Genomic DNA, 230686 nt, shown 5'->3' with positions numbered 1-230686 from the left:
ACGATATTCGGGCAGCTCGATACGTGGACTTTGACCCCGTGCCCTTTTGTGATGTAACCGGTGATGTCGTCACCAGGTATGGGGTTGCAGCATTTGGATAAGTTGATGAGCAGGTTGTCCATACCTTCCACATAAACTCCGGATTCGGTGGATATCTCCTTATAGTGATGCGACCGGTCGATATCCTCTACATCATTGGCCGTGGCACCTTCGGATGACTTGAATTTCTCCATCAGGCGGTTCGCCACCTGCTGTGCGGTCACACCGCCAAAGCCAATCATCGCATACAAATCCTCTTCATTGTTCAGGTTGTACCTGTCGAGCACCGGTTCGATGTACTTATCCTTCAATATATCATCCGGCTTGTGTTCGCGCTTTTTGATTTCCGCTTCGACCGCGAGCCTGCCCTTTTCAATATTGCTTGCCCGGTCCTGCTTTTTGAAGAATGATCTGATTTTATTTTTGGCGCTGCTTGATTTCACAAGCTTCAGCCAGTCCATGCTCGGCCCGTACGACTGCTTGCTCGTCCTGATCTCGACGATGTCCCCCGTTTCCAGCGGATGGTCGATCGTGACGATTTTCCCGTTCACCTTGGCGCCGATCATCCGGTTGCCGACTTCCGAGTGCACCTGATAGGCAAAGTCGATCGGCACCGCACCTTTCGGCAGTTCGATCACATCGCCGTTCGGCGTGAAGACGTAGACTTTATCACTCAAAAGATCCGTCTTCAGCGCTTCCATGAATTCCTCGGCATCGGGTGATGACGTTTCCTGGTCGACGAGTTCCTTGAACCAGTCGATGCCCGTATCCTTGCCTTCTTTGTAAGCCCAGTGAGCAGCAACCCCGTGCTCCGCTATTTCATGCATTTCATAAGTCCTGATCTGTATCTCAAGCGGGTCACCCTGCGGCCCGACGACCGTCGTATGCAGAGACTGGTACATGTTCGGCTTCGGCATCGCGATATAATCCTTGAACCGTCCCGGCAGCGGCTTCCAGATCGTATGGATCACGCCGAGGACCGCGTAGCAGTCCTTGATGTTATCCACCAGAACCCGGACAGCCAGCAGGTCGAATATCTGGTCGAACTGCTTGCTCTGCTTCTTCATCTTCTTGTATATACTGTAGATGTGTTTCGGCCTGCCCGACAGGCTGCCCTCGATATTCGTCTTCTTCATTTCCGCTTCGATTTTATCGATGGCCTCGCTGATGACGTCCTCACGCTCGCTGCGCTTCTTCTTCATCATGCTCACGATCTTGAAATACTGCTTCGGTTCAATGTAACGGAGCGCCGTATCCTCAAGCTCCCATTTGATGCTTGAAATACCGAGCCTGTGAGCGAGCGGTGCGTAGATTTCAAGCGTTTCAAGCGATGTTCTGTACTGTTTGTCTTCAGGCATGGCCTTCAGCGTCCGCATGTTGTGCAGCCGGTCGGCGAGCTTCACTAATATGACCCGGATGTCCTTTGCGATGGCCACGAATAATTTACGGTGGTTTTCGGCCTGCTGCTGCTGGCGGGAACGGTATTTCACCTTCTCGAGCTTTGTCACGCCGTCCACGATGATTGCGACCTCTTCATTGAACATCTCGACGAGATCATCATAAGTGTAGATTGTATCCTCGACGACATCATGCAGGAACCCTGCGATGATCGTCGGGCCGTCCAGCTTCAGTTCAGCCAATATCCCCGCCACCTGGACCGGATGGAGTATGTAAGGCAAACCGTTTTTCCTGAACTGCCCGTCATGTGCTTCAAATGCCAGGTCATAAGCTTTTTTGATCATCTTCAAGTCATCGTCGGACAAATAAGCTTCACACATTTTTATGACATCGTCTCTCGTATATGGATATTCCCTGCTCATGACCTTCACCGCCCTTATATTAAAATAGATAGAACCATCATACTATAATTCATAAAACAAATAAATCCCGCTATAAAAAAAAGCCTGGTTTTACAGACTTTTTAAGAATCATATGAGATTAATGATATCGCATCATAACCTTCAAGCAGCTTCCTGCCGCCAAGGTATTCAAGCTCGATCAGAAACGCGATTCCGGCGACGATGCCGCCGAGTGCCTCGACGAGCTTGATCGTCGCGACGATCGTTCCGCCTGTGGCGAGCAGATCGTCTGTGATCAGCACCCGCTGACCCGGTTTGATCGCATCTTTGTGCATCGCCAGCGTGTTCGAGCCGTACTCGAGGTCATATTCATACTCTATGACTTCTCGCGGCAGCTTGCCCGCTTTCCTGACAGGCGCAAAACCGATGCCCATGCTGTACGCCACGGGACATCCGATGATGAACCCCCTCGCCTCCGGTCCGACGACGATATCGACTTCCTTTTCCCTGGCAAACTCGACGATCTGGTCGGTCGCGTAGCCATACGCCTCGCCGTTGTCCATGATCGTCGTGATGTCCTTGAAGCTTACACCCTTCTTGGGCCAATCCTGTACTTCTGATACATACTCTTTAAGATTCATTATTTCCTCCATCATCTGCAATCAATATCTTAATGTAGTTCTTCAATTCCTGTGTCGAGGACATTTTCAATTTAGCCTCTGATTGAATCCTCTGATCGATGGCAGATTTAACCTTCGAATTTTCGACTTCACTTTCAGTGAGTTCGTTATTTGTATCTTTCTTATTGATTATACCATTTTTCACTTCGATTTTCCCGAGTTCTTCCAGTATATCTGTGACCATTTTTAATATTTTCATGCTGATATTGAAGTGTGCCGCAAAAGCATGGGCGTCGGTGGCCAGATTGATGGAACCGTCCTCCCTGTTGCCGATCAGCTGGTATACGCCTTCCACAAGGCCGAAGTCCGGCGCCCCGGTGAAATAAAATTCTTCCTTCGTATTGAAGATCATGATGATCTTGGAGACGTGGATGTTTCTGATCGATTCTCCGAGCAGCTCGAGTGACTCCGGCAGATCACGCAGCACGAGCGTGTCAATCGCAAAAGGTAGCTGCTCACCGTAATGGTAATAGTTTTGGGACTTCTTCTCCCTGCCGCGGTTGATCAAAAAATGATCTTCAACCGATATCATGTCGAAGTTCTGGTTCACCCGGCTGCGCATATCAATGATCTGGACATTGGATATTTCCGCATCCTGGATGATCATCTGAAGTGACCTCGTCTGGTTGAATTCATTGATGTTGACCGTCCCGACAAGGCTGATCCTGTCCCCGGCGGACACTTCATGGAAGAGATGCCCGAAGTTGAAGCCGATGGTGTCGATGGATATGTCCTGAAAGGTGATTTTGATGTGGTTCCTGTCTTTGCCGACCTGCCGCACGCTCTCGATGCGGCCCTGATTGATCATGAAGATGGGCCTGGTGAAACCCTGCCCGAAAGGCTTCAAATTTTCGAACCGTTCGAATTCGGCCAATTTGAACTCATCTTTTTCAATCATCATGTCGATGTATTTCACGGGTTTGAGTGACAGTTCCTTGTCCTTGAAATGCTGTTCGACGGCCTCTTTGAATTCATTGAATTCATGAGCCGCCACTTCGATGCCGAACGCCTGTGAATGGCCGCCGATTTTGCTGATGAATCCATCCTTTTCCCTCACAGCCTCAAGCAGGTTCAACCCGTCGATCGAACGGGCGGAGCCCCTGTATACGGCACCGTCCAAAGTGAAGACGATGGCGGGCTTGCCGTAAGCCTCCGTCAGTTTCGAGGCGACGATGCCGATGACACCGGGATGATAGTCTTCACCGCGGACGATGATGATGTCCTCATCCTCTTCATAGAGTCCGGTTGCATCGGTGAATGTTTCAATGACGATCTCTTTCCTTTCATCGTTCAGGGCCTCAAGTTCCGAGGCCAGCTCGAAAGCTTTCGTACGATCTTCCGTCAGCAGTAATTCGACTGCGATTTCCGCATCTGCAATCCGCCCTGAACTGTTCAGCCTCGGGGCAATGCCGAAGCCGATGGTTTCCTCATCCACGGAACCCGTGTGTCCCGAAACGGACAGCAGCGTCCTTACCCCCGTCGAAGGGTTTGCGTTGATCTGCTGCAGACCGTCGATGACGAGCTTTTTATTTTCACCGGTGATGCTGACCATATCCGCGACCGTGCCGATGGCCACGAGCTGGAGCATGTCGGCAGTGGCGAGCCCGAGGGCGGTGATCAGTTTATAGGTGATCCCGACACCGGCAAGGTGTTCAAACGGATACTCCCCTTCCGGATGTGCAGCGTGGACGATGATTGCATCAGGCAGTGTATGTGCAAACTCATGGTGATCCGCTACAATCACATCGATGCCTTCACTTTTCAAGAATCCGATCTCATCCACTGCAGCAACGCCGTTGTCCACCGTGATCACAAGATCATAGCGGCCGACGACCCGTGATTTGAAGAGATCGATATTCGGACCGTACCCATGCTCGATCCTGTTTGGGATGATATAATCCACAACCGCACCGGCACTTTTCAGTGCCGAGTAAAGAATCGCGGTGCTCGTGATGCCATCCGCATCGAAGTCGCCGTATATGAGGATGCCTTCCCCTCCGGCCACAGCTGTTTCTATTCTCGAGACGGCCTCATCCATGGAGAAGATGCCATTCTCATCATGGGTCCCGGTTTCGTAGAGGCTTTTAAGCTGTTCGTCGGTCGTATAGCCCCGGTTTTCCAATATATGCTGCTCTAAGCTGTTCAGGCGGTATTTTTTTTTGAGTGACTCCGGCAGCACTTCGCCAGTATTACGGACTTTCCATTCATACTTGGATTTAAACATAGATTCTTCATCCTTCAAAAAAATGCCCGGAACCTCCAGGCATTCTTAAATAGTATTAAACTAAGATCTTCTCATCATTCGTTTTGCTGTCTTCATAGACGACCAGTTCACCATCGTTCTTCCTGAGCTGGCGCTTCTTCAGGACGCCCCACAGCTGGATGGCGATGAAGAAGGAGGAATAGACCCCGCTCACCAGCCCGATCAGCAGACCGAGGCTGAAGCCGAATATCGAACTGCTTCCGAACATCACGAGAAGCAGTACGACCAGGAAGACTGTAAGCACCGTATTGATGGACCGGGTCGCCGTCTGCCTGAGTGACCGGTTGATGATCATATCGATCGTCTCCTCGCTCCGGATCACCTTGATTTTGCGCAGGTTCTCACGGATCCTGTCAAATGTCACAATCGTGTCATTTATGGAATAACCGACGATGGTCAGGACGGCAGCGATGAACGTGATGTTCACTTCTATCCTGAGTATTGAGAACAAAGCGACCATTATGAACACATCATGCATCAGCGCAATGACCGCCGGCAATGCCATCCGCCACTCGAAGCGAATGGATGCATAAATGATGATGCCGGCCGACGCGATCAGCAGGGCGAGTATCGCATTCCGCACCAGTTCCTGGCCGATGGTCGGGCTGACGGTGCTGATCATAGGGACCGTGCCGTACATTTCTTCGAAAGTGTCCTGGAGCATCGTCACTTCATCCTGCGACAGATCAACGGTGTACCGTGCCACCACGATATTTTCACCGGAGGTGGTGATGCTGTCCGGCGGCGTGCCGAGTTCTGCGAGTGTGGCTTCCACTTCGTCCACACCGGCTTCATCGGTCGTCTCGATATCCGCCCTTGTGCCGCTTGTGAAATCCACACCGAGGTTAAGGTTGAAGACGGCGAGTGCGCCAAGGCCGAGCAGCAGGAGCACCCCGCTGAAGATGAAGTATTTCTTCGTATGCTTCACGAAATCGAATCGATCCCAAGGTGTCTTCAGATCTTCGATATCCTTGCCTTCGCTCAGTTTGAACCTGTCTTTTTCCCTGATTCCGAACAACCACAATTTGTCGTTCAGGTAACCGGAATGGATGATGAGCCTCATCAGCACCCTTGTCAGGAATACAGCAGTGACGAAGCTCATCACGATGGAAAGGATCAGCATGGTGGCGAACCCTTTCACACTGCTCGTGCCGAATGCAAACAGCACAAGGCCTGCTATCAAGGTGGTGATGTTTGCATCCAGGATCGTCCAGATCGAATTCTGCGCCGCTTTTTTGTAAGCCGTCTTTATGTTGCGGCCGATCCGCAGTTCGTCTTTCAGCCGTTCATATAAAATGATGTTGGCATCGACCGCCATCCCGACCCCGAGTATGAGGGCGGCGATTCCCGGGAGTGTCAGGACCCCGTTGATCATATTGAAGCCCAAAACCGTCAGGTAGATATAGACGATCAGCGTGACCGTCGCCACCAGACCCGGCAGCCTGTAAAATCCAATCATGTATATGAATACGAGCACGACACCGATCAGGCCCGCGATGAGCGTCTCCTGCAGCGCCTGCTCACCGAACTGCGCCCCGACGGAAGTCGAATACACCTCGGTGAGCTGCACAGGCAGGGAACCGGAGTTCAAAAGTGCCGCGATATTCTGTGCACGCTCCACGCCTTCCTGGCCTTCAAAACCGCCGGAAATCATGACTTCCGTCGAGTAGATCGGCTCACTCACAGTCGGAGCGGAGATGAATTTCGGATCTTCCTTCTGGGCTTCCTCGATGAAGGAATCCTCCCCTTCGACGAAGTCCATCCAGATGACCATCAGGTTCTCACCCGGCGGGCGCTCGGAAATCTCTTCCGTGATGTCCCTGAACTGCTCCGCATCCCTCAGTTCCAAGGAGACAATCGGGTTGTTGAATTCATCGAAGTTCTGGCTTGCACCACCTTCGACCAGGTCGGCACCCGACAGGAGGAGATTGTCCTCCACATCCCGGATGGTCAGTTCAGCCTGTGTGCTGAGCAGCTCCCTCGCCTCAGTCTGATCCTCCACGCCGGCAAGCTGGACCCTGATCCTGTTCCCCTCTTCTATCTGTATATTGGGTTCCGAGACCCCGAGGACGTTCACACGGGAATCCAGTGTACTCGCAGTGCTGGTGACTGCCGTATCATCAATTTCGTCCCCCTCATTCAGCGGTTCCACTTCGTACAGCACTTCGAATCCGCCCTGCAGGTCGAGCCCGAGACTGACGTCCTCCCCAACATCTTCTGCAGTGAGTGAGACGACCGTCACCAGGCCGATGCTCACGATCAAAGCCAAAATTATGTAACTTAACTTATTCCTCAAATGTGACACCTCTATTTTTTCACAACTTAACGTACCCATTATAACGTTAATGATGCCAAATTAAAATATAAAAGCCGACAACGAGTGCCGACTTTGGATTATTTAACAACTTCTTTTAATGCAACTCTTTCGAACTTGAGTACTGTACCCTGATCATCCGTGAGGATGTACATATGCTTCTGGTCGAATGACTCGACACGGCCGTGAACACCGCCGATGGTGATGATGTCATCGCCCTTCTGCAATGATTCCTGCATTTGCTGGACCTCACGCTGCTTCTTTTGGGCAGGGCGGATCATCAGGAAATACATTACCAGGATGATTGCAATAAAAGGTAATAGTGGCATGATAAATTCCATTCTTCTTATAACACTCCTTTAAAAGTTTTTTGGATTTTCAACATTCAATCCATATGACTCGAAAAACGCTTCTTTAAAATCCAATAAATTATCATTTAAAATCGCACTTCGAACATCTTCCATCAATTTTAACAGAAAATACAGGTTATGATAAGTGGTAAGTCTGAGCCCGAGTATTTCATCTGCTTTAAAAAGATGGCGAAGATAGGCTTTAGTGTAATTTTTACATGTATAACAATCGCAGTTCGGGTCGAGCGGCGTGAAATCACGTTCGAATTTTTTGTTTTTCACAACCACCCTGCCTTTCGATGTCATGGTCGTTCCGTTCCTTGCGATCCTGGTCGGCAGCACACAGTCGAACATATCCACTCCGCGGATGACACCTTCGATGAGGGAGTCCGGAGAACCGATGCCCATCAGGTAGCGGGGCTTATTTTCCGGAAGCAGCGGGATGGTGTGCTCGAGCATCCTGTACATCACCGGCTTCGGTTCACCGACGGACAGCCCGCCGATGGAATAGCCCGGAAAGTCCATGCTGACCAGGTCTTTTGCACTTTGGGCGCGTAGATCTTCATATTCGCCGCCCTGGACGATGCCGAACAGTGCCTGATCTTTATCCCGGCCCTTTTTCAGATGGTGTTCGAGGCCCCTTTCGGCCCACCTTGTCGTCCGCTCTATCGAATCCTTCACATATTTGTGTTCAGCAGGTATCGGCGGACATTCATCAAATGACATCATGATGTCGGAGCCGAGGTCATGCTGGATGTCCATGGCGCCTTCCGGGCTCAGGAACAGTTTGGACCCGTCGAGATGGCTCCTGAAATGGACGCCCTCCTCTTCGATCTTCCGTGTATCGCTCAGGCTGAATACCTGGAATCCTCCCGAGTCGGTCAGTATCGGCTTATCCCAGTTCATGAACTTATGGAGTCCGCCCGCTTCCCGGATGAGGTCGCTGCCCGGTCTGAGCCACAAGTGGTAAGTGTTCGACAGTATGATCTGACTCCCTATATCTGCAAGTTCTTCGGGTGTCATGGACTTTACCGTCGCAAGTGTCCCGACCGGCATGAAGATCGGTGTATCGATCACACCGTGCGGCGTATGGAGCTTGCCGAGCCGTGCGCCCGTCTGTTTACATGTCTTTATATGTTCATAGCGTATTGCCATCTTTTTTACCTCCATGGATGATCATCGCATCCCCAAAACTGAAGAAGCGGTAACCTTTTTCAACGGCGTGTTGATATGCATCCAGGATATTCTCCCTTGAACTGAATGCGCTCACCAGCATGACGAGCGAGGATTTCGGCAGATGGAAATTCGTGATGAGCGTGTCCACAGCCTGATACTTGAACCCCGGATATATGAAAATGTCCGTAAATCCGCTTGCGGCTTTGAACATGCCGTGGTCCCTCACGACCGTCTCGAGTGTCCGCGTGCTGGTCGTGCCCACACTGATGATCCTTTGGCCGGCACTTTTCGCCTCATTCAATATATCAGCGGTTTCACCTGAAATCAAATAATATTCCGAGTGCATCTTATGATCCTCGATCGTCTCTGCACTCACCGGCCTGAAGGTGCCGAGGCCGACATGGAGGGTGATATAGACGATTTTGACGCCGGATGCTTCAATCTCTTCAAGCAGTTCATTTGTGAAATGGAGTCCTGCGGTCGGCGCTGCAGCCGAACCGGTTTCCTTTGCATACACCGTCTGGTATCTGTCCTTATCCTCAAGCCTTTCCTTGATGTAAGGCGGGAGCGGCATCTCACCGAGTGCATCGAGGACATTTTCAAGTATCCCTTCATGATGCAGCTTCACATGACGGATGCCCTCATCGAAAGTTGCAGTGCATTCTGCAACGAGCTCGCCATTGCCGAAGACGACCTTCGTCCCCTCCTTCACTTTCCTGGCCGGGCGGATCAGCACTTCATAACCGCCTTCCACCGGGGTGAGGAGGAGCATCTCTATTTTCGCACCCGTATCCTCCTTCACACCATACAGGCGTGCAGGCAGCACTTTCGTATCATTCAGGACGAGCACATCGCCCTTATCGAAGTACTTGACGATATCACTGAACGTGCCGTCTTCAATTGTGCCGTCCTTTTTATTCAATGCGAGCAGCCGGCTTGCTGTGCGGTTTTCCAGTGGTGTCTGTGCGATCAAATTTTCCGGCAGTTCAAAATCAAACTCTTCAAGCTTCAAAATCATTCCTCATTTCCAAAAACTTTCGGCTGTACGCCCTGTTTGAAATACTCATAACTTTTCGCCGTCGCCCTGCGGCCCCTCGGCGTCCGCTCAAGGAAGCCCTGCTGGATCAGGAAAGGCTCGTATACATCAAGCAGGGTGATGACTTCCTCCCCTATCGATACAGCAACCGTCTCCAGTCCGACCGGACCGCCATTATATGTATCGATGATGGTGTTCATGATGCGGTGGTCCACCGGATCGAGACCCATCGGATCGACTTCAAGCACCTTCAGGGCGTGGTTGGTCGTCTCAAGGGAGACCGACGTCTCATTTTTGACCATGGAAAAGTCCCTGACCCGTCTGAGGAGGCGGTTCGCGATCCTCGGCGTCCCCCTCGAACGCTTCGCAAGTTCGATGGCACTGTCTTCATCGATATCGATGTTGAAGATTTCAGATGTCCTGTGCACGATGGTGATCAGGCTGTCGATATCATAGTACTCAAGCCTCAGCTGGACGCCGAAACGGTCGCGCAGCGGCGCACTCAGGCTGCCGAAACGCGTGGTCGCACCGACGAGTGTGAACGGCGGCAGGTCGATGCGGATGCTCCTCGCCTCTTCGCCCTTGCCGATCACGACGTCGATGAAAAAGTCTTCCATGGCTGAATACAGGATTTCCTCGACAGCACGCGGCAGACGATGGATTTCATCAATGAACAGGACGTCCCCGGGCTCAAGGCTCGACAAAATGGCGGCGAGATCCCCCGCACGCTCTATGGCCGGCCCGGAAGTCGTGCGGATATTGACTTCCATCTCCCGGGCGATGATGTTCGAAAGCGTCGTCTTGCCGAGACCCGGCGGGCCGTGCAAAATGACATGGTCGAGCGCTTCCCCGCGGATTTTTGCAGCTTCAATGAACACTTCAAGATTCCTCTTCATCGCACTCTGTCCGATATACTGCTTCAAATACTCGGGACGGAGGGACATTTCAATATCCATATCATCCACATTCTGATGTTCATCTAAAATTCTGTCATCATGTACATTCATAATAACACCTCTATTGAACTAATAATTTCAGGCCTGCCTTCACTGCGGCATCCACCGATTCAAAGCTTTCTGCATGCAGTTTCTTCTCCACTTTGGCAAGTTCCCTCCTGCTGTAGCCGAGGGCTTCAAGTGCAAGCACCGCTTCTTTGACATGATCGTCATCCACCGGTGCGGAAGATCCGCCGCCCGCTTCAAGTTTACCTTTCAGATCAAGGATGATCTGGCTTGCGGTCTTTTTCCCGATCCCCGGGAACTTGCTCATGAACGCCTGATCTTCCCGCTCGATTGCAGTGATGATATCGTCCGGTGCACTCGATGCCAGTATGGCAAGTGCACTTTTCGGGCCGATGCCCTTCACTTTGAGCAGGTTCTGGAAGAGTGACTTTTCTTCCTCCTCCTTGAAACCGTACAAAGTGTGGCTGTCATCCCTGATGATCAATTCAGTGAATATGCGGAGCTTCGTCCCCAGATCACTCTCAAAACGGAATGGGTTCGGGACATGAATCAAATACCCGACACCCGAGACGTCTATCGTGATGTTGTGGGGGGACACTTTTGCCACGGTACCTTCTATATACTGATACATTTCCTCACCTATTCTACAAATTCAAATTCTCCGCCAAGTATCCTCACAGTATCCCCTGTCTGGATCCCTCTTTCGCGAAGGGCATCATCAATGCCCATTGAACGCATCTGGCGGGCAAATCTCCTGACTGCAGCATCCCGGTTGAAATCGGTCATCATGAACATCCGCTCGATGCTCGGCCCGCTGACAACATAGGCACCGTCATCATCACGGCTGATCTTGAATGCATCCGGGTCTTTTTCATGCCTGTATACGACACGCTCTTCAGTCTCATCGATTTCCACTTCCGCCTCTTCTGCGGCATCAAGTGCGTCGGCAATCCTGTAGAGCAGCGGCTGCAGGTTTTCATTGGTCGCAGCGGATATCGGGATGATTTCCTTATCACTGCCGACTTCCTCGATGAACAAGTCGATGACTTCCTTATCCTCCAGCAGATCCGTCTTGTTCAGGACGATGATTTCAGGACGTTCAAGGAGCACCGGATTGTATTCACCGAGTTCCCTGCGGATGGCGTGGTAATCCTCCACAGCATCGCGGCCTTCCATTTCACTGATGTCCACCACATGGACGATGACACGCGTCCGCTCGATGTGACGCAGGAACTGGTGACCGAGTCCGGAGCCTTCCGCAGCCCCTTCGATGAGCCCCGGAAGATCCGCCATGACGAATGAACGGCCGTCGCCCGACTGCACGACACCGAGATTCGGTGCAATCGTCGTGAAGTGGTAGGCGCCGATCTTCGGCTTCGCCCTCGATACACTGTTCAAAATCGTCGATTTGCCGACGCTCGGGAATCCGATCAGCCCGACATCAGCCATCAGCTTCAGTTCAAGTGTGACTTCGAATTCTTCACCCGGTTCACCGTTTTCCGCAAAATCCGGTGCCGGATTGCGGCTGGATGCAAAACGCGAGTTCCCGCGTCCGCCGCGTCCACCTTTAGCGATGACCGCCTGCTGGCCGTGCGTCGTAAGGTCCGCAAGTGTCTCACCGTCTTCGACCTTCTTGATGACGGTGCCCGGCGGCACTTTCAAAATGAGCGGTTCGCTGTTTTTACCGTGCATATTCGAACTCATGCCGTTTTCCCCGCGTTTCGCCTTGAAATGGCGCTGGTAGCGGAAATCAAGCAGCGTCCTCAAACCTTCATCCACTTCGAAAATGATGCTTGCCCCGTCACCGCCGTCGCCGCCGGCCGGTCCGCCCATCGGCACATACTTCTCTCTCCTGTATGCGACGAGTCCATTGCCGCCGTCGCCTGACTTTAAGAATATTTTTACCTGATCTACGAACATATTCTCACCTCAATCACTTTAATATTATACCATTGATAAAAATACTATGTACTTTTATGCAATCAAAATAAAAAGCATCAGCAGCCGCTGATGCTTTAGGTTACAAAAATTATTTCGCTTCCTGATAAACGGAAACGCGTTTTTTGTTGCGTCCAAGACGTTCGTATTTAACCACGCCGTCAATTTTTGCAAACAATGTATCATCGCCGCCGCGACCTACATTTTCACCCGGATGGATTTTCGTACCGCGCTGACGGAATAAGATGGATCCACCTGTGACGTATTGACCGTCCGCCCTTTTCGCACCAAGGCGTTTTGATTCGGAGTCACGTCCGTTTCTTGTCGAACCTACACCTTTTTTCGATGCAAAGAACTGTAAGTTTAATTTTAGCATTGTCATTCACCTCACAAATATTCGATTCTTATATACTCATTGTATTCTTCTTCAATCGTCTTCAATGAAATGATCATCGCTCCAAGAATCGTCTGCAGTTTTTCATCATCCGGATCGGCGACGTTGAAATGAAGATATCCCCCGTCTTCCCCGAGATCAATCTCCGGATCCGATTCCGTCATGGAAAGCACTGCATTGACATTGCCGAACACGACTGCCGAGGCACCCGCACAGACAATATCTTTCCCATACTCATCAAAATCCGCATGCCCGCTCATCTCGAATGATTTGACGCGGCCATGGGCGTCTTCATGAATATTGACTTTAATCATTAAGCTTCGATCTTTTCGATTGTCAGTTTTGTATAAGGCTGACGATGACCTTGTTTACGCTTGTAGTTCTTTCTGCGTTTGAATTTGACAACTGTGATCTTCTTGCCGCGGCCGTGTTTTTCAACTTTCGCCGATACAGTTGCACCTTCCACTGTAGGGGCACCTACTTTGACACTGTCTCCTCCTACGAGAAGCACCTTGTCAAAAGTGAACGTTGCACCTTCTTCTGCTTCCAGCTTTTCAACGAAGATCGTCTGACCTTCTTCCACTTTAACCTGCTTACCGCCGGTTTCAATGATTGCAAACATACTTACACCTCCTGATTTGTTTAAGACACGCCATCCACAGGTGGATTCATCACTTGGACCCATGATTGAGCGGTTGATGTTTACAAATTTATCAACTTCTAGATTATACCAACCGCCACACCCCGTGTCAATGTTTGGGCAGCAGGTTTTTACGCACTTTGGAAGTCTTCAGTGTGATGATGAATACGATGATGAACAGCAGCGCATTCAATATCAGGCTGGGCAGACCCCGGAGGGCGATGTAGTCGAACACAGGCAGCGTGACAAGGCCGAGTATCCTGTAGATCATATAAACGTAGGCATCATACAGGAATGTGAGGACCAACACGACGAAACCCATCGCCACAAAGTCCTTATAGAACACCCTGAATGCCGTATGCATGAAGAGCACGAAGGCCACCATGCCGAATGTATGCACCCCGTAGACAAGTCCGCTGTATATATCGATCAGCACACCGAAGACGATCGCAAAGAAGCTGCTGATCGACGGATTGATGTAGACCGACATCAGGAGGATGAACATGAGGAGGAGCTTCGGTACCGTATATACGGTAAGCTGGCCAAGATTGAAGGGGCTGAATTCCGCGAATAAAAAATCTCCGTACATCAGTACGAGCGCCATCATGAATATTACAACGACCCTCATATCAATCGACCTGCGATTCCGGATCGCGCTCCAGCACGAACACGACATCCACTTCGGATGGATCGCTGAAGAGCTGGATGAATGCATTCTGACTCAATCCGTATTCATCATTTTCAACCTGCACCACTTCCCCGACGTTAAGACCTTCCGGGAAGTCCCCCGTTAGGCCGCTTGTGAACACCGGGTCGCCTGCCTCGACGGTCGCAGTATTTTGTATGTTGTCGATGACAAGCAGTCCCTTTTCACTGTCATACCGGTCGATTGCACCGTAAATCGTGTCATCGCCATTATGGATTTCCACCGATAAGTTGTTCTGGGAAACACTGGTCGTGATCATTTCGACAAAGCTCGAGTTGCCGTTGACCCGTTTGACCGTGCCGATCAGGCCTTCAGGTGTCATGACGGCCATCCCTTCCTCTATACCGTCATTCTCGCCTTTATCGATGGTGAAGTTATTCAGCCACTGGTCCTGGGAACGGGATATCACCCTTGAATTGATCGTGTTGTACTTCCTTTTTGCACTGACTTCAAGGGCATCCCGCAGCTTTTCGTTTTCAGCCTCCAGACGTTCGATATCCGCATACATCTGGGGCATCATTTCCAGCTGGGCGCGGAGCGCCTCGTTTTCCGTCGCAGCCCCGAACATCCCCGTCACGCTCGAGAATATATTCGAAACGAATTGGACGGGTGCCCCGATGATGGACTGGGAGGCGGCGACCGTATCCCCTGTAAACTGTTCAGCCTTCGTCGTCGACGACCTGTCCGTCATGGAAAATCCTATGAATACTATCAATATAATGATTCCGAATAAGATGATCAGCATCTTATTCCTGTTTAAAAGTTTATTCACTGAGCCACTCCTCCGGTAAACCATGTATATAAAAGAATACCATATCCAGGCACGCTTAATAAATATATATATTACGGAAAAATCACATAAAAACAGGGGCCGGTTTCCCGGCCCCTCTATTGAAAGATAATAATATAATATATGATATCTAGAACAGAGTGTTCTATCAAAAGGTGTTGTCCCTGTGAACAAGTGACCTTGTTATGTCGTCTTTGTATAACTATATGTTAACTATATATCACTTATGAATCAAGGGGATACAGCAAGATATAATTTACAAATGACACTTTTCATAAACCTGACATATTTGAAGGCATCAACTGCATGTTGAACAGCTCGGCATAGCTGCCGCCTGCGGCCATCAGCTCATGATGATCGCCCGCCTCTTTGATCCGCCCTTCCTCAAGCAGGATGATCCGGTCTGCGTGTTTGATGGTGGACAGCCGGTGGGCGATGATGAATGTCGTGCGTTCCCGGCTGACGACTTGCATGGCATGCTGGATCAGCTGTTCCGTCTCGCTGTCGACATTGCTCGTCGCCTCGTCGAGGACGAGCACGTCGGGATTGAATGCAAGGGCCCGCGCAAAGGATATGAGCTGCCTCTCCCCGAGGGAAAGTGTCGCACCCCTTTCAGGGAGCTCGCTGTCCAATCCATCGTCCAAACGGTCGAGGAGCGCTCTGCCGCCGACGGCGGTCAATGCCTGTTCCGCATCTTCCGGGCTGATATTGCTGTCATCCAGCCTGATGTTATACAGCAGCGTCCCTGCATATATGAAAGGGTCCTGAAGTACGATGGAGATATGCGACCTCAAGTCTTTCTTATTTATCACCGACGTGTCCTGGCCGGAGAATAAAATTCTCCCTTCATCGGGGTCGTAAAAGCGCATCAGCAGGTTGATGATGGAGCTTTTCCCGGATCCGGTGTGGCCGACAAGCGCCAGCGTCTGCCCTTTCGACACTTTGATGCTGATGTTTTCAAGCACACTGTGTTCACCGTAATAGCTGAAGCCGACATTCTGGAATTCAATCCCGCCATCGAAATCACGAAGCCTGCCCGCATCGGTCTTCTCCTCCGCTTCATCCAGCATTTCAAATACTTTCACCGCAGCCACCCTGGCCTGTTCCAGAATTTCGATTTGTCCGACGACTTCATATAGTGGGTTGAAGAAGCGCGTGATGTAATCCACGAGCAGATACATCGTCCCCACCGTCAGCGCCTGGCCGGGACTCAGGAAAGTGGAGGAAAAGACGAGCACCATCAGGGCGAAGACGATCGACTGCATCGTGCCCGCGAGATTATCACCGGTCAGGCCGTTCAAACGGACGAGTCTTGTGGCACTGTCGGTGTATTCATCATTCAGCTTTGCAAAATCACGCTCCACCATGCTCTCCCGGTTGAATATTTGGATCACCGGCATGCCGCTGATGGATTCATTGATCATCGCATTCATATCGCTGTTCCTTTCACGCTTTTGGTGGTTGTAGTCATTGGACCATTTCCGGTACATGACGATCCAGAGCAGTATGACCGGTACGAATATGAGCATGACGATGCCTGCATATACATTGACGATAAATATTGCGATGGTGATTGCGAGCATCGTCAGGCCGTTTATGAGGAACATCGGAAGCACAAACGTGAAGAACTCGAGCATGGCCTCCGTGTCATTGGTGATCCTTGCCACAACCTTCCCCGCCGGCAGATCATCGAAGTATTTGATCGGCAGTTTCTGGATATGGCGGAACAGCTCATGGCGGATGCCCTGCACCACTTTCGCCCCGGTCGACTGGAGCACGATTTGTGCAAAATATGCCGCAAAGGCATGGAACAGTTTAATCACTGCATAGAGCCCCAGAAGCTGGATGACCGGCTGGATGCCGATGTTTCCGGCACCGAGACCGATATGTTCATCAAGTATCCTCATGATGACGAGCGGCCCGGCGAGCTCAAAAGCGACCATCATGCCCATCAGCACAATGCCGAGCATGAACATCCATTTATGAGCCATGAAATACTTCAACAGTCTTTTAATTTCATCCATTCCCGTCACCCCCGCTCCGGTAGTATTGATTCTGCTCTGCATACCATCCCCTGCCGCCTGCCAGTTCATCATGGCGGCCCGCCTCCACGATTTCACCTTCATCCATGACGACGATCATGTCCGCATGCTGGACTGCTGACAGCCGGTGGGTGACGATGATCGTCGTCCTGCCTTTCCGGCTTTCGCGTATGCCCCGGATGATCCTCGCCTCGGTTTTCGCATCCACTGCGCTGAGTGCATCATCCAGGATGAGGATATCCGGATCTTTGACGAGGCTCCTGGCGATGGATATGCGCTGCTTCTGGCCGCCGCTCAATGCGACACCTTTTTCACCGACCATCGTATCAAGCCCCTCCGGCATCCTTTCAAGATCCGTATCGAGGGCGCTGAGTTCTATTGCACGTTGCAATGTTTCCTCATCCGCCCCGGGATTGCCGAACAATATATTCTCCCTGACCGTCCTTGAAAATAAAATATTTTCCTGGGAGACATAGCCGATCCTTTCCCTCAGTTCCTTCCTGTCGAGCCGGGTGATGTTGATGCCGTCGATGATCAGGCTGCCCCCGCCCGGCGGATACAGCCGCAGAAGCTGCTTGATCAGCGTGGTCTTCCCGCTGCCGGTCCTGCCGACGATGCCGAGGGTCTCCCCTGCCCCAAGGCGTATATTGATGTCTTTTAAATTCCGGCCGCTGCTCGAAGGATAGCTGAACGACACTGCATCAAAATCGATTGCATGTGAAGAGATATGACCGGTGCCCGCATCCGGCACATCATCCTCCGTATCGAGGATTTCATAGATGCGGGCAAGCGAGGCATTGCCGCGCTGCATGATATTGAACAGCATGCCCATGGCGAACATCGGCCATATGAGCATATTAAGATATATGTTGAAAGTGACCACATCCCCGACCGACATGCGGCCTTCGTTGACCAGCACCGCCCCGTATCCGAAGGCGATGATGAAACTGAGTGAAACGACGAAGATCGTAAGCGGCTGAAATAATGCATCGAGTCTTTCGACCTTCATGAATTTCCTCAAATAATCATCGGTCATCCTTGTGAAACGCCCGGCCTCCGCGTCCTCCTGTACATAGCTGCGTGTCAGCCTCACACCCTCCACCGCTTCAAGAGCCGAATCATTCATATATCCGAACGATTTCTGACTTTCCGCATGGTGTTTATTGATGAGGCGGCCGAGCTGGACTTCGATGATGATGAGCAGCGGGAGCGGCAGCAGTGCAAACACCGTGAGTTCCAGACTGATGGTGAAGGCCATCACCAGCACGATCGTTCCGAGGAAAGTACTCGCATCGAGGAGCGTGATGAGGCCGAAGCCCATGGCCTTGTTGATGCTGCGCATATCGTTGGTCGCCTTCGCCATCAGCTCCCCGGTCTTGTTCCGTTCATAAAAACCCGGGGAGAGGGTGAGGAACTTCTGCATCATCCTCAGCCTTAAAATCCTTTCTATATTGTAGGCGTTCCCGAATAACAGAGAAAACCAGGTGTAGAGCAGGAAGTAAGTCAGTATGATCACAATCACGAATATTATAAAAATCATCCACATATAGCCCTGCGTCATTTCGCCCGTGTCGATGAGGTCGATCGTCCACCCGATCAGCTGCGGCGGAATCACTTCCATCAGGTTGGAGATGACGGCGAGCAGGATGACCAGCAGATACTTGAATTTATGTTCTGAAAAGTACCACTTTAATTTAAATATGAAATCCAGCATGATTAACCCACTTTCTTAAGATGATAGAATTTTGCCATAAAAAAAGTGCACACTATTTTTGTGCACACTTGAATCAGGCATAAAAACAGGGAGACGCACGCCTCCCACGGTGTATATCGGGTTGATCACTTTTAGCTGATCCGTTTGCAAATATCCCGGCAGGAGGCACTATTCAGTTCAATGTTGTCATGATAATGAGCTTTTGGATGAGTCATGTCTTCGTCCTCCTTTTCCATGATGGTTTTATTATATTTCAAAAAGGGTAAAATTTCAATAAGATGTTAATTTTTCAATTTGCCGCGTCACATCAACGTTTTGCCCGATTAAAGATTGTCTTAAATGGAGCCCGCAGAAAAAAATTAAAAAAAGTTGGGTCAAAGTGATTGCTTATTTTATAAAACCCTAGTACCTTATACTTTAATAACAAATACCTAGAGGTGGGAACCATGTACAAAAATATCTTGTTGCCCTATGATTTCAGCAATTCATTCGATAACGTCCCGGAACAGCTGGAGAAACTCGTCCGTAACGAGCCAGAGCATATGATCACAGTTTTCAATGTCATATCTGAAGGTGAGCATGCAGACAGCGTCCAGTATAGAAGAAAGCATCTTGATTTCATCATCAGTGAGAGGGCAGAACGTTTAGAACCTTTCCTCACGCGCCTTGAAGAACTCGGCCTGAATTATCAGGTGGAGTTCGAATCCGGAATGATCAAGCAGACGATATTAAGAAAGATCAACAACAACAATTACGATGTCGTCGTCATGAGCAACAAGCGTGCAAAGCGTGAAATTAAACATGTCCTGGGCCAGGTTACACACAAGATTGCGAAACGTTCCAATAAGCCGGTTATGATCGTCAAATAATCACTTTTACGCTAAAATCACATGTTCCCAAGAATTACGTACGATGACCAGATCCTTCAGGCCGCTTCCACTCTTCATCCAGACTGTCCGCATCAATGATGCCGCCGGTCCCTCTAGGCGCACGACGCGAAAGGAAGCCACAGACCTGAACACATAAACCCCGCAAGCCTTACGGCTTGCGGGGTTTATCATTTAAATATATTAGATTTAAATTAAAATTATCTCGTAGCATTATTGAATGCACAGGATAATCAATATACTTCAGCCATTTTTTATGGAGTTTTCCTTCTGGAATTAGTGAGTCATATTTCCGTTATCGATGATGAGTTCGGTTCCTGTTACAGCCTTCGCATCATCACTCGCCAGGTAAACTACGCCATTTGCAATATCTACCGGGTCAGCAATGTGGTTCGGAAGTGGACTTGCAGCTTTATTACTCTCCCAAAGGTCCGGGCTTTCGTCAAAAACTTTTTTCAACATATCCGTCATGATTCCGCCCGGGTATACAGAGTTGCAACGGATATTATCCTTGGCGAAATTATGTGCAACATGTTTAGATAACGCACGAACGCTGCCTTTGGATGCTGAATAAGCAGCATCTCCACCATCAGCTGCACCTGATTTCAAAGCGCCGATCGATGCAATATTCACAATGGATCCCCCACCGTTTTCCTGCATCTTCGGAATACTTTTTTGGATCCCCAAAAGTGTGCCGAGAGAATTAACCTGCATAACTTTCATATATTCTTCCGGTTTCAGGTCCAGCACCCCTTTGTTTGACATCATGGCTGCGTTGTTGACCAAAACATCGACTTTCCCAAATGTTTCGATTGTAGTATCTACAATTTCCTGCCAACCGTTTTCGTCAGTTACATCCAACTTTAAACCGAGAGTATGCTCGCCATATTTAGCCATCGTCTCTTTCAACTTTTCTTCGTTCAGATCTACTCCGACAACTTTCGCACCTTCTTCAGCAATACGCTTAACAAGTGCTTCGCCTAATCCCTGTGCTGCACCGGTAACAATTGCAACTTTACCATCTAATCTACCCATTACAGTAACTCATCCTTTATTTATATTAACGATTTTATATCCATATTATAACATTTGAATCTTATCCACTGTGAAAAACTGCCTATACGGCATGTACGAAAAATTTAATCCAGCACTCTATATAAATAATCGTTTTTAGTATTTATGTAAATCAATAAAATAGAAGAGTAATTTCTTTTGAGAGGGCGATGTTCAGATATTTACCTTCTTATTATTCGTCTGAACAATAAAAGACCGTAAACTTAATAATTTACGGTCTTCTTCTCAATAAGAGTAGTCATCATTTCCATAGCTCTGCAATGCTTTTGAATCTTTCTATGCACTCATCGAGCTTGCCATCTTCGACGGCAAGGGAGATGCGTATGAAATCCTTCCCTCTTGAGCCGAACGGGATGCCCGGTGTCGCCAGAATGGATTGCTCCTTGAGGAGGTATGTCACAAAACTCTCGCCGTCGAATCCTTCCGGCACACGGATCCAACCGAATATGCCGCCTTCAATCGGACGGATCGGGATGCCCGATTCTGAAAGTGCCTGAACCACTTTCTCTTTCCTTGATTCAAAGATTTCATTCTGACAAAGGAGGAATTCATCCCCTTCATCCAACGCAGCGATGGAAGCTTCCTGCAGCACACCCCACATGCCGGTCTGCGTATGATCCTGATAAGTGTTGATTGCTTCAATCATCTCTTTATTGCCGACCGCAAAACCGGACCGGAACCCCGACATATTATAGCTTTTCGAAAATGAGTAAACTTCAATAGAGGTCGAGAATTCCGGATCGCTCTGGAGGATGCTCGGATGTTTATTATCATAACCGAACGCTGCATAGGCGAAGTCATGGACGATTTTAATGCCGGTGTCCCTGAAACGCCGTATGGTGTCGTCGAAGAAATCTTTTGAAGCGACGGTGCCGAGCGGATTGGAAGGATAATTTAAATAGATCAGCCGGGCATTATCCAGCTCTTCCTGCTTCAATGCATCATAATCCGGCAGGAAGTCGTTCTCTTCCAGAAGCGGCAGCTCATACTCGACGCCCCTCGCAAGGTCCACACCTGCGGCATAATCCGCATAACCCGGATTCGGCAGATAGACGCCCTCCCCCGGTTCGATGAAAATCATCGGGAACTGGACGAGCATGCTTTTCGTCCCGTAAAGGATCGCAATGTTCTCATCCTTCAGTTCCACGCCGTAATGCCTTCTGTAAAAATCGATGATCGCTTTTTTGAATTCCGGACGCCCGCGGAACCCGGGATACTTGTGGTTCTCCGGGTTATCGACCGCCGATTTGACCGTTTCCGTGACGGTGTCAGGCGCCGGCCCGTCGGGTATGCCGACCGCCATATTGATCAGCGGCTTCTCCCCGATATCGAGATCGTCACTCAATGTATTGACACTGGCAAAGTAACTGTCGGGCACCGACTTCAATAATTCATTCATCGCCTACTCCTCCTCTTCAGGTTTATCGAAACCGTCGAACTCTTCATCGATGACCTGGTCAAAATAATCGGACTGTACAGCCGTCACCAGATCCTCTGCAAGCTGGCTGTCGGCATCGGAGGCATTGATGACTACCTGGTTCCTGACATATTCATTCATGACTTCAAGGGCGAGCGCATCATTCAGGTCCATGCCACTGGCAAGGGCAAAGTTCCCCGGCACAAGCGACAGTCCGATCTGGTCCACGCTCCTCGGCAGCTGCCCGGCATCCTGGAAGACGAATTCAAGGTTTTTATTGTTCGCTGTAATGTCCGCCTCTTCGATTGCGAACGTGTTCGCAACCTCGCTGATGCTGATCAGTCCGGCCTCCTCGAGCGTGAGGAACCCTCTGGACGCATTGACGGGGTCGAGCGGCAGCGCCACTTCACTGCCGTTTTCTATCGCTTCGATGCTGTCATATTCACCTGAATAAAGACCCATCGGCGCCGTCGGCACCTGGACCAGTGCTTCCAGATCCGTGCCGTTCTCTTCATTGAAATCTTCCATGAACAGCACGTTCTGGTAAAGGTTCGCATCGAGATCGCCATTGTGGAGCGCGTTGTTCGGCTGTACATAATCGGTGTATTCAATGATTTCCACCGAATAGCCCATCTCTTCAAGCGGCGGCTTCAGCGCGAAGTTCACCATATCACTGAAAGGGCCGGTCGAGGCGCCGATCGTGATGACTTCACCTTCATCTTCATATAACAAAACACTCGATAGTATGATCACACCGAGAGTGCCTGCGAGAAACAATAAGATTCCGCGCATCTATTTCCCCTCCTCGCGGCGACTGAGGAAGTCACCGATCCATTGTATCAGCTGCACGATGATGATCAGCAGTATCACCGTGACCACCATCGTGAGCGTGTCGTACCTGTAGTAGCCGTAACGTATCGCAAGGTCCCCGATGCCGCCGCCGCCGACCACACCTGCCGTCGCACTGAATGCGATGATGGTGATGATCGTGAGCGTGATCGCCTGGATGATGCCCTTCTTCGCTTCCGGAATCAGGACATCCGTCACAATCATGAACACCGAAGCTCCGCCTGCGATGCTCGCTTCGATCACCCCGCTGTGGATGCTGTTGAAGCTCGATTCCACGAGACGCGCGAACAGCGGCACGGCAGCAATCGACAGGGCGACACTCGCAAACACCGGACCGTGTGAGGCATTAACGAGCCATGTCGCAAACGGCATGATGGCAACGATTAAAATGATGAACGGGAATGACCGTATGACGTTCACCAGCGCCCCGAGGATCTGGTTCAACGGCTTTATCTTGAACAACAGATGATGCTGCGTGATGAATAAGAGCACACCGAGCGGCAGTCCGACGAGCACCGCAAAGAAAATCGATATCGACACCATCAGCGTCGTCTCAAGGAAGGCCCTGTAGAGCAGCGGCCATAAGTTCGATAGATCAGTCATAAATCTCAGCCCTTTCCACTCCCGGCGTCCTGTCGATGCTTTCTATAAGCCGCCTGATTTCATCTGCCTCACCCGTCACCTGCAGCATCAGTATGCCGAGCGGGATGCCGTTGATGTACTCCACACGCCCGTTCAATATACTGATGGAGAGGTCATAGTTCCTGTAAAGCTTGTTCAGATGGTTCTCTTCTGCACTTTCACGCAGGAATTTCAAGGTGATGATCTGGTTCTCTGCGGTCTCCTCGATATGCGCCGGCACTTCGAAATCATAGATGTCCTGAACGAATCCCCTGGTCACTTCATGCTTCGGCTCGCTGAATATTTGGTAGACATCGCCGAGCTCGATAATTTCACCGTCCGACATGACGCCGACACGCTCTGCAAGCTCCTTGATGACTTCCATCTCATGGGTGATGACGACGATGGTGATGCCGAGTTCCTTATTGATCCGCTTCAAAAGGCTTAAAATCGTCTTCGTCGTATCAGGATCCAGCGCACTTGTCGCCTCGTCACTAAGAAGGACATCGGGATCATTGGCAAGCGCCCGGGCGATGCCGACACGCTGCTTCTGACCGCCGCTCAAGTTTTTGGGATAGACCGTCTTCTTATCAGACAGCCCCACCAGTTCAAGCAGTTCGTCGATCCGGCCGTCCCGCTTATCTTTCGGGTAGTCGGCAGCCTTCAGCACAAAATTGATGTTCTCAGCAACGGTCTTCGATTCGATGAGGTTGAACTGCTGGAAAATCATGCCGATCTTCCGGCGCTTGACCCTGAGGTCTTTATTGCTCAAAGCCGTCATCTCATCATCACCGACATGGATCGTCCCCGACGTCGGCGACTCCAGCATATTGATCAGCCTGAGCAGAGTACTTTTGCCCGCACCACTGAAACCGATCAGGCCGAATATTTCACCTTCGTGGATCGTCAACGAAGTCGGCCGCAGTGCATTGATCTCCTTACCCTTATGTAAGTAGGTTTTCGTTACATCCTTGAATACGATGGACATGCACTCACTCCTTTTTCTTCAAAATAAAAAAGCCATCTGCACTGATGCAGATGACCGGATGGATTATCGTTCAAGCATCTGCTTGTTGGAATTGGCACAGTGCCTTATGGCCCGCTGCCGAGACATCACCGGGCCAAGCCCCTCCGTCTGCTCTGGATAATTGCTATACAATTGAAGTCAATCATATATTAAAGGCGCCTCCATTGCAAGAGGGCTTCATATGACTTGAACCTGATTTACGGGGGTCATTCCACAAAAACCGCTTTTTTGAGGTGGTAGATCTCCTCATCATGCTCTGCGAGCTTATCCCTTAAATAATGATGCGTCCGCCCCGCTTCCTTCAAGTCGGTCAGCGCTTCCGAATTGGCCACCACTTGCTCCTGGATGCCATCCATCTTCCGGTTCAAGTCCGACAACTGCCCTTCCACTGCAGTAAAGCGGCGGTCCATGCTCACAAACTTTCCATTCACTTCGTCGAAACGTCTATCGATGGCGGTGAACTTCTCATCAATATCGTCAAAACGGCGGTCGATCACGACGAACTTCTCATCAATCTCATCAAAACGGCGGTTAATCACGACGAACTTCTCATCAATCTCATCGAAACGGCGGTCAATCACGACGAACTTCTCGTCAATCTCATCGAAGCGGCGGTCAATCACAACGAACTTCTCATCAATCTCATCAAAACGGCGGTCGATTGTTTCAAACCGCCGGTCCATCTCTTCAAACTTCTTATCAAAGCCATCAAGCCTCTGGTCTATCCCGTCGAACCTTTGATTCATATTCCCAAGCATCTGAAGCACTTGCTGTTCAAAATTATTTTCAGCCATCCCTGTTCCTCTTTTCGTTTGTTTTTTACATACTCGCTAAAGACCATATGCATTCAAACTGTGACTATGGACATGATGGTGAACCTAAAACGTTCAGCTGATACTGTGATATACAGATATATCTTCTTTGCTTGAGCATCGACCGTTTCCTGCACCATCCTTTTCCCGTCGAACTGCATCTCCTTCGATGCTTTCAAAGTTGTATGAGGGAAGTGGAGACTGCTTCTGCAATCCGGATAATTTGTGGTTCATTATATCATAAAAACAGGGCGATGGCCGGCTGTACCGCGTCATTTAAATCGTCAATTAGTGTTCCATCTTACATAGTAAAGTATCGCCATCAGGGTGAGCGCGACTTTCCCGGTATCGGTGCTGATGGGCTCATCCAGCTTCGCGACTTCATTGTGCATGCTCCTGAAAATATTATGGTATGCGATTGCGTTGCTGAACGACGACAAGTGAAGCAGCCCTTTCACATCCGCATCTTCAAAGAGGAATTCTGTCGTCACCGGGTAGGAATCATCCTCGGTAAACACCGTGCCTTTGAATTTGATGATGACCTTCAGTTCGTCAAACTCCACCCGGCCGATCGGTTTCCTCTCATTATCGAAAATATCCACAATTGCACTTCTGAAACCCCTTCTTTTGAAGATGCTGATGAGGTTTCCCCGGTGATCCCTGAGATGATAGTCGATCGGCACGATGATGCTGAAATGCGAAAGGAAGGAGAGGAAAAAGTGTTTGATTGTTTTAATGTTCATCGTCGCCATGCCGACGTACATCCCTTTTTCATCAAACATCATCAGCCTCTTGAAGTACCATATATCCTGTTTGATGATGATATGGTCGATTGAACGGTAGTCCAGCTCATTTAGACCCGCATCGTGTTCTTTAGTGATCTTCGCAAAATAAAGACCGATGCCTGCTGAAACCAGGCCGGTCATCAATATGATAATGGAGAACACCAGGAAACTTTCGAGGTCCCCGGAAAAAAGGTAGTAGATTAAGAAAGGGAGGATGGAAACCACTATGCCTGCGAGTGATGCCCAAACCATCCTCATATACATCTTATGAATCATTGATATGTAATCCCCCAAACCTTGTTTTGATCACAAAAAGGGACCGCCCCTCAAAGAGAGCGGTCCCGGAAATCATATATTATTTCGAGAGAGCGATCTTGATATGCTCCAGGTGATGCTCTTCATGCCAGGCCAGTTTCGCAACTTTAGTTGCAACGGTGATCTTACCGTTCGTTTCGTGGATGAAATATCTCTCCAGCTGTTCTGCAGTCAGGTTTTCACACTGGGCGATAATCCGCTCATTCAGGCCCTCCAGCAGCTTGATCGACACTTCCACCGGCAGTTCGTTGTCCGGCTGCTTTGCCCACTCGTCCTGATTGAACCCGGGCACCGTCGGACCATCATCCGTCAGTGCCAGTTTCAGGCGCTGATACATGTTGAGCTGTGAGTCGGTGATGTGATGGACAAGCTGACGCACGTTCCAGCTGCCCTCGCGGTAAATCTTGTTAAGCTCCTCGTCACTCAAATCACCGACAGTCTCCCTCAACCGATCTGTATAAGTTTTAATCTGTGAGAGCCATTCCTTTACATTCTCATGAGTCACTTCTTCCGGCACATCGAGTTTACCGATTGGAAATTTCACATCCATTTATATACCCCTTTTCATGATTGTTGTCCTCTTTAATATATCATAACTCTGATGCATTTCACCCCATGCTTCTATATCCTGTAATCAGGCCCCTTAAATATAAAATCACCATTATAGTGTATAAAGTTTCCAAGTTGTGCGTTTATAACATGTCCATTAGTATATATGATGATTATGCACAGTAATTAGGAGATGAACTTATGTCACAAGGAAAAAATTTTGCATCATGGAGAATCGGATTCGCATATGCGGGTATCATCGTGGGCGCCGGTTTTTCAACCGGCCAGGAAGTGCTGCAGTTCTTCGCAAGCCATGGCCTCATCAGTATTTTAGGCATCATCGTGGCTGCACTGATTTTAATGTTTGCAGGGAGGCAGGCGGCCAAGCTTGGATTCAGATTGAATGCAGAATCCCATGAAACCCCGCTCAGGGTGTTGTTCGGCCCCAAGGTCGGACTGGTCGTTGACTACGCGCTCATATTCTTCCTCTACGGGATTGCGGTCGTGATGATTGCCGGAAGCGGTGCAACATTCAACCAGTCATTCGGCATCCACCCACAGATCGGTGTACTCATCATAATCCTTCTTGCAGGAATTACACTGCTTTTGGATTTCGAAAAAATCATCAGCATCATCGGCGGTATCACACCACTATTGATCATAGCTGTCATCATCATAACAGGCTATAACATATTGAATCCTTCCGTACCATATTCGGAAGTGGACAACTTCGTCGATCCGACGAGGACACCATCAGCATACTGGTGGTTCGATGCGATTACTTATGCAGGCCTTGCGCTCGCGACAGCCTTCAGTTTCTTATCCATCATGGGGTCTGAGGCTTCCAGGCATGCGATTGCCCGCCGTGGCGCCATCTACGGCGGCCTCATCATCATGCTGCTGATGCTGCTCGTCAATGTCGGTGTACTCAGCATCATGCCTGAAGCCAACACCGTACCGCTGCCTGCAATGTTAATGGCGGATCAGATTGCACCGTGGATCGGCACAGTCTACTCAGTTATCATCATTCTCTTGATATACAACTCGGTGGTCGGTCTGATGTACCCATTCCTCACACGCTTCACCGAACCTTTTTCCGGCAGGTATAAGATTATGCTCGCCCTATCACTCGTCGGAGCTTTCCTGATATCAAACATCGGATTCGTTGAATTGGTGAACTTCGTCTACCCGATACTGGGTTATATCGGCCTTGCGATAGCTGTTGCACTGACCATCCGATGGATTGCGAATAAAAACACGAAGAAAAAACTGATCTAATAATGAAAAGACAGACCCGGAGGTAAAATCTCCGGGTCTGTTTTAAGTTTTTGTTGTATAGGAAAATCGTTTTTTCCTTTATAAATCCAACTTGAACACATAACTCTTTTTGTCATAATTCATCTTTTCCTCATAAAAGCGATGCGCATCTTTTCTTTGCAGGCCGGATGATAATGATACACTTTCATATCCGTCTTTTGCTGCCTGATCCTCAATGAAAGATAATAATTTTCTGCCATAGCCCTTCGACCTTTTGTTCGAATCAGTGACGAAATCGCAGATCCATAGAAATCTGCCGTAATACAGCGTCGTCATGGGCATGTATCCGATCACTGCAACAATTTCTTCCGCATCATAAAGTGCATGCATCCTGTAATCATGCTTCTCCTGGGCCTCCTTGATGAGCTCAAGATATGTGCGCAGGTCAAGATGTGTCCGTAGCTGCTGCATAATTGGAAAAGCTTCCGTCAACTCCGCTTCGGTTTTCAATTCTCTGATGTCATTCATTATTTATTTCACCCTGCCAAGCAGGAAACCGTCATATCCTTTTCTTCCAACGGTCTGTATAATGGTCGTCTCGATCTCGTCATTCTCCGATAACATCTCGATGAATTTCCTGATATGCGGGATGTTCTTTTCTTCAGTGTCGGGGTCGATCACTTGTCCCCCTCTTACGACATTGTCAGCCACAATCACCGTTCCGGTCGTCGACACTTCAAGTGCCTCCTCGAGATATTCCGGGTAGCTATCCTTATTCGCATCGATGAAGATGAAATCAAACCTGGGATAGCCCTTCTCCATCAATTTCGGCAGGCTGTCGAGCGCCTGGCCTCTGATCACCGCCACCTGATCTTCAAAGCCGGCGTTTCTGATATTTTCTTCGGCGATATTCGCATGTTTATCACTCACTTCAAGCGTGGCCATCAGACCGTCCTTCGGCAGGGCACGGGCAAGCCAGATTGTGCTGTAGCCGCCGTGGGTGCCAATCTCCAGAATCGAGCTCGCTCCGCTCATCTTCGCCAGAAGGTAAAGCATCTTGCCGTGCGTTGCAGCGACCTCTATTGGCGGAAGCCCCGCTTCTTCATTCTTCTCCAATATCGACTCCATGACTTCATCCGAGACGTGGAGTTCCTCATCGATGAAAGCATCCACAGCTTTCCATGTTTCTTTCATATCCATACATCTTACCTCCATTTTCAAATGTTTTCCCGCACATTTTGGATTTCAAACTTAAGATTTGCATAGAGGTTGTGTATATACAATATTCTGATATAACACTCATGGCCGGTGCTGCAAAACTGATATATGCTCCGGCTTTAAGCCGAGAGAAGATGAGAGCCCTCTAGAAATTGATGACAGAATGATGAAAACACCGTTAAAGAAACAAGAAGCTTCGTCCCTCTCCTTTTGAAGTTCATTATATAAGATGATATTGATAGTGAATAAAGTTCCTCCTGCACCGGTTGTTAAAATCAATCACTTTCTGTCGCCAAGGATTTCATCGATGTTTTCCTCTTCACGGAGTCTGCGCAATTCTTCATCGGAGGTGACTCCTTCACCGCTTCGGGCTTTTCCAGTGTCATCTTCATTGGAATCGAGTGCGCCTGCAAGTCCTGCTGCCCCGAGGTCCGTTCTGCCGGCTCCGCCTGTCATCCTGATGCCGTCGGCGCCGGCCGCCCCTGCACCCGGGCCGCCTATAAAGCCTGTATCCTGCCCCGACACCGTCGCCTGCTTATCCACATAGAGCAGGATCTTACCGGCATCCAATGATCTCATGAATTCCTCTTCTTCTGAAGCAGTCAGATCCAGACTTTCGGCCACCCGCTCTTCAGGTTGATCATCGGTGAAGAACGACACGACTTTATCCCAGGCACTGCCTTCTGAGTTTTTCATCTTCACTCCTGAATATGCCTCGAACGCCCCTCCTGCATCTAAGTCGTGACCCGCAACGAGCGTAATCTGATTTTCATCCACACCTTCAGACTTCAACTCGTCTATCCTTTTAATCACTTCCTGCTCCGTGGAAAACGTTTCAATACTGTTCATCATGATCCCTCCGGTTCATTTTCTTATTTTACTATTACCCGGGGCCGGCTGGATATAATGCTCTAAACTTTAGATGATATTATAATAAAAGGACAGAAGCTATGCGCCTCTATCCCTGCACAATTATTCCTCATTCAAAAATGTTAAATATTTCAGCTGTCTCGATTTGTCATGGATATTTGTGAAAGCAAGCATTTCTTTTAAGAACTTTTTTGAAATATCGCCCTCACCTTCATCAGGAGCTCCTCCAGCAAGTCGTTATCCACTGTTTCTACAGACACGTACTGACGGGCATTGTAATCCACCGCTACCAATTGATCCAAAAGAACTTTCCCGGTTGTGACGGTATTTTTTAAAGGGATATAGAATGGATAGTCCCTCTTTGTATTACTTATTGGAGCAAAGATAGCTATATTCGATACTTGGCTGATGATTTCATGGCTCAAACAAATGTAAGGACGGTAGCCCTGTTGTTCATGTCCTCTCTCAGGATTGAGGTTTATTTTAATTATTTCACCTTGCTTTACCATTTTTCATTACCTTCAGGTTCAAATTCCTGTATCTCTGCTTGAAAAGACCCACCTTTGTAGTCCTTGAACATCTCTTCTATAGTGATCTCTTTTTTCGGTTTTGAAAGAATAACTGCCCCGTCTTTAATTTCAATATTTAAGCTGTCGTTCTCTTCGATTTCCAGAGCTTCTGTCACTGCTTTAGGGAGTCTTATGCCTTTACTGTTACCCCATCTATTGACTGATACTTTCATCATGACCCTCACTCCTCTTCTTTATTGGTAACTTAATTATATCACCATGGATATACTTTGTATATCTCAGAGGAGTACTAAAATTTAATTGTACCTTATTTTCTAGTCACTTAATTATCTAGAAGATTGTTTTGGCTCATTTTAAAATGCTTGCAGATTCTGTATATTTGATCATCGTCCAGTATTCCCTGGAATATGCAGGAAATTCATCTGTCTTTTCAAACCCGAGTTTTTCGTAAAGATGAATGGCTCTTGCATTGAATTTCGCGACAGTCAGACGGAATGTCGTCTTCTTATATTTTTCTTCAATGCTTTTCAGGATGAAGGAACAAAATTCATAACCATACCCTTTCCCCGTCAGGTCAGGATCCATACCGAAACCAATATCGAGGTACGGCTCCACATACACGCCGTACTGATGGCCGTCAGGTATCTGAGCATTTTTGCCGATGCAGAAGAAACCCACCAGATCCTCCTCATTGACCAGTGCAAAATAAGTGCCGTCCAGCAGTTCCTTCAAATCCTCCGCTGTCGGGTCATTATTGTAGTAGTCATACGGCTTTTCATATTTCCAGTCCAGAATCTTCAATGCAAATTCCCGGTCCATATTTTCAATGTGTAATTTCATTTCCCGATTCTCATTTCATAAGTGATTTGCGTATGACCATGTCGTTCCCTTCATTTTTCACCATATTATAACAAGCCGGCGTTAATCTTAAAAGATTTTTTGAAAACGCCACCAAAATAAGTGCTGATAATGACCGGTCACTTGATAAAAGCCTTGTCAACGGGGATACGGGAAGGGATAATGAGATTGATACTACCTTGGTTGTTACAGTGAATAAATTACGTTGAGTAGGATTTGCAGAATGAAGTCAACTCAACACTTTTAAAAGATGGATGTGACATTATAATGCTGGTTACTATAATACTGATAATATTACTTGTTGAGGGCGCCATCCTCTTCTTTTACGGCTTGCAGAAGCAATCGCAGTTATTTTTCTTCTTGGGGATGACCGCGTTTTTCATACCGGTCGTCTACTTCATCAGCGGCGCCACGTTCCTGCCTCTGATTCCCGTGCTTGCACTGATCATCACTTACATTACGAAAAGAAAAATCACCCTTACCTGATCGATATGAGCAATTTCCATTAATAAAAATTTGGAAGGGGTCAATTATGAAATACCAAAATATACGAGCCGTCATTTTTGATTTCGACGGTACACTGGCTGATACATTGCCGCTCTGCTACCACGCGTTCCAGACTGTCTTCAAAACATTCGACGGGAAGGACTTTACGGATGAAGAGATCAGATCGCTGTTTGGACCTGCTGAACCCGCAATCATCGAGGAACATCTCGTCAGTGATGAGAAAGAATCGGCAATCGATCTTTATTTCAAAACCTACACGGAAAATCATGATGACTTTGTGATCCGCAATGATAAAATGCATACGCTGATTACAGGGCTGAAAGAGAAAGGCATTAAGCTCGGCATCGTCACCGGCAAATCCCGGAAAAGCCTGGAAATTTCTCTAAAGCGTCTTGGTATGGAGAACTTTTTCGACTGTAAGATCTCCGGCGATGATGTAGACAGGCCAAAACCTGATCCTGAAGGTATCTTCACAGTACTGAATAAATTGAACCTTAGGAAAGATGAAGTCGTGTTTTTAGGGGACAGTGATGCAGACATTGGGGCTGGCATGAGCGCCGGTGTCTGGACGATCGGGGTGCAATGGCTGCCGAATGTCCAGACCTCCCACTTTTCCACCGAACCTGATGAGGTATATAAGGAGATTGATGACTTCATGAGGAAATTCTCTCTTTAACCGTTAGACATTCAGCGTATATGTACAAATATGCTGTACTACAGTGGCGGGAATATCCTGTATGTTTCCCAAAATGAATAGGACTGAAGGGGATTTAAATGATAATTTGGGTAAAGCAATTTTCCAAAAAGCTGTTCTACAATTCCATAAAAGATAAAGTGTTTGATATGGCTGCACAGCTCTCTTATTATCTGCTGCTTGCGATATTCCCGTTTTTGATTCTAATATTTACCTTAATGCGTTTTCTGCCGATCACCACCGGGACAGTACTGGATATTATCAGCCCGTATGCTCCAGAGGGAGCAATGCAGTTGATTGAAGACAATTTATATCAAGTGCTTGAAGTTACAAGGGGAGACTTATTGTCGCTCAGTATGATAGCGACGATATGGCTGTCGGCCATGGGTGCCATTGCACTCGTACGGACGTTGAATAGTGCGCACCGGGTGGAAGAGAGCAGGCCTTTCATTAAGGCGATTAGTGTAGCAATCCTGCTCGCCATCGGTATGATCCTGAGTGTAGTCATCTCTTTAATATTGCTGGTGTTTGGAAGAGAGATCGGGCTGTCCATCTCTTCCCTGTTAGGGTTTGACCCCAATTTCCTGCAGGACTGGAATACATTTCGCTGGACGTTCAGTTTTATTATATTGGTAGTCGTCGTTGCAGGTCTGTATTATTTTGCGCCAAACAAAAAACTGCGTATACGCGACATCATCCCCGGCACATTGTTTGCTGTGGTTGGATGGCAGCTGGCTTCACTCGGGTTCTCGTACTATGTGAGTATCGCTGATTATTCCATTATCTACGGCAATCTTGGAACCATCATCATTTTACTGATCTGGTTGTATTTAACTTCCTTGATAATTTTAATAGGCGGTGAGATTAATGCCATCATAAGCGATAGACAGAGTGAAAGATAGAAACTGTTATAGGGCAAGTTGGTTTCAAACGATGCATTATTTCTATAAAACTTATAACTGTTCCAGAACCTTGCCCACATCATCCCACTCATAGATCAGTTCATTGAACATTTCCCCGCCGATTTGGATTTTAACGGTGTCGGTCAGTTCCGCACCGTAATGTTCATAAAAGTGACGGGTTTTATTATCTTCGAGCACCTCGACAGTGATCCTGCCGTAGCCCTTCTCTTTAAAGTGGCTGAACAGTTTTTCGAACATTTTCTTGCCGATTCCCCTGCCCTGGAATTCCTCCAGCAGGTAGATTGCCGTGAGGTCACATGAGGCATCCCTGCCATTCCATGAGGCAAAGCCTATGATCCGGCCCGCTTCATCCTCCGCAACGATGACATTGTCCTTTTCTTCCATAAGAATCCTGTTCCACAGGTCGGTCCTTTCGTCATAAGATAAATCGTTCAAGTAACTCCCGGGTATGATTTCCTTGTAAGTCGTCCTCCAGCTGTCCACATGGACTTTTGCGATGCCCGGTGCATCTTTCAATACCGCTTGTCTGATCTTCATTTCCATTCCCCCGTCAATCTGAATATACATTTTTTAAATCAATTTATACATATAATACTCATTCATCGGCCTGCCGTCGATCATCAGTGAATGTACTTTCTCGCCTTCAACGGTGAATCCCATCTTTTTATAGAGGTTGAACGCCGGCGCGTTATCTTTGATGACCGTGAGCTCAAGCCTTGTGATGCCTTGGTCTTCAGCCCATTCGAATATATGACTGAATAATGATAAGGCGATTCCCCTGCCTCTGTATGCTGCATCCACTCCAAGCACGAGGTAGGCCGAATGCTTATTCCGTTTGAGTTTCCCCCTGAATGCCGCCATGAATCCTGCAAGATTGCCGTCCACTTCCGCGACTTGAAAATAAACCCCATCATCCTTCTTTAACCCGGCTATGGCTTTTCTCTGGTCCTCCACGCTCGTCTGCCGCTCGCCGGGATCATAGAGCATATAGCCCGACTCATCCAGCCTCTTACTCAGCTCCAGGAACTCAGCTGCATCACTTTCATCCAATGCCCTTATATTCATACAAATCACCCTTAATGACTAAAATCAACTAATATTCCAATTATACCAAATGCATATTGAATATTCAGAAATTATTTGCTTAGCCTAAACCCTCATGGTAATCATGAGGGTTTGAGACAATTGCATTTATTTCGCCTTGAAGTTGTAAACCGGTTTGATCCAGTGGTGGATTTCGACTGTATCCCCGATACGGAAAATGATGTCCTCTGCCGCTTTATACACAAAAGGTGATTCATCCACGGTTTTCTGGCCAACCGACGAGGAGTAGACGCCCTTCATCGAATCCATGAAGGCTTTGACATCGATAGTTTTACTGGCCTGTGTGCGGCTCATCACCCTGCCCGCCCCGTGGGGTGCGGAGTGATTCCAGTCCGGGTTGCCTTTGCCTGCACATATCAGCGAGCCATCCCTCATATTGAGCGGGATGATCAGACGCTCGCCTTCCCTGGCGCTCGTCGCTCCTTTGCGGATGATGCCATTCTCGATATCTATGAAATTATGGATGGAATCGAATGCATCCACAGACTCAAGTCCTGCAGCTTCAATCATCTCATCCAGCATGGCCTTGCGGTTTGCATGGGCAAACTGCTGGGCGATCGCCATATCATTGATATAGTCGGCAAGGAGGTCACCTTCGAGATATGCAAGATCATCCACCCGCTTCCGCTTCTTTTTGCCGGGATTTAAGAGTTTATGGATTTCCTCATAATGTCCCTTCTCCTTTAAGGACTGAAGCAGCGCTTCATTTTCCGCGTTGTTGCGCGTGAAGTCTGCGACTTTTTGATGATAGGTCGCAATCATATGGCCGAGCTTCCTTGAACCCGAATGGACGGTGAGCCAGTGGTCGCCGTTTTCATCAACAGCAAGCTCGATGAAATGGTTCCCGCCGCCGAGCGTGCCGAGTGACCGGTTGATATACTCTTTCTCTTTATCTGATAAAGGCATTGTAAGGTTCCTCGTCCATTCTTCCGGATCGGAATTGGGCTGTGCGTGCACGCCCTTGCCGCTCGGCACTTTGCTTCCGACCAGCTTGTCGAACTGCTCCAGCGGGATATTGAAATCTGCGAGCTTATACGACATCATGCCGCAGCCGATATCGACCCCGACGACATTCGGTGACACTTTCCAGTCATTTTTGGATTCCGGCAGCCGGATCGTCGTCCCAATCGTCGAACCTTTTCCGTAGTGTACATCCGGCATGATCCGCACCTTTGCGTTTTCGGTAATATCACTGTCCAGCATCTTTTTGATCTGTTCGACGGTATTCTCTTCAATCGTTTCGATGAATGCTTTCGCAACTCCGTTTTTACCTTGAATCTCCATGATTTTCACCCTCTCTCGGAAATACCCGGATCCCCGCCTCTTTTGCGAGTGACTCAAGTGCCTTGCTTTCAGGTTCAAAGATGATTTCTTCATCTGAGGCCAGAAAATCCAACGCATACTGGACAGTTGCCGCAACACCAAGCTTTAAAACGTCGGCATCGATTTCGAACTTCGGATGATGGTGGCCTGCGCCCGTCCCTTTTTCCGCGTTTTCAATACCGATGAATGCAAAAACGCCCGGGAGGTACTTCTGATAAAAGGCGAACGGCTCCGATGCCATCCAAGCGGGATAATTGTAGAGCACTTCTTTCCCAAGCGACCGTTCCACCGCTTCGCGGGCGATTTCAGCACAGTCCTTATTATTGTAGACGGACAAATCGATCGCATTCGGTTCCTGTATATATTCGTAAGAGCAGTGATGCAGCGCCGCAATCTTATCGAGCCGCTCCCTGAACTCAATCTCTGCCCTTTTGCCTTGATCATGATGCAGATACCTGAAGGTGCCTTTAAAGTTGAGGCTGTCGGGGATGACATTGTGGTTCGATCCGCTGTTAACGCTGCCGATGGAGAAAGTGATGGCCTTGAAAGGGTCCAGGGAATTCATGCGCATCGATTTAAGGTTGTTGTAGAAGTCCGTGAAGACATCAAGCGGCGTACTGGCAAGGTCCGGTCTCGCCCCGTGGCCGCCGTTGCCGATGATTTTGACATCGAACAGAAATGCACCCGCCATCCTCGGCCCTGGATCCACCGATATTGCACCTGAAGGCATATCCGCTTTCAGGTGGATGCCCCACACGCCGTCCGCACCGATTTCAAGTATGCGGCGCAGTATGCCGACGATGCCGCGGCCATCCTCCTCACCCTGCTCGAAGGCGAGTATGAGCCTGCCTTTGATGTTCTCCCTCTGCCTGACAAGTATTTTTGCGGCACCGAGAAGCATCGCGGTATGACCGTCATGCCCGCACGTGTGTGCTGCATCATCGTATTTGGAAATAATCTTTTTCTGCATCTTCAGGTTAGTGTCGTCTTCCTTCATCGGCAGTGCATCTATATCCGCCCGGAGTACAAGCGTTTTTCCGGGGGACCCGCCTTCAATGATTGAAATGATGCCGCCGTTCGGGACGACTTCACACTGCAGGCCCATCCCTTCCAGTTCACTGATGATTTTCGTTATCGTCCTTGTTTCTTCACCGCTCACTTCCGGATGCATATGTAGATCCTCCTGGATACCGACTACATACTCTTCAATTCCTTCAGCCTGTTTCAAAATGACCGATTCTTCAGTTGACATGAGACTTCCCCTCCCGCTCCAACAAATTATAATATTGCATTTATGATCATTATACTATAAATGAAAAAACCCCGGCATTGCCGGATGGACTAGCGGGAGGACTGTCCAATTTTCATCAAGCCTCAGATAGCTTTTATATATTATATATGTTTAAGACCGGTGCGGCGTGGATATAGGAAATTATAGATGAGCCGGGAATCATGATACTCCCAAAAACGTCGAAACTTTCATGATTCCGGGCATTGATTTTAATGCACAAAAAAAAAGAGACTGGATATCCAGTCTCTTTCACAGATAAATAATATAATATATGATATCTAGAGGACAAAGCAGTGTCCTCTATCGGAAGGCGTCGATGAAACGAATATTTATATAGGAATGATTCGTTGACGTCCTTGTTATGTTATCTTCATTATATTTTAATCTGATTCTCATTTCAAGGGATAAAACCTATTTTATTGATTTGTAATCTGATTGTAATATTGTGCAACAATTTATGCAGAAAAGGTCCTTATATATGCAAATTGCATGTTTAAGAAATGGCTTTACGGTCCTCTGTCAATCTGGAGATGAACTGATCCTTCTTATCCTTGTCCATGCCTTCCACCAGTCTCAATTCACTCATCAGGAATTTTTGAGCCTGCTTCAGCAGTCTTTTTTCACTTGAATTCAGCTTCTCTTCTTTTTGCATATGCATCAGAGCGTAAACCACTTCGATACATGCTTTCAGGCTGCCTGTTTTTATCCTGTCCTCGTTGGCTTTCAACCTTTGTTTCCATGGAAGCTCTTTATCCGGTTCCTCAGTCTCTATCATAGTTATAATTTCCTTCACCGTATCCATATCTGTGACAAGACGGATGTTCGACTTGGAAACCTTCTCCTTTGGAATCATCACTTTCATATTATCATCAATCATATGGATAATATAATACTGCCGCTTTTCTCCCGAGACTTCTTTTTCTTCGATCGCGTCGATCCTGCCTGCACCATGCATTGGATAAAAAATGTTGTCTCCTACTAGATACAAAGTATCGCCTCCATATTCTCACACTTATAAGTATAACACCCCAATCATTTTTAATCAAATTCTCTATATTAACATGGTGAAATAATTTATGTCAATACTTATATTGTAATTACTTAAAGAGTGATAATGTAAAAGTTAGACTAGTGGAAAATGTTCAGTTTAAGCGAATGATTAATCACTTATTTACCACTTTATTATAATAATGCAGATTTAAAGAAGGAGCCTTTGAAAGGCCCCTTTTCATCTGTTGAAGGTATTCAGGTAATTTTCAATTCAAATATTAATGTTTCCTCACCAGTTCGAGGTGTAGAAAAGATTGTACTTGTTGAAGTCCAGGAACTTGGCGTGATAGAAATCGGCTGCCGCCTGATCGATATAGCCGTGATAAATCCTGTCGTAATCGTAAGAGCCGAAGAACGGACCCGGGAAGGTCGGAAGCAATACGCCGGCTTTTTCCCTGTCGTATCTCACTTCGTTCAGCATCTGATAGACATCATCAATTGTCTCATGGTTCAAACCGACCCTCCCGCAGTTCGGGATATCAAAATTCCTTACAAAATATCCCTGCAGGGCGTTGAATTTCCTGTAATAACTGTATTCTATGATTTCCGATGTTTCTTTATCCTCTAAATATAAGTACATGTCCAGTCCCATATCTCTGCTCCTTAATCTATATAATTCATTTCTTTTAAACTTAAATATCTGCCCGATCCAATTATGATGTGATCCAAAAAGTCGATGCCGATCAATTCCCCACATTCCTTGAGCCGTTTTGTCACTTCAATGTCCTCGTGCGAAGGCGCCGGGTCGCCACTTGGATGATTATGCACACAAATGATTGCAGCAGCACTCCTTTTGACCGCTCCTTTGAATATCTCCCTTGGATGTACAATCGACGTATTTAATGAACCCTTGAACAAAGTGTCCTGATGGATGACCATATTTTTGGTGGAGAGGTAAAGCACTACGAAATGTTCCTGATGGTAATACCTCATCTTTTCCATTAAGAGCATGGAAACATCTTCAGGGCTTTTGATGTAGACTTCCTCTTCTAATGAATGTGTATGCATCCGGACAGCCAGTTCAATCATCGCCAGTATCGTAACGGCCTTAGCCTGCCCGATCCCTTTGATGCTCGTCAGCTCCTGATAAGTGATGTCCCTCAAATCCCTGATTGTCTTAAAGTCTTTAATGATGTTGTTGGCAAGGGTCAGGCTGGAGCCCTCCCGGCTCCCTGTATTGATCAGGATTGCGAGCAATTCCTGGTTGTTCAATTTATCTGCCCCGTAGAGCAACAGCCTTTCCCTCGGTTTATCGGATGAATGCATTTCTTTGATCATCAATGTCATAAAAATCCTCCGGCGTATATTAGATGGATGTCTTCATACATATAAAACACAATGAGTATACCGTTGGTGATGAAAGGCACCAGCGGCACTTTGTCGACCCTGCTGCTTTTATACAGGTTGATCAGCACAACGAACAAACCGCCGATCAAGTATGTGAATATCAGGATATAAAGGAAAAAATTCAAAGGTGTGATTAAAGTAAGCACACTGAACAGCTTTATATCCCCATAGCCTATGCTGCCGTAAAACAAGTAATAAAATAAATGCAGAACGAGGATGGCCGAGAAGTCACCCAACGGTTCCACATACTGCAGGTTGGTCAAATACAATCCGGTGAATAAAAATATTAGATTTATGTGATTCGGGATGGTGAAAGTTTCAAAATCAAAAATGGAGAGCGGGATCAAAAATATAATGATCAGGTAATAGAGTGTCAAATCGTTTAAGCCCAATTGAAAAAATAACGGCATGATAAAAAGAATGGCCATCGTGAATTCTGCAATGAAGTTGGATATCGGAATCTTTTCCCCGCATCTGCGGCATCTGCCCTTTAGAAAAACGAAGCTTAATATTGGTATCAGCTCATACCACTTCAGTGGTTTACTGCAACTGTCACAACAGCTTCTCCTGTATAAGAATGAGATATTCCTGGCGGACGTCAGGGCATATACAAACGATGCACAAACACCGCCCAGTACAATCAATGCAGCCATATCATCCCCTCCTTAAGCGGCTAAAAACATCATACTTTCACCTTAAATTGTTGTAAAATCGCAACAATTCAATTTCTGTACCTTTTTTCATGCAGAAATTGAGTTTTTGATTCAAAAGTCGACAGTTTTTTAATTTCTGCACGCAGTTTTTTAATTTCTGTAGTTTTCGATTATCTCGAAATCCAAATAATTAGTACAAATTTAAAAAATGTATATAATTGTAATCAAGAGGTGATGTTTATGGGCTTTTATAAAAATCATGAGAAGGAAATATTGACGCTGCATCTGATTTCTCAGATACTCGGAAAGATTAAATTGGAATGTGCACCGAAGGAGCCGCAATGGGAGCATGTCATTTTGGAGATAACGACCCGTGGTTTTTCCACAGGCAGTCTGAAGTGCAATGATATTTACTTTGAAATTGAAGCGAACCTCGCAGATCATATCATCACCATCAGAACAATCGACAATGAAAACAACATCCAGATGACCGATGGCAAATCCATCCGTGACTACTATTATGAACTCATTACTGTGACGCAGGACCTCGGCCTTGATATCACGATCAACACCAGGCCGCAGGAAATGAAGTCCGCCGTCCCGTTCGAGTCGGATACGGAGCACCATCACTATGACCGGGAAACCGCCATTGAAGTGCTTAAATGGTTTCATTTCGCAAAAGATACGGAGATGAAATTCATCGCACCGCTCAGGAACAGGAAAGTCCATCCCGGCTTGTTCTGGGGCACTTTCGATGTCTCCTGCATCCTCGTCTATAATGAATACCGGCCATTTCCGGATGATTCGAAGGTGATCGAGCGGGCAGCGTTCGATGAGCAGATGATCGAATTCGGCTTCTGGCTCGGGGATCATGACTTCGATAATCCGACATTCTTCGTTCTGCCCTACCCTTTCGTCGATGGAGAAGAACTGGATGTGACGGGGGATTTCCCTTCAGGCGCCTATTTCAACAAAAGGATGGCTGAATATATTATGGAGATCAAAACCGATGTCGGCGAACCGGATGCCGAAACGGTCCTCGACTTCTTTCACGCCTCATTCAAGGAGGCTGCCGATTATCTCGGCTCACCTGACCTTGAATATAACTATAAGGATTTGAAGATGGATGACCATACCGGTGATTGACGCTTTATAAAACAAAAAAAAGAGACCTTTTAAAAAGGTCTCTTCTTTATTTCTATCCTTCTTTTATCTCGATTGACTTCCGCTTGTTCTTCTCAAGCTTCGGCAGTGAGAGTGACAGTATGCCGTCCTTGAAGGAGGCATCGATGTTGTCCTCATCGACGTTACTGATCGAATACATCCGCTTCACGTTGCTGAAGGATCTTTCCTTCTGGATGACCCTGCCTTCATTATCTTTTGCTTCGTTCATCATATTGTTTTCCGCTTTGATTGTAAGCAGGCCGTTTTCATAGGATACATCGATCGCATCTTTCGTAAAGCCCGGCAGTTCTGCAGTCAATTCGTAGCGGTCTTCCATTTCCTTGATGTCGGTTCTGACACTTTTCGTTTCCGGGAAGTTGCTGAAGAACTGTCTGCCGAAATCCCTGAACATTTCACTTGGACTCATATCAAAGTAATCTCTGTTGAATGGTTTCATATCATAAGCCATAACATATCACTCCTTAGTATAGAAATTAACTGGTTTTCCTGCTAATTTGCCTAACTAAATCGATTGAGTCTAAATACTCTTCCCAACTGCGGAACCCTTCAGCTTCAACAAAAGCGCCGCCGGAGAGTGCTTCACTCCTGCAGCTTTCCCCATGCTGCTCCAAATGCTTCAGAGGTGTACCTTTTTCATTGATATACATGTTTTCCAATGCCATACCAACTCCTCCCAAACATTATGATATCTTTTTACAATTATTTTATATCACATTGGTCAAAATAGGTCAATAAAAACGCTTTTGATTTTTTAACTTTTTATACGAACGAACTGCCGAGCACGCTGTTCACATCGTTCACCACGACAAAGGCGTCTTCATCATATTTCTTGATGAGCCGCTTCAGCCTGACCAGCCTCGATTTATTGATGACGACATACAGTATGTCCGTCTCTTCCTTGGAATAAAACCCCTTGCCGTTCACCATCGTCACACCCCGGCCGATTTCGCTGTTGATCAATGTGCCGAGCGCTTCCGGTTTTGATGATACGATCGTGATCGCCTTCTTCGGATTCAGACCCTCGATGACGAAGTCCATCACTTTGACCGCCGTGAACATCGCAACGACCGTAAGCAGCACCTGCTGGACTGAAAGCACCGTCAGGCTGAGCAGGATGACGAGCATATCGACTGCGAGTATCGCGTTTGCGATTTTGATGTCCAGATATTTATTGGCGATCCGCCCGATGATCGCAGAACCTGCCGTGGTCGCTCCGATTCTGATGACCAGCCCGTTGCCGAGCCCGATCAGCAGGCCGCCAAACAATACATTGAGCATGATTTCATCGTTCTCGATCGACCATGAACCGGTCACCCCGAGGAAAAACGACATCATGATGACCGCAAAAATTGTGTAGTACATCGCCCTTTTCGACAGGAACCTGAATCCGATGATCAGCAGTATGCCATTTAAGATCAATGTTGAAACTGCCAGTGGTATGTCGAATGCGTAAAAGAAGATGATGGAAAGTCCAGTGACGCCGCCCTCACCCAGGTTTCCTGCAATCATGAAGACGTTTATCCCCACTGAAAATATGAATGCTCCTGCGATGACCGACAAAATATTCACCAGAGTCTCCAGGGTGATCTTTGGTGTCCGCATCAGTTTTATCTTTTCAAAATTAAGTTTTTTATTTCTTCTGTTATTTTTCATAATGAACCTCCTTATATGCGCCGTACTGAATACCGCCGACTAATGATAATGTATAGGGCTCATTGAATACAATACTTTCATTAATGTTCCTAATTATTAAATTATTATAATGAAGTTTTTCTGTCACAATTCAGGTAGCATCCCTGCTAAAAGTATATTTCATTATAAAATCCTTCGAATTCCGTCATAAATATAGTATGGCTTATAATTTATATGTATAATGGAATTAAACTTCAAAAGAAAAGGGGTCTCTTCATGAATGTTCAGCCGCACAGACAAAGTGGGCCCGCGGAAGACAGGATCTGGACCCGTGATTTCGTCTTCGTCTGCCTGGCCAACTTTTTTGTGTTTTTCGGTTTCCAGATGACTTTGCCGACCCTCCCCCTCTTTTTAAAAGAGCTCGGCGGGAATGATCAGCTCGTCGGGCTGATCGTCGGTATATTCACGTTCTCTGCGCTTCTGCTCAGGCCGTATGCGGGACACGCTCTGGAATCAAAGGGCCGGAAGTTCGTCTATATGACCGGCCTTGCCGTCTTCGTCCTGTCGATTGCGAGCTACAGCTTCATTTCAAGCATATTGTTTTTATTCATTTTAAGGATCGTCCAGGGGATGGGATGGGGGTTTTCAACCACTGCAGGCGGTACAATCGCAACGGACATCATCCCGCCGAAGCGGCGCGGCGAGGGTCTTGGATATTTCGGCTTATCAGGCAACCTGGCACTTGCGCTTGGACCGACGCTCGGCCTGACGCTTGTCGGAGTGATATCATTTCCCCAGCTGTTCCTGATATGTGCGGCATGCGGTTTGATGGCACTGCTTTTTGCTTCAAGAATCCGTTATAAGAAAGTGGAGGCGTCAGAAACGAGGGCCGCAAAACTCAAATTCGACATTTTTGAGAAGACCGCCATCAAGCCCTCCATTCTGCTATTCTTCATCACGGCGACTTTCGGCGGTATTGCGACGTTCCTTCCGATCTTTGCGATAGAACGCGGCATCCAGGGTATTGAGCTGTATTTCCTGCTGTATGCGGCATTCCTGATGATCTCGAGGACGTTTGCTGGCAGGATATATGACAGGAGAGGTCACTTGTATGTGTTCATGCCGGGTGCTTTCATGATCTTCATCGCAATGCTGCTGCTCGCATGGCTGCCGAACACCACCGTCCTGCTGATCGCCGCTTCCCTGTACGGCCTCGGTTTCGGCAGCGTCCAGCCGGCGCTCCAGGCATGGTCCGTGGAAAATGCACCTGCCAACAGGCGCGGGATGGCGAATGCCACCTTCTTCTCATTCTTCGACCTCGGCATCGGCCTCGGCGCGATATTGTTCGGCCAGATGGCATTCATGTTCGGCTATGCGTCGATTTATGCCGCTTCCGCAGGTTCCGTCCTGATGGCGATGATCATCTACATACTGCTTTATATACGGGCGAAGAGGATGCATGCTTAAAGTTCAATCGATTAAAATAAGCAGCGCTCATATGAGCGCTGCTTTTTTCAGTCAGCACCTTTGACAAATCACACATTCCCTTTTATAATTACAATTCATATTTAATAACTAGGAAAAGAGGAATTCATTTGACCACCAATATTAATACGGTCAGTAAAGTGATGGATCCGGTCCACCGCGATGTGGATGCGCTGAAAGATCCGCAGAAACTACTGATCGGCGGCGGTATTTTAGTCAGTCTGGTTTTATTCATATATTTGGCAGTGACGCAGGTGATCATCCAGCCGGTGTTGCTCGTAATCGGGCTCTTGCTCGGCTACACTTTGTTCCATGCACGTTTCGGTTTCACTTCCGCATTCAGGCGGCTCATGTCGGTCGGCAACGGTGAAGCGCTCAGGGCACATATGCTGATGCTCGGTGCGGCGACTGTATTATTCGCACCGGTCTTGGCACTCGGCCTGTCATTCTTCGGTGCTGAGGTGGCGGGTTATGTCGCACCTGTCGGCGTCAGCCTGATTGTCGGTGCCTTCATCTTCGGCATCGGCATGCAGCTCGGTGGCGGATGTGCTTCAGGGACGCTATACGCCATCGGCGGCGGACGTACCGTCATGTTCATCACCTTGATTTTCTTCATCATCGGTACGACGATCGGGGCGGCGCACCTGCCGTTCTGGACAGAGGAAATGCCGTCAATGGGAGAATTCTCCCTCGCGACCTCGACTAACCTTGGCTACGGCGGTGCACTGATCGTTTCACTGATCATCTTTGCGGTCATCGCGTATATCAGCAAAGTCGTTGAAAGGAAGAAGAACTCACCTAAAATCGCGCCCCTTCCAAGCGCCCGCGGCTGGAAGCGGATCTTCAGGGGCTCATGGCCCCTGTGGGCTGCGGCAATCGCACTTGCGGTGCTGAACGCACTGACGCTGATGACACGCGGCGAGCCGTGGGGCATCACTTCCGCGTTTGCACTTTGGGGCTCGAAAGCCGCGCAGTTCATCGGTTTTGATGTGGCAAGCTGGGGATACTGGCAGGGTGAAGCGGCAACGGCGTTGAACTCATCCATATTTGCAGACTCCACGACAATCCTGAACTTCGGTGTCATACTCGGTGCGTTCATCGCATCGGCAGCAGGCGGACTGTTCAAGTTCACCAAGATTACAAGAGGCAATTTCATGGCCTCCGTCATCGGCGGTCTGATGATGGGCTACGGTGCACGCCTTGCATTCGGCTGCAACATCGGTGCATACTTCGGCGGCATCGCATCATTCAGCCTGCACGGCTACATCTGGGGCATCGTCGCGATCGGCGGCACATTCCTTGCACTGTACTTGAGACCTTTATTCGGATTGTCCGTCCCCAAATCAAACGATTCGGTGTGCTGATTTAAAAAGCACCCTTACAAAAGAACCCGACACCTCTTTGGAGATGTCGGGTTTTATTGCCTCTGTAATTTTATTCTATTTCTCAATCCGTTTTCAGCATTGAAGAATAATATTCCGAATACGATACAGACCGCCAGGCTTATGACTGAATAAATCATGAGTGGAAAATCACTGATACTGTCTGCAATCACCCAGAAATAAAACATCTGGACCAAAAATATGTGGTAGGAAGCCTGCCCCATTTTCACCAGTAATCTGCTGAGAGGATTGGCTGCTTTGAATTGATAGGCCCGGAGCCCGATGATGACGAGTAATAATGTCCAGAAATAAGACGGCACATGCTGGCTCTGCCAATATCTTTCTATGAAAAATTCCCACCCCTGATAATACACACCTGCGATATAGACCGCACTCAGAATGGCTAGGGGAATCAGCCATTTATAGTTTATATTTTTAGTGTTCAGAGCTAACCAGACACCTAAAACCAAGGCAAATATATAACGGACGACGATGATCCTGTACACACTTCCCGGAACATCCATCATCATGCATATTGCATCCACCAATATGCTGATGAAGAATAGAGCGATCACACCAGCAGTCAGATTCTTTTTAAGCACCATATATATTAAAGGCAATATCAGTGTCGCCTGTATAATGACAGGTATGAAGTAACTTCCGGGACCCCATCCGCCGGCGAATAAAGATATCAGTAAAGTTTTAAAATCCAATCCATCCATCATTAGAAATTGGATGATGACCTGGATAATCCATATGAAAAGAAAGGGATAAACCAGCCTTTCAACCTTTTTGTAAAGGAAGGGAAGTTATAGAACTGGTTCAGACTGATGAAACCTCTCCGCTGAAAAGACTGGGCTGTATTATACCCGGCCAGCAGCATGAATACAGGAACGGCCTGCCAAATGTAGAAAGGAGATAAAATGGCAAGCAGCATTTCATCTGGTAAGCTATGTATCAAAATAACGGCAATGATTGCCAGGCCCTTTAGAATGTCAATATTGTAATTGCGCTTCTTCATGTTCGTCTCCTCGAAGTTAATGTATAACTGATCATATATTAATTTTCAGGGTGTGACAATTTTGATCTGACCCGGTCTGTTTTCAACTACCTTTTAACTGGAAGCCGTTCGCCTCGGTATGCTGATAAATTGATTGGATGTTTATATTTTAAATGTATGGAACATCTATATAACGGGAAGCTTGTTCAATAGATGGAATGACATCACAAGATACTTACAACGTCCTATTGGAATTACGCGAATTCAATTCAAGAAATTCAAATTTATAGGAGGCGTAGTATGAGTAACGAGAATGTGAATAACCCAGAAGAAGCACGCAACATGGATTAGGAAGACAAGGATCAAATCCTGCAGAACTATGACAAGTTCATCAATTATTTAGGCGATCAGGTGAGCAAAGGCGAGAAGATGGGCATGAATGAAGACCAGCTCGCAAAAGCTGCCACTAAAGTGGCGGATTATCTGGCTTCAAGTGAAGAACCGCGGAACCGTGAAGAACAGGTTCTAAAAGAGCTTTGGAAAACGACTGAAAATGATGACGAGAAGAAGGCGGTCGCAAGGACCCTCGTCAGAATGGCTCAAAAAACGAATTAAAATCATGTGAATCTACATTAAAACTCCCGCACGTCCATTATTGGACCTGCGGGAGTTCTGAGTTTACATGATTATTGGAGGTCTTCCCGCTTCGGCATCCCGTTCTGTGCACCGATTTTACCGACCGCAATACCTGCGGCGGCATTCGCGAAATTGATCGCCGCTTCGATACCTTTTCCTTCGGCGATGGCAACAGCGAACGCGGCATTGAAGGTATCCCCAGCCCCGGTCGTATCCACCACTTCGACACTTTTCGGCGGCAGTATGATTTCTTTGCCCTCCTCGAAGTATGACGCACCTTGTGCGCCCTGTGTCGTGATCAGTTTCTCATGATGCTCCGGCAGGCCGTCATCACGCATTTTAAAGAGTTTTGCGCGCTCATGTTCATTCGGTGTGATATAAGCGGCAGCTTCAAAGTAGGCATCCTCAAGCGCTGTGACCGGTGCCGGGTTGATAATGACGGGGACATTTTCCCGGCGGCATATATCGATTGCATGCTTTACAGTCTCCATCGGTATTTCGAACTGGACGAGCACGATATCGCTCTCCCGGATGATTTCAGCATACCGGTCGACATGTGCCCGTCCCACCTTGCCGTTGGCCCCGGCAACGATGATGATCCGGTTGTCTTTATCTGAAACGATGATGTTCGCAATGCCTGAAGGGGTGTCTTTTTCAATGCCGACTCCCTTAATATCCACACCGTTCGACTCAAAGTTTTCAAGCATCGCGCGTCCGAAATCATCATCCCCGACTTTCCCGATCATGGATACGTCGGCTCCGAGGCGCGAGGCGGCAATGGCCTGGTTTGCGCCCTTGCCGCCGTGGAGTGTCCGGAAGTCCTTTCCGTGGACGGTCTCACCCTGCATCGCCACTTCATCGGTGATGGTCACAAGGTCCATATTGATGCTGCCGATGACGGTGACCTTAGGCTTCCGCATTGGTTTCACCATACGAATCAAGGATGTCCAGGAAGACGTTCCAGAATGTCTCTTCATCCACACCGGTTGCGAATTTGACGTTTTCCGTTTTGCCCGTAGTTTTTAGCAGGTCGACCACGGTCATCCCGTATGTAGCTTCACCTTTCGTCTCGATCGTGACGTTCACATCTTCAAAGTTGAACATATCCGGGTCGATCAGGTACATCGTCGTACATGCATCGTGAATCGGTCCGCCTGAAAAACCGAAATGGTTTCTGTAAGTTTCGGCAAAGAAAATCAGGAGTTCTTTCACGAACCCGGCGGTGATGTTGTCGATCTCAGCCACCCGATTGATGATCGCCTCATCTGCGATGACCTGGTGCGTGACATCCAGTCCGAACATCGTGACCGGAACGCCGCTTTCGTACACCACTTTCGCAGCCTCTGCATCCACATAGATGTTGAACTCTGCAGCAGGCGTCCAGTTGCCGAACGTGCCTCCGCCCATCAGGACAATCTCGTCTATATTGTCCTTTATTGAAGGTTCCTTGATCAAAGCAAGCGCGATGTTCGTAAGGGGCCCGGTCGGAACGAGCGTCACTTTCCCCTCACTCTTTTTCACCTGTTCAATGATGAAGTCGACCGCATGGCCCGATGATTTCTCTTTGCGCGGCGCTTCAAGCACAGGGCCGTCGAGGCCGGTCTCTCCGTGGATTTCAGGTGCAATTTCGCTTTCCCTGACCAGCGGCCGCACAGCACCTTCAACAACAGGCACATCCAAACCGATCAGTTCACAGACCTGCAGGGCGTTCCTCGTATTCTTTTCGACTTCCACATTCCCCGCAACCGTGGTGATGCCGAGTATGTTCAGTCCGCTCCTTTTTGATGCCCCGATGATGATGGAGATTGCATCATCATGTCCCGGATCGCAGTCCAGTATTACATTCCTCATAAAATCAGCCTTTCCTGTTTTTATTAATCGTAGCATAACAGACCAAAAAAAGTCCTCATGCAAAAGATGATATTTTATCGAACCCCGTTTGTCACGGTTCTGTTACTGCCTGCAAAATATCCGAAGACGGCAATCATTAATGACACCGCAATCAGTATCATCATGGAAGGACTCCATGAGCCGGTATATTCGGCAAGCATCCCAAGCAGTAAAGGACCGGTCGCCGCCAGCACATAGCCGACGGACTGGGCCATCCCCGACAGCTGTGCCGACTGTTCCACCGAATTAGAGCGCAGCACGAAGAACATCATCGCCAGGCTGAAAGTGGTGCCGGCACCGATGCCGGTAAGGCTCAGGAACGGTATGATCATCCAGTGCACCGGCATCAGCAAAACACCTAAAAGGCCCGTTGCGAACATCAGGCCGCTCGATACACCGAGCACCCGCTGGTCCGAAAATCTATAAGCGATGAGCGGTGCGATGAAGGTCGTCGGCAGGAGTCCCAGCTGATAGATTGTGAGCATCCATCCCGCTTCCGTCTCGCTGAAACCTTTATCCACCAGTATCGCCGGCAGCCAGGCAAACAAAGTATATGGAATCAGGGACTGGAGCCCCATATAAAACGTCACAGCCCATGCAAGCGGGGAATTCCACAGTTTCTTGGACGGCCTGCCATCAATTGCTTTGAAGACCTTCTTCCGTTCCTCCATCACCCGCGGCATCCTCAGAATCAGCACAAATACGGCAATCAGGGGGAATATGCCCCACATTGCGAGCGCCGTCCGCCAGTCATATCCGCTGGCGGCGGCCACACTTACGGAAAGCCCCGCCGACAGGGCACTCACGATATTCATTGAAAAAGAATACAGCCCCGTCATCAGGCCGACCTTAAACGGGAAAGTCGCCTTGATGAGACCCGGCGAGAGGACGTTGCCGACCGCAATGGAGAGGCCGATCACCGCAGTTCCGAAAAACAGCATGACCGTGCCGTCCATCCCCCTCATGAAGATTCCTGCGGTCAGAAAAATCATTGAAATCAGCAAAGGGATCTCCATGCCGTATTTCCGCGCAATACCCGGTATGAAGGGCGAGAACAGGCCGAATGCCAGAAGCGGCAGGGTGTTCAGGAAACCGATCATCGTATTGCTGAGGCCGAGATCCTCACTGAAGAAAGGGACCAGCGGACCGATGGATGAAATCGGCGAGCGCAGGGATCCCCCTATAAAAATGATCGCGAGCAGCAACAAAGCTATGTAATAACGTTCTTTACGTACCGACATTCGACCGCCTCCCTTGAATAACTAAAACATCATAACATATTTCACCGGGTTATAAATATGTCAAATCAAAAAAAGAGCAGCTGTCTGCTCTTTTAAAGTCATTCCATATCTATTTCCGCGGTCAATGTCGCAACATCATCAACGATTTCATCGACGGGGAAGCTCGTATCTCCGGTATCAAGCCCCGGGTAGGACTTCCTGACGACGCCATCCGAATCAATCAGATAGAAGCTCGTCCCGTGCGTGACCTGGTCACTGCCCGATGGCGGCGGTGCCACAATCGTCTTGAAATTCTGTTCCGCAAATCCGCGGATGAAGTCATAATCATAATCCGTCACCAGATGCCACTCTGTGCCTTCAGGCACCTCATAATACTCGATGTATTCCGTCAGGGCCTCGGGTGTATCATTTTCCGGGTCGACCGAGAAACTCAGGACACCGTAGTCTTCAACACCAAGCTCTTCGAGCTCCTGTGTGACATGTGTCATATTGGCAGTCATTGGAGGACAGACCGTCGCACAATTTGTGAATATGAAATCAAGGAGCCATACCTTGCCTTCCATATCTTCATTTGTAAAGGTCTCACCGTCTTGATTCGTCACCGAATACTCCCCGATTTCATTACCGAAACTGGACATTGTTTCAACATCCGAGTCACTGCAGGCAGCAAGCAGCAATGAAGAGATCAGTGTAAACAAAATAAATTTCTTCAATCAATACCCTCCATATTTCAACTACTTTTAATATACCAAATTAAAAACACGAGTTGTCTGTGTTTTTATATAATATTGTGAAATTAGTATGTCCATGCGCTGCCTTTATTCCTCGACCATCTTCCTCCTCTTCTGTTCCTTCAGGAAGAAGGCCATGACGAGGCCGATGAATGCGAGGACGGCAGCCACGATGAAGGAGACGTTGACGCCCATGATTTCTTCGGCGATCGTCGGCTCGCCTGCGGATGCATTGATCGCAAATCCTGTCATGATCGTGATCAGCAGGGCTGTGAACAATGACCCGCCGATCTGTCTCATCGTATTGTTGATCGATGTCCCGTGCGGCAGCAGATGGTCTTCCAGTGCATTCATCGCAAACGTCGTGAGCGGCATCATCGACAGTCCCGCCCCGATGAGGCGGAAAGAATAGACGATCGTCAAGTATATCCATGATGTATTTTCATCCAGCACTGCCAGCATGACGGAGGTCACAAAAATGATCCCGAGTGAAATCACCGTCAGCACCTTGATGCCGTATTTGTCGAATAAAAAGCCCGCTGCGAGACCGAACCCGCCCATCAGCAATGCACCCGGGAATAATGCAAGGCCCGATTCGAATGCGGTGTACCCGAGCATATCCTGCATCAACACCGGCAGAATGTTGTTTGCACTGACCATCGATGTGAATACGATCACCCCGATGAGTGTGCTGAGCAGGAAATATTTGTTTTTGAACACCCTGAGTTCCAGAAGCGGTATATCAAGCCTCAGCTGCCTGCGGACAAAGATGAAGACGATGATGCCGCCGATGATGATCGGCAGCACGACTTCCGGGTCCGTCCATCCGCGCATGCCTGCAACCGAAAATCCGTAGAGCATGCCGCCGAAACCGAGTGTAGAGAGGATGATCGATGTATAATCCACAGGCGGATCCGTCGTTTCAGTGACGTTCCTCATGAACCTGTATGCAAATAATATGTTCACTGCAGCAAAAGGTGCAATGATGATGAATAACGTCCGCCACGGCCAGATTTCAACAATATAGCCGGACAGTGACGGTCCGACCGCCGGTGCAAAACCGATGATCAGGCCGAACAGCCCCATGGCCCGCCCGCGCTTTTCAGGTGCGAACATTTTGAGCAGCACCACCTGGGATAAGGGCATCATGATGCCCGCCGCTGCCGCCTGGACGATGCGCCCCACAAGCAGCAGGCCGAAAGCAGGGGCTGCTGCCGCAATGATCGTCCCGATCGTGAACAAGGTCATTGCGAATATATATAACTTCCGGGTCGTGAACTTATTAATCAGAAATGCGGTCACGGGAATCATGATCCCGTTCACAAGGAAGAATCCCGTTGTCAGCCATTGTGCCGTGCTGAACGGGATATTAAGATCTTCCATGATGGACGGGACGGCCGTGACGAGCAGTGTCTGGTTCAATATGGCGATGAATGCCCCAAAGATTAAATTCGCGACAACGAAATTTCTTTCATTAAAGAAATCCGACAATTTTCTCTTCATGCTGACACTTCTTTCCTGAATCAGAAATAAGACACTACAGATTGAATGTGGCTGTGCTTATTTCATCTTCCGATTTGACTTCCAGAATGTGGTTCAACCGTTCCTTCAATTCGGTGACATGGGAGATGATGCCGATTGTCTTCCCGCCCGATTGCAGATCGACAAGAGTTGAAATGGCAATTTCCAGAGTCTCTTTATCCAGTGTACCAAAACCTTCATCGATAAACATCGTATCGAGATTGATGCCGCCCGCTTCCTGCTGAACCGCTTCACTGAGTGCGAGCGCCAGGGACAGTGAAGCCTGGAATGTTTCGCCGCCGGACAGCGAGGAGATATGCCTCGATGAATTATTGTAGTAATCGAACACTTCGATATCGAGCCCGGTCTTGCGCCGTGCCTGGGATGTGCTGCGGATCAGCGCATACCTGTGATGCGTCATTTCCAAAAGCCGTTTGTTCGCGATGTTCAGTATCTTTTCAAGGAAATAAGTGAGGACGTAGCGTTCCAGTGAGATTTTACTGTGGTTGTTGCCCGCGACTTTCTGTACGAGTTCGTGTACCGCATGATGGCGCTCTTTCTTCTTCTCATAATCGCCGATATACTCAGACACCGTGTCGAATACACGCTGGAACTGCCTGATATCATTGTGCAGCACGGCAAGTCCGGTCTGCAGCTGCTCCACTTCGGCAGCGGCATGCTCGATCAGTGACCGGTCCTCACTGAGATCATACATTTCTTCGTGATCCAGTTCCTTTTTGACGGCTTCAATCTGCATGTCGGTCGATGACTTTTCACGGTGGAATGCCTGGACTTCCTGCTCTTTTGCGTCCATATCGCGTCTGCCGAGTATCTCATGCAGCTCGGCCCTGTCGATGAACGGTTCCTCATTTAAAAAGCCGTCCACTATAACAGTCATTTCCCTGACCTTCTCCTTGTCGCTCATCACCGCTTCATTAAGGCTCCTGATGGACTGTGAGATCCTGGTGAACTCATGATTTAAAGCATCACGGCGTTCCTCCAGTGATTTCCTGTGCTGCCTGTATGCCTCCGCTTCCTTTTTGATCTTTTCCATATGTTGTTTAAAATCACCGTATTTCGAAAACCCGGTCTCTTTTTTGAATTCATTGAGATGTTCCTCGAACTGAATGCGCCTGTGGTCGTTTTTCTCCATTTTTATGTTCACTTCATGGAGTGAGTTGGATTTTTCCGTCATCTCCTTTTGGAGGACTTCTTTCCTTTCACGCTCTGCCCTTGCATTTTCAAGCTCTTTTGATACGCAGCCTGATTCATCTTCAAGAGACGCCATTTCCTCCGCAAGCGCCTGTAGGGAGCTGCGCTCTGCATCTTTCAGCAGTGCTTTGTACAACTGCCTTTCCTGCTGGAGTGAGGATTCTTCCCCCTTCAATGACTCAATGCGGGCATTCAGCGACTTAATCTGCTGCTCTTCCTCACCGCTCATATAATACGGCGCGCCGGGCATCTCCTCGACCGTCTTCTGGCATACCGGACACGTGCCGCCGATTTCAAGATGGCTGACGAGATGTTCGATGTGTTCGCGATCTTCCGCCTTGAATTTGGTCTGCACCGAAGATTTCAAATCATCAAGATTCCGGACGCATTCATCATGCTTTTCCCCGTTGACGCGCAGCTTCTCTTCGAGGGCTTCAATCTCCTTGTCATACCCTCTGTACTTCTCTTCCTGCGCAATCAAGCTTTTCATTTCCTGCTTTTTGATTTCCAGTGCATGCTTCCTTGAAGTGAGCTGTTCAATCACATCATTTGAGACGGTCAGGCTTTCAAGCTCCGCCCTGAATGCTTGATATTCCTCCTCCAGGAGGCTCCTGGATTTCCGGAGCGCTTCCAGTTCGTGATCCAACCGGGAAAGCTCCGCAGGAAGCATTTCAAAACGGTCATTCAGGAAGCGCTCATTGCGTGTGATGAAACGTTCGCTCTCATGGATCGCTTCTTCCCTGCTTTGGAGGTCTGACAGTTCTTCCTGGAGCATCGAGTGGTCATTTTGTATGCGGTCATAATCCCGGTTGAGGTTTTCAAGCCTTTTTTCCGATTCGGCGATCTGACGTTCGAGCTCCTGCTCGCGTCTGAGCTCAAAACTGATGGTCCCCACCTTTTTATAATCGTTGATCTCTGCTTCCAGCATACGCATGTCCCTTGCACGGCTTTCAAGATGATCCCGCTGTCCGGTCAATTGCTGCAGTTTTGCCACTTTTTCATTATGTGCAGTCTTTTTATTCAATCCCTCCTGCAGCGCATCCCGTTCTGTTCTCGCCTTCTCTATTCCTTCAGCCAGCCGGGCGGATTCAAGGCGTGTATCTTCAATCTTTTTCTCCAGTGAGGACAGTCTATGGTGGAAACTCGGATGGTCCTCATTCTCGGGCAGGGTGCTCAGCTGTTCAGAGATTTTCGCCTCGAGCTGGTGCATTTCGGCCTGTACGCTCTTCTCAAGTTCCCGCAGCTTCAATTCAAAGTGCACAAACCGCTCCGTCCGGAATAAAGTCCTTAAAATCTTCTGTTTTTCCTCACTCGTCGAGACGAGCAGCCGCTTGAATTCCCCCTGCGGCAGGATCAGTATCTGCCTGAACTGCTCGGCCGTCAGCTGGATGATTTCGATGACTTTCGCCGTGACACCGGTCACGGAGCTTTCAATTACGCTGCCGTCTTCTCCATACAGTGCCGCTTTGGAAGGGACTTTCGACTTCCTGCCCGCTTTATTGAAGCTGAGTTCCCGCTCCACCCTGTAGGCATGCTCCCCTATTTTGAATTCCAGGCTGACTCTCGATAGATCGTCATCCGTCGCAAACTGGCTTCTGACCGAATCTTCATCACGGTCCGATGTGGATGTCTGGCCGTACAGTGCGAATGTGATGGCGTCAAAGATCATCGTCTTGCCGGAACCCGTTTTCCCGCTGATCAGAAACATCTGCCCTTCGACGCTGCCGAAATCGATCGCTTCACTTTTGAAGGGGCCGAAATATTCCATCTCCAGTTTAATGGGCTTCATTATGGCCACCTCCAAAATATTCTTCAAAAATCTCTGTCTCGGTTTCAGTCGGCGGCCGCTTGGCGATCTCTTCTATGAATGAAGCGTATATATCATAGTCACTCGTCTCTTTCATATCGATCGTCGTCATATTGAAGTCATGGTCGTCCGTCTTCACCTTCAGCTCAAGGGTGTTCGGATAGATCATCTTGATCTTCGACATCGGTTCCTTCACATGGCTTAAATTGCTCAATGTGAATTTGAAGTATGCATCCTTATCGTCGAAATCCACCCTCTCATTGATGAGGTCGTCGAAATCGCCTTCGAACTCGACGATGTCATGCATCGGTGAGAGCGGTATGAATTTGACGGTCCCCGCCTCCGTATCCAGCCACCTGAACCCTTTCGGCTGATGGACTTCATTGAATGAGTACTTCAATAGGGAACCGCTGTAAAAAATCTTCTCATGATTGATCGCAAAAGGGTGATGCAGATGGCCGAGCAGCACATAATCGAAATCATCGAATATGGTGCTGTCCACTTCCTCGGACATCCCGATGGACAGTGCCCGTTCGGAATCGCTCTGTGCACCGTCCTGGATGAAGAGATGGCCGATCAGTATATTCTGCTCCTCAAGATCGGGCTTCATCCGCTCCGTGATGTATTCATATACGTCATGATGCGTACGCAGTCCGCTGTCGTCGAAATGGTGGCGCGCCTCGAGGACATCGATGTGCGGCACCAGATAAAAATTGATGCCGCCGATGGTGACGGGCGTGAACACCTCCTCGAGTGATGTATGTATATGCAGATCCGTCGCCTTGAACCATTCAGATCCGTAGTCGAGCAGCGCCCTCGAATCATGGTTGCCGCTGTTTATCAGGACCGGAAGCCCCATTTCGACATTCATCTTGTGAAGATAATGGTTGACCAGGTTCAGCGCCTCCCTTGGCGGGTTGCTGCGGTCATAGATGTCCCCTGCAATCACGATGATGTCGGGTTTCAACGTTTCAATATGCCCGATGAGCTGTTCCAACACGAATTTTTGGTCTTCCAGCAGATCCCTGCCGTTCAATTTCTTGCCGATATGCCAGTCGGCGGTATGTAAAATTTTCATAAATAACACCTCAAATCAATTATACTAAAAAAACGCCCTGATAAAAATCAGGGCGCAATATTTTGGAGCTGTCGGATAGTGATGATCAGATCATCCAGTTTCCTTTCCATCCTGTGGAGGAGGAAAAATGTAATCACTACCGGGAAACCGACATCGCTCACAAAGGGGATCCAGTCCATCAGATGATGACTTGGGTTTCAGTGCTGACGATTTTCGCCGACTCGACATTGACCGGCTTCCCCTGCATCGGGTCGAGTGCGTCGGATGCGATAAGGTTATTCGCAGCCTCAAGCAATCCTGCTTCTGTAAGTGATTCATCCGGGTTGCGGAAATTCATCGTGAAGCGTCTGTTGGCATCTGTATTGAATACGACAACGAGTCTTTTCTCCATTTTAAATGCTCCTCTTCATTTGATTAACCGATCACGTAAGTCTCTTCCTTCTCCACAATGGCGTATACATCGTTGGTCAATGCTTCAAAAACGTCCTTGAGCTGGTTGATCGCGTCATTCCCCGCCTGGATATTGATGTTCGGTACTGTGCGGTAACGCAGGATTTCCTTGCCTGCTGAATCCGTCGTCAAATAATAGAACCTTGCGCTTGTACTTTTATGCATGTGCTTCACCTCCTCGTCCTATATATCGTCACAAATCAGCATATGGACATATTTCATTTTTACGAATATAATGATGGTGAGGTGAAGGGTATGACTGATACGTTGTTCATGTGGGGAATTACCCTGTGGATGATCATAATGGTCGGCTTGTTTTTCACAGGCGGATTTTTCATGTTCAGGAAGTTTTTGAGAAGGATGCCGAAAGAAGACGGGTACAGTGAACTCGACTGGCAGGATTATTACATCCGGACGGCACTGCCGCTCTGGAACGATGACACTAAAGCACTTTTGAATGAACTGGTGAGCCCGGTGCCCGAGCTGTTCAGGCAGGTGGCAAAAGAGCGGATCGCCGGCAGGATATCAAAGATTGCGCTGGATGAAGGCGTGGAAGAGATAAAGCTTGATCAGATCATGAAAGGCTACATCATAGCAACGCCCAAGAAGGACCACAGATTCATGAAGAAAAAGCTGGATCAGCTGGGTATAGACTATACCCCTTATGAGGAGCTGTTCCAATATGCGGATGATGAAAAAGAGAAGTTCTCCATATTCGAACAGACGGAAAAAGTAAAGCAGCTGGCTAAATAGCCTGCTGCTTTTTAAAATTCCTGTATTTTACCAGCATGGACAATCTCCATACCACAATCATTATGAATGCGAGCAGGAAGAACATCCCGCCGATCTCGCCGGGTGAAATGGACAGAGACAGGATGGATTTCAGTCCCAGCCTTAAGATCAATAACCCGAACAATATGCCGATGAACCATTTTGACGGTTTTACATATAATTCATCATCCTTTTCCTCGTAGCGTGTCGTAAAGACAAGCAGCAGGGAAAATGCCAGGCCGATGATGAGTGCTTCCAAAATCTCGACTCCGGACAGCCGGAAGTATGGAAAGACATACATCAGGGCGCCCGTCGACATCATCACCGGCGGAATCACGATCTTTTTAAGGCTGAGCGGACGTGCCGATGCCCTCTGGCGCACGAAAATCACCCCGATGCCCATGAACACCGCCATGATCGAAGCGAGTGTGAACAATATCATTTCCCAATCTAAATCCAACATTCGACCACCCTTAAAATCCTTGGAAATCACCAAATAATGGCTGCAACCAAATTATAATCTGAGTCAGTCCGTCAAAGTACAGCAGTATGCCCATGAGTATCATGACGATTCCGCCGCCTTTCATGATGGCATTGGAATACTTGAGCATCCAGCGTGTTTTGGAGACGAAGAAACTGAGGACAAAAAACGGTACACCGAAACCTAAGCAGTAGACGACCATCAGCATCAGCGCATTATTCGGTTCGGTTGCGCTCATCGCGAAGATCGCTCCGATGATCGGCCCGTTGCACGGCGTCCAGCCTGCCGCAAAAGCCATGCCGATTAAAATGGACCCGAGGAACCCTGCAGGCCTGTTCTTGAAGTTGACCTTCCTGTCTTTCATCAGGAATTCGAACCTCAAGACCCCGGTGATGACAAGACCGAACACGATGATCAGTATCGCACCGATCTGTCTGATGAGATTTCCGTATTCGATGAAAATGCCTCCGAAGAAGGAGGTTCCGAATCCAAGTGCAATATATATCAAACTGAACCCTACAAGGAAAAATAATGTATGGAAGATTGCACGCGCATTAAATTTCTGATTTTCAACTTCGTTGTAACTCATCCCCGTTATGTAGGAAACGAAGGCCGGGAAGACCGGCAGCACACATGGCGAGACAAAACTGAGCACACCTGCTCCAAATGCCAGTAAAAAAGTGACTTCACTACCCATAAATATCCCCCCATTCAATTGTATTCTATCAGACATGCAATCGGATGGGCGGTTTTTATTTAGAATAAATTATGACATTTGGTCATTTCACTGCCCGTTCTGGAGCAGATACATCTTATGATAGATGCCCTTTCGGCTGATCAGCTCATCATGCGTGCCCCGCTCCACGATTTCGCCCTTGTTCAAAACGAGGATCTGGTCGGCATCCTGGATGGTTGAGAGCCTGTGGGCGATCGCAAGTGTCGTCCTGCCCTTCCGCATCACATTCAGGGATTTCTGTATCTCTTCCTCCGTCTCGGAATCGATGTTCGCCGTCGCCTCATCGAGGATGAGTATTTTCGGATCGACAGCCATCGTCCTTGCAAAAGCGATCAGCTGCCGCTCCCCGCTGGATAAAGTGCTGCCCTTTTCAAGCACCTTGTGATGGTAGCCGCCCGGCAGTGCTTCTATGAACTTATCTGCACCGACGAACTCTGCTGCTGTCTGCACCGCTTCGAATGTCATCGTCGGATGGTACAGCCTGATATTGGACTCGATCGTCCCGTAGAAGAGGAACGGATCCTGAAGCACAAGGCCGATGTTGTTCTTCAGTTCCTGCTTCGGCAGTGTTTTGATGGAGTGCCCGTCAATCAGGATGCGCCCTTCATCGAATTCATAAAACCTCATGAACAGGTTGATGATGGAACTCTTACCCGAGCCTGTGTGGCCCACGAGCGCCACGGTCTCACCCGGCATGGCGGTGAAACTGATGTTTTTCAGCACATCGGTCCTGCCGTCATAACTGAAAGTGACATTCTCAAAATCGATGCGGCCGTCCGTGATTTCATGTTCCGTCCGGGGTGTCTGTTCCGGTTCAAGTGTATCTTCATCAATCAGCCTGAAAACACGGCTCGCTGATACGAGCGCCTGCTGGAAAATGCTCAAGTTCTGGCTGACCTGGTTGATCGGCTCAAAAAAACGTTCCATATACTGGATGAATGCAAATATCAGCCCGGCGGTGATTGAAGACTCGAAGCTGAGCAGGCCGAAGTAACCGAGAATGACCGCGATGGCGAGTATCTGGATCATGCTGATCGCGGGCCGGAGCAGCAGGCCGTCCAGGCGTACGGTCTTCATCGTATATTCATAATGCTCGGCATTGATCCGGTTGAACTCACCCTGAAGGCGGTCCTGCTGGTTGAAGACCTGGATGATCTTCATCCCTTCAATCGATTCTGCGAGCTTCGCGTTCAAATCCGCCAGCAGCTGCCGCGTATAGGAGAAGAACACCGCCGAATATTTACGGTAAATGAGCATGATCAAAAATATCAGCGGCATGAAGATGAGTGCGATGAAGGCGAGCCTCACATCGAGCACGAACATCATCACGTAACTTGAAGCCATCATGAAGAATGCCATCAGGAAAGTCGCGAACACCCCGATGAACATCTCGACGATCGCCTCCGTATCATTGGTCAGCCTGGAGACGATGCTCCCGCCGGACACTTTATCGAAGTATCTCATGCCGAGGCGGCCGATTTTATTGAATGCATCGATCCTGAGCTGCTGTATGACTTTGAAAGCGAGATACTGGAACAGGTAGATGTTCATGTATGTCGTCACTGCACCGATGATCTGTACGGTAAGGAAAATCACAATGAGCATCGTGATCTCGTCTTCCGGGAACACCGCCGGCGTCAGATAATCATCGATGAAGACCATCACAAGATAAGGGATGATCATCCCGGCAACGGTGGAAAATATCAGCATGACGAAGGCCAGGATGATGGTCCATTTAAAAGGATAGGTGTAGGAAATCAGACGCATGAGGACCTTGAGCTGATCCCTCGCTGTCAGATGGACTGTTTCCTTGATGTCATTCATCCCCTTCATCCCCCTTCACAAGATCATCCAGTTCCTCCGTCAGGCTCTGTCTGAGTGCCTGCTGGCTGTAAGTATCGTGATACCATCCACCCCGGGCGAGGAGTTCACTGTGGGTGCCGCGTTCGACAATCGTCCCCCTGTCCATGACGATGATCTGATCCGCTTTTGAGACCGCGCTCATCCTGTGTGCGGTGATGATGTTCGTCTTGCCGTGCCTCACCCTTGAAATGTTTTCAAGGATCGTGGCTTCCGTCTGGGCATCCACCGCCGACAGCGAGTCATCGAGTATCAGCACTTCCGGATTTGTGATCAGCGCCCTTGCGATTGAAATACGCTGTTTCTGACCGCCGGACAGCGAGACGCCCCGTTCACCGACGACCGTATCATACCCGTCCGGGAAGCCCAGTATATCTTCATGGATGTTCGCAAGGCGTGCCGCTTCATGGATCACTTCATCATCCAGTCCCGGGTCCGCAAAAGCGATATTATCCCTGATCGTCGTTGAAAACAGGAAGTGATCCTGTGGGACATACCCGAACTGTGCCCTCAGGTTGACGATGTTGTAATCCCTTAAAGCCTCACCGCCATAGGTGATGTCTTCCGGGTTGTTCGTGTCGAACTCACGCAGCAGCAGACGGATCAATGCACTTTTCCCGGAACCGGTCCGTCCGACGATGCCGACAGTATGCCCTTTTTTGATCTCGAAACTGATATCCCTAAGTGCAGTTTCACCATTGCCCGGGAAGTTAAAAGCACCGATGTCGAATTCGATGTCGCCGTCCGGCGCATCTTCAATCATATATTCCTGACCGATATCATTTTCAGTCTGCATGATCTCTTCTATTCTTTCATATGAAGCACGGCCCCGCTGGACGAGGTTGAAGAACCAGCCGAGCGCAAGGAGCGGCCAAACCATCATGCCGAGGTAGGTCGTGAAAGTGATCAGCTGGCCGAGTGTGATTTCATCCGAGAGCACCATCTGTGCCCCGAAAATGATCGAGAGGAAATAGCTCGCCCCGATGACGAGCATGATCGTCGGGTCGAACAATGCATCCACTTTCGACACCTTCAGGTTCTTCTCCACCACATCATCGCTCAGCGCCTTGAAATCTTCCTGATCACTTTTTTCGTAGCCGAATGTTTTTGTGACTTTGATGCCGGCGATGCTCTCCTGGCTCTTGTCATTCAATTCGCTGAATGCCGCCTGGGCCTTCCGGAACCCCCTGTTGAGCAGCGTGCCGTAATAGCTTGTGAGCACCACCATGAACGGCAGGGGGATCATGGCGATCAAAGTGAGCTCCGGACTGATGGTGACGGCCATTGTGATGAGCACCGCACCGCCGGTGATGATGGAATCGGCGATCGTCAGGATCCCGGCGCCGGCGGTCATCTGGACGGCACGGATGTCATTGGTCGCATGCGCCATCAAATCCCCGGTGCGCCGCTCTTGATAAAAGTACGGGCTCATATATGAGAATTTGGTGTACATCCTCTCCCTCAATATCCTGCCGAGCCTGTTGCTTGCACCGAATATGAGTATGCGCCAATAGTACCTGAATATGTATGTAAGCACCGCTGCAGCGAGCAGAATGCCGATGAATGCCCCAAGACCCCTCGGTGTCAGCGTCTCCATCGTGATGCCGTCGATGACCCTGCCGATGATCTGCGGCGGTATGAGTTCCATCAGGGCCACAAGGATCAGCATGACCACCCCGAATATATAGCTGCTTTTCTCCTGTCTGAAGAACCATCCCAGATCCTTAAAAACCTTCATTCCCTTCTCCCCCTCCGTATCCAGCCCTCACTTTAAAATTTTACCATATATTTCGGATTTGGAAATAGTTACAGAGTGGTACGGACATAAAAAAAGCATGCCGGAGCGGCATGCTTTTTGAGATCTTTATTCGAATGATACATTATCCAGCCTGACGCCTCCGGTCGGATCGAGCTCCACCCCGCGCAGGTTGTCCGAATTGACGCCGATCGCAAAGTTCGTATGGAACAGATATGCCGTCGGCAATTCTTCGGCCAGTATCTCCTGTGCCTCCTGATATATGTCATAACGCAGATCCTCATCCGATTCTGAGCGCCCCGCATCAAGGAGGTCACTCAGTTCCTGATTTTCATAAAATGAGCGGTTGCCCGGTGCACCCATATTGTCCTGATGGTACAGTGCATAGAGGCCGTAGTCCGCATCCGCCGTCACGGTCGTCCACCCCAGGATGAACATGTCATGATCGCCGTTCGCGAGCGTTTCGAGGTAGGCACCCCATTCATACTGTTCAATCGTGACAGTGATGCCAAGCTCGGATAAGCTTTCCTGAATGTAGACGGCCGTGTCGATGATCTGGGGATCGTTGTCCACCCAGATCGTCGTGCTGAAACCGTCCGCCACATCCGTTTCAGAGAGCAGTTCACGTGCGCGGTCCAAATCATGTTCCGCACCTTCGAGATCCGGGTTGTAGCCCCACACATCCGGTGCAAGCGGGCCCTCGGCCGCGATGCCCATATCATCATAGACACCCGAGATGATTGCATCACGGTCGATCGCATGGGAGATTGCCTGGCGCACCTTCACATCATCGAACGGCTCAACCTCTGTATTGAAGCCGAGGTAACTCATCCTCACCGATTCCTGTTCGATCAGCTCGGTCGATTCACCCGATTCGATCCTGTTGACGCTCGATGAATCGATGTCCGTCGCGATATCGATGCCGCCGGTCTCAAGCTCGGCCACGCGTACACTATTTTCAGGTATCACCCTGAACATCACGTTTTCAAAATCACGGTCACCGCCCTGGAAATCCTCGAACCTGCTGAGTGACACCGATTCGCCTGCTGATCGCGATTCGAGTTTCAGATGGTTGGTTCCATCGGTCCCGGAACCGATGACATCGCCGAGGTCTTCGGAAATCTGATCGGCGACCGCCTCATAATCCGGTCCGCCAGATTCACGCACTTCATAATATTCTTCAGCAGTCATATCGACTCCTGCTGAATCCAATGCAGCCTGATAATCCTCATCAATCAGTTCCTTGCTCATTATGCCCGCCGTCGTATGCGCGAGATGGCTCGGCAGCGGCGCAAAAGGATACGCTGTATGCAGGTTCACTTCATGATCTCCGACGATCTCGACTTCCTCAATCATTTCGAATAAAAATGCAACCTGCGAGGCGACCGCTTCATCCCGTACCCGGTCGAGCGTGGCTTTGACGTCTTCTGCCGTGAAATCCGAGCCGTTATGGAAAGTCGTGCCTTCCCGGAGTTTCAGGTTCAGGACGTTGTCTTCCACCCGTTCCCATTCGGTTGCAAGACGCGGTTCCAGTTCCATATCCACGGTCTGGAATATCAAAGTCTCATAAATGTTCCGCCTCACCTGTGAGGAAGCGGAGTCATTCGACCCGTGAAGATCCAGCGTGACCATTTCATCCCTCATGCCGATGGTGATGTCCCCTGATGAACCTCCGGCTCCCGTGTCCCCTTCATCCGCTTCCTCTTCGGCACCGGAATCATCTGCACATGCTGCAAGCAGTACAGACGTGATGGCAAGCATAAAGAACACGTGAAATCTTTTCATGGTTTATCCTCCTCTTATTTTAAAGTAATTATATACATTAAAAAATTTATTGGCAACATAATTTTCGGATAAATTAGAATATTTTGTATAAAGTGATAATTTACATGAAAAAGCCGCCGGCCTCATTAATGAAACCGGCGGCTGATGATACCATCGTTATTTTTTGACACGCTCTTTTTGAGCGTCTGCGTTTTTATTCATCATGCTCATCATCTGATTAATTTTCTTCTGTGATGGTTTTTGACCCATTTGCATCATCATCATGCGCAACATTTCTTCATTGATCGGCGGGTTCTTTTCCAAATAATCCATCATGTACTTTCTCGCAAGAAAGAATCCCAATGCCAGACCTCCAACAAGTGCCGCAATAACGATGAGTATCCAAATCCAAGTAGCCAAGTGACTTCACCTCTTTCTCCCGTACATAAACCATTATATAGTTTATCGTAAAATCACCTGATTTTCAATAAACTATTTTTCCAAAATGGTCCTCATCACCTGTTCTACTGTGAAGCCGTATTTCTCGACGACGATGTTGCCCGGTGCACTTGCGCCGAATGTATCGATCGTCAGCAGTTTGCCGTCGATGCCTGTGAACTGGTGCCAGCCGAAGCTTGCCGCCATCTCCACAGCCGTACGGTTGGCGATGTGCTTATTCAGCACACTGTCCTTATAGGACTCATCCTGCTTCATGAACGCCTGCATGTTCGGGATGGAGGCGACTTTGATTTTGACGCCCTGTTCCTTCAGTTTTTCCGCAGCATTCACAGCGAGCGGCACTTCACTGCCGGAAGCGAAGACGATCGCGTCATCGCCCTCATCATAAATGATGTAGCCGCCGCGTTTCACGCCTTCTTCAACAGTATCGTAATCGGCATCGGTCACTTCCACATCCTGACGGGTCAACACGAGTGCAGTCGGTGCATCCGTTGCCTCGATTGCGACTTTCCATGCAGCTCTCGTCTCATTGCCGTCAGCAGGGCGGATCGTGTTCAGGTTCGGGATTGCACGCAGTCCTGCCAGCTGTTCAACCGGTTCATGCGTCGGGCCGTCTTCGCCGACCGCAATCGAATCGTGGGTCAGGACATACGTGACCGGCAGTTTCATCAGTGCGCTCAGGCGCATGGCCGGCTTCAGGTAATCACTGAAGACGAAGAAGGTGCCGCCGTAAGGTTTGATGCCGCCGTGTGCGGACATGCCGTTCAATGCAGCGGCCATTGCGAATTCGCGTACGCCGAACCAGATGTTCCTGCCTGCATAGTTGTCTTTGCTGAAGTCTTCCTCACCGCTCACTGCAGTCTTGTTGCTTCCTGCAAGGTCGGCCGCGCCGCCGAATAATGACGGAACGGATTTCGACAGTTCCTGGATCATGTCGCCGGAAGTGCCGCGTGTCGCCTTTTTGGTGCCTGCTTCATATTTCGGAAGTGCTTCGTCGTAGCCCTCCGGCACCTCTTCATTGATTGCAGCCTTGAATTCCACCGCCTTTTCAGGCTCGGCTTTACTGTATTCTTCAACCAGGTCAAGCCATGCTTCCTGTGCCTCGTTGCCGCGTTTGTTCAATGTCTCATTGAAGCGCTTGTACACTTCGTCCTCGACCTTGAAGCTTTCCTCAGGGTCCAGGCCGTAATATTCAAATGCAGCTTTGCGCTCATCCGGTCCGAGCGGTGCACCGTGTGCATCACTCTTGCCCGACTTGGTCGGTGCGCCGTAGCCAATCACCGTCTTCACTTCAATCATTGACGGTTTGTCTGCAGCTTTGGCATTGCTGATCGCCTGATCGATTTCCTCCAGGTCGTTGCCGTCTTTGACGAGCTGGTAATCCCAGCCGTATGCTTCAAATCTTTTCCCGATGTCTTCGGAGAAGCTCTTATCCAGATCGCCGTCGAGGGAAATATCATTGGAATCGTACAGCACGATAAGATTGTCGAGGTTCAAATGACCTGCAAGGGAAGCCGCCTCATGCGAGATGCCTTCCATCAGGTCGCCGTCACTCGCCAGTACATAGGTGAAATGGTCCACCACTTTAAATTCACCGGTGTTGTATTTGGCAGCGAGATGCTTTTCCGCCATCGCCATGCCCACGCTCATCGCAAAGCCCTGGCCGAGGGGTCCGGTCGTGATCTCCACACCTTCGGTATGCTTGAACTCCGGATGCCCCGGGGTTTTGGATTCATACTGCCTGAAGTTTTTGATCTCTTCCATTTCAAGTCCGCCTGCAAGGTGCAGCAGGCTGTATATCAGCATCGACCCGTGCCCTGCACTCAGGACGAAACGGTCACGGTCGAACCACGACATTGAATTCGGGTTGAAATTCAGATGCCTGCTCCACAGTGTATATGCCATCGGTGCCGCACCCATCGGCAGACCCGGGTGACCTGAATTCGCTTTTTCAATCGCGTCGATTGAAAGCGTCCGGATCCTGTTGATTGCTAATTGATCAGTCTTATCGAAAGCCATTTTAAAATCTCCTCTATTTTCTGATATTTTTCTCTTTCTGGATCGTCTTCAGCTTTTCCGGAGTGACGTCGCTGCCTTCCGGATCGATCACTTTCGTATGTTCAACCTGGGATTTGAATGATTGGCGGAATGCCTTCAAATATTCCTGGCGCAGTTCTTTCTGCTCCGCCGCTTCTTTTGAAGTCAGGTTCCCGGCCTTCTTCTTTCTCGCAAGTTCATTTATACGGTCAAGTTTACTTTTTTCGAGCATTAGACCTCAATCCTTTCTTATATAATTTAACATAAAAAAAAGTATGAGACCATTCCCATACTTAAATATTTACTCGACCATGGTGACCGACTTCAAATCCTCTTCATGATCGCCGTCTGTCAGCATCGCATCTTCCATAAGGCCATCGATTTCATCCGGAGTGTTCGCATCCCGTTCGACTGCCATGATTTCATTGTGCACTTCTTTTGTATATAATTTATCAGAATATGCGTTCTCATCTTCACCGTTGAAGAAGATGTATATCGTGCCCACCATCACCACTGTAACGAATAATAAGGCAAATCCTCTGAATTCACTGGTCAATACGAACTCCTCCTCGAACATCTGTTTGTATTCACATGGTAACAGAACAGACGTTCTAGGTCAACCCTTTAGCGAACAAACGTTTGTAACAGATGTCCGGATATGTTATCATTATTATAAATAAAGGGCTGGAGGTCATATTATGAAAGAATTAAGCGACAGACAGAAACAGATTCTTCAATTTATAAAAAGAACCGTACAGGATAAAGGCTATCCGCCGAGTGTCAGGGAGATCGGAAATGCTGTTGGTCTGCAATCCAGTTCAACGGTGCACGGGCATCTGGCCAAACTCGAAGATAAAGGCTATATCAGGCGGGACCCCACCAAACCGCGTGCCATCGAGGTCGTGCAGGTGGAAAACCAGGCTCATACTCCAGTGATCCAGGTCCCTGTCCTTGGTAAGGTCACGGCCGGGCTGCCGATTACGGCAGTTGAAAATGTGGATGAATACTTCCCTTTGCCGGAACATTTCACGGCCAACCATAACAGTGAAATCTTCCTCCTCAATGTCGCCGGGGACAGTATGATCGAAGCCGGCATCTTTGACGGGGACCGGGTCATCGTCCGCAAACAGAACATCGCCCATAATGGTGACATCATCGTTGCGATGACCGAAGATGATGAAGCGACCGTCAAACGGTTCTACAAGGAGAAGGGCTACTACCGTCTGCAGCCGGAGAATCATACACTTGAACCGATCTACCTCGACAGCGTCACTGTACTCGGGAAAGTCGTCGGTCTGTTCAGGGAATTTTAGGCACAAAAATGAAATCCGCCGGGGGCGTCCCCGGCGGATTTCATTTTTTTATATAATTCTCTGTATAGTACGGCACATCTTCTGAGTTGTAATCCACACCGATGCCGAGGTGGGTGTAGGCATCATTCAGCGTATTCACACGATGCTCCTCTGAATTCATCAGACTGTGGTGAGAAAATATCGGTGAAGTATGGCCCATTGCGATATTTTCTCCGGCCAGCCTGAACCGGACCGCCTGTTCCTCCATACGGTCCTTCAAAGTGCCGCCGTCAGGTGAATCATGGGAAAAATAATCATTGTCCGCCATATCTTCGCTGTGCCTGCCTGCAGCATCAGCCGCCCCCTCATGGTGATCGAGCGCCCCGGCGCCGTATTGGATGCGTGTGGCGTTGACCAGGTGGAATTTCATCTCTTCATTATCAGCGGCGGAAGGATGATTGTACAGCCCGCCGTTTTCCATCTCCGGCTGCGCCACGATGAGCAGGCCGTTCACTTTGTCTGCTTCATGCAGATCATAAAAGAAGTAGACGTAGATGTCATCGATTTCAAAAACGTCATATTCATCATTTTCCACGATCAGGCGTTTCTCACCTTTGTCCACGGTGCCCACCGGCTCCCCGTAGATTTCATGTATCCTCTTACGGTCCATGCCCTGAATATTGATGGAATCGACCGTGACTTCATCATTGTTCGTATACGCACCGGTAATCCTGCCGTCATTCACCAGCAGCATATGGAATATATCGTTCTGGTTGATGATATGGAACTCACCGCCGTATTCACTGCCGACCACCCTGGTGTCCCCGGGTGCCATGGCGAAAGTGCCGCCGATTTCATATCTGACGGAATATGACTGTGCGCTGTTGACCTGTTCTATTTTGGATGTATCATAGTTCGGCAGTACATACATGTTCAGCCATTCCATGGCATAGCCGCCGTCCAGCCCCTTCCTGAAATCATAGGACCCGGCTGCCGGATGCACGAAGAAGGCGATCACTGTCAGCACCGCCAGATATATCAGTTTTTTTAACATGGCTTCACCCGCTTCAGTGCAAAAGTTTGGTTATTGGAGCCGGACAATCGGCAGTGCCTTGATGAAATCAATCATCCTGCCTTCAGGACTGGCCCTCCACCTTCACCAGGAGGTTGTCGATCAGACGCGCCTTTTCATATTGTACGGCGATGAAGATGATGACATCCGATTCGATGCGTGTCACAGGATTGAGATCCGGATGACTGAAAATCTGCACATCATCAATCCTCCCGCCGGTATGCCGGCCGATGTGATCTTTTATTTTCCCGAGGACAAGTGCTGGATCCCTCTCCCCGGACTGGATGAGTTCCTCACCCAGCTTCAGGCTTTTATAGACATGCGGGGCCTCCGACAGTTCCTGTCCGCTCAAGTTCATGTTCCGGCTGCTTTTGGCGAGGCCGCTCTCATGCCTTTCCGTTTCAACCGGGAGAATCTCGATGTCATGGTTGAAGTCTTCGACCATCCGCTGGATGATCATCAGCTGCTGCCTGTCCTTTTCACCGAACGTCGCATAGTCCGGCTCGATGATATTGAAGAGTTTATTGACGACCGTGACGACACCCTCGAAATGGCCCGGGCGTTTGACGCCGTCCAGCACATCCGCCATGCTGTTCAGTGAAATGTCGAGTTCAAGTTCACGCGGGTACATCTCCTCCGTCTCCGGATGGAAGACATAGTCCACTCCCGCTTCCCTGCAGATTTCAAGATCACTTTCCAGATCCCTCGGATAGTTGTCCAGATCTTCATCAGGTCCGAACTGGAGCGGGTTGACGAAGATGCTCACGACGATCGTTTCGGCATGTTTTTTCGCCTCTTGCACCAGTTTCATATGTCCGCTGTGCAGTGCCCCCATCGTGGGCACGAGCGCGACGCCCCCGGTGTCCGCATTTTTTAAATACTCCCTGATTTCCTTGATTTTACCCGTTGTTCTCATCCTCATATACCTTCTTTTTATAAGTAGTGTTCTCATCCGGGAATTTCTGATCCTTCACTTCTGTAATGTATTCCCCGATGGCTTTGCTGCCTGCTTCGTCGAAGTCGCCGTACTGTTTTACAAACCTCGGCGGCCTGCCTGTGCCGTATTTGAGCACATCATGATAGACGAGCACCTGTCCGTCGGTGCCGACACCCGCCCCGATGCCGATCAAAGGCATCTGGGTCTCACGGGCAGCCTTTTCAGCAAGATCTGACGGTATCGCTTCAAGCACGGCCATCACCACACCGAGTGCTTCAAAGTTCTGAAGCGTTTCGATGAGTTCATCCGCCTCTTCCCTGGAGGATGCCTGCATCCTGAAGCCCGTTAGGCCGACGGCCTGAGGAGTGAGTCCGAGATGCCCGACGACCGGTATGCCTGCATCGATCAGATGATGGACGAACTCCTTGAGGTGTGCACCCTCGATTTTTACGGCATTGGCACCGCTTTCCTGATACAGCATGATGGCGTTCCTCACCGCTTCCTCATGGCTGACATGGTACGTGCCGAACGGCATATCCACCACGATATATGTATCCGGCGCCCCGCGTCTTGCGGCTTTGGCATGATGGATCATGTCCTCGAGCGTCACTTCCACCGTCGAGGCGTAGCCGAGCACCGTCATGCCGAGCGAATCCCCCACAAGGATCATATCGATGCCTGCGGCTTCCGCCTGCCGTGCACTCGGATAATCATAAGCGGTGAGCATCGTGATCTTTTCACCGCTCTTTTTCATTTCAATAAAATCCATTGTCGATTTCATTAATTTCCCTCCTGAGTGATCATTAAGTTATAATTATTCTACCACATTATACTCATTACAATTGGAGGTATTATGAATGAAAATCGCCTGCATAGGGATTGGCGCCGTCGGGAGCATCATTGCAAGGGAACTGAAGAAGACGGATTTCGATGTCGATTTATACTCGAGGCGTGCAAGCAGCGGCTTCACCATTTATGAAAACGGGGAATATATTACATACAATCACCCTGTACAAACGATTGACGGGGCCCGGGGTAAGCGGTATGACATCATCTTCATCGCCTCAAAAGCGACCGCACTTGAACACTTGAAGCCGGTCATCCCGGCCGTCTCGCACGAAGGGACGGAAATCGTTTTGTGCCAGAACGGCATGGGGTATGACACCTGGTTCCAAAACAGCATCCCGGCGGTCGTCTATATCAGCGGCCAGAAGAAAGAGGATCATATCGAGCATTTCAGGGACAGCCGGCTGATCATCGCAGATGCACCCCGCCGTCATCTCGACCGTCTCATTGAACATATTGAACGGGATGAAAATATCCTTCTTGAAATCAATAAAGACCCGGAATTTGAAAAGCTGCGGTATGAAAAGCTGCTCATCAATCTCGGGGTCAACACCATCACGGCCTTATCACGCAACACCGCCCGTATATTCCGGGATTCCGATATCACCGCCCTGACAGAAGCGCTGCTTAAGGAAGGCCAGGCCGTGATCAACCAAAAATCCCGTATCATCAACGATGACTTCATTGATGAATCGATCCGGTTGTTCCGGAGCTATCCGGACCATATGGGCACAAGCATGTATTATGACGTAATGAACGACACCGCCACAGAATATGAATTTATACAAAAATATTTCCATGACAACAAGGGACACCTCGAGACACCCGTCCTCGATGTGACATATACCCTGATTAAGGGATACGCGATCGGCCGGGAGAAAAATTGAAGACCGCATCTGCTGAGGCAGATGCGGTCTTCAATATTCATGTGCCGCAGAAAGTGTTCCGTATCATCTCTTCTTCATTCGGCGGCCGCTTATAATATTCATCATGTGAATCATCGAATGGTGTCTCGAGCACTTCCACCAGCTTTTTGACTTTGGAAAGGTCATCGGTCTTCTCGGCATAGAACAAAGCTTCCTCCACCAGATGGTTGCGCGGTATGACTGCAGGGTTGGTGTTGATCATCAGCATATGGGCATCCTCGAGGGACTGGTCTTTTTCACCAAGTGCCGATTTCCATCTGCTGAGCCATCCGTTCAGCTTTTCCTCATCTTTCACCTTGATGCTCTCGATGTTTCCAAGGGACAGCGCCCTGAATGTGGAGGTATAATCCAGCGCCTCCTCTTCCATTATCTCAAGCAGGTCGAGTACAAGCGCCACATCGCTTTCCTCCGGCGTCGGTATGCCTATTTTATTGACCATATCCGACAGCCAGTACGCCTGGTACAGATCCTTGTAGTTATCGAGCTTCTCCTGGGCGATTTCGATCGCCTTCTCCTGATTTTCATTGAGCAGCGGCAGAAGCGTTTCAGCGAACTTGGCGAGATTCCACTGTGCAATGCCGGGCTGGTTCCTGAACTGGTATCTGCCCTGGACGTCGATTGAGCTGTATACTGTCTTCGGATCGTAATAATCCATGAATGCACATGGCCCGTAATCGATCGTCTCCCCGCTGATCGCCATATTATCCGTATTCATCACACCGTGGATGAAGCCGATCGACTGCCATTTCGCAATCAGGTAGCTCTGGGCATGGACGACGGCCTCGAGAAACAACTCATATTTGTTCTCCTTGTCGGCAAAGTCCGGATAATGACGCTCTATTGCATAATCGGCAAGCTCTTTTGCAGCTTCTTCACTTTCGATGATCGCATACTGGAAAGTGCCCGCCCTCAAATGGCTGCTTGCGACCCTTGTCAGAACGGCGCTTTTCTGCATTGTCTCCCGTCTTACGGTGTCCCCGGTGAGGGTGACGGCAAGGCTTCTTGTCGTCGGGATCCTGAGTGCATGCATCGCTTCACTCACCACATATTCCCGGAGCATCGGTCCGAGCGGTGCACGGCCGTCCCCGGAACGGGAGTATTTCGTCCGTCCGGAGCCTTTCAGCTGTATATCATAACGCTGGCCTGCATGGACATGCTCCCCGAGGAGCACTGCCCGGCCGTCGCCAAGCCGTGTGAAGCTTCCGAACTGGTGTCCGGCATATGCCATGGCAATCGGTGTCTCCCCGACGATCTTATTGCCGGACAGCACTTCCGCGCCTTCCGGTGAATTGAGGGCCGATGCTTCCAACCCGAGGCTCAGGGCAAGCCCGGTGTTGAACAGCAGCATCTCCGGGCTGCTGGATTTTTCAGGTTCTGTCTCTGTATAAAAGTGCGGGGACAGCTGCCTGTAAGTCGTTTCAAAATTGAAACCGAACGTCATTATCTCCATCTCCAATCGAAATTCAGATTAATTCTTTCAAAGCCATATGCAGCGCATAGATGACGTGTTCCATGACAAGCCCGCCCTGTACATAGACGGTGTAGGGCGGCCTGATCGGACCGTCTGCACTCAGTTCAAGGGATGCACCCTGCACGAATGTGCCTGCTGCCATGATGACCGGATTCTGGTACCCGGGGATCAGGTCGGGTATCGGCATGAACTTGGCATTCACCGGACTCGCCTTCTGTATCATCTGGACGAATTTGATCATCTCGTCTTCAGTGTTGAAACTGACCGTCTGGATCAGATCCGTCCTTTTATCTGCGGGTTTCGGGTCCGTCTCCATGCCGATCCTGCCGAGCACATGGCTCGTCAGCACCGCACCGTTCAGGCTCTCTGCAACAGCATGGGGTGCCATATAAAACCCCTGGAACATATCGGTGAGCACATTCAGGCTTGCCCCCATCTCTTTCCCGATGCCGGGCACCGTCAAACGGTAGCTCACCCTTTCCACAAGGTCAGCCCGGCCTGCGATATAACCGCCCATCTTGGCAAGGCCGCCGCCGGGGTTCTTGATCAGGCTGCCGGCCATGATGTCCGCCCCCGCTTCCAGAGGCTCACGCTCTTCGACGAATTCACCATAGCAGTTGTCGACGAAGATGATGACTTCAGGATGCTTTTCTTTGATCGTGCGGCAGACCGCTTCAATTTCATCGATCGTCGTCGATGCCCTGAGTGAATAGCCCCTCGACCGCTGGATGCCGATCACTCTGGTCCTGTCATTGATGGCCTCCATGATGCCTTCAGCATCAAAAGTCCCGTCCTTAAGTTCCACTTCCCTGTATGACACGCCTTCATCATAAAGGCTGCCGATATCATCTTTGCTGCTGCCCACGACTTTCTCCAGCGTATCGTAAGGTGTCCCCGTGATGTAGAGGAGTTCATCGCCTTTTCTGAGCAGCGACAGCAGCACGAGGCTGATCGCATGGGTGCCGGAGATGATCTGGCTCCTGACGAGCGCGTCCTCCGCCCTGAACACATCCCGGTAAATATCTTCAAGCTTGTCACGGCCGATGTCATTGTAGCCGTAGCCGGTCGTGCCTGCGAAATCCGTATCGCTCACTTCATTATCCAGAAAAGCCTGCATCACTTTTGAAAAGTTCTTATATGCCATTCTTTTATTGTCTTTGATGATCGGTTCGATCTCCTCAAGAGATTCCTCAATCAGATTTTGCACTGCCAATGTCGTCACTGCCTACAATCCTTTCAATCCATCCACCTTCCGGTGAATATCCTTCTATTTTAAGATGTCCCGTCTCTTCATCCGTACTTGTCCCCCCGATGATCGTCGCGCTTTTCAAGGGGTAGTATAAATGGGAATCCCCGGCGGACAATTCGACTTCATATTTTTCGAAATGCTCTTTCATAAAGTCCTCAAGATGCTGGTTGATCTCCTGCTGCGGGGTGTTTTTCGATACATACACAGCAGGTTCATCGGTGATCAGATTTTCGCGGTCGTTCAAATCACTCTTGTTGAAGAAGATGATCTGCGGGATGTCCGTCATGTCCAGCTCCTTCATGAGTGACTTGACGGTATCATAATGGGTCATGAGGTTTTCTGCATTGTTGTCGATCACATGGATGATGAAGTCACTGTCGCCGGCTTCCTCGAGCGTCGATTTGAAGCTTTCGACCAGCGTGGTCGGCAGGTTCTGGATGAAACCGACCGTATCCGTCAAAATGCATTCGAAGCCGCCAGGTGTCGTCACCTGCCGCGTCTTCGGATCGAGTGTTGCGAACAGTTTATCCTGTTCGAGCGCATCACTGTCCGCCATGATGTTGAACAGTGTGGATTTGCCCGCGTTCGTGTAGCCGATCAGGGACACTTTGACCACCTGGTTCTTCTGTCTCTTTGCACGGTACCGCTCCCGGTGGTTGATGATCGTCTTCAGCTGGTTCTTGATCTCTTTGATGCGGGTGTTGATATGGCGCCTGTCCGTTTCAAGTTTCGTCTCACCCGGGCCCCGTGTGCCGATCCCCGCGCCGAGCCTGGATAAATTGATGCCCTGGCCTTTCAGCCGCGGCACAAGGTATTCCAGCTGTGCAAGCTCGACCTGCAGCTGGCCTGCTTTGCTGTGGGCCCTCAAGCTGAATATATCCAGGATGACCTGTGTCCGGTCGATGACTTTCATATCCAGGACGGATTCAATCCGCCTGTTCTGGCTCGCCGTGATTTCATTATTGATGATGCAGTAATCTATGCCTTCATCATGCTCTGCCGCCACGGATTCCAGAAAGCCGATGCCGACATAGCTTTTCGGATCGATCCTGGTCCTGTTTTGAATATACGAACCGACGACCTCGATTCCGCTGGACAGCGCCAGACTTTTCAATTCCTCCACCTCGGAGTGGATATCTTTCACATCGAATGTATTCACTGCGATGATGATGCCTTTTAAATTTTCAGACATACAGCCGGTTCACCTCCATCAGTTTATTTCGTCTTAAATAAATGTTTAAATCCATTATATTTAGTGTACATAATATATATAGAATATTCGTTTGTTTATCAGAAAGGGGCGCTTCAAGTGAAAACACATATATACGACTTGAAGTTTAAAGATGCAGATGGTCATGAGCACTCCATGGAAGATTATGAAGGAAAAGTGGTGCTGATCATCAATATGCCGGCGGAGCCCGAATATACGGAGCAGCTGGCCGATCTTGAACATCTGTACAGGAAATATAAAGAAGTCGGCTTCAATGTACTCGGCTTTCCCTCTGAAGACTTCACCATGAGGATACCAGTGGCAAATCTTCTTGCAGGCAATAAAGAAAAAGCTGCCTACACTCCTGCTTTCCCCATCATGGAGACCGTCCATGTGAGAGGTAAGGAAATCCATCCACTTTTCCAGTATCTTACTGAAGGCAAATCTGCACTTTTCAAAAATCAAGTGAAATGGGACTATACAAAGTTCATCATCTCTCGTGAAGGGCGGGTCGTTTCACGTCATTCACCCCGCACCCCCGTCCTGCAGCTCGAAGATGAAATCCGGCAGCTGCTCAGCGGCTAAAGATAAAACCCACCCAAAATTGGATGGGTTTTATTATTTTACAAATGTACTGATCGCATGTTTGTAGATCATATGGCTTTTACCGCCGGATTCCACTTTGATCACATACTTGTCGAAATCCTTGATCTTGCCTTTCATCTGGAAGCCGTTCTGCAGAATCACCGTGACTTCCATGTCCTCATCCTTGATTTCATTCAAAAACTCATCCTGAAGATTTACATTGTTCATAGTCTCATACCCCTTTTTCATGTTCTTAAAAACTGATTCAGATCGTCGAAGATCTTCTCTTTGCTCGTTTCGTCCTCCATGTCATACCAATTGACATCCAGCTGGTTCCTGAAGAACGTCAACTGTCTTTTCGCAAAATGGCGTGTGTTCTGCTTGATGTTCTCCTTCACCTGCTGCAAAGAGATGTCACCTTCGAAATAAGGGAGGAACTCCTTGTATCCTATTGCCCCTTTGGCCGTCGTCGACAGTTTATGTTCCTTGTATAACTTTTCGGCTTCTTCAGCGATCCCGTTATCGAACATATCCTCAACTCGTTCGTTGATCCTGTCGTATAATATGGAACGTTCGCGTTCCAACCCTATTATAAATGTATCATATTTGGGCTTGTGTTGATAGTCAGAGTCCTTCACCGCCCGGCGGTGGCTGATCCTTTCGGACAATTCGAATTTGATGAGCTGCCTGAGTATCCTCTGCCTGTTGTTGGGGTGGACTTTCGACGCCAGGTCCTCGGATATCTCCTTCAGCCGGCCGTACAGTATCGTGGTGCTCAGTTTATCCAGCCTTTCCATCAATTCCCTTTTATCGGCATCATCTTCATCATGGAAATCATAATCATAGATCAGCGCCCTTATATAATGTCCGGTGCCGCCCACGATGAACGGTATTTTATCATTTTCGTGATAAGTGTCTATCAGATCATCCACTTCGAGCTTGAAATCATGGACCGAGAAACTTTCCTCCGGCTTCTTTATATCGATCATATGGTGGACGATGCCCCTCATCTCTTCAGGCTTGATCTTCCCCGTCAAAATATCCATATGCTCATATACCTGCATCGAATCCCCGCTAATGATATCAAAATCGAATTTTTCCGCGATATCGAGCGACAGTGCAGTTTTACCGACCGCGGTCGGACCGATCAGCACTATTAATTTTTCATTGGTCGACATGTGACATCACCCATTCCAAAAGTTTTTGATATACCTGTTCCCTGTTTTTCTCATTCAACACTTCATGCCGGCTCGTCTCATACAACTGCACGGTGACGGGACCCGCATACGGCGCCATTTTCCGGGCCAATATCCGTATGTCCCTGCCGAAACCGGAGAAGGGATCTTCTTTTCCGCCGATCAGTAAAACCCGGGTGTCCGGCTGATAACGCTTCAGCGTCTCAGCGGAATCCGCCGCCCTGATGTTCTTTACGATTTCTGCGAGTGCATTGAAAGTCATGTTGCGGCCGCAGAAGCCGTCACTGTTATACTGGTGTACGACATCCATGTCGCTGCACAGCCAGCGGTTCTGCTCGTTTTCAGGGAAGTGTCCGTCATATCCGAAGAAGGCGAGCCGCGTCAGCCAGTCACCGCGCATTTCAGGCACGAAGCGTTTCGCACCGCCCATCAGAATTGACAGTACACCGTTGGTGAGCCCCCTTTTGCTGCCGGTGCCGATGAGTATCCCTGCATCATAATCGGGCAGGGCCAGCAGCCGTCTTGCGACGATCGACCCCATGGAATGGCCGAGTATGGAAATCTCCAGATGCCGGGGGATGAGCGTCTTTACGCACAATGCATCTTCCATCAGGTCATCGAAACTTGCAAAGTGGCCCGGGTTGTCCGTCTCCGCCCCGTGCCCCCTGTGGTTGTGGATGACGGTGAAGATGTCATTGGCCATCAGCCATGTGCAGAACTCGTCATACCTCTCCATATGCTCCGCCATGCCGTGGAGTACCTGCACAGCAGCGACGGGCGCATCCGGCCTGAAGACTTTGGCCTTTATTTTGTACTCTCCGTTGTGAACTTCCTCATAGGAAATCATCCGGTTCCCCCCTATTTCATGATCCTGTTGAACATCCTTTCAATCTCATACGTCGTCATCTGTATGATGACCGGCCTGCCGTGCGGGCATGTATACGGACTGTCGCACCGGTTCAGCTCTTCCAGCAGGGCCTCCATCTGCCGTTTATCCAGGTAATGATTCGCTTTGATCGATTTTTTGCAGCTCATCATTATGGACATTTCCTCTTTGTAGTCGTTGACGCTGAAATGATCTTTATGACAGATGAAATCGATGAGTGATGCGATGTCCTCTTCGGGATCATCTGCCTTGATCCAGTCGGGATAGCGGGAGACCGAGTAACTTTTCGTACCCGTCTTTTCTATCTCAAAGCCGAGATCCCTCAAGTCATGCAGTTTCTCATCGATCGTGATGACATCATCCAGCGGAAATTCGAACGTGTACGGGATCAGCAGCGGCACACCGTCCCCGTTTTTTTGTATATTTTCATAATAGTATTCGTATTTGATCCTTTCCTGCGCGGCGTGCTGGTCCATCATATACATGCCGCTGTCGTTCTGCATCAGTATATACGTGCCGTGCAGCTGGCCGATGATTTCAAGGTAAGGGAGTTTCTCCTTCTCCAGGGGCTTTGCTTCGGAAGTGCCCGTCGACGTCTGCGCAGGTTTCCGGAAAGGTGACTTCTCCCTTTTCGGGTTCCTCCCGGTGCTGTAATCTGCCCGCTTCTCCGTTCCGGACACTTTCGGCCATGACTCAGAACGGCTTACTGGTGTCTCCCGGACGCTGAGGGTACTGTAGCCGGTGCCCCGGCGGGGTTCCGGTGCCGCTTTTGCCTCGGGCGGCCTGAAGTCGAAGCCCGGCTGCTCGGTTTTTTCCTTTTCATGTTTCTTCACGCCCTTCTCAACATCGGGGATGAGCGTCTCCTCCCGAAGGGCCTCCCTTACGGTCTGCTCGACGAGTGCGTTCAGTTCATGCTCTTTTGAGAACCTCACTTCCGTTTTGGCGGGATGGACGTTCACATCGACGATCTTCGGGTCCATCTCCATATTGATCACCGCAACCGGATACTTATCTTTCGGCTGCAGTGTATGATACCCGTTGATGATGCTCTGGCTCAGCCTGAAGTTCCTGATGAACCGCTGATTGACGGCCAGGTTGATGAAGTTCCTGTGGCTCCGGGTCACTTCCGGCCGGACGATATAGCCTGTAATGTGGAAGTCCGGGGTCCTCGCCTCAACGGGCACGGCGAGCCTTGCGACATTGATGCCGTATATGTCAGCGATCACCGCCTTCAAATCACCCTTGCCGCTCGTGCGGAGCTTCTCCTTGCCGTCGATCAGCAGCGTGAAGCTGATGGCCGGATGATTCAGCGCCATGCGCTGTATGATGTCGATCACCTTCCCCGCCTCCGTCCTTAATGAGCGGACATACTTCAGCCTTGCCGGTGTGTTGAAGAACAGTTCACGGATTGTTATATCTGTGCCGATGCGTGCTTTTCCGGGTTCGTTCGCTGCAATGACCCCACCGTCATACTGGAGTTTTACAGGCTCCGAGTCCCGGTTCATGGTTTCGAGCGTGACTTTCGCCACGGCGCCGATGCTTGCGAGCGCCTCGCCGCGGAACCCCATCGTCCGTATCTGGAAGAGGTCGTAGTCATTGCCGATCTTGCTCGTCGCGTGGCGCTCGAATAAGAGCGGGGCATCTTCTGCCTCGATGCCCTCTCCGTCGTCGATCACCCTAATCTCCTTCATGCCCGACTCTTCGATGCTCACCTGGATTTCAGAGGCGCCGGCATCGATGGAATTCTCGATCAGTTCCTTGACGACCGAGCTCGGCCGTTCGACGACTTCGCCTGCGGCGATCTTATTCTGTATTTTTGGATCGAGGATCTTTATTTTACTCATTGTAATCATCCTTTACCATGCTGGTCAGTTCAGAAAGCTTCTGCAGCCCTTCAAGCGGCGTCAATGTGTTCACATCCACCGCCTTCAGCGCCTGGACCACGTCCGACGCTCTGTCCCCGGCCGCGGTCTCGAGGTCATCGAGGGGCAGCTCGAGCTGGTAGACATCGGCTGACCCGGAAGTACGGCCGGATTCGAGCGCTGCGAGCTTCTCCCTTGCGTAGGAAGTGACCTCCTCCGGCAGTTCGGCGAGCTGTGCCACATGGATGCCGTAGCTCTTCTCCACCGCCCCCGGCTTCACCTTATGGAGGAAGACGAGCTTCCCGTCATATTCGGTCGCCTTGACGTGATAGTTGCCGAGGCCCGCGAGCTCCGCGTCCAGTCTGGTCAGTTCATGGTAGTGCGTTGAGAATAAAGTCCTCGCCCCGATGAAGTTGTGGATGTAGACGAGCATGCTTTCGGCAAGCGCCATGCCGTCGTACGTGGAAGTGCCCCGACCGATCTCATCGAAGATCAACAGGCTGTCCTTCGTCGCCTTACGGAGCGCCTCGTTCGCCTCCATCATTTCGATCATGAACGTCGATTTGCCGCTGGATAGGTCATCACTTGCGCCGATCCGTGTGAAGATGGCATCAAATATCGGCAGCACCGCCCTTTTGGCAGGGACGAACATGCCCATCTGGGCCATGATGCTGATGATTGCGACCTGGCGCATATAAGTGCTCTTCCCCGACATGTTCGGCCCGGTGATCAGATAGATGAATTCCCCCTCATCCATCTTCAAATCGTTCGGCACATAAGTGTTCTCGCCGATCACCTTCTCGACGACCGGGTGCCGCCCGTCCTCCACTTCGAACTTTTCACGGTCGAATTCCGGCTCGGTCAGCCGGTAGGTATTTGAGACTTCCGCAAACGCAAGCAGGCAGTCGAGTGTCGAAATCATCTCCGCCGTCTTCTGGAGCCGTTCCATATAGGCCTCCATCTCTTTCCGAAGTTCGGTGAACAGACGGTATTCAAGCACGATGCTCTCATCTTCTGCGGTCAGTATCCTCGTCTCCATCTCTTTCAGTTCAGGCGTGATGAACCGTTCGGCATTCGTCAAAGTCTGCTTGCGGCTGTAGTCGAATTTCTCCGCATCGAAATTCATCGCATTGACTTTTGAGATTTCAATGAAATATCCGAATACTTTATTGAAGCCGATCTTGATGTTTTTGATGCCGGTCCGCTCACGTTCCGCTTCAAGGTATTCATTCAGGTAGCTCCTTGCATTGTCCTGGATATACCTCAGTTCGGATAATTTCTCATCATATTCCGACTTGAATATGTTGCCGTCCCTCACGGTTTTCGGCGGCGGGTCGAGCAGGCTGTCATCCAGTATGCGGTGGAGGTCCTCCAGTGCATCGAACCCTTTGAAGATCGGGAATTCGAGCAGCCCGAGTTCTGTCAGTATATCCCTGATGGCCGGGAGCCCTTCGAGTGAATCCCTGATCTGTATCAGGTCTTTTGCATCTATATTGCCGAAGCTCAGACGCCCGACGAGCCGCTCGATATCATAGACCTGGTTCAGGAGTTTGATCAGGTCCGCCCGCTCGATGAAGTTGTCGAGGAAAATGTTGACGACATCGTGCCTCGCCTTGATTTCCGAAATGTTCATCAGGGGGCGTTCAATCCATGAGCGGAGCTTCCTTTTGCCCATCGGCGTCTCCGTCCGGTTCAGATACCAGAAGAGCGACCCTTTTTCCTTTTTCGTCTGTAAGTTGCTTAAAAGCTCCAGGTTGGAGATCGCCGCATGGTTGAGCTTCATGGCGCCGCTGATGCTGTGTTTCCTCACCGGCCTGAAATGTATGAGGCTCTTCATATTATTTGCACTGATATATGAAAGGAGGAGATTCAGCGCTTCGTCCTCGGAGACCCCCTCTTCCTTCTCGACATCATGCGCCTCCGCTTCACCGTACACCGTATAGAGCGGCGGATCGTTGTAGATCATGCCGAGCAGATGTGCACTACCTTCATCGACGACGATTTCCGACGGTTCCACCCGCTCCACTTCGCTCCTCAGCTCATCTTCATCAGACGTGCTGAATGCATAAAGCTCACCCGTTGAAATGTCTGCATAGGCAGCGCTGTAGAGGCCTGCTTCCTCATACAGGGCGAGCAGGTAGTTGTTCCTGCCGTCCTCCATGCCGAAGTCATCGATCAGCGTGCCCGGCGTGATGACCCGGACGACATCGCGCTTGACCATGCCCTTGACTTCCCGGGGGTCCTCCATCTGTTCACAGATCGCCACTTTGTAGCCGTTGTCGATCAGCTTGGCGATGTAGTTCCTCGCGGAATGGTGCGGCACACCGCACATCGGGATCGGGTCCTTCTTCTTATCCCTTGAAGTCAGGGTGATTTCAAGGACCTTGCTCGCCGTCACGGCATCATCATAGAACAGCTCATAGAAATCGCCCAGCCTGAAGAACAGGAGGGCATCCTCATGCTGCTCCTTGATCGTTAAATATTGTTTCATCATCGGTGTGACTGATGTCGCCATAATAACACTTCCAAATCAATAATTTTATCTCTTCAATTATATCATCATTCAAAGTCTCGTTTGAAGGGATTAACGCTCATCCATCATCCTGGACAACACATTGCGCTTCTCCAGCTGCCTTAAGATGAACCAGGAAATCAGCGCACCGATCAGGCTGCTGACGATGAATGCCGGGGCAAGGACCATGAAGAAGCTGCCATCCAGCCCGAGAACCAGTATGAGCGGATAAGTCATCAGTGCACCGATCAGTCCGGTGCCGATGACTTCCCCGGCCACTGCAGCCGGCAGTTTTTTCAGGCGCCGGTACAAAAGCCATGCCAGGAGCGCACCCGCCATGCTGCCCGGATAGGCGAACGGTGTGCCGGTGCCGAGCAGGATGCGTATGGTCGAAGAGACGAATGCCTGCAGCACGACCCACGGTCCGGTAAGCACCGCACCGATCACATTGATCAGATGCTGCACCGGTGCCGCCCTGATGAAACCGAGCGGTATCGTCACAATCATCCCGAGCACCACATTCAGTGCGATCAGTATACTCGTTACCGTCAATTTTCTTGTCATGATCCCCACTCCCCCAAATGAAAACAGCTGTACACCGGCGGGCGTACAGCTGACTTCGATTCATTATTATTCAATAGGTTCCTGATTCGGCCTGTTCCTGACGGCAGCGCCCGTTTCACCCATGAGCAGATCCCCGCCCGTCGAAGTGATGACTTCTTCGGTCACGGTCCTGCTGATCGCATGGGAGACGAGCTGCAGAAGTTCATTGACCTGCTTCTGGGATTCCTGGAACTGGTTCACTATCGGCATTTCATCCAGTTCATCCTGGATTTTGCTGATCTTCTCCTCCGTCATCTGGTAGGCACGTTCCTTGCCGTAGTTCTGGAAGTTGACTGCCTGCTTCTGGAGGCTCTTCAGGCTCGCCATCCTTTCGCGCACTTCTTTGTTTTCATGGATTTTGGCTTCCGCCTTCTTGAAGAATTCCACCTGCTCCGTCTCAGCCATCATCTTGCCCAGTTTCTTTGCTTCTGCCACTATTTCCTGCTTTGTATACATTACGCTTCCACCTTTTCTTCATTAAGCACTTCCACAAATTCACCCATCAGGGAATAATTCTTCGTTTCAGTGATTTTTACTTTAACTATTTTTCCGATGACTTCATCACCGGGTGCCGTGAAATTCACGAGCTTGCTCTTGTCCGTATAACCTGCATAAATGTCATCACGCTTCTTGCTGGTGCCTTCGCACAGCACATTCACGTACTCACCCTGATACTTGCTGAGGGCATCGCGCGTATAATGCGTGACCAGGCGGTTCAGACGCTGGAGGCGGTCCTTCTTGTCCTGATCGCTCACATTATCCTCCATTTTGGCGGCAGGTGTGCCGTCCCTCGGGGAATAGATGTAAGTGTAGGCATGCTCGAAACCGACTTCCTCATACAGCGTCATCGTATCCAGGAACTGTTCTTCCGTTTCATTCGGATAGCCGACGATGATGTCCGTCGTGAGTGCCACATCCGGCATCTTATCCCTGATTTTGCCTACGAGTTCAAGGTATTCCTCGCGGGTGTATTTCCGGCCCATGATCTTCAGAACATCATTATTGCCCGACTGGACCGGCAGATGGATATGCGGCATCAGGTTCTTGCCTGTGGCGAGCACTTCGATCAGATTGTCCGTGAAATCCCACGGATGGCTCGTCGTGAAGCGCACGCGCGGTATATCCGTCCCGGACACATCACGCATCAGATCGCCGAGGTCATAACTGTAATCCAGTTTCAGGTCCTTGCCGTAGGAGTTGACGTTCTGCCCGAGCAGGGTGATCTCCTGGTAGCCTCTTGCTGCAAGATCCCTCACTTCCTCGAGTATGTCTTCCGGCATACGTGAGCGTTCCTTGCCGCGTGTGAAGGGTACGATGCAGTATGTACAGAATTTATCGCAGCCGTACATGATGTTCACCCATGCCTTCGTGCCGCCTTCGCGCACTTTCGGCAGATTCTCGATGACATCGCCTTCCTTCGACCATACTTCAATCACTTTCTCCTTGGACATGTAGGCTTCATCCAGTATATTCGGCAGACGGTGGATATTATGTGTACCGAAGATGATATCCACGTTCTGATATGATTTCATGATTTTATTGACGACGGACTCTTCCTGCGCCATGCATCCGCACACCCCGATCAAAACTTCCGGGTTGTTCTGTTTGACGTGCTTCAGATTGCCGATCTCACCGAACACCTTATTTTCGGCATTTTCCCTGATCGCGCATGTATTCAGTAAAATCAGATCCGCATCGTCTGTCGTATCTGTATGTTCGTAGCCGAGTGCTGCAAGGATGCCGGCGATGACTTCGGTGTCATGCACGTTCATCTGGCAGCCGTAGGTGCGGATAAAGAACTTGCGCCCTTTGCCGAGTCCCTTGAAGCGCTCATCGATCTTGAAATCTGAATGATATTCGACTTCAGTCTTGCCGCGCCTTCTGGCATCCCTGAGGTTCGGCGGCTGGTAGACATGCTGGAAGTATTGGCTGTAATCTTTCTCTTCTTTTTTACGGGTGACTTTTGAAGCATCCAGTCTCTGTTCTTCATTCATATTAAAACCCCATTTACTCCATTGAAATATCTTTATTCAGTATATAGGTTTTCGTGAATAATTTAAAGTCAATTTAATTTTTCTTGAAGTCCCGGACATGTAAATTCAAATAAAAGACACACCGCAGTATTTGCGGTGTGCCTTAAAGTGTGATTCACACAATCATTTCGCATTGATCATTTCATGGTAGCGGCCCTTCTTCTCAAGCAGTTCCTCTTCCGTACCCGATTCGAGCATCCGTCCATCCTCAAGGACGAATATCCGATCGACGGCCTTGATGGTGTTCAGCCGGTGGGCGATGATGATGCTCGTCCGGCCTTTCATCAGATGTTCGAGCGCTTCCTGGATTTTCAGTTCCGTCACGGTGTCTATACTTGAAGTCGCTTCATCCAGCAGCAGTATCGCAGGGTCGGTGACGAGTGCCCGGGCGATCGATATGAGCTGCTTCTGCCCCTGGGAAATAAAGCCCTCATCCAGCTCGAGCACCGTGTCATAACCGTCCTCAAGCTGCACGATGAAATCGTGCGCGTTGGCGAGCTTCGCTGCCTCCTCGACTTCCTCATCCGTCGCATCCAGCCTGCCGTAGCGGATGTTCTCCCTGATCGTCGCTTCGAACAGGTAAGGGTCCTGCAGGACGAAAGCCGTCTGCGAGCGGACGGTATGGCGTTTGTAATCCGTAAGGTTGATGCCGTCGATCAGTATCTCGCCGCCGTCCACTTCATAGAACCGTGCGAGCAGCTGCATCACCGTCGTCTTGCCCGCCCCCGTCGCCCCGATCAGCGCGACGGATTCGCCGGCGTCTATCGTGAACGACAGATCCTGGATCGTATGTTCATACTGTTCCTTATCATAGGAGAAATAGACATTTTTGAAGTCGATATACCCTTCGATTTTTCTATCTTCTATCGTGCCGTCATCGGTTTCGGCTTCGGTGTCGATGATGGTGAACACCCGCTCTGCACCGGCGATTGCTGACAACACCTGGTTGAACTGGTTGGAAAGATCGGCAAGCGGGCGCGTGAACTGCCTCGCGAACTCGGCGAAGATGACGATCGTCCCGATGGTGATCAGCCCGTCGGTATAGAGGGCCATCAGCCCGCCCGCTCCTGCGACAATCGCAAAGCTGATATTGTTCAGCATGTTCATGATCTTCGGGATGAACCCAGCATACAGGAGGGCCCAGAAAGTGACATGGCGGAGGTTAGCTGCCCGCTCCTCGAAATCGTTGATGGTCCGCTCCTCCTGGGAGAACACCTTCACGATCTCCTGTCCGGAGATGACCTCCTCGATATAGCCGTTCAGCTCACCCGTGCGCCGCTGCCTCTTCTTATACAATGGGCCGGTCCGCCTTGTGACGAACGCCACACCGAATATGAGGAGCGGCACGATCGTCATCGTGAGCAGCGTCAAAAGCGGACTTAAGTAGATCATGACTGATACCGTGGCAAGCAGTGTGACGATGCTCGTCGTGAACTGGATGAATGAGGAGTTCATCGTCTGTGACAGCGTCTCGATATCATTGGTCATGCGGCTCATCAGTTCGCCATGCTGCCTTTTATCGAAGAAGCGCACCGACAGCTGCTGCATATGTGAAAACAGCCGCACCCGTAGGTTGTAGATCGTCCTCTGGGCAAGCCCCACCATAAGGAAGGATGCCAGATACTGGGTGCCGGCGGATGCCACATAGACGATAAATATGAACAATAAAAGGCTGATCAGCCCGTCGAATTGCTGCACGACAAGGTAATTGTCCACCGTGTAGCCGATCATGAACGGGCCGACGATGGTGAGGAGGCTCGTGATCATGACGGTGAAGATGATGAAGTATAAAAGCTTCCGCTCGCCCCGCATGAACTGCCACAGCCGCACCAGTGTGCCCCAGAAGTCGCTGGCACGCTGATCCTCTTTCTTTTTGCCGCGGCCGATCTCCTCTTTCTCCAGGACAGGTTCATAGCCGAACGGCCTTTTTATTTTATCAATCATCCAGATGACCCCCTTCATGTTGGGATGCGTTGATCCTGCGGTACAGCTCCGACTTTTCGAGGAGTTCATCATGGGAGCCGATGGCGCTGATCCTGCCGTCATCAAGCAGTATGACCCGGTCTGCCGTCTTCGCCGTCACAATTTTCTGGGTGATGACGATGCGTGTCGCTTCCTCGCCGTCCAAAGCCGACCACAGTGCGGATTCTGTCTTGATGTCGAGTGCCGAGGTGCTGTCATCGAGGATGAGGATCGACGGCCGCCTGACCAGTGCGCGTGCAATCGACAGGCGCTGCTTCTGGCCGCCGGACAATGTCACGCCGCGCTGTCCCACGATTGTCTTATACTCATGGTCGAACGCTTTTATGTTTTCATGGATTTGCGCTTTTTCGGTGGATGAGACGATATCCGTATGCAGTGCCTCCTCATCCCCCCACAACAGGTTTTCATAGATGGAGCCGGAGAACAGGATCGCGGACTGCGGCACGTAACCGATCGTCTGCCTGAGGTCCTCTTCATTCCAGTCCTTGACATCGATGCCGTTGACGAGCACCCGCCCTTCGATGACATCATACATCCTCGGGATCAGGCTGATCAGGGTGCTCTTGCCGGAACCGGTACCGCCCATGATGACGAGCTTCTCATTTTCCGCCACTTCAAAGGAGATATCCTTCAATACGTAGCGTGTGGTCCCTGGATATTTGAACGAGACATTTTCAAATTTGACCGAGCCCGCCTTCGCCTCCTTGTTGATGATGTCGTTATTGTTATCGACGATCGGAGCATCTAGCACGGCATTCATCCGCTCACTGCTCGCCTTCGAGCGGGAGTAGGCGATGATGATGAATGCAAACATTGAGAATCCGCCCTGCATCCGGAGGCCGTAGTTGATGACGGCCACGACTTCACCGATCTGGACATTCCCCGTCTGGAGCAGATCGGACGATGCCCATATGACGAGCAGCAGGCTCGTGTTCATTATGATGAGGAGCACCGGCAGGATGGACTCCATCAGGCGGAGTCCCCCTACGGTGTCGTTTTTGAGGTTCCTTGCGACACTGAAGAATTTATTGTTTTCAAATTCCGCACGGTCGTTTGCTTTTATGAGCCTTACCGCCTCAAGGTTCTGCTGTATGAAGCGGTTCAGCTTATCGAGCCGCTTCTGGACACGCAGGAATATCGCCGCCCCTTTTTTTGCCACTATGTAGAGGAAGATCAGCAGGAACGGCGTCAGCACCGACAGGTAGAATCCGAGTGTCGGGTTGACGACGAATGACATGATGAGGGACCCCACCACAAGCAGCGGCGCCCTCAGGACGATTCTGAGCGACATGTAAAGCAGCATCTCCGTCTGGAGCACATCCTGCGTCAGCCGCGTGATCAGGCTCGATGTCGGGAACTTGGACAACGTCGAGAGCGTGAAGTTCTGTATCCTTTTGAAAAGTGCCGTCCTGAGGTCATAGCTGAAGTTCGTCGCGACGAAACTTGCAAAATATGAGTTGATGATGCCGGCGGCAAATGATACAAGGCTGAGCCCAAGCATGACACCGAGGTAGATCCATACGACATCGATTTCGCCTGCGACGATGCCGTCATCGATCACCTTCGAGATGAAGAATGGCTGGAGCAGTTCCACCGTGAGCTCCGTCAGCATACACAACAGGGCAATCACCATGAACCATTTATATTTAAGGGAAAACTTGAAGATTTTTAACACGCGTCACACCACATTTCTTTCGGCTGCCGAAGTATTGTTTTCATTATGACACAATTTTAAAAAAATTAGTAGGATTTGCATATGAATAAAACCGGCTGATGATTGTCAGCCGGTCGTTTCGATAATCTCGACGTTCATATTCGACAAGAGCTCGATCGCCTTGTCATGGAGCTCATCACTTGTGCTCGCGACGAGATTTTTATTCAGTATGATGTCCGCCTGCGGGAAGACATTCTGTATCACCATGATATTGGCGACGATGCATATATTCGTCTCGGCTCCGATGAATTCGATCGGCCGGTTGTTCTCGACATCATCCCCGTACTTTTCCTTGAGGCTCATCGCCTCCTCCGGCGGGATGCCGTAAAACGTCTTCGTGTATTCGTCCCCATGGGTCTCAAGCAGCTCGCGGAACTGGGGATAGAGTTCCTCATCGAAGCGGATGCTTTCGGTCGAGCGCTTCTCATGCTCGAAGTCCGGATACAGGTTCCGTGTGTAGATGACCGGTTCCCCTTCGTCAATCGCCCTTCTGATCCTCGCCTCGATGCCGTCCTTCACCTTCTCGGTCCATTGGGCATAGCCCGAACCCCTCTCATCAAATATATCATTCTGCAGATCGATTGCTACAAGCATCGCTTGCTGCACCTCCCGTGGTTATTACTGCTTATAAATTGATTTAACTACTATTATAATCCCTTGGGCGCATTCATTTAAACATGTTGCGGTGGGAAGGATGACGGTGAATTCGGTATGTATCGGGGATCTCCCTGCTACTTACTCGTTTCTAAGAACCAAAATACGAGCATACCTCCAATTTTCATCGACTTGCTCGTCTCCAGAGGCCAATATCCGAGCATATCTTCGATTCTCGGCGACTTGCTCGTTTTCAAGGGATGAAATACGAGCATACTTCCAATTCTCACCGACTTGCTCGTTTCCCTTCTCTTGGCTTCCTCAGTATTTCAATATCCCTCCCTTCACATACTTCCTTATGTAGAAGTCACTGATTTGTCCACCGGAAAACTTCTGGATTGATACAGGATTCAATGTCCAGGACCGGTTCAATATCTTCATCTCTTCAATTAAACGCTGAGCAACTTCAAGAATGGGCATCGTCTCATCACAGATACCACAGCGGAACAAGTTCCGGTTCACCCGCACGAGCCGTTCGCCGCAAGCAGTGCAGAACACGCCTTTTTTAAGCGCCCGGAAATCCACCGTCGTATCGCCCTGGTACTTCAACACATTGACCCGCCGCGCTTCCAGCTTCCCAACGAGCCTGCTGTAATCATGGTGGTTGACGGTCATCGCCTTCACCAGCTTCTTCTGCAGATTGCTCCTCACGATGATTTCATTGCTCGCGGGCAGGTTGAATACGTCTGGTCTTTATTGATGAAGACCAGCACATTGAACATCCTGATGCGGCCCTCTACACTGTCCAGCAGCTTCCCCATCATGCTGCGCTGCTTCACGACCTGGACCAGGGGATCCGCAAACTCACCGCCATTGTCGAAAAACCACTGTGAATCCCTGTGATGCAAATCGAAGCTGTAGTTTTTTATTTCAAAAGTGTAGAGATAATCCTTTGCGATGACCACGTTGTCGATCTGCACATGAGCCGCCTCCGCCTCAGGCCGGGTCAGCAGCCGCGCATCGACCACCTCGGGATGAAAATTATAATCTTTCAAATGGACAATGTTCGTCCCGTGAATAAACCCCTCCAATATGCCGTCGAAAATCAGCTCCCCCTCATATCCCGCCTCAAGTTTCTGCAGCTCCTCCTTTTCAAAAGCCGATAATTCATAACGCTTATCCAAAATCTCAAGCTGCCGGTGCCGCCTCGTCTTCTCCCTCAAATGAAACTCCCTCCTTTCCCCCATCGTAAACCGCATGCAAATTGTTGTCATATCGCAACAATTCAATTTCTGTACTCATAAATCACCGGTTTTCCCAATTCTGCCTCAGAACATGACAGTTATCCGATTTCTGCGCCCCAAAATCCGAAATCTGTAAAATAAAAAAAGCCCCACCGGATTCAACCGGTGGAGCTCCATATAAATTATGCCTCTGCAACTTTCTCTTCAACCGCTTCGGTTTTCGCCGGGGATGGATCGATGCTGTTCCTCACGAACAGCGCACAGATCAATCCGAAGATGGAAATGCCGGTGATGAAGTAGAATGCGTATTTTACACCTGCTGCAATCATCTCAGGGGGTGCGCCGGCGGCGTTCCCCGCCATGAATGTATTCTGCCCGATCGTGAACACGGTGATTGCAACGGCCGTACCGACCGCACCTGCAACCTGGTTCAACGTGTTCATCGCAGCTGAACCGTCCGCATACACATCCCGCGTCAGCTGGTTCATCGCGTTCGTCTGTGCAGACATCGTCGTCATCGTAAGGCCGACGAACAGAATCATGAATGATACGACGATCTGCCATGCCGGAGTATCCGCAGCAAGCACCGTAAGGAAGCTGAAGTTCGCAATGACGATCAGCACGAATCCCGTGATGATGAACTTCCTCGGTCCGACCTTATCGAATAAACCACCGACCACCGGGGAAAGTACGAAGTTCATGAAGTTGCCCGGCAGCATCAGAAGGCCTGCGGCCATTGCACTGAACAACAACGCGCCTTTCAAGTAAAGCGGCAGCAGTATCGCAGTGGACAGGATGATCAGGATGCTTAAGAACATGATCAGTGTCCCGAGCGAAAACATCGGGCGCTTGAAGACACGTAAGTCCACCATCGGCTGGTCCATCGACAGCTGCCTGCTTCCGAAGGCGATCAATGAAATGATACCGATGACCAGCGGTATGAAAACGACCGGTGCAGTGATCGACTGCTCGGCCAATGTGCTCAGTGCGAACACAAGCCCGCCGAAACCTGCTGTGGACAGGACAATGGACGCAAGGTCGATTTTCGGCTTCGTGATTTCAGAAACGTTTGAAATGACGGTGAATGCATACAGAGTAATCAGGACATAGACGACTGCGCTGAACCAGAATATCCATTCCCAGCTCATCGTGCTGATGATGATGCCTGAAAGTGTCGGACCGAGCGCCGGTGCTGTCGTGATGACGAGTCCCATGATGCCCATCACCATGCCCCGTTTATGGATCGGGAATATCAGCATGACGACACTCAGCATCACCGGAAGCAGTATGCCCGTTCCGACAGCCTGGATGACACGCCCGAGCATGAGCATCGGGAAGTTTAGTGACATCGCTGCAAATAAAGCCCCGACCAGTGATATCGTAAGACCGCCGATGACCAGCTGCTTCGTCGTGAACCATTTCATCAGCAGCGCAGATACCGGCACGAGTATCGCGAGCGTGAGCAGGTACCCCGTCGTCAGCCACTGTGCTGTCGTGGCGCCGATTTCAAATTGTGCCATAATTTCCGTCAGTGCCATATTCAGCGCCGTTTCTCCGAATAGACCTATAAATGCACCCAGCATTAAAACCAGCGCCATGGATTTCGGCGCTTTAACATGTACTTTAGAATCCATAATCTTTTCGCTCCAATAAAATATTTTTGGCGTTCTAATTTGTATACTGTGAACAAAAATATCATTACAGCGATAAAATTACGGGAGTGTAAAACTTCCGTCCAGAAACCAACTATCTCAATATATCAGATAGGATTTGAAAATTTCTAATGTTTTTTTTCACAAAACCACAATGTAAATGTTTTCATATGCCGTAAAAATCGATTTCAGGCATAAAAAAGCCCGGGTCTCTGCCCGGGCGGTCATGAATCTTATTTGAATTCAGCCATCATATCATCGAAAGTGCTGCGCTCAAGACGCATTTCACGCGAGATCAGCGGCTCGTCATTGTATTCCCCGAGCTGCTCCTCATATGAAGGTGCATCCGGATTATGATAGATGATGCCCTTCAGCAATCCGTCGTTCTCCATGATGGTGTTCATCGCAGAGTTCGCATCATGGACGTCATACCCTTCAAAATCCGCAATCGGAATCAGGTTCTCCTTGAACCAGTCGTACGTGTTCACCTTATTGTAGGTGACGCACGGGCTGAAGACGTTCACGAAGCTGAAGCCCTTATGGCTGATCGCCTGCTGGATGATCGACGTCAGTTCCTTGATGTCTGAGCTGACACTTTGGGCGACGAATGTCGCACCGCTCGCAAGTGCCGTCTTGATCGGCTGGATCGGCTGTTCGAGCGAGCCCTTCGGCGTGGACTTCGTGACGAAACCTTTGGAAGAGGACGGGCTCGTCTGGCCTTTCGTCAGGCCGTAGATCTGATTGTCCATGACGATGTAAGTGATGTCGATGTTACGCTTCAGGGCGTGCACCGTGTGGCCCATGCCGATTGCGAAACCGTCACCGTCACCGCCGGAAGCGATGACCGTGAGATCTTTATTCGCCATCTTGACGCCCTGCGCCACAGGCAGGCTGCGTCCGTGTGTCGCATGGAAGCCGTAGGACTTGATGTAGCCGCTCAAGCGGCCGCTGCAGCCGATGCCGGTGATGACAGCGAGCTCATCCGGCTCAAGGCCGTTCCCTGCACAGGCTTTCTGGATGGCCGCCTGCACGCTGAAGTCGCCGCAGCCCGGACACCAGTTGGGTTTGATGTTGTTCCTGAAATCTTTGAATGTCGCCATTTATAAAACTTCCTTTATCTTTAAGATCGACTGTATATATTTCTCAATCTCATTCGGTTTAAACGGTGTGCCATTATATTTCGTGAAGGATTTCATCTTGGAGTGCATATGATAGTTCATCTTGACGATGTTGAAGAGCTGAGCGCTGTAGTTCTGCTCGATGACGAGCACTTCTTTTGCTCCGTCCAGATACGGATACAACGCTTCAGCCGGGAATGGATGCAGCTGCTTCAGCTGGACATGCGTGATGTTGCCGACGATGTCCGGGTCGAATCTCCGGATTGCTTCGCCTGCGACGCCGTTCACGCTTAAGAAACTGATGACGAGCAGTTCGCTCTCTTTTTCGCCGGTCACTTTGAACGGCTCCTTCATGACGAAGTTCTCAAGCTTGCGCATCCGCTTCTCCATCATGACCTGACGGTTTTCAGCCGTTTCACTCGGTGTCCCCGTCGGGCTGTGTTCGACGCCCGTCACATGGTGGATGCCGCCCTTCAGGCCGGGTATCGGACGCGCGGATATGCCGTCATCACTGTCGCCGTATCTTTCAAAATAATCCTGATCATCTTCATCACGCTCTATATCCTCAAGGATCGTCTTCCCGCGGTTGATCTCCACCCGGGACAAATCGAACGGATCGGATGTCTGCTTGCCGAGCGACATCTGAAGGTCCGACAGCAGGATCACCGGCACCTGGTAGTATTCCGCGAGGTTGAATGCATCTATTGTGGAATAAAAAGCATCTTCAACGTCGGACGGCGCCAGGACGATTTTCGGGATGTCGCCGTGCGTCCCGTAGATCATCTGGTTCAAATCCGCCTGCTCCTGTTTCGTCGGGAGCCCCGTCGACGGGCCGCCGCGCATCGTGTTGACGATGACGAGGGGAGTTTCCGTCATGCCGGAGAGGCCGATGGATTCCATCATGAGGGACAGGCCCGGTCCTGCCGATGCCGTGAAGCTCCTCGCCCCTGCATAGTTCGATCCGATCGCCATCGTCACCGCCGCGATTTCATCCTCGGTCTGGATGACCGTGCCGCCGAGTTTCGGAAGGTGCTTGATCATGTATTCCATGATTTCACTGGCAGGCGTGATCGGATACGCCGGCATGAAGCGCACGCCGGCATTGACGGCACCGAAGCCGATCGCATCGTTGCCGATCAGATACAGCCTTTCCTTGCCATCCGACGGCGCAAGCTCGAAATCATTGGTGATGTTCATATACGAGAATTTTTCATCCATCGCTTCGTAGCCGAGACGGAGTGCGTTATGGTTGCTCTCCACAATCTCCTCGCCTTTTCTGATGAACATCGTATGGATCATATCCTTGAACGGCTCCATCGGCAGTTTCATGAGCCTTGCGCTTGCGCCGATCGCGACCATGTTCTTCATCAGCTGGCTGCCCTGCTCTTTTGCGATTTCCGTAAATGGGATATCCACAAGGACCACATCAAGCGATTCATCCACGGTCGGGTTGAATTTCGAATCCGCTAAAATAATGCCGCCGGCATAAAGCTCGTGGCTGTTCACATCGATCGTCTGCTGGTCGAATGCAACGAGAATATCTATATTATCATCCACCGACCGGACTTCATCGACTGAAATCCGGACGTTGTTGTTGGTGTGTCCACCTTTTATACGACTGGAGAAATGACGGTAGCTGTAGAGGTGATAACCGAGCCGGTTGAGTGTCGTTGAGAATATCTCACCTGTCGACTCGATCCCTTCACCCTGCTGTCCGCCCACTTTCCAGGATAATTGTTCTTTCATATAAGAGCCTCCTCTTTTCATTTAAAACTATATCAGATAAATCCCCGTCAATCATGACCGGGATGCTGTTTACAGGCAAAATCATACTTGAGTCCGAGACCCTTACTCAGTGATCCTGATCTTTTTTATTTTTTTATAGCCGGTGTCGATGATGACGCCGGATAAGATGCCTTTTCCTTCGTCCGGCACATCGTGCCTCACGGGGAGCTGATTTAGGAAACGGTCGATGACTTCCTCTTTGCGTATGCCTAAAATGCCGTCCTTGAACCCGGTCATGCCTGCATCCGTGATGTAGGCCGTGCCGCCGGGCAGGATCTGTTCATCATTGGTCTGGACATGGGTGTGGGTGCCCACGACCGCATCCACCCTGCCGTCAAGGTAATATCCCATGGCGAGGCTTTCACTCGTCGTCTCGCTGTGGAAATCGACGAACGCCTCGTCATAGTCATTGTTTTCAAGAATATGATCCGCCGCCTTGAACGGGCAGTCGATCGCCGGCATGAAGCTCCTGCCCTGCAGGTTGAGTATCAGCAGCTTTTTACCGTTGACGTTGATGATCTCATGACCCCGTCCCGGTGCTGACTCAGGATAATTCAACGGCCGGATCATATTGACCTTGCCGTCAAGCAGCCCGTATACTTCATTTTTTGCGAACGCATGATTGCCGAGCGTTATGAAATCGGCCCCGTATCCGAGCAGTTCCTTGTAGATCTTTTCGGTGATGCCCTTGCCATGGGCTGCATTCTCCCCGTTGACGATGGCGATCTGTGCCCCGTGCTCCCTTTTGAGTGCAAGCAGATGATCGCGCACCATCCTTCTGCCGATTTTACCGACCACGTCGCCTATAAATAGAATTCTCATGATTTCATCCTTACTGGGTTAATTTTTACTGAAAATTTATGTTTATCAGATGTGTCTTTGGGTACGAAATAATATAAAAAATTTTTAGGAGTGAACCGCATGTCATTATCAATCGATCCGAAGGAATTCGCAAGGACCGCAGTCATCGCAAATCCCGCGAATGCATCCACTGCAGATGAAAAAGCGATGGAGGCTCTGGAATTATACTTGAGCGCATACCGTCTCGCAGAAAAATATGAAAGGATTTCAACCACCCACAGCACCCAGGAGACCGCAGAGATACTGCAGATCCTGAAAGATAATGACGCCAAAATGTAATTATACATGAAAAAGCCATGAACTTACAGCAGATCATAGGCAATTTAAAGACAAAATCGTTACAAAATAAAAAAAGCCCCGAACTTTGATAAGTTCGGGGGCTTTTTATTTGGCATATTCCACTGCCCTCATCTCACGGACGACTGTCACCTTAATGTGTCCTGGATACTGCAGTTCATCTTCAACTTGTTTTTTGATGTCCCTGGCAAGCCTGTGGGCGTTCAGGTCGTCAATGGCCTCAGGCGACACCATCACCCTGATTTCCCGGCCTGCCTGGATTGCGAATGTCTTCTCGACACCCGGATGGGCTTCCGCAATTTCTTCAAGCCTCTCCAGACGCTTCACATAATTTTCAAGCGTCTCTCTTCTTGCGCCCGGTCTTGCGGCACTCAAAGCATCCGCTGCCGCAACAAGTATCGATATTATATTATTCGGTTCAACATCACCGTGGTGCGAATGAATCGCATTGATGACTGTTTCCGGCTCTTTGTAACGCTTGGCGAGTTCCACACCGATTTCAACATGGCTGCCTTCCACTTCATGGTCGATCGCTTTGCCGATATCATGAAGCAGTCCTGCACGACGTGCCATCGCCACGTCTTCACCGAGTTCGCTTGCAAGCATGCCTGCAAGATACCCGACTTCGACGGAGTGTTTGAGCACATTCTGCCCGTAACTTAAACGGTATTTCATCTTGCCAAGATGTTTGATGAGTTCCGGATGCAAATTGTGGATATCGAGTTCGAACGCTGCAGCCTCACCTGCATCACGGATATCCGATTCCATATTGCGTCTCGCTTTATCCACCATTTCTTCAATTCTTCCCGGGTGGATCCTTCCATCCTGCACCAGTGATTCCAATGCGTTCTTCGCAATGGCCCGGCGTATTGGATCAAAGCCTGATAAAATAACTGCTTCAGGTGTATCATCGATGATCAAGTCGACACCTGTCAGTGTTTCAAGTGTGCGTATATTACGGCCTTCACGCCCTATTATACGGCCTTTCATTTCATCATTCGGTAAATTCACTACGGAAACGGTAGATTCGGAAGTGTACTCGGCTGCATATCTCTGTGCAGTCATGGCGAGCAGTTCCTTCGCTTGTTTGTCTACGTCCATTTTCATCTGGTTCTGTTTTTCCTTAACCATAACAGCCATATCATGTGACAGTTCTTTCTCTAGTTCAGAGAATAGTTCTTCTCGTGCTTCCACACGTGTTAAACCGGAGATGCGGGATAATTCTGTTTCCTGCTGATTGATAATTTCTTTGATCTTTTCATCCTCGGCATCAACCAATTGCTGTTTTTCTTCAATTTTCGCCTCTTTTATCTCCAGGGCTTCATCTTTCTTTTCCAGATTTTCACTTTTGCGGTCAAGCATCTGTTCTTTCTGTAGCAGCCTGGATTCGAATGCCCTCAAATCGTCGCGCTGTTCATCCAGTTCGCGCTCCAGAGCATCCTTAAGGTTCTGATTTTCCTCTTTTGCTTCCAGTAGCTTCTCTTTCTTCAGGCTGTTCGCTTCCTTTTCAGCTTCGCTGATGATGTGCTGGGCTGATGTCCGCGCTTCCTGCTGCTGCCTGGTCAAAATTGACTTCACTATAAAATATCCGATTACAACGCCTAGAATTATGCCGAGCAAGATCAAGAAAATGTTTATCAATTCCACAATAAACACCCCCTCAAAAAGCTCAAGCTAATCATATATATAATATAATTTCAAATATTATATATAACAATTCTAAATATAAATACAAATAAAATCAAGCACCAGCTTTCGCAATCGTGAAAGCTGGTGCTTATTGACTTAAATTTCGTCTTCTTCTTCCCTGAACAGCACGTTTTCTTCCGCCACTGAATCTTCAGGAACCTCTTCTTCGACCTTTTCGCCGAATCCGAGTGCATTCCTTAATTTCTGCTCGATTTCTGCAAGCAGGTCAGGGTTTTCCTCAAGGTGTGCCTTGACATTTTCCTTGCCCTGGCCGAGGCGTTCGCCGTTGTAGGAATACCAGGCGCCGCTCTTGTCGACGATATCCATTTCGGATGCAAGATCAACCACTTCACCGGTTTTCGAGATCCCTTTTCCGTACATGATATCGACTTCCGCCACCCTGAACGGCGGCGCGACCTTGTTTTTGACGACTTTGATCTTCGTCCTGTTACCCACGATCTCCTGACCGAGCTTGAGCTGCTCCGCACGGCGCACTTCAAGCCTCACTGAACTATAGAACTTGAGTGCACGGCCGCCGGTCGTCGTTTCAGGGTTGCCGAACATGACGCCGATCTTTTCACGGATCTGGTTGATAAATATTACAGTCGTATTGCTCTTGGAGATGGCTGAGGATAACTTCCGCAGGGCCTGTGACATCAGACGTGCCTGCAGTCCCATATGGCTGTCCCCCATCTCCCCTTCAATTTCCGCTTTCGGTGTGAGGGCTGCAACCGAGTCGACGACGACGATATCCACCGCGCCGCTCCTGACGAATGCCTCGGCGATCTCCAGTCCCTGCTCACCATGGTCAGGCTGTGAAAGATACAGGTTCTCCGTATCCACACCCAGGTTTTTAGCATACTCTGGATCCAGAGCATGTTCTGCATCTATAAAAGCAGCGATGCCGCCCTGTTTCTGTGATTCGGCAATCGCATGAAGTGACACTGTCGTCTTACCAGAGGATTCAGGACCATATATCTCAATGATTCTGCCTTTCGGATAACCGCCCACACCCAACGCTTTGTCCAACGTGATAGAGCCGCTGGAAACTGTGGAAACTTTTCTTCCGGCATCATCTCCCAGTTTCATGACTGAGCCTTTGCCAAAAGATTTATCCATATTTTTAATAACAGTTTCCAATGCTTTTTGTCTTTCGTCCATGTTATCCCTCCAAATATTAATTCTATAATATTATATCATGCATGAAGCAAAAAAGCGAACATATATTCGCTTACGGAGTGCAGAAATGTAAAATCCGGAACCTTTTCCATACAGAAATCTGAAAGCTGCAGGAAAAAGGCTGCAGGAATCATTTCGAGTCGGCTTTGAAGACCGCCCTGCCCTTATAGAAGTATTCCACACCGGAAAGCACGGTGAAGAAGACCGCCGCATACATCAGGAGCATGCCGGGCGAGAACGGAACGAACTGGGTGAATATGTCGCCGAACAGTAAAAATATGAGGGCGAGCATCTGGAATACCGTCTTCACCTTTCCAAGATTTGAAGCTGCGCTTACAAACCCCTGTTCGATTTGAAGCAGTCGGAGTCCCGTGACCGCAAACTCGCGGGCGATGATCACAACCGCAATCCATGATGAGATGGTGTGCCACTCGACCAGGACGATCAGCCCTGCAGTGACCAGCAGTTTATCGGCCAGAGGGTCGAGGAACTTGCCCATGTTCGTTATCAGGTTCCACTTCCGGGCGAGATAACCGTCGAGGAAATCAGTGAACGTCCCGAGGACGAACACGACAGCCGCGATGAACTGCTCCACCCGGATGACTTCACCGCCGAGAAAAGTCATTTCCCCGAATCCGAAGTCCACAAGGGCGAACAACATGAAGACGGGTATCAGGATCACTCGGAAAACCGTTAATTGATTAGGTATATTCATATCGTCACTCCCTTGTAATGGTGAATTGGTAATGCACTGTAATGGCATCGGTGGCAGAGGCGCTGTCCACGGTCTCTCCGCCCACCGTCAATTCCTGGCCCGGCGCATTGCCGAGCGTGAGGTACAGGATGGATGCCTCATCGCTGATTTCAAACTCGCCTTCGGAAAGTTCTTCATATGCATATGTGTTGTCTGCATCATCGGAGAGGCTCACCCAGGTGTTTTCACCTTCCAGTGTGACGACCAGGGTGTCCTCTGCCGTCACCTCGTAGAATAAAGTGCTGTCATCCATGCCTGTATAGCTGACATCTGCCCCTGAAGGCGCCTCTTCGCGAGCTTCCTCTTCAGGGCTCTCCGCCTCTTCGCGAGCATCTTCTTCCTCCCCTGCATCCTGTTCCCCTTCAGTGTTTAAGGAGGCCATGTCGAACGCAGTGGATTCATATATCGGTTTTGATTCGAACGCCCCGGTCTCCGATCCGACCTGCAGCAGAATCAGCCACAGGACGAATATGACCGCAACCATCGCACCAAAACTCAGCAGCACTTTCTTCAGATAGTTGAAATCCTCATTATCATTCTGCTGGCGTTTTTTCGACTGTTCATTCTCCCCAGGCAGCTCGTCGCTGAACCTTGAGAATAACTTGTCCGTATCGATGCCGAGGACCTTCGAGTATTTCTCCAGGAGGAAATGTACATGGTTGGGGTCGGGCAGCTCGTTGAAATCACCGGACTCCAGTATTCTTATGACATTTTTCCTGATGCCCGACTTTTCCTGCATCTCTTTTAAGGTGATGCCGCCTTTTTCACGCTGGTTCCTCAAATATGTTCCGAGTTTCATAATGCCTCCTAAAAACCACTGAAGAAATCCATGTCCTCATTTTCGAACCAGTGTTTCTTCTTGTGTTTTTCATACGTGATTTTCTGATCTTCATGTTCCCTCAGCTCAATGATGAAATCAAAATCATCCATATTATATTTCATATCTTCGATGAACAGGTCAGGGTGCTCGACCACTTTCACCGCAGGATAGCTCATCATCTCCCTGATGAGATTCTTATGGTCCCTGTTCGTCGTGTTGGCCGTGACCGCACCGTCGATGATGTAAACGTTGCTGTCATCATACTCGCCCTTCAGGAGACTTGTGCGCTGTGTCTGCTTGATCAGCGTGCTGGAGAGGAACAGCCACTTCTTCTTTGCCGTCACACTTGCCGCGACGATCGACTCGGTCTTGCCGACCCGCGGCATGCCCCGGATGCCGATCAGCCGGTGCTTCTTCTCCATGAACAACTCCCCGAGGAAATCGACGAGTATACCGATTTCATCCCGTGTGAACCGGAAAATCTTCTTATCCTCTTCGTCGCGTTTGATGAACCGGCCGTGCCTGACGGCAAGCCTGTCCCGCACCTCGGGCTTCCTCACCTTGATGATGTTGATGTCTTCGACGTACTGGCTGATGTAGACGAACCGCCTCAGCTTATCAATGTTGTCCGTACGTACGATCAGGCCGCGGCGCGTCTTTTCAACACCGTTGATGGTGTTGATGCTGATGCCCAAGTTCCCGAGCAGCGAGGAGATGTCCCCGAGCAGGCCCGGCCTGTTGATGACGTTTTCGTACTCCAGGTACTGTTCTATATTACGTTCGGGATGCATGTCATCTGTATCCATCATGTGTACCATCCTCCGTTTATATTCAGTATTTCACCGTTGATGCTCCTGGAATCGCCTTTGAGCAGATAGGCTGCGAGGCTCGCGACTTCGGCAGGCTGGATCAGTCGCTGCTGGGGCAGTTCACCGAGCACCGCTGCAAGATCTTCATCCGAAAGTGCATCCGTCATGCTGCCTTCCACGACACCCGGTGCAATGGCATTCACCGTGACACCGGTCGCAGCCAGTTCTTTTGCCAGGGATTTGACCAGCGTGTTCTGTGCACCCTTCATTGCCGAATAAATGCTTTCAAAACTCGCACCGGCGCCTCCCCACACTGAAGTGATCACTATTATTCTACCACTTTTGCTCAACTTTAGTTTGGGCAGCACCACTTTTATGAATATGATGAGCGAACGCACTGATATGTTGTACTGCTCATCCAGAGCTTCGAGGCTCGTATCCTGGAACAGCCCGAACAGTTCCACGCCCGGGGTCCATATCAGTCCGTCCAGGACTTCGGTGCCGTCGGTGATCTGCTTCACATCCTCCTCTGTAATAGGACGGGACAGGTCAAGGAAGTGATGCTCACTTTTGTGGTGCGGCATGCGTGTTTTGGATACGGTGATCACCTTCTCCCCTTCAAGCTCGGAATGGACGGCCCTGCCGATGTCCCCGGATGCGCCCACAAGCAGATAATGCTTCTCAGCCATGAACAGCCTCTTTTTGGCTTTCTGGACGGAGTACGCATTCCACGAGGTAATCCCGGTCCAGGCTGACAAAAATGTACTTTTTGATATCCTCCACCGTTATTTCCTCTATGAGGTCGGGCAGCTTGTAAAGATCATACCCGTCCAGAAGATACTTCGTATACTGGTTTGCGATATACTCGGGTGAATTCAGGCTTGACAGATAGTCCCCGAGCACTTCCCTCTTTTGGTTCGTCAGCTTTTCCTCGGTGAAGAAGTCCTGATCTTTGATGTCTTCTATGATGCCTAAGATCGAAGCGGTGAAACGCTCCGGATCATCCGTCTGTGTCGTCATTAAAACATGCGCAAAATCCTTCTCCTCGTTATGGGCAAAGTTGAATGAATCATCGATGATGCCGTCTTCCAGCAGCTGGTAGTAATACTCCGACTGCTCCCCGAATATCATATCCAGCCCGAACATCATCGCAATGTCACGCGTCAGCCGTTCGGAGGCGGATTCAATCTTTTCATTTTTGAAGCCCAGCATGACTTTCGTCTCTTCGACATCCATATAAAGGTCATGCCTGCTTTTCGCTACATCCCTCTCCTCTTCCGGAAGCAGCCTGTTGACCTCGAGGGGCTTGATCTCACCCCGCTTCTCCTGATGCTCACGGATGAATGCGAAAGTTTCTTCGACATCAAAATCCCCCGCCATGATCATCACCATGTTTGACGGGTGGTAGAACACGTCATGGCATAAGTATAGGTGATCTTTCGTTATCTCACTGATGGACGCCTCCGTCCCCGCAATGTCGATCTTCACGGGGAGTGCGCTGTACATCTGGCTGATCGTATCGAAATACAGGCGGTAGCCCGGATTGTCCTGGTACATTTTGATCTCCTCGTTGATGATGCCGATTTCACGTTCGACCGTTTCTTCAGTGAAGTACGGCTTTTCGACCATGTCCATCAGAAGCGTGAGATTCTTATAAAAATCATCCGTCGTGCTGAAAAGATATGACGTCCTGTCATAGGACGTGAATGCATTCGCGTTCGCACCGCCTTTTGCGAATGAATCGAATACATCGCCGTCTTCCTTTTCAAACATCTTATGTTCAAGGAAATGTGCGATGCCGTCCGGCACGCTGTATTCCTCCCCATCGACTTCAAACCTGTTGTCCATCGAGCCGTACTTTGTCGTGTAGGTGACGAATTTCTTATTGTAGCCCGCTTTCTGGATGAGATAGACTTCGAGGCCGTTATCCATCGTGTCGTGGTAGACACATTCATCGATTTCTTTATATTCTATGTGTTTCATCAAGTCACTTCCCTGTCAATGTATATACTGTATCCGCATGGATCCGGTTCGCAACTTCCACGATCATTTCCCGGTCGACGGCATCCATCGAGCGCTTCCAGTCTTCATCTGTCGTGCCGTTCAAAAGCTGATTATAGACGAGTGCAATCAGACCCTTCGGTTTGTCGACGGCTTCCTTCCTGTTCACTTTCATGAGATGTTTGGTCTCCTCCACGAACTCATCGGTGAAGTCGCCCGCTTTTATCCGCCCCAGTTCATGCATGACGGCACTTTCAGCCTTCGCCGTCTGATCGGGTGAGACACCCGCCAGCACGAACAGGAAGCCGTTCTTGATATCCGCCTGTGAATGGATCTGATAGGCGAGGCTTTCCTTTTCACGGATGTTCTTGAATAAATAGCTCGTTGCACTCCCGCCGAACATCTGATTGATGACATTCAGCGCCATGCGTTCTCTGGCGTTCCCGACATCCGCCCTGAACCCGATGTTGAGCTTCGCCTGCTCGACGCTCTCGCTGTCGGTGACTGTCTTGAAGTCGGGCTTCTTGAAATCATATCCCCTGTAGGGGAGCTTCACTGTTTCATCACGGCCGAGGATCCCCTGGAGGTCCGCCTCCCCCACTTCGTCGAGGTGGCCCGAGATCAGTATGACGGCTTCATCGTGCGCCATCATTTTCCGGTGCTCCTCCTTGATGTCATCGAGTGTGATGTCATCGATATCTTCAAGGACGCCATGGGATAAATATTTGTATGCTTCATCTTCAAACATGATATTGAGCAGGTTTTCGAAGCTCTTCTGGGCTTTGTTGTCCCTCAGACCTTTCAGCCTGCTCTTATACAGCCGCTTTTCCCTTGCGAAGAACTGCCGGTCCGCTTCGCCGTACTCCGCCGGTGTCGCGAGCACATCCTTCAGTACTGAAGTCATCTCACCGAGAAGATCCAGATTTTCTTTTACGAACCTCGAGTTGATGAACTCCAAGTTGAAGGACACCAGGTGATCCCGTCCTTTTTTCGTGGCATTCGAGGTCAGGTGCGCCCCGTAAAGGTGTGCGAGGTGATTCAAAAATTCGCTTTCAGTCGTGAACTTCCCGGTCTTCTTCACCATCATCCGGCTCAGCAGGTACCTCACAGATACCCTTTCCCGTGTCAATTCACTTCTGAACTGCACCTTTAAATTCATCGTCTTGAACTTCCCGGTGTCTATGAAGACGACCGGTATGTTGTTTATAGTTTCTGTTTTAACGTTATACATGGACTACTCCTCACTCGTCATTTTTAACCAATACGTTGCGCGGCTTGCTGCCGCTTGCCGGTCCTATGACCCCGTTCGCTTCCAGATCGTCGATCAGCCTCGCTGCACGGTTGTAGCCGACACGGAACTGCCTTTGCAGGAGAGAGGCGCTTGCCCGCTGCTCTTCGATGACGAACCACTTGGCATCCGGATATAATTCATCCTCGGATTCCACTTCTTCTTTTGCGGGCGTTTTATTCATGATGGACTTCTCGTAATTCGCCTTCATCTGGGATGTTATGAACTCGACGACATCCTGCACCTCATTGTCCGACAGGAACGCACCCTGGACCCTGAGCGGCTTGGAGCGGCCCGAGGGCAGGAAGAGCATGTCCCCGCGGCCCAGCAGCTTTTCAGCACCCTGTGTATCGATGATCGTCCGCGAGTCCGTGTTTGAGCTGACGCTGAATGCGATACGTGACGGGATGTTCGCCTTGATGATCCCCGTGATGACATCGACGGACGGCCTCTGTGTTGCGATGATCAGATGGATCCCCGCAGCACGCGCCATCTGTGCAATCCTCGTGATGCTTGCTTCCACATCTTTGGAGGCGACCATCATCAAGTCCGCAAGCTCATCGATGATGACCACGATATAAGGTAGTTTCTGAACCTTTTCGGGATTCTCGCTCTCCCTTTCCAGATACTGGTTGTAAGCTTCGATGTTCCTTGTATGGGAATGGGAGAACAGGTCATAGCGGCGCTCCATTTCGGATACGATCCTGTTCAATGCATCGCTCGCCTTCTGCGGGTTGGTCACAACCGGACTCAGCAGGTGCGGGATGCCGTTATATACATTCAGTTCGACCATCTTCGGGTCGATCATCATCAGTTTGACTTCATGCGGCTTCGCGTTCATCAGAAGGCTGACGATGATGCCGTTGATGCAGACCGATTTACCGCTCCCTGTCGCACCTGCGACGAGGAGGTGGGGCATCTTATTGAGTTCTGCAAGTATCGGCGCACCGGATATGTCTTTTCCAAGCGCCACTTCAAGCGGGTTGGACGATGTCTTCCGCTTCAGCACTTCCCTCAGTGTGACCATGCTGATCACGGAATTCGGCACTTCGATGCCGACTGCGGATTTCCCGGGTATCGGTGCTTCAATACGGATATCCTTTGCGGCAAGGGAGAGTGCGATGTCATTTTGAAGGTTGATGATCTTGCTGACCTTCACCCCGATGTCCGGCTGAACTTCAAACTGGGTGACGGCGGGACCGATCCTGATTTTTGAGACTTTCGCATTGACGCCGAAGTTCTTCAGCGTCTCTTCGAGGATCTTGCCCTGTTTGAGCACTTCCTTGTTGCTGACTTTCTCCGACACTTCCGCATCATCAAGAAGCGACAGTGACGGCAGCTGGTATTCGATGAGCTTCTTCAGCTCCTCGTCTTCAAACTCATCAATTTCGCCTTCCCCTTCCCCGGCTTCCGGGGCCACCGTATCGGTGAAGTCTTCACTTTCATATTCGATCTGCTGTGGTTCCGCTTCTGCTTCCGCAATCTCAAGCGCCTCATCCCTCACACCGGAAACAGTTTCTGCAGGCTCATCCTCCATACCAGAAGCGATATCCGGCTGAAGTTCCTCTGCTTCCTCCCGGATTTCAGATTCCGCCTTCTGCTGTTCGGCCACTTTCATGCTGCTTTCACGCTCGAAACTGTGCATATCCTCGATGATCGATTCATCGGCCGAAAAAGCTTCCAGTGTCTTCGGCGCGTTTTGGACGGAAGTGTCGTCCAAAGCCGTGCCTGCAGGCGCTTCCACTGCACTGTGATCTTTATTTTTCCGGGTCTTTTTACGGGGTTTCTCCGCCGGCGCCGTTTCGACCTTCTTATTGTCGAACAGTGCCTGAACAGCATCCTTTGCCGCATTGAACAGCCTGATGGACAGCCGCGCAGCGGCGAGTGCCGCCATACGCAGGCCTTCGACCAGTTTGTTCGTATGCGCGGTCAGTGAATCCGCGATGTTTTTATTGGTGATGAGGAGGATGCTGAAGTAAATGAAGATAAGACTTAAAAACAGCGTTCCGATCAATGAAATCCCCGTCGATGAAAATGCGAACAGCAGCTGCCCGAGCACGCCGCCGCCAAAGAACTCCGAACTTGCGGATGCACGGATTTCCGTGAATATCTCATTGAAGCTGTAGTAGTTTTCGGTCCGCGGCTGATTCGTCAAATACAGGACGGAATGCAGCAGGAACAGGAGACCGAACTGGAACAATAAATAGCCGCCCATACGCCTGGTGAACGGCACTTTCTGTTCCCTCATCATATAGACACCCGCGAGAACTGCCACCAGATATGTAAAGTAACGGCTTGCACCTAAAACGTAAGCCATAACGGCATCCAAAAAAGCACCAACCACTCCCAGCCTTAACAGTGCAATCAATATTATCACGATGAATGCAAAAGTCATCAGTGAATAATACGTTTTGTTATTTTGTTTTTTGCCCTTTTTACGGGTTGAACTTTTTTTACGTTTTGAAGTCATAAAAACTCCTCTTTCGATTGATAATGAGACTGTCATTACTGACAGTCTCATTAGGATTTATATTTCAGAAATGATCGGAATGATCATCGGGCGCCGTTTTGTACTGTCATATAAGTACTTTCCGAGATCATCTCTGATACTTTGTTTGATGGTGCTCCAGTCGAGCTTCTTTTCATCCAGCGCATCATTGACGATGTCAGTGATGCGGCTCTCCGCTTCCTTCAGCAGATCTTCACTCTTCTTTACATACACGAAGCCGCGGGACTGCAGCTCCGGTCCTGCAATGATCTTCCTCGCAGCCGGATCGATCGTGACGACCGCAATGAAGATGCCGTCTTCGCTCAAGAGGCGGCGGTCCCTCAGGACGATGTTCCCGACATCGCCGACACCGCTGCCGTCGATCAATGTATTGCCCGCAGTCACTTTATCCGCACTGATCATCTCTTTGCCGTCGAATGAGGCGACATCCCCTTTTTCAAGGAGGAAGATGTTCTCAGGCGCCACGCCGGTTTCAGCTGCAAGTTTGGCATGTGCAATCTGCATCTTGAACTCACCCTGCACCGGAATGAAATACTTGGGCTTCATCACATTCAGCATCATCTTCAGTTCCTCGCTCAGGCCGTGGCCGGAAGCGTGGATGTTCTGTGACGGTGTGACGACGTTCGCACCCGACTTGACCAGGTCGTTCAACGTACTGTAGAGGATGACCTCCATATTGGATGAAGGCGTCGTCAGGATGAACACTGTATCGCTTTCGATGATGTTCGTCACATCATGCGTGCCCCTCGACATCTGCCCGAGTGCCTCGATCGGCTCACCCTGCGAGCCGGTGGCGATGATCACGATCTCATTTTTAGGATAATCCTTGATTTCATGGCTCGGTACGAGCAGGCCTTCCGGTATATCGAAATATCCGAGGTTTCTTGCCGTCTTGAATGAGCTTTCAAGCGTCCTTCCCAAAAACGAGACTTTACGCCGCGTCTTCGCCGCATTGGTCAGCACCTGCTGGATCCGGACGAAGTTGGAGGCGTAACAGGAGACGATGATCCGTCCCTCCGCCTTATGGAAACCGTCAAGGATCTGCTCTTCGACGAGGTTTTCCGCTGTGTTGTAGCCTGGCTTTTCAGCCTCCGTCGAATCACTGATGAGGGCGAGCACCCCGTCTTCACCTGCGATCTCATACATCTTCGCCATGTTGTAGCGGTAATCGCCGCTGAGGCTCTGATCGAATTTGAATTCCCCCGTATAGACGATGGAACCGTATTTCGTTTCAAGGCTGACACCGTAGGCATCGGGTATGCTGTGGCTGACTTCGAAGAAGACCATCTCCGCATTTTTGAACTTCATTTTCGACTTGCTGTTGATCGTGTAGAATTTGATTTTTTTATTGACGCCTTTTTCTTTCAGGCGCTCCTTCACCAGTGCCAAAGTCAATTTCGATCCGTATATCGGTACATTCAGCTCTCCGATGATGTACGGTATCGCACCGATCGCATCTTCATGGCCGTGGCTTAAGAAGATGCCTTTCAGTTTGTTCTTATTCTCTTTTATATATGAAATGTCCGGGATGACGATATCGACACCCAGCATTTCATCTTCCGGAAACATCAGTCCTGCATCAAGAATGAACATTTCATCATCCACCTCGACGACGTACATGTTCTTGGCGATTTCGCCGACGCCGCCGAGCGGGATGATCTTGACGTTTCCTGTCTCTTTGTTTTCTGACTTCAAATCTTTACCTCCTAAAATCATTTGAACGTCGCATGATAATGCTTGCCGTCAATCGTAATGTGTGTGAGCGACACTTCTTTAGTGTCGTATCTTGTTTCTTCTATATTCTTTATCACCAGATGACCGATGTTTTTGTCTGCGGAATGCAGTTCCTTCAAATAAGTGCCGAGGTCCAGGTCTTCGAAGATCAGCTTGACTTCATTTGCTTCCTTGATCCTCATCTGGCCGCGGGCTTCGAACTCCCTGTCATCCAGTATGATTTTATCGAAAATCATTTCTTGTCCTCCTGCTTTTTGTCTTCGAGCAGTGCCTTCCTTGAAGCGTTCACGCGGCCCTGGTTGTCGATGTTGGTCACTTTGACGAGGAATTTATCCCCGATTGTGGTGACATCTTCAACATTTTTGACATGTTTCGTATCCAGGTTCGATATATGCACAAGTGCATCCTTGCCCGGGAAGATCTGGACGAATGCACCGAATTTCTCAATGCGCTTGACTTCCCCCATATACACTTCCCCGACTTCTGCGACACGCGTGAGGTCTTCGATGATCTCCCTTGCACGCTTGATCATCTCCGGATCGCTGTGGCCGATGAAGACTGTGCCGTCCTGCTCTATATCGAGCTTAGCACCCGTCTCGTCGATGATCTCGTTGATTTTCTTGCCGCCCGGCCCGATGACGTCACGGATCTTGTCCGGATTGATTTTCATGACTTCCACTTTAGGTGCATAGCGGGACAGTGTCTCCCTCGGTTCGCTGATTGCATCAGTCAGATTCTCAAGAATCGCTAGCCTGCCGGTCCTTGCCTGTTCGAGCGCCTCTTTCAGGATGCCCTCATCGAGGCCGTCGATCTTGATGTCCATCTGGATCGCCGTGATCCCTTTTTCGGTGCCCGCCACCTTGAAGTCCATATCGCCAAGTGCATCTTCCATGCCCTGGATGTCCGACAGGATCGTGTAGTTTTCATCCTTCTTCACCAGACCCATGGCGATGCCGGCCACCGGCGCCTTGATCGGCACACCCGCATCCATCAGGGCGAGTGTCGAACCGCATATGGAAGCCTGTGATGATGAGCCGTTCGACTCCAGCACTTCCGATACCACCCGTATCGTGTACGGAAACTCTTCCGCGTCCGGGATGACCTGCAGCAGCGCACGTTCGCCGAGTGCACCGTGGCCGATTTCACGGCGTCCCGGGCCTCTGATCGGTCCGGTCTCACCTACGGAGAAATGAGGGAAGTTGTATTGGTGCATATAGCGTTTCTGATCTTCTGCACCGAGTCCGTCGATGATCTGGTACTCACCGAGCCCGCCGAGCGTACATACGGAGAGCGCCTGCGTCTGTCCGCGTGTGAACAGACCCGAGCCGTGGGCACGCGGCAGGAGCCCGACTTGTGAATCAAGCGGTCTGATTTCATCCGGCTTTCTGCCGTCCGGGCGCACTTTCTCTTCTGTAATCAGCCTGCGCACTTCTGCCTTGAGCAGTTCATCGATGATGGCACCCGCTTCTTTCACCGTCGCCTCATAATCTTCATCCGCTTCGTCAAAGGTGTCGAGGATGCTGTTTTTGGCATTGGTGATGCCTTCTTCACGTGTCTGCTTATCCACTTCCTGGATCGCATCATAGAGTCCGTGCGTGCGCACTTTCTCCTCCACGTCTTTCCTCAGGTCGAGGTCTTCCTCCTGACTGTCCACACCATGCTTTTCAGGGCTGATGTCGGCGATGACCTCTTCCTGGAATTCGACGAGCTTCCTGATCTCTTCATGACCGAACAGGATGCCTTCAAGCATGACATCCTCCGTCACTTCCTTTGCACTCGACTCGACCATGTTGACGGCGTCTTTTGTGCCTGCAACCTGGAGATCAAGCTCCGACTTTTCCATTTCCTCTTCCGAAGGGTTGATGATGAAATCACCATCGATCAGGCCGACTGTGACGCCGGCGATCGGTCCCTGGAACGGGATGTCGCTTACGCCGAGGGCAAGTGATGATCCAAGCATTGCAGCCATCTGCGGTGATGCATCCGGATCGACGGAAAACACCATGGAGATGACCTGTACATCCCTTTTGTAGCCATCCGGGAATAAAGGTCTGATGGGACGGTCGATCAGGCGGCTTGTCAATGTCGCCTCCTCACTCGGGCGTCCTTCACGCTTGTTGAACCCGCCCGGGATTTTTCCGACGGAGTACAATTTCTCCTCATAAGCCACCGTCAAAGGGAAAAATCCGATATCTTTAGGCTCTTTTGAAGCCGTTGCCGTGGATAATACGACAGTGTCGCCGTATCTGACGAGTACAGAGCCGTTCGCCTGCCTTGCCATCTCCCCGTATTCAATGATCAAATCATGTTTACCCATTGTCGTTTTGTAGATCTTTTTTTGAGATTCTGTCATCTTTAATCTTCTCTCCTTAGTGTGACTGCTTAATAATAATCATATCACTTTTACTTTGAAATATATATAAAAAAAGGCATATCCCGATGGGATATGCCATAGGTGATTAACGGCGCAAGCCAAGCTTGGCAATTAAGTCACGATATCTTTGAACATCTTTTCCACGAAGGTAGGTGAGCAGGTGTTTACGTCTGCCGACCATTTTCAAAAGACCTCTTCTTGAGTGGTGATCTTTTTTGTGTGTCTTCAAGTGTTCGTTCAATGAGTTGATTTCCTCAGTCAGTACAGCAATCTGCACTTCCGGTGAACCTGTGTCTGTCTCATGGACACGGTATTCCTGAATCAGTTCATTTTTGCGTTCTTGTGTTATAGCCATAAAGAAACGCCTCCTTTTATAATTGATACACCTTTATCCGAGCAGCAGTTGGAGTGTCTTGCAGCCAAGATAAGGTACTCTGGTAAGTATACATACTTCAGTCGATATCTTCAAGTAATTTCTTTGCATTTTCCCGGTCGATCTCCATCTGCTCCACCAGCGGACCGATGCCTTCGTATTTGACCTCGGGGCGGAGATAGTGGTGGAAGTAGATTGTGACGCTTTCACCGTAGATGGTTTCATTGAAATCGAACAGATGCACTTCTATGATGGGTTTGACGATGTCGTCATGAAATGTCGGCTTGACGCCGATGTTGCCGACACCCTTATGGATTTTACCCGTCGAGTGCACTTTCAGCGTGACGGAATACACTCCATTTTTCGGCAGGAAATATTTATAGCTCGCCTCGATATTTGCTGTCGGGAAGCCGATGGTGCGCCCCCTCTTTTCACCCTGCACCACCACGCCGGTGATCGTATAGGTGCGCCCGAGCTCGATATTGGCCTGTTCCAGGTCCCCTTCTGCGAGCTTATGCTGGATGCTCGTCGTCGATACCTTTTCATCGGTCAGTGCGTATTTCCCGACGGTGGTCATATTGAATTCATCATATTTGTTCAGGGTTGTGGTGTTGCCCTGCCCTTTCCTCCCGTATGTGTAGTCGAAGCCGGAAACGAGCTCCTTGACTTTTGCACCGATGATGTACTTTTGGACGAACTCGTCCGGCTCCAGTTTTGCAAGGTTGCTTGAGAAGTTGACGACGAATACATAGTCCACCCCCATCTCTTCAAGCATATCCAGTTTGATTTCGAGCGGTGTCAGGTAGGTGGTGCGCTGATGTTTCGGGTTGAGCACGACGGATGGATGGGGATCGAAAGTCATGACCGCCTTCTTCAACTGTTTCTCCTCCGCAATCTTCATCATTTTCTTGATGACATTCAGATGTCCGCGGTGCAGGCCGTCAAAAAAACCGATCGCCGTCGCATTCTCCTGGATGCCGTTCATATCAATAGGATCTGTAGCATTCAGCCGTATAATCTCCATATAAATCGCCTCTTAATCATAGTCTGTTGAACATTCTGTATGGTTTCAATTCATTCTCTTTGGAAGGGTGCTGATGATACATTCCGATCGGCACACCTTCATCCAAAAATACGATATATTTGTTTTTGTCATTAACCATTTCCATAATATCAGATTTGATCAGCTTCTGCCCATTCTTTACTTTGAAAAGTAATTCTGCGTCACTGATTTCCAGCAGATTTTCAGATTTAACGATTTCCCTGACCGGTTTCAGGCAGGATTTCTTCCCTTCTTCCGGCAATTGTGCAAGTTCATCCAGCGTCACCGTATCTTCGATGCCGAAGCCGCAGGAGCCTGTGCGTACCAGGTCCGACATATGGGCCGGCACGCCGAGTGCGCGGCCTATGTCGACGGCGAGCGTCCGGATATAGGTCCCCTTCGAGCATGTGACATCGATTTTGAAGCTGATCCGGTCGTCGGTCCGGATGATGTCACTTGTACGGATGATGTCTTTGATAAAGACGGTTTTGACGGGACGTTCGACAGGCTGATTCTTCCTTGCATATTCATAGAGCTTCCTGCCGTCCACCTTCACGGAGGAATAGAGCGGCACCTGCTGACGGTAGCTCCCTTTAAAGGATTCGATCGTCCGGTCGATCAATTCATCCTGGATCGGGCCCGGATTGCTTTCTTCAATGATCTTCCCGTGTGCATCTTCGGTCTCGGTCGAGATTCCGAGGGTCACTTCCGCACTGTAGGATTTATCCCGCGTCTGCATGAACTCCGAGAGTTTCGTGCCCTCACCGGCCACGACGGGCAGCACACCTGTCACCTCGGGGTCGAGTGTGCCGGTATGGCCGACTTTTTTCATATGCAGGATCTTCCTCATTTTATAGACGACATCATGGCTCGTCATGCCTTTTTCCTTGAATATCGGAAATACACCATTATACATTTTATCACCTGTAATATGTAAAATGGCAAACCGGACCGGTTTGCCATTGTTTTATTTTTCTTTAATGTCACGCAGTAATGATTCGATCTTGTTGCCGTATTCGATTGAAGTGTCATATTTGAATGACAGTTCCGGTGCTTTCCGCAGGCGGATCTCCCGCGCCACTTCGCTGCGGAGCAGCCCTTTCGCACGGTTGAGCCCGGCTTCAACCTCTTCTTTGTTGTCGTTCAATGAAGTGTAATAAATGGTCGCATTCTCAAGCTCCTTGGTCACTTCGACTTCCGTCACCGTGACCATGCCGATATCCGAATCGGAAACTTTCGTCCTTAAAGCCTCGCTGACGACCTTCTTGATTTCTTCAGCTACTCTTTCATTTCTGTTGGACATATAATCACCTTTCGATCTCCACCATGATATAAGGTTCGATCTGGTCCCCTTCTTTCAGGTCATTGAAGTTTTTGATCGTGATGCCGCACTCGTAACCTGCAGTCACTTCTTTTGCATCATCCTGGAAGCGTTTAAGGGTGTCCAGTTCGCCTTCATAAATGACTATACCCTCTCTGATGACTCTCACACCTGAATCACGTGTGATTTTGCCGTCGGTCACGTAAGAACCGGCAATCGTGCCCACTTTGGACACTTTGAACGTCTGTCTGACTTCGACATTGCCGATGACCTGCTCTTCATACTCTGGGTCGAGCATACCTTTCATGGCCTGCTCGATTTCCTCGATGACCTTGTAGATGATCCGGTGGAGCCTCATGTCGATCTTCTGCTGCTCGGCTGCACGTTTCGCATTGACATCCGGGCGGACGTTGAAGCCGATGATGATCGCATTCGAAGCATTCGCAAGCGTCACGTCGGATTCGTTTATCGCGCCGACACCCGTATGGATGATGCGGACATTGACGCCTTCGACGTCGATTTTCAGAAGGGAGGCACTGAGTGCTTCCACTGAACCCTGTACATCACCTTTGATGATGATGTTGAGGTCTTTCGTCTCCCCTTCTTTCATCTGTTCAAACAGATTATCGAGGCTGACCTTCTGTGTCTGCTCACGTTCGCGTACGATTTTGTCCGTCTGTCTCGACTCCCCGATTGCACGGGCTTTCTTATCATCTTCGAACACGACGAAACGGTCGCCGGCAAGCGGTACGTCATTCAGACCCGTGATTTCCACAGGAGTGGAAGGGCCCGCACTCTTGATGCGCTGGCCGAGGTCATTGACCATTGCCCGCACTTTACCGTATGTGTTGCCCACTACGAGCGAATCCCCGACTTTCAAAGTGCCGTGCTGTACAAGAAGTGATGCAGCAGGACCCCTGGATTTGTCGAGTTCCGCTTCAATCACCGTACCGATGGCAGGGCGGTCGCTCTGTGTCTTCAGCTCTTCGACTTCCCCGACAAGGGTGATCATCTCAAGGAGATCATCGATGCCGTCGCCGCTCAATGCGGAAAGTGGGACGAATATCGTGTCGCCGCCCCAGTCTTCCGGGTACAGGCCGTGTTCACCGAGTTCCGTCATCACACGGTCCGGGTTGGCTGTCGGTTTGTCGATTTTGTTCACCGCGACGATGATCGGCACACCCGCAGCTTTGGCATGGTTGAGCGCTTCGATCGTCTGAGGCATGACGCCGTCATCTGCAGCGACTACGAGGACCGTGATGTCCGTCACCTGCGCACCGCGTGCACGCATTGTAGTGAACGCCGCGTGTCCTGGTGTATCCAGGAACGTGATCTTTTTACCGCCCGATTCGATCTGGTAGGCACCGATATGCTGGGTGATGCCACCGGCCTCGCCGGCCGTCACTTTCGTCTCACGGATCGAGTCGAGGAGTGTCGTCTTGCCGTGGTCGACGTGTCCCATGATGGTGACGACGCTCGGCCTTTCCTCTGTGAGGGATGCTTCATCCAGCTCGAAATAGTTTTCGAGGGCCGCTTCATCCTCCTGCGTCTCTTCTTCGGCCGTGAAGCCGTAGTTGTCTGCGATCAGTTCAACAGTCTCTTTTTCCAGTGACTGGTTGATGTTTGCTGCAACACCCAGCATGAAGAGGTCTTTGATCACGGTTGAGGCGTCGGTTCCGATCTTTTCGGCCAGTTCGCCCACTGTGATGCCTTCTTCATAAGTGAATGTCTTCTCTTCAGCAGACTGGCCGTCATTTGCGGCAACAGGCTTTTGCTCAGCCTGTTTCTGCTGATTTTTATCCGGTTTGCCGGACTTCTGCTTTTTGCCCGGGTTATTTTTCTGGCTGCTGTTCTTTTGTTTGTTGTTCTGGTTGTTCTTCTGCTGATTATTGTTGTTCTGAGGTTTTTTACCCTGCTTGTCATTTTTGCTTGTCTTGCTGAAGTGCTTATCCAGAAGGGTGACTTCATTGCTTTCAAGTGAACGCATATGACTGCTGACTTCCACACCTTCTTTGCGCAGGAATTCCATCACTTCTTTACTTGTCAGATTGTTGTTTTTGGCGTATTCATGGATTCGGATTTTACTCATTGAATCACTTTCCTTTCTCGAGAAGGTCGATGCATTTTTTTGCAAAACCTTTATCTGTGACTGCGAGGACTACACGGTTTTCACTCCCTGTAGCTGCACTCAGTTCATTTTTGTTATATTTGTCGATGACGGGGACATTGTAGTACCGCGCTTTGTCGGAAATCGTCTTTGCAGTGGATCTGCCGGCATCACTGGCCAGGAAGACCACTTTCGCCTGACTGTTCCTGACTGCTTCCAATGTCCGTTCCTCACCATTTACAAGCTTGTTTGCCTTGACGATCAGACCCAGCAGATTCAGTATTTTATCATTCATCGTTTCGGGATGTCCTCCCGGTATATGAGCCTGATGATTTCGTCGTAGATCGGATCCAGCACTTCACCGGACATCCCGAACTTTCTTTCCAGCACTTTCTTTTCTCTTGCTGCTTCCACTTTTTCCAGGTCTTTTACGACATAGCTGCCCCGTCCGTTCTTTTTGCCGGTCGGGTCGACGAAGATTTCGTTCTCCTTGTTGACCACGATACGGAGCAGTTCTTTTTTCGGATACATTTCATTTGTCAGAATGCATTTTCTGAGTGGAACTTTTCTTGCCATGTTATCACCCGCTGAAATTAATATTTTTAGTCCTGTTCGATGATGCCTTCTTCAACGGCATCGGATTCACTTTTAATATCAATTTTCCATCCTGTCAGCTTCGCCGCGAGTCTTGCGTTCTGCCCTCTTTTACCGATGGCGAGCGAGAGCTGGTTGTCCGGTACGATGACGACTGTGGACTGGTTGTCCTCATCAACAAGCACGTCGACGACCTGCGATGGGCTCAGGGCGTTTTTGACGAATACTTTAGGGTCGCTGTCCCAGAGGACGATGTCGATCTTCTCGCCCGACAGTTCATTCACGACTGCTTCAACCCTCGCACCTCTTGCGCCGACACATGAACCGACGGCATCGACGTCCGTATTTTCAGCATGCACACTGATTTTCGAACGTTCACCCGCTTCACGTGCCACACTCATGATTTCAACGGTGCCGTCATAGATTTCAGGCACTTCCTTCTCAAAGAGGCGCTTCAGCAGATTCGGGTGTGTCCGGGATACGAAAATCTGCGGACCTTTCGTCGTCTGCTCGACTTTATTGACATACACCTTGATGCGGTCATTCGGCTTATAAACCTCGTTCGGCATTCTTTCCGACTCGCTCAGGACGGCATCCGTGCGGCCGAGCTGGATATAGACGAAGCGGTGATCCACCCTGTCGATCAGGCCGGTCATCACTTCATCTTCCTTGTCGATGAATTCTTCATACAGTATGCCGCGTTCCGCATCGCGGAGACGCTGCATGACCGCCTGCTTTGCGGCCTGTGCGCCGACGCGGTTGAAGTCCTTCGGCGTGACATCTTCATCGTACGGATCGCCGATCTCATAAGCCGGGTTGACTGTGCGGGCAGTTTCAAGGTCCACTTCAGCCGTCGGATCCTCGACTTCCTCCACCACATCTTTCCGGGATATCACACGGTAGCTGCCGTTGGTGATGTTCAAATCAACTTTGACATTTTTATGCTGTGTGTAGTTCTTTTTATAGGCGGTCAGAAGCGCGGCTTCGATCGTCTCTATCAATATTTCCCTTGGAATGCTCTTTTCTTTTTCAAGATAGTCCATAGCATTCAATAATTCCTGATTCACAATTTATCTCCTCCGATCAGATTAGTACTGCTTTTCTTAAAGTGGCGATTTTTTCACGGTCAATCGTGACGGTCTTCTTCCTGGTCTTGTCTTTATATTCAACAGTCACAGTGTCCTGATCGTATGATTTCAATATGCCCGTCCACTCTTTTTCGCCGTCGATGTGCTGATAGGTCTTCACATAAATGCCGCTGTCCAGGGTCATCTCCAGGTCATCGTCATTTTTGATCGGACGCTCGGCTCCGGGCGAGGAGACATCCAGAAAATAAGCCCCTTTGACAATATCCCACTCATCCAGCTTTTCACTGATCACTTCACTGGCCGCAGCACAATCCTCAAGCGTTATGCCGCCCTTTTTATCAAGATAGAGCCTCAGGAAATTATCTTTACCTTCTTTGACGTATTGCACTTCAATGAGCTTGTAGTCGAGTGCTTCCAGCACCGGTGCAGCATTGTCGAAAACTTTTTGCTCAGTATGATTCATGCCAAAATCGCCTCCTTTAAACGTAAGAAAAGAACGGGCGGACCCGTTCTTCTCCTTGTGCATGAGTATTAATATCATTAACCATGTTACCATATTTCAAATTGTTATGCAACTTTACATCACAGGTCAAAGATGGACAGCTGTGCTTTGTCCGGGAGGTGGTCGAGTGTGCCGAGTTCGGTCATGTATTCGACCACTTTCTGTGCGACGCCGGCACGCTTGTTCAGATCCTCCTTGGAAATGAACGGCTCCTCTTCCCGTGTGGCGACGATGCGTTTCGCAACGTTCGCCCCAAGCCCCGGCACCGCGATGAACGGCGGGATGAGGCCATCTTCTGTGAGCTTGAATTCAAAGGCGTCGGACTTGTCGATGTCCACGGGGTGCATCTTGAACCCTCTGTGCGCCATCTCGTTCACGATCTCGAGTACGACCAGCGTATCTTTCTCCTTTTTCGACAGCTCGTGGAAATTGCTGTTCATCTCTTTGACTTTGTGGCGGATGGTGGATTTATCCTTCACCATCGTCAGAAGGTCGAAGTCCGACGCCCTGACGGTGAAGTAGCTCGCATAGTAATAGAGCGGATAGTGCACTTTGAAGTACGCGATGCGCACCGCCATCAGAACATACGCTGCAGCGTGGGCTTTCGGGAACATGTATTTGATCTTCTTGCAGGATTCTATATACCATTCCTCGACGCCGTTCTCCCGCATCGCCGCTTCATGCTCCTCGGTCAGGCCCTTCCCCTTCCTCACCTTCTCCATGATGTTGAAGGCGAGTGATGGTTCCAGTCCTTTGTACATCAGCGTCACCATGATGTCATCACGGCAGCCGATGACGTTGGATAAGTCGCACGTCCCCCTGCGGATCAGGTCCTGGGCGTTCCCGAGCCATACGTCCGTACCGTGGGAGAGTCCGGAAATCTGCACGAGCTCACTGAACGTGGACGGCTTCGTGTCCTCCAGCATCTGCCGGACGAATCCGGTGCCGAATTCCGGCACCCCGAGCGTCCCCGTCTTGCAGATGATGTCATCTTCCGTGACGCCGAGCGCTTTCGGCGAGCTGAAGAGGCTCATCGTCTCGGGGTCATCCGTCAGAAGCGTCTTCGGATCGATATGCGAGAGGTCCTGCAGCATGCGGATCATCGTCGGGTCGTCATGGCCCAGTATATCCAGCTTAAGCAGGTTGTTGTCTATCGAATGGAAGTCGAAATGGGTCGTCTTCCATTCCGCTTCGATGTCATCGGCCGGATACTGGATCGGTGTGAAGTCGAATATATCCATATGGTCGGGCACCACGATGATGCCGCCCGGATGCTGTCCGGTCGTCCGCTTCACTCCGGAACACCCTTTTACAAGACGGTCGATTTCAGCACCACGGCGCGTGATGCCATGGTCATTCATATAGCCCTTAACATAACCGTAGGCCGTCTTCTCGGCGACGGTGCCGATCGTCCCCGCCCTGAAGACATAGTCTTCACCGAACAGTTCTTTTGTATAGTTGTGCGCCTTCGGCTGATAGTCACCGCTGAAGTTCAAGTCGATGTCCGGAACCTTGTCCCCCTTGAATCCGAGGAACGTTTCGAACGGGATGTCCTGCCCCTCCTTGATGAGCGGGGCGCCGCATTTTTCGCATGACTTGTCCGGAAGGTCGTAGCCTGAAGATACGCTCCCGTCCGTGAAGAACTCCGTCTCCTTGCAGCCCGGGCATATATAATGCGGCGGCAGCGGGTTCACTTCGGTGATTTCCGTCATGGTCGCTACAAAGCTCGATCCCACGGAACCGCGGGAACCCACGAGATAGCCGTCATCCAGTGACTTCTTGACGAGCTTCTGGCTGATGAGGTAGATGACGCTGAACCCGTTGCCGATGATGCTCTCAAGCTCTTTTTCAAGCCTCTCCACCACGATGGCGGGCAGGTCCTCCCCGTACAGCGCTTTGGCATTGCTGTAGCTCATGTCCCTGATCTCGTCATTCGCACCTTCTATATTCGGCGTGAAGAGGTCATCCTTGATCGGTTTTACGACATCGATGCTGTCCACAAGGTCGTTCGGCGCGTCAATCACAATCCTCCGCCGCGTCGCTTCATCAAGGAAGCTGAAGTCCTCATACATCTCCGCCGTCGAACGGAAGTGCGCATCCGGCAGGTTGCCCCGGCTGAGCGGGTTCCCCGGGTTGCTCTTGACCAGGATTTCACGGCACAGTTTATCCGATTCATCGAGGTAATGCACATTCCCCGTCGCAACGACCGGTTTGCCGAGTTCATCTCCTGCCTTGATGATGTTTCGGATGATTTCCTCAAGCGTCTCCTCGCTCCTCACGATCTCCCTGTCGAGCAGCCTTCTGTAGAGCGGCTTCGGGAACACTTCGAGATAGTCGTAGAATTCCGCAACCTTCTTTGCATCCTCATAAGGTTTCTGCATCATTGCGGTGAACACTTCGCCCTGATCGCATGCACTGCCGACCAGTATGCCTTCCCGGTGCTTCTCGAGGACGTTTTTACGGATCCTCGGCATCCTGTAGAAGTGGTCCGTCAGTGAATACGACACGATCTTGAAGAGGTTTTTGAGCCCCGTCTGGTTTTTTACGAGCAGCGTGGCATGGGAAGGCATTGCACGCTTGTATGCCTCCTCGCTCATGAGCTTCTCGTTGATTTCCATATGATTGGTCACACCAAGTTCCTTCAGCTGGTAAAGCATCTTGATGAATATATAGGCGGTGGCCTCCGCATCATAGATTGCACGGTGATGCTGCGTCAGTTCGACATTGTACTTTTTGGCGAGGATGTTCAGCCCGTGCTTTTTGAAGTCGGTGTTGATCGTCCGTGACAGCTCGAGCGTATCGATGACGCCGTTCTGATAGCTGCCGAGCCCTTCCTTCTGATAGGCCGCTTCTATGAAGCTCATATCAAAGCTTGCATTATGCGCAACGAATATGGCATCACCGACCCATTCCTTGAAGTCGGTGATCACTTCACTGATGGGCGGTGCACCGGTGAGCATATCATCCGTGATGCCGGTGATTTCCTTGATCGTCTCCGTCAGCGGCTCTCCCGGGTTGCTGAAAGCCTCGAAACGGTCGATGATCTCGCCGCCCCTCACTTTCACGCCCGCGAGTTCGATGATCTTATCATATTTGGAGGACAGTCCCGTCGTCTCCACGTCGAAGACGACGAATTCATGATCTTCAAGGTCGATGTCCTGGGGATTGTATGCGATGTCCGCCCCGTCATCGACGAGGAGGCCTTCCATGCCGAATATGACTTTCACACCGGTGTCGAGCGATGCATAATACGCATCCGGGAAGGCCTGGACGTTGTTGTGGTCCGTGACCGCGATCGCCTTATGGCCGAAGTCCTTCGCCCTTTTCACGAATTCACCGATATTATTCAGTCCGTCCATCTGGCTCATTGCAGAATGCAGATGGAGCTCCACACGTTTTTCTTCCATCGGGTCGCGGGCGGGCGGTTTATTGACCGCCGTCAGGTTTTTGATGTTCAAAACGAGGTCTTTTACGAAATCATCGTATTCGACGTTGCCCTCGATGATCACCCAGTCATTTTCGCTGAGTGCATCGAATACGGCTTCATCGCCCTTGTTGTTCCTTGAGAACATTTTGGCGCTGATCGAGTCACTGTAGTCGGTGATCTTGATGTTCAGTATCTGCCTGCCCGTCCGGAGCACTTTGATGTCCTTATCGAAGATGACGCCTTCGACTTTCACATTGAACTCTTCATCGATGATGTTGTTGAGCGGTCTCACACCGTCGAATCCGACGTATTTGCCGATCTGCTTCTCAACCGCTCCGGCATCATTGTTCTGCTGCTCCTTCATCTCTTCCTGATGCGAAATGAAATTCTGGACGAGTTCCGTCTTCTCCTCCTGCAGGCGGTTCTCAAGATTCTCACGCTTCTCGGCATCAAGATGCGCATCCACTGCAAACTCTATATCCCCGATCGCCATGCCGAATTCATGGTAGGCCGCCTTCAGGTTGCCATTGACGTGCTTGTTGAAATGGGATCTTGTGATCTCATTCTGCACATTGAAGATCAGCACGCCGTCCCTGTATTCCTTCTTACAGTTCAAAAGCTGGTATCTGACATTATCATTGATCCCGAGATGCAGCAGGATATCCTCCAGATAATCGATCACATTGTCATCCGAAAAATGATCGCTCGTCAAAGTCACTCTGACATCCGCAATATCCGCAAATGCCTTTTTGATACTGTCGATCAATAAAAGCCTGAGTGACGCGGGAATCAGCTTTTCAAAGTGCAGCTGGAAGTGGAATATCCTCTGTTCATCGTCCACAACGATTTTTTTGAGCACCCCACTTGTGAGGTGCTCATTCATTTCTATATTCGCCTGTGATAATAATATTTTAAACTGCTCATGCCCTTGCATTCACAACACTCCTAAACCTGTTTTGCCGGCCGGATGCATCAATTTTCATCTATGAACTTTAAAACATCAGCAATATCGACATCTTCACTTTTTTTATCCGTACGCCGCTTCACTTCGACCATGCCGTCCTTCGCGCCGCGTCCGACGACTATGCGGTAAGGGAGGCCGATGAGGTCCGAATCGGCGAACTTGACGCCGGCCCTTTCATTGCGGTCATCATACAGAACCCTGTATTTTTCCTGCAGCGATTCATAAAGCGCTTCAGCAGCATTCAGGATCGTCTCATCCTTTGTGTTCGCCGTGATGATATGGACATCGAATGGTGTCACTGACTTCGGCCATATGATGCCGCGCTCGTCATGGTGGCTCTCGATTATTGCAGAGAGCGTCCTTGAGACACCCACGCCATAGCAGCCCATCATGACAGGCACGCTTCTGCCGTTCTCATCCAGCACGTTCAGTCCCATGGATTCGGAATACTTCGTCCCGAGCTTGAACACCTGGCCGACTTCGATGCCCTTCATGAACCTGACCGGTCCGCTGCCGTCCGGTGCGGTCTCACCTTCGTTGATGAACCTGAAGTCCCCGGTGCCCCGCACTTCAAAGTCCCTCGTGTGGTTCACATTGATATAGTGATGGCCGGTTTCATTAGCCCCTGTCGGATAGTTCACCATCGCATCCACCTGATAATCCAGGTAGACCGGGATCTCCGTATTGACAGGACCGAGGCTGCCCGGTGTGGCATTGAAGTGCTGCACGATTTCCTCTTCGGTCGCAAATTCGATCTCTTCCTCCGCATTGAAGAAAGATTTCACTTTGACATCGTTCAGCTCCTGGTCGCCGCGCACGAGGATCATCAGGAACTCACCGTTGATCTTGACGACCATCGTCTTCGTCGTCTCATGCAGCGGGATGCCGAGATGGTCCGCCAGTGACTGGCATGTTGTGACACCCGGTGTCTCAACTTTTTCGAGTGCCTTTTCCGCATCCGTCGATTTTTCAACCGGCTGGCATTCGGCTTTTTCGATGTTCGCCGCATAATCGCTCTCTTCGGTATAGGCGATCGTATCTTCACCGATGTCGGCAAGCGCCATGAATTCATGCGTATGGCTGCCGCCGATCGCGCCGGAATCCGCTTCGACCGCACGGTAGTTCAGGCCCATGCGTGAGAAGATGTTCTCATATGCCTGATACATGTCATTGTACGTTTTCGTAAGTGATGCATCATCCGTATGGAACGAATAGGCATCCTTCATGATGAACTCCCTGCCGCGGAGCAGCCCGTACCTCGGACGGAGTTCATCGCGGAATTTCGTCTGGATCTGGTAGAGCGTGAGCGGCAGCTTCTTATAGCTCCTGAGTTCATCCCTGAGGAGGGCCACGATCATTTCCTCATGCGTCGGCCCGAGTGCGAATTCACGGCCGTGGCGGTCGTTCATCCTCATCAGTTCATTGCCGTACGCATCCCAGCGCCCGGACTCCTCCCACAACTCCTTCGGGTGCAGCACGGGCATATGAATCTCAACGCCGCCGATCTTATTCATCTCTTCGCGGACGATTTTCTCTATGTTGTGCAGTACAAGCCTTGTGATCGGCAGGTATGTGTAGATCCCGCTCGCCATCTGCTTGATCATCCCCGCCTTCAGCATCAGGCGGTGGCTGAGGCTCTCAGCATCCTGCGGTGTCTCTCTTAAAGTCGGGATAAACATTTGTGACTGTCTCATGTGACTCACTCCTATAGGAAAAATGTTTTGATGTCGTTCCAGGTGACAAGCACCATGATGACTAATACGAATAATACGCCTGCAAGCTGTATGTTGAGTTCCACCCTTTTATTGAGCGGTTTTCTGAATATGCCTTCGTACAGGACGAACAATATGCGTCCGCCGTCGAGTGCCGGTATCGGCAGCAGGTTCATGATGCCGAGGTTGACGCTCAGCACAGCCGTGAAGTTCATCAGCACAAGGAGGCCCTGTGATGCGACTTCCTCCGTCACCACATATATGCCGACCGGTCCGTTCAGCATATCGAAGGAGAATGTACCTTCAAAAATGCTCAGGAACAGCTGCACGACAAGTTCGAATATCAGCGTGCCCATCTCGTATGTCTGCTGGACGCCCCACCACAGCGGTGCGATGACGCCCTCTTCAAAGTCGTGGCCTATGCCGATGATCAGCCGTTCGACCACTTCGCCATCGGGCAGTTCGGTCTCCTCAACCATCGGGGTCATTTCGACTTCCCTCACATCACCGTCATTTTCAACGGTGATATCAAGTTCCGATCCGCCTTCCTGCTGGATGATCGCGGACATATGGTCCCAGTTCTCTACTTCGGTGCCGTTGATCTCAAGCAGGCGGTCCCCTTCCTCGAGCCCCGCCTCTTCAGCGGGTGTATCTTCGGCGACGACGCCGACAACCGGTTCATCGGACGGCTTGCCGTTGATGTAGAACAGGAGGGTGAATAATACGAATGCCAGTACAAAGTTCATCAAAGGTCCTGCAAATAAAGTCCAGAACCTCGCCATGACGGATTTCGATTCGAAGCGCGCAGATGCCGGTGCAATGCGCTCAAGCTCGGAATCCTGAACGAAATAAGCTTCATGTGCGATTTTATATGAAGTTTCAACATCGTCGTATGTACGCACGGCTCTTACATTCATGGCCTTCCGGATATCCGCCTCGACCACTTCTACTTCCTCTATGTCATTGAAGTTGTGCTTATCATCTAGCAGGACGTGGGTGATCTCACCGAGGTCGTTCAATTTCAGCTGGACGCGCATTCCGGGGTTCAGGGGGTTGATCTCCATATCGCTGGAGGCCATTCTGACATAGCCGCCCACCGGCAGCAGCCGGATGGTATAGACGGTGTCATTGAATTTATAGGAAAAAATCTTTGGTCCCATTCCGATGGCAAACTCGGGACACATTATACCTGCACGTTTTGCAACTATCAGGTGGCCAAGTTCGTGAACAGTGACCAGCACACCGAATACGACTATAAAAGCTAAAATGCCGGTCAAATCTATCACCTCATGTCCGATTTAAATATTTCATCATAATAAAGGATCGTTTCCAAATCAGGTTCATCGATCACTTCATGTGCGTTCATACGTAATTCTACTATCTTTTCTATATCAAGAAAAGAAATCTCACCTTTCAGGAAACGGTCCACGGCATACTCGTTCGCTGCGTTCATGACCGCGGGCATCGTACCGCCGGTTTCAACCGCTTCATATGCAAGCTTCAGCATCCTGAAACGGTCGAAATCCATCGGTTTGAAGTTCAGCTGGGTGAGCGTGTTGAGATCGAGCGGGTTGTCCATCGGCAGGCGTTCGGGATAACTGAAGGCGAACTGGATCGGCCCTTTCATATCCGAATTGCCGAGCTGTGCGATGATGCTGTTGTCCACGAACTCGACCATCGAGTGTATCGTGCTCTCCCTGTGGAGGAGCGTGGAGATCTTATCGATGTCGAGATCGAACAGCCATTTCGCCTCGATGACTTCGAGCCCTTTATTCATCATGGTGGCGGAGTCGATCGTGATCTTCTTGCCCATCGCCCAGTTCGGATGGTTCAGTGCATCGGCAAGCGTCACATCATCCAGCTGATCTCTTGAAAGATCCCTGAATGAACCGCCGCTCGCGGTGATGATGAGCCGTTTGATCTCGGAGGGGGATTCTCCCCTTAAGCACTGGAAGATTGCGGAATGTTCCGAATCCACGGGGAGGATGTTCACATTGTGCGCCCTCGCCTTCTGCATCACGATCTCTCCTGCAGCAACAAGCGTCTCCTTGTTTGCAAGCGCAATGTCCTTGCCCATCTCGATCGCCTTAAGCGTGGGACCGAGGCCGACGCTGCCCATGATTGCAGTGAGGAGCATATCACTGTCATCTGCGGCGACGGCGAGGAGCCCTTCTTCCCCGCTTATGAACTCGATTGTCGGGTACTCCGACTGAAGTGCTTTCCTGTCGCCTTCATCCATTACGGAGACCATCTTCGGGGTGATGGATGCGAGTATCTCACGCAGTCCGTCCACATTGCGCCCGATTGACAGGCTTTCAAGTTCGAAACGGTCCGGGTTGTCCTTCAGCACCTCGATCGCCTGTGTCCCGATGGACCCTGTCGCTCCCAGTATTGAAATCTTCTTCATGTTCCACACTCCATTAAACTCAGCTCACCAATGGCAGTATATTCATCAGTGGCAAAACAAATATAAAACTGTCGAAACGGTCCAGCACACCGCCGTGGCCCGGCAGCAGGCTGCCGGAATCCTTGACGTCGAAATGGCGTTTCAGAGCGGACTCGACAAGGTCGCCGAGCTGTCCCGCCACGCTCAGTATCATCGTATAAATGATCAGCAGTATCACATTCGGGTGATCAAGCAGGCCGAATACGCTGAATATGATTGCAAGCAGCACACTCGACAGGATCCCGCCGATGAAGCCTTCCACCGTCTTGTTCGGGCTGATCTGCGGCCACAGTTTCCTTTTGCCGAATGCACGGCCCGATAAATAAGCACCTGTATCCGTCATCCATACGATGAGAAGTGCATACAGGATGAAGATGAGGCCGGCTTCCCTCGTCTCGTAAAAGTACATGAACCCGATGCCGATGTATGCGACCGCAAGCACGCAGAAACCCATATCCACGAATGTGAACCGGTTCTTGCTGATGACGGTGAAACTCAGCATAAGAAGCGCCATGACGATGATCATATCAATCTGCGCGTCAGTGACCATGGGGAGGAACGGGTAGTCTGCCCGGGGCAGGAGGATGATCGATAAGGCGATCAAAGAAAGTATGCCCGGGATGGAAAATATATGTATACGGTTCATCTTCAGTATCTCGTACAAAGCGGTCAGAGCAAGAAGATAGACTGTAATGAGCATCGGCCAGCTGCCGATGATGATGATGGGAATGAAAATCAGCAATGCTATGACAGCAGTAATCGTCCTTGTCTTCACACTTATTCCTCCTTATCGTTCAGTCCGCCAAAACGTCTGTCACGCCTTCTGTACTGTTCTATCAGTTCGTCCATTTCCTCTGCGGAGAATTCAGGCCACAATGTGTCGGTGAAAAAAAGTTCACTGTAGGAAGACTGCCAGAGCAGGAAGTTGCTCAGCCGGTATTCCCCGCTTGTCCTGATGATCATTTCCGGGTCCGGCGCCGGTGCAGTCATGAGATAACGGCCGACGGTTTCATCATTCAACGCTTCAAGTGAAAGATGCCCGCCGTTGATGTCCTCGTGCATCGCCCTGAAAGCCTGGATGAGTTCATCCCTGCCCCCGTAATTGAGCGCAAATATGAGGTTCAGCCCCGTATTGTCCGCAGTTTCATCCACCGCTTTCATCACCGCTTTGATCGTATGCTTCGGCAGGCCTTCCAAATTGCCTATTACCGTCACTTTAACATTCTTTTCGATGAGTTCGGGTAAAAACGTCCCGAGGAAATCACCCGGGAGCTTCATCAGATAACTCACCTCAGAGCTTGGTCTGCTCCAATTTTCGGTTGAAAATGCATACAGTGTCAAATATTTTATCCCTATATCAGAGGCATGTCTCGTGATACGTTTTACATTCTGCATACCTTCATAATGACCATGTACACGCGGCCGTTTCTTCATCTGGGCATACCGCCCGTTGCCGTCCATGATCATTGCTATATGTAAAGGTAAGTCCTTCGTCATCTTCGGTTCTTTTTTTCTACCTAACATATGGTCCTCCACAAGAATTATATTTATTAGTATACATCTATACCTATATCGACTCAATCAGTTTATTGTAACATAAGAATGCATAAAAAAAGAGCAGGTTCAACCTGCTCGCTGTTTTGGCTAAACTTCCAAAATATCTTTCTCTTTTTCATCACAGAGGGCATCGATCTTCTTGATCGAGTCATCCGTCAGCTTCTGGACATCTTCAGTGTAGCTGCGAAGCTCATCCTCTGAAATTTCGCCGTCTTTTTCGATTTTCTTAAGCTTATCATTGGCTTCACGGCGGATGTTCCTGACGGACACCTTGGCCTCTTCGCCTTCTTTACGTGCATCTTTGACGAATTCTTTCCTGCGCTCCTCAGTCAGCTGGGGGACTGTGATGCGGATCATCGTTCCGTCGCTCGTAGGGTTGATGCCGAGGTCCGCCTGCTGGATCGCCTTCAGGACATCATCAACGGAATTCTTATCATATGGTGTGACAGTCAGCATCCTCGCTTCAGGCACTGCGATCGTGGCCAGCTGGTTCACAGGTGTCGGTGCACCATAGTAGTCCACGGTCACCCTCTCGAGAAGGCTTGCATTGGCATGGCCTGTGCGGATTCCCGCAAGTTCCCTCTGCAGGCTTTCAATGGATTTCTGCATTCTGCTTTTTGCATCTTTTAGTATTGCATCACTCATTTGATTCTCTCCTACCAAATTTTTATTTATTGATGGTCGTACCGATTGATTCACCGGAAACTGCACGTTTGATGTTGCCCTGCTCTGTAATTGAAAATACCACAAGTGGAATGTCGTTGTCCATACAGAAGGAGGAAGCGGTCGCATCCATCACCTGCAGGTTTTCCTGAAGCATTTCCATATACGTCAGATTATCATACTTGAATGCTTTGTCGTCGAACTTCGGATCTGCAGAATAAACCCCATCGACATTGTTTTTGCCCATTAGGATCACGTCCGCCTCGATCTCCGCCGCACGGAGTGCCGCAGTCGTATCCGTTGAGAAGTACGGATTGCCGATGCCGGCGGCGAATATGACGATGCGCCCCTTTTCAAGGTGCCTGATTGCACGGCGGCGTATATACGGCTCCGCGACCTGCTTCATCTCTATTGAAGTCAGCACCCGCGTTTCGCAGTCGAGCTGCTCCAGGCTGTCCTGCAGTGCAAGGGAGTTCATGACTGTTGCAAGCATGCCCATATAATCGGCTGTACCGCGGTCCATACCGAGGTCACTGCCGGTCTTGCCCCTCCATATATTGCCGCCGCCGACGATGACGGCGATCTCGACGCCAAGTGCCTTCGCTTCGACCACCTGTTCCGAGATATTCTTAATGACGGCGGGATTGATGCCGAAACCGTCGTCCCCTGCCAGTGCCTCGCCACTGAGCTTTAATACAATTCTTTTGAAAGTTGAAGATTCAGCCATTATATTTCCCTCACTTATGATATTTGATGAGCTAATTTTAGAAAAAAAGACACCGAAGTGTCTTTTTCATTACTTATTCACTTGACCCATGACCTCATCAGCGAAGTTTTCTTCTCTCTTCTCAATACCTTCTCCCACTTCGAAGCGGACGAAATCGACCAGTTTCGCATCGTGGTTCTGAAGATATTTCTCGACTGTGATGTCAGAGTCTTTTACGAATGGCTGGTTTACAATGCTGATGTCTTCAAGATACTTGCGCATTCTGCCTTCAACCATCTTATCGACGATGTTTTCCGGCTTGCCTTCGTTGAGTGCCTGTTGCTTGAGGATTTCCCTCTCGTGATTGAGTTCCTCTTCAGGAACCTGATCGGAAGATACATATTTCGGGTTGAGCGCTGCTGCGTGCATGGCCACACCTTTAGCCACTTCAGCATCAGTCGTGCCGTCGACTACAGACAGGACACCGATGCGTCCGCCCATGTGCAGATACTCGCCGAATGCGCCATTGTCCGTCTTCTCAGCAAGGACGAATCTTCTCAGTGTCAGCTTTTCACCGATTTTGGAAACGGCTTCCGTCATTTTCTCTTCAACCGTCTGGCCGTCGAGTTCAGACTTGTTCAATGCTTCGACATTTTCAGGTTTTGTTTCAAGGATGTGGTCTGCGATATCTTTGACCAGCTGCTGGAAATCTTCGTTGCGTGCAACAAAGTCCGTTTCGGAGTTGATTTCAACAATCACTCCGTCATTGCCTTTGGACGCTACATGAACGAGGCCTTCTGCTGCAATGCGGTCAGCTTTCTTCGCTGCTTTGGCAATGCCTTTTTCACGCAGGTAGTCAGCTGCAGCATCGATGTCCCCGTCAGTTTCCTGGAGTGCTTTTTTACAATCCATCATTCCTGCACCTGTTTTTTCACGTAATTCTTTTACTAATTTTGCTGAAATAGTAGCCATAAATTTATCCTCCTGGAAATAATATTTTAAAAAAGGTGATAAGAGAGTTAACTTATCACCGATATTATCATCATCTCGTCTGTCAGAGATTATTCGCTTTTAACTTCTGCAGGCGTTGTTTCTTCTGCAGTTTCAGTAGATTCTTCCAGATCGATGTTCTGATCCGCTGCAACTTCCTCATCGGAGACACCTTGTCTGCCTTCCAGAACAGCATCCGCCATTTTGCTTGTCATCAGGCGTACTGCACGGATTGCATCGTCGTTCGCCGGAATCACATAATCCACTTCATCCGGGTCACAGTTGGTGTCAACCATTGCCACGATCGGAATGTTTAATTTTTTGGCTTCTGCGATCGCATTGCGCTCTTTGCGAGGGTCAACGATGAAGATCGCTTTCGGCATTTCTTTCATATCGCGGATACCGCCGAGGAATTTGATCAGGCGATCATATTCTTTGCGGAGTTCCACAACTTCTTTTTTAGGAAGCACGTCGAAAGTTCCGTCCGCTTCCATTTTTTCGATTTCATCAATACGTCTGATACGCTTTGAGATCGTCTTGTAGTTAGTCAGGATACCGCCGAGCCATCTCTGGTTGACATAAAGCTGTCCAGCTCTTTCGGCTTCTTCTTTGATGGCGTCCTGTGCCTGTTTCTTGGTACCTACGAACAGGACTTTGCCGCCGTCTTCAGAAATTTCTTTGACGAAATTGTAAGCTTCCGCCACTTTCTTGACTGTTTTCTGCAAGTCGATGATATAGATGCCGTTCCTCTCAGTGAAGATGTATTTCTTCATCTTCGGGTTCCAACGGCGTGTCTGGTGTCCGAAATGCACACCTGCTTCGAGCAGTTGTTTCATAGTAATTACTGCCATTATAATTTCCTCCTTTTGTTGTTACCTCCAGTATCACTGGATGAAACCACCCTTCCGGGCAACCGGTCCCACATTCATGACACTGTGTGTAATCGGCAAATTTTAGCCGTTTAATAATATACCATATCTTTCAATTAAAATCAAACCTCTTTAGCTGTCTTTTCTCAGTTCAGGCAGGAAGTCCTCTTTTTTGACTTTGATGAACGTCCCTTTCATGCCGAGGGAACGTGATTCGATGACGCCTGCACTCTCCAGCTTCCTGAGGGCGTTCACGATCACCGAACGCGTGATGCCGACCCTGTCCGCCACTTTGGATGCGACGAGAAGGCCTTCGTCCGCATTCAGTTCATCGAAGATGTGTTCGATCGCTTCCCTCTCCGAGTATGACAATGAACGTATGGCCATTGCGATGCTTGCCTTGTCCCTTGCCTTCTGTTCGATCTCTTCATGCTTCTCCCTTAAGATCTCCATGCCGACGACAGTCGTCGCATACTCGGCAAGGACCAGATCTTCCTCGCTGAACGGCTGTGATACACGGCCGAGCGCAAGTGTGCCGAGACGCTCTCCGCCGCCGTAGATCGGCAAAATCGTCGTTTCGGAATCCTGGAAGGAATCTTCGGTAGGGAAGATCGTCAGTTCATCGCTGAAATCGATGTTTTCGGTCGTTTCGCTGATCCTCATCAGCTTGTTCACATATTCATCCGGAAAGCGCCGGTTTTCAAGCATTTCAACAATCCGCTCATTCTCGATCTTATGATTGACGCCGACGCCGAGCAGCTTGCCTTTCCTTGATACGATGAAGACGTTGCATTCGAGCACGCGGCTCACTTTTTTGGATACTTCATTGAAATCCACCTTCACACCTGAATGGCTTTGGATCAAAGTGTTGATTTCTCTTGTTTTTTGCAGTAATGAACTCATTTGGAATTCCCCTTTTATGATTTTATAATTTATAGTATGAATCTGCTTAAATTCTTATCTTCCTGAATGTGTGACAGCTTGCTGTTCACATATTGCTTCGTGATCTCGACATGTGCGCCCTGCATATTGCTTGCTTCGAACAGCAGTTCTTCAAGCAGCGTCTCAAGTATCGTATGCAGTCTTCTTGCCCCGATGTCGTCCGTATCCGTATTGACCTGATGGGCGGTTTTCGCAAGTTCGGCAAGCGCCTCATCGGTGAATGATATGGTGACATCCTCGGTCTGAAGCAGTGCTTCGTACTGTCTGATCAATGAACGTTTCGGTTCTTTCAATATCTTTTCGAAGTCTTCATCCGTGAGCTTGTCGAGCTCGACCCTGATCGGGAAACGGCCCTGAAGTTCAGGTATGAGATCACTCGGTTTTGATACGTGGAAGGCCCCCGCCCCGATGAACAGTATGTGCTCGGTGTCGATTGCACCGTATTTCGTCTGCACCCTGCTGCCCTCGACGATCGGGAGTATGTCCCTCTGGACGCCTTCCCGGGATACATCACCGGAGTTCTGTCCGCCTTTGGCGATCTTATCCATCTCATCGATGAAGATGATCCCCATCGTTTCAGCCAGATTGATCGCTTCGTCATTGACATTGTCCGTATCGATGATTTTCTCCGCTTCTTCACGGCTTAAATATTCACGCGCCTTTTTTACGGGCATGGTGCGCTTATGCTTCTTTTTCGGCATGAACTGCTTGAACATATCCTGCATGCCGGATTCTTCCATGCCGGGCATCATCATGCCCATTGAATTCTGTTCCTGTTCGACTTCAATCGTCACTTCTTCGTCTTCCAGGTAGCCGTTCAAAAGCTTCGCGCGGAGGCTCCGGCGCCTGTCCCTGACTTCGGGCGTGACTTCCTCTTCCGTCTCCTGAGCAGCCTGCTGGTTCATCAGCGCCTCGAACGGGTTGGTCGTCGTCTTCTCTTTTTTGAAGCCGGGGGCGAGCAGCGCGAGGAGCCGCTCATTGGCGAGCTCTTCCGCCTGATCCTTCACAAGTTTCATCTTCTCATCCTTGACGAGTTTGACACTTGCTTCGACCAGATCCCTGACCATGCTCTCCACATCACGTCCGACATAGCCGACTTCAGTGAACTTCGTCGCCTCCACTTTCGTGAAGGGCGCACCCGTAAGCCTGGCCATGCGCCTTGCGATTTCGGTCTTTCCGACGCCCGTCGGGCCGATCATCAGTATATTCTTAGGGATGACCTCATCCCTGAGATCGTCATCCAGCATCATCCTTCTGAAACGGTTCCGCATCGCGATGGCGACTTTCTTCTTCGCCTCGCCCTGACCAATGATGTCTTCATCCAATCTCGATGTTATTTCTCTTGGCGTTAAATTCTGTTTCAATATAAACGCTCCTTTAATCGATAGATTCCACTATTATATTATCGTTTGTGAACACGCAGACTTCACTTGCGATAAGCAGACTGTTGTAGGCGATCTCTTTTGCCGAAAGCTCGCTGCTGTAGCGCTTCAGGGCACGCCCTGCACTGAGGGCGTAGTTGCCGCCGCTGCCGATGGCGAGTATGCCGTCATCGGGTTCGATCACTTCACCGGTGCCCGAGACGAGCAGCAGTGTCTCTTTATCCATGACGATCAGCATCGCCTCAAGCTGCCTCAGCATCTTATCGCCGCGCCATTCCTTCGCAAGCTCGACGGCCGCCCGCTGCAGGTTGCCGTTATAAGCATGAAGGTTGGCTTCGAATTTTTCAAATAAAGTGAATGCATCCGCCACACTGCCCGCAAAACCTGCAACGACTTTGTCATCGAAAAGCCTGCGCACTTTCTTTGCAGTATGCTTCATCACCACCTGATTGCCGAGGGTGACCTGTCCGTCCCCGGCGATCGCCCTTGAGCCGTTATGCTGTATCGCAAATATCGTGGTACCTTTTATAGCCATTATTTCACCTCTTCTGATTACCTGGATGTGTCTTCAAATATGTCTTTCTCAGCTGTTCTTTGGAAATATGCGTATATTTCTGGGTCGTCTGCAGTGACTCATGTCCCAGCAGTTCCTGCACCGCCCGGATGTCCGCACCATTGTTCAAAAGATGCGTCGCGAAGCTGTGCCTCAGCTTATGCGGATGAAGGTCAAAGTTTTCAGCACTCCTCTTGACCATCATATCCAATACATGACGCAGGCCGCGCACCGTCAGCGGTTCAAGCCGGTAATTGAGCCATAATGCATCGTTATGATCGATGTGTTTTTTGAAATGCTCTATATATTCAAGCAGACTTGCTCTGGCACTTTCATTGAATGGGACGATTCTTTCCTTATTGCCTTTACCATGCACCTTCAATATCATATAATTGAAATCTATCCGATCCCTTCTCAGGGTGATCAGTTCGGAAGCCCGGATGCCTGTGGCGTAAAGCAGCTCGAGTATCGCTTTATCCCTTAAATACATCCTGCTGCTCTGATCGAGTGATTCGAACAGTGCATTGATTTCATTCTCATATAAAAAGGTGGGCAGGGCTTTTTCTTTCTTGGGGAAAGGCAGGCTCAAAAATGGATGGTTTTCAACTACGCCGGCTTCAATCAGAAAATGGTAGTAACTCCGCAAGGTTGAAATCTTCCTGGAGACGGTGGCTCTTTTAAGCCCCTTATCATAAAGTGATGATAAGTAGTTCCTCGCATCAAGATATTTGAAAGTCCCGACTGCCAGGCCTTCGCTCTCCAGGAAAGCATGGAATTCATCGATGTCCGTGCCGTAGCTCCTGATCGTATGGTCCGATAAATTCCTCTGATAAAGCAGCCTGTCCAAAAAGCGTTCTTTATAGCCGATTGACCTCGCCCCCTTCCCTTCAGAATATTATCACAATTCCAAATAGTCTTTCAATAAATAGCATCGTCGCTAAGCATATATGCCCCTTAAACATTTTAATATATTTCACGGATAATTGCACACAATACTATGAATATTATCAATAAATCATCTAATTCGTTTATTCACAAAAAATCTACCTAATAAACATAGGTAGATTGAATGTTAATTATTCACTTTTTCTGTGTACTCACAGTTTGAACACTTAACTTGTGCATTCTTACCTTTTTTGACTTCCACCAGATGATGCTCGCATTTCGGGCAGTCTCTTCCGATCGGCCTGTCCCAGCTGATGAAATCACATTCCGGATACTGATCACAGCCGTAGAATATGCGGTTCTTCTTAGACTTGCGTTCTATGACTTCGCCCTTCTTACATTTCGGGCATGTCACACCGATCGATTTGACGATTGCCTTCGTGTTGCGGCAGTCCGGGAAATTCGAGCAGGCCATGAATTTACCGTAACGGCCCATCTTGTATACCATCGGAGACCCGCATTTCTCGCAGTCTTCCCCGACCGGCTCATCTTTGATCTCTATCTTTTCCATTTCTTCTTCCGCCCGCTCAACCCTCGGTTCGAATTCCTTATAGAAATCATCGATCACCTTGACCCATGAAGCTTCGCCTTCTGCGACACTGTCGAGGTCCGCTTCCATCGTCTTCGTAAAGTCCACATCGATGATGTTCGGGAAGTATTCCTCCATCGACTGGTTGACGATCTCGCCGATTTCTGTCGGCATGAAACGTTTCTGGTCCATGCGCACATAGTTGCGTTTCTGTATCGTATCGATGGTCGGCGCATATGTTGACGGGCGGCCGATGCCGAGTTCTTCAAGCGTCTTGACGAGCCTTGCCTCGGTGTAGCGCGGAGGCGGCTGCGTGAAATGCTGATTCGGGCTGATCTTCAGGCTCTTGACCGTCTCCCCTTCGGCGATTTCAGGAAGGCGGTTGCTCAGCTCTTCTTCCTCATCGTCTTTTCCTTCTATATAAATCTGCATGAAACCTTTGAATTTGATGGTCTGGCCGTTGCTGCGGAACATCACATCATTATTGGTCATGTCCATCCTCACCGTATCAAGGACGGCCGGCGCCATCTGGCTTGCGATGAAACGGTCCCAGATGAGCTTGTAGAGCCTGTGCTGGTCGCGGCTCAAATACTGCTTCATGTTTTCAGGCGTCCTGAGGCTCGATGTCGGACGGACCGCCTCATGGGCATCCTGCGACTGGGCTGCGGCCTTCTGCTGTCTGCTGCTTCCGAGGAATTCCCTGCCGAAAGTTTCTTCTATATAATCGGCCGCCTCTTTTTTCGCGACAGGTGAGATCCTCGTCGAATCGGTCCTCATGTATGTGATCAGACCGACCGTGCCTTCACCTTTGATCGCGATCCCTTCATACAGCTGCTGGGCGACCATCATCGTCTTCCTTGCCTTGAAGTTCAGTTTCCTTGCAGCTTCCTGCTGGAGTGAGGATGTGGTGAAGCTGTTGGCAGGAAAACGTTTCTTTTCCTTTTTCTCCACTTTCTCCACCAGGAATTCGTCGCCGGAAATCTGTGCCAGGACTTTATCCACATCTTCTTTCGTATTCAGTTTGACTTTCTCTTTTTTTACGGAGTTGAACTTGCCTTTGAACTCGGAACGCTTGTACTTGAAATCACTTTCGATCGTCCAGTATTCTTCAGGCTTGAACTTTCTGATCTCATTCTCACGGTCGATGATCAGACGCAGTGCCACGGACTGCACACGTCCTGCAGACAGTCCTTTTTTCACCTTTTTCCATAGTACCGGGGAAATATTGTAACCCACCAGCCGGTCGAGGATACGTCTTGCCTGCTGGGCATCCACCAGGTCCTGGTTGATTTTGCTCGGATGTTTGAAGCTCTCCTTGACTGCGTCCTTCGTTATTTCATTGAAAACCACCCGGTAGTATTCATTATCTTCACCGAGTGCATGCGCCAGATGCCATGCAATTGCTTCTCCCTCGCGGTCCGGGTCACTTGCTAAAAATACTTTCTTGGCTTTTTTGGCCTCTTTCTTCAAATCTTTCAAAAGCGGGCCTTTGCCACGAATTGTAATATATTTAGGTTCGTAATTGTTTTCTGTGTCAATTCCCATTTGACTGCGGGGCAAATCACGCAAGTGTCCCATTGAAGCGACGACTTTGTATCTTTTGCCCAGATACTTTTCGATCGTCTTTGCTTTCGCCGGGGATTCCACTATCACTAAATTATCAGCCACGATGCGTTTGCCTCCTTCGTTTGTAGTTTCAGAATCAAATATTAAGTGCAAAGAAATCTTTTGTCAACTCTTTGATGTTTTGATTTATCATAAATTACTGAATATTGTCATTGGAAATCCTTCAAAATATCTTCAGCCGACAGGACGATTTCGGCCCCTTCCTGAATGCGCATGTTCGTTCCTTTCGACAGCCCTGAGGTGATGTTTCCCGGCAGGCAGTATGTGTTCCTGTTCTCATTCATCGCCATGTCCAGGGTGATCAGACTGCCGCTCTGCTCTTCAGCCTCCGTCACAAGCACGCCTTCCGACAAGCCTGCAATGATGCGGTTCCGTGCGATGAACCGCCATTTCTCGGGCGGTGTATTTGGCGGATATTCGCTGATCGTCAGATGATGCATCTCCATCTCGGTGCGGAGTCCCGATGTGGATTTCGGATAATGCATATCATGCCCGAAAGCGAGCACACCGATCGTCGGGATGCCGTGTGACAGGCAGAGCCGGTGTGCCGCTTCATCCGCCCCGTAGGCGAGACCTGAAATGACGGATAAATTTTTCAGTTCCGGAATGATCGCTTTCAGTGATTCCTGTGTATATCTGGATGCCTTGCGGCTGCCGACGATGCCGAGGGCCCTTTTGTGCATGAGCTGCCAGTCCCCTTTTGCATAGAGTATGTACGGCGGATCGTGGATTTCTGCAAGAAGGCGCGGATAGCGTTCATCCCCGATGGGGATCCAGATGATGCCCTGTGATGCCAGATGGCTTTTTATTGCACTGCTGTTCAAGCGCTTTGCAGCAGCTAATTTCTGTTGGAGGTTTGCAGGCAGACCGTGCCCGTGACGAATGTGTTTCAGCTGATGGTATTCCTGGACGGTCACCCCTGCATATGACAAAGTCAAAAGTTCCAAATCTTCACCCCTCATCGTTGATGCCTTCAATTATAAGTGATTATTGGACGGCTGTATTTTACATTACCGGGTCAATCATTGGAAGAAAAAGACAAAAACAGTGCCATCCTTTAAAAGGATGGCACTGTTTTCGGCTCGATGAGCTGTTTTTATGAAATTTATTTAACAGTCAGGCATTTTTCGTACAGACCATCGACTTTTTTGATGCGGTCGATCAGTGTCTGCCCGATTTCGGATGGTGTATCGGCAGTTTCAATGCCGCACGCGTTCATCGTCTTGATTTTCTCATCCGCTGTACCTTTACCGCCGGAAATGATCGCACCGGCATGGCCCATGCGTTTTCCCGGAGGTGCAGTGACACCGCCGATGAATCCGACGACAGGCTTATTCATGTTTTCCTTGACCCATTCAGCAGCTTCTTCTTCCGCAGTACCGCCGATCTCACCGATCATCACGACAGCTTCAGTTTCCGGATCTTCATTGAAAGCGCTGAGCGCATCGATGAAGTCGGTGCCGTTTATCGGGTCTCCGCCGATGCCGACCGCAGTCGTCTGGCCGATGCCCGCTTCAGTCAGCTGATGGACAGCTTCATAGGTCAATGTGCCTGAACGGCTGACGACGCCGACGTGGCCTTTCTTATGGATATATCCAGGCATGATGCCGATTTTGCACTCATCAGCTGTGATGACGCCCGGACAGTTCGGACCGACAAGGCGTGTCTTCTTGCCTTCAAGGTAGCGCTTCACCTTCACCATATCAAGGACCGGTATATGTTCTGTAATGCAGATGACAAGATCAAGTTCCGAATCGGCACTTTCAATGATCGCATCTGCGGCGAACGGCGCAGGAACGTAGATGACGGACACGGTTGCGCCCGTTTCTCTCTTCGCTTCTTCCACCGTGTTGAAGACAGGCACCCCCTGGACTTCCTGGCCGCCTTTGCCAGGTGTCACGCCTGCAACGATTTTGGTTCCGTATTCAAGCATCTGCTCTGTATGGAATAATGCAGTTGATCCCGTGATGCCCTGGACCAACACTTTTGTATCTTTATCAATAAAAACACCCACAGTAAATTCCTCCGTTAATTTTTATTTATTTTCTTCTACCGCTGCGATTATCTTCTGAGCGCCTTCAGCCATCGTCGTTGCCGGTGTGATGTCAAGGCCCGACTCTTTCAGGATCTTCTTGCCTTCATCGACGTTGGTGCCTTCCAGGCGGACGACCAAAGGAATTTCAAGGCCGACATTCTCAACTGCTTCGACCACGCCCTGGGCGATGATATCACACTTCATGATGCCGCCGAAGATGTTGACGAAGATGCCTTTGACGCCTTCATCACCAAGGATGATCTTGAATGCTTCAGTCACTTTTTCAGCTGTTGCGCCGCCCCCCACGTCAAGGAAGTTGGCCGGTTTGCCGCCGAAGTGGTTGATCGTATCCATCGTGGCCATCGCAAGGCCTGCACCGTTGACCATACAGCCGATGTTGCCGTCCAGCGCAACATATGACAGGTCGTATTTGGAAGCCTGGATCTCTTTTGGATCTTCTTCGTCCAAATCACGGAGTTCTACGACGCCTTTCTGTCTGAACAGTGCGTTGCTGTCAAAGTTCACCTTCGCATCAAGCGCAAGCACATCGCCGTCGCCTGTCGTCACCAGAGGATTGATTTCAATGATGGAAGCATCTTTTTCAACGAATACATTATATAGGGAAAGCATGAGTTTAGCTGCCTTGTTGACAGACTCATTCGGGATATTGATATTGAATGCGAGGCGTTTAGCCTGATAAGGCATCAATCCGACGACCGGATCGATCTCTTCTTTGAAGATCTTTTCAGGCGTTTCCGCTGCGACCTCCTCGATTTCCGTGCCGCCTTCCTCGGAGCCCATCAGTACGACGCTGTCCGTCGCACGGTCGATGACGAAGCCGATGTAATATTCATTTTGAATATCGCAGCCTTCTTCGACAAGCAGTCTTTTGACTTCTTTGCCTTCAGGGCCGGTCTGTGGAGTGACCAGCACTTTTCCAAGAAGCTCGTCCGCATATTGTTTAACTTCATCAAGATTTTTTGCTATTTTCACACCGCCGGCTTTACCCCTGCCCCCGGCGTGGATCTGGGCTTTGACGACATAGACATCGGAATTCAGTCCCTTTGCCACCTCAACCGCCTCTTTTGGTGTGTAGGCAACGCTGCCGTCCGGCACGTTGACACCCATAGAGCGAAAAATTTCTTTCCCTTGGTACTCATGAATATTCATGTTTTTCCTCCTAAGTTAAATTAATCCGTACATTTCAATTATAGAAAAGGTAAATATTAAAGTAAACTGTCAAAATAGAGTTTTCTGACATATTTTACTCTTTACCGGCTCGAATGTCCTTCTGTGGATACTTGTCACACCGAGTTCATCAAGCGCTTCCAAATGTTTTTTTGTGCCGTATCCTTTGTTCTTATCGAATTCATAACCGGGGTATACTTCACTATAACTATCCATCATCATATCACGAGTTGTTTTGGCAAGCACGCTTGCGGCCGCAATGGAGACGGAATTCGCATCCCCCCGGATGATAGAAGTCTCGTCCATATCCGTTCCGAGCGTCATCGCATCAATCAGCAGATGATCGGGACGCACATCCAGTTCATCCACTGCCCGCCGCATTGCAAGCCTTGCAGCTTCATAGATGTTCAGGCGGTCGATCTCCTCGACCGTCGCGATGCCGATGCCGTAGTCACAATGTGCCATTATGTACTCCCGGAACGCCAGACGCTGTTTCAGTGACAGCTTCTTTGAATCATCGAGCCCCGGCAGGATGAAGCCTTCAGGCAGTACGGCAGCAGCCGCCACGACCTCGCCTGCAATCGGCCCGCGGCCGGCTTCATCGACGCCTGCAATGCGGCCGCTCATACCGTTTTCATACCGGCTCATCACTTCGAATTTCTCCACCAGGGCGGCCTGTTTTTCAAGGCGTGCCTGGTGCTGCACGAGTGCTTTCTTCACGCCTGCGCGGCCGTCGCCGTGGTAAGGGGATGCAGCAAGAGCTTCAAGCGTCTGAATCGCTTTTATCTCCTTGACCGCTTCACTGACCGTCGCCAACGGACCCACCCGCCTTATCAAACGTGTACCTGCCGATTTTGGCGTTCCTGATATCGTAGATCACCCTGTTTGTGACCGCTTCGTAGTTGATTTCATTGCCGCTCATCTTGAGCCCGCGGCTTTTCCCGATGGCTTCATATAATTCGATGATCTCTGATTCTGCATCGGCGTCGATGCTGTAAAATCTCCTCAAATCTTCCAGATGGTGCTCCTGCAGGAACCGGAGGCCGTAGATTGCGACTTCATCCAGCGGCACGACGGAATCCTTGATGGCCCCGGTGAGGGACAATTTTTTGCCGACCGTCTCATCTTCGAATTTCGGCCAGAGTATTCCCGGCGTGTCCAAAAGCTCCATGTTCTTCCCGGCTTTAATCCATTGCTGCGCTTTCGTCACACCCGGTGTATTGCCGGTTTTGGCGATCTTCTTTTTCGCGATGTTGTTGATGACCGTCGATTTCCCGACGTTCGGTATCCCGATGATCATCGCCCGGATCGCCCTTTTATTGATCCCTTTGCTCTCCATCCTGTTGAAGATCTCCTCGGTCGCGGCTTTCGCCAGCGGCTCGATCTTGCCGATGATCTGATGGCTGCGTCCCATGATCGCAACAGGGTATTTACCTTCCGCTTTGAGGCGTCCGATCCATTTGTCGGTCTCACTTTGGTCCGCCATGTCCATCTTGTTCAGTATCACCACACGCGGTTTGTGCTGTGTGATTTCATCCATCATCGGATTGTGGCTTGAATAAGGGATCCTTGCATCCAGTATCTCTATCACCACATCCACTTTCTTTAAATTTTCCTCAACTTCTCTTCTTGCTTTGGCCATATGGCCCGGAAACCAGTTTATACTCACGGCTTTCCCCTCGAATCATAATTTATTTTTATTTCAATCCATATCCAGTTCAGCATAACAAAATAAAAACCCGGACATCAAGGTGTGATATCCGGGTCTTCATCGCATTATCTAATTTCTCTGATACGCGCTGCTTTACCACGCAGGTTGCGCAGGTAGTAAAGTTTCGCACGACGTACACGTCCACGACGGGTAACTTCAATCTTCTCGATTTTCGGCGTGTGTACAGGGAATGTACGTTCAACACCTACACCGTAAGAGATCTTACGGACTGTGAATGTTTCGGAAATGCCGCCGCCGCGTCTTTTGATGACGACGCCTTCAAAGACCTGGATCCTTTCACGGCTTCCCTCTACGATACGTACGTGTACACGTACAGTGTCTCCGGGTTTGAATTCCGGAAGATCTGTTTTGAGCTGTTCTTTTGTCAGCTCATTGATTAATTGCTGTGACATGTTTATCTTCTCCTTCTTCCAACTTTCTTGCCCTTCATAGCAGCGGATAGTTGTGATATGTGTCTCGACACTCGTATAATATTACCATAATATATACTTCGTTTCAATTCATTCAGGCAAAATAAGTTTTTTTATTCCAGGAGGTCCGGGCGCCTTTCGCGTGTGCGTTTCAGGCTTTCATCCCGCCGCCATTCCTCTATCTTCCTATGATCCCCGCTGAGGAGCACTTCCGGCACCTTCATGCCGCGGTATTCCCTCGGCCTCGTGTAATGCGGATGCTCAAGCAGCCCCGTGGAAAATGAATCCTGTTCATGGCTCTCCTGCCTGCCGATGACGTCCGGGATCAGGCGGACGATCGCATCGGTCATCGTCATGCTCGCAAGCTCCCCGCCGGTCAGCACATAGTCGCCGATGGAGACTTCGTCCGTGACGAGCGTGCGGATCCGTTCATCATATCCTTCATAATGGCCGCATATGAAGACGATGTCCTCTTCGGTGCTCAAGTCCTCCGCCATCTTCTGATTGAAAGGGGCGCCCTGAGGGCACAGGAGGATCACACGTGCGTTGTCGACCTCAAGGTCATCCATTGCCTCGAATACAGGCTCCGGCTTCAGCACCATGCCTGCACCGCCGCCGTACGGGTAGTCATCGACCTTGTTGTGCTTGCTGTTTGAATAATCACGGAAATTGATGAGATTGTAATCCACGATGCCTTTATCCTTCGCACGTTTCAGTATGGAAGAGTTCAGCACCCCTTCATACATCTCCGGGAAGAGCGTCAGGTAATGTATATTCATTCGAGCAGCCCCTCGATCGGTGTGATGATGATCTTTCCTTCATCAAGGTCGACCGTCTTCACCACATCTTCGATATAGGGAATCATATATTCCTTCCGGCCGTCACCGACCACCCAGACATCGTTTGCCCCCGTCTGGAAAATATCCGTGACCTTCCCGAGGGACCCGCCTTCATCGGTGAGCACCGTCAGGCCGATGATTTCGCTGAAATGGAATTCGCCTTCTTCGAGCGTCAGTTCGACGCTCTCCGCATCCTGCAGCACATCCGAGTTCTTCAGATCTTCAACTTCACTGATGTTGGTGATGCCTTCGAAGGTGAGGAGATGGAAGTTCTTATGGGTGCGGTAATTCCGGATGGTGAATTCCCTGCCGCCGATTGTGACTTTATTGCCCGGCTGGAAGCGCTCCTCGGTGAAGTCCGAGTCACTGAGCACCTTCACTTCGCCGCGGACGCCGTGGAAATTGACGAGTCTGCCGATTGTAATCATTTTATAACCACCTTAAGTTTTGTTCCGTAATCATTTCTTCATTATTATATATCTGCCGGCCCCGGGGCGGCAACCGGAAATGCTGCACCCACATAAAAAAGGACACACCTCGCGGTGTGCCTGGAAAATCTGAATATTAATCTACATCGACAAACACTTTCTTGGAATTTTCATGGTTGGTATTCGACATGATGATGCGGATTGCCTTTATGACGCGCCCGCGCTTACCTATGACACGACCGGTATCGTCGCTGTGCACAGATATTTTGTAAGAAATGTTATACTTCGTCTCTTCTGAAGAAATTTCCAAGTCTTCCGGGTGCTCCAGCATCGGTTCAAGAATGGTTTGCAGTAAGTTTTCCATATAGATTATTTCCCGAGTTTCTCGTTATGCAGTCTTTCCATTACGCCTCTGCGGCTGAGGATGTTGCGGACAGTGTCGCTTGGTTTCGCGCCGTCTTTCAGCCACTGAAGTGCTTTTTCCTCATCCAGAGTGATGTTTTCATCCTCTTTGGATACAGGGTTGTAGGAACCGATCTGCTCGATGATGCGACCGTCCCTCGGACTTCTTGAATCTGCAACAACTATGCGGTAGTAAGGGTTTCTTTTGGAACCCATACGAGTCAATCTTAATTTAACAGCCATTTATATAACTCCTTTCTCTCTACGATTTCACTTTTAATACTATACCAGATAATAAAAAACTTGTAAAGGGCTTTTCCTTTACAAGTTTATATTCCGTCATTTTAAAACGGCAGCTGCATATTGCCGAACGGGTTTTTCTTCTTGCCTTTGCCGCCGGTCATCTGCTTCATCATCTTCTTCATATCCTGGAACTGCTTCAGCAGGCGGTTGACTTCCTGAAGGGAGCGTCCGGAGCCTTTGGCGATCCGCTTCTTTCTGCTCGCGTTCAGCTTTTCGGGCTTTTCGCGCTCCTCCATCGTCATTGAACGGATGATCGCCTGGATATGGTCGATCTCCTTGCCGCTCATCTGCATCTTATCGAGGCCTTTGATCTTGTTCGCGCCCGGCATCATCTTGAGCAGTTCATCGAGCGGCCCGAGTGTCTTCACCTGATCCATCTGCTCGAGGAAGTCATCCAGTGTGAAGCTCTGATCTTTGATCTTCTGCTCCATCTTCTTCTGTTCATCCATATCGACGTTCGTCTGTGCCTTCTCGATGATCGACAGCATGTCGCCCATGCCGAGAATCCTCTGTGCCATGCGGTCGGGGTGGAATGATTCAAGGCCGTCCATCTTCTCGGACACACCGACGAATTTGATCGGCTTCTCAGTGACCGAACGGATCGACAGCGCCGCACCGCCGCGCGTATCCCCGTCAAGTTTTGTCAGCGTCACGCCGGTGATGTCGAGCAGGTCGTTGAAGGACTCTGCGACATTCACGGCATCCTGGCCGGTCATCGAGTCGACGACGAGCATGATTTCATCCGGGTTCGAAATTTCCTTGATGTCCTTCAGCTCGTTCATCAGATCTTCATCGATGTGCAGACGTCCCGCTGTATCGATGATGACCGTATCCAGATGCTCCTCTTTTGCATGGGCCAGTGCTTTTTCAGCGATTTCCTGCGGCTTCACCTTATCGCCCAGGTTGAAGACCGGGATGTCGATCTGCTTCCCGACCGTCTCCAGCTGGTCGATCGCCGCCGGACGGTAAATATCCCCTGCAACGAGCAGCGGTTTTTTATTGTAATTCTTCCTAAGGTGCAGTGCCAGCTTGCCTGCGGTGGTCGTCTTACCCGCACCCTGCAGGCCGACCATCATGATGACCGTCGGCGGTTTCTTTGCCAGGTTGATCTTCTGGTTCTCCCCGCCCATCAGTTCCGTCAGCTCTTCCTTGACGATCTTGATCACCTGCTGGCCCGGTGTCAGCGACTGCATGACATCACTGCCGAGCGCGCGTTCACGCACCTGGCTGATGAACTGCTTGACCACTTTAAAGTTGACGTCCGCTTCAAGCAGCGCAAGCCGCACTTCGCGCATCATCACCTTGACGTCGGCTTCCGAGACTTTACCTTTGCTCTTGATCCGGTCCATCGTGGCCTGGAGACGTTCTCCTAAACCTTCAAATGCCATTATTACTCCTCCTCCAGAGTTTCAAGTTCATTTATGACTGCGTCTATCTTATTGAAATCCTGATTTTTTATATACTCCCTGATCTGCCGGTAGTACTGCTGCCTCTTGATGAAGGCACCGTAGAGCCCGAGGTTCGCTTCATAGTCTTCAAGCAGATCTTTAGTACGTTTTAAATTATCATAAACCGCCTGTCTTGTCACTTTCAAAGTGTCTGCGATTTCACTGAAGGAGTAATCCTCCAGGTAATAAAGTTCCACGTACGCACGCTGTTTTTCAGTCAGGAGGGAGTGGTAGAAATCAAACAGGTAGTTGACCCGGGTGGTGCGTTCGAGTTCCTCAGTCATCCTTATCAACTGCCTCTGCGGCTGCGTCATCAAGCTCATCCGACTGATGGATCATATCTGCGAACAGCCCGTATACATAACTTTCCGCGTCGAACTCCTGAAGATCGTCAAGCTGCTCCCCGAGGCCGACGAATTTCACCGGGATGCCAAGTTCGTTCTTGATTGCGAGCACGATGCCGCCCTTGGCCGTGCCGTCGAGCTTCGTCAGCACGATGCCGGTGACATCCGTCACTTCCTGGAACGACTTCGCCTGTATGAGTGCATTCTGGCCGGTCGTCGCATCCAGTGTGAGCAGCACTTCATGCGGCGCTTCAGGCACCACTTTCTGGATGACTTTCTTCATTTTACCGAGCTCGTTCATCAAGTTGCCCTTATTCTGAAGGCGCCCTGCAGTATCACAGATCAAAATGTCCGTGCCGCGCTTTTTCGCTGCATTGACTGCATCATACATCACGGCGGCAGGGTCGCTGCCCTCCGCCTGCCTGATGACATCTGCACCGACGCGGTCACCCCAAATCTGAAGCTGGTTGATCGCACCTGCACGGAACGTGTCGCCCGCTGCCAGCATGACCGATTTGCCTTCATTCTTATATTTATGGGCCAGTTTGCCGATGCTCGTCGTCTTGCCGACGCCGTTCACGCCGACGACGAGGATCACCGTCAGACCGTCTTCCTCGATATGGACTGATTCCGGCAGTTCGTCATTGCGGTTGTAGATTTCGACCATCTTTTCAACGATGGTCTCCTTCAAGTCTTCCGTTTCCGTGATGTTTTTCAGTTTCGCTTCCTGCCTCAGTTCATCGGTCAGTTCGAGTACGGTGTTGAAGCCCACATCCGCCCCGATGAGGATTTCCTCGAGTGCTTCGAAGAAGTCCTCATCGACCTTCCGGTACATCGACATCAGCTGGTTGATCTCGGCCTGGAACTTCTCACGGCTCTTCTCGAGGCCTGCCTTGAATTTATAGGTGATCTGTTCCTGTTCCCACTGTTCAAATTCATCAATGCTGATGAGACCGTCGTCCAGATTTTCGCTCTGCTGCTCCGCAGACGGCAGATCCTCCGCCGTTTTCTCAGGCTTGAACTTCTTTTTAAAGCGATCAAAAATACCCATTTATATACACCTCTGTATCTTCATTATCAGACTTTCGCCTCTTCATAATCTTTTAAATCCACGCTGATCAGCTGGCTGACACCGCGCTCCTGCATGGTCACGCCGAACAGCCTGTCCGCTTCTTCCATTGTACCTTTTCTATGCGTAATCACAATGAATTGCATATCCATGGAAAGCTTTTTCAAGTACTGTGCATACCGCACCACATTGGCTTCATCGAGGGCGGCCTCCACCTCATCCAGAATGATGAACGGGCTGATCCTGACCTTCAGCATGCTGAAGAGGAGGCTGATTGCCGTCAGTGCCCGCTCGCCGCCCGACAGGAGCGACAGGCTTGATAACTTCTTGCCCGGCGGCTGGGCATAGATTTCTATGCCGGAATTGAGGTAATCATCCGGCTCGGTCAGCCTGAGCTCTGCAAGCCCGCCGCCGAACATCTCTCTGAACACTTCGCCGAAGCGGCGGTCCACTTCGTGGAACGCATCTTTGAAGCGCTCCGCCACGGTATCGTCCATTTCAGCGATCACTTCAAGCAGCGTCTCACGCGCTTCAAGCAGGTCCGCCTCCTGGTCTTTCAGGAAGGTGTACCGTTCGTTCACGACCGCATACTCGTCGATGGCACCGAGATTGACAGGACCGAGCTCTTCGATGCTCTTTTTGTTCAGGTTGATCTGAAGGCGCTTATCCTCGATATCCTTGAATTCGGTGAACTGGCCGCTCTCGCGTTCGTAAGTCGTCCTGTAGTTCTCCGATAAATATTCGAGTTTCTGCTCAAGTCTCGCATCCAGCTTTTCCTTAGTACCGGTGGCGCTCCTCAATGTATCCTGAAGGGCTTCCGACTGTCTGTAGATCTCCTCGCGCTGCCTGCCTGCTTCCTGGTATTCGCTTTTCAGGCTGTACTGCAGTTCCGACAGTTCATCCGCCTCGCCGTACAGCTGCTCCAACGTCTGTGCCAGCGTCTCTTTCTCTTCCCGCAGCGCCTTGACGTCAAGGGTGGTGAGGTCGAGGGAGATGATTTCCTGTTCGTTTTTGATTTCATCAATTGAAGCGGCAATCGCATCCAGCGCCTCGGTGATCCGCGCATGCTCGCTTTTCTTGTAATTATAGCGCTCGTTCGCCCGCGTCAATTCATTCTGCACCGCATTATATTCATCCGCCAGTGTTTCAAGCTCGGTTTTCTTATCCTTCTCGGAGGCGCTGATGAGACGTATGCGCTCATCGAGCTGTTCCAGTTCAATTTCTTTATTTCTGATCTGTTCTTCAAAATCCGCACTGTCATGTTCATCCGTCCTTGAAGATAACTCCTCCTCAATCATGCGGAGCGTCTCTTTCCTTGAGGACAGCTGGTAGTCGAGCGATGAGGCAAGCTGCCTGAGCTCATCATGACGGTCACTTTCAGCGGTGCCGGCTTCTTCCAGTCCGGAGATTTCCATATCCATATCGGTGATCTTCCCGCTTAAACCATCGACTTTCTCTTTCTGGGCTGCAATGAGCGTTTCATGGCTTTTCAGTTTCTTTCCTATTTCATCGATTTCACTCTTCGTCTCAAGCACGGACCCTTTAGACTGCCTTGAGCCGCCGCTCATGGCACCGCCCGGAAAGACGGTCTCTCCGTCCAGCGTGACAATTTTGACACGGTGGCCGGTCTCCCTGGCAATGATGCCCGCATCATCGATGTTTTCAACGACGACCGTCGTCCCGAGGAGATGCCAGATGACATTTTCATATTCCGGTTTTATATCCACGGCTTCCGCCAGCACCTGTGCCTCCACCGTAGAATTCCTTAAAGTGTTCAGCACAGAATCGGAAAGCGAGCGTTTCTTTATGACGTCAAGCGGCAGGAACGTGGCGAACCCCCGCTTCAGCCGCTTCAGGAAGCCTATTGCCTCTTTCGCATCCGCTTCGGAGCGCATCACGATATTCTGGCTTGCGGCACCGAGGGCCGTATCGAGGGCCGTCACATATTTCGGCTCCGAGCCGATCAGTTCGCCGACGGCACCTATGACGCCTTCGAGCGATCCGCCGTTCTGCAGCACGGCGCGGACGCCGGGGAAGTATCCCCTGTATTCGTTCTGGATGCTCTTCAGCATATCGAGCCGTGATTTCTGCTTTTCATAATACGTGAGGCTTTTTTCGTACTTATCCTTCTCTTCAAGGTAGGATGCGTAAACGTCTTCCCTCTGCCGTTTCTTTTCCTTATACTCTGAGCGGAGGGAGGTCAGCGCCTCCGCGCTTTCCGATAACTCCGCCTGCTTCTCTTCGAGACGCGATTCATACTCCGAAACTTCCTTCTCAAGTGTCCCGGCGCGCGCTTTCTGCTGGCTGAAGAGCGAATGCTGATCTTTCAGCATCTCCTCTGTCCGCTTCTGTTCATTCTCAAGCGTCGTCTTCTCGACCATGAGCGCATAATACTGATCCTTCAGTTTTTCAATCTCCCCGGTGTGATCCCGGCTCAGGTAGGCCCTTTTCTCCTCGGTTTCCTTAAGAGACTCACGTAAATCTTTAATCGCCGTCCGGTATTCTGCAAGCTCCTCATTGATGCCTGAGAGCATGGTTTCATGTTCCTCTTTTTCGGCCACCGCCTTGTCGAGGCGTGAGGATAATTCCTCCTTCAGCTGTCCTTTGTTGGATTTCCGCTCTTCAAAAAGGGCAATCTTTCCGTTGAGCTGTTCGAGCTTCTTGGAAGTTTCGACGATTTTCCTGTTGATCGTTTTGGAATTCGCATCTTCACCGTCACGCGCCGCGCTCAGATCCGCCAGTTTCTCATCCAGCGCCGCAGTCTCGCTCTGATGACGTTTCAGCAGCTTTTCCGCTTCCCCGATCCGCGCGTTCTCTTCCTCCAGTTTTTTCAGGAGATGGTTGATGTCGTAGATGGTGACTTCAATGTCCGCCTTCTTCATCTCCTCTTTCAAGGCAAGGTACTCCCCGGCATTGGCACTTTCGACTTCCAGCTTCTCAACACGCCCGGACAGCTCGCGGATGATGTCGTTGACCCGGTTCAGGTTGTCTTTCGTATCCTGCAGCCGTTTTTCCGACTCTTTCCTGCGGATTTTATATTTCATCACGCCCGCCACTTCTTCGATCAGCGTCCTTCTTTCATCCGGCCGCGCCTTCAGAAGCGTATCCACTTCACCCTGTGAAATGATGTTGTAGGCGTTCCTGCCGAGCCCCGAATCGAGGAACAGCTCGGTGATTTCCTTCAGGCGCACACGTTCATCGTTGATAAAGTACTCGCTGTCACCGTTCCTGTACAGCTTCCGCGTGATGCTGACCTCATCGGCATCGACCGCAAGGCCCCGTGCGCCATTGTCGAGCGTCAGTTTCACCGAAGCTGAATTCATCGGTTTACGGGAGTCCGTACCGCTGAAGATGACATCTTCCATCTTCACACCGCGGATGGTCTTTGCGGATTGTTCGCCGAGCACCCAGCGGATGGCATCGGTGATGTTGCTCTTGCCGCTGCCGTTCGGGCCGACGACGGCCGTCAGGCCGCTGTCGAAACTTACATCTACCTTATTCGCAAATGATTTGAAGCCATTTGCCTCTATCGATTTCAAATAAACCATTCTCTGAACTCCTACCCGTGAATCGCAAGCAATGCATTTTCAGCAGCACGCTGTTCTGATTCTTTTTTAGACCGTCCGCTGCCGTTGCCGAGCTGCCTTTCCCCGATGAAGACCCCGCTTTCGAAGCTCTTGTTGTGGCTTGGGCCCGACTCGTTCAGCAGCCTGTATTCCAGCTCTTCATCAAATCTCTTGTGTGCCTCTTCCTGCAACAGTGTCTTGTAATCGACCACCGCATTGTAATGGGCATCCTTGATGTCCACGAAGACGAATCTCCTTAAAAATTCATGTGTCGTTTCATGGCCCTCCTGCACGTAAAGTGCGCCCAAAAAGGCTTCGAATGTATCGGAAATGATCGACGGCCGGCTCCTGCCTTCCGTCTTCTCCTCACCTTTGCCGAGGATGATCAGCTCCGGCATCTTCAATTTGACCGCGAATACCACAAGTGACGGTTCACACACTATGTTTGCCCTGAGTTTCGTCAGATCGCCTTCCGGCAGCTTTGGAAACTTGTTATAAATAAAGTCTGACACCATCAATTCTAGTACAGCATCACCCAAAAATTCCAGGCGCTCATTATTGTAGATCTTATCCAGATGCAGGTCGTTTATGAAAGAGCTGTGCATGAATGCCTGACGGTATATATCATGGTCACCGAGCTCCATGCCGATCCGTTTCTGGAATGCTTTGAACGATTTGTCGAAAGCCTGGATCTTGCGGCCTGCCAGCTTATCATTTTTTATCTTCTTTGAAACTATCTCCATGAGTTTCCACCTCCCTGTTCATATCAGTGCAGCCGAAAGCGGCTGACCGGAAAAGAAATTCATAAATAAAATCCACTTGAAAAAGTGGATTTTATCAATCATCAATTAATTTTCTAATTTATCAATATAGTCAAGAGCATCGCCGACTGTTTGAATTTTCTCAGCCTCTTCGTCTGGAATCTCCATTTCGAATTCATCTTCAAGTTCCATTACAAGTTCTGCAATGTCCAATGAATCTGCACCAAGATCATCTTTGAAAGATGCATCTTTAGTCACTTTATCTTCGTCAATTCCAAGCTTGTCGACGATAATGTCTTTAACTTTGTCAAAGTTTGCCATATATCTCACCTCCCTTTAATAATATCACAGCGATTATCCCATGTACATACCGCCGTTGACGTGGATTGTCTGCCCGGTGATGTAGTCTGCCTTATCACTTGCAAGGAACGTCACGGTGTTCGCGATATCCTCAACACCGCCGAAATGATTGAGCGGTATCTGGCCGAGCATGCCCTCTTTGATTTCATCTGAAAGCACATCCGTCATTTCACTCTCTATGAAGCCAGGCGCAATCGCATTGACGGTGATCCCTTTCGGGGCAAGTTCCCTTGCCACCGAGCGGGTCAGCCCGTCTATACCTGCCTTCGATGCCACATAGTTCGCCTGGCCTGCGTTGCCGAGGGAAGCGACGATGCTTGAAATGTTGATGATTTTGCCGGATTTCTGCTTCAGCATCGGACGCGAGACATTCTGTATGACGTTATACGTGCCTTTCAGGTTCACATCGATGACGCGGTCGAAATCCGCTTCCTTCATCCTCATCAGCAGGCCGTCCTTTGTGACGCCCGCGTTGTTCACGACGAGGTCGATAGAACCGTGCGTGCTCGTGATGTGTTTGATCATCGCCTTAACGTCATCATAAATTTCGACATGGCACTGATAGCTCTCTGCACTCCCGCCTGCGTTTTCAATTTCTTCCACGACGCTGTTCGCCTTGTCTTCAGAACCTGAGTAATTCACGATCACATGGTACCCTTCGCTGCCGAGGGCAAGCGCTATGCCTCTGCCGATCCCTCTTGAAGAACCTGTGACCAATGCTGTTTTAGTCATTTGAATGCTCCTTTACCTGTTCTAGTGTATCCAGATTTTTAACCTTAATCGATTTATCGATTTTGCGCACCAGTCCGCTGAGCACTTTCTTCGGTCCCGCTTCGATGCCGGAAGTGACACCCGCCGCTGCAGCACTTTCGATGCATTCGACGAACCTGACCGGGCTCGTGATCTGTTCGACGAGCTGGCGTTTGATGACGGCACCGTCCGTCTCAGGTTTGGCGCTGACGTTCTGGATGACCGGGATATCTGCGTCCCTGAATTCGATTTCTTCCACAAAAACCTTGAATTCCTCCTGCGCTTCCTTCATCAGATGCGAATGGAACGCACCGGAGACGTTCAGCGGCATGACGCGCCTTGCGCCTTTTTCCTTCGCCTGTTCACTGAATGCATCCACCGCTTCTGCATCACCCGAGACCACGACCTGGTCCGGTGCATTGATGTTGGCAGGTGCAACCTTCGCAGAATCATCGGAGACCGCCCTGCATAATTCCAGGAGGTCTGAATACTCCATTCCGATGACCGCCGCCATCTTGCCGCCTTTCGAGTTACTCATCAGCTCGCCGCGCTTCTGGACGATCCTCGCACCGTCACGGAGTGACAGTACACCTGCATGGACGAGTGCCGGGAGTTCACCGAGGCTGTGTCCGAGCACGTGGCTGCCTGTGAGCTTTGCGGATCCCGCGACCGCAAGGGAATGTGCAAACAAGGCGGGCTGTGTGAATTCCGTCTGGTTCAGCCTGTCATCCTCATTGAACATGATCGACTTCAAATCGAAATCCAGTTCATCGAATATTTCATCCAGCACTTTTCTTGCCGCTTCATCATTTTCATACAAGTCTTTGGCCATGCCGCTGTACTGCGCCCCCTGGCCGGGGAAAAGAATGATTTCACTCATGATTGTCACCCACTTTAGCTTTGATCTTTTCAAGCGCGCCGCTTTCAGCCATGCGCACAGCCTGCCTCACGGCGTTATGGATTGCGAGCGCATCACTCGATCCATGGGCCTTCAGGACATACCCGTCAAGACCGAGGAGCGGCGCACCGCCGACTTCCCTGTAGTCGAGCAGATCCTTCACCCTGCCGAAGTCGTTCCTTAAGACAGAGGCTGCCAGTTTATTCTTCGTGTTCTTCATGAAGATGTCCTTGATTTCCATCATCATGGACTTTGCCGTCCCTTCGATCGTCTTCAGCACGATGTTGCCCGTGAATCCGTCGGTCACCGCAATATCAATCGTACCGGAGATGATGTCGCGTGTCTCGAAGTTTCCGGTGAAGTTCAAATCGCTCTCCTTCAGCAGCTCAAAAGCCGCACGCGTGACTTCATTGCCCTTATTCTCCTCGCTGCCGATGTTGATGAGGCCGACTTCAGGGTTCTTCCTGCCTTCGATCTCCTCCATGTAGATGCTCGCCATTTCCGCGAACTGATAGAGGTGTTTCGGCTTGTTGTCGGAGTTTGCCCCCATATCAAGCAGCATGATGCCCTTCCCTGAAGTGTTCGGGATGAGGGAGGCGATGGCCGGGCGTTCCACACCTTTCAGGCGTCCCACCACGAAGAGCCCCGCGCTCATGATCGCCCCTGTATTGCCTGCGGACACGCATGCATCCGCCGTGCCGTCTTTTACAGCCTCCGCCGCCCTGACAAGCGAGCTGTCCTTCTTTTTCCGGACGGCCCTGACCGGGTCGTCTTCTGATTCCACTTTCTCGGTCACTTCGATGAATTTGATCTGCGGGTGATCTCCGGTATAGCTCCCTTTCAGTCCGTAGGCGATTATTTCAAGTTCACCGTTCTCTTTCACGGCACTCATGATGCCTTCCGTGATCGATGCGGGCGCGTTGTCGCCACCCATTAAATCCACAGCAATTTTAACCAATTTCATCACCCTCATTAGAATAGTACATCACAAACCGTCCCTTGAAGATCAGCCTGCCGTCCACTTTCGACTCCACAGTTATGGTCGCCTTATTATTGTCCATCTCGTTGACCACGGCCTTTGATATCACCTTATCATGCAGCTTTGCCTGCCTTATGAATTCAATCTCGGCACTTTTGGTCAGTGCGAGGGGTTTATTGATTACGGCGACGCAAAGTGAGTTCGCCTGTGCAAATAAAAAATGCCCCCTCGCAATCTTATTGCGCTCGAATACATGGCCTTCCTCGATGATGAAGAGGCTGAGCGCCTGGACATTCAAATCTATATCTATGATCTCACCGATGACCTCCTGCAGTGAGAGGCTTTTGATCTTGTCCACTTCCTCCGTCGCCACATTTTTGATGCGCTCCCTGAGTTCGGGTATGGCGAGCTCCAGCCGGTCCAGCCGGATCGTCTGGATGCTGACGTTGAAAAGCTCGGCGAGCTTTTCATCGGTGAGGAATGGATCCTCATTGATCTTTGTGAGCAGTATTTCCTGACGTTCATGTTTCTTATATTTTGTCATTTTAATACCTCATTTAGTAGTTGGTACTAAAATCAGTATATATAAGTGCATTTAAGATTTCAATTGATATTATGCAATTCATCATGCAAATTTCCACGCGCCGGTCCAATCGAAGGAAAAGCGCACTTTCCGCTTGGAAATGCGCTTTTGAAAATTCAGCTTAATATCAGGTCGACGAGTTCCCGATCTTCGAGCTTCCCGAAATAGTGGTTGAGGTCGAGCGGCCGGAGGGTCTCTTCAAGCTCACCGCGCTCGACGCGAGCGCCCTTCAGTGCCTCCTCCACATCTTTGATTTCGCCCTGTCCGAAGAAATCCCCGTGGATCGAACAGTTTTCGATCCTGCCGGATTCGACATCGAGGGAGATCTCCACGGTGCCCGCCTGGAGCCTGCCGTCCCGGTTATAGGAGTAGCGCGGTGACTTCCCGTAGTTCCAGTCCCAGTTCTTGTACTTCTCCTCCACCAGGCGGTCGATCGCCTGCCAGTCTTCATCTGTCAGTTCGTAACGCTTTGCTTTGTCCACGTCATCGATCTGCAGCAGTTCCTTGATGATGAGGTCCTTGAACTCCGCTGTCGTGACATCCCTGTACTCCGGCGCGAGGTGCTCCCTCAGCGTCGTCACCCTTGATCTGATGGATTTGATGCCTTTGGAATCGATCTTTTTGCGGTTCGGGTTCAGCGCCTTGACCATCGCCTCCGGGTTGATGTCGAGGAGCAGTGAGAAACCGCCGTATACCCGGCCGCTTGAGAGCGTCATGGCTGCACCGGATACTTTCTTACCATCGATGACCAGGTCGTTCCTGCCGCTCTGTTCGACGTTTTTGACACCGAGGTTGTTGAGTGCCCGTATGACCGGTTCGTACATCTTCTTGTAGTCCCCATACACGCCGCTGTCTTCCGGGACGAGGAAGCAGACGTTCACCGCACCGTCATCGACGAGGATCGCACCGCCCCCTGTGTCCCGCCTCACCAGAATGATGCCGTTTTCATCCAGGTAGTCCTGGTTGACTTCGGAGGCCGCATTCTGGAAACGTCCGATTTCGATTTTAGGCGCGCAGTAATATGGGAATATGATGCCGTCATCCAGGAACACATTCTGCTGGACATAGACCTGCATCGCCAGTGCATAGGCGCCGTCGGTGATGTATTCACCGTTCCTGTAGGGTTCTATCAGATACATTCAAATCATCCTTTATATGTTAATGTCTTATATGCATTCAATATATTCTCCTGTATGTCCCCGGTCAGCGCCACGGTCTGCGGCCTCACCGCCTCCGGGATCCTGTATGTCTTCTGGTTCATCGGGACATAGACCGCATCCTTGTTCTGGCGCGTCATCCTCCAGAATGGATGCTTGATGTACTGCGGTGTCGTGTAGCCGACCCCGATCTCCAGGTACAACACCTTGCCCGATTTGTGCGCTTCGAGGAAAGCCTCATACTTCTGCCGGTCCGCTTCGAAGGCCGCATCCTCCACCATGCCTTTTTCCGCAGTGCGCTTGTTGATTTCCATCGGCGCATCGCATTCCGGACAGCGCGGAATGAGTTCCGGCGGGATTTCCATATCCTTCTGGACCCGGACCATCTCACGGATCTGATCATCGTGGCGGTATGTCTGCTGGTGGCAGAAGGCGGAGCACTGCCAAAGTGCATACTCGCCCTGGTAATAAAACACCTTGTCCATATCGTAATCCGCCGCATAGAATGCGTTGTCGGCATTCGTCGTGATGACATGGTAATCCTTGTCTTCGATCATCTTCCTAAGGGCGATGTATCCCTCACCCGCCGGCTGATCCAGATAATTCAGCTCGACGAAGCGGCTCTGGAACGCCCAGTACTCCGTCCGCGTCGGAAAGTCGAAGAGGCTCGCCTGGAGCATGTCGAACCATTTGTACTTGCCTATGAAATCCGGGAAGTTCTCCGTAAAGCGCTTACCCGTATATGTAAACCCGTCAGCCGCAGACATCCCGGCACCGATGCCGACCACGATCGCATCCGCTTCGTCGATCATCCCCGCGAGCAGACGGCTTTCATCCTTCTCTGATTTTAAAGTATGCCAATTTTCCATAAAGAAACGACCCTTCCTAAGCTAAATGTGATTCGTAAATTTTCAGATCCTCATCGTCAAACACGTTGAAGATGACTTCGAGGCGGGAACCGCTGTCCTTTAAATAATCCGTGACCGCATCGACTGCGATTTCCGCCGCCCGTTCCTTCGGAAAGCCGAACACCCCTGTCGAGATGCTGCAGAAGGCGATGCTGCCGACATCCTTTTCATCAGCGAGCGCAAGACAGCTCATGTAGCACCTTCGGAGCAGGTCCTCCTTCATCCTGGAGACCCTGCCGTCCTGGACGTAAGGCCCGACGGTGTGGATGACGTGATCTGCCGGCAGATTGTACGCAGAAGTGATCTTCGCACGCCCGACCGCCTCTTTCCTGCCCTGCCGCTCCATCAGTTCCGCACACTCCAGGCGCAGCGCCGCACCCGCCTTCGTATGAATGATGTTATCGATGCAGTCATGGTTCGGGATGAAGCAGCCGAGCATGTCCGGGTTCGCCGCATTGACGATTGCACCGGCCTTGAGTGTCGTAATGTCGCCCTGCCATAAATAGAGCCGGTCCCGGACCGGTGTGAGGTCGCTTACGGCCGTGACACCCTCTGAGTTATAAGTGCCGAGGAACGCATCCTGCACATCGAGGAACTCCCGGGATAGTGGTTTTGCCGGGCGGCGGTTGGCAAGCCCCCTGAACATCTGGAAGCGTTCATCGAAACTCTCCGGTACTGGCTCATTTTCGTCCATTTCCTGCTGCATATGCGAAATCAGGAAATGCAGCCTTTGTAGTTGAGACATCATATATATCACCTGATCCTTAAAAAATAAGCCTGCATCCCATGCCGTGACATTTGAATGCAAGCTTAAAAATCGAATGCTAAGATTGATTATGCATTTTCAAGTGCATTGAATTCAGCTTCATCGACGCCTGTCAGTTTTACGACCCAGCTCTCGTCCGGATCGGCCGAATTCAAAAGCTCCGGTGTATCCGCCGCTTTTTCGTTGACTGCCACGACTTCGCCCGCGATCGGCGTCGTCAGATCCAATACTGTTTTGGAACCTTCAAGCTCGAGTATGGAGTCGTCTTTTTTCAGGCTCTTTTCCTTCGTGAACTCGACGAATCCGACCGTCCCGATATCGTCCTGCAGCTCAGGCGTCATGATCAGCTTATATTCTTCACCGTTTTTTTCAATCCATAAGTAATTTGCAACTTTCCTCATTTATTACCCTGCTTTCTAATTGTTTGATATTTTTAACTCCGACGCGATCAGATCAAGTGCGTGCGCACGGTTTCCTGCCCCGGGTATGAGCGGGATGATGAGCAGCTCATCCACATCCAGGGTCCCGGCAATGGATGAAAGTCCGGCGGCCGCACCCTTTTTATCCCCGACGATCATCCGTGTGCGGTTATCCTCGATCCTTTTCCTGTCTGTTTCAGTATAAGGATAATCCGCGGCAGTTTCAACCGATGGCATGCGGTCGAATTCGCTGAAATTGTCCTTGCCGAGCAGCCAGAGGCCCAGCGCCTCCGCGAGCCGGTCCGCTTCTTCCGCGGTGTCCGCCGCGACGACGAAAGGTGCTGCCATCACCATGGGTTTTTCCATGACGGCGGAGGGCCGGAAATTCTCCCTGTAGACACGGATGGCTTCCCGTCCGACTGCCATCTTATCCTTTGATGCATATGGGAACAGGCCGAAGACATAACCGACCCCGAGGCGCGCAGCGGTCATCGCCGACTTCACACTCGTGCTGAGCATCCACATCTCCGGGTTCGTGCCGCCTGCGGGGTTTGCCGTCAGGTCATTGAAGCGGTGCTCCGGATCGTCGGTGTTCGCCACGTACTTCACGATGTCGCTGATGTTCTCCTCATAACGCTGCTTCCTCGGACGGGTTTCGTTCATCGCTTTGTTGACGATCTTCGTGCCGATCGTATTGCCGAAGCCGAGGTCCACCCGGCCGGGATGGAGGGTTTCAAGCATCCTGAAGTTTTCCGCGACTTTGAGCGGGCTGTAGTGCGGTATCATGACCCCTCCGGAACCTAGCCTGATCGAATCCGTCTGCCCCAGGAGGTGCATCATCAGCATTTCGGGACTGCTGCTCGCAAAAGCGCTCACATCATGATGCTCCGCAATCCAGAATCTGTGGTAACCCAAAGCTTCAGCCTTTTTGCACAATGCGGCCGTTTCGTAGAGAGCCTCCGCCGGCGACCGGCCTTCATCCACGACGGCATAATCCAAGACATTCAGTTTTATCATCCATACAAATCCTTTGGTATTTATTTCACATATTTATACACCATTATAGCTTTGCACAATTTAACCGTCAATCCATAGAACCGTTTCACATTGACATAAATCCGTTCTATTGCTAATTTTGAAGTTGACGATTCAAGAACAGATGAAAAATTAAAGGAGTCAAGAGATGAACAGTAAATATGCACCTTTATTCGAACCACTCGTCCTGAAGAACGGCATCCGGCTCGATAACCGCTTCGTCCTCTCGCCGGTGATCACCAACTCATCGACCAGGGAGGGGCTTGTCACCGAAGAGGACGTACTCTACCATGCCCGGCGTGCAGGCTCTGCCCCGATCCAGGTGACGGGGGCTGCATACATCGAACCTTACGGCCAGCTTTTCGAGTACGGGTTCAGCGTGAGCGATGACCGGACGATACCGGGCCTGAAGCGGCTTGCGGATGCGATGAAGCAGGACGGGGCAAAAGCGGTGCTGCAGCTCACTCATGCCGGGCGCTTCTCGAACCAGGCGATACTCGACCTCGGCACCGTATACGGCCCGAGCTTCATGGAACTGAACGTGCCCGTCAAGCACCAGGTGCTGCCGATGACGAAACGGAAGATTGATATGGTCGTCCAGGATTATGCCGATGCCGCAAGACGCGCGATCAAGGCAGGCTTCGACGGTGTCGAAGTCTCGGCGGCACAGCGCCTCCTCATCCAGACCTTCTTCTCGAAGTTTTCAAATGAACGGGAGGATGAATACGGTGCCGCGACACTTGAAAACCGCTCCCGCTTCGGGCTCGAAGTGATACAGGCGGTCGCCGATGTCATAAAAGAAGAAGCGCCGGAAGGCTTCATCTTCGGCTTCAGGGGCACGCCGGAAGAGACGCGCGGGCAGGAAGTGGGATACACCGTCGATGAATTCCTGCAGTTCATCGATATGGCGGAGGAGATTGCCGACATCGACTACCTCGCCATCGCAAGCTGGGGCAGGAACATCTATAAGACGACGGTCCGCGCCGAAGGGCCGAACCAGGGCGAGCCGGTCAATAAAGTCGTCTACGACCATGTCAGGGGCAGGATCCCGATGATGGCGACAGGCGGCATCAACGACCCCGACAAGGCGCTTGAAGCGCTTGAACATGCCGATATGGTCGGCGCTTCGACCCCGTTCATCACAGAACCCGACTTCGTCTCAAAACTCGCATCAGGCCGTGAAGATGAAATCGACCTCCAGTTCACGGTCGATGAAATCGACGATCTGAAGATACCGGAAGCCGCATTCAAGGATATCGTGAGGATGATGGATTACGGCGAAGGACTGCCGAAGGATACAAGGGACGAACTCAGGCGGCTCGCCGAGGAAAAATGACGGCAGTCTCAAAAATGAAAAAACGCACCTCCCTTTTCCGGGGCAGGTGCGTTTTCATGTGTCTATGGATTTCATTCAACGATTTCCGCTTTGACGATCATGCGTTTTTCAAACAACAGTGTTTCAGGGTTGTAATCATCACAGGTGATCAATGTGAGCTGCTGCGGATCACCCTCGGTCTGATCCATGACTTCGACCTGGGAGGGGTCCACTTCAAAAATCTCGGTGATTTCATACTTACGCACTTCATCACGGGTGATGAGTTCGATCTCGTCGCCGACGGCGGCACGGTCGAGGTAGTTGAAGCGGATGCCGGCACCTTCCACACGGTGCCCGGCGATCGGTATGTTCTGCATATCGATGTGATCGTCATCATGGACGAATGATATGCCGTTGCGCATCTTCGCCTCGGTCACCGGTCCGTAGTACAGCGGCTCGCTGATATCGGCGCTCTCGATATTCAAAACGCCCGCCATATCATCGCTGATATTGATGTCCGTGCCCGTGTCGCCACCGGCCTCCGTCTCTGCCGAAGCTTCACTGTACGGTTCAATGCCGGTGATGAAAGTTTCGAACTGGTTCACCCCGACATTTTCCTCGCCGTTTTGGAACCCTTCGATCACCCGTTCATTGATGCGGTCGGTGTAATATTCCTGGATGTCCTGCCAGAAAAACAGTACGACGGCGGAAAAGATCAAAAGCACTCCGGCCGCCCTCATCATCATCCTCATCTTGAATCCTCCATATGTTCAAATACGCTGATCGCTTCTTTTCTCGCATATTCCAGCATGCGGTAATCCTCAATCAGGTCTGCAACCTTGAACTGCGGCAGACCGCTCTGCCTGACGCCGAAATAATCGCCGGGGCCGCGCATCTCGAGATCCCTCTCGCTCAGTTCGAAGCCGTCCGATGTGGAAGTCATGATCTCCATGCGCAGCTTCGCATTATCCGTCTGGGGCTGGCTGACAAGCATGCAGTAGCTCTGCCTGCTGCTTCTGCCGACGCGCCCCCTCAGCTGATGCAGCGTGGAGAGCCCGAACCGTTCAGCGTTGAAGATGACCATCATCGTCGCATTCGGCACGTTGATCCCGACTTCAATGACCGTCGTGGAGATCAGTATCTTCTTCTCTAGCGTTTCAAATAAATGCATGCCGTGGTTCTTCTCCTCGGGCTTCATCCTGCCGTGGACGAGCTCCACCGTCTCGTCACCGAAGTGGTCTATGAAGGCCTGGTAGATTTCATTGACATTCTTCAGATCGAGCGTTTCGGATTCCTCGATCAGCGGCGCCACGACATAGGTGCTGTACCCTTCATTGAGCTGTGCACGCACAGCCGCCATCACCTGATCCATTTCATCGAAAGTGTGCCATGAAGTTTCGACCGGTTTTCGCCCTTTCGGCATCTCCCGGATGATCGATACGTCCATATCCCCGAAAGTCGTGATGGAGAGCGTCCTCGGTATCGGTGTCGCCGTCATGTAAAGGATGTTTTTCCTGTATGACTTGGCCTGCAGTTTCTGCCTCTGCCTCACCCCGAACCTGTGCTGTTCATCGATGATGATGAACGAGAGCCTGTTGAATGCGACATCGTCCTCCAGAACCGCATGCGTCGCGATCAGGAGGTCGATTTCACCGAGCCTGAGGCCCTCCAGTATCCGGTCCTTCTCTTTTCTTGAAGTGCTGCCCGTCAGCCTTTCAATCGTCAGTTCATCCTTGAACGTATCCTTGAACGATTCATAATGCTGGTTTGCGAGCACTTCCGTCGGCACCATGACCACACTCTGCTCCCCGATCGTCTTGACGGCATACACACATATGCCGGCGACGATCGTCTTCCCGCTCCCGACATCACCCTGGAGGAGGCGGTGCATGGAAATGTTCTGCTTGAAGTCCCGGCAGATGTCATTGACACCCGCCTTCTGATCGCCGGTGAGCTCGAACGGAAGCGTCCCGATGAAGCGCTTCAGCCTTTCAACATCGTAATTGATGATGTAGTGATCGTTCCTGACGCGCTCCTCGCTGCGTTTATGCATCAGTTTCAGCTGGAACTGGTAAAGCTCGTAAAACTTCACGGTCCTTCTTGCATCATGCAGTCTGTCCCGGCTCTTTGGGAAATGCAGTTCGTACAGGGCATCCCGCAGTGTCCACAGCTGATATTTGCTTTTCAGCGCTTCGGGAAGGTCATGGTTGAAATGATGGCTGTCGAATACTTCTGCGACGAGCTTGCTGAAGGTCTTCGCATGCATCACCCGGTTCAGGCTGTACTTGACGCTGTAGCCGGGCGAGGTATCGAAGATCAGCCGCTGTCCGTTGATTTCAAGCTTGTTCCTGTCGAATTTGCCGTAGACCCTCGCAAATTCATCTATGATCAGCTTGTCCTTCAAATACGGCTGATTGAAGAAGACCACTTTCGTATATATGCCGTCGATATCCATGAAGCATGTGAGACGGCTCATGCCGCGTCTGAAAAAGGCGAGCTTCGGCTCGGTCTTGACCGTCCCTTCGACGGTGATCGAACTGTCATGCTCCGCCTCCCGCAGATCCACGACGGACTGGTCGACATAGCTCGTCGGCAGATGGAAGACGACATCATTCACATCACGTATTTCCAGTTCATGAAGTTTCTCCGCTGTCTTCTCACCGACCCCCTTCAGTCCGCTTACAGGGGTGCCGGGGGTGATGACTTCATACATCGCGCACATATTACTCCGCTCCGAATATTTCCTGCATCAGGCGGTTGCCTGTCGGTGTCGCGGCAAGGCCGCCGCGCCCCGTCTCACGCAGTGCCGACGGCATGGTGAGTCCGATCTTGTACATCGCCTCGATCACTTCATCTGCAGGTATCCTCGATTCGATGCCTGCAAGGGCCATATCAGCAGCCGTCAGCGCGTTGGAGGCACCCGCTGCATTTCTTTTTACACATGGGACTTCGACCAGGCCCGCCACAGGGTCACAGACGAGGCCGAGCATGTTTTTCAGCGCAATCGCAAACGCATGGCCGGACTGTTCCGGCGTGCCGCCCGCTGCTTCGACAAGGCTTGCTGCAGCCATCGCACTCGCACTGCCGACTTCCGCCTGGCAGCCGCCCGCAGCACCCGAGATGCTCGCGTTATTCGCCACGACGAAGCCGAATGCACCGGAGGTGAACAGGAATCTGACCATCTCTTCCTTCGTCAGGCCCCTCTGCTCATTCATCGCGAATAAAACACCCGGGACCACGCCGGCGGAGCCCGCTGTCGGGGTCGCACAGATCTTGCCCATGGCCGCGTTGACTTCGTTCGTGCTCACCGCGTATGCGATGGCGAGCAGGTTCAGATCGCCACCGAGCCCTTTGCCGCTCTCGATGTATTTCTTCATCTTGACGGCATCATTGCCCGTCAGTCCCGTCTGGCTCGTCACGCCGCCAATGCCCTGATCCACAGCATCCTGCATGACGTCCAGGTTGCGTTCCATGTCCTGGTACACTTCCAGGTAGGAGCGTTTGGAAACCCTGATCTCCTGTTCCATCATGATCTCACTGATCGGTTTATTCTCCGAATTGGCTATCTCGATTAATTGTGCAATACTGTTGAACATGACATTACCTCCTGTATATTAATTTTCGGCCATCTCGATCACTCGGTCGACGCCGTCTATGTTCCGTACTTCCTCTATGATTTTAGGGCTGATCTCTTCATCCAGCTCTATGGTCATCAGCGCGATGTCGCCCTTTTCCTTACGGGAGACATTCATCTGGCTGACGTTGATTTCATTGTTGCCGAGGACGGTCGTGACACGTGCGATCGTCCCGAAAGTGTCCTGATGGAAGACGAGCAGGGCGTGATAGTTGCCCGAGATGTTGATTGCATAATCATTGATGCTGACCAGCTCTATCTTGCCCCCGCCGATGGAGATCCCTTCAATCATCAGGCGTTCCTCACCTTTGACGAGCCGGAGCATCGCCGTATTCGGGTGGCTCCGTTCCTCTTCCATCTCGATGAAATTCACCTGCATGCCGACCTCTTCTGCATATTCCTTGGCTTTGATGATCCGGTTGTCGTCTGTATCAAAACCGAGCAGCCCGCCGATCAGGGCGACGTCGGTGCCGTGTCCGCGGTACGTGTCCTTGAAGGAGCCGTATAAATATATATCCACGTAATCCGGCGTGCCGCCGAAAAGACTTTTGGCCAGCAGGCCGATGCGCGCCGCCCCCGCGGTATGCGAGGATGACGGTCCGACCATCACCGGGCCGATTATATCAAATACACTTTTATACTTCATATCTGGAACCTCCATTGTAAAAATACCACATCAGTGATCGCACTGATGTGGCATTCTGTCTTTTTTGAGCAATTACTCTACAGATACAAGGTAACTGTAGACCGGCTGCTGACCGTCGTGAATCTCAAATTCAATATCATTATAGCTGTCTTCCAGCTTTTCCACAATCGCATCGACTTCGTCCTCAGAGCCTTCATCACCAATGATCACCGTGACGATCTCCGCATCCTCATCAAGCATGCTGACGATGAGGTTCTCGAGCGTCTCGCTCCGGGAGTCGGAGGCGACATCGATCTTGCCGTTGTTGATGCCCATATGCTGGTCCTTTTTGATCTCTATGCCGTCGATTTTGGTGTCGCGCACGGCGTAGGTCACCTGTCCGGTCTTCACATGCTCGAGTGCGGCCTTCATCGCTTCTTCATTCTGTTCGAGCGACCCGTCAGGGGAGAACATCAGCATGCTGGAAAGTCCTTCCGGGATTGATGTGGTCGGGATGACGACTGCGGGGATGTCCAGCATCTGCTGGGCCTGCTCTGCCGCCATGATGATGTTTTTATTGTTCGGCAGGATGATGACCTGCTTCACTTCGTCGTCTTTGATCGTATTCAGTATGTCTTCGGTGGATGGATTCATCGTCTGTCCGCCGTTGATGACATGTGTGACGCCGACACTTTCAAACAGCGCCTTGATGCCGTCTCCTGAAGATACGGTGATGACGGCGGTGTCATATGACTGCTTCTCCTTCACCGCCGTATCCGCCTTGCTGCCGTGAACTTCCCTGAACTGTTCGCGCATGTTCTCGATCTTCATCTTGATCAGCTCACCGTAGCTCGCGCCGTATGTCATCGCTTCGCCGGGCGTTTCGGTATGCACGTGCACTTTGACGATTTCATCATCGGAGATCACGAGGAGCGAGTCGCCGAACCCTTCCATTTCGTTCCGGAACTCTTCTTCGTTAAATTCACGCTTGCCGTCTTCGAATCGTACCATGAACTCCGTACAGAAGCCATATTCAATGTCCTCGACGGACATGAATTCATTGAAGTCATGTTCATCATTGACGAACGTCTCGGTATCGAGCGCCTCTTCGGCTACTTCGACCTTTTCACCTTTCATGGCGGCGAGGAACCCTTCATACACATATACGAGACCCTGCCCGCCGGAATCGACGACGCCGACTTCTTTAAGCACAGGGAGGAGGTCCGGTGTACGCTTCAAAGACGCCTTTGCCTCCTCGATCACCGCCTCCATCACTTCAATCAGCGATTCGGAGGTTTCAGCCTTCTCGACGGCCGTCGCACTTGAATCTTTGGCGACCGTGAGTATCGTGCCTTCAACAGGCTTCATCACAGCTTTATAGGCTGTCTTCACACCCTGGTCGAGGGCGGCCGCGAAAGATTTCGCATCCACCGACTCTTCATCCTCGATCGCTTTTGAAAACCCGCGGAACAGCTGTGAGAGGATCACACCTGAATTGCCGCGGGCGCCCATCAGCAGCCCTTTGGAGAAATGCCTGCCCATCTCCCCCATATGTTCGATTTCCCTGCCGCTGACTTCATCGGCACCCGAAGTCATCGATAAATTCATGTTCGTACCGGTGTCACCGTCAGGCACCGGGAAAACATTCAGTGAATCAACATAATCTGCGTGCTGCCTCAAATTGTCAGCACCCGTCAAAATCATATCTCTGAAAATTACACCATCTATCTTATCCATGATATCATCATGTCCTCCCAGCTTACTCATCCGTATTAATCATTCTGACACCTTGTACATGAATGTTAATTGTATTTATGGTCAATCCAAAAGTTTTTTCCAGTCTGTATTTCACGCTTGTCTGCACATTATTTGCAACTTCGGATATCTTCACACCGTAGCCGACGATAATGTACAGGTCGACATCAAGAAGGCCGTCATTGTTTTCCACTACGACACCGCGGGAATAGTTCTCCTTGCCGAGCAGTTCGGCAAAACCGTCCCTCACCTGGTGCCTCGAGGCCATGCCAACCACACCGTAGCTTTCCACTACAGCTTCACCGGCAATGTTTGCTATCACATCGATTGCGATGTCGATTGATCCAAGTTCATTTTTAATTTCGAGTGTCATTCCCTCGCCTCCAGTACATCATATAATTATAATCAAAAACATTCGTCAATTACAAGGCACAATCATGATTCTTTACAGATAATTTCACCGCCCGGACGCCGGGTGTATTTATGCGCTTATCTACATTATAATTTATTGCCGGAAAAGTTGAAAGAATAAGCCGCTCAACTCCGCCATTGCAGCCGGGTCCGGATATGTTAAAATGGAGTCCCGCCGGCCTGCCGGTGGTGTTCATCGGCATACTGCGATTTCCACTGGACACCGGACGGAATTTCATGTATTATGTTATAGTATGTCAAAGATGATACAATCAAATTAAAGTGAATTTTGTTAATAAAGGAGATGTACGGCATGAGCAAAGAATGTTATTACACTGGACGTAAAAGTGCGACAGGCAACAACCGTTCACACGCTATGAATGCAAACAAAAGACGCTTCGGCGCCAACTTGCAGAAAGTCAGAGTCATGATCGACGGCAAACCTCAAAAAGTATGGGTTTCAGCCCGTGCTCTTAAATCAGGTAAAGTTGAACGCGTTTAATCCTGCGTGCTGAATCCCCATCATCCGGATGATGATGGGGATTTTTGTGTTTATATGGTGTTTTTTTGGACTTATGCATCCGGCCCAAAATAAAAAGCAGCCTGAAGGCTGCTTTTTTCGTCTTATATGATGTTTATGATGTAAACCATGATCATTCCGACGAAGATGGCCGGGATCATGTTCCCGACGCGCATTTTCGTGATGTTCATCATGTTCATCCCGATCGCAAGCAGTATGACGCCGCCCGTGGCACTGACCTGGAAGATGATCTGCTCAAGTATCACTTCCGGGATGACTGTGGCGATCCCCTGTGCAGACAGGATGATGATCGAGATGTAAATGAACGCCGGCACACCGGATATGATCACACCGAGTCCGTAAGTGGTCGTCATGACGATGGCGATGAAGAAGTCCATCATCGCTTTTGTATAGAGGACGTCATTGGAACCCCTGAGCCCCGCATCCAGGCCCCCGACGATCGCCATGGCGCCCACGATGAATACAAGTGTCCCCGAGACGAACCCCTGGGAGAGGTTACCGGAGTGCTTATCACCGAGCCGGATCTCCATCCAGTGGCCGAAACGGTTCAGCAGCGCCTCCAGCTGGATCAGTTCGCCGATGATCGTCCCGATGATCAGGCTGAGCAGCGTGATGATGATCGCCTCAGCCCCGACCACCATCTGTATACCGAGCGTCATGATGACCAGTGCCTGTATTTTCATTATGGAGTCTTTGATGGTCTCGGGGATGAAAGTGAAGACAAGACCGAGCAACCCCCCGATGAATATCGCAAGCGCATTCGCTATAGCCCCCATCAATATCATGATGCCACCTCCATTCAATCATTCGATTGTATCATTAATATTGGCTGTGATGTCTTTACATAAGCTTTTTCATGCAGGAATTCATTGCTGATGGTGAGTGTCGAGCCCAATGTGAGCGGTGTCTGCTCCAGCGGATATTTGAACCCGTCGAGCGTCAGCACCGTATTCTGGAACAGGGGGATGAATGAAACATATCTCATCGCCTGATTCCTCACCGGTTCGTGTTCACCTTCGCCAAGAAGTTCGAGGACATTCTGCGGATCGATGATCCGGATCCTGACACCGGCAAGTTCCGGATTTAAGAGCAGCTGCACGTTGCCGAATAAATGATCCAGCCTGCCGCCTGTGGCACCGTACACATCGATTGACGCATATCCCTTCCCTGCAAGGTCGAGCAGCGCAATTTCAAGATCCGTATCATCCTTCTCGCTTTCGACAGGGTTGATATCGAGCCTCTCATCAATATACCGCCGCTCAGCCTCGGTGATCGAGTCGAAATCCCCGTATGTGAAAAGCGGGGTGACCCCCGCTTCAAGCAGCAGATACACACCGCGGTCGACCCCGGCCCAGCGCGCGTTTTTCATGTCCGGGATCGGAGCATCCGTCTCCCTGATTAAAATGTTGATATGCATCGGTTACTTACGCAGCGCTTCGATGGTGGCTTTCTTATCTTCCGCCTTGAACAGGTAGGACCCGCTCACGAGAAGCTCCGCGCCCTCCGCCTTGCACAATGCTGCGGTTTCATCATTGATGCCGCCGTCCACTTCGATTTCAAACTGGAGGTTCTTCTCACGCCTGATGCTGTTCAATTCCGCAATCTTGACGAGGCCCTCCTCTATGAAGCTCTGGCCGCCGAACCCAGGGTTCACGGTCATGATCAGGACGAAATCGACGTCGCCGAGCAGATGCTGTACGTGTGAGACCGGCGTATGCGGATTCAGGGCGATGCCCGCCTTCATCCCTTTGCTCTTGATCAGCTGCACCACCCGGTGCGGATGGTCGGACGCTTCAATATGGAAAGACAGCATATCCACGCCCAAATCTTTGAATTCATCGATGAACTGATCCGGGTTCAATGTCATCAGATGCACATCGAGCGGTATGCCGGATGCCCTGCTGATCGCTTCGACGACCGGCAGCCCGTAGGATATGTTCGGCACGAACTGGCCGTCCATGATGTCCAGATGGAAAATATCGGCACCCGCCTCCTCCATCGTCCTGATTTCTTCACCTAGTCTTGAAAAATCACTCGCAAGGAGTGATGGCAGCACTTTATTCATGTCAGTACCTCTCTTTTCTGGATTCTATCTCTTCGAATATCTGTTTGTAACTCTCGTATCTGGAGGCTGCAAGCCGCCCCTCTTCCACGGCCAGCTTCACACCGCATTTCGGTTCGTTGATGTGGAGGCATTCCCTGAACTTGCATTCCTCACCCGGTCCGTCGAAATCTATAAAACATGATTTCAGGTTATATTTGTCGATCATTGAAAAATCAATTGTGCTGAAGCCCGGTGTATCGGCGATGTACCCGCCGGCGATTTCAATCAACTCGACATGCCGGGTCGTATGCTTGCCCCGGTTCAGCTTGTTTGAAATTTCATCCGTGATGAGCGCCGTCCCGGGCAGTATCGTGTTGATCAGCGTCGATTTCCCGACACCCGACTGCCCTGCAAGGACACTCAGCTTATCTTTGAAGATGGACAGCATCTCATCATCGACTTTATTATTATCGGTGAAGAACACCGGATACATGTCATACACTTCCCGGATCTCCGCCATCAGCGCTTCGTCCCCGGCGAGATCTGTCTTGGTGATGACGACCACCGGCTTCATGTCCTGGGCCTCCGCATAGGCGATGAACCGGTCGAGCAGATAGTAATTGAAATCAGGCGAGACCAGGCTCATGGCGAGCAGCACCTGATCGATGTTCGCCACCGGCGGCCGCACCATCGAATTCCTCCGTTCATCGATCGCGGTGATGTAGCCTTCCGTCTCGTTTTCTATCTGGAACCGGACGATGTCGCCTACAAGGGGCGACTCGGAAGTCTTCCTGAACAGGCCGCGTGCGCGCGCCTGGTAGATCCGGTCTTCCGATTTGACGTAATAAAAACCGCTCAACGCTTTTACAATCTGACCTTTCTTCATAACTCACCCCAAATATTATAATACATCAATTATAACAGTTCACCGGTTATGGTAAAATAAAATCATCAAAACATATTAGAAAGGTTTGAAATTATGGCTAAAACAGTACACGTAAGCGAAATAAACGACATCATCAAAAATGATGATGCGGTTTTGATCGACGTCAGGGAAACCGATGAACTGAAGGAGACCGGCTATGTGCCCGGTGCAATCCTCCTTCCCATGTCCACCCTCAGCATTGAAGATGAAACCCTGAAGAAGCATAAAGACGACACACTCTATATCATGTGCAGAAGCGGCAGACGCAGCGAAAACGTCCAGCATGCACTCCTTGAGCAGGGGTACGACGCGGTCAATGTCGAAGGCGGCATCCTCGAGTATGAGGGTGAGCGGGAAGAATTATAAAAGAAAGCCTCTCCGGTGATGGAGAGGCTTTTTTCATTCAATCGGTCATTTTAGTCCCTGTCTACGACTTCACGGACATTTTCAATGATGAATCCGCTCTTCACATAACCAGGCAGGCTGTTGAGGTCAACAGTCAGATCCTGCTCAGGCACATCGTAAGTGATGCGTGAAGCGAAATATTTCATCGTCTCCTGCATGATGATGACCGTCATCCACTCGCCTGCACAGCGGTGGTTCGTGTAGTAATCGCCGCCGCCCTGCGGGATGAGGTCGAACGGGCTGCCGTCCCAGTCCTTGAACCTTTCCGGGTAGAACTCATTCGGGTTTTCCCATACATTCGGGTCATGCATCGTTCCGTAAATATCGATCGCAAGCATCGTATCCTTTTCGAAATCATAGCCTTTATACTGAAAATCTTCTTTCACTTTTCCTGGCAGGTAAGGGACGAATGGATAGAAACGTCTCACTTCCTGTGCGAACATGTAGGCATAATCGTCATCCTGCTTGATCTTTTCTCTCGCCACCGGGTTTTCATACATTGCCAGGGCGCCGAAAGCGATGAATCTGTTGATCGCGATCAACGGACGGAATGTGTTCATCAGGTCGATGCCGCACAACCTTGAATCCATCGGCTCGCCCTTGTAGTCTTTCCAGTGTGCAAATTCATAAAGCGCTGTGCCTTTCGGCGGATGGATCTTGCCTTTACGCGTCTGGATGATCTGGTCTTCAAGCCAGTCCTCCACGCGGCGGCGTGCTGCCTTCGATGCCCTGTAGCCCTTGAAGGCACTGCCGATTGCCTTGAACGAGTCGATCATGATGTCCATATCCGTCGCGATGTTCTCGATCTCTTTTTCAGGTGCCTGGACACCCGCCCAGCGTGTGCCGACTTTCGTCAGGAGGATGATGGATTCACGGTATACGTTGACCTGATCCATATTTTCCATCCTCTGCGTGTTCATAAGCCAGTGGTTGCGCGTCAGCTCCCGCAGATACTGCAGGTTGCCTTCCGTCATCAGTGACATGAACAGTGCCTTACGGTCGATATGGACTTTACCAGTCGTCGTATGGATCGCACCTTTACCGAATAATGTATTGACGACACGTTTCGGCAATGTACCCGAACGTTCCACTTTATCGTTGTCATAGAACAGCTCGGCACCGTCTTTTCCGGATAAGATGATGATTTTCTTACCGCCGAGTGCACGGGTTTCGAATACGCCGTCTTTGACGCCGAGACGCTCCCGCTGGTTCGTGGTGTACAAATAGCCCTGTTTCATTATTTTAGCTGTGTTGTCGATACCTTTGTCTTTTTTGATAGTAGCCATGAAAGATCCTCCAATTAACTGTTTTCTAATTCATTATATTATAAAGCGATCAGCGATTACCAACATTTGCATGGGATTCACGCAATATCCCTATTCTTCGTATGGTATCTCCTCATCGATTACTTCTTCCCCGTCCACTTCCACCATAAACGCACCCGTCTCACCGGGTTCGATCTCAAGGCGGACAGTATGTGCCGTATCTTCCGTGATCTCGAAAGTTTCATAAACTTCCCCGATGTCCGGATTGTTTGCATCCTCTATATGAATGTTGACGGTTTTGGGCGGGGCCTCTTCCGAAGAATCCTCCCCGTCATCATCCTCGTCCTCCTCCCCGTACGGTATATTGACGGTTGTGGAATAGAGCATGTTCTGAGGCGGCTCCGGACCGATTGAAACGACCAGGTTTATGGTCGATCCGGGCAGGAAGCTGCCGTAGCTCGGATCCTGGCTGATGACGGCGCCCTGTTCGACGTCTTCACTGTAGAGCTCCTGGGAAATGACGACGTTGAAGCCGTTCTGTTCGAGTGCATCCCTTGCCTCTTCGAACGGCTCCCCGGCATAATTCACGATTTCCACCGGTTCGACGCCCCGGGAGACTTCGAGCTGGAGATTGTGTTCATCCGGCCGGATTTCCTCACCAGGCCCGATCGACTGGCTGAGGATCGTGCCGGGCTCTGCATCGGCATACACTTCCGTCAGATCTATGCGGTTGAAGTTGATTTCATTCAGCTGCTGCTGGATGTCGGAGAAGTTCTCACCGGTGAAGTCCGTCATCACGAATGGCGCTTCCCCGGCGCTTACGATGAAGTCGACGGCAGTCCCGAATTCGACGGTGGCACCGCTCTTCGGGCTGGTCTCCACGACTTCCCCGGCTTCGAATGTCTCGTTATACTCCTCGGTGACCTCGCCCATCTCAAGCTGATGTTCCGCAAGGCTCGCTTCCGCAGCCTCAAGGGACATCCCCTGGAAGTCGGGCATGGTGAGGGCCGTCACTTCTTCTTCCTGGCCGAACATCATATAAGCACCGAGTCCCGCGGCGGCGAGCATGAACAATAGAGGGATGAGCCATAGCCATCCGCTTTTTTTCTTTTCGGGCGGCCCCGCGGCGATGGCAGAAGATGCTGCCGCCTTCGGCGCGGGTTTTATTTTCCCGGTCTGTATCGTGGAGCCGTCCTCTGCACCGGTATGCATATATGGTGTATCGATGGTGTCGTATTTCCTCAAGTCTTCCAGGATCATATCGACATGACGGTAACGGTCCGCCGGTTTCTTTTCGGTGCATTTCAGAATGATGTTCTTAAGCCCCTGTGGGATCGTCCTGTAATCGTCGATTTCCGGCAGCTTTTCCGATATCTGCTTCAGAGCGACCGACACCGGTGTCTCCCCGCTGAACGGCACTTCGCCTGTCAGCAGTTCGAATAAAACGATCCCGAAGGAATAAATGTCCGTCCGCTCATCGGTGTTCTGACCTTTTGCCTGCTCAGGCGAGATGTACTGTACGGAACCCATGACCTGGTTGGTCTCTGTCATCCTTGTCTCACTGAGTGCCTTGGCGATGCCGAAATCGGTGATCCTCACCCGGTTCTCACCATCCAGCAGGATGTTTTGCGGCTTGATGTCACGGTGGATGATGCCCCTGTTGTGCGCATGTTCAATGCCGTCCAGTATCTGGACGGCGAGATTCACCGACTCCTCGATTGAAATCGGATGATTCTCCTTGATATATTGCTTTAATGTCGGTCCGTCCACAACTTCGGTGACGAGCAGCTGGTACTCATCCGTCTCATCCACATCGAGGACATTCACGATATTCGGGTGGGAGAGCTGGATCGTGCTCTGGACTTCACGCTGGAACCTGAGCCGCGACCGCTCCTCATCATGAGCATCCACCTTGATCATTTTGACCACCACGTTGCGGTTCAATATGATATCTTCCGCAAGGTAGACGGAGCTCATCCCCCCGCCGAGGTACTTCAGTATTTTGTACCGTTCCGACAGTAATCTGCCTATCACATTGCCGCACCCACTTTCAGGCCGGCAAGACAGACGCTTATGTTATCCCTGGATGCATTATCTTCAGCCTGCCTGATCAATGAGTCGAGCCTTTCCATCAGACTTAAGTTCTGCTGATACAGCGTACGGTGGATGTCATCCTCCCGGAGGACATCCGTCAGACCGTCGGATGCAAGGAGGATGTAGTCGTACTGCTTGTTCCTGAGCCGGAATATATCCGGCTGGATCAGCCTGTCGGTGCCCATCGCTTTTGTGATGATGTTCCTTTTGGGGTGGTTCTGGGCCTCTTCTTCAGTGATTTCGCCGGACTCCACAAGGAGGTTGACGAAAGAATGGTCCCGCGTCACCTGCTCGATCGAACGGCGCCGCATCACATATGCCCTTGAATCCCCGACATTCAGTATGAATATGACATCTTCGATGATGGCGGCAAGCACGAGTGTCGTGCCCATGCCCCTGTAATCCGGGTGACCATGCTGCAGGTCGTACAGCCTGCGGTTGGTCCGGATGACCAGTTCACGCAGGAAATCCTCCGCCTGGCCGCTTTTGATGAGGTTCTCCTGTTCCCAGGCCGCCTGGATCTCATCATTGACAAATTTCGATGCCACATCTCCGTGCGCATGACCGCCCATGCCGTCCGCGACCAGGAACAGCACCTGATTTGTGCCATTGTAAAAAACGCCGGTCCTGTCTTCATTCAGTTCACGAAATTTACCACGAATGCTCTTGTCAATGATTTCCAAGTTAACTCCCCGTTTCTTCTTTTGATTCTTTTGCTCTCAGCTGTCCGCATGCGGCATCTATGTCCGTCCCCTGTTCACGCCTCACCGTGGCGTTGATGCCCTGATGATTGAGTGTTTCAAGAAAATCGAATATATCGTCACGCTTCGTCCTCACATAGTTCCGCTCAGGCACATGGTTCACCGGGATGAGGTTGACATGGCACTTCAGATCTTCGATCAGTTCCGCAAGTTTCAGTGCGTCTTCCTTCCTGTCATTGACGCCGCCGAACAACCCGTATTCGAATGAAATCCTGCGGCCGGTCTGCTGCTGGTAATACCTCAGTGAATGCATGAGCTTCTCGATGTCATACGCACGGTTGACCGGCATCAGGCGGGAACGCTGCTCATCCGTCGGTGCATGGAGGCTCACCGCGAAATTGATCTGGATATCCTCGTCTGCGAAGTCATATATTCTCGGGACGATGCCGCTTGTCGAGACCGTGATGTGGCGGGCACCGATGTTCAGCCCGTCATCGTGGTTAACGATCCTGATGAACTGCATCATCGGATTGTAGTTTTCAAACGGCTCGCCGATGCCCATGATGACGATGCTTGATACACGCTCATCCGTTTCATCGAGGGCTTTTTGGATCTGCACGACCTGGGAGACGATTTCGCCTGCTTCAAGGTTCCGTTTCAGCCCGCCGAGCGTCGAGGCACAGAACGAGCAGCCGATCCGGCAGCCGACCTGTGTCGTCACACATACCGAATTCCCGTAATCATGGCGCATCAGCACCGTCTCTATCGTATAGCCGTCCCTCAGCTTGAAGAGGAACTTCATCGTGCCGTCGACACTCTCCTGTTTGACGAGGGTCTCCAGCGGTTCGATGCTGTAATGCGACTTCAGTTTCTCGCGGAGGGACTTCGGCAGGTTCTTCATTTCATCGAAATCATCCACACGGTGGCTGTACAGCCATTCGAATACCTGGCTGCCGCGGTACGCATCCTCCCCCCACTCCGTCATGATGTCAGTCAGGTCATCCTTCGACAGATTATAGACGGACGGTGTATCGAAATCCGGCTGGAATAAATCTTTTACTGGTTTTATATCGGGTCTTACAATCATTTTAAACATCCTTTTTGAACCGGGCGATGAAAAAGCCGTCGGTATTTAATTCATGTGGCAGTATCTGCCGGTGCGGCCCTGTGAAATCCAGTGCCGGAATGTGAAACTCGTCAAACTTAAAGTTATCATTACTTTTGATAAATGTATATGCCACATTTTCATTTTCCATCTGATGGATCGTGCATGTCGCATAGATCAGGATGCCGCCGGGTTTCAGGAACTGTTTCACATGGTCGAGTATCCTGAGCTGCAGGTCGACTAGGCTGTCGATGTCCTTACTGTTCCGCTCGTATCTGATTTCAGGTTTCCTTTTGATGACCCCGAGGCCGGAACACGGCGCATCGACGATGATCTTATCGTACATCTTAGGGTATTCATGCTCTGTCGCATCCCCTTTGAAGGCATCGAAGTTGTCGAGTTTGAGCCTTTTGGCATTACGCTCGATAGTCCGCACCTTATGATCGTAGATGTCGCTCAGATCGACATGCCCGGACGGATTCTTCTCAAGCGCATGCAGGCCCTTTCCGCCCGGTGCGCTGCACGCATCGAGTATCACTTCCCCGTCCTGCGGATCGAGGGCGGTGTTTACGAACATCGAACTCACGTCCTGGATGCTGAAATCGCCGTCCCTGTAGGCATCGGTGTTCATAATGCTCGCACCGCTCGTGACGGTGAGTGCATCCGGATGCAGCTCAGTCGTTTCCACCGGATGGCCTTCAAGGGCGAGCCTTTCCTTCAGTGTCTCGGGATCCGTCTGCCTGGAGTTCACCCTGATGTACATCTCGGGGTTTTCAGTGAGGCTCTGCGCAATCCTTTCAGGCCCCTCCGCCTTGTAATGCGTGACCCAGTGGCTGATCATCCACTTGGGGATGCTCGTCTCCACCGACAGCTTCTTCTGCGGGTCTTTTATTTCCGATGTATCCCGGAGCGGTTCGCGCATCAGGTTCCTCAGGATGGCGTTCGTCGTGTTCCCCGCCTGCCTGCCGCCGTATTCCTTGGCGATCTCGACGGTTTCATTGATGACGGCATACGCCGGCACCCGGTCCAGGTAGATCATCTGATAGGCGGCCATCTCGAGCAGGTGCCTGTGCCATTTCTTCACTTTCGTCCTGAGGAACGGCTGCAGATAAAACTCCAGCGTGAGCCTCCGTGACAGCGTGCCGTAGATCAGCTCGGTGAAGAGCCCTGCATCTTTCCCGGAAAGTTCGCCGGACTTCAGCACTTCATCTATGACGATGTTGCTGTAGGCCTTCTCGTCCATTATCTTCATATAAGCGGCAAATGCCGTCTCCCTTACACTCATCTTCATCATCCTAACGATTGACCGACGAGATCCCGTCGGTTTTGAATAAATTCCTTCGCAGACGTCCTTTTCTTCCCTGCAAGCTGGACTTCCGTGATCAGCAGTTTCTCATCGCCTGCCGCAACCAGGAATCCTTCATCATGGACGCCCAATATCTCACCGGCAGGCTTCGCCGTCTTCTCGCCTGTGAGTTTTGCGCCGTAGATCTTAAGACGTTTGTCGCCGAGTTTCGTGTATGCGCCCGGAAAAGGTGAAAGGCCGCGTATATGATTGAAGACTTCCTGTGCCGGCCTGTCGAGGTCGAGCCGCTCATCCTCTTTTGAGATGTTCGGACTGTAGGTTGCGGATGCGTGGTCCTGCGGGATGCTTTCATTGGAGCCTTCCAAGATCGACGGCAGCGTCTGGAGCAGCAGTTCGCTGCCGAGCCGGCTCAGCTTGTCATGGAGCGCACCCGTGTCGTCCTCTTCGAGTATCGGTATCTCCCGCTGTGAGATGATGTCGCCGGAATCGAGTCCTTCAGCCATATACATGATGGTGATCCCGGTCTTTTCCGCGCCTGCCATCACCGCATGGTGTATCGGTGCACCGCCCCTGAACTTCGGCAGCAGGGAGGCATGCACATTGACCGCACCGTGCTTCGGCAGCTCGAGCAGCGCTTTTGGCAGTATCTGCCCGTATGCCGCGGTGACGATGATGTCGGGATCGATGCTTTCGAGTTTCCGCATCGCTTCCTCGTCCTTGATGTTTTCAGGCTGGTACACCTCTATGTCCAGTTCATTGGCCGCCGCCGCAACTTTCGGCGGGGTCATGATGCGTTTCCTTCCGACCGGCTTGTCGGGCTGGCTCACTACAAGATCCACCCCGTATGCCGCGTTGAGATCTTTTAATATGGGCACCGAAAAATCAGGCGTCCCCATGAATATGATATTGGGCATCGTTTCCTCCTACATAATATATTTTGGGTCCACATCAATCTTCAGTGAGAGCTTCTCTTTTTTGTAGAGCTCGTTGTAGTGCAGATTGATTTCATGCAGAACTTCCAAGAGATTCGGTTCATTTTTATATTTAAGCAATATTTGAAAACGGAACTGATTGTTGATCCGCTCGATGGGGCTCGGGGACGGGCCGACGATGATCGCCCTGTCCGTCACATTGTCCACAATCATCTTATGGATGTGCGTCGTCGCCTCCAGGCATTTCTGCACCGTTTCATGCGACACCGTGAACAGTACATGGAAGTAGTACGGGGAATATCTCGCAAGTCTTCTGAAGGCCATCTCCTTGTCGTAGAACGCCCTGTAATCGTTCGATCTCGCGAGCTCTATCGCATAGTGGTCAGGGTTGTATGTCTGGAAGATCACTTCCCCGGACAATTCATGCCTGCCGGCCCGGCCCGCCACCTGGGTGAGCAGCTGATAGGTCTTCTCGTTGGCCCTGAAGTCGGGGATGTTCAGCATCGTATCCGCATTCAGCACCCCGACAAGAGTGACATTCGGGTAATCCAGCCCTTTTGCGATCATCTGGGTGCCGAGGAGGATCGGGATTTCATTCTGTTCGAATGTGTTCAAAAGTTTTTCATGCATGCCTTTCCTGCGGGTCGTGTCGTTATCCATCCTGACGATATCGGTGTTGAACATATCCTTGAGCACTTCCTCCACCTTTTCGGTGCCTGTGCCCCTGAAAGTGACTTCGTCGCTGCCGCAGCTGTCACATTCGCGCTTTACGGCGTCCTCATAGCCGCAGTAATGGCACATGAGTGAAAACTGCGCTTTGTGGTAAGTCAGTGAAATATCGCAGTTCGGGCAGTTCGGCACGTGGCCGCAGCTCTGGCAGATCTGGAAATTCGCATAACCCCGCCTGTTGAGCAAAAGCACGGTCTGTTCGCCGTGCCGGATGCGCTCTTCTATCGCTTCCTTCAGCGCTTCCGACACGATCGAGATGTTGCCGTTCCTGTGCTCGATGGACATATCGACGATCTTCGTCTCGGTGAGCGCCTCCGTGACCGCCCTGTGGTTCAGTTCAAGCCTTGTATAGACGCCCCGCTCGCTGCGTGCATAGCTTTCAAGTGATGGTGTTGCCGAGCCGAGAATCACCGGGCAATTATAATACCGGCTGCGGTATTTCGCAACTTCCGCTGCATGGTACATCGGCCGGTCCTGCTGTTTATATGTCGTTTCATGCTCTTCATCAATGATGATGACGCCGAGCTTTTCGACAGGCGCGAACACGCTGCTCCGCGCGCCGACGACCACTTTCGCACCGCCGTTCCGCACCTTCAGCCACTCGTCATATTTTTCACCGTGCGAGAGCCCTGAGTGCAGCACCGCCACCTCATCGCCGAACCGCGCCTTGAAGCGGTTGACCATCTGGGGGGTGAGGGCAATCTCCGGCACAAGCATCAGTGCGGTGCGGCCTTTATCCAGCACATGTGCGATGGTCTGGAGGTAGATTTCCGTCTTGCCGCTTCCGGTCACCCCGTGAAGCAGGAACGTCTCCGGGATGTCTTCATCGACGGCATGTTTTATTTTCTCATAGGCATGCTGCTGCTCCCTGTTCAGTGCCTTCGGCAGATCCTCTTCGAAGACCCTCGATTTGTAAGGATCCCGGTCGACCACCACATCGATCCGTTCAACATATCCTTTTTTGACCAGCTCATTCACAGTCCCGGCGGTGTAGCCGTTTTCGAGCACGACCGAAAGCAGCACATGCTCATCATGCTGTTCGATGAAATCGAGCAGCTCGAGCTGCTTATGGGCACGGCCGAAATCACCGCGCGGTGCGAAGGTGGGCTTTAAGGCCCGTGCATATTTCTGCTTCGTATGCTGGGTGAGCACCGTTTTTTCCGTAACTTCGCCCGAGGCGATGAAAGGCTTCAATGCAGCAAGCTGTGACGTGGATAATTTTTTCACTTCCACTTCGGGGGGCAGGTTCATCCCCTGCCATGTGAGTGATGCCTCACCGCCAGGGTTGTCGAGCGACAGCATCTTCTTCGATCTGCTTTTCAGCGCCGCCGGCAGTATCGTCTCGATGACCGATATATAGGAGGCGATGTAGTGGTCCGCAAGGTGCCCGGCCAGCCGGATCAGCTCCGGTGTGAGGACCGGCTCCACATCGAGTGCGCGTATGATCGGCTTGATCCTCGCCGGATCGTAATCGACCTCATCCTTGATGTCGACGACATAGCCCTGGATCTGGCGGGGGCCGAAAGGGACGACCACCCTGTGGCCCACTTTAATCATATCCGTAAGTCCCTCGGGTATTTTGTATTCGAATATTTTATTGACATCACTGGCCGTGATGCTCACGATCACTGATGCAAACATCATCGCTCACGTCCGGTGTGTTCAAGGAGTTCCCGGATGATCTTTTGGGACAGTTCAGTTTTCGACGCTTTCTCCAGGTGTTTTTCGGAGCCGTCACGGAACAGCAGCGTCACTTCGTTGTCGTCACTGTTCATGCCGATCGCAGGATTGGATACATCATTCATGATGATGCAGTCGGCTTTTTTGTCCTTCAGTTTCTTCAGCGCATAATTTTTGACGTCATCCGTTTCGGCGGCGAACCCGACGACGTACATCCCTTCATTGTTGTGGCCGGCATACTTCAGTATATCCTGCGTCTTTTTCAGCTCGATCACCAGGTTGTCGGTGTCATCGGTCTTCTTCATCTTGCCCTCCGAAAAGCTCACCGGGGTGTAGTCGCTGACCGCTGCGGCGAATACGCCGATATCGGCATCCATATGCTGCTTCACCGCTTCAAACATCTCCTCGGTTGAAACGACGTCGACCACCTCCACCCCGGCAGGCGGAGCGAGTTTCACCGGCCCGCTGACCAGCACGACTTCTGCACCGAGTGATCTGAAGCCTTCGGCGAGGCTGTAGCCCATCTTGCCGCTGGAGTGGTTCGTCAGGTAGCGGATCGGGTCGAGCGCTTCCCGTGTCGGGCCTGCAGTGATCACCACTTTTTTGCCCTCGAGCGGCGCATCTTCCCTCGCGCTTAAAAAGTCTTCGATATAACCCAATATGTCCGGCACATTTGCCATCCGGCCCTTGGCATTATAACCGCACGCAAGAAAGCCCGATTCCGCATCGAGCATCTGATAGCCCTCATCAAGCAGCACCTGCATGTTCCTCTGGACCGCGGGCTGTTCATACATATGCACATTCATTGCAGGCGCAAGAAGTACAGGTTTCGTATTTGCAGCGAGGACATTCAAAAGCATGTTGTCGTATATCCCGTTCGCAAGCTTGCTGATCGTATTGGCCGAGACCGGGGCGACGATGATCAGATCCGCCCATTCACCGATGTTGATGTGTGAAATCACGGAAGGGTCCTCTTCTTTGAATGTATCCGTATATACATGATTGCGTCCAATCGCCTGGAATGCGAGCGGGGTGATGAACTCCAGCGCATTTTCCGTGAGCACCACCTTCACTTCATGTCCGTTCTGTATCAATTTGCTCGTCAGGTCGACAGCCTTATAGGCCGCTATGCTTCCCGTCACACCTATGACAATATTCGCCATCTTCACTTCACCTCAATTTTAAAAAAAGCTGACAAAGTATTGTCAGCTAGTTTAGTGGCCTTACTCTATTTTCGGCAATCTCTTCAAGCGCCATGCCTACTGTCTTTGCAGATTCATAACGGTCAAGGATACTCCTGTCCGGATGGTCCTGCAGTTCCCTTGCCCGTTTGGCAGCGAGGGTCACCACAAGATATTTCGAATCCACATTTTTCTTCAACTCATGAACCGGTGGGTATAACATTAATTGTTGACCTCCAATAATAATTTCCTCAGTTTTGATTCAACGCGTGCACGCTTCATATGCGAAGCCTCAACTATACATTGTACACGCCGTTTCGCCTGTTGTACATCTTCATTGATCACGACATAATCATACAGGTTCATCAGGTTCAGTTCACGTTTCGCTTCCCTGATGCGGTGTTTGATCACTTCCATCGAGTCGGTGCCGCGTCCGATCAGGCGCTCTTCAAGCTGGGTGAGGTCCGGCGGCGCCAGAAAGATGAACAGCGCTTCCGGGAACTTCTCGCGGACCTGCTTGGCACCTTCGACTTCGATCTCCAAAAAGACATCGTAACCCTTCTCCATCGTTTCCTTCACATAATCTATCGGCGTACCGTAATAATTGCCCACGTACTCGGCATATTCTATAAATTTATCCTGTTCGATCAATGATTCGAACTCTTCCCTCGTCTTGAAAAAGTAATCCACACCATCCACTTCGCCTTCTCTCTGCCGACGGGTTGTCATGGAAATTGAATATTTAAAAGCTGTATCCGGATCATCAAAAATAGCCTTTCTTACTGTGCCTTTTCCGACACCTGAAGGCCCTGAGAGCACGATCAAAAGTCCTTTGTCTGAAGTCATAGCGAGTTACCTTTCTTTTTTGTGATTATCTCTTAATGTATCATACATGTTGTCAAAATTCATCTGAAAAATTATTGATATACTGATGTTCATGGTAAAATATTCAGGTAATGTATTTAAGGAGAGATGTAAATGGCATTTGACGGCAATTTTGTCCATGCGTTGTGTGATGAACTGAAAATCATCCAATCGGGCAAAATCAATAAAATCCAGCAGATGGATGAAACGACACTGATATTCAAAGTGCGCAGCCAGGGTGCAAACCACCAGCTGCTGATCAGTGCCCATCCGATGTATGCAAGATTCCACCTGACCCGGGAGAAATATGAATTCCCGTTCGATCCGCCGATGTTCTCCCGCGTGCTGAGGAAGCATATGGAAGGCGGCATCATAAAGTCCATCGAACAGATCGGCAACGACCGGCGGGTCCATATCACGGTCAATTCAAAAAATGAGATCGGCGACGATATCACAAGGATCCTGATACTTGAGATCATGGGCAAACATTCGAACATCATCATGACCGATGAAGACTACAAGATCATTACAGGCATCAAGCACCTGACCCCGAACAACAATATCCGTACCGTCATGCCCGGCTTCAAATATGAAGCGCCGCCGACGGATGAGAAGCTGAACCCGCGCACCGATGAAATAAACAGCCTCCCCGCCCGGATCGATTTCAACAGCGGCAAACTGGGCCGCCAGATATTGAAGGCGGTGGAAGGTTTCAGCCCGCTGTTCATCAGGGAGATCGAGCACCATGCAAAACACTTCACGATAGAGAACGTCGTCCCTGCGGTAAAAGAGGGCCTCAGGCGCGCCGAAGAAGTCACACCGGTGCTGTATCATCTCGACAAGGACGTCTTTTATTTCACGAAGCTGCATCACCTGGATGCGGAACCTGAAGTGTACCCGACACTCAGTGCCCTGCTCGATGACTACTACCACAGCCGCTTCCAGAACAATATGATCCGCCAGAAGGCACAGGATTATCTGCATGTCATTGAGAGGGAGTACGACCGGGTGGAGCGCAAGATAGAGAAGCTGCATGAGGATCTTGCGGAAGCGGAGAAGAAGGATGAGTACCAGAAGTACGGCGAGCTGATCACCGCCTTCATGCATGAAGTAAAGCGCTATGACAAGGAAGTGACCGTCCAGGATTACTACACCGGCGAGGAAGTGACCATACCGCTCGACCCGGAGCTCCCGCCGAGCGAGAACGCACAGAGATACTACCGCATGTACAACAAGCTGAAAAACCGTGAGACGACGGCTTATGAACAGCTGGAAAAAGCACACGCGGATAAGAAGTATTTCGAGAGCCTGCTGCACCAGATGGATACGATCACCACTTCCGCAGAAGTCGAGGAGATCAGGGAAGAGCTCGTCGAAGAAGGCATACTGAAATTCAAAAAGACGAATAAAAAGAAGAAGAATCAGAAGATCCAGCTGCATGAGTTCAGGACCACGAACGGCCTCACGGTGTTCGTCGGCAAGAACAACAAGCAGAATGACTATCTGACTTCAAAGAAATCACGCAACAACCATCTGTGGTTCCATACGAAGGACATCCCCGGCTCGCACGTGGTCATCGCCCATCCGCCGCATGAAATCGAAGAGGCGGATATTCTGGATGCGGCGAAGATCGCAGCCTTCCATTCAAAGGCTGGCAGTTCGGAATCCGTGCCGGTGGATTATACGGAAATCAAGCATGTGCATAAAATATCCGGCGCAAAACCCGGATTTGTGACATACACCGACCAGAAAACGGTTTTTGTTACACCGCTCAGGCAGGAAATTGATAAAATGAAAGTAACGACATGAATGAGGTGAATGGATTGGCAAGGGAAGAATGGGAAAAACATTTGAACGGCAGTCTGATTACAGAAGAAATGTATGGATCTTTAAGCGAAGCGGATCATGAAGATGCGCATGCCGAAGAGCTCAAGTTCGGCACGGCCGGCATACGTGGGAAAATCGGCCTCGGCCCGAACAGGCTGAACCGGTATACCGTCGAGAAAGTAGCCTACGGCCTCAGCCGGCAGATCAGGAAGGAAGGCGGCGGCCGTGTCGTGATCGGCTACGATATCCGCCGCCTGTCGCGTGAATTTTCGGAGGCGATCGCTTCCGTCCTTGCGGAAAACGGCATTGAAGTGTATTTGTCCGAAGGCTATATCACCACACCCGAACTCTCCTTCTTCACAAGGCGCCACGGGGCTGATTACGGCATCATGATCACGGCGAGCCACAACCCGCCGGAATACAACGGCATCAAAGTGTACGGCGCGGACGGTGCCCAGCTGACGGACGCGCCGGCTGCAGCCTTAAGTGACGAGATCAACGGCATCGAGGATGTCTTCGGTATTGCATCCGCTGACTTTGATGAAGCGCTCGAGCGTGGACAGATCCGCCATATCGACTACCGGAATTATGAGGATTACCAGGAGAAAGTGAAGTCGCTCACCGGCGACATCCCAGCCTCCGATCTTTCGGTTGTATTCTCAAGCCTTCACGGCACCGCACTGCCGGTTGCGGAATACATCCTCCGCGACCTCGGGTTTGACGGCCTCCACCTTGTCGAGGCGGAATGCGAAGTCGACAGCGACTTTTCCCACGTGAAGAATCCGAATCCGGAAGAGCCCGCGGCGTTCACCGGCGCACGGGCGCTCGGCGGGGAAGCCGGCGCGGATCTCCTCATCGCAACGGACCCGGATGCCGACAGGATCGGCATTGAAGTGATGCATGAAGGTGAATATGTGCATCTGAACGGCAACCAGCTCGGCATCATTTTACTCCACAACCGCCTCAATACGACGGAGTTTGAACGCACGCCCGTCGTGGTGAAAAGTGTGGTGACGAGTGATCTGAGCCGTAAGGTCGCAGATAAATTCGGTGCGGAATCCGTTGAAGTGCTGACCGGCTTCAAATACATCGGCGCCGTCGCAAAGTCGCTTGAAGAAGACACTACGCGCGAATTCGCCTTCGGTTACGAGGAGAGCTACGGCTATCTGATCAGCGATTTCGTCCGTGATAAGGATGCGATCCAGATCGTGCCCGCCATCGTCAAGCTTGCATCGGAGCTGAAAAACGCAGGACTGACGCTCGTCGACCGGCTTGAAGAGATTTACGCAGAATTCGGGCATCAAAGTGAGAAGATGATCAGCCATACTTTCGAAGGCCTGGCCGGCCGCGAGAAAATCGCTGAGATCATGGACCAGTTCAGAAGGAATACGCCCGGCGAGATCGAGGGGCGGAAAGTCGTGTGCTTCGAGGATTATCTGTCGGGCGAACGCCGCTTTGATGACGGCCGGAGCGAAGCGATCGACCTGCCGCGCGCGAATGTGATCAAGGTTCATTTTGAAGACGGCTGGATCGCCCTCAGGCCATCCGGCACCGAGCCGAAGATCAAGCTTTACGTCTCACTCACCACCCGCCATATCGACGAAGAAGCCAAAATCATCAACGATATGATTTTTGGCGTTTAGAAATTGTTGTACCGGCCCGCAAGCTTCTGCCTGCGGGTCTTTATTTTACAGATTTTGAATTTCGGGGGACAGAAACCCGAAAACTGGATGTTTTGTGATGCGATTTCCGGAAAAGTGCCTGATTTGTGGTGCAGAAATCGAATTGTTGCGATATGACAACAATTTAGATGAGGTTTATGATGGGAATAAAAACCGGAGGCGCTTGAATGAGGGAGAAGACGAGGCGGCATCAGCAGCTGGAGATACTGCATGCGAGGTACATGCTGCCGGCTTACGAAAAAGATGAACTGCATAAACTGGAAGCGGGTTTTATCGGGGAACTGGAATTTGACGGCATCATCGAGCCGTTTATTAAAGGGAGCAATATCATACATATTAAGGACTACAGCTTCCACCCCGAAGATGTCTTGGGGCGCTCCACGAAATCCAGGGAGGATGCTTCGCACGTCCAGCTGGATAATGTGGTGGTGGCGAAAGATTTTTTATACACGTTTGAGATCAAGAATTACAGTTTTGATCTCATTTATAAGGATGGCAAGTGGTATTTCGAAAACGGCAGTGAGTTTGCGAGCCCGCTGCTGCAGGTGGCGAGGCAGCGGGATATGCTCGGGAAAATGCTTTACGGCTTCGGTTCGGATATCCGCATGTTCAATGTGGTGGTGTTCATCAATGCCAATCAGACGATCTTCAACTTGCCGGCGGCGGGTGAGATCATCGTAAGGAGCAATCTGCATAAGAAGCTGTCCAAGGCGATGGCCGGCAACCATTATGACCACAGCCGGCTCGTTTCCAGATTGGAAGAGAGGAAAATCGATGTCGTCAAGTATCAGCGCGACACGACCGTTGAGTTCCGGGAGCTTGCTAAGGGTGTGTTCTGTAAAGGATGCGGGAGGAAATTGATGCGGAGGAACAGGGACTGGTTCAGGTGTGCGCCTTGCGGAGTTGATATTCCAATTCTGGATGCTGCCCGCCGGCTGATTCATGAGTTGAAAGTCCTCAACCGCTCATGGAAGGTCACGCCGAGTCTTGTGCAGGCGTTTTCGGATGGGGAGATCAGTGAATTTTACGTCAGGAGTAATGTAAAGAGAGGCAGATTGGGGCTTTGAGGGAGTAGTGATGCGGAAATTCGATTAAGTCACCGGGAATCTTGAAGATAATCGATTTTGCGGGTGTTATTCGATTAAGTCGCCTGGAATGCTGAAGATAATCGATTTCGCAAACGATATTCGATTAAGTCGTCTGAAATCTTGAAGATAATCGATTCCGCAATTCAACCCACTTCTTAAGCCACGGGTTTTTATTCCCCCAAAGGTGGTATGGACCACTAAAAAGGTGATTCCATGAAAATATACACGATCGGGCACTCGGATTACTCGAAAGAGGCATTCATTGAAATGCTCACGCACGCGGAAATAAACTTCGTCGCGGATGTTCGGGCGTTCCCCTACAGTAAAAAGCATCCACACTTCAACGGGGAGGACATGCGCACATGGCTCAGACAGGAGAATATAAATTATGAACATATGCCGGCACTCGGCGGAAGGCGCGGCAGCTCCTCGATCGTCGGCCCGACCCTCAATGAGGGCTGGCGGAACCAATCATTCCATCATTATGCCGATTATACTCTGTCGGAGGAATTCGCCGACGGAATAAACACCCTGCTCGAAACTGCGCAGAATCACACCGTCGCTTATATGTGTTCTGAAAATCATCCGGCCCGCTGCCACCGCCTGCTCATCAGTAACTGGCTGAAGGCGCACGGCCATGAAGTCATCCATATCATCCGGCGTTCTGAAGATGAAATAGAACTCACGCCCCACGAGCTCGGCAAATGGGGCGCGATGCCGATCATCGAGGAGGATCAGACGGTCGTTTATCCGAAACTCGACTGACTCCACAAAAAAGGATGCCGGCAACCGGCATCCTTTTCCTATTTTACAGTTCGTCTCTGAATTTCACGACTTCGGCCCTCTCATCCTCCGTCAGCATGTCCGCCTCCACACTTACATCAAGCAGTGTGTCTAGGTCCGACAGTGTGACGCATTTGAATCCGGAAGCTTCGAAGTTCTGCTCAGCCTTCTCAAGCTGATACGAGAATATCGCAACGACGGCTTCGACTTCCGCGCCTTCATCCCTCAGGATTTCAGCCGCTTCAATGCTTGAGCCGCCCGTTGATATCAAGTCCTCTATCAGAACGACTTTCCGCCCTTTGACAGCCGCACCTTCAATAAGCCTACCGGTGCCGTGCTTCTTTTTGCTGCCCCGGACATAGCTCATCGGCAGATCCAGCGCTTCACTGATGAAAGCCGCATGCGGAATGCCTGCAGTCGACGTGCCCGCAATCACTTCCGCATCCGGTGCGATCTCCCTGATCGTCTCGGCAAAGTCGTTGACGATGCCCTTCCTTGTCTCCACATGCCCGATGATCTGCCTGTTATCGCAGTATATCGGTGAAATGATGCCGCTTGCCCATGTGAACGGGTCATCCGGCCTGACCTGTACTGCACCTATATCAAGTAAAGCTTTTGCTACACTTTCCCTACTCAACCGTGACGCCCTCCCAAATTGCCTTGATCCTGTTGTATTTATCCACCGGATCTTTGTCCTGCGTAATCGAACGCCCGACAACGATATAATCCGATTTCCTGTTTCTTGCATCAGCGGGGGTCACGACCCTCGCCTGGTCATCATTGGAATCCTCTTCCAGACGGATGCCCGGTGTGACGGTGAGGAATTCCGGCCCCACTTTTTCATGGATGATTTCCGACTCAAGCGGTGAAGCCACCACGCCGTCGAGCCCCGCCTGCTGCGCGAGCTTCGAGTAATGCACGACGCTTTCCGTCAATGACAGCACGGACTGCTGCTCACGGGCAACCATTTCATCAGTCATTGACGTCAGCTGCGTCACCGCGATCAGCTTGCCGTCCGGATTGCCGTCCTTGAATGATTCCAAAGCACGTTTCATCATTGCCGTACCGCCTTGTGCATGGACGTTCGTCATCTGGATATCCAGCCTGCCGATGCCCTCCATCGCCTTGCCGACGGTATTCGGAATATCATAAAGTTTCAAATCCAGGAAAATATCATGACCCATCTGACGGATTTCTTCGATGATTTTTGGGCCGTTGGACAAATAAAGTTCCAATCCAACTTTGACGAACAGCTTCTCATCAAACCGACCCAAAAATTCTTTGACCGTTTCATACTCCCGAAAATCGAGTGCAATAATTGGTGTGTTCATAATAATTTCCCCCTAGTTTTATAAGTACGCCCTGCCTTTTAGATCATGGATATGATCTATATTGAGGGTGCCGACTCTTGTTGCGAGCTCATCGATCAGTGCCGGGCAGATGTAAGGGTCGGTGAAGTTCATCGTCCCCACAGCCACCGCATCGGCGCCGACCGACAAGTAATCCAGAATATCATCTGCTGTTGCAATGCCCCCCATTCCGATTATCGGGACGTCAGGCATGTGCTGCCTGACCTGGTAGATCATGTTCAGGGACACCGGTTTGATGGCCGGTCCGCTGAGGCCGCCCGTGATGTTCGCCAAAATCGGCCTGCCGGCATCATCCAGCCGCATTCCGACAAGCGTATTGATCATCGTCAGCCCGTCCGCAATGTCCCCCACACTTTTCGCCATGTCCACGATATGGGTGACATTTGGTGATAGTTTAACATAAACGGGGACGCTTGACGCGTTTTTTACTTCATATGTCAGTTTTCTGGCGGTTTCAGGGTCGGTGCCGAACTGGATGCCGCCTTCTTTGACGTTCGGGCATGAAATGTTGAGCTCCAGTGCCTTTACGTTCGGCGCTTTGGAAATCTTCCCGGCGACGCTGACATAGTCCTCGATCTTCGTGCCGGCAACATTCGCGATCACGGGCACATCATACTGCTCCAAAAACTTCAGTTCATGTTCGATGATATGTTCGACGCCCGGATTCTGCAGGCCGATCGCATTCAGCATGCCGCTTGCGGTCTCGGCGACCCGGGGTGTTTTATTGCCCGCGCGGGGCTCCTCGGTCGCCGCCTTGATCATGATGGCGCCGAGCTTGGATAAGTCATACAGCTTTGAGAATTCCTCCCCGAAGCTGAAGCAGCCGGAAGCAGGCATGACCGGGTTTTTAAGGTCCAGGCCGGGCAGCGAAACCGCGAGTTTTGAATTTGTCATAGTACGATCTCACCTTTCCTGAATACCGGGCCGTCGGTGCACACTTTTGCCTGTGTGCCGTCCGCGCGTTCACAGACGCACGCATAGCAGACACCGAAGCCGCAGCCCATCCTTTCCTCGAGCGACACATAGCCGTCGATCGCGAGTTCATCACTGACCGCCTTCAGCATCACCTTCGGTCCGCATGCATAGAACCGGTCGTATGAATCTTTCAAGTTCCTTGTCACATCCGTGACGAACCCTTCCGTGCCGCGGCTGCCGTCCACCGTCGCAATAAAGGTCTCACCGAGCGCGCGGAACTTCTCTTCATAGAAAATATCCTTACTCGAGTTGAAGCCGAGCACATGGGTCGTCTTCACACCGATCGCATTCAGCTGTTTCGAGAGTTCATAGAGCGGCGGCACCCCGATGCCGCCGCCGATGATCAGGACGTGGTCCGCTGGTTCCACCGGGTAGCCGGTGCCGAGCGGTGACAGGAGGTCGACGTGATCCCCCCGCTTGAAGCGGGAAAGCTTCCGTGTCCCTTCCCCGTCGGCCCTGTAAGTGATCGTAAACTGTGAGTTTTCCGCATCGATATCTGAAATGGAGATCGGCCTGCGCAGCACATTCGAAGTCGAATCACTCACCCTCACATGCACGAACTGGCCCGGCGTCTTCATGTTCTGCGTGATCTCGCCTTCCAGCACCATCTCGTAAATCTTATCGGCAATCTGCTCCTGGGAAATGACGGTCATGATACTTTTCATTTTCTCACCTACATTTTATCCATATTGAAAGTCATGCTTTCGATGACTTCGATCAGCGTTCTTGCAGTGTCGAGGGATGTCAGGCACGGCACACCGTTCTCGACGGATTCGCGGCGTATCCTGAAGCCGTCCCTTTCGACTTCCTTGCCCTTAGTCATCGTATTGACGACGATCTGTACATTGCCGTTCTGGATTGCGCGCAGCAGTGTCTGTTCGCCTTCACCGATCTTCTCAACGGTGACCACCGGGATGTCCGCTTCTTCAAGTGCAGCTGCCGTGCCCTTCGTTGCAAGGATGCGGTAGCCGCAGTGTGAAAATCTTTTCGCGAGTGCAACGGCTTCCGATTTGTCCTTGTCCGCGATGGTGAAGAGGGCCGTGCCGTGGTCCTTCACATCGAGGCCGCTCGCAACAAGGCTCTTGTAGAGGGCTTTATTGAGCGTATCGTCCTTGCCCATGACTTCCCCGGTCGATTTCATCTCAGGTCCGAGCGTGACATCGACATTTTTCAGTTTGGAGAAGCTGAATACAGGTGCTTTGACGTAGTAGCCCGGCTGGATCGGCTGCAGGCCGAGCGGATAGCCGCTTTCGCTGAGCTTTTTACCGAGTATCGCATGCATCGCGAGCCCCGCCATCGGGATTTCCGTGATCTTGCTCATGAATGGTACCGTACGGCTCGATCTCGGGTTGACCTCGAGGACGAAGATGCCGTCTTTTGAGAGCACGAACTGGATATTGATGATGCCGATGATGTTCAGACCTTTGGCCAGTCGCTCGGTGTAGTCGACAAGCGTATCGATCTCCTCCTGCGACAGGTTGACCGGCGGATAGACCGCCATGGAGTCACCGGAGTGCACGCCCGCCCTTTCGATGTGTTCCATGATGCCCGGGATGATGACATTCTCGCCGTCGCATATCGCATCCACCTCAATCTCCTTGCCCGTCAGATAGCTGTCGATGAGCACGGGATGTTCAGGTGATGCTTTCACGGCATTCCTCATATAGTTCTCGAGTTCGCTCTCGTTGAAGACGATCTCCATCGCACGGCCGCCGAGGACATAGCTCGGGCGCACAAGGACCGGGAATCCGATATGGCGCGCGTTCTCCAGTGCTTCCGCTTCGTTCGTCGCGGTCTTGCCGTGCGGCTGCGGGACTTTGATGTCCTGCAGCAGCGCCTCGAAACGCTTCCTGTCTTCTGCACGGTCGATATCGTCAAGACTTGTGCCGAGGATGGTCACGCCTTCCTCAGCGAGGCGGTCCGCCAGGTTGATCGCCGTCTGGCCGCCGAACTGCACGACCACGCCTTTCGGGTTTTCATTGTGGACGATGTTCATCACATCTTCATAGGTGAGCGGTTCGAAATAAAGTTTATCCGAGATGGAGAAATCGGTCGAGACGGTTTCCGGGTTGTTGTTCACGACGATTGCTTCGTATCCCGCTTCTTGGATCGCCCATACCGCATGCACCGTCGCGTAGTCGAACTCGATGCCCTGCCCGATGCGGATCGGTCCGCTGCCGAGTACGAGGATCTTCTCCTTGTCGCTCGGAATCGATTCGTTCTCGGTTTCATATGTGCCGTAGAAGTACGGCGTATTGGATTCGAATTCGCCTGCGCACGTATCGATGATTTTATAGACGGGCATGATGCCTTCTTCTTTCCTGATCTTGAAGACGTCGCTTCCGGACATTTCCCAGCGGTGGCCGATGACACGGTCGCTGAATCCGAATTTCTTAGCCCATTTCAGATGCGGGATACTGTTTTTATTGTCTTTCAGCTGTCTTTCGATGTCGATGATGTGCTTGAACTTGTTCAGGAAATACATGTCGATCCTCGTCCATTCATGGATCTCCTCAAGGGTCACATCACGGCGGATCGCCTCGCCGATGAAGAACAGGCGCTCATCGCTCTGTGCCTTGATCGAGCGGATGATGTACTCGAGATTATAGTCATCACCGTTCGGCAGTCCGAGATGATGGACGCCGTATTCAAGGGAGCGGATCGCCTTCAGGAGCGATTCCTCATATGTGCGTCCGATGGCCATGACTTCCCCCGTCGCCTTCATCTGCGTGCCGAGCTTGCGCTCGCCCTTTTCGAACTTGTCGAACGGGAAGCGCGGGATTTTGGAGACGACGTAATCGAGTGCCGGTTCGAATGCCGCATAGCTCGTATTCGTCACCGGGTTCTGCATCTCATCGAGCGTCATGCCGACTGCGATCTTCGCAGCGAGCTTCGCGATCGGATAACCCGTCGCCTTCGAGGCCAGTGCACTGGAGCGTGACACCCTCGGGTTCACTTCGATGATGTAGTAGTCGAATGAGTGCGGATCGAGCGCCAGCTGGACGTTGCATCCGCCTTCGATCTCAAGCTTCCTGATGATGTCGAGGGAGACGGTGCGGAGCATCTGATGTTCCTTGTCCGTCATCGACTGGCTTGGCGCGACGACGATGGAGTCGCCCGTATGGATGCCGACCGGATCGATGTTTTCCATGTTGCAGACGACGATCGCATTATCATTGGAGTCGCGCATCACTTCATATTCGATCTCCTTGAAGCCGGCGATCGATTTTTCAAGCAGGCACTGGTTCACCGGTGAATACTTCAAACCGTTCGCAACGATTTCCTTCAGGTCATCCTCATTTTCACAGATGCCGCCGCCGGTGCCGCCCATTGTATACGCCGGGCGCACGATGAACGGGTAGCCGACTTTGTCGACGAAGGCGTAGGCTTCGTCGATCGAGGTGATGATGTCGGATTCAGGGACCGGGACGCCCATCTCGTTCATCAGGTTTCTGAACAAGTCACGGTCTTCCGCCTGTTTGATCGAATCAAGCTTCGTTCCGAGCAGCTCGACGTCATTCTCCTCGAGCACGCCGAGACGGTCGAGTTCAACCGCCATGTTCAGCCCGACCTGGCCGCCGAGTGTCGGCAGCAGTGCATCCGGCTGTTCTTTTCTGATGATGCGGCTGATGAAGTCCGGTGTGAGCGGTTCGATGTAGACGACGTCCGCAATTTCCTTATCCGTCATGATCGTCGCCGGGTTCGAGTTCACCAGTATGACGCGGTACCCTTCCTCTTTCAGCGCAAGGCAGGCCTGCGTCCCCGCGTAGTCGAATTCCGCCGCCTGGCCGATGATGATCGGCCCGCTCCCTATGACAAGGATTGTATTGATATCGTTACGTTTAGGCATTCGTTTGTCCTCCTTCAGTCGTCATCATTCCAATGAATTGATCGTACAAATATGATGTTTCATGCGGACCCGCTGCAGCTTCAGGATGGTACTGCACGCTGAAGACCGGTGCGCTCTTATGTCTGATGCCTTCAACGGAACCGTCGTTCAAGGCGGTGTGCGTCACTTCAAAATCCGTGTTTTCAAGGCTGCCGCCGTCAATCGCATAGCCGTGGTTCTGCGTCGTGATCTCCACCTTGCCCGTGAGCAGGTTCTTCACCGGGTGGTTCGCACCGCGGTGGCCGAACTTCATCTTATACGAAGCCGCACCTCCGGCGAGTGCGATGAGCTGATGGCCGAGGCAGATGCCGAAAAGCGGCACTTTTCCGATCAGGCCTTTCACCGTCTCTATCGCCACCTTAACGTCTTCCGGGTTGCCGGGGCCGTTTGAGAGCATCACGCCCTCGGGCTTCATGTCGAGAATCTGTTCAGCCGGCGTATCATGCGGCAGCACCGTGACGTCGCATCCGCGCTGGTTCAGCGAGCGGACGATGTTCTCCTTCTTGCCGAAATCGAGGAGCGCGACCCTCGGGCCCACGCCTGTTGAAATATACGGCGTCCCTGTCGAAACGCGTGCCACCTGATCCGTTGCATCTCTCGAGTCCTTTATTTTCAAAACCGTGCTGTCATGGTCGGATGAATCCGTGATCATCGCCTTCATCACGCCGCCTGTGCGGATCTTCTTCGTGATGCTGCGCGTATCCACGCCGCTGATGCCCGGAATGCCGTGCCTTTTCAAAAATTGATCCAGGTTTTCATCGCATCTGAAATTGGAGGGATGCTCGGCCGCTTCACGCACGACCACGCCGCCTGCAGTGGGCAGGAGCGATTCGCTGTCCTCGAAGTTGAAGCCCGCGCTGCCGATGAGCGGGTAGCTGAACGTGATGATCTGATCGGTGTATGAATTGTCGGTGATGATCTCCTGCACGCCCGTCATTGATGTGTTGAAGACGATCTCGCCCGAAGATTCAGCATCCGCTCCGAGTTTGTAGCCTTCATGGACGGTGCCGTCCTCAAGCACCAGGTATCTTATATCATTCAACATTATTTTCCCTCCATTTGATATTTGATTTCACCATCCACGATGGTCATGTATATATCCGACGTGAGCTCCGTCCCGTCGAACGGTGTGTTCTTTGATTTCGATAAGAATTTCTCTTTATCCAGCGTATACTGTTCCTCCAGGTCGATTACCGTGATGTCCGCATCCCTGCCCGGCAGTAAAACGCCCATCTCCAGGTTGAACACCCCAGCCGGTGCAATCGTCAGCCAGTCCACCAGCTGCTGGAGCGTGATGATCCCGGGTTTGACGAGCTTCGTATAGCACAGCTGGAAGGCATTTTCGATGCCGACGATGCCGAACGGTGCCGTCTCTATGCCGACCGCCTTCTCATCTTCATGATGCGGTGCATGGTCCGTTGCGATGAAGTCGATCGTCCCGTCGAGGAGCCCTTCGATCAGCGCCTCTTTGTCGGCTGCACCGCGGAGCGGCGGGTTCATCTTGAAGTTCGGATCTTTTGAAGTGATGTCCGTTTCATCCAGTACAAGATGGTGCGGCGTCACTTCTGCGGTGACGTTGATGCCCGCGCGCTTTGCATCCCTGATGATGCGCACGCTCTCCTTGGTCGAGACGTGGCACACATGGTAGTGGCAGCCTGCCGCCTCGGCAAGCAGTATGTCGCGCGCAATCTGCACCGACTCGGTGGCCGACGGGATGCCCGGGATGCCTAGTTTTTCGCTCGTGATGCCGTCATGGATGGCACCGCCGCGGATCAAAGTATTCTCCTCCGTGTGGGCGACGATCGGCATATCAATCTCCGCCGCTGCCGTCATGGCCCGGAACATCATGTCCGCACTCTGCACACCGACGCCGTCATCGGTGAAGGCGAACGCCCCTGCTTCTTTCAGCCCTTTGAAGTCTGCGAGTTTCTCACCTTTCAGACCTTCGGTGATGGAGGCATACGGCAGTACTTTCGTATGGGCATCCCTTTCGATGATGTCATTGACATGCTCGAGCCGCTCGACCGTATCCGTGATCGGATTCGTGTTCGGCATCGGCGAGATCGAAGTGAATCCGCCCCGTGCCGCCGCCTTCGTGCCCGACTCTATCGTCTCCTTATGTTCGAAGCCCGGCTCCCTTAAGTGCACATGCACATCGATGAGCCCCGGCGTAATCAGTCTGCCCGCAAGGTCGAGCGTCTCCCCGTCCGAATTCAAATCCGTGCCGACCGCCTTGATCTTTCCGTCCTCAATCAGGACATCCTGTTCAATAAGTTTATTGTCATGAAGTACCACACCATTTTTTAACAGCATCAATTTTTCTCCTTTAAAATGTTTTCCAATATGCTCATGCGCATGTATACACCGTTCTGCATCTGGCTGAATATCCGGCTCTTCTCCGCTTCGACGAGTTCCGATGAGATTTCCACATCCCGGTTCACCGGCGCCGGATGCATGATGATTGCCTCATCCTTCATCTTCTCATACCGCGCAGGGTTCAGGCCGTATTCCGCATTGTAGCCTTCCTTCGAGAATGTCATCTGCACGAAATGCCGTTCATGCTGCACGCGCAAAAGCATCAGCACGTCACACGTCTCAACAGCTTCATCGAAGTCGATGTAGGCTTCCTCAAAGCCCGGATCCTGCCACTCCCTGGGCCCCGAGAAATAAACTTCCGCACCCAGCTTGGTCAGCGCCTGGTAGTTGCTGTGGGCGACCCTCGAGTGGGAGATGTCGCCTGAAATCGCGACCCTCAAGCCTTTGAAGCGCCCGAAGTTTTCATATATCGTCATCAGGTCGAGGAGGCACTGCGTCGGGTGCGACCCGCTGCCGTCCCCGCCGTTCACTATCGGCACATTGACATCTCCGAGAGTATCAAAATACCGTGTGTCGCCGTGCCGGATCACGAGCACGTCCGCCCCGATCGCTTCCAGCGTCTTGCATGTATCGTATAAGCTCTCCCCCTTCTGTACGGAACTTGTATCCGCATCGAAGGGAATCGCATGTATGCCAAGGCGGAACTCCGCCATTTCAAAACTCATCCTCGTCCGTGTCGAGTTTTCAAAGAAAAGGTTCACGACGGTCTTATCCTGGAACTTCCGGGGTGCCTCCCCCTGTTTGAAAGCAAGAGCTCGTTCGATCAGTGAAAGAATTTCATTTTCATCCAATGACTCCACGGTCAACAGATTATTCATTGAGTGCCTCCTCCTTCGGTAATACCGCGTTTAGTATGATGCCTGCAAGTGCTGCGAGGGCCATGCCCTCAAGATTGAATGGGATGTTCCCGATCGTGAAGTCAAGATGCGCCTTGCCGATGCCGACGACCAGTATGACCGATGCGATGACGAGGTTCCTTTTATTGTCGAGGTCGACCTGTGCATCGATCAAAAGCCTGAGGCCGCTTGCTGCGATGATGCCGAAGAGCAGTATTGAAACCCCGCCCATCACCGGTGTGGGTATCGACTGCACCAGTGCGGTGAACTTGCCGACGAAGCCGAGCATCACTGCAAACACGGCCGCCCCGCCGATGACCCATATGCTGAACACCCGGGTGATCGCAAGGACGCCGATGTTCTCCCCGTAAGTCGTCGTCGGCGGTCCGCCGATGGCGCTTGCGAACATCGTCGCCGCCCCGTCACCGATCAGTGACCGGTGCAGGCCCGGTTTCTTGAAGAAATCCCGTCCGACGATCTTGTTGATGACCACCTGGTGTCCGATATGCTCGGATACCGTGACGAAGACGATCGGCAGCATGACGATGAAGAGGCCGATGTTGATCGACGGTTCGTATGAGAGGAGCGGAATGTGGACATCCGGCAGGATGAACCAGCCCGTCTCCCTGATCTGCGTGAAGTCCACCACCCCGAACAGCATGGCCGTTATGTATCCGCCGATGATGCCGATCAGAATCGGGATCAGGCCGAGCACACCTTTTAGGAATACAGAAGCCGCCACTGTGATGAGGAGTGTGATGACGGCGATCGCGATATAGGTCAGGCTGTAGCCTTCCTGATTGCCCGAATCCGTGTACATCGCCATATCCACCGCGACCGGTGCGAGCCCGAGGCCGATCACCATGATGACCGGTCCGACGACGATCGGCGGCAGCATGCGTATCAGCCAGTCCGTGCCTGAGAATTTGATGATTGTCCCGATGACCACGTAGAGCACACCGCTGAAGAACAGCGCCGTCAGCACTTCGCCGAGGGTGTTCGCACCGAGCGCGATCGTGATCGGCAGGATGAAGGCGAAGCTTGATCCGAGGTATGCCGGTATCTGCCCCTTTGTGATCCATATGTAGAGGAGTGTCCCGATGCCGCTTGCAATCAGTGCCGCACTCACTGGGAGCCCGGTCAGGAACGGCACGAGCACCGTCGCCCCGAACATCGCAAACAGATGCTGCGAACTTAAGAGCGCCCACTGTGACAGCTTCGGTTTTTCATGCACATCGAGCTTCGGTTCAAAACTTCTTTCATAAAGGTGGTCCGTCGGTTGTTGTTCTCTCATCTCTTTACTCCTGTTCCGTCAAAGTCACTGCATTGTTCCCGTCGACTTCTTCCAGTGCGACGTTGATGCTTTCATCTTTTGCCGTCGGTATGTTCTTGCCCACGTAATCCGCCCGGATCGGCAGCTCCCTGTGCCCGCGGTCGATCAGTACGGCGAGGGATATTTTGGCAGGCCGCACCGTGTTCAATATGGCGTCCATCGCCGCCCGGATGGTGCGGCCGGTGAAGAGGACGTCATCGACGAGCACGACATGCTTGTCGTTCAGGTCGGTGTCGATGACGATATCCTCATCGTTCACCTTCTGCCCCGGCTTATCATCCCGGTAGTTGCTGATGTCGATCGTGCCCGTCGGGACATCGACTTCCTCGATCTGCCGGATCTTTTCCTGCAGCCTGTCCGCAAGGAACTCGCCGCGGGTCTTTATTCCAAGGAGGATGATGTTCTCCGTCCCCTTGTTCCTCTCCAGCACTTCATGCGCCATGCGCGTCAATGACCGGCTGATCTGTGCCTCATCGAGAATCGTACGCTCTTTCATTGCTTCAACCTCCATAAATTTCATAAAAAAATACCCATGCCGGGCGGCATGAGTATATACGTATCCCTTGAAACAGACCGGCCGCAGACAAAGCACCCGCAGGTGCTCGTCGGCAGACAGACTTGTCCTCGTTTATATCATGCCTTGCCGGCCTCACGGGACCGGTTTTAAAGACATTGTCATAATATTTAGTTGTCGTTCGTATTGTTTATAAGCATAGCCCTGTTGAAAAGCATTGTCAAGGATTAATAATACGGATTTTTATTCGGAGGGGTGAATTTTTATTGATTTGTCAGTTGTGATTTTTACTGAGAATAAAGAACCGCCTCCCCTGCCTGCTCAGTCAGTTGCGATTTTTATTATGAGTAAGCAGTTTATTCCTGTTCCTGCTCATTCAGGCATGATTTTTCTTGTGAATAAGCAGATTTCTCCCGCACCTGCTCACTCAGTTCTGATTTTTTCCGTGAATGAGCAGAATCTTCTCCAGGCTGCTCACTCAAGCCCATTTTTCTCCGCAAGTGAGCAGGTGTGATCAGCTCCGCTCCATCACAAATAAAAAACGCAGAATCCAAAAAGGATTCTGCGCTTTCTATTTCTCCACACGTCTCAGTTCTTCCAGCACGGCTTCGAAGTCGTCCGGCAGGCCGGCTGAGAATTCCAGCCGCTCACCGCTCACGGGGTGCGTGAAGCCGACAACTCCGGCATGGAGCAGCTGGCCGCCGACGTCCATCGTCTTCCTCGGGCCGTACTTCGGGTCGCCTGCGATCGGATAGCCGATGTACTGCATATGCACACGGATCTGGTGCGTCCGTCCGGTTTCAAGTATGCACTCGACGAGTGTATAATCCTTGAAGCGTTCCAGCACATTGAAGTGCGTCACCGCTTCTTTCCCGTCATCGACGACGGCCATCTCCTGGCGCTCGCGCGGATTCCTGCCGATCGGCGCCTCCACGGTGCCCTTGTCATGCGGGATCACGCCGTGGACGAGTGCCGTATATTTCCTTGTGACGCTTTTGTCGACGAGCTGCTCGACGAGATCGCGGTGGACGACATCATTCTTCGCCACCATCAGAAGCCCGCTCGTATCCTTGTCGATCCGGTGCACGATGCCCGGGCGCAGTTCACCGTTGATGCCGGATAACTCATCCAGCTGGTGCATCAGTCCGTTCACGAGCGTGCCGCCGGTGTGCCCGGCTGATGGATGGACCACCATGCCTTTCGGCTTGTAGACGACGGCAACATCCGAATCTTCATAGATGATATCCAGATCAAGGTCCTCCGGCACGATGTCGGAATCGACGAGTTCACGTTCCTCGACGATGATCTCATCGCCGTCTTTCACTTTATAGTTGGGCTTTACGGTTTCACCGTTCACTTTGACGATGCCCGCCTTGATGCGGCCCTGCATATCGCTCCTTGAAGAATCGGGCACCACCGTGCTTAAGAAACGGTCGAGGCGTTCGCCTGCATCATTTTGCCCGGCTGTTATTCTGTTCATTGTCATCACTCCGTCCCATGAAGAAAAACTCGATCAGCATCAGTATGACGCCGACCGTCAGTGCACTGTCGGCCACGTTGAAGATCGGGAAGTCGTATCCGAAGATCAGGACATCGATGAAGTCCACGACTTCCTGGAACAGCACCCTGTCGATGAAGTTCCCTATCGCACCTGCAAGCAGCATCGTCAGTGCGAGCTGCATGAGCAGGTTGTTCTTTGCCTCTTTTTTATAGATGTAGATCAGCATCGCCACGACGGCGATGGTGACGACATAGAAGAACAGCATCTGGCCCTGGAACATGCCCCAGGCCGCACCGGAGTTGCGGTGCGATGTCAGGCGCAGGAATCCATCGATGATTGAGATCGATTCCCCTATTTCCATGTTCCTCACCACAAGGCTTTTGGTCAGCTGGTCCAGGCCGATCATGGCGCCGGCGAGCAGCCCCATCGGCATGAGTCTGTATTTTTTCATCATATCCCCCTACTGTGCATCGACGACGCTGCGGCATCTTGGACAGATGTCATCTTCGCCGCTTGTGATGCTTTCCGCAGTGGAATAGTTCCAGCAGCGTTCACAGCGTTCGCCTTCCGCATGCGCCACTTTGACGGTGACCGTCTCATATTCGGTGCCGTCCTCAAGGCTGTCCACGATCTCTACCTGGGAGACGATGAAGAGCTGCTCCAGGTTGCCGTGCAGGTCCTCGAATTTCATCTCCTTCGGCTCAGTCACATAAACTTTCGCCTCCAGGGATTTGCCGATCACTTTTTCGTTCCGTGCCACTTCAAGTGCACGGTACACATCGTCGCGCACTTTCAGGAAGTACTGCCATTTCTCGACGAGGGCGGTGTCCACTTCCGCCTTCTCAGGCAGATACTCAAGATGCACGCTCTCTTTTTCCGTATGCGGCGTATGCTGATAGATCTCCTCCGCCGTATGGACAAGTATCGGTGCGAGCAGTTTATTGAGATCGGTCAGGATCTTGTAGAGCACCGTCTGCATGCTGCGGCGGATCGGCGCATCCATCTTCTCGATGTAGAGGATGTCCTTGCCGTAGTCCAGGTAGAAGTTCGACAGGTCGACGTTGATGAAGTTCTGCAGTGACTGATATACCGTCACGTAATCGTAGCGCTCGTATGCGTCGCGGATCAGGTTGATCATCTCGTTGAACCGCTGGTACATGAACTGGTCGATTTCAAATAAATCATCATAATCCACCGCATCCGTCTCCGGATTGAAGTCATCCACGTTGCCGAGCATGAAGCGGAACGTGTTGCGGATCTTGCGGTAGACTTCGGAAACCTGCTTCAGGATATCGTCTGAAATCCTTACATCCTCCTCAAAGTCGGAAGACATGACCCACAGGCGGATGATGTCCGCGCCCATCTGTTTCATGACCTTCTCGGGCAGGATGACGTTGCCGAGTGATTTCGACATCTTCTTGCCCTCACCATCCATGACAAAGCCGTGGCTCAGCAGTTCCTTGTAAGGCGAGTGGCCCTTCGTTGCGACACTCGTGATGATGGATGAGTTGAACCATCCGCGGTACTGGTCGGAACCTTCAAAGTAGAGGTCCGCCGGGTATGTCAGATAGTCGCGGTAGTCGAGCACACCCCTGTGCGTCGAGCCGGAGTCGAACCATACATCCATGATGTCGGTCTCTTTAGTGAATTTGCCGTTCGGCGATCCCGGATGCGTATAGCCTTCAGGCAGCAGATCTTCCGCTTCGCGCTCGAACCATACATTGGAGCCGTGCTCTTCAAACAGCTGCGCCACATGTTCGATCACATCGACATCAACGATCTCCTCGCCATTTTCAGCATAGAAGAACGGCAGCGGCACGCCCCATACACGCTGACGGGAGATGACCCAGTCACCGCGGTTTTTGATCATGTTGTACATGCGCTTCTTGTTCCATTCGACCTGGAATTTCGTATCTTCGACCGCCTGGAGTATATCGTCGCGCACACCGTTGATCGATGCGAACCACTGCGGTGTCGCACGGAATATCACGGGTGTCTTCGTGCGCCAGTCATGCGGGAACGAATGCGTATAGAAGTTCAGCTTCAATAATGCGCCGGCTTCGTCCAGGTCTTCGGTGATGACTTTATTCGCATCATCATAGAAGAGCCCTGAATATTTGCCCGCTTCATCGGTGAAGACGCCCTTGTCATCCAGCGGGCTCATCACCTGCAGGCCGTATTTCTGGCCGACGATGAAGTCGTCATCACCATGGCCCGGTGCGGTATGCACAAGCCCCGTACCGGCATCCGTCGTGACGTAATCGCCGAGCACGACAAGGCTCGTACGGTCGTACAGCGGGTGCTTTGCTTCGGCATATTCAAGTTCTGCACCTTTGAATTCCTTCGTGCGTGTGACCTTCTCCTTATCGAAGCCGGCCTCCTCGCACAGATGATCCAGCAGATCCTCGACCACGACATACTCGGCACCTTCATAGCCGAACTGCACATAGTTCAGCTCCGGATGGACCGCGATCGCCATATTTGAAGGAATCGTCCATGGTGTCGTCGTCCAGATGACGAGGTTCACGCCTGCATCAAGTACATCTTTCCCGTCTGTGACTTTGAAGGAGACATAGATCGAAGGTGAACGCTTGTCCATATATTCAAGCTCCGCTTCCGCAAGTGAGGACTCACTTGCAGGCGACCAGTGGATCGGCTTCTTGCCCTTGTAGATGAGGCCCTTTTCCACCATGTCTTTAAGCACCCTGATCTGGGATGCTTCGAATTCAGGCTTGTAGGTGAGGTACGGATTGTCCCACTCACCGTCGATGCCCATGCGCTTGAATCCTTCACGCTGCGCGTCGATCTGGCTGTTCGCGAACTCGATGCACTTGTTCCTGAACTCCTCGATCGTCATGCTCTTACGGTCGACGCCCTTGTTGGCAAGCGCCTGTTCGATCGGCAGGCCGTGCGTATCCCAGCCCGGTACGTAAGGAGAATAATAGCCCTGCATCTGCTTGTTGCGGATGATGATGTCCTTGATGATCTTATTGAGCGCATGCCCCATATGGAGCGCGCCGTTGGCATAAGGCGGGCCGTCATGAAGTATGTAAGGTGTGTTGCCCTCGTTCATTTTCAGTTTCTTTTCATACAGATTCATTTCGCGCCAGTCTTCCTGCATCTTGGGTTCTTTATTGATCAGGCCGCCGCGCATCTTAAACTTGGTCTTCGGCATCAGCAATGTATCTTTGTAATCCATTTTCCACTCTCCCATATTCAAATGTCTTTCCTAAATAAAAAAACTCCAACTGAATCAACAGGGGCGAATTTTTCCGCGGTACCACCCTTATTGACCCGTAGTCAGAGTCATCTCGATCGATAATATTCAAAGTGAATCATTAGTGATGTCAAAATGCCGTGCATCCGGGGCTCTCACCATCCCCCGGTCGCTTTAGAAGCCTCCCGCATCCTGCGTGTCTAACAATATATACATTATGCTAAAATAATGGCGATTCGTCAATATTTACCCGTCATTATTTTCCTCGTCCCCGACTATGTCGCGCGCACGGTCCTCATTGTCGAGGTCGTAATCCAGGAGATAGTCCCAGTCATCCGACTCAAGCAGGTCGAGCTGCGCCTGGACAAGCATCTTGAAGCGTGCCCTGAACACTTTCGACTGGCGTTTCATATCCTCCGTCTGGCTGCCGATATGCCGCGCACGGCTCATCGCCTCATCCATGATCCGCTCCCTTTCGGACTCTGCTGCCGCGATGATTTCGTTGGCGCGCTCCCTTGCGGCCTCCTTCATGTCATCGCCCGCCCTCTGGGCCGTCAGTATCGCTTCATTGATGCTCGTCTCGACAGATCTGAAGCTTGAGATGTTCTCTTCACGCTCATCCAGCATCTCCTCAAGCTGTGCGATCCGCTTATCCCGCTCGTCGATCTCGGCCTGGATCTTCCTGAGGTGGTCCCTCACTTCTTTTTCATCCAGTCCGCGGTATACCGTGGAAAACTTTTTACCCGTTCTTTCGCTCGCTTCCATAGTCCTTCACCTCTTAATCACTTTTGTATACTTTCGCCTTGACCCTGAACTTGCCCTTCTTCGTCTCATGCAGCAATTCCGTCACTTTGAATCGGCCGAAATGCCGCACTGATACGACATCGCCCGCCTCCAGCACCATCGCGGGGTTCGTCACCACCGTATGGTTGACCTTGACTTTCATCTTTTCAATCCGGTTCTTCGCCTTGGCCCTGCCCTCTTTCAGTATCTCGGCGGTCACGGTGTCGAGCCTGAAGCTTGAGATCAGTATGGTCTCGGCCGCACCGTCATCGATGATGTCCATGAACGATTCATGCGGCACTTCACGCAGGGTGACCGGTGCATTCTTGATCGTGGTGAGCTCCGTTTCGAATATCTGGAAATACGGGCGTGCAATCGCGAATTGGATCCGTTCCCCGATGACGATGTCACCGATCAGGTTGCGGTCAAGACCGACATTCATGATCGCGCCGAGTATGTTCCGGTGGCTGAGATCCACGAATTTCTCCGGATATTCAAGCTCCAGGACCATCACTTCAAAATCGTCAGGTGCCACTTCAATCATCTCCGGCACGAGCATCGCACGCATGCGTTCACGGCCTGAGGCCGCACCGCCGCCGTAAAATTCAATCCTGACGCCGGGATAATGCCCCGAGATGCTCTCCACTATGCTTTGCTCGCGCGGATCCAGGAAATCGAGCAGCACCGGATAATAATCCTGTTCAGCCGTTTCAAATCGGCTGTTGAACTTTATGATCTTCTCTTTTTCTTCCGGCCTGAAATGCTGAAATATCTCTTTCACAATGAATGCTCCTTAACTTGAAAATCACGGGGATAATGGATATCACCGTGATTGTACATTAAAATGCGACGACAAATGAAATTAATGCGTTGAATACTTCAACCAGACCGATCTGGAACAGCCACAGCACCACGAACAAAAGTATCGGTGACAGGTCCAGCATGCCGCCGAGCGGCGGTATGATCTTCCTGAACGGCTCCATGATCGGTTCATAGATCTTGCCCAAAAACTGGCCGAATGACGACTCCCTGAGTGCCGGCAGCCATGAACTCAGTATATAGATGATCAGCCCCCACCTGAACAGCTGGAGAAAGATCAAAGTGATGTTGGAAATTAAATATATGATATCAAGTACTAATGATTTATCCAAAATAATACTCCTTACATTTCATCTGGGTTTTCTTTATCTGCAGAGATTTCACCTTCGACGATGACACTTTTAGGTGTGCAGAGGAAGATGTCGCTGCCGACTTTCTGTATATCACCGTTCAAAGCATAGACGGTGCCGCTCAGAAAATCCACGATCCTCTTTTTAGGAGCCGCATCCACTTTGGATAAATTCACAAGAGTTGCACGTTCATTCTTCAATTCATCCGCAATATCCTGTGTTTCGGAAAAAACCCTCGGCTCAAATAAATGCACTTTTGCGTTTCTGTTCTCAGTGTTCATCACAGTGGTCTCCTTACTCTTATCTGGTGCGTATTTCTTTTTCGGTGTCTGCCTCGGTTTCTGGCGTTCTTTTTTAAAGAATGGGCGGGACTGCTTCTCGTCATCTTCCTTTTTAATTTTGCTGACCGGCTGTGTGCTGCCGTTTTTGGATAAATCGAGCCTCGTGACCTTGCTGCCTGCGTCTCCCGGCTTTAAATTACTCCCCGCTGCAGCCTCCGGCTTTTTTGATTGCTGTTCGGCTCCGGACGGCACTTCCTCTTCAACTTCGACAACAAAAAATTCTTTAAAAAAGTTTTTTATAGCGATGACAATCACCTGCTTCCCATTATTTTCGAACCGATCCTTATGTAGGATGCACCATGCGCCACTGCAATTTCATAATCGTTGCTCATGCCCATGCTGAGCTCGGTGATCCCGGGATGGAATTCCTGCAGCTCGTCCCTCAAAGATTTCAATCGGCCGAATGTGGCGTTCAACACTTCTTCATCATCAGTCAGAGGCGCCATGGTCATCAGGCCGACCACTTCCACCTTGCCGTACCCGGCGATCTCTTCCAAAAAGGGCTGCACTTCTTCTGGATCGAGCCCGTGTTTGGATGATTCTCCCGAGACGTTGACCTGTATGAAACATTTTACCGCACTTGGTGCGTGTTGTTCAATCCTTTTCGCGACACTTTCCCTGTCAAGCGAATGCAGGTGTGTGAGATGTTCCGCCACATCCTTCACTTTCCTCGACTGCAGCGTCCCTATGAAGTGGACATTTGCATCCTCAGGAAGTGCTTTTCGTTTTTCCAAAAATCCTTCAACACGATTCTCGCCAAAATCCCTGACGCCCGCTTCATATGCTTCGAGCGCCTCTTCGACTGTATGATATTTTGTCACGACGATGATCTTCACATCATCGGGCAATCCTTCTTTTATCGCATTAAAATTTTCTTTAATCATTTGATACTCTCCCTATAAATGCTAATGCACGGCCGGTTTTCCCGTGCTCCAGGCGGAAAGAGAAAAACTCATCCGTATCTTCCGTCCCGATCGGCGTGATGTGAATATTCTCCGGATGCACGCCGAACGATTCCGCCTGGTTTTTATTGACCGTCTTCAGGTCCAGCTGAAAGCCGTGTGCCGTTTCGGTGACGGCATCTTCCAGATGGTCCTCCTGAAGCGCATCGATCACCCGGTCGTCCACTTCATAACAGGACTGGTTGATGCTGATGCCGATGATCACGACAAGGTCCGACGGATGGCCGTCATATTCATTCAGAGTGTTGATCAGTATCTCTTTTGAGGTGCCTTTCCAGCCCGCGTGGATGAGGGCTGTGAAACCGTTGACCATGCTGAATGCGTAGACCGGCACGCAGTCCGCATAGTTCATGGTGAGCAGCACGTCCGGGTCATAAGTATACAGCGCATCCACATCATCCAGTGCATCCGTCAGTTCCCTGACGTTCACACCCCGGTCATCGGCCGTCACTTCAGCGACATTGCCGCCGTGCTTCTGGATCGGCAGCACCCAGTTGGCCGGTGCGATGCCGATTTCTGAAGCAAGCATATCCTGGTGATGGTTCACGTTCTCTTTGTCATCACCGATGTAGAGTGCCATATTGAAGCTCTCTTCCGGATAACGGCTCACGCCCCCGGCCCGTTTCGTATATCCAAACAGGCGCCCGCCTGCTCTGCTGCCATAATAATGCCCGTGCGGTTGAAAAGAAAACTGGTTCATAGCTTCACCCCAAAAAAAGAAGTCAGAAAGGCGCGCCCTCCTGACTTCCCCAAAAAATATTATCGTCTGCGGCGATTACGGTTTCTCAAGAAAGTCGGCACTTCGTAATCATCGTCCTGTGAATTGTTGATGGTCGGCTCTTCTTCCCTCTGCAGGCTGCGGGATCTTCTCGGTTCTTCCTCCACATTCGTGAAGTTGAAGGACTCCTTCTTCTCCTCTGCAGGTGCCCTGTCCGGTGTACGGTTCACGCCTTTTTCATTGAAGCCTGTGGCGATTACGGTGACGACAAGTTCGTCTTCGAGTTCCGGGTTGATGACTGTACCGAAGATCATGTTGACGTCCTCGTCAGCCGCGTCCTGGACGATGTCCGCCGCTTCCTGTGCTTCGAACAGTGACAGTGACTCACCGCCCGTGATGTTCATCAGCACACCCTGCGCGCCGACGATGGAAGTTTCAAGCAGCGGGCTTGAAATCGCCTTTTTCGCCGCTTCCACCGCGCGGTTTTCGCCGGCTGAAATACCGATGCCCATAAGTGCTGAGCCCTGGTTCTGCATGATCGTCTTGACGTCCGCGAAGTCGAGGTTCACTTCACCGCTCACCGCGATGAGGTCTGAGATACCCTGAACACCCTGGCGGAGCACGTTATCGGCTTCCTTGAACGCTTCCATCATCGGTGTGGATTTATCCACGATATCAAGGAGGCGGTCATTCGGGATGACGATCAGCGTATCCACTGCCGCCTTCATTGCATCGACACCGGCTGCTGCCTGTGTCTGACGCTTCCTGCCTTCAAAGGAGAACGGGCGTGTCACGACACCCACTGTAAGTATCCCCATCTCTTTTGCGATCTTGGCAACGACAGGTGCAGCACCTGTACCCGTACCGCCGCCCATGCCGGCAGTGACGAACACCATGTCCGCACCCTGGATCGCATCTTCAATCTGTTCACGGGATTCTTCGGCCGCTTTCTTGCCGATGTCCGGGTTAGCGCCTGCCCCGAGACCTCTCGTCAATTTCTCGCCGATCTGTATTTTGGATTCCGCCTTCGATAAGTTCAAAGCCTGGCCATCCGTATTGATTGCTATGAATTCGACATTCTGCATGCCGTCGTCGATCATCCGGTTCACGGCGTTGTTTCCGCCGCCACCTACACCAACAACTTTAAGTGTTGCCAAATGGTTGAAGCCTTGCTCAAATTCTAACATCTTGTTTTTCCTCCCAATGATTCATCTTATTCAAAAAGATTCTTAAATAACTTTTTCATATAGCCACTGACGTCTTTTGATTCTTTCGGCCGTTTCTCTCCGGAGCTGTCATTCACTTTTTTATCGTCTTCATAGGAATAATCGGTGTACTCTTCATACTCCGCATCTTCCTGGACTTTCTCATGCTGGACCGGCTCGGCTTCAACCGGTCTTTCCACTGCATCATTCTTATCTTTTCTAGTTTTGAATAAACCACTGAAGAAGTTTGAATCGGTGTCTTCCGGAGTTTCAGCAGAGACAGTTTCTGTTGCCGTGTCATAATTATCAATTGTAACATATTCCAGCAGCTCATCAAATGAAATTCCACTGCTGACCGTGGAAATGGCACTTGAAAATTCCGGTTTCCTTGCACCCATCTGGTTCGGGATGTGTATGCGCACCTTTTCAGAGACCATGTCCTGCATCAATTCCTTGATGCCGAGCAGGTTCGCCGTGCCGCCCGTCACTATGAAGCCGCCGCTGACCTTGTTGATGGATTGGCGCTGCAGGTCCTCGAAAACGCCGAGCAGCGTCTCCTCAAGGCGGAGCTCTATGATGTCCGCAAGGTCCTTAGGCGTCACTTCGATTGCATCATCACTGTTGATCTGGGGCAGGCGGATGATGTCCTCATCGTTTGCCATATCGAAAAAGGCATGTCCGTATTGATTTTTCATCTTGTCGGCAATATCGTAAGGTGTGTCGAACGCCTGTGAGAGATCATTGCTGATCAGGTTGCCGCCGACAGGTATGCTTGAGGCATACTTCAGCGCACCGCGCTCGAAATAGGCATACTGGGTGAGGTCTGCACCGATGTCGATCACGACGCTGCCGAGCTCGGCCTCCGCGTCCGTCAGGACGTGCTCATAGTTCACTGCGTCCGAATAGACATCAAGGACGGTCAGTCCGGATTCCTCCACACATTTGACCGTATTGATCAAGAGAGTGCGGTTGATCAGGACGATGCCCGCCTCGACCGCAAGCGACTGGGTCGCCACCATCTCTTTCGGGTCCTTCACTTCGTGCAGGTCGTCCACGATAAAATGAACCGGGAACACCGTCACCACTTCGAGGTCGTTCCCAAGTTCCTTTTCCCTCAATGATTCAAGCAGGCTTTCAATATGTTCACCATTGATTTCAGTCGATTCCCCGCCGAAACGGATCGCTTCCTCACCGAACTTGATTTGTGAATCAGTGATCGGCATCTTCAAAAATACTTCGTCTATTTCCACCCCTGATGAAATGCTTGCTTTTTTAACTGTATCTTTAATTGCACTTTTAGCCAAGTCAAAATCCGTGATCATCCCTTTGGATATACCATCGGTGAAAGTCTGTCCTGTTCCGATGATGTTGACCCCATCGTGAAACTTCTCACCGACGACCGTTTTAATACTGGATGAGCCGATATCAAGGGCTACATAGTAATGTTCCTTCAAGTCATCTGCCTCCTAGCGAGCTATCAATTTACTAATATCAGTTTACATTATCACAAGTTAATTGTGAACTATTTGCGGGTATTATACAAAGTATTAATACGGAAGATTCATTCATCTTCAAAATTTTCAAATTCGTTCAACGCTTCTTTGATGCTGTTCATCGACGCATTCACCTCATTGACATAACCGCTCGTCTCCGGTGAATTGTATATGCCTTCTTTGATCTGTCTGGCCTCCGCCGAGTCATACGGCAGGAAGCTGCTGCCGATTTCAATGTCGATTATGCCTTCACTTTCTCCGCCGATTTCCTCTTTCATGCCGATGTAGTGATTCATCTTCTCACCGAAGTCCCTGTAATCCGCGACGAGTTCCTGACCGTCATTCATGAAGATATGTATCCTCGTCATGGAATTTTCGGAAGGCCTGTAGTAGATTTCCGAAATGCCTGCCAGTATTTCGGGCTCGATGTCATTCAGGTTGTCGACGAGCTGGTCCATCTCTTCACCTTCGAAATGGTGGACAAGCGGTCCTGAAGATGGTGTGACCTGGTAGCCCCGCAATATACGTGCGTTTTCAAGCAGCGGATTGTAGCCGCCCTCGTTCTCGACATAACCCACCGCCCGGTATTCATCGATGCTGACATCCACACTGTTCCACCAGTCCCGCTCGACAGTGACATCGACTATGATCGGGAGGAGTGCGATGTTATCTTCTGCCATATCGGTGCTGATGCTGAACATCTTGTCGCCTGTTTCAAAATCCAGGCGGCTCTCGATTTCTTCAGTTGAGATGATTTCATTGCCGCTGATGTTGATTTCCTTTAGGTCGCTCGCGTCGGTGAAGACGTACCAGAGCAATGTGCCGAACAGAATGAGGAACAGGAGGGACGGGATGAGTATGAGCTTCGGTATCGACGCGAAATTTTCCTTCAATGCCGTAAGCCGGGTATAGCGCTTCGGCTTCTTCTTCGGTCTGGCAGCATCCTCCGATGCAGCCCCCGTGTCTTCAGAAGCCGTATGCTGTTCTGCCTCTGTCTCCTCCGGTTCTTCATCCGGAGCTTCCCCGCCGGGATCTTTCGTATAATCGGCAAGGAGGCGCGGGCCGTCTTTCCGCTCATCCTCATTTTCAGGCGCGGCCTCTGAAAGCGGGAGATCCTGCACTTCCGGTTTGACCTCTTCCGCATCTTCCGCTTTTGCCTCAGGCTCATCTGCCGGTCCTGCAGGCAGGATCACTTCCCCGCTTTCTTTCGTATAATCGGCAAGGAGGCGCGGCCCTTCCTTTTTTTCTTCTTTATTTTCATCTTCTTTTTTTAAGGTCGAGAAGTCCTGCACTTTCGGTCTCTCCGGTTCAGCCTTTTCTTTTTTCAAATCATCGTCCGGGGAGCCATAGAGACGCGATTCAATCGACGACTGCCGGCCGCTCTCCCGGCTTGACTCCAACTTCTTCCTCAAATTTGAAATTTTTTCGTTATCCTTCATGTCCCATGGCTCACCGCCTGTCATTGAATTTTATGGAAGCCCTCTTTGAAATGGTCGCCTCTCGCTTCGTAATCCTTATACTGATCCCAGCTTGCACATGCCGGGGAAAATAAAACGACTTCGCCCGGTACGGCTATTTCAGATGCGATCAGCGCCGCTTCATGCGGATCGGCTGCGGGGGTCACATCGATACCCCGCCCGGCTGCCCATCCGGTGAGTTTCTCTTTCGTCTCCCCGTATGCGATCAGGTGCTTCACATGAGCGGCATATTGCGTCAGTTCATCGAATGACTGTCCGCGGTCAAGGCCGCCCGCGATCCACACCGTGGGCACATCAAAGCTTCGCAGCGCGAATGAAGTCGCCAGATTGTTCGTCGCTTTTGAATCGTTGTAATATTTCACATCATTGATGCTGCCGAGGTATTCCATGCGGTGCGGTATGCCGCCGAACTCCTTCAAAGTCCGTATGACCGCATCCTCACCGGCCCCGAACCGGTCCGCCGCCATGATCGATGCCAGTATGTTTTCATGGTTATGGCTGCCCTTCAAAAGGACTTCCTCAAGGCCGATCAGCCGGCGGCCTTTCCAATATATGCTGCCGTCCCTGATGAATGCATCGGATGAATCGTCATTGAAGAATTTAAGTTCTGCATTCACCACCCGGCCGTCGAGCATCTCTTTCTGGCCGCCGTTGAATATGACCGTATCATTCGGATCCAGATTCTTCAGAAGCGACAGTTTGGCTTCCACGTACTCCTGCCGGCTCGAATGATAATCCAGGTGCGCTTCATAGATGTTCGTGAATAAAGCGACATCCGGCTTGAACGTATCAATCCCCATCAGCTGGAAGGATGAGAGCTCCATCACGAGGATGCTGTCATCGTCTGCCTCATGGGCCGCTTCGCTCGCCGGATAACCGATATTGCCGCACAAAATCGGTTTCTGCCCGTCATTTTTCAGTATTTCACCAATCAGGTGTGTGACGGTCGTCTTGCCGTTCGTGCCGGTGATGCCGATCACGGGGGCATCTGTGATATCCCTTGTGAGTTCGACTTCCGTATTGATCGGAATCCCCCTTTTTTGCGCTTCTTTTATGAATTCTATCGTATAGGGGATGCCCGGATTCTTGATGATCAGATCTGCATCGTTCAAAAGGCTCACGGGGTGATGCCCGTCGACGATTTCGACGCCCTGGCCCTTCAGCATCTGCCTTGTCTTTTCATCTGCAAATATCTCGTTCGTCGTAAGAGTGACGTCCGCACCGGATCGCAGCATCGCATCCACGGCGCTTCTCCCGCTCCTGCCGTATCCGAGCACGATGACTTTTTTGCCTGCATATTTATCAGTATTCATCTACATGCCTCCAAGCAGGATGCCGATCATCCCGGCAACGGCGCCTGCAGTCCAGAAGACGCCCACGATCTTCCACTCACTCCAGCCGATGAGCTCGAAATGGTGGTGGATCGGGGTCATCTTGAATATCCTTCTGCCGGTAAGCTTGAATGACGCGACCTGAAGGATGACCGACGCCGTTTCTATGACGAACACGAGGCCGATGATCAAAAGGAGCAGGCTGTTGTTGATCATGATCGATACGATGCCGATCAGGCCGCCGAGCGCAAGTGAACCGGTGTCGCCCATGAAGAGTTTTGCAGGGTACTTGTTGTAGATGAGGAAGCCAATCAGCGCACCGATGATGATGCTCAGGAAAGTTGATATTTCATACTCGTGGTACATCGATGCGATCGTCAGGAAAGCGCCGAATGCAATGATGGACAAGCCTGTCGCAAGGCCATCCAGTCCATCGGTCAGGTTGACTGCGTTGCTGAAACCGACCAGCCAGAATATAATCCACAGGACGAAGGCATAACCGAGCGGTATCGCCCAGTCCGTGCCCGGTATATGGATGCTGTTCGTGATGTCCGGGATCCAGTTGATCATTATCAGATAGACGATGATGGAAACCAGTATCTGTGCCATGAATTTCTGCTTTGTCGTCAGCCCCGTATTATCCTTCTTCACGACGATGATATAGTCGTCGATGAAGCCGATCAGGCCGAACCCGAGGGTGACGATGATGAGCACGAGCATCTTGTAGATGTCATCCACAAAGAACAACGCCACGAGTGCCAGCAGTATCGCCGGTATCAGGAAAGTCAGGCCGCCCATCGTCGGCGTCCCGGTCTTCGCCTGATGGGATTCCGGCCCCTCCTCCCGTATGGATTGTCCAAACTTCAATCGTTTCAATAATGGTATCGTCACCGGCACTAAAATTGCAGTAAATGCAAATGCCAGCAGTAAAAATATTAAATTCATCATGTCCTCCTAATCATTTGGATCCTTCGGTTCCAGGGTGATGCCGATCTCACTGCCCTCTTCCAGCGGGACGCCTGCTTCGACGGACTGGTCTTCGACATAGCCCTCACCCTCGATATTTACAGTGACCCCTGTAAAATCTCCAAATATAATCGCTTCGCGTTTTGATAAACCTCTCAGATCGGGCATTGTCGCTTGCCCGTCTGTTTTTATGAAGAAAGTGTCGAACGGCAGCAGTGTACCGTTCATAGGATAATGGTCCTCCACTTCAGTACCTTCACCGATCACCAACCGGCGGATGGTCTTCTGCTGCGGCAGTGATTCATCATCCAAAGCCATGTTCCTGTAATCATCGACAGGGATGACTTCTGCTTTGGATTCTCCGCCTTCCCCGCCCACTTCAAGATACTTGAGCGTGCGTTCCATCAGCGGGTTGAACCCGTGCATGACGCCGTAATCCCATGTGTCCGCCTTATTCTTCGTGGCAAGTTTGATGCCGTAATAGATGATCACCTCAGGGTCTTCCTTCGGTGCATACCCGATGAAGGACGTCAGGAATTCATACGGTCCGTCCATGTATCCTCCGCCATCAGGGTCGATGACCTGGGCTGTACCGGATTTGCCGGCCACCTCATAGTCATCAAGCTGATACTGCGGATTCCTGTCCATCGAACCGCCTACGAATGTGTTGATCTCTTCCTGCGTCTTTTGGGCTGCTTCCGGGCTGATGACTTCCCGCACTACAGTCTCTCCGCCCTCATAAAGTGTTTCATCCGTATTCGGATCGGTTATGGATTCTATGACATAGGGTTTTTTCATCTGACCATCGTTCAGTATGGCGGTCATGCCCTGGATCATCTGTATCGGGGTGACGGTCGACGTCTGTCCGAAAGATGTCGTTTTGCGCTGCAGCTCCTCATCCCATGCAATGACGCCGGAGACTTCACCCGGGAACTCGGACTCCGTCGAGGCACCGAAACCGAAATCCTTATAGTATTCGAGCATTCTTTCCTCACCGACGCGGTCCTGGAGGATCATCATCAGTGCATTGGAAGAATACTGCATGCCTTCGTTATAGGTGATGGTGCCCCAGCCTTCAGGCTCCCAGTCGTAGATGGTATGCCCGTCGACATCATAGGAACCCGATTCGAAATAGGCATTCGGGTCATATTCCCCTGCATCGATTGCTGCCGCGAGGCTGAAGACCTTGAATGTCGAGCCGGGCTCGAAGGAATACTGGTAGAGCATATTCAGCCAGCTGTTGCCGAAGCCTTCACGGGTCCTCGGGTTGAAGGAAGGCCTCTGTCCGGAACCGAGTATCTCGCCCGTCTCCGCATCGGCTACTACCGCAAACAGTTCTTCAGGTTCGAAGTGCTCCTCCATCGTATCCAGCGAATCTTCCAGATACAGCTGGATATTGGAATCGATCGTGAGCTGGATGTCCGCACCGTCTTCAGGCGCTTTCACCTGATTCTGTGTATTCGGCACGATATAGCCCCAGACGTCCTGTGTATATCCCGTGGCACCCGCTTCACCGGTCAATACGTCATCATAGGCGCGCTCAAGGCCCATCTGGCCGGACAATTCGCCGGTCTCCTCCTCCTGTTCGGCATAGCCGACCAGGTGGGATGCGAAATTGCCGTTCGGATAGAACCTTTTCGTTTCGGAGACGAAGTACAGTCCGCTGACTTCCGAGTCAGCGTCCTGCTGCGCCTCTTCAAGCGCCTGCTTCTCATTATAGGAGATGTCCCGGCCTTCACGACCGAGCTCCACCTGGAAACGCTCATCCTCGCGCCCCTTTTCAACCTGTTCCTTCACTTCATCTTCGTCTATATCCAGCACTTCGTTCAGCACCGAAGCCGTTGCTTCGACATTGTAGACGTGGTTTGGATAATCATCATCGATGATCAATGCGACACGGTAGGATTCCATATCACTTGCAAGTATATTGCCTTCGCGGTCGGTGATATCCCCCCGCTCCGCACTGTTCACGGCAGTCCTTGTGAATTTATCATCACCATGGGCGATCAGATCTTCATCATCAAGCGATTTCCCTATCATGAGATAGGCAAACTGCCAAAATATCAAAAGAAAAAGCACTCCTATACCTGAATATATAAGGAGCGCACCCAAAGAAAAAGATGTAGTTCTATTCATAAACTTTACTTTAATCTTCGCCATGTCTTTCAACAACCTTTACATTGCCATTGTCCAATTCCAGACCAAGCTCACCGGCTTTCTCGTAAATTCTATCATAGGAAGCCAGATGTGTCACTTCCGTCGTGAGCTCATCTATCTCACCATTTGTCGTCGCGATTTCGCTTTCGATATTCGTGATTTCACTCTGGAGCTGATAGGCTTCCATCCGCAATGACAAAACGGCGACTGCTGCAACGGCAATGACGAAAATCAACGCAATGTAAATCATCGTCTCGGTCCTTTTCAGGCCGACGATCTTACTTTTGACACGCGTCCTTCCACCCGGTTCCGGGTGTTGTCCATTGCTCCTCGTCTCAGGTAATACCTGTCTGTATCTTTCCACTGCCATATTAACACATCCTATTTTTGTTTCTCTGCAATCCGTAATTTTGCGCTTCTGGCTCTGGGGTTGATATCCAGTTCTTCATCATTCGCAAGGATCGGTTTACGGTTCACTCTTTTCAGGACCGGCTGGTACTCTTCCGGGACGACGGGCAAGTTTTTCGGCAGGTCCGGGCCTTTTTCATATTCCACGAACATCTGCTTGCAGATGCGGTCTTCCAGCGAGTGGAAGGTGATGACTGACACCCTGCCATTTTTGTTCAGCAGCTCTATCGCATCTTCCAATGACCGCTCCAACACTCCAAGCTCATCATTCACGGCAATCCTGAGCGCCTGGAACACCCGCTTCGCCGGATGTCCCCCTGTACGTCTGAATTTGTGGGGTATTTGGGACTTGATGATTTCAGTCAGTTCCGTCGTCGTCTCGATGTCCTTCTCTTTTCTTTTCCTTTCAATTTCCCTTGCTATTTTCTTCGAGAATTTTTCCTCGCCATATCTGAAAAATATACTCACAAGTGCTTCATATGGGTATGTATTCACGATTTCGTAAGCATCCAGGGACTGCGACTGGTCCATCCTCATATCGAGCCTTGCCTCTTTAGAATGGGAGAACCCTCTTTCCGTGATATCCAGCTGCGGGCTGGACACGCCGAGATCATACATGATGCCGTCGATGCCGTGTATATTCAGCTTCTCAAGTTCTGCTTTTAAATTTTCAAAATTACTGTGTACAAGTATAAGTTTTGGATCATTTTTGAATTTTTCGCGTGCATGGTCGATTGCGTAAATATCCTGGTCGAACGCAATCACTTTGCCGGTCGTCACCTTACCGAGCAGATATTCGGTGTGGCCGCCGCCGCCCAGGGTCGCATCCACGTAAATCCCGTCTCCGCGCACATTGAGCCCATCCACTGTTTCTTTCAACAACACCGTGTCATGTGTGAACACATCGTCACATCCTATAGATCAAAGTCGATTAAATCTTCTGCTATATCTTCAAAGTTCTCTTCAGTTTCCGTGTAGAAATCCGTCCACTCACCGGTATCCCAAATCTCTATGCGGTCAGACACACCGATTACGGTGCAGTCTTTTTCAAGCCCTGCATAACTGCGCAGGTTCTGGGGGATATTGATGCGCCCCTGCTTGTCCACTTCGACAAGCGCCGCACCGGAGAAGAACAGCCTCATGAACTTGCGGGCGTCACGTTTGGTGAGCGACAAATTCTGCATGCGCGCTTCAATGCGCGACCATTCTTCCTCGGTGTAACCGAAGAGGCATTTGTCCAGTCCACGGGTGATTATAAACCTGTCTGACAATTCACTGCGGAACTTGCTTGGAACGATCATCCGCCCTTTGGCATCAAGCTTATTGTTGTATTCTCCCATGAACATGGCCTTCACCTGCCTCTATTTATAAATTACCACATTCCACCACATTTCACCACAAATTATAAAAATTCAGTATTATATTTTATGCAAAATAAAAAAGCGGCTCTCCGCAACCGGAAAACCGCTCTTTTAAAGCCTGATATTATGGTGTTTTAATGATGACAAGGTCCGTTGTGTATGAAAGTGGGGGGAATTCCCTGAAATCCGTCATATACTGCCACGGGTGGTAAATCCGTTCATGCAGCGCCCCGTCCGGCAGCAGCCTTTCCTGGAGTTCCCTCACATCGCCGAGCTCTTTTCTCCTGTGGCGCTTCACTTCCGTCCTATATCTCCGCTCCAGGTAGTCCAGCTGCTTGATATGGTGCTTGAAGTTCGCCTCCACGATATCTGTCATGAATTCCTGTGAATTCAGCTCATGGAGCTCACGGTAGTGCTTTTCGGCACTTTCCGTAATTTCATGGATCTTATCGATGAATCCGGCGTTTAGATCATCCTGCACCATCGACGCTTTATACTCCTCTGCCTGTTCATGGAAGTCCGGATTGAATGTCAGCCCATACTTCCGGAGCATCTTATCAAGACGCGGCGGGAGGTAGCCGAACTCCATCCGCTTCAGGACGATCGGCATGCCGACGCCCATCACTTCGAACACTTCATGCAGCTCGCCCCAGTATTTCACTTCGGCATTCCCGCCGAGGAATACGAGCGTGTTGAAAAGCATCTCCTGCATCAGCGGCCGGGTGACCACATTATTGCTGAAGACTTGAGGTGATGCCTCAAGCAGATCCAGGAGCTCCTCCTTCGTATAGCGTTCATCGCCCGCTGTGAAATGTCCGTCCGTACAGGAGAGGAGCGTGCGTGACATATCCGCTCCGATGAACAGGTGCACGTTCGTATCCGTCCGGATGACCGGTGATGTGCCGAATTCCTCATTGATTTTTTTCTGGCCGCGCATGAAAGCCTCGTGGATTTCTTCGTGGGATTCAATCATACGACGGAACAGCCCCTTTTCTAATTCCCGCACTTCGGACAGATGGCTGTTGAAGATCAGCACGCCTTCATCTTTGAAGACGTCATGGACGAGCGCGTGGAACAGCTCCGTCCAGTAGGCGTACCGGTCGATCATCGATTCGATCCTGTTCCTTAAGGCGAGCAGGTCTTCACGGTCGCCGCAGAGCTCCATGATTTTAAATAAAGTCTCTTTCATGACTTTCTTATCATATTCATAAAAGCCGATGCTCATATTGATGCGCAGATTCGGCTTATAGGTGATTTTCCGGCGTTTCCTGTGCATGCTGTCGTAGACGAATGTATGATTGATCTCCTCGTAATCATGGTCTTCGCCTGCAACCCAGAACACGGGTACGGCATCATAATCATACTTCTCCTTCATATCCTTCTTGACGATGATGATGGACATGATCTTATGGATGATGTAGGCGGGACTCATGAAGAGCCCCGCCTGCTGGCCGCCCGTTATGACGCGCCGGCCGTCCGCAAGCCGCTTCAGATTCTCTTCCTGTGCTTCGGACAGCCCGAACTTCTCCATGTCATTCCGTATGATGTCTGCAAGCGCCCCGGTATGCGGATGCACCGGACGGCTGAGCACCTCTTTGACGCTTTCATCATTGAATGAAAGATTTTGATAGTATTTGAGTATATTCTCTTCCTGCTGATTGAATTTATCGATGAAATCATCTTTAGAGAAATTCATACATTCGATTTCCATGATTCTTCTCCTTTGTGACGGTGATTAATTAAGATTATAGTTTTTTTCATTTTATAAAACAATTGAACTGTTTACCGGATATATTATAATGGACGAAAGGAGCGAATATTCATGTCTGAAATCAAGCGATTACCAATCAACTACAAAACAGCTGAAGAATTCAAGAAATTCCGGGAGTACGGCGCCCAGGAACTGCAGATGCAGGAGGAACTGGAAGGCAATATGATCGACGCGGATACCGATTCGCCGTTCTACGGCATCTATGTCGGGGAAAACCTCGCAGCCCGCATGTGCCTTTTCAAAAAGGAGGACACCGACCAGCCGATCTTCGAACCGCCCCATGACTACCTTGTCATATGGAAGCTTGAAGTGCTGGAGAAGTACCGCGGCCGGGGATTCGGCACAGCATTAATCGATTATGTAAAAAAGCAGGGTATGCCGATCAAGGCAATCAGCCGTCAAAACGCCAGGAGCTTCTTTGAAAAACACGGCTTTGAAACTTTGAAATATGATATTGAGCGTGATCTTGCAGATGATGCCCTGATCTGGTATCCGGAAGGTTACTCTTTAAAACAATAAAAAAGATGAGCTTCCGCTCATCTTTTTTATTTATTGACGACTTCTTCACCTTTGTAGCTTCCGCATTCTTTACATACACGGTGTGAAAGTTTCATCTCACCGCAGTTTGAACATTCGACCATTCCAGGCACCGAAAGTTTGATATGCGTACGGCGTTTATTTTTACGGCTTTTAGACGTTCTTCTTTTAGGTACTGCCATGATTAATCCTCCTTTTCTTCGTCACTATCGAGTAGCGCTTTTAGTTTTTCAAGCCTCGGGTCGACCTTCTCCACGTCTTCGCGGAGATAATCATCTTCCTCGATGACCATCCAGTCTTTCCCGCCTGCGGCAAGCGCTTCGCTTTCCGTATAGGCGTTTGGAAGGTTGACTATGATGAGCTCCCTGATCACAGGTTCCAAATCCAGCGTGTGGATGACGGGATGGACATTTTCATCCAGATCATCCGTCTCCTCAACCGTCTCATCGAATATTTCCATCGACTCGACGCTGACCGGGACTTGAATATCTTCAGATGTTCGACTGTCGAGCATGGTGATGACCGAATCAATGTGCATCTGTACGTGGAATTGATCGCTCCGTACAAATATCTCGCCGTTGACTTTAGTCGAATCGACAGAGACGATATCCCTGCGGTCCGTCAAATCGTCAAGTTTGAGTTCACCATCGAATTCAATCACTTCATCACTGAATTTTCTTAATTGTGATAGCGTCCATTTCATACTCTTCACCTCTTATGAGCACAAAAAATATTGTACATTTTATAGGGGGGCATGTCAAGTTATTTTCTTAACGTAATATTTGGTACAATACATTTTAAAGGGGGGATGGACATGCGCGTCACATCTTTGATCACCGAATACAATCCGTTCCACAATGGACATATTTACCACATAAATGAAAGCCGCAAAGTGACAGATGCCGACATCGTCATCGCGGTCATGAGCGGAAACTTCACACAGCGCGGTGAAGCGGCCGTCATCGATAAATTCATCCGCACAAAATATGCACTGGAACACGTCGATCTTGTCGCCGAACTGCCGCTGAAGTCCGCCATCAGCTTTGCTGATGATTTTGCACTCGGCGGCGTGCATACGGCAGGCCTTTTGAAGTCCACGCATCTCGTCTTCGGCAGCGAGTCCGGCGACATCGATGCCTTAAGGCGGCTCCATGCCGATATGGAAGGCACGCTCGATAAAGACCGGCTCTCCATGCTCATCAGGCAGGGATACAGCCATCCACGCGCCATGGAGGCGATGACCGGCAACCCTGACGTCAGCGGCTCGAACAACATCCTCGGCCTCGGCTACCTGAAGGCACTTAAGGCACTCAAAAGCCCCATCATTCCGCTTACCATAAAAAGGCAGAGCAACCGCTACAACGACCCTGCCCTGTCGGCCGGAGCCTTCTCAAGTGCCACCAGCCTCCGCAACAGCATCATGGCCGGTGAGGGTGAAGACGCGAAGCGGTTCATGCCCCCCGGCCTCGTGGATGATATCCTCGCAGCCGGGCCCGTCGGCAATGAACGGTTCTTCAAATCTTTGAAGCTGATCATCACCCATAAGACGCCTGAAGAGCTCAGGGAGGTCTACATGATGACCGAAGGCCTCGAACACCGCCTGAAAGCGATGATACGCGAAGCAGGAGACTACAATGAGTACATGCACCGTATAAAGACCAAGCGCTACACATGGACGCGCCTGAACCGCCTGATGACATGCATCCTTTTGAACATCAGATGGCGCGATATGGAGAACTGGGATGTAAGGGACGTCAAAGCCGTCCGCATCCTCGGCATGAATTCAAAAGGCCGCGAATATTTGAGCACACTCAAGGGCGGGGACACGGAAATCATCACCAACGTCAATAAGAAGAATGCCCATCATCTCACAGATGAAATCATGGCGACCGACATCTACAACATCGCGGCCGCCACCGGCCGCAATGACTTCAATACCCCCGTCATCATCACCCGCTGAATTTCCCTTCAAGCAGATTCGCAATATACGGCGGCACCACATCTTCTATCTTGCCGCCGTACTTTGCCACTTCCTTCACGATGGATGACGATATGAATGAATAATTGTTGTTGGTCATCATATAAATCGTTTCGATGTCACTGTCGAGCTTCCTGTTCATGCTCGTCAGCTGCATCTCGTATTCAAAATCGCTGACTGCACGGAGCCCTCTCACAATCGCCCTCGCGCCCACCTGATGGCAGAAGTCGATCAGCAGTCCGTTGAATTGCCGGACTTCCACATTTTCAAGATGCTTCGTCACCTCCTCGATCATGTCCACCCTTTCCTGCGGGGTGAAGAGCCCTTCCTTGGAAGAGTTTTTCAATACTGAAATATATACTTTATCAAAAACCTTGCTTGCCCTCTCGATTATGTCCAGATGGCCGTACGTGATCGGATCGAAACTGCCCGGACACACTGCTACTCTTGTCATGGAAATTACCCCTCATAATCTTTCAAGATAGTTACTTTAACTGTACCATAGATGACCTCGCGTATATTTTCAAAGCCGGCGTGTTCGAACTGCTCATCCCTGCCGGTTTCGACGACGATCCTGCCATCCGCGTTCAGGAGCCCCGCTTCCTTTATTTCCGAAAGTGCGTGTGTGATGATGTTTTTCCGGTACGGCGGGTCGAGGAAGATCAGATTGAAGGACCTCCCCCTTTTCGCGAGCGCCTTCAGGGCACGCCGGTAATCGTTCCGGTATATCTCAATCTCCTCTTCGATGCCCTCTGTGTTTTGCTTCAGGATTTTCACGGCATCCTTCGCACCATCTATGAAGATGCATGAATCCGCACCGCGGGAGATCGCCTCCATTCCGAGGGCCCCGGTCCCTGCAAACAGGTCCAGCACATCCCCCTCTACCGGCCCCAGTATATTGAAGATGTTCTCCCTCACTTTATCCGTCGTCGGACGCGTGTCATTATGGGACAGCGTATGGATTTTCCTGCCTTTGTAACTGCCGCTGATCACTCTCATATAAAACCTCTTTTCATTTTCCGTCGATATGCGATAAGATAAGTACCAGGAGTTGATGTTCAATGCAGAAATTCATCCAGATCGGTGACGGTTACGGGGATATCTTCGAAATGGAAGCACTCATCCAATATAACCATCAGCGCATCAAATCAGGAATCTACCTGCACACGGAAGGCAGGCCTTCCACATTCGTACTTGTCATGGCCCCGGTGCGCGGAAACTTCCAGGCACTCTATACGATCTTCCAGGGGATACCGATGACAAGCAAAAATAAACAAAAATATAAAATCATCAATGAGAATCTCGAAAAATTCGATATCGCCAAAGTCGAGATGACCACACGGGCCCCTGATGATTTTTATGAACGGGAACAGTACTTCCAGTATATGCTCGGCGTGCTCAGGCTCAATAACCTCATCCCGCCGCTGACCTAGATGACCCTGTAATCCCTGGCTTCATGATTCTCCCGGCTGTATTCCCTTTTGATGTTCGGGTACTGCGAGACGATGACCTCAGAGACATACTTGAGTTTCTCCAGCTCTTTAATTGTTTGAGAAACATCTGATTCGTCAATATATAGTAGTAAGTACTTCTTATCTTTATTTACATAAATCAGATGGCCATAACGTTTTAATTGTCGTATGAATTTATTTTGTTTAAAATAAATATAAATACCGATCCGTTTCTTCAACATGTTCATACCACCCATCTGTTTATAGTTTGTATATAAAGATATCATACCATTTCAGGCGCAATTTTTTAACAGTGTCATTCAAGAATCAGTTATTGGAGGAAATTTAAAAATGAGAAAATGTATTAAGACTTTACTCACGGCAGCAGGTCTCACCGGCGGGATCCTCGGCGGGCTGTGGCTCGGCACGAAACTGACGACCGAGACGGAAGTCAGGCATATCAAACCTTACTTCAAGAGACGCTCGCCCTACATCTTCGCCCACCGCGGCGGCATGGGCCTTGCACCCGAGCATACGAAGCTCGCTTTCGATAAAGCGGCCGAATTCAACGTCGAAGGATTTGAAATCGATGTACGCCTGACGAAGGATGAGGAAATCGTCGTAATCCATGATGCGTATGTGGACCGCACTTCGGACGGCGCGGGACGCGTCAGCAACCTCACACTTGATGAACTGAAGGCACTCGATTTCGGCCACCACTTCAGGGATGTCGTAGGCAATACACCTTTCAGGGGCCACCCGGACGCCAAAGTGCTCACCTTAAGGGAGCTTCTGGAAAATTATCCGGATAAACTGATCAACATCGAAATCAAGGACAGACCCGAAACTTACGAGGGCAGCCTGATGCCGACGGTCCTCTACCGTCTGATCAAGGAACTCGGCGTGGAGGACAGGGTGCTTGTGACCAGTTTCCATGATGCGCAGATCAACAGGTTCAGACTGTATTCGGGTGATGAAATCGCGCTCGGCGCAGGCGAGGACCAGGTGAAGCGGGCCTACTTCTGCTACAAATCCGGATTCAGGCATCTGTACCAGCCGGAAGCCGATACTTTCCAGATCCCATACAACGTGAAAGGCTACCCGCTCGATGATGAGAAATTCATCGCCTTCCTGCAGAACCTGAACGTCGCAGTCGGCTACTGGGTCGTCAACGATATGGACAAGATGGATGAGCTGATCCAAAAAGGTGCACACACGATTGTGACAGACTTCCCGGATATCAGCCATCACCTGATGAAACAGAGATATTAATAAATAAACCCCTTCCTTTGAAGGGGTTTTTATTATGTATGGAGTGGCTTCACTGCTTACTCAGTGTCATAAACCCTGATGAATGAGCATCCCTATATAAAAAACGGCCACCTATCAAAGGTGGCCGGTAATGCATGTGGATGATATCAGCTGGCACATGAACAGCCGCCCCCGGTCGAACAACCGCCGGAGGATTCTTTCGTGAAGAATGGATTGTCGCTGACAATATTGACATTCTCGCTTATATCTTCGCTCATATGGAACAATACTTCATCGAGCAGTGCCTGGAGCTGGTACTCGGCCCGCCTGTACTCCATAACGACCGGATGTAAATCTAATTTCTTTTTATACTGATTGACTTCCCTTCTCTTTGTGGTGAAGTCAGGATGATATTTGCCGAAGCGCTGGACTTCCTCGAAGTCCTCTTTCAGTCTTTTGAACTCTGAAACGATTTCCAGAACTTCGGAATCATTATTCATAAGATAATTATATTTACAGTAGCGCTTGAATTCCTCTGTTTGGGTAATCATGTGGTTCAGGTGGTCGAGTTGATCAAGTATCGTCAAATCCTGCAGTGTATTCATAAAATCACCTCTCAATTTATAGTATCAGACTTCATTATTCATTGCGAGAGTGAAATTCTATTTGCAACTATTTAGTATATAGATTAAAATTGAATTATTGTTATTAATGCTAGGGAGGAAATTTCATGATTTTCGAAAACTCTGGTCTTGAGAAAATGGTTGTCCCTCAAGATGTCTTACAAAATGTTATGAACAAAAACGGCTGGGTTCTCGGCGGCTCATGGGACTATGAGCGTATGACCTTCGATTACAAGTACGAAATACCTGAAGGCATCTACTATCTCCGCCTGCCGGGTTATGCGGTTGAAGGTGATGTCGGTGCAAACAATGCAAGACTTCAGCTGATGGATCCATACATGGGTAAACATTACTACCCGACCGGTGTCGAATACGGGGCGGACGAGTACTTCCCTGAACGAATCGTCGAACATGCAGTGAACAATATACGCAGCGTCGTTAAAGACTTGCAGCCCCTGCTCTAAGCCGGCGGCCTCAGTGTTCTGCCTTGAATCCCGAAAGGGATTCAGGGCTTTTTTTATACAAAAAAATGCCGGGCTCAATAAAGAGCTCCGGCACGGTCAAAATCATATAGATTAAAACTTAGTCGTCTAGTGGAATATCGCATCGAAGAGGCCTGCTGTGGAGCCTCCTGGATAAATCACATACAGCAGTGCGTACACCATGATGCCGGTGATCGCCGTCAGGAACCATATGATGGCTGCAACGGGTCCGACCCTGCGGTGTATGGTCAATTTCCTTTTAATGCCTGTGTAAAGCTGATAGGCACCAAGTACGCCGCCCGTCGTTGATAATATGATATGGCTGATTAAAAATGTCACATAGAAAGGCACCAGGTTTTCCGGTCCGCCGAACTGGGTGCTTCCGATGAATACAGTTTTTGAAACATAGCCTATAAAGAATATCAAAGCCGCAAGGGCTGCGAGCTTCATCCATCTCTCATGCTGTTCAATCCGCCTGTACCTGATATGGTGCAGGCCGACACCCATGAATATTGCACTTAGGATGATGAATGCTGTGTTTATTGTAGGCAGTATAAATTCCATATCGTCATGTCTTCTCCTTACTTATCTGAACTGATTTTGAAGCTCCCTCTGAATTCTTGCTTCCTCAAGGGAACGGCGTGTAACCTCGGCTTCGTCTTTCCTTTCATCCCTGTACCAGCGGAAAAAGATGAACCCGAGCATGAAGCCGAAGAAGACTTCCTGCATCACTTTCATGATGATGCCGCCTGTCTGCTGATCATGGATCGGCTGGGCATTCGTGAAATATTCAGGTCCCGAGATCATGCCCTGACCCTTCAGGCTGTCAAGCATCCCTGACGGTACACAGAGCTCCATCGCAGCAAGCCAAGCATCTCCGCTCGTATATGTCCTGAACATCGGTTCTGATGCGAATATGATCAATGCACATGCCGGTGTCAGCAGCATGCCGATACCGAAGATGTAAAGCATTTTAAAGAGACCGTTCATATGGTTCTCTTTCGGTTCCACCTTGTTGAATATCGGATAGAACATCACCAGCGCGAGTACGAACAGAATGACAATCACTGCGTTATGGGCGAAGGCATTCATCTTCAGGTTGTCCATGACGACCGGCAGGTGGTACACCGAGAAGGCTCCATTGAACAGGATGAGTGCCACAAGCGGCTTTTTGCCTATTGCAAAAATCTGTTTCAACACAGGCAGGCCGACGATGTACTTCTGCAGGTATTCAGGCACCGCTGCATAAAATAATGGCGCAACGAGTAAGTAACCGAATGCCATCTGCACCATATGGAAACTGAACAGTATATGACTGAGCAGATCCACCGGTGAACCGTACAGGATGTAGATCAGAACCATGTTGATTATGAAAATAGCGGATTCCTTATTAGTGATCGGACGCCCGCCTTCAAATTCCTTGTACCATCTTTTGGTGACCAGGAAATAAAATATCGTCACCAGCAGTACGAATGTAAAAAAGAACGGACTCCAGTTCGCTATGAATCCAAATATAGAAATGGAAGAAAGATTCTCCATCATCATCACCCTTTTTCTTATCACTTATTATATTATAGATATTTTCCGGGCTTTAAAC

Annotated in this window: 232 protein-coding genes, 1 pseudogene, 1 riboswitch and 1 other annotated feature (1 of these 235 cut by a window edge); of the genes and pseudogenes, 27 read left to right on the top strand and 206 right to left on the bottom strand. The window is 50.5% G+C overall.

Annotation, left to right across the window (positions count from 1 at the left end):
• The 17 genes from LPW40_RS01970 to LPW40_RS01890 all read right to left on the bottom strand — a co-directional run.
• Positions 1 to 1859 carry the 5' portion of a RelA/SpoT family protein gene (locus LPW40_RS01970; RefSeq protein ID WP_230820556.1) on the bottom strand. The gene continues 298 nt to the left of window position 1, outside the view, so 1859 of the gene's 2157 nt are visible here — the first part of the coding sequence; its start codon is at positions 1857 to 1859; its stop codon lies off the left edge, out of view.
• A gap of 101 nt (positions 1860 to 1960) precedes the next feature.
• Positions 1961 to 2479, bottom strand: a complete 519-nt coding sequence (locus tag LPW40_RS01965) for an adenine phosphoribosyltransferase (RefSeq protein WP_230820555.1) — start codon at positions 2477 to 2479, stop codon at positions 1961 to 1963.
• Positions 2469 to 4742, bottom strand: a complete 2274-nt coding sequence (recJ, locus tag LPW40_RS01960; RefSeq protein WP_230820554.1) for a single-stranded-DNA-specific exonuclease RecJ — start codon at positions 4740 to 4742, stop codon at positions 2469 to 2471. The genes LPW40_RS01965 and recJ overlap by 11 nt, the downstream gene beginning before the upstream one ends.
• 55 nt (positions 4743 to 4797) lie before the next feature.
• The gene (gene secD / locus LPW40_RS01955) at positions 4798 to 7116 is read right to left on the bottom strand and encodes a protein translocase subunit SecD (RefSeq protein WP_230820553.1); all 2319 of its coding nucleotides are present in this window, start codon (positions 7114 to 7116) and stop codon (positions 4798 to 4800) included.
• 59 nt (positions 7117 to 7175) lie between these two features.
• Entirely contained in the window at positions 7176 to 7436 is a 261-nt protein-coding gene (gene yajC / locus LPW40_RS01950) for a preprotein translocase subunit YajC (protein WP_097038576.1), read from the bottom strand.
• Between the two features lie 18 nt (positions 7437 to 7454).
• Positions 7455 to 8600, bottom strand: a complete 1146-nt coding sequence (gene tgt / locus LPW40_RS01945) for a tRNA guanosine(34) transglycosylase Tgt (RefSeq protein WP_230820552.1) — start codon at positions 8598 to 8600, stop codon at positions 7455 to 7457.
• On the bottom strand, positions 8584 to 9633 hold the full coding sequence (queA, locus tag LPW40_RS01940) for a tRNA preQ1(34) S-adenosylmethionine ribosyltransferase-isomerase QueA (protein WP_230820551.1): 1050 nt from the start codon (positions 9631 to 9633) through the stop codon (positions 8584 to 8586). The genes tgt and queA overlap by 17 nt, the downstream gene beginning before the upstream one ends.
• 2 nt (positions 9634 to 9635) lie before the next feature.
• Positions 9636 to 10664 (bottom strand): Holliday junction branch migration DNA helicase RuvB, encoded by a 1029-nt coding sequence (gene ruvB / locus LPW40_RS01935; RefSeq protein WP_230820550.1) that lies wholly within the window; start codon positions 10662 to 10664, stop codon positions 9636 to 9638.
• Between the two features lie 10 nt (positions 10665 to 10674).
• A complete protein-coding gene (gene ruvA / locus LPW40_RS01930) occupies positions 10675 to 11250 on the bottom strand; it encodes a Holliday junction branch migration protein RuvA (RefSeq protein ID WP_230820549.1) in 576 nt (191 codons plus the stop codon).
• Positions 11251 to 11258: 8 nt separating this feature from the next.
• Complete coding sequence (obgE, locus tag LPW40_RS01925; RefSeq protein WP_230820548.1) at positions 11259 to 12539, bottom strand: GTPase ObgE; 1281 nt, start codon at positions 12537 to 12539, stop codon at positions 11259 to 11261.
• Positions 12540 to 12648: 109 nt separating this feature from the next.
• Positions 12649 to 12933: a 50S ribosomal protein L27 gene (gene rpmA, locus LPW40_RS01920; protein WP_230820547.1), complete on the bottom strand. Its 285-nt coding sequence runs from the start codon at positions 12931 to 12933 to the stop codon at positions 12649 to 12651.
• An 11-nt stretch (positions 12934 to 12944) separates the two neighbouring features.
• Positions 12945 to 13265 carry a ribosomal-processing cysteine protease Prp gene (locus tag LPW40_RS01915; protein WP_230820546.1) on the bottom strand — a complete coding sequence of 107 codons (321 nt, stop codon included), beginning with the start codon at positions 13263 to 13265 and terminating at the stop codon, positions 12945 to 12947.
• Positions 13265 to 13573, bottom strand: coding sequence for a 50S ribosomal protein L21 (rplU, locus tag LPW40_RS01910; RefSeq protein ID WP_072708083.1), 309 nt, complete (start codon positions 13571 to 13573; stop codon positions 13265 to 13267). Before rplU ends, LPW40_RS01915 begins: the two co-directional genes overlap by 1 nt.
• Before the next feature lie 13 nt (positions 13574 to 13586).
• Positions 13587 to 13658: a sequence feature (ribosomal protein L21 leader region), on the bottom strand.
• Between the two features lie 42 nt (positions 13659 to 13700).
• Positions 13701 to 14219, bottom strand: a complete 519-nt coding sequence (gene mreD / locus LPW40_RS01905; RefSeq protein WP_230820545.1) for a rod shape-determining protein MreD — start codon at positions 14217 to 14219, stop codon at positions 13701 to 13703.
• A gap of 1 nt (position 14220) precedes the next feature.
• Positions 14221 to 15069 (bottom strand): rod shape-determining protein MreC, encoded by an 849-nt coding sequence (gene mreC, locus LPW40_RS01900; protein ID WP_230820544.1) that lies wholly within the window; start codon positions 15067 to 15069, stop codon positions 14221 to 14223.
• A gap of 290 nt (positions 15070 to 15359) precedes the next feature.
• Positions 15360 to 17183 (bottom strand): ABC transporter ATP-binding protein, encoded by a 1824-nt coding sequence (locus LPW40_RS01895; RefSeq protein ID WP_230820543.1) that lies wholly within the window; start codon positions 17181 to 17183, stop codon positions 15360 to 15362.
• Positions 17104 to 18843, bottom strand: a complete 1740-nt coding sequence (locus tag LPW40_RS01890) for an ABC transporter ATP-binding protein (protein WP_230820542.1) — start codon at positions 18841 to 18843, stop codon at positions 17104 to 17106. Before LPW40_RS01890 ends, LPW40_RS01895 begins: the two co-directional genes overlap by 80 nt.
• Before the next feature lie 446 nt (positions 18844 to 19289).
• On the opposite strand from LPW40_RS01890, the gene LPW40_RS01885 reads away from it, so the two are divergent.
• On the top strand, positions 19290 to 19712 hold the full coding sequence (locus LPW40_RS01885; protein WP_230820541.1) for a universal stress protein: 423 nt from the start codon (positions 19290 to 19292) through the stop codon (positions 19710 to 19712).
• A gap of 6 nt (positions 19713 to 19718) precedes the next feature.
• Here LPW40_RS01885 and LPW40_RS13555 read toward each other — a convergent pair whose 3' ends face one another.
• The 10 genes from LPW40_RS13555 to LPW40_RS01840 all read right to left on the bottom strand — a co-directional run bounded on the left by LPW40_RS13555 (position 19719) and on the right by LPW40_RS01840 (position 27180).
• Complete coding sequence (locus LPW40_RS13555; RefSeq protein WP_269063162.1) at positions 19719 to 19853, bottom strand: hypothetical protein; 135 nt, start codon at positions 19851 to 19853, stop codon at positions 19719 to 19721.
• A gap of 153 nt (positions 19854 to 20006) precedes the next feature.
• Positions 20007 to 20765: an SDR family NAD(P)-dependent oxidoreductase gene (locus tag LPW40_RS01880; protein ID WP_230820540.1), complete on the bottom strand. Its 759-nt coding sequence runs from the start codon at positions 20763 to 20765 to the stop codon at positions 20007 to 20009.
• 280 nt (positions 20766 to 21045) lie between these two features.
• Positions 21046 to 22203, bottom strand: a complete 1158-nt coding sequence (locus LPW40_RS01875) for an aminotransferase class I/II-fold pyridoxal phosphate-dependent enzyme (RefSeq protein WP_230820539.1) — start codon at positions 22201 to 22203, stop codon at positions 21046 to 21048.
• A 3-nt stretch (positions 22204 to 22206) separates the two neighbouring features.
• Positions 22207 to 23013 carry a MetQ/NlpA family ABC transporter substrate-binding protein gene (locus LPW40_RS01870; RefSeq protein WP_230820538.1) on the bottom strand — a complete coding sequence of 269 codons (807 nt, stop codon included), beginning with the start codon at positions 23011 to 23013 and terminating at the stop codon, positions 22207 to 22209.
• Positions 23014 to 23673, bottom strand: coding sequence for a methionine ABC transporter permease (locus LPW40_RS01865; RefSeq protein ID WP_230820537.1), 660 nt, complete (start codon positions 23671 to 23673; stop codon positions 23014 to 23016).
• The gene (locus LPW40_RS01860; RefSeq protein ID WP_230820536.1) at positions 23666 to 24679 is read right to left on the bottom strand and encodes a methionine ABC transporter ATP-binding protein; all 1014 of its coding nucleotides are present in this window, start codon (positions 24677 to 24679) and stop codon (positions 23666 to 23668) included. Before LPW40_RS01860 ends, LPW40_RS01865 begins: the two co-directional genes overlap by 8 nt.
• A gap of 60 nt (positions 24680 to 24739) precedes the next feature.
• Positions 24740 to 24842: riboswitch (SAM riboswitch) on the bottom strand.
• A gap of 82 nt (positions 24843 to 24924) precedes the next feature.
• On the bottom strand, positions 24925 to 25512 hold the full coding sequence (locus LPW40_RS01855; RefSeq protein ID WP_230820535.1) for a hypothetical protein: 588 nt from the start codon (positions 25510 to 25512) through the stop codon (positions 24925 to 24927).
• Between the two features lie 53 nt (positions 25513 to 25565).
• Complete coding sequence (locus LPW40_RS01850) at positions 25566 to 25709, bottom strand: hypothetical protein (RefSeq protein WP_230820534.1); 144 nt, start codon at positions 25707 to 25709, stop codon at positions 25566 to 25568.
• A 105-nt stretch (positions 25710 to 25814) separates the two neighbouring features.
• On the bottom strand, positions 25815 to 26573 hold the full coding sequence (locus LPW40_RS01845) for a hypothetical protein (protein ID WP_230820533.1): 759 nt from the start codon (positions 26571 to 26573) through the stop codon (positions 25815 to 25817).
• 97 nt (positions 26574 to 26670) lie between these two features.
• Complete coding sequence (locus LPW40_RS01840) at positions 26671 to 27180, bottom strand: YfiT family bacillithiol transferase (RefSeq protein ID WP_230820532.1); 510 nt, start codon at positions 27178 to 27180, stop codon at positions 26671 to 26673.
• 200 nt (positions 27181 to 27380) lie between these two features.
• On the opposite strand from LPW40_RS01840, the gene LPW40_RS01835 reads away from it, so the two are divergent.
• The gene (locus LPW40_RS01835) at positions 27381 to 28457 is read left to right on the top strand and encodes a YkvI family membrane protein (protein WP_230820531.1); all 1077 of its coding nucleotides are present in this window, start codon (positions 27381 to 27383) and stop codon (positions 28455 to 28457) included.
• A 78-nt stretch (positions 28458 to 28535) separates the two neighbouring features.
• Here the strand turns inward: LPW40_RS01835 and LPW40_RS01830 are convergent, their stop codons facing one another.
• The 6 genes from LPW40_RS01830 to LPW40_RS01805 all read right to left on the bottom strand — a co-directional run bounded on the left by LPW40_RS01830 (position 28536) and on the right by LPW40_RS01805 (position 31894).
• Positions 28536 to 28964 carry a GNAT family N-acetyltransferase gene (locus LPW40_RS01830; RefSeq protein ID WP_230820530.1) on the bottom strand — a complete coding sequence of 143 codons (429 nt, stop codon included), beginning with the start codon at positions 28962 to 28964 and terminating at the stop codon, positions 28536 to 28538.
• Between the two features lie 3 nt (positions 28965 to 28967).
• A complete protein-coding gene (locus tag LPW40_RS01825; RefSeq protein WP_230820529.1) occupies positions 28968 to 29636 on the bottom strand; it encodes an O-methyltransferase in 669 nt (222 codons plus the stop codon).
• A 297-nt stretch (positions 29637 to 29933) separates the two neighbouring features.
• Positions 29934 to 30503, bottom strand: a complete 570-nt coding sequence (locus LPW40_RS01820) for a general stress protein (protein ID WP_230820528.1) — start codon at positions 30501 to 30503, stop codon at positions 29934 to 29936.
• Between the two features lie 200 nt (positions 30504 to 30703).
• Entirely contained in the window at positions 30704 to 31033 is a 330-nt protein-coding gene (locus LPW40_RS01815; protein WP_230820527.1) for a type II toxin-antitoxin system PemK/MazF family toxin, read from the bottom strand.
• Positions 31027 to 31269, bottom strand: a complete 243-nt coding sequence (locus LPW40_RS01810; RefSeq protein WP_230820526.1) for an AbrB/MazE/SpoVT family DNA-binding domain-containing protein — start codon at positions 31267 to 31269, stop codon at positions 31027 to 31029. Before LPW40_RS01810 ends, LPW40_RS01815 begins: the two co-directional genes overlap by 7 nt.
• Positions 31270 to 31402: 133 nt before the next feature.
• The gene (locus LPW40_RS01805) at positions 31403 to 31894 is read right to left on the bottom strand and encodes a GNAT family N-acetyltransferase (protein WP_230820525.1); all 492 of its coding nucleotides are present in this window, start codon (positions 31892 to 31894) and stop codon (positions 31403 to 31405) included.
• Between the two features lie 285 nt (positions 31895 to 32179).
• Here LPW40_RS01805 and LPW40_RS01800 point away from each other — a divergent pair, with 285 nt between their 5' ends.
• The 3 genes from LPW40_RS01800 to LPW40_RS01790 all read left to right on the top strand — a co-directional run bounded on the left by LPW40_RS01800 (position 32180) and on the right by LPW40_RS01790 (position 34015).
• A complete protein-coding gene (locus LPW40_RS01800) occupies positions 32180 to 32398 on the top strand; it encodes a hypothetical protein (RefSeq protein WP_230820524.1) in 219 nt (72 codons plus the stop codon).
• 46 nt (positions 32399 to 32444) lie between these two features.
• The gene (locus LPW40_RS01795) at positions 32445 to 33095 is read left to right on the top strand and encodes an HAD family hydrolase (RefSeq protein ID WP_230820523.1); all 651 of its coding nucleotides are present in this window, start codon (positions 32445 to 32447) and stop codon (positions 33093 to 33095) included.
• A 98-nt stretch (positions 33096 to 33193) separates the two neighbouring features.
• Positions 33194 to 34015: a YihY/virulence factor BrkB family protein gene (locus tag LPW40_RS01790; RefSeq protein ID WP_230820522.1), complete on the top strand. Its 822-nt coding sequence runs from the start codon at positions 33194 to 33196 to the stop codon at positions 34013 to 34015.
• A gap of 51 nt (positions 34016 to 34066) precedes the next feature.
• Here the strand turns inward: LPW40_RS01790 and LPW40_RS01785 are convergent, their stop codons facing one another.
• The 8 genes from LPW40_RS01785 to LPW40_RS01750 form a co-directional block, all read right to left on the bottom strand.
• Positions 34067 to 34573, bottom strand: coding sequence for a GNAT family N-acetyltransferase (locus tag LPW40_RS01785; RefSeq protein WP_230820521.1), 507 nt, complete (start codon positions 34571 to 34573; stop codon positions 34067 to 34069).
• 33 nt (positions 34574 to 34606) lie between these two features.
• A complete protein-coding gene (locus LPW40_RS01780) occupies positions 34607 to 35101 on the bottom strand; it encodes a GNAT family N-acetyltransferase (protein ID WP_230820520.1) in 495 nt (164 codons plus the stop codon).
• A gap of 126 nt (positions 35102 to 35227) precedes the next feature.
• The gene (locus LPW40_RS01775) at positions 35228 to 36424 is read right to left on the bottom strand and encodes an RtcB family protein (RefSeq protein WP_230820519.1); all 1197 of its coding nucleotides are present in this window, start codon (positions 36422 to 36424) and stop codon (positions 35228 to 35230) included.
• Positions 36408 to 37715, bottom strand: a complete 1308-nt coding sequence (locus LPW40_RS01770) for an amidohydrolase (protein WP_230820518.1) — start codon at positions 37713 to 37715, stop codon at positions 36408 to 36410. The genes LPW40_RS01775 and LPW40_RS01770 overlap by 17 nt, the downstream gene beginning before the upstream one ends.
• A 532-nt stretch (positions 37716 to 38247) precedes the next feature.
• The gene (locus LPW40_RS01765; RefSeq protein ID WP_230820517.1) at positions 38248 to 38742 is read right to left on the bottom strand and encodes a CarD family transcriptional regulator; all 495 of its coding nucleotides are present in this window, start codon (positions 38740 to 38742) and stop codon (positions 38248 to 38250) included.
• A gap of 291 nt (positions 38743 to 39033) precedes the next feature.
• Positions 39034 to 39396 carry a hypothetical protein gene (locus LPW40_RS01760; protein ID WP_230820516.1) on the bottom strand — a complete coding sequence of 121 codons (363 nt, stop codon included), beginning with the start codon at positions 39394 to 39396 and terminating at the stop codon, positions 39034 to 39036.
• Between the two features lie 11 nt (positions 39397 to 39407).
• A complete protein-coding gene (gene radC / locus LPW40_RS01755; protein WP_230820515.1) occupies positions 39408 to 40091 on the bottom strand; it encodes a RadC family protein in 684 nt (227 codons plus the stop codon).
• A complete protein-coding gene (locus LPW40_RS01750) occupies positions 40088 to 40804 on the bottom strand; it encodes a prepilin peptidase (RefSeq protein ID WP_230820514.1) in 717 nt (238 codons plus the stop codon). The genes radC and LPW40_RS01750 overlap by 4 nt, the downstream gene beginning before the upstream one ends.
• A 240-nt stretch (positions 40805 to 41044) precedes the next feature.
• On the opposite strand from LPW40_RS01750, the gene LPW40_RS01745 reads away from it, so the two are divergent.
• Positions 41045 to 41950: a DUF5996 family protein gene (locus LPW40_RS01745; protein ID WP_230820513.1), complete on the top strand. Its 906-nt coding sequence runs from the start codon at positions 41045 to 41047 to the stop codon at positions 41948 to 41950.
• Between the two features lie 52 nt (positions 41951 to 42002).
• On the opposite strand, the gene LPW40_RS01740 is transcribed toward LPW40_RS01745, so the two are convergent.
• The 3 genes from LPW40_RS01740 to LPW40_RS01730 all read right to left on the bottom strand — a co-directional run bounded on the left by LPW40_RS01740 (position 42003) and on the right by LPW40_RS01730 (position 43642).
• Entirely contained in the window at positions 42003 to 42437 is a 435-nt protein-coding gene (locus LPW40_RS01740; RefSeq protein ID WP_230820512.1) for an Hsp20/alpha crystallin family protein, read from the bottom strand.
• Positions 42438 to 42462: 25 nt separating this feature from the next.
• Positions 42463 to 42651: a hypothetical protein gene (locus tag LPW40_RS01735; protein WP_230820511.1), complete on the bottom strand. Its 189-nt coding sequence runs from the start codon at positions 42649 to 42651 to the stop codon at positions 42463 to 42465.
• 97 nt (positions 42652 to 42748) lie between these two features.
• Positions 42749 to 43642, bottom strand: a complete 894-nt coding sequence (locus LPW40_RS01730) for a YitT family protein (RefSeq protein ID WP_230820510.1) — start codon at positions 43640 to 43642, stop codon at positions 42749 to 42751.
• A gap of 255 nt (positions 43643 to 43897) precedes the next feature.
• Between LPW40_RS01730 and LPW40_RS01725 the strand changes: the two genes are divergently transcribed.
• Positions 43898 to 45088 (top strand): MFS transporter, encoded by a 1191-nt coding sequence (locus LPW40_RS01725; protein ID WP_230820509.1) that lies wholly within the window; start codon positions 43898 to 43900, stop codon positions 45086 to 45088.
• 161 nt (positions 45089 to 45249) lie between these two features.
• Positions 45250 to 46470, top strand: coding sequence for a YeeE/YedE family protein (locus LPW40_RS01720; RefSeq protein ID WP_230821053.1), 1221 nt, complete (start codon positions 45250 to 45252; stop codon positions 46468 to 46470).
• A gap of 53 nt (positions 46471 to 46523) precedes the next feature.
• Here the strand turns inward: LPW40_RS01720 and LPW40_RS01715 are convergent, their stop codons facing one another.
• Positions 46524 to 47237: an acyltransferase family protein gene (locus tag LPW40_RS01715; RefSeq protein WP_230821052.1), complete on the bottom strand. Its 714-nt coding sequence runs from the start codon at positions 47235 to 47237 to the stop codon at positions 46524 to 46526.
• A complete protein-coding gene (locus tag LPW40_RS01710) occupies positions 47213 to 47509 on the bottom strand; it encodes an OpgC domain-containing protein (RefSeq protein WP_230820508.1) in 297 nt (98 codons plus the stop codon). The genes LPW40_RS01715 and LPW40_RS01710 overlap by 25 nt, the downstream gene beginning before the upstream one ends.
• A 345-nt stretch (positions 47510 to 47854) precedes the next feature.
• Here LPW40_RS01710 and LPW40_RS01705 point away from each other — a divergent pair, with 345 nt between their 5' ends.
• Complete coding sequence (locus LPW40_RS01705) at positions 47855 to 48103, top strand: DUF3243 domain-containing protein (protein WP_230821051.1); 249 nt, start codon at positions 47855 to 47857, stop codon at positions 48101 to 48103.
• A gap of 71 nt (positions 48104 to 48174) precedes the next feature.
• Here LPW40_RS01705 and rbsK read toward each other — a convergent pair whose 3' ends face one another.
• The 10 genes from rbsK to LPW40_RS01655 all read right to left on the bottom strand — a co-directional run bounded on the left by rbsK (position 48175) and on the right by LPW40_RS01655 (position 58219).
• Entirely contained in the window at positions 48175 to 49044 is an 870-nt protein-coding gene (rbsK, locus tag LPW40_RS01700) for a ribokinase (RefSeq protein WP_230820507.1), read from the bottom strand.
• Complete coding sequence (locus LPW40_RS01695; RefSeq protein WP_230820506.1) at positions 49031 to 49975, bottom strand: nucleoside hydrolase; 945 nt, start codon at positions 49973 to 49975, stop codon at positions 49031 to 49033. Before LPW40_RS01695 ends, rbsK begins: the two co-directional genes overlap by 14 nt.
• A gap of 74 nt (positions 49976 to 50049) precedes the next feature.
• Positions 50050 to 51255: a CynX/NimT family MFS transporter gene (locus LPW40_RS01690; RefSeq protein WP_230820505.1), complete on the bottom strand. Its 1206-nt coding sequence runs from the start codon at positions 51253 to 51255 to the stop codon at positions 50050 to 50052.
• A 98-nt stretch (positions 51256 to 51353) separates the two neighbouring features.
• A complete protein-coding gene (locus tag LPW40_RS01685) occupies positions 51354 to 51968 on the bottom strand; it encodes an SCO family protein (protein WP_230820504.1) in 615 nt (204 codons plus the stop codon).
• 105 nt (positions 51969 to 52073) lie between these two features.
• Complete coding sequence (locus LPW40_RS01680; RefSeq protein ID WP_230820503.1) at positions 52074 to 53489, bottom strand: MDR family MFS transporter; 1416 nt, start codon at positions 53487 to 53489, stop codon at positions 52074 to 52076.
• A gap of 34 nt (positions 53490 to 53523) precedes the next feature.
• A complete protein-coding gene (locus tag LPW40_RS01675; protein ID WP_230820502.1) occupies positions 53524 to 56508 on the bottom strand; it encodes an AAA family ATPase in 2985 nt (994 codons plus the stop codon).
• Positions 56495 to 57604 (bottom strand): metallophosphoesterase family protein, encoded by a 1110-nt coding sequence (locus tag LPW40_RS01670; protein WP_230820501.1) that lies wholly within the window; start codon positions 57602 to 57604, stop codon positions 56495 to 56497. Before LPW40_RS01670 ends, LPW40_RS01675 begins: the two co-directional genes overlap by 14 nt.
• A gap of 47 nt (positions 57605 to 57651) precedes the next feature.
• Complete coding sequence (locus LPW40_RS01665; protein WP_230820500.1) at positions 57652 to 57783, bottom strand: YvrJ family protein; 132 nt, start codon at positions 57781 to 57783, stop codon at positions 57652 to 57654.
• Complete coding sequence (locus LPW40_RS01660) at positions 57783 to 57995, bottom strand: DUF2922 domain-containing protein (RefSeq protein ID WP_230820499.1); 213 nt, start codon at positions 57993 to 57995, stop codon at positions 57783 to 57785. The genes LPW40_RS01665 and LPW40_RS01660 overlap by 1 nt, the downstream gene beginning before the upstream one ends.
• Positions 57996 to 58018: 23 nt before the next feature.
• Positions 58019 to 58219, bottom strand: a complete 201-nt coding sequence (locus tag LPW40_RS01655; protein ID WP_230820498.1) for a DUF1659 domain-containing protein — start codon at positions 58217 to 58219, stop codon at positions 58019 to 58021.
• A gap of 90 nt (positions 58220 to 58309) precedes the next feature.
• On the opposite strand from LPW40_RS01655, the gene LPW40_RS01650 reads away from it, so the two are divergent.
• Entirely contained in the window at positions 58310 to 58807 is a 498-nt protein-coding gene (locus tag LPW40_RS01650; protein ID WP_097039648.1) for a DUF2621 family protein, read from the top strand.
• Here the strand turns inward: LPW40_RS01650 and LPW40_RS01645 are convergent.
• The 9 genes from LPW40_RS01645 to LPW40_RS01605 all read right to left on the bottom strand — a co-directional run bounded on the left by LPW40_RS01645 (position 58800) and on the right by LPW40_RS01605 (position 68474).
• Positions 58800 to 59267, bottom strand: coding sequence for a CcdC family protein (locus LPW40_RS01645; protein WP_230821050.1), 468 nt, complete (start codon positions 59265 to 59267; stop codon positions 58800 to 58802). The two genes, LPW40_RS01650 and LPW40_RS01645, sit on opposite strands and share 8 nt — an antisense overlap.
• Before the next feature lie 31 nt (positions 59268 to 59298).
• Positions 59299 to 60003 (bottom strand): cytochrome c biogenesis protein CcdA, encoded by a 705-nt coding sequence (locus tag LPW40_RS01640; protein ID WP_230820497.1) that lies wholly within the window; start codon positions 60001 to 60003, stop codon positions 59299 to 59301.
• A gap of 87 nt (positions 60004 to 60090) precedes the next feature.
• Complete coding sequence (locus LPW40_RS01635; protein WP_269063159.1) at positions 60091 to 61866, bottom strand: ABC transporter ATP-binding protein; 1776 nt, start codon at positions 61864 to 61866, stop codon at positions 60091 to 60093.
• Positions 61859 to 63640 carry an ABC transporter ATP-binding protein gene (locus LPW40_RS01630; protein WP_230820496.1) on the bottom strand — a complete coding sequence of 594 codons (1782 nt, stop codon included), beginning with the start codon at positions 63638 to 63640 and terminating at the stop codon, positions 61859 to 61861. Before LPW40_RS01630 ends, LPW40_RS01635 begins: the two co-directional genes overlap by 8 nt.
• Positions 63641 to 63766: 126 nt before the next feature.
• Positions 63767 to 65443, bottom strand: a complete 1677-nt coding sequence (locus tag LPW40_RS01625) for a glutathione ABC transporter substrate-binding protein (protein ID WP_230820495.1) — start codon at positions 65441 to 65443, stop codon at positions 63767 to 63769.
• Between the two features lie 156 nt (positions 65444 to 65599).
• Positions 65600 to 65842, bottom strand: coding sequence for a YneF family protein (locus tag LPW40_RS01620; RefSeq protein ID WP_097038450.1), 243 nt, complete (start codon positions 65840 to 65842; stop codon positions 65600 to 65602).
• Between the two features lie 72 nt (positions 65843 to 65914).
• Entirely contained in the window at positions 65915 to 67900 is a 1986-nt protein-coding gene (tkt, locus tag LPW40_RS01615) for a transketolase (protein ID WP_230820494.1), read from the bottom strand.
• A gap of 13 nt (positions 67901 to 67913) precedes the next feature.
• Positions 67914 to 68150 carry a DUF896 domain-containing protein gene (locus LPW40_RS01610; protein WP_097038445.1) on the bottom strand — a complete coding sequence of 79 codons (237 nt, stop codon included), beginning with the start codon at positions 68148 to 68150 and terminating at the stop codon, positions 67914 to 67916.
• Positions 68151 to 68219: 69 nt separating this feature from the next.
• Positions 68220 to 68474, bottom strand: coding sequence for a hypothetical protein (locus tag LPW40_RS01605; RefSeq protein ID WP_230820493.1), 255 nt, complete (start codon positions 68472 to 68474; stop codon positions 68220 to 68222).
• Positions 68475 to 68616: 142 nt separating this feature from the next.
• Here LPW40_RS01605 and lexA point away from each other — a divergent pair, with 142 nt between their 5' ends.
• A complete protein-coding gene (gene lexA, locus LPW40_RS01600) occupies positions 68617 to 69231 on the top strand; it encodes a transcriptional repressor LexA (RefSeq protein WP_230820492.1) in 615 nt (204 codons plus the stop codon).
• Between the two features lie 40 nt (positions 69232 to 69271).
• Here lexA and LPW40_RS01595 read toward each other — a convergent pair whose 3' ends face one another.
• The 3 genes from LPW40_RS01595 to panB all read right to left on the bottom strand — a co-directional run bounded on the left by LPW40_RS01595 (position 69272) and on the right by panB (position 72000).
• Complete coding sequence (locus LPW40_RS01595) at positions 69272 to 70264, bottom strand: CAP domain-containing protein (protein ID WP_230820491.1); 993 nt, start codon at positions 70262 to 70264, stop codon at positions 69272 to 69274.
• An 82-nt stretch (positions 70265 to 70346) separates the two neighbouring features.
• Complete coding sequence (panC, locus tag LPW40_RS01590; protein WP_230820490.1) at positions 70347 to 71204, bottom strand: pantoate--beta-alanine ligase; 858 nt, start codon at positions 71202 to 71204, stop codon at positions 70347 to 70349.
• Positions 71182 to 72000 carry a 3-methyl-2-oxobutanoate hydroxymethyltransferase gene (panB, locus tag LPW40_RS01585; RefSeq protein ID WP_230820489.1) on the bottom strand — a complete coding sequence of 273 codons (819 nt, stop codon included), beginning with the start codon at positions 71998 to 72000 and terminating at the stop codon, positions 71182 to 71184. The genes panC and panB overlap by 23 nt, the downstream gene beginning before the upstream one ends.
• Positions 72001 to 72076: 76 nt before the next feature.
• On the opposite strand from panB, the gene LPW40_RS01580 reads away from it, so the two are divergent.
• Positions 72077 to 72952, top strand: coding sequence for a ketopantoate reductase C-terminal domain-containing protein (locus LPW40_RS01580; RefSeq protein WP_230820488.1), 876 nt, complete (start codon positions 72077 to 72079; stop codon positions 72950 to 72952).
• Positions 72953 to 72989: 37 nt separating this feature from the next.
• Here LPW40_RS01580 and LPW40_RS01575 read toward each other — a convergent pair whose 3' ends face one another.
• From LPW40_RS01575 to hflX, 3 genes are read right to left on the bottom strand one after another with little or no spacing between them, the layout of a single operon-like run.
• Positions 72990 to 74441 (bottom strand): protein adenylyltransferase SelO, encoded by a 1452-nt coding sequence (locus tag LPW40_RS01575; protein ID WP_230821048.1) that lies wholly within the window; start codon positions 74439 to 74441, stop codon positions 72990 to 72992.
• Positions 74442 to 74454: 13 nt separating this feature from the next.
• The gene (locus LPW40_RS01570) at positions 74455 to 75675 is read right to left on the bottom strand and encodes a methionine gamma-lyase family protein (RefSeq protein ID WP_230820487.1); all 1221 of its coding nucleotides are present in this window, start codon (positions 75673 to 75675) and stop codon (positions 74455 to 74457) included.
• Entirely contained in the window at positions 75653 to 76903 is a 1251-nt protein-coding gene (hflX, locus tag LPW40_RS01565) for a GTPase HflX (RefSeq protein ID WP_230820486.1), read from the bottom strand. The genes LPW40_RS01570 and hflX overlap by 23 nt, the downstream gene beginning before the upstream one ends.
• A gap of 117 nt (positions 76904 to 77020) precedes the next feature.
• Between hflX and LPW40_RS01560 the strand changes: the two genes are divergently transcribed.
• Entirely contained in the window at positions 77021 to 77506 is a 486-nt protein-coding gene (locus LPW40_RS01560) for a glutathione peroxidase (RefSeq protein ID WP_230820485.1), read from the top strand.
• A gap of 33 nt (positions 77507 to 77539) precedes the next feature.
• Here LPW40_RS01560 and hfq read toward each other — a convergent pair whose 3' ends face one another.
• From hfq to LPW40_RS01475, 17 genes are all read right to left on the bottom strand, one after another.
• The gene (gene hfq / locus LPW40_RS01555; protein WP_230820484.1) at positions 77540 to 77734 is read right to left on the bottom strand and encodes an RNA chaperone Hfq; all 195 of its coding nucleotides are present in this window, start codon (positions 77732 to 77734) and stop codon (positions 77540 to 77542) included.
• A 17-nt stretch (positions 77735 to 77751) separates the two neighbouring features.
• Positions 77752 to 78684 (bottom strand): tRNA (adenosine(37)-N6)-dimethylallyltransferase MiaA, encoded by a 933-nt coding sequence (gene miaA, locus LPW40_RS01550; protein ID WP_230820483.1) that lies wholly within the window; start codon positions 78682 to 78684, stop codon positions 77752 to 77754.
• On the bottom strand, positions 78671 to 79549 hold the full coding sequence (locus LPW40_RS01545) for an alpha/beta fold hydrolase (RefSeq protein WP_230820482.1): 879 nt from the start codon (positions 79547 to 79549) through the stop codon (positions 78671 to 78673). Before LPW40_RS01545 ends, miaA begins: the two co-directional genes overlap by 14 nt.
• A gap of 11 nt (positions 79550 to 79560) precedes the next feature.
• Positions 79561 to 81432 (bottom strand): DNA mismatch repair endonuclease MutL, encoded by a 1872-nt coding sequence (gene mutL, locus LPW40_RS01540; protein WP_230820481.1) that lies wholly within the window; start codon positions 81430 to 81432, stop codon positions 79561 to 79563.
• Positions 81425 to 83965 (bottom strand): DNA mismatch repair protein MutS, encoded by a 2541-nt coding sequence (mutS, locus tag LPW40_RS01535; RefSeq protein ID WP_230820480.1) that lies wholly within the window; start codon positions 83963 to 83965, stop codon positions 81425 to 81427. The genes mutL and mutS overlap by 8 nt, the downstream gene beginning before the upstream one ends.
• 69 nt (positions 83966 to 84034) lie before the next feature.
• Positions 84035 to 84526: an energy coupling factor transporter S component ThiW gene (gene thiW / locus LPW40_RS01530; RefSeq protein ID WP_269063157.1), complete on the bottom strand. Its 492-nt coding sequence runs from the start codon at positions 84524 to 84526 to the stop codon at positions 84035 to 84037.
• 66 nt (positions 84527 to 84592) lie between these two features.
• Positions 84593 to 85021: a YlbF/YmcA family competence regulator gene (locus tag LPW40_RS01525; RefSeq protein WP_230820479.1), complete on the bottom strand. Its 429-nt coding sequence runs from the start codon at positions 85019 to 85021 to the stop codon at positions 84593 to 84595.
• Positions 85021 to 86559, bottom strand: coding sequence for a tRNA (N6-isopentenyl adenosine(37)-C2)-methylthiotransferase MiaB (miaB, locus tag LPW40_RS01520; RefSeq protein WP_230820478.1), 1539 nt, complete (start codon positions 86557 to 86559; stop codon positions 85021 to 85023). The genes LPW40_RS01525 and miaB overlap by 1 nt, the downstream gene beginning before the upstream one ends.
• A 162-nt stretch (positions 86560 to 86721) precedes the next feature.
• A complete protein-coding gene (locus LPW40_RS01515) occupies positions 86722 to 88542 on the bottom strand; it encodes an ABC transporter ATP-binding protein (RefSeq protein WP_230820477.1) in 1821 nt (606 codons plus the stop codon).
• Positions 88535 to 90256 carry an ABC transporter ATP-binding protein gene (locus LPW40_RS01510; protein ID WP_230820476.1) on the bottom strand — a complete coding sequence of 574 codons (1722 nt, stop codon included), beginning with the start codon at positions 90254 to 90256 and terminating at the stop codon, positions 88535 to 88537. The genes LPW40_RS01515 and LPW40_RS01510 overlap by 8 nt, the downstream gene beginning before the upstream one ends.
• Positions 90257 to 90361: 105 nt before the next feature.
• Entirely contained in the window at positions 90362 to 90889 is a 528-nt protein-coding gene (locus LPW40_RS01505) for a cysteine hydrolase family protein (protein ID WP_230820475.1), read from the bottom strand.
• Between the two features lie 321 nt (positions 90890 to 91210).
• Complete coding sequence (locus LPW40_RS01500) at positions 91211 to 91600, bottom strand: hypothetical protein (protein ID WP_230820474.1); 390 nt, start codon at positions 91598 to 91600, stop codon at positions 91211 to 91213.
• Positions 91597 to 92112, bottom strand: coding sequence for a nuclease-related domain-containing protein (locus LPW40_RS01495; protein WP_230820473.1), 516 nt, complete (start codon positions 92110 to 92112; stop codon positions 91597 to 91599). The genes LPW40_RS01500 and LPW40_RS01495 overlap by 4 nt, the downstream gene beginning before the upstream one ends.
• Positions 92113 to 92315: 203 nt before the next feature.
• Positions 92316 to 93767: a DHA2 family efflux MFS transporter permease subunit gene (locus LPW40_RS01490; protein WP_230820472.1), complete on the bottom strand. Its 1452-nt coding sequence runs from the start codon at positions 93765 to 93767 to the stop codon at positions 92316 to 92318.
• Positions 93768 to 94018: 251 nt separating this feature from the next.
• Complete coding sequence (locus LPW40_RS01485; protein WP_230820471.1) at positions 94019 to 94885, bottom strand: 2-oxoacid:ferredoxin oxidoreductase subunit beta; 867 nt, start codon at positions 94883 to 94885, stop codon at positions 94019 to 94021.
• The gene (locus tag LPW40_RS01480; protein ID WP_230820470.1) at positions 94886 to 96649 is read right to left on the bottom strand and encodes a 2-oxoacid:acceptor oxidoreductase subunit alpha; all 1764 of its coding nucleotides are present in this window, start codon (positions 96647 to 96649) and stop codon (positions 94886 to 94888) included. It lies immediately after the preceding gene.
• Between the two features lie 102 nt (positions 96650 to 96751).
• Positions 96752 to 97510, bottom strand: coding sequence for a TIGR00282 family metallophosphoesterase (locus LPW40_RS01475; protein ID WP_230820469.1), 759 nt, complete (start codon positions 97508 to 97510; stop codon positions 96752 to 96754).
• A gap of 99 nt (positions 97511 to 97609) precedes the next feature.
• On the opposite strand from LPW40_RS01475, the gene LPW40_RS01470 reads away from it, so the two are divergent.
• The gene (locus tag LPW40_RS01470; protein WP_230820468.1) at positions 97610 to 97828 is read left to right on the top strand and encodes a hypothetical protein; all 219 of its coding nucleotides are present in this window, start codon (positions 97610 to 97612) and stop codon (positions 97826 to 97828) included.
• A gap of 105 nt (positions 97829 to 97933) precedes the next feature.
• On the opposite strand, the gene rny is transcribed toward LPW40_RS01470, so the two are convergent.
• The 61 genes from rny to LPW40_RS01165 form a co-directional block, all read right to left on the bottom strand.
• Positions 97934 to 99493 carry a ribonuclease Y gene (gene rny / locus LPW40_RS01465; protein WP_230820467.1) on the bottom strand — a complete coding sequence of 520 codons (1560 nt, stop codon included), beginning with the start codon at positions 99491 to 99493 and terminating at the stop codon, positions 97934 to 97936.
• Between the two features lie 138 nt (positions 99494 to 99631).
• Positions 99632 to 100696: a recombinase RecA gene (gene recA / locus LPW40_RS01460; RefSeq protein WP_230820466.1), complete on the bottom strand. Its 1065-nt coding sequence runs from the start codon at positions 100694 to 100696 to the stop codon at positions 99632 to 99634.
• Positions 100697 to 100844: 148 nt separating this feature from the next.
• Entirely contained in the window at positions 100845 to 101429 is a 585-nt protein-coding gene (gene pgsA / locus LPW40_RS01455) for a CDP-diacylglycerol--glycerol-3-phosphate 3-phosphatidyltransferase (protein WP_230820465.1), read from the bottom strand.
• 4 nt (positions 101430 to 101433) lie between these two features.
• Entirely contained in the window at positions 101434 to 102267 is an 834-nt protein-coding gene (locus LPW40_RS01450; protein WP_230820464.1) for a helix-turn-helix domain-containing protein, read from the bottom strand.
• 8 nt (positions 102268 to 102275) lie between these two features.
• Positions 102276 to 103094, bottom strand: coding sequence for a DUF3388 domain-containing protein (locus LPW40_RS01445; RefSeq protein ID WP_230821046.1), 819 nt, complete (start codon positions 103092 to 103094; stop codon positions 102276 to 102278).
• Positions 103094 to 103786: an SDR family NAD(P)-dependent oxidoreductase gene (locus LPW40_RS01440; RefSeq protein ID WP_230820463.1), complete on the bottom strand. Its 693-nt coding sequence runs from the start codon at positions 103784 to 103786 to the stop codon at positions 103094 to 103096. Before LPW40_RS01440 ends, LPW40_RS01445 begins: the two co-directional genes overlap by 1 nt.
• Positions 103779 to 105080 carry an EF-P 5-aminopentanol modification-associated protein YfmH gene (yfmH, locus tag LPW40_RS01435; protein WP_230820462.1) on the bottom strand — a complete coding sequence of 434 codons (1302 nt, stop codon included), beginning with the start codon at positions 105078 to 105080 and terminating at the stop codon, positions 103779 to 103781. Before yfmH ends, LPW40_RS01440 begins: the two co-directional genes overlap by 8 nt.
• A 4-nt stretch (positions 105081 to 105084) precedes the next feature.
• Positions 105085 to 106329 carry an EF-P 5-aminopentanol modification-associated protein YfmF gene (gene yfmF / locus LPW40_RS01430; RefSeq protein ID WP_230820461.1) on the bottom strand — a complete coding sequence of 415 codons (1245 nt, stop codon included), beginning with the start codon at positions 106327 to 106329 and terminating at the stop codon, positions 105085 to 105087.
• Positions 106330 to 106339: 10 nt separating this feature from the next.
• Complete coding sequence (locus LPW40_RS01425; RefSeq protein WP_230820460.1) at positions 106340 to 108856, bottom strand: FtsK/SpoIIIE family DNA translocase; 2517 nt, start codon at positions 108854 to 108856, stop codon at positions 106340 to 106342.
• 57 nt (positions 108857 to 108913) lie between these two features.
• On the bottom strand, positions 108914 to 110611 hold the full coding sequence (locus tag LPW40_RS01420) for a ribonuclease J (protein ID WP_413775979.1): 1698 nt from the start codon (positions 110609 to 110611) through the stop codon (positions 108914 to 108916).
• Entirely contained in the window at positions 110608 to 110865 is a 258-nt protein-coding gene (locus tag LPW40_RS01415; RefSeq protein ID WP_230820458.1) for a hypothetical protein, read from the bottom strand. Before LPW40_RS01415 ends, LPW40_RS01420 begins: the two co-directional genes overlap by 4 nt.
• Entirely contained in the window at positions 110862 to 112982 is a 2121-nt protein-coding gene (gene pnp, locus LPW40_RS01410; protein WP_230820457.1) for a polyribonucleotide nucleotidyltransferase, read from the bottom strand. The genes LPW40_RS01415 and pnp overlap by 4 nt, the downstream gene beginning before the upstream one ends.
• 106 nt (positions 112983 to 113088) lie before the next feature.
• Entirely contained in the window at positions 113089 to 113358 is a 270-nt protein-coding gene (gene rpsO / locus LPW40_RS01405; RefSeq protein ID WP_097038363.1) for a 30S ribosomal protein S15, read from the bottom strand.
• Positions 113359 to 113455: 97 nt separating this feature from the next.
• Complete coding sequence (locus LPW40_RS01400; RefSeq protein ID WP_230820456.1) at positions 113456 to 114400, bottom strand: bifunctional riboflavin kinase/FAD synthetase; 945 nt, start codon at positions 114398 to 114400, stop codon at positions 113456 to 113458.
• Between the two features lie 16 nt (positions 114401 to 114416).
• Positions 114417 to 115334 carry a tRNA pseudouridine(55) synthase TruB gene (truB, locus tag LPW40_RS01395; RefSeq protein ID WP_230820455.1) on the bottom strand — a complete coding sequence of 306 codons (918 nt, stop codon included), beginning with the start codon at positions 115332 to 115334 and terminating at the stop codon, positions 114417 to 114419.
• A gap of 51 nt (positions 115335 to 115385) precedes the next feature.
• Positions 115386 to 115721: a 30S ribosome-binding factor RbfA gene (gene rbfA, locus LPW40_RS01390; RefSeq protein ID WP_097038356.1), complete on the bottom strand. Its 336-nt coding sequence runs from the start codon at positions 115719 to 115721 to the stop codon at positions 115386 to 115388.
• A gap of 4 nt (positions 115722 to 115725) precedes the next feature.
• Entirely contained in the window at positions 115726 to 117828 is a 2103-nt protein-coding gene (gene infB / locus LPW40_RS01385) for a translation initiation factor IF-2 (RefSeq protein WP_230820454.1), read from the bottom strand.
• Positions 117829 to 117832: 4 nt separating this feature from the next.
• On the bottom strand, positions 117833 to 118141 hold the full coding sequence (locus LPW40_RS01380) for a L7Ae/L30e/S12e/Gadd45 family ribosomal protein (protein WP_230820453.1): 309 nt from the start codon (positions 118139 to 118141) through the stop codon (positions 117833 to 117835).
• Positions 118138 to 118422 carry an RNase P modulator RnpM gene (gene rnpM, locus LPW40_RS01375; RefSeq protein WP_230820452.1) on the bottom strand — a complete coding sequence of 95 codons (285 nt, stop codon included), beginning with the start codon at positions 118420 to 118422 and terminating at the stop codon, positions 118138 to 118140. Before rnpM ends, LPW40_RS01380 begins: the two co-directional genes overlap by 4 nt.
• A 26-nt stretch (positions 118423 to 118448) precedes the next feature.
• On the bottom strand, positions 118449 to 119510 hold the full coding sequence (gene nusA, locus LPW40_RS01370) for a transcription termination factor NusA (RefSeq protein ID WP_230821045.1): 1062 nt from the start codon (positions 119508 to 119510) through the stop codon (positions 118449 to 118451).
• Between the two features lie 13 nt (positions 119511 to 119523).
• Entirely contained in the window at positions 119524 to 119991 is a 468-nt protein-coding gene (gene rimP, locus LPW40_RS01365; protein WP_230820451.1) for a ribosome maturation factor RimP, read from the bottom strand.
• Between the two features lie 119 nt (positions 119992 to 120110).
• Positions 120111 to 124391, bottom strand: coding sequence for a PolC-type DNA polymerase III (locus LPW40_RS01360; RefSeq protein WP_230820450.1), 4281 nt, complete (start codon positions 124389 to 124391; stop codon positions 120111 to 120113).
• 38 nt (positions 124392 to 124429) lie between these two features.
• The gene (locus LPW40_RS01355; protein WP_230820449.1) at positions 124430 to 126115 is read right to left on the bottom strand and encodes a proline--tRNA ligase; all 1686 of its coding nucleotides are present in this window, start codon (positions 126113 to 126115) and stop codon (positions 124430 to 124432) included.
• A gap of 11 nt (positions 126116 to 126126) precedes the next feature.
• Positions 126127 to 127410 (bottom strand): RIP metalloprotease RseP, encoded by a 1284-nt coding sequence (rseP, locus tag LPW40_RS01350; RefSeq protein ID WP_230820448.1) that lies wholly within the window; start codon positions 127408 to 127410, stop codon positions 126127 to 126129.
• 5 nt (positions 127411 to 127415) lie between these two features.
• Positions 127416 to 128540, bottom strand: coding sequence for a 1-deoxy-D-xylulose-5-phosphate reductoisomerase (gene dxr / locus LPW40_RS01345; RefSeq protein WP_230820447.1), 1125 nt, complete (start codon positions 128538 to 128540; stop codon positions 127416 to 127418).
• A 19-nt stretch (positions 128541 to 128559) separates the two neighbouring features.
• A complete protein-coding gene (locus LPW40_RS01340; RefSeq protein WP_230820446.1) occupies positions 128560 to 129354 on the bottom strand; it encodes a phosphatidate cytidylyltransferase in 795 nt (264 codons plus the stop codon).
• 2 nt (positions 129355 to 129356) lie between these two features.
• On the bottom strand, positions 129357 to 130103 hold the full coding sequence (locus tag LPW40_RS01335; protein WP_230820445.1) for an isoprenyl transferase: 747 nt from the start codon (positions 130101 to 130103) through the stop codon (positions 129357 to 129359).
• A gap of 120 nt (positions 130104 to 130223) precedes the next feature.
• On the bottom strand, positions 130224 to 130781 hold the full coding sequence (gene frr / locus LPW40_RS01330; protein ID WP_230820444.1) for a ribosome recycling factor: 558 nt from the start codon (positions 130779 to 130781) through the stop codon (positions 130224 to 130226).
• A 22-nt stretch (positions 130782 to 130803) separates the two neighbouring features.
• Positions 130804 to 131526, bottom strand: a complete 723-nt coding sequence (pyrH, locus tag LPW40_RS01325; protein ID WP_230820443.1) for a UMP kinase — start codon at positions 131524 to 131526, stop codon at positions 130804 to 130806.
• A 69-nt stretch (positions 131527 to 131595) separates the two neighbouring features.
• Entirely contained in the window at positions 131596 to 132477 is an 882-nt protein-coding gene (gene tsf / locus LPW40_RS01320) for a translation elongation factor Ts (protein ID WP_230820442.1), read from the bottom strand.
• 89 nt (positions 132478 to 132566) lie between these two features.
• Positions 132567 to 133346, bottom strand: a complete 780-nt coding sequence (gene rpsB / locus LPW40_RS01315; protein ID WP_230820441.1) for a 30S ribosomal protein S2 — start codon at positions 133344 to 133346, stop codon at positions 132567 to 132569.
• Between the two features lie 150 nt (positions 133347 to 133496).
• Complete coding sequence (codY, locus tag LPW40_RS01310; protein ID WP_097038324.1) at positions 133497 to 134267, bottom strand: GTP-sensing pleiotropic transcriptional regulator CodY; 771 nt, start codon at positions 134265 to 134267, stop codon at positions 133497 to 133499.
• Between the two features lie 29 nt (positions 134268 to 134296).
• Complete coding sequence (hslU, locus tag LPW40_RS01305) at positions 134297 to 135670, bottom strand: ATP-dependent protease ATPase subunit HslU (protein ID WP_230820440.1); 1374 nt, start codon at positions 135668 to 135670, stop codon at positions 134297 to 134299.
• A 13-nt stretch (positions 135671 to 135683) separates the two neighbouring features.
• Positions 135684 to 136223, bottom strand: coding sequence for an ATP-dependent protease subunit HslV (gene hslV / locus LPW40_RS01300; RefSeq protein ID WP_097038320.1), 540 nt, complete (start codon positions 136221 to 136223; stop codon positions 135684 to 135686).
• Between the two features lie 4 nt (positions 136224 to 136227).
• Positions 136228 to 137109, bottom strand: a complete 882-nt coding sequence (gene xerA / locus LPW40_RS01295; RefSeq protein WP_230821044.1) for a site-specific tyrosine recombinase/integron integrase — start codon at positions 137107 to 137109, stop codon at positions 136228 to 136230.
• Between the two features lie 204 nt (positions 137110 to 137313).
• On the bottom strand, positions 137314 to 139383 hold the full coding sequence (gene topA, locus LPW40_RS01290; protein ID WP_230820439.1) for a type I DNA topoisomerase: 2070 nt from the start codon (positions 139381 to 139383) through the stop codon (positions 137314 to 137316).
• A 107-nt stretch (positions 139384 to 139490) separates the two neighbouring features.
• Positions 139491 to 140288 (bottom strand): DNA-processing protein DprA, encoded by a 798-nt coding sequence (gene dprA, locus LPW40_RS01285; RefSeq protein WP_230820438.1) that lies wholly within the window; start codon positions 140286 to 140288, stop codon positions 139491 to 139493.
• Between the two features lie 158 nt (positions 140289 to 140446).
• Complete coding sequence (sucD, locus tag LPW40_RS01280; RefSeq protein WP_230820437.1) at positions 140447 to 141355, bottom strand: succinate--CoA ligase subunit alpha; 909 nt, start codon at positions 141353 to 141355, stop codon at positions 140447 to 140449.
• Between the two features lie 21 nt (positions 141356 to 141376).
• Positions 141377 to 142546 carry an ADP-forming succinate--CoA ligase subunit beta gene (gene sucC / locus LPW40_RS01275; RefSeq protein WP_230820436.1) on the bottom strand — a complete coding sequence of 390 codons (1170 nt, stop codon included), beginning with the start codon at positions 142544 to 142546 and terminating at the stop codon, positions 141377 to 141379.
• A 69-nt stretch (positions 142547 to 142615) separates the two neighbouring features.
• Positions 142616 to 143380 carry a ribonuclease HII gene (locus LPW40_RS01270; RefSeq protein WP_230820435.1) on the bottom strand — a complete coding sequence of 255 codons (765 nt, stop codon included), beginning with the start codon at positions 143378 to 143380 and terminating at the stop codon, positions 142616 to 142618.
• A complete protein-coding gene (gene ylqF / locus LPW40_RS01265; protein WP_230820434.1) occupies positions 143364 to 144233 on the bottom strand; it encodes a ribosome biogenesis GTPase YlqF in 870 nt (289 codons plus the stop codon). The genes LPW40_RS01270 and ylqF overlap by 17 nt, the downstream gene beginning before the upstream one ends.
• Before the next feature lie 107 nt (positions 144234 to 144340).
• Complete coding sequence (gene rplS, locus LPW40_RS01260) at positions 144341 to 144688, bottom strand: 50S ribosomal protein L19 (protein WP_230820433.1); 348 nt, start codon at positions 144686 to 144688, stop codon at positions 144341 to 144343.
• 131 nt (positions 144689 to 144819) lie between these two features.
• Complete coding sequence (gene trmD, locus LPW40_RS01255; RefSeq protein ID WP_230820432.1) at positions 144820 to 145485, bottom strand: tRNA (guanosine(37)-N1)-methyltransferase TrmD; 666 nt, start codon at positions 145483 to 145485, stop codon at positions 144820 to 144822.
• Positions 145482 to 145973 carry a ribosome maturation factor RimM gene (rimM, locus tag LPW40_RS01250; RefSeq protein WP_230820431.1) on the bottom strand — a complete coding sequence of 164 codons (492 nt, stop codon included), beginning with the start codon at positions 145971 to 145973 and terminating at the stop codon, positions 145482 to 145484. The genes trmD and rimM overlap by 4 nt, the downstream gene beginning before the upstream one ends.
• 136 nt (positions 145974 to 146109) lie before the next feature.
• Positions 146110 to 146337 (bottom strand): KH domain-containing protein, encoded by a 228-nt coding sequence (locus LPW40_RS01245; protein ID WP_230820430.1) that lies wholly within the window; start codon positions 146335 to 146337, stop codon positions 146110 to 146112.
• A gap of 5 nt (positions 146338 to 146342) precedes the next feature.
• Positions 146343 to 146618 (bottom strand): 30S ribosomal protein S16, encoded by a 276-nt coding sequence (gene rpsP / locus LPW40_RS01240; protein ID WP_097038298.1) that lies wholly within the window; start codon positions 146616 to 146618, stop codon positions 146343 to 146345.
• Between the two features lie 101 nt (positions 146619 to 146719).
• Positions 146720 to 148066 (bottom strand): signal recognition particle protein, encoded by a 1347-nt coding sequence (ffh, locus tag LPW40_RS01235; protein ID WP_230820429.1) that lies wholly within the window; start codon positions 148064 to 148066, stop codon positions 146720 to 146722.
• A gap of 2 nt (positions 148067 to 148068) precedes the next feature.
• A complete protein-coding gene (locus tag LPW40_RS01230; RefSeq protein WP_230820428.1) occupies positions 148069 to 148449 on the bottom strand; it encodes a putative DNA-binding protein in 381 nt (126 codons plus the stop codon).
• Entirely contained in the window at positions 148403 to 149521 is a 1119-nt protein-coding gene (ftsY, locus tag LPW40_RS01225) for a signal recognition particle-docking protein FtsY (protein WP_230820427.1), read from the bottom strand. Before ftsY ends, LPW40_RS01230 begins: the two co-directional genes overlap by 47 nt.
• A 26-nt stretch (positions 149522 to 149547) precedes the next feature.
• Positions 149548 to 153087 (bottom strand): chromosome segregation protein SMC, encoded by a 3540-nt coding sequence (gene smc, locus LPW40_RS01220; protein ID WP_230820426.1) that lies wholly within the window; start codon positions 153085 to 153087, stop codon positions 149548 to 149550.
• An 11-nt stretch (positions 153088 to 153098) separates the two neighbouring features.
• A complete protein-coding gene (gene rnc, locus LPW40_RS01215) occupies positions 153099 to 153848 on the bottom strand; it encodes a ribonuclease III (protein WP_230820425.1) in 750 nt (249 codons plus the stop codon).
• Between the two features lie 105 nt (positions 153849 to 153953).
• Positions 153954 to 154187 (bottom strand): acyl carrier protein, encoded by a 234-nt coding sequence (locus LPW40_RS01210; RefSeq protein ID WP_097038284.1) that lies wholly within the window; start codon positions 154185 to 154187, stop codon positions 153954 to 153956.
• Between the two features lie 33 nt (positions 154188 to 154220).
• Positions 154221 to 154958 carry a 3-oxoacyl-[acyl-carrier-protein] reductase gene (fabG, locus tag LPW40_RS01205; protein ID WP_230820424.1) on the bottom strand — a complete coding sequence of 246 codons (738 nt, stop codon included), beginning with the start codon at positions 154956 to 154958 and terminating at the stop codon, positions 154221 to 154223.
• Entirely contained in the window at positions 154951 to 155856 is a 906-nt protein-coding gene (fabD, locus tag LPW40_RS01200; RefSeq protein ID WP_230820423.1) for an ACP S-malonyltransferase, read from the bottom strand. Before fabD ends, fabG begins: the two co-directional genes overlap by 8 nt.
• Entirely contained in the window at positions 155849 to 156832 is a 984-nt protein-coding gene (gene plsX, locus LPW40_RS01195; protein WP_230821043.1) for a phosphate acyltransferase PlsX, read from the bottom strand. Before plsX ends, fabD begins: the two co-directional genes overlap by 8 nt.
• Positions 156825 to 157397 (bottom strand): transcription factor FapR, encoded by a 573-nt coding sequence (fapR, locus tag LPW40_RS01190; protein WP_230820422.1) that lies wholly within the window; start codon positions 157395 to 157397, stop codon positions 156825 to 156827. The genes plsX and fapR overlap by 8 nt, the downstream gene beginning before the upstream one ends.
• A 155-nt stretch (positions 157398 to 157552) precedes the next feature.
• Positions 157553 to 158575 carry a lipoate--protein ligase gene (locus tag LPW40_RS01185; RefSeq protein WP_230820421.1) on the bottom strand — a complete coding sequence of 341 codons (1023 nt, stop codon included), beginning with the start codon at positions 158573 to 158575 and terminating at the stop codon, positions 157553 to 157555.
• Between the two features lie 5 nt (positions 158576 to 158580).
• Positions 158581 to 159462 carry an SIR2 family NAD-dependent protein deacylase gene (locus tag LPW40_RS01180; RefSeq protein ID WP_230820420.1) on the bottom strand — a complete coding sequence of 294 codons (882 nt, stop codon included), beginning with the start codon at positions 159460 to 159462 and terminating at the stop codon, positions 158581 to 158583.
• A gap of 16 nt (positions 159463 to 159478) precedes the next feature.
• Complete coding sequence (locus LPW40_RS01175) at positions 159479 to 160249, bottom strand: protein-ADP-ribose hydrolase (RefSeq protein ID WP_413775978.1); 771 nt, start codon at positions 160247 to 160249, stop codon at positions 159479 to 159481.
• Between the two features lie 86 nt (positions 160250 to 160335).
• A complete protein-coding gene (locus LPW40_RS01170) occupies positions 160336 to 160668 on the bottom strand; it encodes a glycine cleavage system H family protein (RefSeq protein ID WP_230820418.1) in 333 nt (110 codons plus the stop codon).
• A 15-nt stretch (positions 160669 to 160683) separates the two neighbouring features.
• A complete protein-coding gene (locus LPW40_RS01165; RefSeq protein WP_230820417.1) occupies positions 160684 to 161703 on the bottom strand; it encodes an LLM class flavin-dependent oxidoreductase in 1020 nt (339 codons plus the stop codon).
• A 166-nt stretch (positions 161704 to 161869) separates the two neighbouring features.
• On the opposite strand from LPW40_RS01165, the gene LPW40_RS01160 reads away from it, so the two are divergent.
• Entirely contained in the window at positions 161870 to 163057 is a 1188-nt protein-coding gene (locus tag LPW40_RS01160; protein ID WP_230820416.1) for an NADH-dependent flavin oxidoreductase, read from the top strand.
• A gap of 71 nt (positions 163058 to 163128) precedes the next feature.
• Here LPW40_RS01160 and LPW40_RS01155 read toward each other — a convergent pair whose 3' ends face one another.
• The 6 genes from LPW40_RS01155 to LPW40_RS01130 all read right to left on the bottom strand — a co-directional run bounded on the left by LPW40_RS01155 (position 163129) and on the right by LPW40_RS01130 (position 169423).
• Positions 163129 to 163788, bottom strand: coding sequence for a class A sortase (locus LPW40_RS01155; protein WP_230820415.1), 660 nt, complete (start codon positions 163786 to 163788; stop codon positions 163129 to 163131).
• Complete coding sequence (gene recG, locus LPW40_RS01150) at positions 163785 to 165758, bottom strand: ATP-dependent DNA helicase RecG (protein ID WP_230820414.1); 1974 nt, start codon at positions 165756 to 165758, stop codon at positions 163785 to 163787. The genes LPW40_RS01155 and recG overlap by 4 nt, the downstream gene beginning before the upstream one ends.
• A 1-nt stretch (position 165759) precedes the next feature.
• Entirely contained in the window at positions 165760 to 166632 is an 873-nt protein-coding gene (sdaAA, locus tag LPW40_RS01145) for an L-serine ammonia-lyase, iron-sulfur-dependent, subunit alpha (protein WP_230820413.1), read from the bottom strand.
• Positions 166633 to 166650: 18 nt separating this feature from the next.
• Positions 166651 to 167316, bottom strand: coding sequence for an L-serine ammonia-lyase, iron-sulfur-dependent subunit beta (gene sdaAB / locus LPW40_RS01140; RefSeq protein ID WP_230820412.1), 666 nt, complete (start codon positions 167314 to 167316; stop codon positions 166651 to 166653).
• Between the two features lie 72 nt (positions 167317 to 167388).
• Positions 167389 to 169035 carry a DAK2 domain-containing protein gene (locus tag LPW40_RS01135; RefSeq protein ID WP_230821042.1) on the bottom strand — a complete coding sequence of 549 codons (1647 nt, stop codon included), beginning with the start codon at positions 169033 to 169035 and terminating at the stop codon, positions 167389 to 167391.
• 19 nt (positions 169036 to 169054) lie between these two features.
• Positions 169055 to 169423: an Asp23/Gls24 family envelope stress response protein gene (locus tag LPW40_RS01130; protein WP_097038254.1), complete on the bottom strand. Its 369-nt coding sequence runs from the start codon at positions 169421 to 169423 to the stop codon at positions 169055 to 169057.
• A gap of 351 nt (positions 169424 to 169774) precedes the next feature.
• Between LPW40_RS01130 and rpmB the strand changes: the two genes are divergently transcribed.
• On the top strand, positions 169775 to 169963 hold the full coding sequence (gene rpmB / locus LPW40_RS01125) for a 50S ribosomal protein L28 (RefSeq protein WP_230820411.1): 189 nt from the start codon (positions 169775 to 169777) through the stop codon (positions 169961 to 169963).
• A 122-nt stretch (positions 169964 to 170085) separates the two neighbouring features.
• On the opposite strand, the gene LPW40_RS01120 is transcribed toward rpmB, so the two are convergent.
• Genes LPW40_RS01120 through rsgA form a run of 4 tightly spaced genes read right to left on the bottom strand, consistent with a single transcriptional unit; the run spans position 170086 to position 172932 of the window.
• Positions 170086 to 170787 (bottom strand): DUF554 domain-containing protein, encoded by a 702-nt coding sequence (locus LPW40_RS01120; protein WP_230820410.1) that lies wholly within the window; start codon positions 170785 to 170787, stop codon positions 170086 to 170088.
• 14 nt (positions 170788 to 170801) lie between these two features.
• On the bottom strand, positions 170802 to 171419 hold the full coding sequence (locus tag LPW40_RS01115; protein WP_230820409.1) for a thiamine diphosphokinase: 618 nt from the start codon (positions 171417 to 171419) through the stop codon (positions 170802 to 170804).
• A gap of 3 nt (positions 171420 to 171422) precedes the next feature.
• A complete protein-coding gene (gene rpe, locus LPW40_RS01110) occupies positions 171423 to 172067 on the bottom strand; it encodes a ribulose-phosphate 3-epimerase (protein ID WP_230820408.1) in 645 nt (214 codons plus the stop codon).
• 1 nt (position 172068) lies between these two features.
• Positions 172069 to 172932: a ribosome small subunit-dependent GTPase A gene (rsgA, locus tag LPW40_RS01105; RefSeq protein ID WP_230820407.1), complete on the bottom strand. Its 864-nt coding sequence runs from the start codon at positions 172930 to 172932 to the stop codon at positions 172069 to 172071.
• A gap of 93 nt (positions 172933 to 173025) precedes the next feature.
• On the opposite strand from rsgA, the gene LPW40_RS01100 reads away from it, so the two are divergent.
• Complete coding sequence (locus tag LPW40_RS01100) at positions 173026 to 173337, top strand: rhodanese-like domain-containing protein (RefSeq protein WP_230820406.1); 312 nt, start codon at positions 173026 to 173028, stop codon at positions 173335 to 173337.
• Positions 173338 to 173387: 50 nt separating this feature from the next.
• Here LPW40_RS01100 and LPW40_RS01095 read toward each other — a convergent pair whose 3' ends face one another.
• The 10 genes from LPW40_RS01095 to gmk form a co-directional block, all read right to left on the bottom strand.
• Complete coding sequence (locus LPW40_RS01095; RefSeq protein WP_230820405.1) at positions 173388 to 174662, bottom strand: cytochrome P450; 1275 nt, start codon at positions 174660 to 174662, stop codon at positions 173388 to 173390.
• A gap of 90 nt (positions 174663 to 174752) precedes the next feature.
• The gene (gene pknB / locus LPW40_RS01090; protein ID WP_230820404.1) at positions 174753 to 176675 is read right to left on the bottom strand and encodes a Stk1 family PASTA domain-containing Ser/Thr kinase; all 1923 of its coding nucleotides are present in this window, start codon (positions 176673 to 176675) and stop codon (positions 174753 to 174755) included.
• The gene (locus LPW40_RS01085; RefSeq protein WP_097038237.1) at positions 176672 to 177418 is read right to left on the bottom strand and encodes a Stp1/IreP family PP2C-type Ser/Thr phosphatase; all 747 of its coding nucleotides are present in this window, start codon (positions 177416 to 177418) and stop codon (positions 176672 to 176674) included. The genes pknB and LPW40_RS01085 overlap by 4 nt, the downstream gene beginning before the upstream one ends.
• A 1-nt stretch (position 177419) precedes the next feature.
• Positions 177420 to 178523, bottom strand: a complete 1104-nt coding sequence (gene rlmN, locus LPW40_RS01080; protein ID WP_230820403.1) for a dual-specificity RNA methyltransferase RlmN — start codon at positions 178521 to 178523, stop codon at positions 177420 to 177422.
• 1 nt (position 178524) lies between these two features.
• Entirely contained in the window at positions 178525 to 179826 is a 1302-nt protein-coding gene (gene rsmB, locus LPW40_RS01075; protein ID WP_230820402.1) for a 16S rRNA (cytosine(967)-C(5))-methyltransferase RsmB, read from the bottom strand.
• Between the two features lie 5 nt (positions 179827 to 179831).
• Entirely contained in the window at positions 179832 to 180761 is a 930-nt protein-coding gene (fmt, locus tag LPW40_RS01070) for a methionyl-tRNA formyltransferase (RefSeq protein ID WP_230820401.1), read from the bottom strand.
• A 9-nt stretch (positions 180762 to 180770) separates the two neighbouring features.
• Positions 180771 to 183149, bottom strand: coding sequence for a primosomal protein N' (gene priA, locus LPW40_RS01065; protein WP_230820400.1), 2379 nt, complete (start codon positions 183147 to 183149; stop codon positions 180771 to 180773).
• Positions 183149 to 184351, bottom strand: a complete 1203-nt coding sequence (coaBC, locus tag LPW40_RS01060) for a bifunctional phosphopantothenoylcysteine decarboxylase/phosphopantothenate--cysteine ligase CoaBC (RefSeq protein ID WP_230820399.1) — start codon at positions 184349 to 184351, stop codon at positions 183149 to 183151. Before coaBC ends, priA begins: the two co-directional genes overlap by 1 nt.
• 46 nt (positions 184352 to 184397) lie before the next feature.
• Positions 184398 to 184592: a DNA-directed RNA polymerase subunit omega gene (rpoZ, locus tag LPW40_RS01055; RefSeq protein ID WP_230820398.1), complete on the bottom strand. Its 195-nt coding sequence runs from the start codon at positions 184590 to 184592 to the stop codon at positions 184398 to 184400.
• Positions 184592 to 185215, bottom strand: a complete 624-nt coding sequence (gene gmk / locus LPW40_RS01050; protein WP_230820397.1) for a guanylate kinase — start codon at positions 185213 to 185215, stop codon at positions 184592 to 184594. The genes rpoZ and gmk overlap by 1 nt, the downstream gene beginning before the upstream one ends.
• Positions 185216 to 185347: 132 nt before the next feature.
• Between gmk and LPW40_RS01045 the strand changes: the two genes are divergently transcribed.
• The 4 genes from LPW40_RS01045 (at position 185348) to LPW40_RS01030 (ending at position 190595) form a co-directional block, all read left to right on the top strand.
• Positions 185348 to 187042 carry an Rqc2 family fibronectin-binding protein gene (locus tag LPW40_RS01045; protein WP_230820396.1) on the top strand — a complete coding sequence of 565 codons (1695 nt, stop codon included), beginning with the start codon at positions 185348 to 185350 and terminating at the stop codon, positions 187040 to 187042.
• Entirely contained in the window at positions 187039 to 188703 is a 1665-nt protein-coding gene (locus tag LPW40_RS01040) for a phospho-sugar mutase (protein ID WP_230820395.1), read from the top strand. The genes LPW40_RS01045 and LPW40_RS01040 overlap by 4 nt, the downstream gene beginning before the upstream one ends.
• Before the next feature lie 206 nt (positions 188704 to 188909).
• Entirely contained in the window at positions 188910 to 189809 is a 900-nt protein-coding gene (locus LPW40_RS01035) for a nuclease-related domain-containing protein (protein ID WP_230820394.1), read from the top strand.
• A 234-nt stretch (positions 189810 to 190043) separates the two neighbouring features.
• Positions 190044 to 190595 (top strand): DUF488 domain-containing protein, encoded by a 552-nt coding sequence (locus LPW40_RS01030; RefSeq protein ID WP_230820393.1) that lies wholly within the window; start codon positions 190044 to 190046, stop codon positions 190593 to 190595.
• A gap of 43 nt (positions 190596 to 190638) precedes the next feature.
• Here the strand turns inward: LPW40_RS01030 and pyrE are convergent, their stop codons facing one another.
• From pyrE to pyrR, 10 genes are read right to left on the bottom strand one after another with little or no spacing between them, the layout of a single operon-like run.
• Positions 190639 to 191250 carry an orotate phosphoribosyltransferase gene (gene pyrE / locus LPW40_RS01025; RefSeq protein WP_230820392.1) on the bottom strand — a complete coding sequence of 204 codons (612 nt, stop codon included), beginning with the start codon at positions 191248 to 191250 and terminating at the stop codon, positions 190639 to 190641.
• The gene (pyrF, locus tag LPW40_RS01020; protein ID WP_230821041.1) at positions 191243 to 191947 is read right to left on the bottom strand and encodes an orotidine-5'-phosphate decarboxylase; all 705 of its coding nucleotides are present in this window, start codon (positions 191945 to 191947) and stop codon (positions 191243 to 191245) included. The genes pyrE and pyrF overlap by 8 nt, the downstream gene beginning before the upstream one ends.
• Positions 191948 to 191962: 15 nt before the next feature.
• Positions 191963 to 192877 (bottom strand): dihydroorotate dehydrogenase, encoded by a 915-nt coding sequence (locus LPW40_RS01015; protein ID WP_230820391.1) that lies wholly within the window; start codon positions 192875 to 192877, stop codon positions 191963 to 191965.
• Positions 192874 to 193623 (bottom strand): dihydroorotate dehydrogenase electron transfer subunit, encoded by a 750-nt coding sequence (locus LPW40_RS01010; RefSeq protein WP_230820390.1) that lies wholly within the window; start codon positions 193621 to 193623, stop codon positions 192874 to 192876. Before LPW40_RS01010 ends, LPW40_RS01015 begins: the two co-directional genes overlap by 4 nt.
• Before the next feature lie 8 nt (positions 193624 to 193631).
• Complete coding sequence (gene carB, locus LPW40_RS01005) at positions 193632 to 196808, bottom strand: carbamoyl-phosphate synthase large subunit (RefSeq protein ID WP_230820389.1); 3177 nt, start codon at positions 196806 to 196808, stop codon at positions 193632 to 193634.
• Positions 196801 to 197889, bottom strand: a complete 1089-nt coding sequence (locus LPW40_RS01000; protein ID WP_230821040.1) for a carbamoyl phosphate synthase small subunit — start codon at positions 197887 to 197889, stop codon at positions 196801 to 196803. Before LPW40_RS01000 ends, carB begins: the two co-directional genes overlap by 8 nt.
• Positions 197890 to 197891: 2 nt before the next feature.
• On the bottom strand, positions 197892 to 199160 hold the full coding sequence (locus LPW40_RS00995; protein WP_230820388.1) for a dihydroorotase: 1269 nt from the start codon (positions 199158 to 199160) through the stop codon (positions 197892 to 197894).
• Positions 199160 to 200041, bottom strand: coding sequence for an aspartate carbamoyltransferase catalytic subunit (locus LPW40_RS00990; RefSeq protein ID WP_230820387.1), 882 nt, complete (start codon positions 200039 to 200041; stop codon positions 199160 to 199162). Before LPW40_RS00990 ends, LPW40_RS00995 begins: the two co-directional genes overlap by 1 nt.
• Positions 200034 to 201353 carry a solute carrier family 23 protein gene (locus LPW40_RS00985; protein WP_230820386.1) on the bottom strand — a complete coding sequence of 440 codons (1320 nt, stop codon included), beginning with the start codon at positions 201351 to 201353 and terminating at the stop codon, positions 200034 to 200036. The genes LPW40_RS00990 and LPW40_RS00985 overlap by 8 nt, the downstream gene beginning before the upstream one ends.
• A 4-nt stretch (positions 201354 to 201357) precedes the next feature.
• Positions 201358 to 201888, bottom strand: a complete 531-nt coding sequence (pyrR, locus tag LPW40_RS00980; protein WP_230820385.1) for a bifunctional pyr operon transcriptional regulator/uracil phosphoribosyltransferase PyrR — start codon at positions 201886 to 201888, stop codon at positions 201358 to 201360.
• Positions 201889 to 202177: 289 nt separating this feature from the next.
• Between pyrR and LPW40_RS00975 the strand changes: the two genes are divergently transcribed.
• On the top strand, positions 202178 to 202420 hold the full coding sequence (locus LPW40_RS00975; RefSeq protein ID WP_230820384.1) for a hypothetical protein: 243 nt from the start codon (positions 202178 to 202180) through the stop codon (positions 202418 to 202420).
• A 57-nt stretch (positions 202421 to 202477) separates the two neighbouring features.
• Here the strand turns inward: LPW40_RS00975 and LPW40_RS00970 are convergent, their stop codons facing one another.
• From LPW40_RS00970 to bshC, 19 genes and pseudogenes are all read right to left on the bottom strand, one after another.
• Positions 202478 to 203392, bottom strand: a complete 915-nt coding sequence (locus LPW40_RS00970) for an RluA family pseudouridine synthase (protein ID WP_230820383.1) — start codon at positions 203390 to 203392, stop codon at positions 202478 to 202480.
• Entirely contained in the window at positions 203358 to 203861 is a 504-nt protein-coding gene (gene lspA / locus LPW40_RS00965) for a signal peptidase II (protein WP_330166166.1), read from the bottom strand. The genes LPW40_RS00970 and lspA overlap by 35 nt, the downstream gene beginning before the upstream one ends.
• Before the next feature lie 6 nt (positions 203862 to 203867).
• Complete coding sequence (ileS, locus tag LPW40_RS00960; protein WP_230820382.1) at positions 203868 to 206606, bottom strand: isoleucine--tRNA ligase; 2739 nt, start codon at positions 206604 to 206606, stop codon at positions 203868 to 203870.
• Positions 206607 to 206870: 264 nt separating this feature from the next.
• Positions 206871 to 207389 carry a DivIVA domain-containing protein gene (locus LPW40_RS00955; protein ID WP_230820381.1) on the bottom strand — a complete coding sequence of 173 codons (519 nt, stop codon included), beginning with the start codon at positions 207387 to 207389 and terminating at the stop codon, positions 206871 to 206873.
• A 13-nt stretch (positions 207390 to 207402) separates the two neighbouring features.
• Positions 207403 to 208188 carry a YlmH family RNA-binding protein gene (locus LPW40_RS00950; RefSeq protein WP_230820380.1) on the bottom strand — a complete coding sequence of 262 codons (786 nt, stop codon included), beginning with the start codon at positions 208186 to 208188 and terminating at the stop codon, positions 207403 to 207405.
• A gap of 58 nt (positions 208189 to 208246) precedes the next feature.
• Positions 208247 to 208558 (bottom strand): YggT family protein, encoded by a 312-nt coding sequence (locus LPW40_RS00945; protein ID WP_269063144.1) that lies wholly within the window; start codon positions 208556 to 208558, stop codon positions 208247 to 208249.
• Between the two features lie 11 nt (positions 208559 to 208569).
• The gene (locus LPW40_RS13655; protein WP_330166165.1) at positions 208570 to 209172 is read right to left on the bottom strand and encodes a cell division protein SepF; all 603 of its coding nucleotides are present in this window, start codon (positions 209170 to 209172) and stop codon (positions 208570 to 208572) included.
• Complete coding sequence (locus tag LPW40_RS00935) at positions 209169 to 209801, bottom strand: YggS family pyridoxal phosphate-dependent enzyme (RefSeq protein ID WP_230820379.1); 633 nt, start codon at positions 209799 to 209801, stop codon at positions 209169 to 209171. Before LPW40_RS00935 ends, LPW40_RS13655 begins: the two co-directional genes overlap by 4 nt.
• Complete coding sequence (locus tag LPW40_RS00930) at positions 209794 to 210579, bottom strand: purine nucleoside phosphorylase YfiH/LACC1 family protein (protein WP_230820378.1); 786 nt, start codon at positions 210577 to 210579, stop codon at positions 209794 to 209796. Before LPW40_RS00930 ends, LPW40_RS00935 begins: the two co-directional genes overlap by 8 nt.
• A gap of 250 nt (positions 210580 to 210829) precedes the next feature.
• A pseudogene (gene ftsZ, locus LPW40_RS00925) lies at positions 210830 to 211784 on the bottom strand (cell division protein FtsZ); the annotation flags it as partial.
• A 26-nt stretch (positions 211785 to 211810) separates the two neighbouring features.
• Complete coding sequence (gene ftsA, locus LPW40_RS00920; RefSeq protein WP_230820376.1) at positions 211811 to 213256, bottom strand: cell division protein FtsA; 1446 nt, start codon at positions 213254 to 213256, stop codon at positions 211811 to 211813.
• Between the two features lie 107 nt (positions 213257 to 213363).
• Positions 213364 to 214707, bottom strand: a complete 1344-nt coding sequence (locus LPW40_RS00915; protein WP_230820375.1) for a cell division protein FtsQ/DivIB — start codon at positions 214705 to 214707, stop codon at positions 213364 to 213366.
• A 47-nt stretch (positions 214708 to 214754) separates the two neighbouring features.
• Positions 214755 to 216086 (bottom strand): UDP-N-acetylmuramoyl-L-alanine--D-glutamate ligase, encoded by a 1332-nt coding sequence (gene murD / locus LPW40_RS00910; RefSeq protein ID WP_230820374.1) that lies wholly within the window; start codon positions 216084 to 216086, stop codon positions 214755 to 214757.
• Positions 216087 to 217049, bottom strand: coding sequence for a phospho-N-acetylmuramoyl-pentapeptide-transferase (gene mraY / locus LPW40_RS00905; protein WP_230820373.1), 963 nt, complete (start codon positions 217047 to 217049; stop codon positions 216087 to 216089). It lies immediately after the preceding gene.
• 9 nt (positions 217050 to 217058) lie between these two features.
• On the bottom strand, positions 217059 to 219137 hold the full coding sequence (locus LPW40_RS00900) for a penicillin-binding protein (RefSeq protein ID WP_230820372.1): 2079 nt from the start codon (positions 219135 to 219137) through the stop codon (positions 217059 to 217061).
• A 79-nt stretch (positions 219138 to 219216) separates the two neighbouring features.
• Positions 219217 to 219597, bottom strand: a complete 381-nt coding sequence (ftsL, locus tag LPW40_RS00895) for a cell division protein FtsL (RefSeq protein WP_230820371.1) — start codon at positions 219595 to 219597, stop codon at positions 219217 to 219219.
• An 11-nt stretch (positions 219598 to 219608) separates the two neighbouring features.
• Positions 219609 to 220538, bottom strand: a complete 930-nt coding sequence (rsmH, locus tag LPW40_RS00890; protein ID WP_230820370.1) for a 16S rRNA (cytosine(1402)-N(4))-methyltransferase RsmH — start codon at positions 220536 to 220538, stop codon at positions 219609 to 219611.
• An 11-nt stretch (positions 220539 to 220549) separates the two neighbouring features.
• Positions 220550 to 220981 carry a division/cell wall cluster transcriptional repressor MraZ gene (mraZ, locus tag LPW40_RS00885; protein WP_230820369.1) on the bottom strand — a complete coding sequence of 144 codons (432 nt, stop codon included), beginning with the start codon at positions 220979 to 220981 and terminating at the stop codon, positions 220550 to 220552.
• Positions 220982 to 221120: 139 nt separating this feature from the next.
• The gene (gene bshC / locus LPW40_RS00880; protein WP_230820368.1) at positions 221121 to 222707 is read right to left on the bottom strand and encodes a bacillithiol biosynthesis cysteine-adding enzyme BshC; all 1587 of its coding nucleotides are present in this window, start codon (positions 222705 to 222707) and stop codon (positions 221121 to 221123) included.
• Positions 222708 to 222818: 111 nt separating this feature from the next.
• Here bshC and LPW40_RS00875 point away from each other — a divergent pair, with 111 nt between their 5' ends.
• Positions 222819 to 223286, top strand: a complete 468-nt coding sequence (locus LPW40_RS00875; RefSeq protein WP_230820367.1) for an N-acetyltransferase — start codon at positions 222819 to 222821, stop codon at positions 223284 to 223286.
• 26 nt (positions 223287 to 223312) lie between these two features.
• On the opposite strand, the gene rpmF is transcribed toward LPW40_RS00875, so the two are convergent.
• Positions 223313 to 223486, bottom strand: a complete 174-nt coding sequence (rpmF, locus tag LPW40_RS00870; RefSeq protein ID WP_230820366.1) for a 50S ribosomal protein L32 — start codon at positions 223484 to 223486, stop codon at positions 223313 to 223315.
• Positions 223487 to 223488: 2 nt separating this feature from the next.
• Positions 223489 to 224007 carry a YceD family protein gene (locus tag LPW40_RS00865; protein WP_230820365.1) on the bottom strand — a complete coding sequence of 173 codons (519 nt, stop codon included), beginning with the start codon at positions 224005 to 224007 and terminating at the stop codon, positions 223489 to 223491.
• Positions 224008 to 224118: 111 nt separating this feature from the next.
• On the opposite strand from LPW40_RS00865, the gene LPW40_RS00860 reads away from it, so the two are divergent.
• Positions 224119 to 225264 carry a nucleotidyltransferase gene (locus LPW40_RS00860; protein ID WP_230820364.1) on the top strand — a complete coding sequence of 382 codons (1146 nt, stop codon included), beginning with the start codon at positions 224119 to 224121 and terminating at the stop codon, positions 225262 to 225264.
• Here LPW40_RS00860 and coaD read toward each other — a convergent pair.
• Together coaD and rsmD are read right to left on the bottom strand one after the other, a co-directional pair.
• Positions 225254 to 225736 (bottom strand): pantetheine-phosphate adenylyltransferase, encoded by a 483-nt coding sequence (coaD, locus tag LPW40_RS00855; protein WP_230820363.1) that lies wholly within the window; start codon positions 225734 to 225736, stop codon positions 225254 to 225256. The two genes, LPW40_RS00860 and coaD, sit on opposite strands and share 11 nt — an antisense overlap.
• Before the next feature lie 5 nt (positions 225737 to 225741).
• Positions 225742 to 226281, bottom strand: coding sequence for a 16S rRNA (guanine(966)-N(2))-methyltransferase RsmD (gene rsmD, locus LPW40_RS00850; RefSeq protein WP_230820362.1), 540 nt, complete (start codon positions 226279 to 226281; stop codon positions 225742 to 225744).
• Between the two features lie 62 nt (positions 226282 to 226343).
• On the opposite strand from rsmD, the gene LPW40_RS00845 reads away from it, so the two are divergent.
• Positions 226344 to 226715 carry a DUF7147 family protein gene (locus LPW40_RS00845; RefSeq protein WP_230820361.1) on the top strand — a complete coding sequence of 124 codons (372 nt, stop codon included), beginning with the start codon at positions 226344 to 226346 and terminating at the stop codon, positions 226713 to 226715.
• Here LPW40_RS00845 and LPW40_RS00840 read toward each other — a convergent pair.
• Entirely contained in the window at positions 226712 to 226975 is a 264-nt protein-coding gene (locus LPW40_RS00840; protein WP_230820360.1) for a DUF2129 domain-containing protein, read from the bottom strand. The two genes, LPW40_RS00845 and LPW40_RS00840, sit on opposite strands and share 4 nt — an antisense overlap.
• 109 nt (positions 226976 to 227084) lie before the next feature.
• Between LPW40_RS00840 and LPW40_RS00835 the strand changes: the two genes are divergently transcribed.
• Entirely contained in the window at positions 227085 to 228005 is a 921-nt protein-coding gene (locus LPW40_RS00835) for a glycerophosphodiester phosphodiesterase (RefSeq protein WP_230820359.1), read from the top strand.
• A gap of 146 nt (positions 228006 to 228151) precedes the next feature.
• Here the strand turns inward: LPW40_RS00835 and LPW40_RS00830 are convergent, their stop codons facing one another.
• The gene (locus tag LPW40_RS00830) at positions 228152 to 228589 is read right to left on the bottom strand and encodes a YlbF/YmcA family competence regulator (RefSeq protein WP_230820358.1); all 438 of its coding nucleotides are present in this window, start codon (positions 228587 to 228589) and stop codon (positions 228152 to 228154) included.
• A gap of 125 nt (positions 228590 to 228714) precedes the next feature.
• Here LPW40_RS00830 and LPW40_RS00825 point away from each other — a divergent pair, with 125 nt between their 5' ends.
• Complete coding sequence (locus tag LPW40_RS00825) at positions 228715 to 229071, top strand: YugN family protein (protein WP_230820357.1); 357 nt, start codon at positions 228715 to 228717, stop codon at positions 229069 to 229071.
• Positions 229072 to 229197: 126 nt separating this feature from the next.
• Here LPW40_RS00825 and LPW40_RS00820 read toward each other — a convergent pair whose 3' ends face one another.
• Both LPW40_RS00820 and ctaG read right to left on the bottom strand, forming a co-directional pair.
• The gene (locus tag LPW40_RS00820; RefSeq protein WP_230820356.1) at positions 229198 to 229653 is read right to left on the bottom strand and encodes a DUF420 domain-containing protein; all 456 of its coding nucleotides are present in this window, start codon (positions 229651 to 229653) and stop codon (positions 229198 to 229200) included.
• 21 nt (positions 229654 to 229674) lie between these two features.
• A complete protein-coding gene (gene ctaG / locus LPW40_RS00815; RefSeq protein WP_230820355.1) occupies positions 229675 to 230628 on the bottom strand; it encodes a cytochrome c oxidase assembly factor CtaG in 954 nt (317 codons plus the stop codon).
• Between the last annotated feature and the right edge of the window lie 58 nt (positions 230629 to 230686).

Source organism: Salinicoccus halitifaciens, from assembly GCF_021026095.1.
GTDB lineage: Bacteria > Bacillota > Bacilli > Staphylococcales > Salinicoccaceae > Lacicoccus > Lacicoccus halitifaciens.
Note: the sequence above shows the minus strand (reverse complement) of the source record. Positions and strands in the feature narration are given on the sequence as shown.

Bases quoted from the DNA above. Each gene is read 5' to 3' on its own strand.
- LPW40_RS01965 (WP_230820555.1), bottom strand. From the start codon at position 2,479: ATGAATCTTAAAGAGTATGTATCAGAAGTACAGGATTGGCCCAAGAAG.
- recJ (WP_230820554.1), bottom strand. From the start codon at position 4,742: ATGTTTAAATCCAAGTATGAATGGAAAGTCCGTAATACTGGCGAAGTG.
- secD (WP_230820553.1), bottom strand. From the start codon at position 7,116: ATGGGTACGTTAAGTTGTGAAAAAATAGAGGTGTCACATTTGAGGAAT.
- yajC (WP_097038576.1), bottom strand. From the start codon at position 7,436: ATGGAATTTATCATGCCACTATTACCTTTTATTGCAATCATCCTGGTA.
- tgt (WP_230820552.1), bottom strand. From the start codon at position 8,600: ATGGCAATACGCTATGAACATATAAAGACATGTAAACAGACGGGCGCA.
- ruvB (WP_230820550.1), bottom strand. From the start codon at position 10,664: ATGAATGTACATGATGACAGAATTTTAGATGAACATCAGAATGTGGAT.
- ruvA (WP_230820549.1), bottom strand. From the start codon at position 11,250: ATGTATCAGTATATAGAAGGTACCGTGGCAAAAGTGTCCCCCCACAAC.
- obgE (WP_230820548.1), bottom strand. From the start codon at position 12,539: ATGTTCGTAGATCAGGTAAAAATATTCTTAAAGTCAGGCGACGGCGGC.
- rpmA (WP_230820547.1), bottom strand. From the start codon at position 12,933: ATGCTAAAATTAAACTTACAGTTCTTTGCATCGAAAAAAGGTGTAGGT.
- LPW40_RS01915 (WP_230820546.1), bottom strand. From the start codon at position 13,265: ATGATTAAAGTCAATATTCATGAAGACGCCCATGGCCGCGTCAAATCA.
- rplU (WP_072708083.1), bottom strand. From the start codon at position 13,573: ATGTTTGCAATCATTGAAACCGGCGGTAAGCAGGTTAAAGTGGAAGAA.
- mreD (WP_230820545.1), bottom strand. From the start codon at position 14,219: ATGAGGGTCGTTGTAATATTCATGATGGCGCTCGTACTGATGTACGGA.
- LPW40_RS01895 (WP_230820543.1), bottom strand. From the start codon at position 17,183: ATGATGAACTGGCAGGCGGCAGGGGATGGTATGCAGAGCAGAATCAAT.
- LPW40_RS01890 (WP_230820542.1), bottom strand. From the start codon at position 18,843: ATGCTGGATTTCATATTTAAATTAAAGTGGTACTTTTCAGAACATAAA.
- LPW40_RS01885 (WP_230820541.1), top strand. From the start codon at position 19,290: ATGTACAAAAATATCTTGTTGCCCTATGATTTCAGCAATTCATTCGAT.
- LPW40_RS01880 (WP_230820540.1), bottom strand. From the start codon at position 20,765: ATGGGTAGATTAGATGGTAAAGTTGCAATTGTTACCGGTGCAGCACAG.
- LPW40_RS01875 (WP_230820539.1), bottom strand. From the start codon at position 22,203: ATGAATGAATTATTGAAGTCGGTGCCCGACAGTTACTTTGCCAGTGTC.
- LPW40_RS01870 (WP_230820538.1), bottom strand. From the start codon at position 23,013: ATGCGCGGAATCTTATTGTTTCTCGCAGGCACTCTCGGTGTGATCATA.
- LPW40_RS01865 (WP_230820537.1), bottom strand. From the start codon at position 23,673: ATGACTGATCTATCGAACTTATGGCCGCTGCTCTACAGGGCCTTCCTT.
- LPW40_RS01860 (WP_230820536.1), bottom strand. From the start codon at position 24,679: ATGTCCATCGTATTCAAGGATGTAACGAAAACCTACTTACATAAGGGT.
- LPW40_RS01855 (WP_230820535.1), bottom strand. From the start codon at position 25,512: ATGGCTGAAAATAATTTTGAACAGCAAGTGCTTCAGATGCTTGGGAAT.
- LPW40_RS01845 (WP_230820533.1), bottom strand. From the start codon at position 26,573: ATGAGGATGGTTTGGGCATCACTCGCAGGCATAGTGGTTTCCATCCTC.
- LPW40_RS01840 (WP_230820532.1), bottom strand. From the start codon at position 27,180: ATGGATGTGAAATTTCCAATCGGTAAACTCGATGTGCCGGAAGAAGTG.
- LPW40_RS01835 (WP_230820531.1), top strand. From the start codon at position 27,381: ATGTCACAAGGAAAAAATTTTGCATCATGGAGAATCGGATTCGCATAT.
- LPW40_RS01830 (WP_230820530.1), bottom strand. From the start codon at position 28,964: ATGAATGACATCAGAGAATTGAAAACCGAAGCGGAGTTGACGGAAGCT.
- LPW40_RS01825 (WP_230820529.1), bottom strand. From the start codon at position 29,636: ATGGATATGAAAGAAACATGGAAAGCTGTGGATGCTTTCATCGATGAG.
- LPW40_RS01820 (WP_230820528.1), bottom strand. From the start codon at position 30,503: ATGAACAGTATTGAAACGTTTTCCACGGAGCAGGAAGTGATTAAAAGG.
- LPW40_RS01815 (WP_230820527.1), bottom strand. From the start codon at position 31,033: ATGGTAAAGCAAGGTGAAATAATTAAAATAAACCTCAATCCTGAGAGA.
- LPW40_RS01810 (WP_230820526.1), bottom strand. From the start codon at position 31,269: ATGATGAAAGTATCAGTCAATAGATGGGGTAACAGTAAAGGCATAAGA.
- LPW40_RS01805 (WP_230820525.1), bottom strand. From the start codon at position 31,894: ATGAAATTACACATTGAAAATATGGACCGGGAATTTGCATTGAAGATT.
- LPW40_RS01800 (WP_230820524.1), top strand. From the start codon at position 32,180: ATGCTGGTTACTATAATACTGATAATATTACTTGTTGAGGGCGCCATC.
- LPW40_RS01795 (WP_230820523.1), top strand. From the start codon at position 32,445: ATGAAATACCAAAATATACGAGCCGTCATTTTTGATTTCGACGGTACA.
- LPW40_RS01790 (WP_230820522.1), top strand. From the start codon at position 33,194: ATGATAATTTGGGTAAAGCAATTTTCCAAAAAGCTGTTCTACAATTCC.
- LPW40_RS01785 (WP_230820521.1), bottom strand. From the start codon at position 34,573: ATGAAGATCAGACAAGCGGTATTGAAAGATGCACCGGGCATCGCAAAA.
- LPW40_RS01780 (WP_230820520.1), bottom strand. From the start codon at position 35,101: ATGAATATAAGGGCATTGGATGAAAGTGATGCAGCTGAGTTCCTGGAG.
- LPW40_RS01775 (WP_230820519.1), bottom strand. From the start codon at position 36,424: ATGGAGATTCAAGGTAAAAACGGAGTTGCGAAAGCATTCATCGAAACG.
- LPW40_RS01770 (WP_230820518.1), bottom strand. From the start codon at position 37,715: ATGTCAACTGAAGAATCGGTCATTTTGAAACAGGCTGAAGGAATTGAA.
- LPW40_RS01760 (WP_230820516.1), bottom strand. From the start codon at position 39,396: ATGGGACTGGACATGTACTTATATTTAGAGGATAAAGAAACATCGGAA.
- radC (WP_230820515.1), bottom strand. From the start codon at position 40,091: ATGACATTGATGATCAAAGAAATGCATTCATCCGATAAACCGAGGGAA.
- LPW40_RS01750 (WP_230820514.1), bottom strand. From the start codon at position 40,804: ATGGCTGCATTGATTGTACTGGGCGGTGTTTGTGCATCGTTTGTATAT.
- LPW40_RS01745 (WP_230820513.1), top strand. From the start codon at position 41,045: ATGGGCTTTTATAAAAATCATGAGAAGGAAATATTGACGCTGCATCTG.
- LPW40_RS01740 (WP_230820512.1), bottom strand. From the start codon at position 42,437: ATGGCTTATGATATGAAACCATTCAACAGAGATTACTTTGATATGAGT.
- LPW40_RS01735 (WP_230820511.1), bottom strand. From the start codon at position 42,651: ATGGCATTGGAAAACATGTATATCAATGAAAAAGGTACACCTCTGAAG.
- LPW40_RS01730 (WP_230820510.1), bottom strand. From the start codon at position 43,642: ATGAAAAATAACAGAAGAAATAAAAAACTTAATTTTGAAAAGATAAAA.
- LPW40_RS01725 (WP_230820509.1), top strand. From the start codon at position 43,898: ATGAATGTTCAGCCGCACAGACAAAGTGGGCCCGCGGAAGACAGGATC.
- LPW40_RS01720 (WP_230821053.1), top strand. From the start codon at position 45,250: ATGGATCCGGTCCACCGCGATGTGGATGCGCTGAAAGATCCGCAGAAA.
- LPW40_RS01710 (WP_230820508.1), bottom strand. From the start codon at position 47,509: ATGAAGAAGCGCAATTACAATATTGACATTCTAAAGGGCCTGGCAATC.
- rbsK (WP_230820507.1), bottom strand. From the start codon at position 49,044: ATGCGGAAGCCTAAGGTCACCGTCATCGGCAGCATCAATATGGACCTT.
- LPW40_RS01695 (WP_230820506.1), bottom strand. From the start codon at position 49,975: ATGAGGAATGTAATACTGGACTGCGATCCGGGACATGATGATGCAATC.
- LPW40_RS01690 (WP_230820505.1), bottom strand. From the start codon at position 51,255: ATGTCGGTACGTAAAGAACGTTATTACATAGCTTTGTTGCTGCTCGCG.
- LPW40_RS01680 (WP_230820503.1), bottom strand. From the start codon at position 53,489: ATGAAGAGAAAATTGTCGGATTTCTTTAATGAAAGAAATTTCGTTGTC.
- LPW40_RS01675 (WP_230820502.1), bottom strand. From the start codon at position 56,508: ATGAAGCCCATTAAACTGGAGATGGAATATTTCGGCCCCTTCAAAAGT.
- LPW40_RS01670 (WP_230820501.1), bottom strand. From the start codon at position 57,604: ATGAAAATTTTACATACCGCCGACTGGCATATCGGCAAGAAATTGAAC.
- LPW40_RS01665 (WP_230820500.1), bottom strand. From the start codon at position 57,783: ATGGACTGGATCCCCTTTGTGAGCGATGTCGGTTTCCCGGTAGTGATT.
- LPW40_RS01660 (WP_230820499.1), bottom strand. From the start codon at position 57,995: ATGGAGAAAAGACTCGTTGTCGTATTCAATACAGATGCCAACAGACGC.
- LPW40_RS01655 (WP_230820498.1), bottom strand. From the start codon at position 58,219: ATGCATAAAAGTACAAGCGCAAGGTTCTATTATTTGACGACGGATTCA.
- LPW40_RS01650 (WP_097039648.1), top strand. From the start codon at position 58,310: ATGACTGATACGTTGTTCATGTGGGGAATTACCCTGTGGATGATCATA.
- LPW40_RS01645 (WP_230821050.1), bottom strand. From the start codon at position 59,267: ATGATATTGTTCACACTCGCTTCGATCATGGCGGTGTTCATGGGCATC.
- LPW40_RS01640 (WP_230820497.1), bottom strand. From the start codon at position 60,003: ATGGGTAGTGAAGTCACTTTTTTACTGGCATTTGGAGCAGGTGTGCTC.
- LPW40_RS01635 (WP_269063159.1), bottom strand. From the start codon at position 61,866: ATGAATGACATCAAGGAAACAGTCCATCTGACAGCGAGGGATCAGCTC.
- LPW40_RS01630 (WP_230820496.1), bottom strand. From the start codon at position 63,640: ATGAAGGTTTTTAAGGATCTGGGATGGTTCTTCAGACAGGAGAAAAGC.
- LPW40_RS01625 (WP_230820495.1), bottom strand. From the start codon at position 65,443: ATGAAAAGATTTCACGTGTTCTTTATGCTTGCCATCACGTCTGTACTG.
- tkt (WP_230820494.1), bottom strand. From the start codon at position 67,900: ATGGCTTTCGATAAGACTGATCAATTAGCAATCAACAGGATCCGGACG.
- LPW40_RS01610 (WP_097038445.1), bottom strand. From the start codon at position 68,150: ATGCTCGAAAAAAGTAAACTTGACCGTATAAATGAACTTGCGAGAAAG.
- lexA (WP_230820492.1), top strand. From the start codon at position 68,617: ATGAAAGAATTAAGCGACAGACAGAAACAGATTCTTCAATTTATAAAA.
- LPW40_RS01595 (WP_230820491.1), bottom strand. From the start codon at position 70,264: ATGTTAAAAAAACTGATATATCTGGCGGTGCTGACAGTGATCGCCTTC.
- panC (WP_230820490.1), bottom strand. From the start codon at position 71,204: ATGAGGATGAGAACAACGGGTAAAATCAAGGAAATCAGGGAGTATTTA.
- panB (WP_230820489.1), bottom strand. From the start codon at position 72,000: ATGAAATCGACAATGGATTTTATTGAAATGAAAAAGAGCGGTGAAAAG.
- LPW40_RS01580 (WP_230820488.1), top strand. From the start codon at position 72,077: ATGAAAATCGCCTGCATAGGGATTGGCGCCGTCGGGAGCATCATTGCA.
- LPW40_RS01575 (WP_230821048.1), bottom strand. From the start codon at position 74,441: ATGGAGATAATGACGTTCGGTTTCAATTTTGAAACGACTTACAGGCAG.
- hflX (WP_230820486.1), bottom strand. From the start codon at position 76,903: ATGTCTGAAAATTTAAAAGGCATCATCATCGCAGTGAATACATTCGAT.
- hfq (WP_230820484.1), bottom strand. From the start codon at position 77,734: ATGAACAATGTAAATCTTCAGGATGAGTTTTTGAATGAAATCAAGGAT.
- miaA (WP_230820483.1), bottom strand. From the start codon at position 78,684: ATGTCGACCAATGAAAAATTAATAGTGCTGATCGGTCCGACCGCGGTC.
- LPW40_RS01545 (WP_230820482.1), bottom strand. From the start codon at position 79,549: ATGATTTCCTATGAGGAAGTTCACAACGGAGAGTACAAAATAAAGGCC.
- mutL (WP_230820481.1), bottom strand. From the start codon at position 81,432: ATGAGTAAAATAAAGATCCTCGATCCAAAAATACAGAATAAGATCGCC.
- mutS (WP_230820480.1), bottom strand. From the start codon at position 83,965: ATGGCGACATCAGTCACACCGATGATGAAACAATATTTAACGATCAAG.
- thiW (WP_269063157.1), bottom strand. From the start codon at position 84,526: ATGACAAGAAAATTGACGGTAACGAGTATACTGATCGCACTGAATGTG.
- LPW40_RS01525 (WP_230820479.1), bottom strand. From the start codon at position 85,021: ATGTATACAAAGCAGGAAATAGTGGCAGAAGCAAAGAAACTGGGCAAG.
- miaB (WP_230820478.1), bottom strand. From the start codon at position 86,559: ATGAATGAAGAACAGAGACTGGATGCTTCAAAAGTCACCCGTAAAAAA.
- LPW40_RS01515 (WP_230820477.1), bottom strand. From the start codon at position 88,542: ATGATTGATAAAATAAAAAGGCCGTTCGGCTATGAACCTGTCCTGGAG.
- LPW40_RS01505 (WP_230820475.1), bottom strand. From the start codon at position 90,889: ATGCTTGTAGCAATCGATCTGCAGAATGATATATTTGATGAGAGGGGT.
- LPW40_RS01490 (WP_230820472.1), bottom strand. From the start codon at position 93,767: ATGGATTCTAAAGTACATGTTAAAGCGCCGAAATCCATGGCGCTGGTT.
- LPW40_RS01485 (WP_230820471.1), bottom strand. From the start codon at position 94,885: ATGGCGACATTCAAAGATTTCAGGAACAACATCAAACCCAACTGGTGT.
- LPW40_RS01480 (WP_230820470.1), bottom strand. From the start codon at position 96,649: ATGAAAGAACAATTATCCTGGAAAGTGGGCGGACAGCAGGGTGAAGGG.
- LPW40_RS01475 (WP_230820469.1), bottom strand. From the start codon at position 97,510: ATGAGAATTCTATTTATAGGCGACGTGGTCGGTAAAATCGGCAGAAGG.
- LPW40_RS01470 (WP_230820468.1), top strand. From the start codon at position 97,610: ATGTCATTATCAATCGATCCGAAGGAATTCGCAAGGACCGCAGTCATC.
- recA (WP_230820466.1), bottom strand. From the start codon at position 100,696: ATGGACGAAAGACAAAAAGCATTGGAAACTGTTATTAAAAATATGGAT.
- pgsA (WP_230820465.1), bottom strand. From the start codon at position 101,429: ATGAATATACCTAATCAATTAACGGTTTTCCGAGTGATCCTGATACCC.
- LPW40_RS01450 (WP_230820464.1), bottom strand. From the start codon at position 102,267: ATGAAACTCGGAACATATTTGAGGAACCAGCGTGAAAAAGGCGGCATC.
- LPW40_RS01445 (WP_230821046.1), bottom strand. From the start codon at position 103,094: ATGGATACAGATGACATGCATCCCGAACGTAATATAGAACAGTACCTG.
- LPW40_RS01440 (WP_230820463.1), bottom strand. From the start codon at position 103,786: ATGGCTGAGAAGCATTATCTGCTTGTGGGCGCATCCGGGGACATCGGC.
- yfmH (WP_230820462.1), bottom strand. From the start codon at position 105,080: ATGAAACACATAGAATATAAAGAAATCGATGAATGTGTCTACCACGAC.
- yfmF (WP_230820461.1), bottom strand. From the start codon at position 106,329: ATGTATAACGTTAAAACAGAAACTATAAACAACATACCGGTCGTCTTC.
- LPW40_RS01425 (WP_230820460.1), bottom strand. From the start codon at position 108,856: ATGACTTCAAAACGTAAAAAAAGTTCAACCCGTAAAAAGGGCAAAAAA.
- LPW40_RS01420 (WP_413775979.1), bottom strand. From the start codon at position 110,611: ATGATTTTAGGAGGTAAAGATTTGAAGTCAGAAAACAAAGAGACAGGA.
- LPW40_RS01415 (WP_230820458.1), bottom strand. From the start codon at position 110,865: ATGATTTTCGATAAAATCATACTGGATGACAGGGAGTTCGAAGCCCGC.
- pnp (WP_230820457.1), bottom strand. From the start codon at position 112,982: ATGACAGAATCTCAAAAAAAGATCTACAAAACGACAATGGGTAAACAT.
- rpsO (WP_097038363.1), bottom strand. From the start codon at position 113,358: ATGGCTATAACACAAGAACGCAAAAATGAACTGATTCAGGAATACCGT.
- LPW40_RS01400 (WP_230820456.1), bottom strand. From the start codon at position 114,400: ATGGAGATTATACGGCTGAATGCTACAGATCCTATTGATATGAACGGC.
- truB (WP_230820455.1), bottom strand. From the start codon at position 115,334: ATGTATAATGGTGTATTTCCGATATTCAAGGAAAAAGGCATGACGAGC.
- rbfA (WP_097038356.1), bottom strand. From the start codon at position 115,721: ATGTCCAACAGAAATGAAAGAGTAGCTGAAGAAATCAAGAAGGTCGTC.
- infB (WP_230820454.1), bottom strand. From the start codon at position 117,828: ATGAGTAAAATCCGAATCCATGAATACGCCAAAAACAACAATCTGACA.
- LPW40_RS01380 (WP_230820453.1), bottom strand. From the start codon at position 118,141: ATGAATGATAAAATACTGAATCTGCTGGGTCTGATCGTCAAGGCAAAC.
- rnpM (WP_230820452.1), bottom strand. From the start codon at position 118,422: ATGGCAAGAAAAGTTCCACTCAGAAAATGCATTCTGACAAATGAAATG.
- rimP (WP_230820451.1), bottom strand. From the start codon at position 119,991: ATGAATCATACTGAGCAAAAAGTTTTCGACAATGCTGCACCGGTGCTG.
- LPW40_RS01360 (WP_230820450.1), bottom strand. From the start codon at position 124,391: ATGCAAGGGCATGAGCAGTTTAAAATATTATTATCACAGGCGAATATA.
- LPW40_RS01355 (WP_230820449.1), bottom strand. From the start codon at position 126,115: ATGAGACAGTCACAAATGTTTATCCCGACTTTAAGAGAGACACCGCAG.
- dxr (WP_230820447.1), bottom strand. From the start codon at position 128,540: ATGAAGAAGATTTCAATACTGGGAGCGACAGGGTCCATCGGGACACAG.
- LPW40_RS01335 (WP_230820445.1), bottom strand. From the start codon at position 130,103: ATGTTAGGTAGAAAAAAAGAACCGAAGATGACGAAGGACTTACCTTTA.
- frr (WP_230820444.1), bottom strand. From the start codon at position 130,781: ATGAGTGATGCAATACTAAAAGATGCAAAAAGCAGAATGCAGAAATCC.
- pyrH (WP_230820443.1), bottom strand. From the start codon at position 131,526: ATGGCTGAATCTTCAACTTTCAAAAGAATTGTATTAAAGCTCAGTGGC.
- tsf (WP_230820442.1), bottom strand. From the start codon at position 132,477: ATGGCTACTATTTCAGCAAAATTAGTAAAAGAATTACGTGAAAAAACA.
- rpsB (WP_230820441.1), bottom strand. From the start codon at position 133,346: ATGGCAGTAATTACTATGAAACAACTGCTCGAAGCAGGTGTGCATTTC.
- codY (WP_097038324.1), bottom strand. From the start codon at position 134,267: ATGAGTTCATTACTGCAAAAAACAAGAGAAATCAACACTTTGATCCAA.
- hslV (WP_097038320.1), bottom strand. From the start codon at position 136,223: ATGGCTATAAAAGGTACCACGATATTTGCGATACAGCATAACGGCTCA.
- sucC (WP_230820436.1), bottom strand. From the start codon at position 142,546: ATGAATATTCATGAGTACCAAGGGAAAGAAATTTTTCGCTCTATGGGT.
- rplS (WP_230820433.1), bottom strand. From the start codon at position 144,688: ATGTCACAGCAATTAATCAATGAGCTGACAAAAGAACAGCTCAAAACA.
- trmD (WP_230820432.1), bottom strand. From the start codon at position 145,485: ATGAATATACATTACCTGACGCTCTTCCCGGAGATGTATGAAGGGGTG.
- rimM (WP_230820431.1), bottom strand. From the start codon at position 145,973: ATGATTACAATCGGCAGACTCGTCAATTTCCACGGCGTCCGCGGCGAA.
- LPW40_RS01245 (WP_230820430.1), bottom strand. From the start codon at position 146,337: ATGGAAAACTTACTGCAAACCATTCTTGAACCGATGCTGGAGCACCCG.
- rpsP (WP_097038298.1), bottom strand. From the start codon at position 146,618: ATGGCTGTTAAATTAAGATTGACTCGTATGGGTTCCAAAAGAAACCCT.
- ffh (WP_230820429.1), bottom strand. From the start codon at position 148,066: ATGGCATTTGAAGGTTTAGGAGAACGTCTCCAGGCCACGATGGACCGG.
- LPW40_RS01230 (WP_230820428.1), bottom strand. From the start codon at position 148,449: ATGAGCTTGATGACGCAGCCGCAGAGGCAGTTGATAAGGATGACTGAG.
- ftsY (WP_230820427.1), bottom strand. From the start codon at position 149,521: ATGGGTATTTTTGATCGCTTTAAAAAGAAGTTCAAGCCTGAGAAAACG.
- smc (WP_230820426.1), bottom strand. From the start codon at position 153,087: ATGGTTTATTTGAAATCGATAGAGGCAAATGGCTTCAAATCATTTGCG.
- rnc (WP_230820425.1), bottom strand. From the start codon at position 153,848: ATGGAGATAGTTTCAAAGAAGATAAAAAATGATAAGCTGGCAGGCCGC.
- LPW40_RS01210 (WP_097038284.1), bottom strand. From the start codon at position 154,187: ATGGCAAACTTTGACAAAGTTAAAGACATTATCGTCGACAAGCTTGGA.
- fabG (WP_230820424.1), bottom strand. From the start codon at position 154,958: ATGACTAAAACAGCATTGGTCACAGGTTCTTCAAGAGGGATCGGCAGA.
- fabD (WP_230820423.1), bottom strand. From the start codon at position 155,856: ATGAGTGAAATCATTCTTTTCCCCGGCCAGGGGGCGCAGTACAGCGGC.
- fapR (WP_230820422.1), bottom strand. From the start codon at position 157,397: ATGACAAAATATAAGAAACATGAACGTCAGGAAATACTGCTCACAAAG.
- LPW40_RS01185 (WP_230820421.1), bottom strand. From the start codon at position 158,575: ATGTATCTGATAGAACCCTACAGGAACGGTGAATACATCACCGACGGC.
- LPW40_RS01180 (WP_230820420.1), bottom strand. From the start codon at position 159,462: ATGGAAAATTGGCATACTTTAAAATCAGAGAAGGATGAAAGCCGTCTG.
- LPW40_RS01175 (WP_413775978.1), bottom strand. From the start codon at position 160,249: ATGATGTCTCAACTACAAAGGCTGCATTTCCTGATTTCGCATATGCAG.
- LPW40_RS01170 (WP_230820418.1), bottom strand. From the start codon at position 160,668: ATGAGGAAAGTTGCAAATTACTTATGGATTGAAAAAAACGGTGAAGAA.
- LPW40_RS01165 (WP_230820417.1), bottom strand. From the start codon at position 161,703: ATGATAAAACTGAATGTCTTGGATTATGCCGTCGTGGATGAAGGCCGG.
- LPW40_RS01160 (WP_230820416.1), top strand. From the start codon at position 161,870: ATGAACAGTAAATATGCACCTTTATTCGAACCACTCGTCCTGAAGAAC.
- LPW40_RS01155 (WP_230820415.1), bottom strand. From the start codon at position 163,788: ATGAGGATGATGATGAGGGCGGCCGGAGTGCTTTTGATCTTTTCCGCC.
- recG (WP_230820414.1), bottom strand. From the start codon at position 165,758: ATGTGCGCGATGTATGAAGTCATCACCCCCGGCACCCCTGTAAGCGGA.
- sdaAA (WP_230820413.1), bottom strand. From the start codon at position 166,632: ATGTTCAACAGTATTGCACAATTAATCGAGATAGCCAATTCGGAGAAT.
- sdaAB (WP_230820412.1), bottom strand. From the start codon at position 167,316: ATGAAGTATAAAAGTGTATTTGATATAATCGGCCCGGTGATGGTCGGA.
- LPW40_RS01130 (WP_097038254.1), bottom strand. From the start codon at position 169,423: ATGACACTCGAAATTAAAAATGAACTTGGATCAATCGACATCGCAATC.
- rpmB (WP_230820411.1), top strand. From the start codon at position 169,775: ATGAGCAAAGAATGTTATTACACTGGACGTAAAAGTGCGACAGGCAAC.
- LPW40_RS01120 (WP_230820410.1), bottom strand. From the start codon at position 170,787: ATGATATTGATGGGGGCTATAGCGAATGCGCTTGCGATATTCATCGGG.
- LPW40_RS01115 (WP_230820409.1), bottom strand. From the start codon at position 171,419: ATGCATATCAACATTTTAATCAGGGAGACGGATGCTCCGATCCCGGAC.
- rpe (WP_230820408.1), bottom strand. From the start codon at position 172,067: ATGAATAAAGTGCTGCCATCACTCCTTGCGAGTGATTTTTCAAGACTA.
- rsgA (WP_230820407.1), bottom strand. From the start codon at position 172,932: ATGAAGAAAGGTCAGATTGTAAAAGCGTTGAGCGGTTTTTATTACGTC.
- LPW40_RS01100 (WP_230820406.1), top strand. From the start codon at position 173,026: ATGGCTAAAACAGTACACGTAAGCGAAATAAACGACATCATCAAAAAT.
- LPW40_RS01095 (WP_230820405.1), bottom strand. From the start codon at position 174,662: ATGGCTACTATCAAAAAAGACAAAGGTATCGACAACACAGCTAAAATA.
- rlmN (WP_230820403.1), bottom strand. From the start codon at position 178,523: ATGATTGTAAGACCCGATATAAAACCAGTAAAAGATTTATTCCAGCCG.
- rsmB (WP_230820402.1), bottom strand. From the start codon at position 179,826: ATGAGTGTAAGGGAGACGGCATTTGCCGCTTATATGAAGATAATGGAC.
- fmt (WP_230820401.1), bottom strand. From the start codon at position 180,761: ATGCCCAATATCATATTCATGGGGACGCCTGATTTTTCGGTGCCCATA.
- priA (WP_230820400.1), bottom strand. From the start codon at position 183,149: ATGTTTGCATCAGTGATCGTGAGCATCACGGCCAGTGATGTCAATAAA.
- coaBC (WP_230820399.1), bottom strand. From the start codon at position 184,351: ATGGCGAATATTGTCATAGGTGTGACGGGAAGCATAGCGGCCTATAAG.
- rpoZ (WP_230820398.1), bottom strand. From the start codon at position 184,592: ATGTTATACCCACCGGTTCATGAGTTGAAGAAAAATGTGGATTCGAAA.
- gmk (WP_230820397.1), bottom strand. From the start codon at position 185,215: ATGACTTCAGACAAAGGACTTTTGATCGTGCTCTCAGGGCCTTCAGGT.
- LPW40_RS01045 (WP_230820396.1), top strand. From the start codon at position 185,348: ATGGCATTTGACGGCAATTTTGTCCATGCGTTGTGTGATGAACTGAAA.
- LPW40_RS01040 (WP_230820395.1), top strand. From the start codon at position 187,039: ATGAATGAGGTGAATGGATTGGCAAGGGAAGAATGGGAAAAACATTTG.
- LPW40_RS01035 (WP_230820394.1), top strand. From the start codon at position 188,910: ATGAGGGAGAAGACGAGGCGGCATCAGCAGCTGGAGATACTGCATGCG.
- LPW40_RS01030 (WP_230820393.1), top strand. From the start codon at position 190,044: ATGAAAATATACACGATCGGGCACTCGGATTACTCGAAAGAGGCATTC.
- LPW40_RS01015 (WP_230820391.1), bottom strand. From the start codon at position 192,877: ATGACAAATTCAAAACTCGCGGTTTCGCTGCCCGGCCTGGACCTTAAA.
- LPW40_RS01010 (WP_230820390.1), bottom strand. From the start codon at position 193,623: ATGAAAAGTATCATGACCGTCATTTCCCAGGAGCAGATTGCCGATAAG.
- carB (WP_230820389.1), bottom strand. From the start codon at position 196,808: ATGCCTAAACGTAACGATATCAATACAATCCTTGTCATAGGGAGCGGG.
- LPW40_RS00995 (WP_230820388.1), bottom strand. From the start codon at position 199,160: ATGCTGTTAAAAAATGGTGTGGTACTTCATGACAATAAACTTATTGAA.
- LPW40_RS00990 (WP_230820387.1), bottom strand. From the start codon at position 200,041: ATGAATAATCTGTTGACCGTGGAGTCATTGGATGAAAATGAAATTCTT.
- LPW40_RS00985 (WP_230820386.1), bottom strand. From the start codon at position 201,353: ATGAGAGAACAACAACCGACGGACCACCTTTATGAAAGAAGTTTTGAA.
- pyrR (WP_230820385.1), bottom strand. From the start codon at position 201,888: ATGAAAGAGCGTACGATTCTCGATGAGGCACAGATCAGCCGGTCATTG.
- LPW40_RS00970 (WP_230820383.1), bottom strand. From the start codon at position 203,392: ATGACAATGAACAGAATAACAGCCGGGCAAAATGATGCAGGCGAACGC.
- lspA (WP_330166166.1), bottom strand. From the start codon at position 203,861: ATGATGAAAAAATACAGACTCATGCCGATGGGGCTGCTCGCCGGCGCC.
- ileS (WP_230820382.1), bottom strand. From the start codon at position 206,606: ATGGATTACAAAGATACATTGCTGATGCCGAAGACCAAGTTTAAGATG.
- LPW40_RS00955 (WP_230820381.1), bottom strand. From the start codon at position 207,389: ATGGAAGCGAGCGAAAGAACGGGTAAAAAGTTTTCCACGGTATACCGC.
- LPW40_RS00935 (WP_230820379.1), bottom strand. From the start codon at position 209,801: ATGATTAAAGAAAATTTTAATGCGATAAAAGAAGGATTGCCCGATGAT.
- LPW40_RS00930 (WP_230820378.1), bottom strand. From the start codon at position 210,579: ATGAACCAGTTTTCTTTTCAACCGCACGGGCATTATTATGGCAGCAGA.
- murD (WP_230820374.1), bottom strand. From the start codon at position 216,086: ATGAATACTGATAAATATGCAGGCAAAAAAGTCATCGTGCTCGGATAC.
- mraY (WP_230820373.1), bottom strand. From the start codon at position 217,049: ATGAATTTAATATTTTTACTGCTGGCATTTGCATTTACTGCAATTTTA.
- ftsL (WP_230820371.1), bottom strand. From the start codon at position 219,597: ATGGCAGTGGAAAGATACAGACAGGTATTACCTGAGACGAGGAGCAAT.
- mraZ (WP_230820369.1), bottom strand. From the start codon at position 220,981: ATGTTCATGGGAGAATACAACAATAAGCTTGATGCCAAAGGGCGGATG.
- bshC (WP_230820368.1), bottom strand. From the start codon at position 222,707: ATGGAAATCGAATGTATGAATTTCTCTAAAGATGATTTCATCGATAAA.
- LPW40_RS00875 (WP_230820367.1), top strand. From the start codon at position 222,819: ATGTCTGAAATCAAGCGATTACCAATCAACTACAAAACAGCTGAAGAA.
- rpmF (WP_230820366.1), bottom strand. From the start codon at position 223,486: ATGGCAGTACCTAAAAGAAGAACGTCTAAAAGCCGTAAAAATAAACGC.
- LPW40_RS00865 (WP_230820365.1), bottom strand. From the start codon at position 224,007: ATGAAATGGACGCTATCACAATTAAGAAAATTCAGTGATGAAGTGATT.
- LPW40_RS00860 (WP_230820364.1), top strand. From the start codon at position 224,119: ATGCGCGTCACATCTTTGATCACCGAATACAATCCGTTCCACAATGGA.
- coaD (WP_230820363.1), bottom strand. From the start codon at position 225,736: ATGACAAGAGTAGCAGTGTGTCCGGGCAGTTTCGATCCGATCACGTAC.
- rsmD (WP_230820362.1), bottom strand. From the start codon at position 226,281: ATGAGAGTGATCAGCGGCAGTTACAAAGGCAGGAAAATCCATACGCTG.
- LPW40_RS00845 (WP_230820361.1), top strand. From the start codon at position 226,344: ATGCAGAAATTCATCCAGATCGGTGACGGTTACGGGGATATCTTCGAA.
- LPW40_RS00840 (WP_230820360.1), bottom strand. From the start codon at position 226,975: ATGTTGAAGAAACGGATCGGTATTTATATTTATTTTAAACAAAATAAA.
- LPW40_RS00835 (WP_230820359.1), top strand. From the start codon at position 227,085: ATGAGAAAATGTATTAAGACTTTACTCACGGCAGCAGGTCTCACCGGC.
- LPW40_RS00830 (WP_230820358.1), bottom strand. From the start codon at position 228,589: ATGAATACACTGCAGGATTTGACGATACTTGATCAACTCGACCACCTG.
- LPW40_RS00825 (WP_230820357.1), top strand. From the start codon at position 228,715: ATGATTTTCGAAAACTCTGGTCTTGAGAAAATGGTTGTCCCTCAAGAT.
- LPW40_RS00820 (WP_230820356.1), bottom strand. From the start codon at position 229,653: ATGGAATTTATACTGCCTACAATAAACACAGCATTCATCATCCTAAGT.
- ctaG (WP_230820355.1), bottom strand. From the start codon at position 230,628: ATGGAGAATCTTTCTTCCATTTCTATATTTGGATTCATAGCGAACTGG.